Annotated in this window: 216 protein-coding genes, 1 tRNA gene, 1 rRNA gene and 4 pseudogenes (1 of these 222 running past the window's edge); 111 read left to right on the forward strand and 111 right to left on the reverse strand. The window is 66.1% G+C overall.

Going from position 1 to position 226,004, the window contains the following annotated elements:
* Together BLU74_RS03475 and BLU74_RS03480 are read right to left on the reverse strand one after the other, a co-directional pair.
* Positions 1-177: ribosomal RNA gene (locus BLU74_RS03475) — 16S ribosomal RNA — on the reverse strand; the annotation flags it as partial.
* 790 nt (positions 178-967) lie between these two features.
* Complete coding sequence (locus BLU74_RS03480; RefSeq protein ID WP_089765297.1) at positions 968-1,300, reverse strand: non-histone chromosomal MC1 family protein; 333 nt, start codon at positions 1,298-1,300, stop codon at positions 968-970.
* Positions 1,301-1,695: 395 nt separating this feature from the next.
* On the opposite strand from BLU74_RS03480, the gene BLU74_RS03485 reads away from it, so the two are divergent.
* Entirely contained in the window at positions 1,696-1,893 is a 198-nt protein-coding gene (locus tag BLU74_RS03485) for a hypothetical protein (protein ID WP_089765299.1), read from the forward strand.
* A gap of 72 nt (positions 1,894-1,965) precedes the next feature.
* Positions 1,966-3,027, forward strand: coding sequence for a quinone-dependent dihydroorotate dehydrogenase (locus tag BLU74_RS03490; protein ID WP_245705733.1), 1,062 nt, complete (start codon positions 1,966-1,968; stop codon positions 3,025-3,027).
* 24 nt (positions 3,028-3,051) lie between these two features.
* On the opposite strand, the gene BLU74_RS03495 is transcribed toward BLU74_RS03490, so the two are convergent.
* The 3 genes from BLU74_RS03495 to pheS form a co-directional block, all read right to left on the reverse strand.
* Positions 3,052-5,676 carry a valine--tRNA ligase gene (locus tag BLU74_RS03495; protein ID WP_089765301.1) on the reverse strand — a complete coding sequence of 875 codons (2,625 nt, stop codon included), beginning with the start codon at positions 5,674-5,676 and terminating at the stop codon, positions 3,052-3,054.
* A 159-nt stretch (positions 5,677-5,835) separates the two neighbouring features.
* Positions 5,836-7,617, reverse strand: coding sequence for a phenylalanine--tRNA ligase subunit beta (gene pheT, locus BLU74_RS03500; RefSeq protein WP_089765303.1), 1,782 nt, complete (start codon positions 7,615-7,617; stop codon positions 5,836-5,838).
* On the reverse strand, positions 7,617-9,128 hold the full coding sequence (pheS, locus tag BLU74_RS03505) for a phenylalanine--tRNA ligase subunit alpha (protein ID WP_089765305.1): 1,512 nt from the start codon (positions 9,126-9,128) through the stop codon (positions 7,617-7,619). Before pheS ends, pheT begins: the two co-directional genes overlap by 1 nt.
* A 348-nt stretch (positions 9,129-9,476) precedes the next feature.
* Between pheS and BLU74_RS03510 the strand changes: the two genes are divergently transcribed.
* On the forward strand, positions 9,477-9,761 hold the full coding sequence (locus BLU74_RS03510; RefSeq protein ID WP_089765307.1) for an amphi-Trp domain-containing protein: 285 nt from the start codon (positions 9,477-9,479) through the stop codon (positions 9,759-9,761).
* A gap of 26 nt (positions 9,762-9,787) precedes the next feature.
* On the opposite strand, the gene BLU74_RS03515 is transcribed toward BLU74_RS03510, so the two are convergent.
* The 6 genes from BLU74_RS03515 to BLU74_RS03540 all read right to left on the reverse strand — a co-directional run bounded on the left by BLU74_RS03515 (position 9,788) and on the right by BLU74_RS03540 (position 18,228).
* Positions 9,788-11,431: a tryptophan--tRNA ligase gene (locus BLU74_RS03515; protein WP_089765309.1), complete on the reverse strand. Its 1,644-nt coding sequence runs from the start codon at positions 11,429-11,431 to the stop codon at positions 9,788-9,790.
* A complete protein-coding gene (gene endA, locus BLU74_RS03520) occupies positions 11,428-12,606 on the reverse strand; it encodes a tRNA-intron lyase (protein WP_089765311.1) in 1,179 nt (392 codons plus the stop codon). Before endA ends, BLU74_RS03515 begins: the two co-directional genes overlap by 4 nt.
* 146 nt (positions 12,607-12,752) lie before the next feature.
* Positions 12,753-13,664: an ABC transporter permease gene (locus tag BLU74_RS03525; protein WP_089765312.1), complete on the reverse strand. Its 912-nt coding sequence runs from the start codon at positions 13,662-13,664 to the stop codon at positions 12,753-12,755.
* 3 nt (positions 13,665-13,667) lie between these two features.
* A complete protein-coding gene (locus BLU74_RS03530) occupies positions 13,668-14,588 on the reverse strand; it encodes an ABC transporter ATP-binding protein (protein WP_089765314.1) in 921 nt (306 codons plus the stop codon).
* Positions 14,585-17,329, reverse strand: a complete 2,745-nt coding sequence (locus BLU74_RS03535; RefSeq protein WP_089765317.1) for a S8 family serine peptidase — start codon at positions 17,327-17,329, stop codon at positions 14,585-14,587. The genes BLU74_RS03530 and BLU74_RS03535 overlap by 4 nt, the downstream gene beginning before the upstream one ends.
* A gap of 158 nt (positions 17,330-17,487) precedes the next feature.
* Positions 17,488-18,228, reverse strand: a complete 741-nt coding sequence (locus BLU74_RS03540; protein WP_089765319.1) for a PDDEXK family nuclease — start codon at positions 18,226-18,228, stop codon at positions 17,488-17,490.
* Between the two features lie 81 nt (positions 18,229-18,309).
* Here BLU74_RS03540 and BLU74_RS03545 point away from each other — a divergent pair, with 81 nt between their 5' ends.
* Positions 18,310-18,960 carry an HAD family hydrolase gene (locus BLU74_RS03545; protein ID WP_394327862.1) on the forward strand — a complete coding sequence of 217 codons (651 nt, stop codon included), beginning with the start codon at positions 18,310-18,312 and terminating at the stop codon, positions 18,958-18,960.
* Between the two features lie 93 nt (positions 18,961-19,053).
* Here BLU74_RS03545 and BLU74_RS03550 read toward each other — a convergent pair whose 3' ends face one another.
* Together BLU74_RS03550 and BLU74_RS03555 are read right to left on the reverse strand one after the other, a co-directional pair.
* Positions 19,054-21,393 carry a DEAD/DEAH box helicase gene (locus BLU74_RS03550; RefSeq protein WP_089765323.1) on the reverse strand — a complete coding sequence of 780 codons (2,340 nt, stop codon included), beginning with the start codon at positions 21,391-21,393 and terminating at the stop codon, positions 19,054-19,056.
* Positions 21,394-21,642: 249 nt separating this feature from the next.
* Positions 21,643-21,984 (reverse strand): 2Fe-2S iron-sulfur cluster-binding protein, encoded by a 342-nt coding sequence (locus BLU74_RS03555; RefSeq protein WP_089765325.1) that lies wholly within the window; start codon positions 21,982-21,984, stop codon positions 21,643-21,645.
* Positions 21,985-22,113: 129 nt separating this feature from the next.
* On the opposite strand from BLU74_RS03555, the gene BLU74_RS03560 reads away from it, so the two are divergent.
* On the forward strand, positions 22,114-22,389 hold the full coding sequence (locus BLU74_RS03560) for a ubiquitin-like small modifier protein 1 (RefSeq protein WP_089765327.1): 276 nt from the start codon (positions 22,114-22,116) through the stop codon (positions 22,387-22,389).
* A gap of 37 nt (positions 22,390-22,426) precedes the next feature.
* On the opposite strand, the gene BLU74_RS03565 is transcribed toward BLU74_RS03560, so the two are convergent.
* Positions 22,427-24,103 (reverse strand): aldehyde ferredoxin oxidoreductase C-terminal domain-containing protein, encoded by a 1,677-nt coding sequence (locus BLU74_RS03565; protein WP_089765329.1) that lies wholly within the window; start codon positions 24,101-24,103, stop codon positions 22,427-22,429.
* 284 nt (positions 24,104-24,387) lie between these two features.
* On the opposite strand from BLU74_RS03565, the gene BLU74_RS03570 reads away from it, so the two are divergent.
* From BLU74_RS03570 to BLU74_RS03595, 6 genes are all read left to right on the forward strand, one after another.
* Positions 24,388-27,354 carry a PAS domain S-box protein gene (locus tag BLU74_RS03570; RefSeq protein ID WP_089765331.1) on the forward strand — a complete coding sequence of 989 codons (2,967 nt, stop codon included), beginning with the start codon at positions 24,388-24,390 and terminating at the stop codon, positions 27,352-27,354.
* Positions 27,355-27,454: 100 nt separating this feature from the next.
* Complete coding sequence (gene lipA, locus BLU74_RS03575) at positions 27,455-28,393, forward strand: lipoyl synthase (RefSeq protein ID WP_089765334.1); 939 nt, start codon at positions 27,455-27,457, stop codon at positions 28,391-28,393.
* Between the two features lie 214 nt (positions 28,394-28,607).
* Entirely contained in the window at positions 28,608-29,519 is a 912-nt protein-coding gene (locus BLU74_RS03580) for a mechanosensitive ion channel family protein (protein ID WP_089765337.1), read from the forward strand.
* Between the two features lie 92 nt (positions 29,520-29,611).
* Positions 29,612-30,502, forward strand: a complete 891-nt coding sequence (locus BLU74_RS03585) for a hypothetical protein (protein WP_089765339.1) — start codon at positions 29,612-29,614, stop codon at positions 30,500-30,502.
* Positions 30,503-30,559: 57 nt separating this feature from the next.
* The gene (locus BLU74_RS03590) at positions 30,560-30,778 is read left to right on the forward strand and encodes a hypothetical protein (RefSeq protein WP_089765341.1); all 219 of its coding nucleotides are present in this window, start codon (positions 30,560-30,562) and stop codon (positions 30,776-30,778) included.
* A 108-nt stretch (positions 30,779-30,886) separates the two neighbouring features.
* Positions 30,887-31,939, forward strand: a complete 1,053-nt coding sequence (locus BLU74_RS03595; protein WP_089765343.1) for a DNA cytosine methyltransferase — start codon at positions 30,887-30,889, stop codon at positions 31,937-31,939.
* Between the two features lie 2 nt (positions 31,940-31,941).
* Here the strand turns inward: BLU74_RS03595 and serB are convergent, their stop codons facing one another.
* Entirely contained in the window at positions 31,942-32,589 is a 648-nt protein-coding gene (gene serB / locus BLU74_RS03600) for a phosphoserine phosphatase SerB (RefSeq protein WP_089765346.1), read from the reverse strand.
* A gap of 130 nt (positions 32,590-32,719) precedes the next feature.
* Between serB and serA the strand changes: the two genes are divergently transcribed.
* On the forward strand, positions 32,720-34,321 hold the full coding sequence (serA, locus tag BLU74_RS03605; RefSeq protein WP_089765349.1) for a phosphoglycerate dehydrogenase: 1,602 nt from the start codon (positions 32,720-32,722) through the stop codon (positions 34,319-34,321).
* A 16-nt stretch (positions 34,322-34,337) separates the two neighbouring features.
* Here serA and BLU74_RS03610 read toward each other — a convergent pair whose 3' ends face one another.
* The 6 genes from BLU74_RS03610 to BLU74_RS03635 all read right to left on the reverse strand — a co-directional run bounded on the left by BLU74_RS03610 (position 34,338) and on the right by BLU74_RS03635 (position 37,986).
* Positions 34,338-34,715, reverse strand: coding sequence for a hypothetical protein (locus BLU74_RS03610; RefSeq protein ID WP_089765351.1), 378 nt, complete (start codon positions 34,713-34,715; stop codon positions 34,338-34,340).
* 124 nt (positions 34,716-34,839) lie between these two features.
* On the reverse strand, positions 34,840-36,105 hold the full coding sequence (gene thrC, locus BLU74_RS03615) for a threonine synthase (RefSeq protein ID WP_089765354.1): 1,266 nt from the start codon (positions 36,103-36,105) through the stop codon (positions 34,840-34,842).
* Between the two features lie 75 nt (positions 36,106-36,180).
* On the reverse strand, positions 36,181-36,561 hold the full coding sequence (locus BLU74_RS03620) for a helix-turn-helix domain-containing protein (RefSeq protein ID WP_089765356.1): 381 nt from the start codon (positions 36,559-36,561) through the stop codon (positions 36,181-36,183).
* A 67-nt stretch (positions 36,562-36,628) separates the two neighbouring features.
* Positions 36,629-36,868 carry a DUF8001 family protein gene (locus tag BLU74_RS03625; protein ID WP_089765359.1) on the reverse strand — a complete coding sequence of 80 codons (240 nt, stop codon included), beginning with the start codon at positions 36,866-36,868 and terminating at the stop codon, positions 36,629-36,631.
* A 64-nt stretch (positions 36,869-36,932) separates the two neighbouring features.
* Positions 36,933-37,619, reverse strand: coding sequence for a DUF5828 family protein (locus BLU74_RS03630; protein ID WP_089765362.1), 687 nt, complete (start codon positions 37,617-37,619; stop codon positions 36,933-36,935).
* A gap of 154 nt (positions 37,620-37,773) precedes the next feature.
* Positions 37,774-37,986, reverse strand: coding sequence for a DUF8007 family protein (locus BLU74_RS03635; protein ID WP_089765364.1), 213 nt, complete (start codon positions 37,984-37,986; stop codon positions 37,774-37,776).
* Between the two features lie 92 nt (positions 37,987-38,078).
* Between BLU74_RS03635 and BLU74_RS03640 the strand changes: the two genes are divergently transcribed.
* Together BLU74_RS03640 and BLU74_RS03645 are read left to right on the forward strand one after the other, a co-directional pair.
* Positions 38,079-38,453, forward strand: a complete 375-nt coding sequence (locus tag BLU74_RS03640) for a cupin domain-containing protein (protein WP_089765366.1) — start codon at positions 38,079-38,081, stop codon at positions 38,451-38,453.
* Entirely contained in the window at positions 38,453-39,100 is a 648-nt protein-coding gene (locus BLU74_RS03645) for a DUF8052 family protein (protein ID WP_089765368.1), read from the forward strand. The genes BLU74_RS03640 and BLU74_RS03645 overlap by 1 nt, the downstream gene beginning before the upstream one ends.
* 85 nt (positions 39,101-39,185) lie before the next feature.
* Here BLU74_RS03645 and BLU74_RS03650 read toward each other — a convergent pair whose 3' ends face one another.
* From BLU74_RS03650 to BLU74_RS03660, 3 genes are all read right to left on the reverse strand, one after another.
* Positions 39,186-40,991, reverse strand: coding sequence for a carbon starvation CstA family protein (locus BLU74_RS03650; protein ID WP_089765370.1), 1,806 nt, complete (start codon positions 40,989-40,991; stop codon positions 39,186-39,188).
* A gap of 157 nt (positions 40,992-41,148) precedes the next feature.
* Positions 41,149-42,129 carry an ArsA family ATPase gene (locus tag BLU74_RS03655; RefSeq protein ID WP_089765372.1) on the reverse strand — a complete coding sequence of 327 codons (981 nt, stop codon included), beginning with the start codon at positions 42,127-42,129 and terminating at the stop codon, positions 41,149-41,151.
* Positions 42,130-42,131: 2 nt separating this feature from the next.
* Entirely contained in the window at positions 42,132-42,428 is a 297-nt protein-coding gene (locus tag BLU74_RS03660; protein WP_089765374.1) for a DUF7990 family protein, read from the reverse strand.
* A gap of 135 nt (positions 42,429-42,563) precedes the next feature.
* Between BLU74_RS03660 and BLU74_RS03665 the strand changes: the two genes are divergently transcribed.
* Complete coding sequence (locus BLU74_RS03665) at positions 42,564-43,886, forward strand: GTP-binding protein (RefSeq protein ID WP_089765376.1); 1,323 nt, start codon at positions 42,564-42,566, stop codon at positions 43,884-43,886.
* Positions 43,887-43,909: 23 nt separating this feature from the next.
* Here the strand turns inward: BLU74_RS03665 and BLU74_RS03670 are convergent, their stop codons facing one another.
* Positions 43,910-44,131, reverse strand: a complete 222-nt coding sequence (locus BLU74_RS03670; RefSeq protein WP_089765378.1) for a hypothetical protein — start codon at positions 44,129-44,131, stop codon at positions 43,910-43,912.
* Positions 44,132-44,198: 67 nt separating this feature from the next.
* Entirely contained in the window at positions 44,199-44,525 is a 327-nt protein-coding gene (locus BLU74_RS03675) for a hypothetical protein (RefSeq protein ID WP_245705722.1), read from the reverse strand.
* A gap of 57 nt (positions 44,526-44,582) precedes the next feature.
* Here BLU74_RS03675 and BLU74_RS03680 point away from each other — a divergent pair, with 57 nt between their 5' ends.
* From BLU74_RS03680 to BLU74_RS03690, 3 genes are all read left to right on the forward strand, one after another.
* Complete coding sequence (locus BLU74_RS03680) at positions 44,583-44,765, forward strand: DUF8107 family protein (protein WP_089765381.1); 183 nt, start codon at positions 44,583-44,585, stop codon at positions 44,763-44,765.
* A 241-nt stretch (positions 44,766-45,006) separates the two neighbouring features.
* Positions 45,007-45,687: a uracil phosphoribosyltransferase gene (gene upp / locus BLU74_RS03685; RefSeq protein ID WP_089765384.1), complete on the forward strand. Its 681-nt coding sequence runs from the start codon at positions 45,007-45,009 to the stop codon at positions 45,685-45,687.
* Positions 45,688-45,746: 59 nt separating this feature from the next.
* On the forward strand, positions 45,747-45,959 hold the full coding sequence (locus tag BLU74_RS03690) for a DUF7569 family protein (protein ID WP_089765386.1): 213 nt from the start codon (positions 45,747-45,749) through the stop codon (positions 45,957-45,959).
* Positions 45,960-45,986: 27 nt separating this feature from the next.
* Here the strand turns inward: BLU74_RS03690 and BLU74_RS03695 are convergent, their stop codons facing one another.
* The 4 genes from BLU74_RS03695 to BLU74_RS03710 all read right to left on the reverse strand — a co-directional run bounded on the left by BLU74_RS03695 (position 45,987) and on the right by BLU74_RS03710 (position 50,582).
* Positions 45,987-46,835, reverse strand: coding sequence for a hypothetical protein (locus BLU74_RS03695; protein WP_089765388.1), 849 nt, complete (start codon positions 46,833-46,835; stop codon positions 45,987-45,989).
* A 398-nt stretch (positions 46,836-47,233) separates the two neighbouring features.
* Positions 47,234-47,908, reverse strand: coding sequence for an IMPACT family protein (locus BLU74_RS03700; RefSeq protein WP_245705723.1), 675 nt, complete (start codon positions 47,906-47,908; stop codon positions 47,234-47,236).
* 119 nt (positions 47,909-48,027) lie between these two features.
* The gene (locus tag BLU74_RS03705; RefSeq protein ID WP_089766032.1) at positions 48,028-48,531 is read right to left on the reverse strand and encodes a TrpY family transcription regulator; all 504 of its coding nucleotides are present in this window, start codon (positions 48,529-48,531) and stop codon (positions 48,028-48,030) included.
* 137 nt (positions 48,532-48,668) lie between these two features.
* A complete protein-coding gene (locus BLU74_RS03710) occupies positions 48,669-50,582 on the reverse strand; it encodes a Cdc6/Cdc18 family protein (RefSeq protein ID WP_089765393.1) in 1,914 nt (637 codons plus the stop codon).
* Between the two features lie 944 nt (positions 50,583-51,526).
* Between BLU74_RS03710 and BLU74_RS03715 the strand changes: the two genes are divergently transcribed.
* From BLU74_RS03715 to BLU74_RS03730, 5 genes are all read left to right on the forward strand, one after another.
* A complete protein-coding gene (locus BLU74_RS03715) occupies positions 51,527-52,168 on the forward strand; it encodes an Era-like GTP-binding protein (RefSeq protein ID WP_089765396.1) in 642 nt (213 codons plus the stop codon).
* A gap of 5 nt (positions 52,169-52,173) precedes the next feature.
* Positions 52,174-52,563, forward strand: coding sequence for a DUF2073 domain-containing protein (locus BLU74_RS03720; protein ID WP_089766034.1), 390 nt, complete (start codon positions 52,174-52,176; stop codon positions 52,561-52,563).
* Positions 52,564-53,385: 822 nt separating this feature from the next.
* The gene (locus BLU74_RS19445) at positions 53,386-53,808 is read left to right on the forward strand and encodes an OapC/ArvC family zinc-ribbon domain-containing protein (RefSeq protein WP_281241824.1); all 423 of its coding nucleotides are present in this window, start codon (positions 53,386-53,388) and stop codon (positions 53,806-53,808) included.
* A 204-nt stretch (positions 53,809-54,012) separates the two neighbouring features.
* Positions 54,013-54,102 (forward strand): hypothetical protein, encoded by a 90-nt coding sequence (locus BLU74_RS19660; RefSeq protein ID WP_449271653.1) that lies wholly within the window; start codon positions 54,013-54,015, stop codon positions 54,100-54,102.
* A gap of 409 nt (positions 54,103-54,511) precedes the next feature.
* Positions 54,512-55,366: a DUF7089 family protein gene (locus tag BLU74_RS03730; RefSeq protein ID WP_089765401.1), complete on the forward strand. Its 855-nt coding sequence runs from the start codon at positions 54,512-54,514 to the stop codon at positions 55,364-55,366.
* Positions 55,367-55,462: 96 nt separating this feature from the next.
* On the opposite strand, the gene BLU74_RS03735 is transcribed toward BLU74_RS03730, so the two are convergent.
* Together BLU74_RS03735 and BLU74_RS03740 are read right to left on the reverse strand one after the other, a co-directional pair.
* A complete protein-coding gene (locus BLU74_RS03735; protein WP_089765403.1) occupies positions 55,463-56,041 on the reverse strand; it encodes a DUF7090 family protein in 579 nt (192 codons plus the stop codon).
* Between the two features lie 146 nt (positions 56,042-56,187).
* Positions 56,188-56,643 carry a DUF2391 family protein gene (locus BLU74_RS03740; protein WP_089766037.1) on the reverse strand — a complete coding sequence of 152 codons (456 nt, stop codon included), beginning with the start codon at positions 56,641-56,643 and terminating at the stop codon, positions 56,188-56,190.
* A 163-nt stretch (positions 56,644-56,806) separates the two neighbouring features.
* Here BLU74_RS03740 and BLU74_RS03745 point away from each other — a divergent pair, with 163 nt between their 5' ends.
* On the forward strand, positions 56,807-57,487 hold the full coding sequence (locus BLU74_RS03745; RefSeq protein ID WP_089765404.1) for a class I SAM-dependent methyltransferase: 681 nt from the start codon (positions 56,807-56,809) through the stop codon (positions 57,485-57,487).
* A gap of 166 nt (positions 57,488-57,653) precedes the next feature.
* Here BLU74_RS03745 and BLU74_RS03750 read toward each other — a convergent pair whose 3' ends face one another.
* The 3 genes from BLU74_RS03750 to BLU74_RS03760 are packed head-to-tail and all read right to left on the reverse strand — an operon-like array spanning position 57,654 to position 61,834.
* Positions 57,654-58,928: an ABC transporter ATP-binding protein gene (locus BLU74_RS03750; protein WP_089765406.1), complete on the reverse strand. Its 1,275-nt coding sequence runs from the start codon at positions 58,926-58,928 to the stop codon at positions 57,654-57,656.
* A gap of 1 nt (position 58,929) precedes the next feature.
* A complete protein-coding gene (locus BLU74_RS03755; RefSeq protein WP_175454575.1) occupies positions 58,930-60,681 on the reverse strand; it encodes an ABC transporter permease in 1,752 nt (583 codons plus the stop codon).
* Positions 60,682-60,697: 16 nt separating this feature from the next.
* Positions 60,698-61,834, reverse strand: coding sequence for a thiamine ABC transporter substrate-binding protein (locus BLU74_RS03760; RefSeq protein WP_089765409.1), 1,137 nt, complete (start codon positions 61,832-61,834; stop codon positions 60,698-60,700).
* A gap of 99 nt (positions 61,835-61,933) precedes the next feature.
* Here BLU74_RS03760 and BLU74_RS03765 point away from each other — a divergent pair, with 99 nt between their 5' ends.
* Positions 61,934-63,025, forward strand: coding sequence for an AI-2E family transporter (locus BLU74_RS03765; protein ID WP_089765411.1), 1,092 nt, complete (start codon positions 61,934-61,936; stop codon positions 63,023-63,025).
* Positions 63,026-63,033: 8 nt separating this feature from the next.
* On the opposite strand, the gene BLU74_RS03770 is transcribed toward BLU74_RS03765, so the two are convergent.
* The 3 genes from BLU74_RS03770 to BLU74_RS03780 all read right to left on the reverse strand — a co-directional run bounded on the left by BLU74_RS03770 (position 63,034) and on the right by BLU74_RS03780 (position 66,509).
* Positions 63,034-65,691, reverse strand: a complete 2,658-nt coding sequence (locus BLU74_RS03770) for a DEAD/DEAH box helicase (protein ID WP_089765414.1) — start codon at positions 65,689-65,691, stop codon at positions 63,034-63,036.
* 114 nt (positions 65,692-65,805) lie between these two features.
* Positions 65,806-65,985, reverse strand: coding sequence for a hypothetical protein (locus BLU74_RS03775; RefSeq protein ID WP_089765417.1), 180 nt, complete (start codon positions 65,983-65,985; stop codon positions 65,806-65,808).
* Between the two features lie 284 nt (positions 65,986-66,269).
* Positions 66,270-66,509 carry a ferredoxin gene (locus BLU74_RS03780; RefSeq protein ID WP_089765420.1) on the reverse strand — a complete coding sequence of 80 codons (240 nt, stop codon included), beginning with the start codon at positions 66,507-66,509 and terminating at the stop codon, positions 66,270-66,272.
* A gap of 267 nt (positions 66,510-66,776) precedes the next feature.
* On the opposite strand from BLU74_RS03780, the gene BLU74_RS03785 reads away from it, so the two are divergent.
* The 5 genes from BLU74_RS03785 (at position 66,777) to BLU74_RS18795 (ending at position 72,978) form a co-directional block, all read left to right on the forward strand.
* Complete coding sequence (locus BLU74_RS03785) at positions 66,777-69,356, forward strand: ATP-dependent DNA helicase (protein WP_089765423.1); 2,580 nt, start codon at positions 66,777-66,779, stop codon at positions 69,354-69,356.
* A 34-nt stretch (positions 69,357-69,390) separates the two neighbouring features.
* Positions 69,391-69,885: a KEOPS complex subunit Cgi121 gene (gene cgi121, locus BLU74_RS03790; RefSeq protein WP_089766042.1), complete on the forward strand. Its 495-nt coding sequence runs from the start codon at positions 69,391-69,393 to the stop codon at positions 69,883-69,885.
* Between the two features lie 171 nt (positions 69,886-70,056).
* Entirely contained in the window at positions 70,057-70,644 is a 588-nt protein-coding gene (locus BLU74_RS03795; RefSeq protein WP_089765425.1) for a helix-turn-helix domain-containing protein, read from the forward strand.
* A gap of 139 nt (positions 70,645-70,783) precedes the next feature.
* Positions 70,784-72,505: an Nramp family divalent metal transporter gene (locus BLU74_RS03800; protein ID WP_089765427.1), complete on the forward strand. Its 1,722-nt coding sequence runs from the start codon at positions 70,784-70,786 to the stop codon at positions 72,503-72,505.
* Positions 72,502-72,978: a hypothetical protein gene (locus tag BLU74_RS18795; protein WP_089765430.1), complete on the forward strand. Its 477-nt coding sequence runs from the start codon at positions 72,502-72,504 to the stop codon at positions 72,976-72,978. Before BLU74_RS03800 ends, BLU74_RS18795 begins: the two co-directional genes overlap by 4 nt.
* A gap of 39 nt (positions 72,979-73,017) precedes the next feature.
* On the opposite strand, the gene BLU74_RS03810 is transcribed toward BLU74_RS18795, so the two are convergent.
* From BLU74_RS03810 to BLU74_RS03825, 4 genes are all read right to left on the reverse strand, one after another.
* Positions 73,018-75,222, reverse strand: coding sequence for an LUD domain-containing protein (locus tag BLU74_RS03810; protein WP_089765432.1), 2,205 nt, complete (start codon positions 75,220-75,222; stop codon positions 73,018-73,020).
* Positions 75,222-75,752 (reverse strand): LUD domain-containing protein, encoded by a 531-nt coding sequence (locus BLU74_RS03815; protein WP_089765434.1) that lies wholly within the window; start codon positions 75,750-75,752, stop codon positions 75,222-75,224. Before BLU74_RS03815 ends, BLU74_RS03810 begins: the two co-directional genes overlap by 1 nt.
* Positions 75,753-76,021: 269 nt before the next feature.
* On the reverse strand, positions 76,022-77,746 hold the full coding sequence (locus BLU74_RS03820) for an L-lactate permease (RefSeq protein WP_089765437.1): 1,725 nt from the start codon (positions 77,744-77,746) through the stop codon (positions 76,022-76,024).
* 603 nt (positions 77,747-78,349) lie between these two features.
* Positions 78,350-78,422, reverse strand: a tRNA-Gln gene (locus tag BLU74_RS03825).
* Between the two features lie 370 nt (positions 78,423-78,792).
* On the opposite strand from BLU74_RS03825, the gene BLU74_RS03830 reads away from it, so the two are divergent.
* Together BLU74_RS03830 and BLU74_RS03835 are read left to right on the forward strand one after the other, a co-directional pair.
* Positions 78,793-79,374, forward strand: a complete 582-nt coding sequence (locus tag BLU74_RS03830) for an IMP cyclohydrolase (protein WP_089765439.1) — start codon at positions 78,793-78,795, stop codon at positions 79,372-79,374.
* 91 nt (positions 79,375-79,465) lie between these two features.
* A complete protein-coding gene (locus tag BLU74_RS03835) occupies positions 79,466-80,125 on the forward strand; it encodes a metallophosphoesterase family protein (RefSeq protein ID WP_089765441.1) in 660 nt (219 codons plus the stop codon).
* A 21-nt stretch (positions 80,126-80,146) separates the two neighbouring features.
* On the opposite strand, the gene BLU74_RS03840 is transcribed toward BLU74_RS03835, so the two are convergent.
* Both BLU74_RS03840 and BLU74_RS03845 read right to left on the reverse strand, forming a co-directional pair.
* The gene (locus tag BLU74_RS03840; RefSeq protein WP_089765444.1) at positions 80,147-80,392 is read right to left on the reverse strand and encodes a hypothetical protein; all 246 of its coding nucleotides are present in this window, start codon (positions 80,390-80,392) and stop codon (positions 80,147-80,149) included.
* Between the two features lie 99 nt (positions 80,393-80,491).
* On the reverse strand, positions 80,492-81,670 hold the full coding sequence (locus BLU74_RS03845) for an aspartate kinase (RefSeq protein WP_089765446.1): 1,179 nt from the start codon (positions 81,668-81,670) through the stop codon (positions 80,492-80,494).
* Positions 81,671-81,894: 224 nt separating this feature from the next.
* Here BLU74_RS03845 and BLU74_RS03850 point away from each other — a divergent pair, with 224 nt between their 5' ends.
* Positions 81,895-82,359, forward strand: coding sequence for a hypothetical protein (locus BLU74_RS03850; protein ID WP_089765448.1), 465 nt, complete (start codon positions 81,895-81,897; stop codon positions 82,357-82,359).
* Positions 82,360-82,380: 21 nt separating this feature from the next.
* On the opposite strand, the gene BLU74_RS03855 is transcribed toward BLU74_RS03850, so the two are convergent.
* Positions 82,381-84,222, reverse strand: coding sequence for a DNA-directed DNA polymerase II small subunit (locus tag BLU74_RS03855; RefSeq protein WP_089765450.1), 1,842 nt, complete (start codon positions 84,220-84,222; stop codon positions 82,381-82,383).
* Positions 84,223-84,652: 430 nt separating this feature from the next.
* On the opposite strand from BLU74_RS03855, the pseudogene BLU74_RS03860 reads away from it, so the two are divergent.
* Positions 84,653-85,222, forward strand: a pseudogene (locus BLU74_RS03860) (S26 family signal peptidase); the annotation flags it as partial.
* A gap of 30 nt (positions 85,223-85,252) precedes the next feature.
* Here BLU74_RS03860 and BLU74_RS03865 read toward each other — a convergent pair.
* The 3 genes from BLU74_RS03865 to BLU74_RS03875 form a co-directional block, all read right to left on the reverse strand.
* Positions 85,253-85,942, reverse strand: coding sequence for an Sjogren's syndrome/scleroderma autoantigen 1 family protein (locus BLU74_RS03865; RefSeq protein WP_089765452.1), 690 nt, complete (start codon positions 85,940-85,942; stop codon positions 85,253-85,255).
* A 140-nt stretch (positions 85,943-86,082) separates the two neighbouring features.
* The gene (locus BLU74_RS03870; protein WP_139175638.1) at positions 86,083-86,376 is read right to left on the reverse strand and encodes a hypothetical protein; all 294 of its coding nucleotides are present in this window, start codon (positions 86,374-86,376) and stop codon (positions 86,083-86,085) included.
* Between the two features lie 355 nt (positions 86,377-86,731).
* Positions 86,732-87,253, reverse strand: coding sequence for a DedA family protein (locus BLU74_RS03875; RefSeq protein ID WP_089765456.1), 522 nt, complete (start codon positions 87,251-87,253; stop codon positions 86,732-86,734).
* 125 nt (positions 87,254-87,378) lie between these two features.
* Between BLU74_RS03875 and hemB the strand changes: the two genes are divergently transcribed.
* From hemB to hemL, 7 genes are all read left to right on the forward strand, one after another.
* Positions 87,379-88,359 carry a porphobilinogen synthase gene (gene hemB / locus BLU74_RS03880; protein WP_089765457.1) on the forward strand — a complete coding sequence of 327 codons (981 nt, stop codon included), beginning with the start codon at positions 87,379-87,381 and terminating at the stop codon, positions 88,357-88,359.
* Between the two features lie 327 nt (positions 88,360-88,686).
* Positions 88,687-90,063, forward strand: coding sequence for an ammonium transporter (locus tag BLU74_RS03885; RefSeq protein WP_089765459.1), 1,377 nt, complete (start codon positions 88,687-88,689; stop codon positions 90,061-90,063).
* Positions 90,056-90,406 carry a nitrogen regulatory protein GlnK1 gene (locus tag BLU74_RS03890; protein WP_089765461.1) on the forward strand — a complete coding sequence of 117 codons (351 nt, stop codon included), beginning with the start codon at positions 90,056-90,058 and terminating at the stop codon, positions 90,404-90,406. Before BLU74_RS03885 ends, BLU74_RS03890 begins: the two co-directional genes overlap by 8 nt.
* A gap of 556 nt (positions 90,407-90,962) precedes the next feature.
* On the forward strand, positions 90,963-92,381 hold the full coding sequence (locus tag BLU74_RS03895; RefSeq protein ID WP_394327859.1) for an ammonium transporter: 1,419 nt from the start codon (positions 90,963-90,965) through the stop codon (positions 92,379-92,381).
* Entirely contained in the window at positions 92,378-92,740 is a 363-nt protein-coding gene (locus BLU74_RS03900; protein WP_089765463.1) for a nitrogen regulatory protein GlnK1, read from the forward strand. The genes BLU74_RS03895 and BLU74_RS03900 overlap by 4 nt, the downstream gene beginning before the upstream one ends.
* A gap of 89 nt (positions 92,741-92,829) precedes the next feature.
* Positions 92,830-93,630 (forward strand): CPBP family glutamic-type intramembrane protease, encoded by an 801-nt coding sequence (locus BLU74_RS03905; RefSeq protein WP_089765465.1) that lies wholly within the window; start codon positions 92,830-92,832, stop codon positions 93,628-93,630.
* A gap of 66 nt (positions 93,631-93,696) precedes the next feature.
* Complete coding sequence (gene hemL, locus BLU74_RS03910) at positions 93,697-95,037, forward strand: glutamate-1-semialdehyde 2,1-aminomutase (RefSeq protein WP_089765467.1); 1,341 nt, start codon at positions 93,697-93,699, stop codon at positions 95,035-95,037.
* Between the two features lie 214 nt (positions 95,038-95,251).
* Here the strand turns inward: hemL and BLU74_RS03915 are convergent, their stop codons facing one another.
* Positions 95,252-96,136, reverse strand: a complete 885-nt coding sequence (locus tag BLU74_RS03915) for a fumarylacetoacetate hydrolase family protein (protein WP_089765469.1) — start codon at positions 96,134-96,136, stop codon at positions 95,252-95,254.
* Positions 96,137-96,190: 54 nt separating this feature from the next.
* The gene (locus BLU74_RS03920; protein ID WP_089765471.1) at positions 96,191-97,546 is read right to left on the reverse strand and encodes an amidohydrolase family protein; all 1,356 of its coding nucleotides are present in this window, start codon (positions 97,544-97,546) and stop codon (positions 96,191-96,193) included.
* A gap of 108 nt (positions 97,547-97,654) precedes the next feature.
* Here BLU74_RS03920 and BLU74_RS03925 point away from each other — a divergent pair, with 108 nt between their 5' ends.
* A complete protein-coding gene (locus BLU74_RS03925) occupies positions 97,655-98,275 on the forward strand; it encodes a TetR/AcrR family transcriptional regulator (RefSeq protein ID WP_089765472.1) in 621 nt (206 codons plus the stop codon).
* A 45-nt stretch (positions 98,276-98,320) separates the two neighbouring features.
* Here the strand turns inward: BLU74_RS03925 and BLU74_RS03930 are convergent, their stop codons facing one another.
* From BLU74_RS03930 to BLU74_RS03965, 8 genes are all read right to left on the reverse strand, one after another.
* Positions 98,321-98,689 carry a Zn-ribbon domain-containing OB-fold protein gene (locus BLU74_RS03930; protein WP_089765474.1) on the reverse strand — a complete coding sequence of 123 codons (369 nt, stop codon included), beginning with the start codon at positions 98,687-98,689 and terminating at the stop codon, positions 98,321-98,323.
* Complete coding sequence (locus tag BLU74_RS03935; RefSeq protein WP_089766047.1) at positions 98,686-99,789, reverse strand: thiolase family protein; 1,104 nt, start codon at positions 99,787-99,789, stop codon at positions 98,686-98,688. The genes BLU74_RS03930 and BLU74_RS03935 overlap by 4 nt, the downstream gene beginning before the upstream one ends.
* A 36-nt stretch (positions 99,790-99,825) precedes the next feature.
* Entirely contained in the window at positions 99,826-101,046 is a 1,221-nt protein-coding gene (locus tag BLU74_RS03940) for a CaiB/BaiF CoA transferase family protein (RefSeq protein WP_089765476.1), read from the reverse strand.
* A 190-nt stretch (positions 101,047-101,236) separates the two neighbouring features.
* Positions 101,237-101,980: an ABC transporter ATP-binding protein gene (locus tag BLU74_RS03945; RefSeq protein WP_089765478.1), complete on the reverse strand. Its 744-nt coding sequence runs from the start codon at positions 101,978-101,980 to the stop codon at positions 101,237-101,239.
* Positions 101,973-102,737: an ABC transporter ATP-binding protein gene (locus BLU74_RS03950; RefSeq protein ID WP_089765480.1), complete on the reverse strand. Its 765-nt coding sequence runs from the start codon at positions 102,735-102,737 to the stop codon at positions 101,973-101,975. The genes BLU74_RS03945 and BLU74_RS03950 overlap by 8 nt, the downstream gene beginning before the upstream one ends.
* Positions 102,734-104,695, reverse strand: coding sequence for an ABC transporter permease (locus BLU74_RS03955; protein ID WP_089765482.1), 1,962 nt, complete (start codon positions 104,693-104,695; stop codon positions 102,734-102,736). The genes BLU74_RS03950 and BLU74_RS03955 overlap by 4 nt, the downstream gene beginning before the upstream one ends.
* Before the next feature lie 27 nt (positions 104,696-104,722).
* On the reverse strand, positions 104,723-106,042 hold the full coding sequence (locus tag BLU74_RS03960; RefSeq protein WP_089765484.1) for an ABC transporter substrate-binding protein: 1,320 nt from the start codon (positions 106,040-106,042) through the stop codon (positions 104,723-104,725).
* Between the two features lie 87 nt (positions 106,043-106,129).
* Positions 106,130-107,050, reverse strand: a complete 921-nt coding sequence (locus BLU74_RS03965) for a sugar phosphate isomerase/epimerase family protein (protein WP_089765486.1) — start codon at positions 107,048-107,050, stop codon at positions 106,130-106,132.
* A gap of 267 nt (positions 107,051-107,317) precedes the next feature.
* On the opposite strand from BLU74_RS03965, the gene BLU74_RS03970 reads away from it, so the two are divergent.
* Together BLU74_RS03970 and BLU74_RS03975 are read left to right on the forward strand one after the other, a co-directional pair.
* Complete coding sequence (locus tag BLU74_RS03970) at positions 107,318-108,091, forward strand: SDR family NAD(P)-dependent oxidoreductase (RefSeq protein WP_089766049.1); 774 nt, start codon at positions 107,318-107,320, stop codon at positions 108,089-108,091.
* A 137-nt stretch (positions 108,092-108,228) separates the two neighbouring features.
* Complete coding sequence (locus BLU74_RS03975) at positions 108,229-108,630, forward strand: DoxX family membrane protein (protein WP_089765487.1); 402 nt, start codon at positions 108,229-108,231, stop codon at positions 108,628-108,630.
* Positions 108,631-108,646: 16 nt separating this feature from the next.
* Here BLU74_RS03975 and BLU74_RS03980 read toward each other — a convergent pair whose 3' ends face one another.
* The gene (locus BLU74_RS03980; protein WP_089765489.1) at positions 108,647-109,690 is read right to left on the reverse strand and encodes a WD40/YVTN/BNR-like repeat-containing protein; all 1,044 of its coding nucleotides are present in this window, start codon (positions 109,688-109,690) and stop codon (positions 108,647-108,649) included.
* Positions 109,691-109,834: 144 nt separating this feature from the next.
* Here BLU74_RS03980 and BLU74_RS03985 point away from each other — a divergent pair, with 144 nt between their 5' ends.
* On the forward strand, positions 109,835-111,175 hold the full coding sequence (locus tag BLU74_RS03985) for a hypothetical protein (RefSeq protein WP_217635332.1): 1,341 nt from the start codon (positions 109,835-109,837) through the stop codon (positions 111,173-111,175).
* Positions 111,176-111,194: 19 nt separating this feature from the next.
* Here BLU74_RS03985 and BLU74_RS03990 read toward each other — a convergent pair whose 3' ends face one another.
* A complete protein-coding gene (locus tag BLU74_RS03990; protein ID WP_089765491.1) occupies positions 111,195-112,199 on the reverse strand; it encodes a TatD family hydrolase in 1,005 nt (334 codons plus the stop codon).
* Positions 112,200-112,274: 75 nt separating this feature from the next.
* Positions 112,275-113,039 carry an IclR family transcriptional regulator gene (locus BLU74_RS03995; RefSeq protein WP_089765493.1) on the reverse strand — a complete coding sequence of 255 codons (765 nt, stop codon included), beginning with the start codon at positions 113,037-113,039 and terminating at the stop codon, positions 112,275-112,277.
* A gap of 566 nt (positions 113,040-113,605) precedes the next feature.
* Between BLU74_RS03995 and BLU74_RS04000 the strand changes: the two genes are divergently transcribed.
* The 6 genes from BLU74_RS04000 to BLU74_RS04025 all read left to right on the forward strand — a co-directional run bounded on the left by BLU74_RS04000 (position 113,606) and on the right by BLU74_RS04025 (position 120,012).
* Complete coding sequence (locus BLU74_RS04000; protein ID WP_089765494.1) at positions 113,606-114,100, forward strand: hypothetical protein; 495 nt, start codon at positions 113,606-113,608, stop codon at positions 114,098-114,100.
* 360 nt (positions 114,101-114,460) lie between these two features.
* Complete coding sequence (gene hemC / locus BLU74_RS04005) at positions 114,461-115,597, forward strand: hydroxymethylbilane synthase (RefSeq protein WP_089766053.1); 1,137 nt, start codon at positions 114,461-114,463, stop codon at positions 115,595-115,597.
* A 161-nt stretch (positions 115,598-115,758) separates the two neighbouring features.
* Entirely contained in the window at positions 115,759-116,556 is a 798-nt protein-coding gene (gene cobA, locus BLU74_RS04010) for a uroporphyrinogen-III C-methyltransferase (protein WP_089766055.1), read from the forward strand.
* Entirely contained in the window at positions 116,553-117,317 is a 765-nt protein-coding gene (locus tag BLU74_RS04015; RefSeq protein WP_089765497.1) for a uroporphyrinogen-III synthase, read from the forward strand. Before cobA ends, BLU74_RS04015 begins: the two co-directional genes overlap by 4 nt.
* Before the next feature lie 39 nt (positions 117,318-117,356).
* Positions 117,357-118,535: an MFS transporter gene (locus BLU74_RS04020; protein WP_089766058.1), complete on the forward strand. Its 1,179-nt coding sequence runs from the start codon at positions 117,357-117,359 to the stop codon at positions 118,533-118,535.
* A 25-nt stretch (positions 118,536-118,560) separates the two neighbouring features.
* Positions 118,561-120,012, forward strand: coding sequence for a RecJ family nuclease (locus BLU74_RS04025; RefSeq protein ID WP_089765499.1), 1,452 nt, complete (start codon positions 118,561-118,563; stop codon positions 120,010-120,012).
* Between the two features lie 11 nt (positions 120,013-120,023).
* On the opposite strand, the gene BLU74_RS04030 is transcribed toward BLU74_RS04025, so the two are convergent.
* Entirely contained in the window at positions 120,024-121,607 is a 1,584-nt protein-coding gene (locus tag BLU74_RS04030; RefSeq protein ID WP_089765501.1) for a methyl-accepting chemotaxis protein, read from the reverse strand.
* Between the two features lie 294 nt (positions 121,608-121,901).
* Between BLU74_RS04030 and BLU74_RS04035 the strand changes: the two genes are divergently transcribed.
* The 5 genes and pseudogenes from BLU74_RS04035 (at position 121,902) to BLU74_RS04055 (ending at position 124,068) form a co-directional block, all read left to right on the forward strand.
* Positions 121,902-122,273: a MarR family transcriptional regulator gene (locus BLU74_RS04035; RefSeq protein ID WP_089766060.1), complete on the forward strand. Its 372-nt coding sequence runs from the start codon at positions 121,902-121,904 to the stop codon at positions 122,271-122,273.
* A pseudogene (locus BLU74_RS19185) lies at positions 122,270-122,619 on the forward strand (type II toxin-antitoxin system PemK/MazF family toxin). The gene BLU74_RS04035 and the pseudogene BLU74_RS19185 overlap by 4 nt, the downstream one beginning before the upstream one ends.
* A gap of 26 nt (positions 122,620-122,645) precedes the next feature.
* Positions 122,646-122,920, forward strand: a pseudogene (locus tag BLU74_RS04045) (transposase); the annotation flags it as partial.
* A gap of 446 nt (positions 122,921-123,366) precedes the next feature.
* On the forward strand, positions 123,367-123,543 hold the full coding sequence (locus tag BLU74_RS19250; protein WP_236044526.1) for a hypothetical protein: 177 nt from the start codon (positions 123,367-123,369) through the stop codon (positions 123,541-123,543).
* Between the two features lie 3 nt (positions 123,544-123,546).
* Entirely contained in the window at positions 123,547-124,068 is a 522-nt protein-coding gene (locus tag BLU74_RS04055) for a winged helix-turn-helix transcriptional regulator (protein ID WP_089765505.1), read from the forward strand.
* Here the strand turns inward: BLU74_RS04055 and BLU74_RS04060 are convergent.
* The 4 genes from BLU74_RS04060 to BLU74_RS04075 are packed head-to-tail and all read right to left on the reverse strand — an operon-like array spanning position 124,065 to position 126,073.
* Positions 124,065-124,607 carry a ferric reductase-like transmembrane domain-containing protein gene (locus BLU74_RS04060; RefSeq protein WP_089765507.1) on the reverse strand — a complete coding sequence of 181 codons (543 nt, stop codon included), beginning with the start codon at positions 124,605-124,607 and terminating at the stop codon, positions 124,065-124,067. The two genes, BLU74_RS04055 and BLU74_RS04060, sit on opposite strands and share 4 nt — an antisense overlap.
* Positions 124,607-124,894 carry a thrombospondin type 3 repeat-containing protein gene (locus BLU74_RS04065; RefSeq protein ID WP_089765509.1) on the reverse strand — a complete coding sequence of 96 codons (288 nt, stop codon included), beginning with the start codon at positions 124,892-124,894 and terminating at the stop codon, positions 124,607-124,609. Before BLU74_RS04065 ends, BLU74_RS04060 begins: the two co-directional genes overlap by 1 nt.
* Positions 124,878-125,747 (reverse strand): FAD:protein FMN transferase, encoded by an 870-nt coding sequence (locus tag BLU74_RS04070; RefSeq protein ID WP_089766061.1) that lies wholly within the window; start codon positions 125,745-125,747, stop codon positions 124,878-124,880. The genes BLU74_RS04065 and BLU74_RS04070 overlap by 17 nt, the downstream gene beginning before the upstream one ends.
* Before the next feature lie 5 nt (positions 125,748-125,752).
* On the reverse strand, positions 125,753-126,073 hold the full coding sequence (locus BLU74_RS04075; RefSeq protein ID WP_089765510.1) for a hypothetical protein: 321 nt from the start codon (positions 126,071-126,073) through the stop codon (positions 125,753-125,755).
* A 416-nt stretch (positions 126,074-126,489) separates the two neighbouring features.
* Between BLU74_RS04075 and BLU74_RS04080 the strand changes: the two genes are divergently transcribed.
* A complete protein-coding gene (locus tag BLU74_RS04080; protein ID WP_217635335.1) occupies positions 126,490-127,089 on the forward strand; it encodes a hypothetical protein in 600 nt (199 codons plus the stop codon).
* Positions 127,090-127,184: 95 nt separating this feature from the next.
* Positions 127,185-128,736, forward strand: a pseudogene (locus tag BLU74_RS19255) (transposase).
* A gap of 151 nt (positions 128,737-128,887) precedes the next feature.
* On the opposite strand, the gene BLU74_RS04090 reads toward BLU74_RS19255, so the two are convergent.
* On the reverse strand, positions 128,888-129,157 hold the full coding sequence (locus tag BLU74_RS04090) for a hypothetical protein (RefSeq protein ID WP_089765514.1): 270 nt from the start codon (positions 129,155-129,157) through the stop codon (positions 128,888-128,890).
* Positions 129,158-129,263: 106 nt separating this feature from the next.
* Here BLU74_RS04090 and BLU74_RS04095 point away from each other — a divergent pair, with 106 nt between their 5' ends.
* The 3 genes from BLU74_RS04095 to BLU74_RS18820 all read left to right on the forward strand — a co-directional run bounded on the left by BLU74_RS04095 (position 129,264) and on the right by BLU74_RS18820 (position 131,473).
* Positions 129,264-129,635 (forward strand): Hsp20/alpha crystallin family protein, encoded by a 372-nt coding sequence (locus BLU74_RS04095; RefSeq protein ID WP_089765516.1) that lies wholly within the window; start codon positions 129,264-129,266, stop codon positions 129,633-129,635.
* Between the two features lie 147 nt (positions 129,636-129,782).
* Positions 129,783-130,835, forward strand: coding sequence for an inorganic phosphate transporter (locus BLU74_RS04100; protein ID WP_089765518.1), 1,053 nt, complete (start codon positions 129,783-129,785; stop codon positions 130,833-130,835).
* A gap of 74 nt (positions 130,836-130,909) precedes the next feature.
* Entirely contained in the window at positions 130,910-131,473 is a 564-nt protein-coding gene (locus tag BLU74_RS18820; protein WP_175454558.1) for a spore germination protein GerPC, read from the forward strand.
* Between the two features lie 16 nt (positions 131,474-131,489).
* On the opposite strand, the gene BLU74_RS04110 is transcribed toward BLU74_RS18820, so the two are convergent.
* Positions 131,490-132,455, reverse strand: coding sequence for a universal stress protein (locus BLU74_RS04110; protein ID WP_089765520.1), 966 nt, complete (start codon positions 132,453-132,455; stop codon positions 131,490-131,492).
* Positions 132,456-132,530: 75 nt separating this feature from the next.
* Positions 132,531-133,625 carry a CNNM domain-containing protein gene (locus tag BLU74_RS04115; protein ID WP_089766063.1) on the reverse strand — a complete coding sequence of 365 codons (1,095 nt, stop codon included), beginning with the start codon at positions 133,623-133,625 and terminating at the stop codon, positions 132,531-132,533.
* A gap of 127 nt (positions 133,626-133,752) precedes the next feature.
* On the opposite strand from BLU74_RS04115, the gene BLU74_RS04120 reads away from it, so the two are divergent.
* The 6 genes from BLU74_RS04120 (at position 133,753) to BLU74_RS04145 (ending at position 137,526) form a co-directional block, all read left to right on the forward strand.
* A complete protein-coding gene (locus tag BLU74_RS04120; RefSeq protein ID WP_089765522.1) occupies positions 133,753-134,076 on the forward strand; it encodes a DUF5783 family protein in 324 nt (107 codons plus the stop codon).
* A 13-nt stretch (positions 134,077-134,089) separates the two neighbouring features.
* Positions 134,090-134,293, forward strand: a complete 204-nt coding sequence (locus BLU74_RS04125) for a hypothetical protein (protein WP_089765524.1) — start codon at positions 134,090-134,092, stop codon at positions 134,291-134,293.
* 118 nt (positions 134,294-134,411) lie between these two features.
* Positions 134,412-135,443: an A24 family peptidase gene (locus BLU74_RS04130; RefSeq protein WP_089765526.1), complete on the forward strand. Its 1,032-nt coding sequence runs from the start codon at positions 134,412-134,414 to the stop codon at positions 135,441-135,443.
* A 222-nt stretch (positions 135,444-135,665) separates the two neighbouring features.
* A complete protein-coding gene (hisI, locus tag BLU74_RS04135) occupies positions 135,666-136,034 on the forward strand; it encodes a phosphoribosyl-AMP cyclohydrolase (RefSeq protein WP_089766065.1) in 369 nt (122 codons plus the stop codon).
* A gap of 8 nt (positions 136,035-136,042) precedes the next feature.
* Complete coding sequence (locus BLU74_RS04140; RefSeq protein WP_245705726.1) at positions 136,043-137,266, forward strand: DUF7118 family protein; 1,224 nt, start codon at positions 136,043-136,045, stop codon at positions 137,264-137,266.
* Positions 137,266-137,526, forward strand: a complete 261-nt coding sequence (locus BLU74_RS04145; RefSeq protein WP_089765528.1) for a hypothetical protein — start codon at positions 137,266-137,268, stop codon at positions 137,524-137,526. Before BLU74_RS04140 ends, BLU74_RS04145 begins: the two co-directional genes overlap by 1 nt.
* A gap of 15 nt (positions 137,527-137,541) precedes the next feature.
* On the opposite strand, the gene glmM is transcribed toward BLU74_RS04145, so the two are convergent.
* Entirely contained in the window at positions 137,542-138,912 is a 1,371-nt protein-coding gene (gene glmM / locus BLU74_RS04150) for a phosphoglucosamine mutase (protein ID WP_089765530.1), read from the reverse strand.
* A gap of 81 nt (positions 138,913-138,993) precedes the next feature.
* Complete coding sequence (locus BLU74_RS04155) at positions 138,994-139,251, reverse strand: DUF8151 family protein (RefSeq protein ID WP_089765532.1); 258 nt, start codon at positions 139,249-139,251, stop codon at positions 138,994-138,996.
* Between the two features lie 112 nt (positions 139,252-139,363).
* Between BLU74_RS04155 and BLU74_RS04160 the strand changes: the two genes are divergently transcribed.
* Together BLU74_RS04160 and hisA are read left to right on the forward strand one after the other, a co-directional pair.
* Positions 139,364-139,594, forward strand: coding sequence for a DUF7860 family protein (locus BLU74_RS04160; RefSeq protein WP_089766069.1), 231 nt, complete (start codon positions 139,364-139,366; stop codon positions 139,592-139,594).
* Between the two features lie 134 nt (positions 139,595-139,728).
* Positions 139,729-140,454, forward strand: coding sequence for a 1-(5-phosphoribosyl)-5-[(5-phosphoribosylamino)methylideneamino]imidazole-4-carboxamide isomerase (gene hisA / locus BLU74_RS04165; RefSeq protein WP_089765534.1), 726 nt, complete (start codon positions 139,729-139,731; stop codon positions 140,452-140,454).
* On the opposite strand, the gene BLU74_RS18825 is transcribed toward hisA, so the two are convergent.
* Both BLU74_RS18825 and BLU74_RS04170 read right to left on the reverse strand, forming a co-directional pair.
* Positions 140,426-140,596 (reverse strand): hypothetical protein, encoded by a 171-nt coding sequence (locus BLU74_RS18825; RefSeq protein ID WP_175454562.1) that lies wholly within the window; start codon positions 140,594-140,596, stop codon positions 140,426-140,428. The two genes, hisA and BLU74_RS18825, sit on opposite strands and share 29 nt — an antisense overlap.
* 117 nt (positions 140,597-140,713) lie before the next feature.
* Entirely contained in the window at positions 140,714-141,709 is a 996-nt protein-coding gene (locus BLU74_RS04170; protein ID WP_089765536.1) for a tyrosine--tRNA ligase, read from the reverse strand.
* Positions 141,710-141,825: 116 nt separating this feature from the next.
* On the opposite strand from BLU74_RS04170, the gene BLU74_RS04175 reads away from it, so the two are divergent.
* The gene (locus BLU74_RS04175; RefSeq protein WP_089765538.1) at positions 141,826-142,143 is read left to right on the forward strand and encodes a PLDc N-terminal domain-containing protein; all 318 of its coding nucleotides are present in this window, start codon (positions 141,826-141,828) and stop codon (positions 142,141-142,143) included.
* Between the two features lie 66 nt (positions 142,144-142,209).
* Positions 142,210-142,722: a hypothetical protein gene (locus BLU74_RS04180; protein WP_089765540.1), complete on the forward strand. Its 513-nt coding sequence runs from the start codon at positions 142,210-142,212 to the stop codon at positions 142,720-142,722.
* On the opposite strand, the gene BLU74_RS04185 is transcribed toward BLU74_RS04180, so the two are convergent.
* Both BLU74_RS04185 and rnz read right to left on the reverse strand, forming a co-directional pair.
* Entirely contained in the window at positions 142,719-144,698 is a 1,980-nt protein-coding gene (locus BLU74_RS04185) for a DUF460 domain-containing protein (protein ID WP_089765542.1), read from the reverse strand. The two genes, BLU74_RS04180 and BLU74_RS04185, sit on opposite strands and share 4 nt — an antisense overlap.
* A gap of 180 nt (positions 144,699-144,878) precedes the next feature.
* Positions 144,879-145,811, reverse strand: coding sequence for a ribonuclease Z (rnz, locus tag BLU74_RS04190; RefSeq protein ID WP_175454576.1), 933 nt, complete (start codon positions 145,809-145,811; stop codon positions 144,879-144,881).
* 128 nt (positions 145,812-145,939) lie between these two features.
* Here rnz and BLU74_RS04195 point away from each other — a divergent pair, with 128 nt between their 5' ends.
* From BLU74_RS04195 to BLU74_RS04205, 3 genes are all read left to right on the forward strand, one after another.
* A complete protein-coding gene (locus BLU74_RS04195) occupies positions 145,940-146,476 on the forward strand; it encodes an SHOCT domain-containing protein (protein ID WP_089765546.1) in 537 nt (178 codons plus the stop codon).
* Between the two features lie 72 nt (positions 146,477-146,548).
* Positions 146,549-147,643 (forward strand): AAA family ATPase, encoded by a 1,095-nt coding sequence (locus BLU74_RS04200; RefSeq protein WP_089765548.1) that lies wholly within the window; start codon positions 146,549-146,551, stop codon positions 147,641-147,643.
* Between the two features lie 3 nt (positions 147,644-147,646).
* The gene (locus BLU74_RS04205; RefSeq protein WP_089765550.1) at positions 147,647-148,252 is read left to right on the forward strand and encodes a protein sorting system archaetidylserine decarboxylase; all 606 of its coding nucleotides are present in this window, start codon (positions 147,647-147,649) and stop codon (positions 148,250-148,252) included.
* 63 nt (positions 148,253-148,315) lie between these two features.
* On the opposite strand, the gene BLU74_RS04210 is transcribed toward BLU74_RS04205, so the two are convergent.
* From BLU74_RS04210 to BLU74_RS04220, 3 genes are all read right to left on the reverse strand, one after another.
* Positions 148,316-148,759: a DUF6653 family protein gene (locus BLU74_RS04210; RefSeq protein WP_089766071.1), complete on the reverse strand. Its 444-nt coding sequence runs from the start codon at positions 148,757-148,759 to the stop codon at positions 148,316-148,318.
* Between the two features lie 225 nt (positions 148,760-148,984).
* Entirely contained in the window at positions 148,985-149,473 is a 489-nt protein-coding gene (locus tag BLU74_RS04215; RefSeq protein WP_089765552.1) for a universal stress protein, read from the reverse strand.
* A 137-nt stretch (positions 149,474-149,610) separates the two neighbouring features.
* On the reverse strand, positions 149,611-150,594 hold the full coding sequence (locus tag BLU74_RS04220; protein WP_089766073.1) for a methyltransferase domain-containing protein: 984 nt from the start codon (positions 150,592-150,594) through the stop codon (positions 149,611-149,613).
* A gap of 194 nt (positions 150,595-150,788) precedes the next feature.
* Between BLU74_RS04220 and BLU74_RS04225 the strand changes: the two genes are divergently transcribed.
* The gene (locus BLU74_RS04225; protein ID WP_089765554.1) at positions 150,789-151,352 is read left to right on the forward strand and encodes a TATA-box-binding protein; all 564 of its coding nucleotides are present in this window, start codon (positions 150,789-150,791) and stop codon (positions 151,350-151,352) included.
* Between the two features lie 15 nt (positions 151,353-151,367).
* On the forward strand, positions 151,368-151,751 hold the full coding sequence (locus BLU74_RS04230; RefSeq protein WP_089765557.1) for a DUF7473 family protein: 384 nt from the start codon (positions 151,368-151,370) through the stop codon (positions 151,749-151,751).
* Between the two features lie 27 nt (positions 151,752-151,778).
* Here BLU74_RS04230 and hisG read toward each other — a convergent pair whose 3' ends face one another.
* Complete coding sequence (gene hisG / locus BLU74_RS04235) at positions 151,779-152,624, reverse strand: ATP phosphoribosyltransferase (protein WP_089765558.1); 846 nt, start codon at positions 152,622-152,624, stop codon at positions 151,779-151,781.
* Positions 152,625-152,844: 220 nt separating this feature from the next.
* Here hisG and hisB point away from each other — a divergent pair, with 220 nt between their 5' ends.
* Positions 152,845-153,462 carry an imidazoleglycerol-phosphate dehydratase HisB gene (gene hisB, locus BLU74_RS04240; RefSeq protein WP_089765560.1) on the forward strand — a complete coding sequence of 206 codons (618 nt, stop codon included), beginning with the start codon at positions 152,845-152,847 and terminating at the stop codon, positions 153,460-153,462.
* A 2-nt stretch (positions 153,463-153,464) separates the two neighbouring features.
* Here hisB and BLU74_RS04245 read toward each other — a convergent pair whose 3' ends face one another.
* Both BLU74_RS04245 and BLU74_RS04250 read right to left on the reverse strand, forming a co-directional pair.
* On the reverse strand, positions 153,465-154,361 hold the full coding sequence (locus BLU74_RS04245; protein WP_089765562.1) for a hypothetical protein: 897 nt from the start codon (positions 154,359-154,361) through the stop codon (positions 153,465-153,467).
* A gap of 97 nt (positions 154,362-154,458) precedes the next feature.
* Positions 154,459-155,247 carry a sulfurtransferase gene (locus tag BLU74_RS04250; RefSeq protein ID WP_089766075.1) on the reverse strand — a complete coding sequence of 263 codons (789 nt, stop codon included), beginning with the start codon at positions 155,245-155,247 and terminating at the stop codon, positions 154,459-154,461.
* 253 nt (positions 155,248-155,500) lie between these two features.
* Here BLU74_RS04250 and BLU74_RS04255 point away from each other — a divergent pair, with 253 nt between their 5' ends.
* Complete coding sequence (locus BLU74_RS04255) at positions 155,501-156,367, forward strand: sulfurtransferase (protein WP_089765564.1); 867 nt, start codon at positions 155,501-155,503, stop codon at positions 156,365-156,367.
* A gap of 60 nt (positions 156,368-156,427) precedes the next feature.
* On the opposite strand, the gene BLU74_RS04260 is transcribed toward BLU74_RS04255, so the two are convergent.
* Entirely contained in the window at positions 156,428-158,011 is a 1,584-nt protein-coding gene (locus tag BLU74_RS04260) for a stage II sporulation protein M (RefSeq protein ID WP_245705728.1), read from the reverse strand.
* A 62-nt stretch (positions 158,012-158,073) separates the two neighbouring features.
* Positions 158,074-160,086 (reverse strand): MutS-related protein, encoded by a 2,013-nt coding sequence (locus BLU74_RS04265; RefSeq protein WP_089765566.1) that lies wholly within the window; start codon positions 160,084-160,086, stop codon positions 158,074-158,076.
* Positions 160,087-160,200: 114 nt separating this feature from the next.
* On the opposite strand from BLU74_RS04265, the gene larE reads away from it, so the two are divergent.
* Entirely contained in the window at positions 160,201-161,124 is a 924-nt protein-coding gene (larE, locus tag BLU74_RS04270; protein ID WP_089765568.1) for an ATP-dependent sacrificial sulfur transferase LarE, read from the forward strand.
* A gap of 66 nt (positions 161,125-161,190) precedes the next feature.
* Here the strand turns inward: larE and BLU74_RS04275 are convergent, their stop codons facing one another.
* Complete coding sequence (locus tag BLU74_RS04275) at positions 161,191-162,558, reverse strand: twin-arginine translocase subunit TatC (protein WP_089766079.1); 1,368 nt, start codon at positions 162,556-162,558, stop codon at positions 161,191-161,193.
* 642 nt (positions 162,559-163,200) lie between these two features.
* Here BLU74_RS04275 and tatC point away from each other — a divergent pair.
* Positions 163,201-165,435, forward strand: a complete 2,235-nt coding sequence (gene tatC / locus BLU74_RS04280) for a twin-arginine translocase subunit TatC (protein ID WP_089765570.1) — start codon at positions 163,201-163,203, stop codon at positions 165,433-165,435.
* 38 nt (positions 165,436-165,473) lie between these two features.
* On the opposite strand, the gene BLU74_RS04285 is transcribed toward tatC, so the two are convergent.
* Positions 165,474-167,690 (reverse strand): histidine kinase N-terminal 7TM domain-containing protein, encoded by a 2,217-nt coding sequence (locus BLU74_RS04285; protein WP_089765572.1) that lies wholly within the window; start codon positions 167,688-167,690, stop codon positions 165,474-165,476.
* Between the two features lie 588 nt (positions 167,691-168,278).
* Between BLU74_RS04285 and BLU74_RS04290 the strand changes: the two genes are divergently transcribed.
* The 3 genes from BLU74_RS04290 to BLU74_RS04300 all read left to right on the forward strand — a co-directional run bounded on the left by BLU74_RS04290 (position 168,279) and on the right by BLU74_RS04300 (position 180,514).
* Positions 168,279-179,561, forward strand: a complete 11,283-nt coding sequence (locus tag BLU74_RS04290; RefSeq protein WP_089765574.1) for an Ig-like domain-containing protein — start codon at positions 168,279-168,281, stop codon at positions 179,559-179,561.
* A 70-nt stretch (positions 179,562-179,631) separates the two neighbouring features.
* Positions 179,632-179,808: a ribbon-helix-helix domain-containing protein gene (locus BLU74_RS04295; RefSeq protein ID WP_089765575.1), complete on the forward strand. Its 177-nt coding sequence runs from the start codon at positions 179,632-179,634 to the stop codon at positions 179,806-179,808.
* Positions 179,801-180,514, forward strand: a complete 714-nt coding sequence (locus BLU74_RS04300; RefSeq protein ID WP_089765577.1) for a queuosine precursor transporter — start codon at positions 179,801-179,803, stop codon at positions 180,512-180,514. The genes BLU74_RS04295 and BLU74_RS04300 overlap by 8 nt, the downstream gene beginning before the upstream one ends.
* Before the next feature lie 7 nt (positions 180,515-180,521).
* On the opposite strand, the gene BLU74_RS04305 is transcribed toward BLU74_RS04300, so the two are convergent.
* The 3 genes from BLU74_RS04305 to BLU74_RS04315 all read right to left on the reverse strand — a co-directional run bounded on the left by BLU74_RS04305 (position 180,522) and on the right by BLU74_RS04315 (position 183,374).
* The gene (locus tag BLU74_RS04305; RefSeq protein ID WP_089766081.1) at positions 180,522-181,298 is read right to left on the reverse strand and encodes a 23S rRNA (uridine(2552)-2'-O)-methyltransferase; all 777 of its coding nucleotides are present in this window, start codon (positions 181,296-181,298) and stop codon (positions 180,522-180,524) included.
* Positions 181,299-181,503: 205 nt separating this feature from the next.
* Positions 181,504-182,172, reverse strand: a complete 669-nt coding sequence (locus BLU74_RS04310) for a potassium channel family protein (protein WP_089765579.1) — start codon at positions 182,170-182,172, stop codon at positions 181,504-181,506.
* Positions 182,173-182,528: 356 nt separating this feature from the next.
* Positions 182,529-183,374, reverse strand: coding sequence for an ion transporter (locus BLU74_RS04315; RefSeq protein ID WP_089765581.1), 846 nt, complete (start codon positions 183,372-183,374; stop codon positions 182,529-182,531).
* Between the two features lie 262 nt (positions 183,375-183,636).
* Here BLU74_RS04315 and BLU74_RS04320 point away from each other — a divergent pair, with 262 nt between their 5' ends.
* Together BLU74_RS04320 and BLU74_RS04325 are read left to right on the forward strand one after the other, a co-directional pair.
* Positions 183,637-185,952, forward strand: coding sequence for a transglutaminase TgpA family protein (locus BLU74_RS04320; protein WP_139175641.1), 2,316 nt, complete (start codon positions 183,637-183,639; stop codon positions 185,950-185,952).
* Positions 185,953-186,050: 98 nt separating this feature from the next.
* Complete coding sequence (locus BLU74_RS04325) at positions 186,051-186,794, forward strand: DNA polymerase sliding clamp (RefSeq protein ID WP_089765584.1); 744 nt, start codon at positions 186,051-186,053, stop codon at positions 186,792-186,794.
* A gap of 31 nt (positions 186,795-186,825) precedes the next feature.
* On the opposite strand, the gene BLU74_RS04330 is transcribed toward BLU74_RS04325, so the two are convergent.
* On the reverse strand, positions 186,826-187,416 hold the full coding sequence (locus tag BLU74_RS04330) for a DUF7474 family protein (protein WP_089766084.1): 591 nt from the start codon (positions 187,414-187,416) through the stop codon (positions 186,826-186,828).
* 110 nt (positions 187,417-187,526) lie between these two features.
* Here BLU74_RS04330 and BLU74_RS04335 point away from each other — a divergent pair, with 110 nt between their 5' ends.
* Positions 187,527-188,726 (forward strand): DNA primase large subunit PriL, encoded by a 1,200-nt coding sequence (locus BLU74_RS04335; protein WP_342702052.1) that lies wholly within the window; start codon positions 187,527-187,529, stop codon positions 188,724-188,726.
* A gap of 111 nt (positions 188,727-188,837) precedes the next feature.
* Here BLU74_RS04335 and BLU74_RS04340 read toward each other — a convergent pair whose 3' ends face one another.
* On the reverse strand, positions 188,838-189,032 hold the full coding sequence (locus tag BLU74_RS04340) for a DUF7472 family protein (protein WP_089765586.1): 195 nt from the start codon (positions 189,030-189,032) through the stop codon (positions 188,838-188,840).
* An 82-nt stretch (positions 189,033-189,114) separates the two neighbouring features.
* Positions 189,115-189,549, reverse strand: coding sequence for a Holliday junction resolvase Hjc (gene hjc, locus BLU74_RS04345; protein WP_089765588.1), 435 nt, complete (start codon positions 189,547-189,549; stop codon positions 189,115-189,117).
* Between the two features lie 162 nt (positions 189,550-189,711).
* Here hjc and BLU74_RS04350 point away from each other — a divergent pair, with 162 nt between their 5' ends.
* A complete protein-coding gene (locus BLU74_RS04350; RefSeq protein ID WP_089765590.1) occupies positions 189,712-191,172 on the forward strand; it encodes a sulfatase in 1,461 nt (486 codons plus the stop codon).
* Positions 191,173-191,174: 2 nt separating this feature from the next.
* Positions 191,175-191,597, forward strand: a complete 423-nt coding sequence (locus tag BLU74_RS04355) for a GtrA family protein (RefSeq protein ID WP_089765592.1) — start codon at positions 191,175-191,177, stop codon at positions 191,595-191,597.
* Between the two features lie 45 nt (positions 191,598-191,642).
* On the opposite strand, the gene BLU74_RS04360 is transcribed toward BLU74_RS04355, so the two are convergent.
* Positions 191,643-192,926, reverse strand: coding sequence for an adenosylhomocysteinase (locus tag BLU74_RS04360; protein ID WP_089765595.1), 1,284 nt, complete (start codon positions 192,924-192,926; stop codon positions 191,643-191,645).
* 277 nt (positions 192,927-193,203) lie between these two features.
* Here BLU74_RS04360 and BLU74_RS04365 point away from each other — a divergent pair, with 277 nt between their 5' ends.
* On the forward strand, positions 193,204-193,548 hold the full coding sequence (locus BLU74_RS04365; protein ID WP_089765597.1) for a winged helix-turn-helix domain-containing protein: 345 nt from the start codon (positions 193,204-193,206) through the stop codon (positions 193,546-193,548).
* Positions 193,549-193,552: 4 nt separating this feature from the next.
* On the opposite strand, the gene BLU74_RS04370 is transcribed toward BLU74_RS04365, so the two are convergent.
* Both BLU74_RS04370 and BLU74_RS04375 read right to left on the reverse strand, forming a co-directional pair.
* Positions 193,553-194,137 carry a DUF192 domain-containing protein gene (locus BLU74_RS04370; protein ID WP_089765599.1) on the reverse strand — a complete coding sequence of 195 codons (585 nt, stop codon included), beginning with the start codon at positions 194,135-194,137 and terminating at the stop codon, positions 193,553-193,555.
* A 3-nt stretch (positions 194,138-194,140) separates the two neighbouring features.
* Positions 194,141-195,463 (reverse strand): amidohydrolase, encoded by a 1,323-nt coding sequence (locus tag BLU74_RS04375; RefSeq protein ID WP_089765601.1) that lies wholly within the window; start codon positions 195,461-195,463, stop codon positions 194,141-194,143.
* 133 nt (positions 195,464-195,596) lie between these two features.
* On the opposite strand from BLU74_RS04375, the gene eif1A reads away from it, so the two are divergent.
* The 3 genes from eif1A (at position 195,597) to BLU74_RS04390 (ending at position 197,477) form a co-directional block, all read left to right on the forward strand.
* A complete protein-coding gene (eif1A, locus tag BLU74_RS04380) occupies positions 195,597-195,887 on the forward strand; it encodes a translation initiation factor eIF-1A (protein ID WP_089765603.1) in 291 nt (96 codons plus the stop codon).
* A 43-nt stretch (positions 195,888-195,930) separates the two neighbouring features.
* Positions 195,931-196,872 (forward strand): serine/threonine-protein kinase Rio1, encoded by a 942-nt coding sequence (gene rio1 / locus BLU74_RS04385; protein WP_089765605.1) that lies wholly within the window; start codon positions 195,931-195,933, stop codon positions 196,870-196,872.
* Between the two features lie 62 nt (positions 196,873-196,934).
* Positions 196,935-197,477 (forward strand): KH domain-containing protein, encoded by a 543-nt coding sequence (locus BLU74_RS04390; RefSeq protein WP_089765607.1) that lies wholly within the window; start codon positions 196,935-196,937, stop codon positions 197,475-197,477.
* 17 nt (positions 197,478-197,494) lie between these two features.
* Here BLU74_RS04390 and BLU74_RS04395 read toward each other — a convergent pair whose 3' ends face one another.
* Entirely contained in the window at positions 197,495-198,268 is a 774-nt protein-coding gene (locus tag BLU74_RS04395) for a DICT sensory domain-containing protein (RefSeq protein ID WP_139175644.1), read from the reverse strand.
* 205 nt (positions 198,269-198,473) lie between these two features.
* Here BLU74_RS04395 and thsA point away from each other — a divergent pair, with 205 nt between their 5' ends.
* The gene (gene thsA, locus BLU74_RS04400) at positions 198,474-200,132 is read left to right on the forward strand and encodes a thermosome subunit alpha (RefSeq protein ID WP_089765610.1); all 1,659 of its coding nucleotides are present in this window, start codon (positions 198,474-198,476) and stop codon (positions 200,130-200,132) included.
* Positions 200,133-200,362: 230 nt separating this feature from the next.
* Here thsA and BLU74_RS18830 read toward each other — a convergent pair whose 3' ends face one another.
* Both BLU74_RS18830 and BLU74_RS04410 read right to left on the reverse strand, forming a co-directional pair.
* The gene (locus BLU74_RS18830; RefSeq protein WP_175454563.1) at positions 200,363-200,527 is read right to left on the reverse strand and encodes a DUF6757 family protein; all 165 of its coding nucleotides are present in this window, start codon (positions 200,525-200,527) and stop codon (positions 200,363-200,365) included.
* A 65-nt stretch (positions 200,528-200,592) separates the two neighbouring features.
* Positions 200,593-201,423 (reverse strand): PHP domain-containing protein, encoded by an 831-nt coding sequence (locus BLU74_RS04410; protein WP_089765614.1) that lies wholly within the window; start codon positions 201,421-201,423, stop codon positions 200,593-200,595.
* A gap of 157 nt (positions 201,424-201,580) precedes the next feature.
* On the opposite strand from BLU74_RS04410, the gene BLU74_RS04415 reads away from it, so the two are divergent.
* Complete coding sequence (locus tag BLU74_RS04415; protein ID WP_089765616.1) at positions 201,581-201,865, forward strand: DUF5789 family protein; 285 nt, start codon at positions 201,581-201,583, stop codon at positions 201,863-201,865.
* Between the two features lie 39 nt (positions 201,866-201,904).
* Here BLU74_RS04415 and BLU74_RS04420 read toward each other — a convergent pair whose 3' ends face one another.
* Entirely contained in the window at positions 201,905-202,894 is a 990-nt protein-coding gene (locus tag BLU74_RS04420; protein ID WP_089765618.1) for a DUF5784 family protein, read from the reverse strand.
* A 116-nt stretch (positions 202,895-203,010) separates the two neighbouring features.
* Between BLU74_RS04420 and BLU74_RS18835 the strand changes: the two genes are divergently transcribed.
* Entirely contained in the window at positions 203,011-203,181 is a 171-nt protein-coding gene (locus tag BLU74_RS18835) for a DUF5786 family protein (RefSeq protein ID WP_175454564.1), read from the forward strand.
* Positions 203,182-203,198: 17 nt separating this feature from the next.
* Here BLU74_RS18835 and BLU74_RS04425 read toward each other — a convergent pair whose 3' ends face one another.
* Genes BLU74_RS04425 through BLU74_RS04445 form a run of 5 tightly spaced genes read right to left on the reverse strand, consistent with a single transcriptional unit; the run spans position 203,199 to position 208,144 of the window.
* Positions 203,199-203,912 (reverse strand): DUF7530 family protein, encoded by a 714-nt coding sequence (locus BLU74_RS04425; protein ID WP_089765619.1) that lies wholly within the window; start codon positions 203,910-203,912, stop codon positions 203,199-203,201.
* On the reverse strand, positions 203,912-204,844 hold the full coding sequence (locus BLU74_RS04430; protein WP_089765621.1) for an NAD(P)H-binding protein: 933 nt from the start codon (positions 204,842-204,844) through the stop codon (positions 203,912-203,914). The genes BLU74_RS04425 and BLU74_RS04430 overlap by 1 nt, the downstream gene beginning before the upstream one ends.
* Before the next feature lie 49 nt (positions 204,845-204,893).
* Positions 204,894-205,775, reverse strand: a complete 882-nt coding sequence (locus tag BLU74_RS04435) for a YkgJ family cysteine cluster protein (RefSeq protein WP_089765622.1) — start codon at positions 205,773-205,775, stop codon at positions 204,894-204,896.
* Between the two features lie 6 nt (positions 205,776-205,781).
* Positions 205,782-206,699: a universal stress protein gene (locus BLU74_RS04440; RefSeq protein WP_089765624.1), complete on the reverse strand. Its 918-nt coding sequence runs from the start codon at positions 206,697-206,699 to the stop codon at positions 205,782-205,784.
* A gap of 2 nt (positions 206,700-206,701) precedes the next feature.
* Positions 206,702-208,144: an APC family permease gene (locus BLU74_RS04445; RefSeq protein ID WP_089765626.1), complete on the reverse strand. Its 1,443-nt coding sequence runs from the start codon at positions 208,142-208,144 to the stop codon at positions 206,702-206,704.
* Positions 208,145-208,261: 117 nt separating this feature from the next.
* Here BLU74_RS04445 and BLU74_RS04450 point away from each other — a divergent pair, with 117 nt between their 5' ends.
* The 4 genes from BLU74_RS04450 to BLU74_RS04465 all read left to right on the forward strand — a co-directional run bounded on the left by BLU74_RS04450 (position 208,262) and on the right by BLU74_RS04465 (position 211,328).
* On the forward strand, positions 208,262-208,465 hold the full coding sequence (locus BLU74_RS04450; RefSeq protein ID WP_089765628.1) for a DUF7561 family protein: 204 nt from the start codon (positions 208,262-208,264) through the stop codon (positions 208,463-208,465).
* A gap of 68 nt (positions 208,466-208,533) precedes the next feature.
* Complete coding sequence (locus BLU74_RS04455) at positions 208,534-210,393, forward strand: helicase C-terminal domain-containing protein (protein ID WP_089765630.1); 1,860 nt, start codon at positions 208,534-208,536, stop codon at positions 210,391-210,393.
* A gap of 154 nt (positions 210,394-210,547) precedes the next feature.
* Positions 210,548-210,757, forward strand: coding sequence for a hypothetical protein (locus BLU74_RS04460; RefSeq protein WP_089765632.1), 210 nt, complete (start codon positions 210,548-210,550; stop codon positions 210,755-210,757).
* A gap of 382 nt (positions 210,758-211,139) precedes the next feature.
* Complete coding sequence (locus tag BLU74_RS04465; RefSeq protein ID WP_089765634.1) at positions 211,140-211,328, forward strand: DUF7317 family protein; 189 nt, start codon at positions 211,140-211,142, stop codon at positions 211,326-211,328.
* Between the two features lie 21 nt (positions 211,329-211,349).
* On the opposite strand, the gene BLU74_RS04470 is transcribed toward BLU74_RS04465, so the two are convergent.
* Positions 211,350-212,474 carry a 60S ribosomal export protein NMD3 gene (locus tag BLU74_RS04470; RefSeq protein ID WP_089765636.1) on the reverse strand — a complete coding sequence of 375 codons (1,125 nt, stop codon included), beginning with the start codon at positions 212,472-212,474 and terminating at the stop codon, positions 211,350-211,352.
* Positions 212,475-212,586: 112 nt separating this feature from the next.
* Here BLU74_RS04470 and htpX point away from each other — a divergent pair, with 112 nt between their 5' ends.
* The 5 genes from htpX (at position 212,587) to radA (ending at position 217,435) form a co-directional block, all read left to right on the forward strand.
* Positions 212,587-213,456, forward strand: a complete 870-nt coding sequence (gene htpX, locus BLU74_RS04475) for a zinc metalloprotease HtpX (protein WP_089765637.1) — start codon at positions 212,587-212,589, stop codon at positions 213,454-213,456.
* The gene (pspAB, locus tag BLU74_RS04480; RefSeq protein ID WP_089765639.1) at positions 213,456-214,067 is read left to right on the forward strand and encodes a PspA-associated protein PspAB; all 612 of its coding nucleotides are present in this window, start codon (positions 213,456-213,458) and stop codon (positions 214,065-214,067) included. Before htpX ends, pspAB begins: the two co-directional genes overlap by 1 nt.
* 141 nt (positions 214,068-214,208) lie before the next feature.
* Entirely contained in the window at positions 214,209-214,880 is a 672-nt protein-coding gene (locus tag BLU74_RS04485; RefSeq protein WP_139175647.1) for a hypothetical protein, read from the forward strand.
* Positions 214,877-216,214 carry a hypothetical protein gene (locus tag BLU74_RS04490; RefSeq protein ID WP_089765643.1) on the forward strand — a complete coding sequence of 446 codons (1,338 nt, stop codon included), beginning with the start codon at positions 214,877-214,879 and terminating at the stop codon, positions 216,212-216,214. The genes BLU74_RS04485 and BLU74_RS04490 overlap by 4 nt, the downstream gene beginning before the upstream one ends.
* Before the next feature lie 189 nt (positions 216,215-216,403).
* Entirely contained in the window at positions 216,404-217,435 is a 1,032-nt protein-coding gene (gene radA, locus BLU74_RS04495) for a DNA repair and recombination protein RadA (RefSeq protein ID WP_089765645.1), read from the forward strand.
* A 309-nt stretch (positions 217,436-217,744) separates the two neighbouring features.
* Here the strand turns inward: radA and sufU are convergent, their stop codons facing one another.
* The 6 genes from sufU to BLU74_RS04525 all read right to left on the reverse strand — a co-directional run bounded on the left by sufU (position 217,745) and on the right by BLU74_RS04525 (position 222,027).
* Complete coding sequence (gene sufU / locus BLU74_RS04500; protein WP_089765647.1) at positions 217,745-218,173, reverse strand: Fe-S cluster assembly sulfur transfer protein SufU; 429 nt, start codon at positions 218,171-218,173, stop codon at positions 217,745-217,747.
* A 106-nt stretch (positions 218,174-218,279) separates the two neighbouring features.
* Positions 218,280-218,798, reverse strand: a complete 519-nt coding sequence (locus tag BLU74_RS04505; protein WP_089765649.1) for a hypothetical protein — start codon at positions 218,796-218,798, stop codon at positions 218,280-218,282.
* Between the two features lie 71 nt (positions 218,799-218,869).
* Entirely contained in the window at positions 218,870-219,439 is a 570-nt protein-coding gene (locus BLU74_RS04510) for a mechanosensitive ion channel family protein (protein WP_089765651.1), read from the reverse strand.
* Between the two features lie 71 nt (positions 219,440-219,510).
* Positions 219,511-220,788: a bifunctional cysteine desulfurase/selenocysteine lyase SufS gene (gene sufS, locus BLU74_RS04515; RefSeq protein ID WP_089765653.1), complete on the reverse strand. Its 1,278-nt coding sequence runs from the start codon at positions 220,786-220,788 to the stop codon at positions 219,511-219,513.
* A gap of 100 nt (positions 220,789-220,888) precedes the next feature.
* Positions 220,889-221,188, reverse strand: a complete 300-nt coding sequence (locus BLU74_RS04520) for a DUF424 domain-containing protein (protein WP_089765654.1) — start codon at positions 221,186-221,188, stop codon at positions 220,889-220,891.
* A complete protein-coding gene (locus BLU74_RS04525) occupies positions 221,188-222,027 on the reverse strand; it encodes a tetratricopeptide repeat protein (RefSeq protein ID WP_089765656.1) in 840 nt (279 codons plus the stop codon). The genes BLU74_RS04520 and BLU74_RS04525 overlap by 1 nt, the downstream gene beginning before the upstream one ends.
* Before the next feature lie 75 nt (positions 222,028-222,102).
* On the opposite strand from BLU74_RS04525, the gene thpR reads away from it, so the two are divergent.
* The gene (thpR, locus tag BLU74_RS04530; protein ID WP_089766088.1) at positions 222,103-222,663 is read left to right on the forward strand and encodes an RNA 2',3'-cyclic phosphodiesterase; all 561 of its coding nucleotides are present in this window, start codon (positions 222,103-222,105) and stop codon (positions 222,661-222,663) included.
* Between the two features lie 108 nt (positions 222,664-222,771).
* Here thpR and BLU74_RS04535 read toward each other — a convergent pair whose 3' ends face one another.
* Positions 222,772-223,704: a DMT family transporter gene (locus tag BLU74_RS04535; protein WP_089765658.1), complete on the reverse strand. Its 933-nt coding sequence runs from the start codon at positions 223,702-223,704 to the stop codon at positions 222,772-222,774.
* A gap of 142 nt (positions 223,705-223,846) precedes the next feature.
* Between BLU74_RS04535 and BLU74_RS04540 the strand changes: the two genes are divergently transcribed.
* From BLU74_RS04540 to ftsY, 6 genes are all read left to right on the forward strand, one after another.
* Entirely contained in the window at positions 223,847-223,999 is a 153-nt protein-coding gene (locus BLU74_RS04540; protein ID WP_089765660.1) for a 50S ribosomal protein L39e, read from the forward strand.
* A 2-nt stretch (positions 224,000-224,001) separates the two neighbouring features.
* Positions 224,002-224,280, forward strand: a complete 279-nt coding sequence (locus BLU74_RS04545; RefSeq protein ID WP_089765662.1) for a 50S ribosomal protein L31e — start codon at positions 224,002-224,004, stop codon at positions 224,278-224,280.
* Position 224,281: 1 nt separating this feature from the next.
* Entirely contained in the window at positions 224,282-224,947 is a 666-nt protein-coding gene (locus BLU74_RS04550; protein WP_089765664.1) for a translation initiation factor IF-6, read from the forward strand.
* A 117-nt stretch (positions 224,948-225,064) separates the two neighbouring features.
* Complete coding sequence (gene rpl18a / locus BLU74_RS04555) at positions 225,065-225,256, forward strand: 50S ribosomal protein L18Ae (RefSeq protein WP_089765666.1); 192 nt, start codon at positions 225,065-225,067, stop codon at positions 225,254-225,256.
* Positions 225,256-225,729 carry a prefoldin subunit alpha gene (gene pfdA, locus BLU74_RS04560; RefSeq protein ID WP_394327861.1) on the forward strand — a complete coding sequence of 158 codons (474 nt, stop codon included), beginning with the start codon at positions 225,256-225,258 and terminating at the stop codon, positions 225,727-225,729. The genes rpl18a and pfdA overlap by 1 nt, the downstream gene beginning before the upstream one ends.
* Before the next feature lie 102 nt (positions 225,730-225,831).
* Positions 225,832-226,004, forward strand: the 5' portion of a protein-coding gene (gene ftsY / locus BLU74_RS04565) for a signal recognition particle-docking protein FtsY (protein ID WP_089765669.1). Its footprint extends 1,090 nt past the window's final position; 173 of the gene's 1,263 nt are visible here — the first part of the coding sequence; it begins with the start codon at positions 225,832-225,834; its stop codon lies beyond the right edge, outside the window.

Here is a 226,004-nt window from a genome sequence, read left to right on the forward strand (position 1 = left end):
AGTATTCCACTGAGAGAGCGCTATGACGGATTGGCCTCAGTTTCCCGAGGTTATCCGTCGCTGTAGGGTAGTTTGGCCACGTGTTACTGAGCTATATGCCACGAGTATGAACTCGTGCGACTAGCATGGCTAAATCGGACTCCGATAGCAATGGCCTCCGGCAGGATCAACCGGAATGGGTCTCCCCCGTGTGGGGGAGGGGTGTGGCGGGATTCCCTCTCTAAGAGAGGGGAATCACCATATATCATTGCGTGGTCCAGAAGTGGTTCGGGTCGACCAGACAGGTGTCACCGAACCACCAAGGCTAACATCAGATTCCATCTGTACGGCGGACCGCAGGGGTGGAATCCTCATCTCTTGCGGACGTAAACGTACGGCGTTCGGAGCCATAAAGGCACCGATCCGCATCGTTGCCGGCCGAAGCCGGCGCGTCCGAGTGGGGGCGGAGTCGAACCGCGCCCCGGTCGCGGTGTGTCGTTCGCATTCAACCGGAACCGACTCGAACACTTAAGCCCGTCGTATCGTCCCCGTCCCGAGATCGGGACGAAGACGGCGACGCGCTCGTCGAGGGGCATCCGGCGAAGGTCCCGTCCGGGTCGTCCCGGGCGGGCTTCCGCGTATTAATCCGAATGCCCGGGTAACATAAAAGACCGTCGTATCGTTCCCGCTTCGTTATGCGATTTCACACCGAACGGTGCGAGCGTGATTCGAGTGGCAGCTGCTCGACAGAAGTGGTGACGCGAACGCAGAAACCGTATCGCGCGGTCGGAGGCCGAGACGTCATCCCACGCATCGGGCGTGCGGTCTGCTCGGATGGTAACCGCGCGTTCGGAACTGGAAGTGGGACGGACAAAGGGATGACGGACCTGACGAGGCGGAGCGCCGGCGAGGTGTCGGGATCTCCCGAGAGACTGGTCGGAGTAGCCCCTACGGATAGCACGGACGGAGCCGTCGTGCGATCGGTCGGTTACTTCTCGATGTGTTCGATGCCCTGCTTCGAGACGTTGCCTCGTGTGACAGTCGACACCTCGTTGTCCTGCATCCACCCGGGCTTGTCGTCGGGCGCGGAGTCGTGCCACGCCCACGCGTGATAGACGTGGACCCTGTCGGTGCCGCGTTCGAGCAGTCTGATCTCGGTGGGGTCGTCCTTGGCTTCGTCTTCGGTTTCGCAGTCTTCGTATCCTTCGAGCCGTCGCGCCGCCTTCAGCGCTGCCTGTCGCGGCATCCGACCGGTGAACTGTTTGGTCTTCTGTCCGTCCTCGAGCATAACGAAGTTCCGCTTGCCGTCCTCGCGTACCATCTTTGGGACCTCTGTGTCAAGGAAACACATGGTTCGGCTTAAATATACCGGCAAAACCGGCTGCGGCGGCGGGGTCGGTGGTCACATTCGGGGCCGCAATCGCCCCCGTCGACGCCGCCTTGACGAGTCGATCGAGGCAATCGTCGCTCACCAGCCAGCGCTGGGCTGATCGCTCGACGGAGATCCGAGCACCGGAGGGCCGGGCGGAACACCGAGAGGCGGGCCGCGGCCACGGGGCCGGCAGTCGCTCCCGACGCCACCAAACAGGTGACAGCGAGGTAATCGATCCCCGCCTGCTCGCGTGTGCACGCGAAGAATAATCCGCTACTGTAATTGAGAAGTGGTAAACAACACTTATGTATATCCTGCGGCGAATCTTCGGCTAGACAGTTCCGATGGTTCGGAAAAAGAAGCTCAGCCCGAGTGGCGCGAAAGACGAAGACGGCGAGTATCACAACGTCCACGTGAACCTCCACGAAGACGAACTCGCCGTAGCCGGGATGGAGATCGGCGACGAGGTGTTCGTTCGGGTCAGAGACGGGAAGATCATCATTCAGCAGGCCGACCCAGACGCGGTCGAACACGACTTCTAACCGGATGCATCGAGGCACTGCTCGGACGCCGGAGCCGGGACGCTCGAACGAGCGCGAGCGACGGTGGCTCCCGTGATCGGGTCCGCGTACCGCGCACTCAGGCCCCTTCTCTTCTCGCTGCCCGCAGAGAGCGCACACCGCACGGTCCATCGGGGGCTGAACGCGGTCCAGCACACGCCGGTCGAAGACGAACTCCGGCAGCGGCTGACGGTGGATGACACGCGCCTCGCTGTCGACGCGTTCGGGCAGTCGTTCGCGAACCCCGTCGGCGTCGCCGCAGGGTTCGACAAGAACGCCGAGTTGCCGTCGGTCCTGGGCGCGCTCGGCTTCGGCCACGTCGAGGTCGGGGGCGTCACCGCTCGGGCACAGCCCGGGAACCCCAGACCGCGGATGTTCCGCCTCGTCGAGGATCGGGCCATCGTTAACCGGATGGGACTCAACAACGAGGGTGCCGACGCCGTCGGTGAGCGCTTGCGGGAGCAGCCCGATCCGGGGATCCCGGTCGGTGTCAACGTCGCACTCTCGGAGACGGCAGACAGCGACGAGGCTCCCGAAGACTACCGCGACACGTACGAGCAGGTGGCTGCAGGGGCCGACTACCTGGCAGTCAACGTCTCTTGTCCGAACAGCGAGGGGATGCGCGACCTGCAGAACCGCGAGTCGCTGGAGGCCATTCTCGGGACGCTCGCCGACGCCGGCGCGTCCCCGCTGTTGGTGAAGCTCTCGCCTGATCTCCCGGGGCCTGCGGTCGAAGACGCACTCGCTGTCGTCGACGACTTCGACCTCGACGGTGTCATCGCGACGAACACGACGACGGACCGGCCGGCGGGGCTCCGGAGTCCGAAACGAGCCGAACGGGGCGGTCTCTCGGGCGACCCGATCGAGGACCGCTCGACGGGAATGGTCCGGTTCGTGGCCGAGCGAACCGACGTCCCCGTGATCGGCGTCGGCGGCGTCTCGGACGCGTCAGGCGCGTACGCGAAGATCCGTGCGGGAGCGAGTCTCGTGCAACTGTACACCGGACTCGTCTACGAGGGGCCGACGCTCGCTCGCGACATCAACGAGGGACTGCTCGACCTGCTCGAGCGAGACGGATACGACAGCGTCGCGGACGCGGTCGGCGCGGATCTATAGAAGCGACGCGAAGCCCGCGCCCGATCAGTCGCGGTGGACGATCACGACGACGTCCTCGGCATCGACCATCTCACCCGCACCGGTGTACTGCTGTTCTTCTTGAATCTCGAACATTTCCGAATCGAGTTCGACGCCCGCGACGTGCAGTTCGTCGCCGACGCGTTCGTACGCGTCGTCGTCGATCACGGCCTCGATCTCTGAGACCTGGCTGCCGAACTCGGGGCCGACCAGCGAGTAATCGAGGTCGACACCGGTGACGACCGTCTCGATCGGCGGCCGCTCGTCTAAGATCACCAGTTCGTCGACGTGCATCACGCTGGAGATGTCGTCTTCGAAGCCGGAGACGTCGCCCCAGACCTCGACGCGGTCGAGATCGGCGTTCATCGACAGCTTCGCGTCGCTCTTGTACTTCCGGAGCGCGCCGACGGCCTCCATCGCCGTCTCGCCCGCCTCGAAGTCAGCGTCGATGCCGAGCGGCTCGGGCCACCCGCTCTGGTGGACGCTGTCGTCCCCGTACATATCGTGCCAGAGCTCTTCGGTCGCGTGCGCGAGGATGGGCGAGAAGAGCTTCAGAAACCGCCGGTGGGCGACCGACAGCGTGTAGGCGGCCGAGGGGTCGCCCCCGTCGCGGACGCGCTGTTTCGCGATCTCGAGGTAGTCGTCGCAGAACGTGTGCCAGAAGAAGCCGCGAAGGCCGTCGCGGGCCTTCGAGAACTCCCGGCTCTCGAAGCGGGCGGTCAGTCGCTCGATCTCCCGGTCCAGCGACGCCAGGAGCCAGCGGTCCAGCGCCGCGAGGTCGTCGTGATCGAACTCCGCGGGCGCGTCCTCGGTGAGGCTCTCGACGAGTTTCGAGGCGTTCCAGAGCTTTCGGAGGAGTTTCTCGCCGGCGCGGAGTCCCTTCTCGGAGTACGGGAGGTCGTCGCCGACGGCCGACCCGGCCGCCCAGTACCGCGCGGCGTCGACGGGGTACTTCGAGACGACCTCGTCGGGCGCGACGATGTTGCCCTTGGACTTCGACATCTTTTCGCGGTTTTCGTCGAGCACCATCCCGTTGATCATCACGCTATCGAACGGCACCTCGCCGGTGTGCTCATAGCACTTCACGACCGTGTGGAAGAGCCAGAAGGAGATGATGTCGTGGCCCTGCGGCCGGAGGTCGAACTGGTAGAGTTCGGGGTGCTCGAACCTGAACTCCTCGTGTGCTGCGTCCCAGTCCCACCCGGCGTTGATAAGCGGCGTGAGCGACGAAGTCGCCCACGTGTCGAGGACGTCGTCCTCGGGGACGAACGCCGTGTGGCCGCACTCCGGACAGGCGTCGACGGGCGGGTCGTCGCTCAGCGGGTCGACCGGAAGCGTTTCTTTGTCGGCGAGGACCGGTTCGTCGCAGTCGGCGCAGTACCACACGGGGAACGGAATTCCCGAGGAGCGCTGCCGGGAGATGGCCCAGTCCCACTGGAGCCCTTCGATCCAGTTTTTGTACCTGGTGTACATCTTCTCGGGGTACCAGTCCATCTCCCGTCCGGCCTGGAGGTACTCCTCGCGCTTGTCGAGGAGTTCGACGTACCACTGGTCTTTGACGAGGAATTCGACGCCGGTGCCACAGCGCTCGTGGACGTTCACCGTATGCGTGATCCCCCAGCGATCCAGAAGCGCGCCGGCCTCGTCGAGATCCTCGACGATGGCCTCGCGGGCGTCCGCCGATGAGAGGCCCTCGTACTCGCCGGCGACGTCGGTCAGCGTGCCCGACTCGTCGATGGCGATCCGGAGGTCGAGGTCGTGCGCCTGGTACCACTCGATGTCGGTCTGGTCGCCGAACGTACAGCACATCACGATCCCCGACCCGGTCTCCATATCGACGCGCTCGTCCGCGAGGATCGGTACCTCCTGGTCGAACAGCGGGACGCGCGCGGTCTCGCCGACGAGGTCCTGGTTCCCGTCGTCGTCGGGGTGGACGAAGACGGCGACACAGGCCGGCAGGAGTTCGGGCCGAGTCGTCGAGATGGTGAACTGCTCTGGGTCGTCGGCGTCCGCCTCGCCGACGACCTCGAAGGCGATGTCGTGGAAGTGACTCGGCTGCTCGTCGTCTTCGGTCTCGACCTGTGAGATCGCCGTCTCACACTCCGGACACCAGATCGCCGGCGCGCGCTGTCGGTACTCGCGACCCTGCTCGTAGAGGTCGATGAAAGAGAGTTGCGAGATCCGGCGGACCTCCGGCGAGATCGTCTGGTACGTCTGGTTCCAGTCGATCGAGATACCCAGACTCTGCATCTTCTCGGTGAACGCCGCCTCGTACTCGGCGCAGACCTCCTGGGTCATCCGCTGGAACTCGCGGCGCTCGTAGTCCTGGTGGCGCACGTCGAGTTCGTCTTCGGCAAGCCGCTCTGAGGCGATCCCGTTGTCGTCGTAGCCGAACGGGAAGTAGACGTCTTTCCCGCGCATCCGGTTGAACCGAGCGACGAAATCCTGCAGTGTGAAGCCGTAGACGTGGCCCCAGTGCAAGCTCCCGGATACCGTCGGTGGCGGCGAGTCGATCGAGAACGCGGTGTCGGGGTTCTCGGCGTCGCCCTCGTAGGCGTAGGTCTCCTCGTCGACCCACCGGTCTTGCCACTTCGCCTCGACGGTGTCGGGGTCGTATTCTCCGCTCGGCATCCTGGGCGAAAATACCGGCGGGCGGGCTGTTAAGTGGCTCGATTACACGGACAGAGGAGTGTGACTCGGGGGGTCGACGGCGTCGTACTGATTACTCTCGTCCCACCGAGCGCCGCCAACAGGGGTGGCTCTCGGCGGAAAAAGTGAGAGTGATCGGTATCAGTCGTCGCCGAGCGCCGCGAGCTCGAACTCGAAGGCCGCCACCGGCAGTTCGAGGTCGTGCTCGACCAGCACTGCCGGGTGGAGTTCGCCCACGAGGCCGACGTCCTCGCCGTCGATCACGACGGCGGCGACTCGCCCGTCGATGAACGACGGGTGGTCGGTCGGCGGCGTCGCCAGGTCGACGTCGAAGTCGCGGCAGATCGCCTGCAGGCGAGCCTTCGCGTCCTCGTAGGTGGCGTCGTTGCGGGCGAGGACGCCACCGACGTGGCGGCGCTCGCGCACGCGGGTGTTGACCTCGTCGTCGCGCTCGGCCACGAGGCCGACCTCCGCGAGGTCCTGCGGGTAGCCGCGGTGCGTGTTGTTCTCCAGCACCATCACCAGCGACGGGAGCAGCCACGGCCGGAGGATAGTGTAGTCCTCGCTGTAGGGCTCGGTGATCTCGACCGCCTCGCCGCCGCCCAGATACTCGCTTCCGGGCTCGACGTTCATCCGGTCGTAGACCGCCGCTTCCCGCGTCATATGGAAGTTCAGGAGGTCCTCGAAGCCCAGGCCGGTGAGGACGGTTCGCGTCGCGGCTTCGAGTCGAGAGCGCTCGTGGCGGCCGCCGACGGTACCGAGGTCCGGGTACTTGGGTTCGAGTTCGTCGAAGCCGTACGCGCGGCCGACGTCGTCGATCAGATCCAGGGGATGGAGCACGTCCGTCCGGTAGGGCGGAATCGACACCTCGTAGACGGGGTCGTCGGGGAGATCTGCCGGATCCGTCCCGACGGCCGCGCTCGCCTCGACCTCGTCGTCGATGACCGCGGCGAGACCGGAGCGCTCGAAGAGGTCGATCACCTCTCGGGGCTCGAACTCGACGCCCAGCATCGTCTCGATCCGGTCGTGGCTCACCGACTTGGTCTCGACCTCGAAGTCCGGTCGGACGAGCGTTCGCTCGCCCGCCGGTGACGACGGCCCGTACTCGATTTCGACCTCCTCGATGGTCGCGCCGCGGGCGGCGAGGGCGTAGCAGATGATGTTGCACATCCGGTCGATCGTCCACTGGTCGGTCCCCGTGAGTTCGATCAGCAGTTCGCGGGAGTCAGTCGAGACCTCCGTCCGGCGGCCGTTGATGACCGGCGGGAACGAGAACAGCCCGAGCTCGTCGTAGATCGCGGGGTAGCGGTCGTACTCGGCGACGAGGTCGGCGTACGTCTCGCCGGTCGGGTGTTCCGCCAGCACCTCGGCGGGCGTCAGTTCGCGGTCGCTGTCCAGCGGGACGAACGTGTCGCCGTCGGGGTCGATCCCCGTGTAGGTGATCGAGTTGCCCTCGCCGTCGTCCGTCAGCGTGTCGCCCTTGATCGCCACCAGGTCGTGGATCCCGATTGCGCCCTTCGCCCGCTTGCGACCCATCGTGGCGTGCAGTTTCTCCTGCAGTTGGATCAGCGAGTCGAGGCTCCGCTCGTCGAGGTCGACGCCGCGGACGATCGCACCCGTGACGTAGGGTCGCTCGTCGGGGACGTCGCTGTCGACGACGTACGTTAAGTCGGGATCGTTGGTGTCCGGCACGCGGACGCCGCGGTCGTCGCCGTAGTGGTACCGGAGCGAGCGCGCGACGCCCTCGACCGACAGGCGATCGAGCCGGTCGGGACCGAACTCGAACTGGAGTAGGCCCTCCTCGGTCTCGCCCTCGAACTCCAGGCCGAGTCCGAACAGGTCGGATTTCAGTTCCTCGTCGTCCTTCTCCTCGTGGCCGGTCAGTTCCCGAAGCTCGTCGGGATCGATGTCGACGACAGGCATCAGTAGGTCACCTCCGCGCCGCGGAGGAAGTCGAGGTCGGCCAACGTCCCGTGCAGATCGCGGATGTCTTCGGCCCCCGTTGTCAGCATCGCGAGGCGTTCGAGCGCGAGCCCCCACGCCATCACGTCGTGCTCGACGCCGAGCGGTTCCAGCACCTCGTCGCGGAACATCCCCGAGTTACCGATCTCGATGAGTTCCCCGGTCGTGGGGTGTTTGCCGAAGAGCTCGAAGGAGGGTTCGGTGTAGGGGTTGTAATGCGGTTTGAACTGAATGTCCGTGATGCCGAACTGCTCGTAGAACTCCACGAACGTCCCCATCAGGTCCCGTACCGAGAGGTTCTCTGCCATCACCCAGCCCTCGATCTGGAAGAACTCCAGCAGGTGCGTGGCGTCCAGCGTGTCGTTTCGGTAGACCTTCTCGACAGAGAAGTAGCGCTGCGGCGGGTCCAGTTCGCCGACCTCGGTGCCCGAGAGATACCGCATCGACAGCGACGTGGTGTGGCCACGGAGGGCGATCGCCCGCGCGAAGTCCTCCGACCACGGGGAGTGATAGCCGTCGCCGTCCTCGCCGACGCCCGCACGATGCGCGCGCTCGACGTTGTCGACGAGCTCGTCGGGGAGGTCAGCGATCGGCGGGACGTCGAGTGCGAAGCGGTCCCAGTGGGTCCGGGCCGGGTGGTCCTGCGGCATGAACAGGCAGTCGTTGATCCAGAAGTCCGCGTCCGCGTGCGGGCCCTCCATCTCCTGAAAGCCCATCCCGACGAGGACGTCCTTGACGCGCTCTGCGGTCTGTCTGAGGACGTGCGTCTTGCCGCCCTGGACCTCGGGCGCGTCCGCCTCGACGTTGTATTCGGTGAACGCCACGTCCTGCCACGCGCCGGAGGTGAGCATCTCCGGGGTGAGGCGGTCGACGGTCTCGGCAGTCTCGACGCCCTCCATCAGCGCGGTGACGCCCGCGTCGGTGAGCGTGACCGTCCGAACGGTGCGCTCGTTTCGGTCGAGGAGGTTCCGCGAGACCAACTGATCGAGGACCTCGTCGTCGATCCCGTCTGCGCCCTCGCCGCCGGCGAGGGTCTCGAGCGCGGCCGCTTCGGGGTCTGCGCCCGCGTCGGCGTCGGGGTCGGCGGCGAGTTCCCCGCTCTCGATGTCGCCGTAGCCTTTCCGGCCGTAGTTCGCGAGCGCGATGTCGACCTCCGGGCCGTCGAGGTCGGCCGCACCGATGACCTGACCCATCTGCACGGGGTCCTCGTCGGCACCGGCGTCGACGGCGGCGCGGTACAGTCGCGTTTCGGGGAGGTCGGCCTCGACGTACGCGCGGCCCTCCTCGGTCAGTTCGTACTCGACGGACTCGCGCTCGGTGACGTCGAGCAGGCTCTCGTCCCGGAGTTCGAAGACCGCCTGCGTCGCGGTTTCGGGCTTGAGGTCCGCCTCCGTTGCGAGTCGGTCGATCGGCGTCTCGTCTGTCGCGCTCGCGGCGTTCAGCACCGCGACCTGTGATTCGGGAAGTTTCATTCTGGAGTGTGTGCAGTCGTTGTCGCGTCTACCGCTCGGCCGCCAGTTAGCAGTTCCGAAGACCGCGGACGCGTCGCGTCCGCGAGGGGTCGGTTCGGGGGGTGCACCGGGACCCGAAAGCCGGGTCGCCGGTGCGACGGGGCCACCGTCCTCACGCGACCGCGAAAACGAACGCGGATCCGTCGGTGTCGGTCAGTCCGGTGGCGACGCCGCGCGGTATGCAGTTGCGCCCGTGACGCATACGCGAACACAGCGCGAGCGCGAGCAAAATGATTCCGGAATCGTGCGATGCGGTGTCACGGGACGTAGCGGCCACGCACTTATCTCCTCGGACGGCGAAGTAGAAGTATGCCCGAAGAAGTGCTGTTCGAATCTGAGAGTGCCCAGGACCGCGCGGCGATCGCATCCTACCTGCGTGACGTCGCGGCGAAACTCGAGGCGGGCGAGGAGGTCTCGCTCACCGCCGGCGACCAGTCAGTGACGCTCTCGCCACCCGAGCGGCCCACGTTCGAGGTCAAAGCCGAGCGCGAGGGGCCGGCCGGCGGGCAGGGCGAACTGAGCATCGAGTTCGAGATCGAGTGGAACGAAGGCGAATCGGGCGGCGGCAGCAGCGGCGAACTGTCGATCGAGTGATCTGACCCCGACCGCGGAGCAGACGTTCAGTCGTCGCCGGGTGCGACGCCTCGCCGCGGCGACTCAAGCGAGATGTCGAGGTCTTCGAGGAGTTCTTCGACCTCCGCGCGCTTCGCCTGGTGGTCTTCGAGGAACTCCCGCATCAGTTCGGCGGCCTGCTCTTTGCAGCCGCCGCAGAGCCGCTCGCCGTTCACGCACTCGTCGTAGACTTCCTTGGCGAACTCGTCGTCGTCGCCCGCGAGGAGATACGCGTAGAGTTCATAAACGGGACACTCGTCGGCTTCGCCGCCGAGTTCGCGCTGTTTCTCGGCGGTGTCGCGGCCGCCGGTCGTCGCCGCTCTCACCTTGTCGTACCCCTCCTCGGGATCGTCGAGCAGCGAGATGTGTGACGCCGGGATCGACGACGACATCTTCCCGCCGGTCAGGCCGGTCATAAACCGGTGATAGACCGACGACGGGGGAACGAAGCCGTAGCCGCCGTGGTCGAGTTCGACATCCCGCGCCAGCTCCTCGGCTTCGTCACCCTCCAGGTCGAAGGCGTCCACGTGTTCGTCGTAGCGCCGCTTCTCGCCCGGAATCGCCTCGAGGAGTCCCTCGAAGGCCTCGTCGGTGGCGTTGAGATCGAGGAAGCGAACGCGGGGACGGAGCGGCTCCATCCCGCCGTTTTCGAGCTTCTCGACCGTGGATTCCCGAACGCCATCGTCGACGACGACGCCGAGTTCGTCCAGCGTCGGCTGGTCCGCTTCGGCGAGCCACGCGCCCGCCTCCTCACAGCGGGGTCGCTCGGGCTCGTCGGCGTACTGGTCTCGTGCGTCGTAGACGGCCCCGACGAGCGCCCGTTCGGCGTCTGTGAGCTCGAAGCTCGCGTACGCCTCCGTCACGCCGAAGAAACGCATCCGAGCCGCGAGATCGCGGGCGAAGCGGACGTGTGGGTCCTGATCGGGACCGACCGGGATGACCGTCGGTTTCGGCTCCTCCAGTTGCGGGTAGAGGATGTCGGCCATCTGGGTGACGACCGACTGCATGTGTGAGACGTTCGTCTCGCCGTCGAAGCCGTAGATGCCCTGGAACTCGGAGAAGTTCGCTTTCGAGCCGAGTTCGAACGCGAGATCCTGCAGTTCGCGGTTGTCCGATTGGCGGTAGAGCTCACCCGCTTCGGGGTCGAAGCCGAGCGCAAGCAGGCTGAGGAGGTAGTCGCGGGCGTGCTCGTCGATCTCGGCCCAGGTCATCCCGCGGGCCGAGTGCGCTTCGAGATCGGCGATCAGGGCGTAGGCGTCGGCGCCCTGCTCTTGGTGCCAGATGATCTCGTCGAACACCAGTTTGTGCCCGATGTGGGGGTCACCGGTCGGCATAAAGCCCGAGAGGACGGCCGCGTCCTCGCCCGCGCGGAGCGCGTCGGCGACCGGTTCGTAGTCGCGGTGGCCGAAGATGACGCCGCGGCGCATCAGGTGGTGGGGGTTCGGGGTCTGTGAGAGGACGTCGTCGAACTCGCCGATGCCGAACTCCTCGAAGAGTTTCCGGTAGTCGGTGACCGTCGAGGAGCCCCACGGGTCGAGCGCGACGTCGTCGGCACCGGCCGCGGCGTCGTCGGTGCCGCCGTCCGCCAGCGCCCGGCGTGCCTGCTCGTCGTCCTGGGCCTCGCGCTCGGGGGCGTCGTGGTCTCGTGTCATAGGGTGAGTCGGGCTACCGAGAGCCAGTCTATCTCGCCGTTGGCCGCGGTGAGCGCAAAAACCATTCGTTTCCGGACCCCGCCGGCGAGCCTGACGTCCAGTGAGAGGTCCCGCGGGTAGAAGACGTGGTCCGGGGCCACGACCCGCACGAGATCCGTCGAGTGAGAGAGGTCCTCGACGCCGGTGAACTCGTCGTAGACCCGGAAGTCCGCGCCGAACTTGAACCCGCTCTTGGGAACGACGCCGCGGTCCCGGAGCGCGGCGTACGCCCGCAACCGGCGGTCGAACCGCTCGCCCTCGACCTCCCGGCCGAGGGCGACGACCGCGGCGGGATCGACGTCGACGACGCCGCGCTGGGCGAGGTACGCCCCCTCGACGAGCGAGAGTTGCAGGGGTCCCGAATCGGCGTTGCGGCCGAACAGCCGCTGGCCGTAGAACCGCCGCTCGTAGAGCGCTTCGGATGCGCCGTAGCAGACGACGCGGTCGCCGAGGAGGTCGGCGTCGACGCCGGACGGGAGGCCCGCCTCGGCGCCGGGGTCCGCATCGGTGTCGTCGGACGCCGTCGTCGCTTCGTCGGCCGATACCCCCGTCGCTGCTGCAGCCGCGCTTGCGTCGGCCGCAGAGCCGATCGCCGGACCGCTGACGGTCTCGAAGTAGGTCAACTCGCCGTCCTCGTCGACGACCGCGAGGACGACGTCGCCGAGGGAATCCGCACGGATCGCTTCGCGCTCGCCGGCGACGCGGATTCGGTGAGCCACCTCGTCGTCCCAGGGGCCGTTCCCGCGGGGGTAGACGACGAAGTCGACGTCGTCCGACACGTCGCCGGCGACGCCCGGCCACGCGTCGCGGGCGGGCGACAGGTAGAATCCCCGGTCGCGGAGGTCCTTGTAGACCGCGAAGTGAAGCGTCGCGCCCGTCCGGACGAGGAACTCGCGGAAGTGCAGTCGTCGGGCCGCCTCGGCGTCACTCCCGGTGGCATCGCCGTCGGCAGTCGACGCCGCAGATTCGTCGACGACGGCGTCGAGGTCGCCGCGCGAGAGCAGGTGGGCCGCCTCGACGGGTGCCAGTTCGATCCGGTTCCGGTCCAGCGGCCGGCCGTAGCCGCGGGCGTCGTAGAACCGCTGTCTGGCGTCGCCGCCGACGTGGACCACGCCGTCGGCCAGTGTCCCGTCCATACCACAGAGGGGAGTCGGCGGGGACATAGGGCCTGCGATGCGCGAGAGCGGAACTGGATTCTGATTCGGCAGCAAGGGCGAGGGCTCGGAACGGACACCGGTGGGAACCGTCCGAGAGGGGCTGACGTGTCGGCGTGCCGCTCGCTTCAGACGTCGAGGCGCTGGAACTGGACGAGCGCAACCGCGAGCAGTCCGAGAGTCAGACACACACACAGCGCCAGCGAGACGACGGGGTCGACGTAGCCGACCAGTTCGAGCGACTCACCGAGCGCGTCCTGTCCCTGAGGGACCTCGTAGACGCCCGCCCAGAACCCGAGTTGGGCCTGCAGTTCGACCGGCAGCGGGTCCCCGAGCGTGCCGAGGAGGAGCGCGTAGACGTTGCCGAGGTGATAACTGACGTCGATCATATAGAGGGAGTAGTCCTCGTAAATGCTCCCGGGAACGAGGCGAGCGACGAACAGGACGAAGAAGAGGGCGGGAACGACGGCAGTCAGCGCAGCGGTCTGCAGACGGTTCCGCGTGGCGACGCTAGCCGCCATACCGACGGCGTTGACGAACGCCGAAACGAAGAGCGCATACACCAGCGTCGCGGGGAGGACCGCGAACACGCCACCGCCGAGTGCTGCGGTACTGAACCCGCCCATCTGGTAGAGGAAGACGGCGACGAGCAGCAGGCTGGCAACCGCGACGGCAAACAGGAACGTGACGTTCGCGAGGAAGATGGCGAGCAGCACCTCCCAGCGCCGGACGGGCTTGCTCAAGAGCAGATCGAGGGTGCCCCGGTCGGCTTCCGTCGCGAGCGTGAGCGCGACGAACAGCGCTCCGGCGACGAGGAGTCCGATGCCGACACCCCACAGCCACGTCAGCGGGACGTAGGCAGTGAGGAGTTCGAGTTCCTGTTCGGCCAGCGGGAGCTTCGCCACGGCGTCGGGAATCTCGTTGTTCCCGAAGCCGATCAGAAGGAACCACAGGACCGAGACGAAGACGAGGAGGTACGTGAGGATCGCCTTCGGCTCCGAGAGGTCGCCCAGCGTCTTCCGGTAGATGGCGAGGAACATCGGTCAGTCCTCCCCTCCGTCGTCGAGGATGTCGAGGAACCGCTCTTCGAGGCCGCCCTCGCGGTCCACCGAGTACAGGCCGAGCGTCGCGTCGCTGAGAGCCTGTGGAAGAGCGACGGCGAATCCCTCCGGATCGTCGGTCCGCACCACGACCGCGCCATCGTCGTTGCGGTCGACCTCGTCGACCGACTCGTGGGTCGCGAGCAGACGAGCCGCGCGGTCGTTGTCTGAGGCGTCGACGACGAACCGTTCGATCCCCGTATCGGAGAGCACCTCCGTGAGCGGTCCCGAGGTCACGACCTGTCCCTCCTTGAGGAAGGTGACCGTGTCGATGAACTGCTCCAGTTCGGTGAGGACGTGGCTGCTCACGAAGATGGTCGTGCCCTCGTCGGTCAGGCTCTCCAGCGCGTCGATGATCATCGCCCGGCCCTCGGGGTCCAGCGCCGCCGTCGGTTCGTCGAGGATCAACAGTTCGGGATCACCGAGCATCGCCTGGCCGACCGCCAGCCGCCGCAACATCCCGCCGCTGTACCCCTCGACCGCCTGGTCCGCCGCGTCAGTGAGGTTCAGCCGCGTGAGCAACTCGTCGGCCCGCTCCCGCGTCGATCCGTCGACGGCCGAGAGTTCGCCCATATAGGTGAGATAGTCCCGGCCGGTCATCGACTCGTAGAACGCCGGGTCCTGCGGCGCGTAGCCGATTTTCTTCGTCGCTGCGCGGGTTCCCGCGGGTTCGCCGCCGATGTAGGCCTCGCCCCGGGTGGGGGTGACCAGCCCGGTGAGCATCTGCATCGTGGTGGTCTTGCCGGCGCCGTTGTGTCCGACGAAGCCGTGAATGTCGCCGCGGTCGACCGTCAGATCGACCTCCGTGACCGCCGTGACGTCGCCGTATTCCTTCGTCAGACCGCGCGTCTCGATCATCGTCATCGTCGGGCCCCCAGTCGCCGCCGTCCGTAGGGGTAAAACAGCGCGCCGACGGCCCCCGCTGTCGCGGCGTACAACACGAGGTCGAGCATCGAGTTCGCCGGTGGCTCCCCGCCGGTCTGTCTCGGTTCGCCGTCGCCGCCGGTGATCGTCGCCGTTCCCTCGCTGTCGATCGGGGTCCCGACGCTCTCGAACGTGTTTCCCGTCACGGTGACGTCCACGTCGAACAGTCGGTCGCCGGTGCGGCCGCTGAGGTAGACGCCCTGCTGCGCGTCTCGGATCGTACTGTCGCTGACGAGTCCGTTGACACTCAGCTCTCGGAACTCGACGGCGGTCTCGGTCGCCGAGATCCGACACTCCTCGACGACGAGACTCTTCGTGAACTGCGAGTACACGCCGTTCGTCCCCCCGGAGAGATCCAGATTCCGGAGGTGGACACCGTCGCCATCGAGGACGCTCACTGCGGCGGTGGCACCCTCGGCGACCACCTGGATGCCTCGGACCGTAGCGAAGTGGCTGGCGACCTGAAGCCCGAACGTCCGGTCGCCGGAACCACCGCTCGCGACCAGCGTCGGGTCGGAGTCGTCGGCGGCCACGAGCCTGATCGGTTTGTCGACGACTAAGCCGGCCTGGTCGTCGCGAGTCTGATCGAAGATCGGGTTCCCGAATCGCGAGTCGGGCAGCGGTGATTCGAAGTCGGAGACCGCCACCTCCCACCTGTCGCCGGCCAGTTCGACGGTCGTCTCGGGGGCGGCGATGTCGATGGCCCGCTGGATGTCTTCATCTGCAGACACTCGCAGGGGCCGCTCGTGGACGTGGATCGGCGCTAGTTCGATGTCGGCGTTGCGCTCGCCGTCCGCCAGAGAGAGCTGCAGCGGAACGATGCCCCTTGCTCCCTCGTCGACGTCCAGTTCGATCCGGAGCGTCGCTTCGTCTGCGATCTCTGTCGGTTCCTCGACCGTCGCCGGCTCGCCGTTGACCCGCACCGACACCGCCGAAGCGGGGACGAGGAACGGCGACTCGCGCGCGAGGATGGTGACGTACCCGGCGTGTGCCACCTCGAATTCCAGCGCGAGCGTGTCGCCGGGAGCCACGTGGGTCGGGAGCCGTCCCGCTCGCCGGACGTCCGGCCGACGTTCGGACTGCAAGCCGATTTCACGGCCGTCGCCGGGCGCGAGACGTCGAGTGACGGGGTCGTATCCCACCGCGTCGGCGGTGACGGTCTCCTCGCCGTCCGGGACCGACAGGGTGTATCGTCCCTGTTCGTCGGTCCGGGTGGTAGCGCCGGTCACGGCGGACACGGTCGCGCCGGCGACGGGGACCCCGTCGGGATCGGTCACCGTTCCGGAGAGCGTTCGGTCGCGGCCCGCCACCTCGCCAGCGGCAGCGGCGGCGTCGACGATCCCGTGCCCGAAGTCACCGTTCGGATCGGGGTGCTCGGAGGGATCGCCCGGTTGCTCGGCGGTCTCTCTGAGGATCCTCCCGAGTTCTGCGGGCGAGCGGTCCCCGTCGAGAGAGCGCAGGAGCGCGATGACGCCCGAAACGTGGGGCGCGCTGTTGCTGGTCCCGTCTGTCCGGAGATGGCCGCCGTCGAACTCGTCGTTGTCGGGGACCGCTGTGAGGACGTCGACGCCCGGGGCCGTCGCGTCCGGGACGACGTACCGATCGGGCCACTCGTCGGGCACCGCATCACTCCGCCAGTACCGATCGGTTCGGATCTCGCCGCCGTTGCCGTTCTGGTACGGCTGCCGTTCACTGTCGACAGCCCCGGTCGTGAACGTGGAGTACAGAGAGCCCGGAGAGAGGTAGAGTTGCGGGCCGACAGCACCGGCGACCACGACAGTCCCGGCCGCGATGGCGTTCGCGAACGGTTCGATGGCTTCGTGTTCGAGCGGACCGAACTCGAAGCTCATCGAAACGACGTCGGCTCCGTTCTCGACCGCCCACTCCAGCGCGGCGAGCGTCGACGCGAATCGCCCGTCGGGGGCCTGCTTTGCGACGAGCAACTCCGCCTCGGGCGCGACGCCGATCTGCGTGCCGCTGGCGTCGCCGCCGGTCGCGAGGCTACTCATCCCGGTGCCGTGTCCATCCGGATCGTGCGGCTCACTGTCGACGCGCTGCCCCTCCGCGTCGAATTCGGCCCACGCAGTGAGGTCGATGTCGGGATGAGAGGCGTCGATACCGGTGTCGACGATGGCGATCCGCGTCCCCTCCCCGCGGGACCCGAACCGTTCCCAGACCGCGGGGACGTTCATCATCTCCAGTCCGTAGCTGACGCCGTCGTCCTGTGTCGTCTGCGCGACCGACTCACCGGTCGCGTCGAGGTCGGGGGGACGCCGGTCGGCGCCGGTGGCCGTCCGATGGATCCGATCGACGCCGTCGATGGCGGCTATGTCGGCGAACGACGCCACTTCGGTGTCGACGGTGACCAGCACCGCGTTCGCCACCCAGAACTGCCGTCGGAGCTCGACGCCCGGCGTCCTCTTCACGGAGTCGACGACGCGCTGTTGCGTCCGGGTGGCGTGCCGTCTGAGTGCCCCGACGCGCTCGTTGCGCGAGGGGAGTTCGCTGACGTCGTCGGCCGTGCCCGCCTCGACCCGGATGATACCCTCGACTCGCCCGGCGCGCTCCACCAGTTCCGGATCGACTGCGCCTTGACTCACCTCGGCACAGCCGGCGACCGTCGCCGCGCCGGCAGCGGCGGAGAGGAACGCGCGCCTCCCCACGGCAGTTGTCTCGTCCATATCGCCGGCTGTGTGAGCCAATAGGTAACTCTTTGCTGTCGGGTATCAGATTCGATACGTCCAGTGGGCGGCCAGGGGTGGTCGAGGGACGGTCGGACGGTCTCTACGGCCGATTCGGCACCCGAACAGCGGATCACCGGAGACGTCGACCACGGGTATCAGTCCGTGGAGACCGCACACGTCGCGTCGAGACACCGCCGGCCGCGCGCAGTCTCGAAGACCGGCAGGCCACAGGCGCAGTCGTCGGCGGCGACGCCCGCGGGGATGGCGAAGGCGGTCTCACAGTCGGGATACGCGTCGCATCCGGCGAGCAGGCGGCCGCCGCGCCGGATGATCCGGAGGTCGTCGCCGCAGTCCGGACAGGTCCACTCGCGGTCGAACCGCTCTCGGACGGCGTCGTCGAGAGACTCACAGGAGCGATCGAGACAGAGGTCGAACGCCGCCCCCGCTTCGGCGCGGATCCTCGGCAGGCCGCACGCCTCGCAGGTGTCGTCGCGGACGGTCGCTCCCGCGGGGAGCGGGAACGTGACGTCGGAGTCGAGGCCGCGGACCGCGCCGCTCGCCCGCACCAGCGGTTCGCCGGTCTCCGGGTGCGACCCGACCGGGACGCCCGCCTCCGTGATCGGGTACTCGACCCAGTCGGACTCCCCGTTGGAGACGACTCGGAGGACCTGCTCGTCGGCACGAGCGACGAGCCCGAACCCCGAGGAATCGGTCTCGACCGTCAGCGAGTCCGGTCGCGTCAGCCACGTCACGGGCTGGTAGCCGTCGGCGTCGTGGACCAGCACGGTTCGGTCCGGCTTGACCACCACCGCGACGTGGCCGCGCTGTGTGCGGGTGCGCGCTCCCTCGAACGTCGTCGTACAGTCGCCGGCGAAGAGTCGGATCGTCTCGGACATACGACGGGCGTGGTCCCGTCATCGGTAATAAAGCCGCTCGCGAAGGTCTTTGTTCGATGGCGTGTGAGGAGAGATATGGACCTGCCCGACGGCGCGGTGTTGTTCGATATGGACGGCGTGTTGGTCGACTCGGAGACCTACTGGCACCGCTTCGAGGACGAGTGGGTCTTCGCGACGGCCGTTGCCTCGGGCGACCCCGCCCACGAGGAGGTGACGGGGATGTCATACGGCGAGATTTACGACTATCTCGACCGGGAGTACGGGACCGCAGTGAGCAAAGCCGAGTTCGTCTCGGCATACGACGACCGCGCGACGTCGCTCTACGGCGAGGACGTGGCGCTGACCGACGGGGTCCCCGACCTGTTCGACACACTGCGCGCGGCGGGACGACCGCTCGCGATCGTCTCCTCCGCACCGCAGGCGTGGATTTCGATCGTCCGCGAGCGGTTCGCCCTCGGCGACCTCGACCTCGTGTTGAGCGCCGAGGACATCGACGAACCCGGGAAGCCCGAACCCCACATCTACGAGCGCGCGGCGGCGGCCCTCGGCTGTGATCCCGCCGACTGCGTCGTCGTCGAGGATTCGGTGAACGGCATCGAGGCGGCCGTCCGGGCGGGGGCGTTCACCGTTGCGTACCGCACGACCCACAACGCGGCGCTGGACCTCTCACAGGCGGATCTCGTCGCCGAGGGGCCCGAGGGACTCCGGGACGTGTTTCTCGGAGAGGCGTAGACGAGGCCACAGGAGACGGCCTCGTCCGGCGGTGGCAAGGCGAATTCACTGGGCAGTAGCGAGACTGAGTCACTCGGCCGTAGCGAGGCGGAATCACTCGACGGCGACGGTCCGCGTCGCTCTGATCGGGAGCAGCGGCTCGTCGGGGAACGTCACCTCGACGACGTACTCCAGATCGTCGGCGTCAGCGCCGAAGACGCCCACCGGGACGGTCGTCGCATCGGAGAGATACGTCTCAGTCTGACTCATCTCGACGCCGTTGACCGTCACGCGGACGCCGATCGCCGCGCTTCCGCCGTCGTTGCCGACGACGACGTCGCACATCTCGTTCTGCCCGCGTGGGATGCGCTCGGGGAAGTCCCCCCACGAGACGTCGATCGCCGGGAAGTCGCGCGCGTTCTCGACGATGCGTTCTGCGACGCCCGCTGAGAGTCCGGCGCGTTCGAGTTCGTCGGTCCCGGCGGCGACGACTTCGGCGGGGTTGTGAAGCCCGCCGGTCGCGAGCGTCCGCGCACGGTTGGGGCCGATCCCGTCGACCGCCGTGAGGCCGACGGCGTCCCGCGGGACGCCGTGTTCGACGCGGGCTTCGACCCGGCGGGCGAGGTTGGCCGCCCGGGGCCCCGAGAACTCCGCGAGGAACTCCCGGAGTGCCGACAGCAGTCTGAGCGCGTTCTGTCGGATGATCCACGCGTCCGAGCGGAGGTCCGCGGGGGTGCTGTTCTGCATCCCGGCGTGGAGGATCGCGAGCACCTTCCGGGGCCCGTCCTCCAGCCCGGTCGTGACGTCGGAGAGCACCGCGTCGACGGCGTCGGTCTCGGACTGCCGGGCCGACACAGAGTGGAACTCCGCCGCGCCCGCGACCGTCTCGAGGATCCCGTCGGCGTCGATCGTCTCCCGGGTACAGAGGTCGTGAAAGCGCTCGGCGGTGTCGAGGCGGAGATAGTACTTCGAGGCGAGGCGCCCGAGTGGCGTCCCGTCGACCGAGAGGTCCTCGCCCATCTCGACGAAGCCGCGGTCGACGAGCGATTCGAGCGTCTCGCGAACCCGCCCGCGGAGGTTCGCGAAGTCGTACTGCTCGGGCTTCGACTGCGCGCGCCGGTAGTAGAACGTGGTCTCCAGCCACGAGAGCACGTCGTCGAGGTCGCGGATGGTCCCCATCGCGATCTCGGCGTTGAGGTGAGAGTCCAGATCCTCCGCCAGTCGGGACTCGATCTCTTTGCCCTCCCGGAGCAGTTGTCGGTACTTCTCGGCGTCCCCGCGGTCGCAGACGACCCAGCCGTACCCGACGTCGTCGTAGCCCGGCCGACCCGCGCGCCCGAGCATCTGGAGGATGTCCAGCGGCGAGATGTCGACCTCGCCTTCGAGGGGGTCGTGGTACTTGGTGTCGCGGATGACGACGCAGCGCGCCGGGAGGTTCACGCCCCACGCGAGCGTCGACGTCGAGAACAGCAGCTGGATCTTCCCCTCTTTGAACCACTCCTCGGCGCGGTCGCGGTCACCCTTCGAGAGCCCCGCGTGGTGGAACGCGACGCCGTCCGGGACGCTCTTCGCGAGGGTGTCGTCGTCGAGGTCCTGCGCCTCGGTGTGGAAGTCGTAGTCGCCGCGCGCGCCCATCGGGATGTCCCGCTCGGCGATCACGTCCCGGGCCTTGCCCGCCGCCCGGGAGGCGTCCTGTCGCGAGGAGACGAACACGAGCGCCTGCCCGTCGTCGCGGATGTGTTCCTCGGCCAGATCGAGTGCGCTGTACAGTCGGCGGTACTTGTCGGCGAAGGCGTTGTCGCCGTGGGTGTACGTCTCAACGCCCGCGTGGAGGTCGACGGGGCGGTACTCGTCGCCGAACTCGAAGGTCGTCTCCTCGGCGGCGTCGAGCCACCCCGCGACATCTTCGATGTTCGGCATCGTCGCCGAGAGTGCGACGATCCGCGGGTCGCAGATCCGGCGGAGCCGCGAGACCGTCACTTCGAGGACGCCGCCGCGGGTGTCAGAGTCCAGGAGGTGGACTTCGTCGATGACGACGCAGTCGACGTCGGCGATGAACGAGTAGCGCGCGGAGTCGTGCTTCCGCGTCGCGGAGTCGGTCTTCTCGGGCGTCATCACCAGGATGTCCGCGCGTTCAGCGCGTCGGGGGTTGAGGTCGCGCTCGCCGGTGACGACGTAGACCGAGTAGCCGAGGTCCTCGAAGCGCTCCCACTCGGACTCTTTCTCGTTGGTGAGCGCCCGCAGGGGCGCGACGAAGAGCGCGGTGCCGCCGTCGTCGATCGTCCGGCAGATCGCCAACTCGGCGAGCGCGGTCTTGCCCGAGGCGGTCGGCGCAGCCGCGACGACGTTCTCGTCGCGCTCGAGGATGGCGGGCGCGGCCTCCCGTTGCATCCGGTTGAACTCCTCGAATCCGAACGCCTCCGCGAACTCCGGGACGATCTCGGCGACTTTCACGCCGCGGCCCTCCTCGGGGGCGACGGTCGTCGGGACGCGGGGAAGACGACGCTCGGCGGACGGGACCGAACGGGACGAGAGGAAAGAGGGGGCGGAGCGAGACGAGTCATATCCGACACCGGGGCTTCCGGGTGCAAAGTCGTTTCTCCATCGGCCGCACGAAACGCGCGCGGAGCGCGGACGGAACGCGGCGGGCGCACGTGAAACACCCCGTGGAGTTCACGCGTTACTCGCCGTGGAGCTCACGCGCTACTCGTCCGAGCGCCGCTTCGGGAGGACCTGCCCCCAGAGCACCTTGTCGAGCAGTCGGACGGTCGTGGGCTCCTCGACGGAGAGTTGACAGGAGAGCCGCGGGTAGCCGAAGCGAACCGCCGCCGCGTCGTGCCAGTGGCTCGGCTCCGGCGCGGGGTCGACTTCGACGGTGCAGGTCGCACACAGCCCGCGGCCGCCGCAGTTAGCGTGCCGGGAGAGCGATCCGTAGACGGGGTAGTCTCGATCGAGCAGCGCCCGGCGGAGGTTCGCGCCGCGGTCGACCTCGACGGTGGTCTCGGCGTCGCCATCGACGACGGTCAGCGGAACCGGGTCGTCCATAGGCCGTGTATCGACCGCTGCCCACCTCACTCTACCGGCGGTTGCGAGCGGATCGGGGGATCGTCGCGACCGCGCGGTCCCTCGATGTCGACCCCCGCACCTCATTACGGGCGGCCGCCAACGCCGGATATGGAACTCGAGTGCGCCTTCTTCGGGCCGTTCCGCGAGCCGGTCGGAACGAAGACGGTCGTCGTCGATACCGACGCCGAGACCGTCGGCGACCTCCTCGTGGAACTTGAGGACCGGTACCCGGGCTTGGAGGGACGACTCCGCGACGGCGAGGAGTTAGCTGGAGAGGTCGTAGTGACGCTGAACGGGAGCCACGTCCAGCACGAGGACGGGTTCGAGACGCCGCTGTCGGCCGGGGACGTGATTCGGGTCTCGCCCGCCGTCTACGGCGGATAGCGCGGAAGTCGGAGGCCGATCGGAGACGGCGACTCGATCAGTCGTCCGCCGAGGCCTGCGCCGCGCCCGAATCGAACCGCGGTTCGGGGACGGTGCCGTCCTCGTTCCACTCGCGGGCATCGTAGTACGCAGCGAGGGCGGCGTCGATGTCCGGGAGGTCGTAGGGGAGTTCGTCGTCCGCGCGGTCGTAACCGCGGCGGTTGTTGAAGTGTCGCTCGCGCTCGATGACGCCCGCACCGACGTCGAGCAGGTCCTCGTAGTCGGCGTCGAAGAGCGCCTCGAAGTCCTCGGGTTCGATGTACTGGCCCGAGAACGCGCAGACGACGCCCGAGTCGCGGAACGCACAGAAGTTCTCCTGGTCGATCAGCGTCTCCACCTTGTCGAGCGTGCCTTCGGTCTCGATGACGCCGCCGTAGGTGAGACCCATCATCTCCGCGTACAGGTGATCGCCGCCGCGGTTCGCGACCGCGTACTGGAGACCGAGTCCGTGCAGGACACGCCCGTCGTGGGCGGCGAACTCCATCCCCTTCATCGTCATATCGTCGACGCCGAGGTCGTCGTGGACGCGGTGGACGCCTTCCGCGAGCAGGTCGCCAACGCCCTCACGTCGGGCGATCTGCTCGGTCACTTCCTGAGCGAGGTCGGCGTTCCCGAACTCGTCTTCGCTCTTGAGGTAGGCGGCGACCGTGACGCCCGCGGAGATGGTGTCCATCCCGTACTGGTCACAGAGTTCGTTCGCTTTCATCACGTCGAGGAGGTCGCCGATGCCCTGGCTGGACCCGAACGAGTAGATCGTCTCGAACTCCGGGCCCTCCGTCTCGAAGCCCGTCTCCTCGTCGCGTGTCGGGAGCTTACACGCGAAGGCGCACTGCGAGCAGGCCGCCTTCTTGTACTTCTTCTCCTCGACCGCGTTCCCGCCGATGTCCGCGGCGTGTTCGAACTCGTAGTCCTCGAAGTAGTGCGTCGGGAGCGAGAAGTTGTCGTTGATGAACTCGGTGCCGCCGGCCGTTCCCTGGCGCTTCATACTATCGTCGGCGGTGGCTGCCTCGCGGTGAATCTCCGCGGCGGCGTCGGCGGGGACCTCGACGTCCGGTCGGGCGTCGCCCTCGAACGTGACGAGTTTCACGTTCTTCGAGCCCAGGACGGCCCCGAGCCCGCCGCGGCCGAAGGCCCGCGAGTCGAACGTCATCACGCTGGCGAACCGGACGAGGTTCTCGCCCGCGGGCCCGATCGCGACGCAGTGCTCCGAGCCGAGGTCGTGGTGTTCTTCGGCGTAATCGCTTACCTCCGGGACGAGTGCGCCCTCGAGTTCCGGTACCTCCTCGAAGGTCACGCCGTCGTCGCGGACGTGGACCGCGAGCAGTTCGTTGCTCTCGCCCACCAATTCAACCACGCTGGCGCCGGTGTCGGCGAAGTTCCGCGAGAGGTAGCCGCCGGCGTTCGACGAACAGAGACCATCTGTCAGTGGCGACAGCGCGGTCATATTCATCCGCCCAGTGAAGCTCATCCGTGCGTGTTGCAGCGGTCCTGTCGAGAGGTACGCGCGGTTCTCCGGACCGAACGGATCGGCGTCGAACGGGATCCGTTCGTGTGCGAGGTGTGTCGCTGTGGCTCGCCCGCCGATCGTCTCGGACAGCAGATCGTCGATGTCGGTGCGCGTCGCGGTCCGATCGGTGAGGTCGATGGTGAGGAGCGGACCTTTCGCGTGTAGCATCTCGACGTGCTACGTGAGCAAATAATAATTAGCTTTGGGACGTTACGCGCAGCCGAGCGAGCGAAACACGACGCCGACGGAACCCACGCGGAGTTGGACTGGCCGTCGCGCTGAAACTACGGTTCTCACGGCACTGATCACGCGGCAATCGAGACAGCGAGTCGGACCGTTCCCGGGAGATCCGGAGACCCGCCCCGTCCGCACCGTGTGAATGCCCCCCAACATCACATCTGATAAGCCGGCAGCAATCTTGAAGTATGTACGACGGAACCTTCACATCTTGAATGGTGCCCGTTTCGGATACGGACGTTCTTCCACTACAGCCGTATATCGACGGTGAATACGGTGCCGCACGGGACGAGCTCGAATCGGTCCTGAACACACTTGAGGCGTCGACGGACCTCGCGTTCGGCAGACTTGCCGACGCGTCCGAGTTCGATCCCGACTCGCTGTCGCCGAAACATGCCGGAGCGATGGTGTTCGCGACGGGACCGGACGCCGTCCCAGAGCGCATCGACCGACCGACGGTATGGGTGTCTGCGGATGCGGCGACGGCCACGCGAGCGATCGAGGCGGGCGCGGTCGACGCCCTGACCTGGACGCCAGGAGCGGATCACTCTCTCCTCGCGACGAAGGCGACGCGCGCGTTCCAATCGGTCGAAGAATCTCCCCCCGACATCGACGAAGTTCGACCTGCATCGGTGAACGGCCGGGGACCGGTTCGGGCCTTAGAACGGATCGAAGACGGGATCATCGAAATCGACTGCAGCGACAGGGTTACCTACCTCAACAGTGCTGCGGCGGCGTTTCTCGATACGGAGCGATCCGAGGGGATCGGCGCGCCGCTCTGGGAGCTGCTTACCGACGAGACGGCCGCGCAGATCAGCGACGAGTTGGAGACGGCGCGATCGACGGGCGAGGTGACAGGCGTAGAAGTCACCACGCCGAACGATCAGTGGTTCGAGGTCACCCTGTACCCGGACGACGACGGAACGGCGGCCTACGTCCGCGAGATCACCGCGGAGCGGCGGCGGGAGACCGACCAGACGCTGTATGAGTACCTCGTGAAGACCGTCGGCGACGCCGTCTACATCCTCGACGAAGAGGGTCGATTCATCTTCGTCAACGACGCGCTGTGCGAAATCTGCGGCTACGACCGGGAGGAACTCCTGGGGTCCTCAGTCCACCTCATCAAGGACGATCACACGGTCGAGGAGGCCGAGGACGCACTCAGAGACCTGCTGCGAGAGACGGGAGACGCGAACGGGAGCGACGTCTCGATCGCAAAGCTCGACGTCGAACTGATTACAAAAGACGGAGAGCGGATCCCGTGCACGGACCGGATGACGCTCCGGCCGCTGGAAGACGGGAGCTTCTCCGGAACCGTGGGAACCCTCCGGGACATCAGTCGGCAGCGTCGTCGCCAGCAGATCCTGAACAACCTGTTGGAGGCCACGCAGGATATGGTCGCCGCCGAGACGACGACCGAAGTCGCAGAACGGGTCGTCGACGTCGCGGCCAACACGATCGAGACGGACGGCGCAGTCGTCCGCGAACACGACTCGAAGACCGACCAACTCGTCCCGGTCGCAGCCTCCGACGGCGTCGTCGGGACGATGGGCGAGCGGCCGCTGTATGAGACCGACGAGGGCCCGGTCGGGACGGCGTTCACCGAAGATCGGGTCGTCACGACCGCCGGTGCCGACCACCTGCCGGACACCCCGATCGACGTGAGTATGTACCTCCCGATCGGCGATTCGCGCACGCTCAGTGTCGGCCACCGTGACAAGGACGGGTTCACCGACGACGAGCGGCGCTTCCTCGAACTGCTGACGGCGACGGCCGAGTCGGTGTTCGAGCGCGTCGAGCGCGACGAGGAGTTGCGGCGGTACGAGGCCCTCGTCGAGACGGTCGACGATATGCTGTTCACCATCGACGACGAGGGCGCGTTCACGCTCGTGACCGAGTCACTGGCCGAAACGCTCGGGACGACGCGCTCGCAGTTGGTCGGGACGAACATCGCGGACGTGCTGTCCGAGAGCGCGGTCGCATCGCAACTGGTCTCGCTCTCGGACGGCTCTGCCGTCGCGGAGGTGGGACTGAACTCCCGCGACGGCGATGAGGTCCCGGCCCGCATCTCAGCGACCCCGATTGCGCAGTCGAGGGGGGATGGGGTGGTCGGCACCCTCCAGGACATCCGGGAACTCCGGGTGGCACAACAGGAGGCGTCCCGCCACCGGACGCGGTTCGCCGAGCTGTTCGGGAACCTGACTGATCCCTTAGTCGAGTTGTCGTTCGAGCAGGACCACACCGAAATACGCGCCGTCAACGAGCCGTTCGTGGACATCATCGAAGGGACCGAAGACGATGTGGAGGGCTCGCGGCTGACAGCGATCGATAGCGCCGTGCCGCCGGGGATCCGTGACGCACTCGAAGACGTCCGCGATCAGGACGCAGACGTCGAACGCGAGGTTCGTGTTCAGACGACCGACGGTGTGGGCTTCTACCTGCTCCGGAGCGTCACGTACAGGAACGGCGGGGGCAAGCAGGCGTTCGTCGTGTTGACCGACGTGACCGAGGTCAAACGACAGGGGACGCATCTACAGGTGCTTCACCGTCTCCTCCGGCACAACCTTCGCAACCGGACGAACGTCATACAGGGCCACGCAGACCTCATCGAGGCCAAGACCGACAACGAGCAGGTCGCGACGTACGCCGAACAGATCGCCACTGCCTGTCGGGCGCTCGTCGACACGAGCGAGACGGCCCGGGCGATACAGCGTGTGCTCCGGAACAGCGACGCCGAGCCCGAACGGCTGTCACCTGCGGAGATAGAAACCCGACTCCAGCGGCTCGTCTCCTCGACCGCCGGATCGGACGCGGTCGACGTTCGGATCGCCGTCGACGCGACCACGAACGTCCGGTACGACGACCTGATCGAGAGCGGCTTGCGAGAGCTGCTGGAGAACGCCATCGAGTACGGGACGCCGGACTCGGACGCCGTCGTCGAGATTTCGGTCACCACGTCCGAGGAGGGAAGCGTCCGGTTCGCAGTCAGCGACGACGGCCCGGGGATCCCCGAAGCGGAGTGGTCAGTCGTCACCGAGGATCGGGAGATCACGCAGCTCCAGCACGCGTCGGGGCTGGGTCTCTGGCTCGTCAAGTGGGTCGCCAACGCACGCGGCGGGGAGCTGGAGCTCGTGGTCGCGGACGAGTTCGGAACGACGGTGGCGATGGACCTCCCGGCGTGACAGCGCCGGTCGGCGACGCCGGTGCGAACGGAACCAGTTGTGGCTACGAACGGCACCGGTCCATCCGCAGGCTTTTGCTCGGGCGCACTAAGGTAGGGATATGAGCGGGACGGGCAGGCGTAAGCCGGACTGGCTAAAGATGCGACCGCCTGCGGGGCGTCAGTTCACCGACATCAAGGAGACGCTTCGCGACCGGGACCTCAACACGGTCTGTGAAGAGGCCAACTGCCCGAATATGGGCGAGTGCTGGAGTGGCCGTGACGGCCCGGGGACAGCGACGTTTATGCTGATGGGCGATCGCTGCTCGCGCGGGTGTAACTTCTGTGACGTCGAGACCGGCGGGATGGAGGCACTCGACGCCGAGGAGCCGGCGAACGTCGCCGAGGCCGTCGCCGAAATCGGCCTCGACTACGTCGTCCTCACGTCGGTCGACCGCGACGACCTGCCGGATCAGGGCGCGAGCCACTTCGCGGAGACGATCCGGGAGATCAAAGAGCGGGATCCGACGATCCTCGTGGAGGTCCTGATCCCGGACTTCCAGGGCGAACCGGAGTTAGTGCGAGAGATCATCGACGCCGGACCGGACGTGATCGCCCACAACGTCGAGACCGTCGAACGCCTCCAGTGGCCCGTCCGTGATCGGCGGGCGGGCTACGAGCAGTCGCTGTCGGTGCTCGAACAGGTGAGCGAGGAATCTGACGTGTACACGAAGACGAGCCTAATGCTCGGGCTGGGCGAGTACGATCACGAGATCTATCAGACGCTGTCGGATCTCAGAGAGGCCGACGTGGACGTGGTGACGCTGGGGCAGTATCTCCAGCCCTCGCGGTCGCACCTCGACGTCTTCGAGTACGTCCATCCCGACGCGTTCGAGACGTGGCGCCGGGTCGCCGAGGAGGAACTCGACTTCCTCTACTGCGCGTCGGGGCCGATGGTCCGCTCGTCGTACAAGGCGGGCGAACTCTTCGTCGACGCAGTCCTCCGGGACGGGAAGGACGTCGAAACCGCCCGGCGAGAGGCGCGCGCTGCGAGCGACTGAGGCTGTGCTGGAGCCCCGGCTGTTGGGAGGCCTCAGCGGGGAGTTTCGTCTGGAGGCACCGGCGGGACGTCGTCACACGCGGCCGCAGGAGTAACATCAAGCGATCTGGAGGGGGCATCCCGAGACTGAAGCGCCTGCCTGACGAAGTGGGGAGCGATATGTCCGACCGATGCCGCGGAAGTGAACGGACAGAGACAGGAGGCCGGTGTCTCCGATGACGCCCATCGGGTTGCAGACGGCCCCGACGCCGGATGGCTACATCAGTGAACTGCTCGTGACCGTCGGACTCCCGACGCAACTCGCGAACACAGTCGCCTCGGGGGTCGTGTTCGTCGTGGTGTTCGTCGGGGTCTATCTGGTCAGCAAACTCGCGATCGTGCCGGTCGTCGCGCGACTGCTCGACAACCGTGGCGTCGAAGAGCACGTCCGGAAGCCGCTCACCCTCGTCGTCTACGGGGCGCTGTTGTTCGTCGCCGCCGGACTCGCCTTCTCGCTCGCCGGCCTCGGGAACATCCTGGTGGCGCTGTCGACGGTGACGGCTGCTGCGACCCTCGCCGTCGGGTTCGCGATGCAGGACGTCATCAAGAACTTCGTCGCCGGCGTGTTCATCTACACCGACGAGCCGTTCCGGACCGGCGACTGGATCGAGTGGGAGGGCAACTCCGGCTACGTCGAGGACATCAGTCTGCGGGTGAGTCGCGTCCGAACGTTCGACAACGAGCACCTCACCGTCCCGAACTCCCAGCTCACAGACGGCGTGATCAAGAACTACGACACGCACGGAACGCTGCGATTGAAGTTCACGTTCCGGGTCGGCTTCGACGAGGACCTCGACCGAGCGAGAGACATCGTCGTCGAGGCGGCGAAAGCCCAAGACGGCGTCCTCGACGAGCCGGAACCGTCGGTGCGGCTCGTGGAACTGAACGACGCCTCGTTCGGGTTACAGAGTCGCATCTGGATCGACGATCCCGGCGGCTCGGACTTTCTCAGGATCCGCGGCCAGTTCGTCCAGCGCGTCAGCGAACGCTTCGCTGCGGAGGGAATCAAAATTCCCTATCCCCATCGGACCGTCGACGGGTCACTGGAACAGGTGGATCGGTCCTCGCCGGCCACCTCTGACGACTGATCGCGGGGCCGCACTATATCGCCTGCCGGCGGTGAGGCGGGCACCGAACTGGCACCCACACGACTTTGATCCCCGGATCCGGAGTACGGAGTATGCCCGGAATGGACGAGGAGACTGCGGATCTGATTCTCTCGATACGGGAGGACGAACGCCGGCGCGCGGTCCTCGATCACCTCTCCGCGGGAGCAAAGACCGTTGGCGACAGCGAGAGCGATGCGAACGCCGACGTGCGATCGGTTCTCGAGGAGTTCGCGTCGGCGGGCATCGTCGAGCGCGACGGATCGACGTACGCACTCACCGAGGTCGGCGAGCGGATCCACGAGTACGCCACGGCGGACTGGAACCCGTCCAACGAGGGCACCAAGCGAGCGGCGACGTTCGAGACGCTATCGGACTGCGAGTGGCACTGTTCGGCGTGTGAGTTGCCGAGTTCCCAGCCCGCGAAGGACATTCAGATGCTCCGGAAGGAGGGGTTCGAGTTCGTACAGAACACCGGCCAGGGCCAGGGCGACTACCGTCACTGTGAGACCTGCGAGGCGACGACGTTCCACCGGAAACTCAAGTACCCGTTCCCGACCCAGCAGTCGATCACGCGGCAGGACATGCCCGATTCGTTCAAGCGCCGCGTCCGCGACCTCTACGACCACCGCGACGCGTTCGACGGCTCGTCCCCGAGCACGACGCTGGAGGTCGACCACCGCGTGCCCGAGGTGCGCTGGGAGGAGTCCGAAAGCTTCGACTACGAGTCGATGACCGACGAGGAGGTCACAGAGCACTTCCAGATCCTCTCGCGGAAACACAACCTCCTGAAGAGCCGGAAGTGTGAGTCCTGCGTGGAGACCGGGACGCGACCGCCGTTTATGCAGATCGAATACTACTACGAGGGCGACGAAACGTACGACGAGGACCTCGGGTGCGTCGGCTGTGGGTGGTACAACCCCCACGAGTGGCGAGCGTCGCTCCAGGCAGAACTCGACGAGTGATCGGCAAAAAGAGCTATACTGGCCCGATGGCTCTACGGAGACACGCTGGAGGCTCACGTGTCTACGCAAGTCGGGGAGGGGACGGTCGCACTGGTTCGGCAGGTCGTCGAGTTGAACTGCGACGATGAACATCTCGTCGCCCTTTCGGCCGCACAGATCGCACAGACGTTGCAGGGGAGCGGACTGGACCGCTCGGAGATCGAGCGGGCGCTGTCGGAACTGACAGCGCGCGGCGAACTCGTACAAACCGAGGACGGGTACCGCTGCGCGGAGTAGTGGACGCCGGGATGTACCGCTGCGGGACGCCCGGGCGAGGGTCGGCCCCGCACCGGAACCCCGTGGTTGTTAAATACGACCGGCGTCGAGAGTTCGAGAGACCAGCGAATGCCGGAGACAGATCTCGATCGTTCGGCGGTCCACGTGCTCGACCTGTTCTGTGGGGGCGGGGGGCTCTCGGAGGGCTTCCTGCAGGCCGGCTACGACGTCGTCGCCGGCGTCGACGTCGAAGCGGACTTCCTCGCGACCTACGAAGCGAACCACGAGGACGCCCTCGCGATCCAGGCCGACCTCTCGGCGGTCGACCCCGAGTCGTTCTTCGAGTCGCACCCGATCCAGCGAGACGAAATCGACGTCGTGATCGGGGGGCCGCCGTGCAAGGGGTTCAGTATCGCCGGCCATCGCGATCCCGACGACGAACGCAACTACCTCGTCGGGACCTTCATCGACTTCGTTGAGTACGTTCAGCCGGATGCCTTCGTGATGGAGAACGTCCCCGGCATCAAGTCGATGGAAGGGGGCGAGACGCTGCGGGCGATCCTGGAGGGCTTCGAACGCGCGGGGTACGAAAAGCCCGCCTACGAGACGCTGAACGCCGCCGACTACGGCGTGCCCCAGAAGCGCCGCCGCGTGATCTTCCAGGGTCGGCGCGACGGCTCGATCCCGACGTACCCCGAACGCACGCACGGACCATCGAAGCAGGCGACACTGACCGGCAGGCAACTGAAGCCGTACGTGACGGTCGAAGAAGCCCTGCTGCAGCGGGGAGACGCGGACCCGATCCCGGAGTTACCGAACCACGAGACGACAGATCACTCCGCGGAGATGATCGAGCGCATCGCCGACGTCGATCCCGGCGAGAGTCTGTATGAGAGTTACGGCGACAGTTGGCGGCGGTTGCCCCGGAGCGAGCCCTCGATCACGGTCAAGGAGAACCACAACGCCCCGTTCATCCACCCCGTCGAGGACCGCGTGGGAACGGTTCGGGAGTGCGCGATCCTCCAGTCGTTCCCCGACGACTACGTGTTTCGGGGGCCCAAGAGCACGCAGTTGAAAGTCGTCGGCAACGCCGTGCCGCCGGGGCTCTCGAAGGCCATCGCCGAGTCGCTGGCGACGGATCTCGCGGCGATGCGGCAGGCCGGCGTCGCGGACGCGGAGTAGAGCTACTTCTCGCGCCTGACGATGTTGTACCCTTCGAGCACCTTACCGAGACGGGGCATCGAGGCGACGACGACGTCGCAGGCCGGCCGAACGGCGTCTTTCGGCAGGTAGCCGACCGAGAGGCCCGCGACCTCCAGCATCGGGAGGTCGTTGGCGCCGTCGCCGACGGCGATCGTCCGGTCGAGCGGCACGTCGAGGTCGCTGGCGAGTGATTCCAGCGCCTCGTCCTTCGTGCCCGTGACGAGCGGACCGTCGACCGCGCCGGTGAGGCGTCCGCCGTCCACCGGAAGTCGGTTGGCGACGATGGTGTCGACCTCGACGCCCTCGTGTGCTAAGGCCCGCTCGACCCCCCGCTCGAAGCCACCGGTGAGGATGGCGACGTGGTGGCCGGCATCGCGGAGGCGCGCGATGAGGGCAGCCGCGCCGGGCCGGAGCCGCACCTCGTCGAAGGCCGCTTCGGCGGCCTCCTGCTCGAGTCCGTCGAGTAGCGACGCTCGCTCGCGGAGGCTCTCGGCGTACGAGAGTTCGTCGTTCATCGCGCGTTCGGTGATGTCGGCGATCCGGTCGGCGACGTCCAGCTGCTCGCCGAGCAGGACCATCATCTCCGAATCCGAGAGCGTTCCGTCGAAATCGAAGGCCACGAGTCGCATATCTGGCCGTCGTCGCGGGAGGCTTTCAAGTCACCTATCGCGACACCCCACGACAATCGATAACAGGCCACAGACGGCCGCTACCGACGAGAAGAAACGTTTAACCCCGGAAACCAGATAGGGTTCGTATATGAAGGTGCTTATTACGGACCCGATCGACGACGCGGGGCTCGAACGCCTCCGCTCGTCGGGCCACGACGTAGAGACGGCCTACGACGTGGAGGGCGAAGCGTTGCTCGAAGCGGTCGCAGACGCCAACGCGCTCGTCGTTCGGTCCGGAACCGAGGTCACCACGGACGTGTTCGAGGCGGCCTCGGACCTCGTCATCGTCGGTCGCGCCGGGATCGGCGTCGACAACATCGACATCGACGCCGCCACCGAACACGGCGTGATCGTCGCTAACGCGCCGGAGGGAAACGTTCGCGCCGCCGCCGAGCACACGGTCGCGATGTCGTTCGCCGCCGCGCGTTCGATTCCGCAAGCGCACGTGCGACTGAAGGGCGGCGAGTGGGCCAAGAGCGACTACCTCGGGACCGAACTCAACGGGAAGACGCTGGGCATCGTCGGCCTGGGCCGCGTCGGCCAGGAGGTCGCAAAGCGGCTCGACGGCCTCGGGATGAACCTCGTCGCGTTCGATCCGTACATCAGCGAGGAGCGCGCTGAACGGCTCGGCGCCGAGCTCGTCGAGTTCGAGGCGTGTCTCGAGGCGGCGGACTTCCTCACCGTCCACACGCCGCTGACACCCGAGACCGAGGGGATGATCTCGACCGAGGAACTCGAACTGATGGGCGGCGGCTTCCTCGTGAACTGCGCCCGCGGCGGCGTCGTCGACGAGGACGCGCTCGCAGCGGCTGTCGACGACGGTATCCTCGACGGGGCTGCAGTCGACGTCTTCGCCGACGAACCGGTCTCGCCGGACAGCCCCCTGCTCGACGTCGACGAGATCGTCGTCACGCCGCACCTCGGCGCGTCGACGGAAGCCGCCCAGGAGAACGTGGCGACCTCGATCGCCGACCAGATCGACGCGGCGTTCGCGGGCGAACCGGTGATGAACGCGCTGAACGCGCCTTCGGTGGACGAGAGCGTCTTCCCGCGTATCCGTCCCTACATCGGCCTCGCGGAGACCGCCGGCAAGATCGCCGCGCAACTGCTCGACGGCCGGATCTCCACCGTCGAAGTCTCCTACGAGGGCGACATCGCCGAGGAAGACATCGAACTCGTCACCGCGTCGGCGCTGAAGGGTGTCTTCGAGCCGCTTGAGTGGCAGGTCAACTCGGTCAACGCGCCGCAAATCGCCGAGGAGCGTGGAATCGAGGTGACCGAATCCAAGCGGCTCCAGTCGGCAGACTTCCAGAGCCTCGTGACCGTCGAGGTCGGCAACGACGAGGATTCCCTGAGCGTCTGTGGGACGCTCTTCGCCGGTGAGGACCCACGGATCGTCAGGATCGACGGCTACCGGGTCGACGCAATCCCGTCCGGAAAGATGCTCGTCGCCCGCAACGCGGACAAACCGGGCGTCATCGGGTTCATCGGGTCCGTGCTCGGCGATCACAACATCAACATCGCGGGGATGTTCAACGCTCGGCGGGACAAAGAGGGCGGCGAAGCGCTCACCGTCTACAACCTCGACGATCCCGTCCCCGAGGACGTCGTCGGGACGATCCTCGCGGACGACCGGATGATCGACGTCACGTATCTCACGCTCAACGGCGCAGAAGAGCACGAAAAGTAACCACCGGCGACCGGGGCTACGGGCGGACCCGCGCCGCCGCAGTTCGAAGCCGTTCGGCGACGGACGCGGCCAGTGTGCGCAGGGTGTCGCCTCCGTTCGCCGCCGACTCGTCTTCACCTGTCGTCTCCGTCGCACGCTCCAGTTCCGCCGTTCGCTGCCGAAGTTGCCGTTCGTAGCGGTCGATGACGTCCTGACGCTCGCGTCGGCGGCGGTCCAGACAGCGCTCCAGACGCGCTTTCTCGCGCTGCAGACGGACGTTTTCTGCTTCGAGTCGGTCGTTCGTGCGTTCGAGTTCGACGATCCGTTCGACGAGCAGTGACGACGATGGCGGGCCGGTACCCGGCTCGGCGGTCGAATCGCCGTCGGTGGGCGGCGGGGAAGACGGCGAGGACATATATGTGGTACGGTACTACATACCAAAGAAGGCCCGTCAGACGAGCGACAGACACTGAAACGCACGTGAAGAAGCGAGGCAGGACGAACGGACGGAGCGGGGTGCGAGACGCGAGGGCGTGGCGTCAGTTCGCGCCGATATGCTCTAAGACGGCCTGCGTGTCGTTGGCGACGGGTTCGGGGTCACCGCCGGCCTCGAACGCGGCGTCGGGATCTTTCAGCAGGTGGCCCGTGGTGAGACAGACGACGTCCTCGTCGGCGTCGACGACGCCGCGATCGCGGAGTTTCTTCAGCCCAGCGATCGAGGCGGCGGAGGCGGGTTCGACGCCGATGCCCTCCTTGGCCAGGTCGCGCTGCGCCCCGGTGATCGCCTCGTCGGAGACGGAGACGGCCGTGCCGCCGGTCCCGCGGATGCCGGGCAGCGCCTTCGGGGCGTTGACGGGGTTACCGATACGAATCGCCGTCGCGCGGGTCTCGACGTCCTCCCACCGCTCGGTGTCTTCCCACCCGTGCTCGATCGCCTCGACCATCGGGGCGGCGCCCTCGGCCTGGACGCCGGTGAGTTTGGGGACCTCGGCCGGGTCGAGCGCGCCGGACTGGACGAGTTCGCGGAACGCCTTGTACAGCGCCGAGGTGTTGCCCGCGTTCCCCACGGGCAGGACGATCCGGTCGGGGAACCGGCCGTAGTCGTCGCGGAACTCCTCGAGGATCTCGAGACCGATCGTCTTCTGCCCTTCCAGACGGAAGGGGTTCAGAGAGTTCAGGAGGTACACCTCGCCGCGCTGTGCGAGGTCCTGGACGATATCGAGACACGCGTCGAAGTTGCCGTCGACCTCCAGGATCCGCGCGTCGTGAAGTGCGGCCTGTGCAATCTTGCCGGCCGCGACCTTCCCCGCCGGGAGGAGCACGAGCGTCTCCATCCCCCCGCGTGCGCCGTAAGCGGCGAGCGCGGCCGAGGTGTTCCCGGTCGAGGCACACGCCAGGCGATCGACGCCGAGTTCCTTCGCGACGCGGACGCCGACAGTCATTCCCCGGTCTTTGAACGACCCCGTCGGGTTCATGCCTTCGTGTTTGACGCGGAGCGTGTTGACGCCGATCTCCTCGCGAAGGCGCGGTGCTTCGTGGAGTGGCGTGTCACCCTCCGGGAGACTGACGCCCATCTCGAACGGCAGTGCAGCGTGATACCGCCAGACGCCGCGACCCTCGTTCTGGAAATCCTCGAACGTCGGCGGGTCGGCGTAGCGGACCTCGAGCAAGTTGCCGTCCTCGCCGGTGTACCTGATTTCGTCGAACGGCGCGTACGTCTCGCCGGTCTCGATGTCGGCAAGCCAGACCCCGTCTTCAGCGACCGCAGGAGCATCGGGCGCTGGCGAAGTGAGTTCGAGACTCATCGTGAGAACTGTCGCGTTCGGCCGTGAAAAGGAGGGCGGTTCGCGTGCCGGTGCCCGAAGTCCGATGGGGCGAACTCAGGCGACCTCGTCCTCACCGTACTCGTCGATGCTGCGGTGGACCCGCTCGACCCACTCGTCGAGCGCGCCGTGGAGCATCTCTTTGGCGTCGGGAAGTTCGGTCCCGGTGTACTGATAGATGTACCCGCCGGAGTCGAGGAGTCGGCGCTCGCGTTCGGCGAGTCCCTTCTCCATCAGCGTGGTGAGCGACCGGTTCACGTTACTCCGGTCGCGATCGAGGATCTCCGCGAGTTCCGCGACGGTGCTGCCGGGATTGTCGAGGAGTGTGAGATATGTTCGGCTCTCGTGTCGCTGGATCCCGAAGACGCAGGCGAGGACCTGCTGGAACCCGGGGTTTTCGGTCTCCAGGAGGTCGCTCATCTCTGGCACGTCGCTCATATCATCAATACACCGCCGCCGCGACTAAAGTCCGGGGTACTCGGCAGAGACGAGCAGGCACCGCCTCTCACTCCGCGCGCCCGTAGCCCATATTCTCGATGCAGGTGCGCATCTCGGCTTCGTCGTCGTGTTTGTGCAGCGTCGTCGGCGTGTCGCAGTAGTACGTCTCGCCGTCGTGTCGGAGCGAGAGTTGGTGGGTCCCGCCGAGCAGTTCGGCCTCGACGACGACGCGGCGTCCCTCCCGGAGTTCGTCGAGAATCTCGGTCGCGGTCAACTCGCCGGATTCGATGCGGAGCGGATCGGCCATACTACACGATGTGAACAGAAGAATATGATTGTTTGCGGTCGCTCGGAACGGGACAGCGCCGAGATCAGTTCGTCGTCGACCGCGACCGATCCTCAGACTCGGGGGGTTCGACGCCCTCGGCGGCCTCGGCGGTCTCTGTCTCCTTGCGGGTGTGGACGTGCCAGCGGGTCACCTCGTCGTCGTACTCGCTGAGGCGGTCGCTGACTTCCGTCTTGAGTTCGTCGTCGTTGATGTTGACCTCGAAGATGAACGAGACCTCGTCCTCGCCGCGGGTCGACTTCTGGATGTTGGCGCTGACCAGTTCGTTGTCGAAGTAGTACGGCGCCAACTGGGTCATCACCCGCTGGTAGACGGTGTTCTCCACGCGCCGGAGGGCCCGGCGGCTGGCTGAGTCCGCCGCGCGGGCGACGTAGCCGAGGGACTCCGACCAGCGTTCCACCGCACCATTGCTGTCTCCCTCTTCGACGCGTTCGTATGACTCCGAAAGCCGTTCGCCTGCGGTCTGGAGGTCCTCGTCGGGATCTTTTCCTGCCTTTTCGCCCTCGCCTTCGGAGACGCTCGCCTGGACGGCCGTCTTCTCACTGACGTCCTCGCCGAGTCGCTCGTGAGACTTCGGCCGCCACTCGTCCCACTCCTCGAAGGCGTCACTGTCGACGCCCGCATCTTGGAGCGCTCGCGTGATACGCTCGCCATGTTCGACGACGTCCCCCCAATTGCCCCGAACTTTGAATCCGGAGACGCTCTCTTCCATCGTCTCGGGCGAGGTAGGGCCGGCAGGGTATAAAAATCTACTCCGCGTTGTGCGACCGTTGCTCACACCCGACGGCTCGAATCGGTGGCGCTAAACGGCCGTGAATGGCGGCAGTTCGGGTGAAGACGCGGGATTCAGACAAACAGGGTCGAGTTCAGCGGTCGCCGTAGATGAACGAGGTCGCCGCGCGATCCAGCCGGCTGGCGAGTCCACCGAGCCACGCGCCCGGCGAGATCCGTCGTAGCGCGTCGTCGTCGACTTCGATTCGCTCTCCGTCGAAGGGGCCGTCGCCGTCGACGTCTGTCGCTTCCACGACGGTCGACATCGAGCATCGGCCGCAGGATTCGGTGTTCCCGTTCGTGCGCATTATCCCAAATGACGGCGCAAAGAACATTAAAATTAGGGGAAGATCGGGCCGGTCCCGAGCGGCTTTTGTGCCTGTATGCGGAGTAGGCGCGTATGGGATATCGAATCGTGGATCTCGATACCGTGTCTCCGAGCGACGGGCGGCCCTGTGAGATGCGAGCGCTCGGAACCGCCGCCGAGCTCTCGAACGTCGCGATCAACCGCTTCCGCGCCGAGCCGGGCGAGCAGCTACCGCTAGCGTATCACTACCACGAGGAACAAGAAGAGGCGTTCTACGTGCTGTCCGGAACGCTGTCCGTCGAGACGCCCGAGGGGACCTACGAGATCGAAGCTGACGGGCTGTTCGCGGTCGACCCCGAGAGCCCACAGCGCGCGTACAACCCCGACGACGCCGACGAGGACGTCGTCGTGCTCGCGATCGGAGCGCCGGCGGTGGACGGCGACGCCGTCGCGTACGACCCCGAATAATGGCCGAGGAATCCACGGAGCCGTTCGATCCGGTCGAGGCGGCCGAGGGGACCGATATCGACCTCTCCGACGTGCCCGTCTGGGAGGACGAGTACCTCGATCGGGTGTCCGACCGCCTGATGTTCAACTACGATCTCGAACAGGACAAGCGGGTCCGCGGCGAGCGGTTTCCGCTGTTCGCCGAGTTGCGAATGGAGAGCCAGAAGCACTTTTTTCACCCCGCCCTGGACTACGCGAACCACGAGCACCGGGAGTTCCTGTTCGCTCGGCGCACTGATCGACCGACGGTAGCGGAGGTCGAACGACTCGTGACGCTCGGCCACGACCTCGCCGACTCCGAGGAGTGGGTCGTGCCCGACGAGGAGCACTTCGGGACGGACTTCACCTTCGTCCTCGTCGCCGAGACACTGCCCGACGACGTGCGGGAGTTTATCGACGGCTTCCGGGATCGGACGCTGCTCAAGTTCGGGTACTACGGGCACTACGAGATCAGTCTCGCGGTCGTTGCACCCGAGACCGAATCGATCGTCAAGAGCGAGAGCGCGGCGTCCGCCGAGGCGTTCGCGCTGTGGCGCGATGTGCCGCCGAGCGACGATCGCTCGGTGTTGGGACGCCTCCGAGACGCGGTGGCACGGCGACTCGGCTGACGAGAGCAACCGAGCGGGCTGGACCGTGCAGGTCCGGCGAAGCGAACGCAGAAAAGAAGGTAAACGCGGGGAATTCAGGTGCAGTTCAGTCGTCGCTCGGTGAGAAGCCGCCGGACTCCTCGCCGCTGCGCACCGCCTGGATGTTTTGGTATCCCAACCTGACGAGTGAGAGGCCGAGATACACCAACACGAGGGCGAGGATGATCTGCGTCGCCGCCGAGAGCATCTGGACGGTCGTCGCCTCCGCCATCCACTGAGCGTTGAGGAACTTGTCGTAGAGGTTGGTCTTGAACGCGAGCCACAGGAGGCCGGAGATGGTGATCGCGACCATCAGCGCCATCGGTGCCCCCGTGCTGAGGAGCTGCTTCGAGTCGTCCCAGTTCGCCAGCCAGACCGTGGCCGTCAGGAGCGCCAGCGCCGCGAGCAGCTGGTTGGCACCGCCGAAGAGCTGCCAGAGCGTGGACCACGAGCCGCTCGCGATCAGGATGTACGCCGGAATCGTCTGGACGGCGGCGTTGCCGTAGCGGTCCGACGCGAACGACTGCACCGACGTCTCGGGCGTCTCGACGATTTCTTCCATCATATAGCGGCCGAGGCGGACCGCGGTGTCAGTCGACGTGAGGAGGAAGCTCACGAGCACGAGCGCCATGAACGGCGCGCCGAAGGAGGTCGGGATCCCGAAGCTCGTGAGCAGGATGCCACCACCGCTCGCGAACGTGGGGAGCGCGAGTCCGATACCGCCACCCACGTCCGGCGCGACGAGCGCGACGGTGATGAGCGCGACTGTCGCGAGCAGCCCTTCACCGAGCATCCCGCCGTAGCCGATCGGGCGGGCGTCGGATTCTTGATTCAGTTGCTTGGCGGTCGTTCCCGAGGAGACCAGCGAGTGGAAGCCGCTGATCGTCCCGCACGCGATGGTGATGAAGAGCAGCGGGAACAACGGATTGCCGTTGCGGGCTGTGAAGCCGTAGAACGGTTCGAGGTTGGTCACGAGCGGCTGGCTCGACGTCGCGAAGAGCGTTCCGACGATGACAGCCAGGAGCGCACCGCCGACGCCGGTGTACAGGAGGAACGACGAGAGGTAGTCCCGTGGCTGGAGGAGCACCCAGACCGGGAGCGCACTCGCGATCGCCCCGTAGATCAGGATGACCGGGATCCACGCCGCCGTGTTGGCACCGAAAGCACCCGCGGCCGGGAGCCACGACATACTGGAACCGAAGAGGACGATCGTCCCTGCCGAGTAGTCACCGGGCACCAGCGCGAGCGGGTACTGGATGCCGACCCAGACGCCGACGAACATCAGCGCGACGAAGATCCCGGTCCCGGCGAGGAACGGGAGATCGAACTGATACAGCCACGCGCCGAGCAGGACCGCCAGCCCGATGTAGATCAGGCTCGCGGTTGCCGCCTCTGGGAAGGCGTTGAAGACGATCGCCACGACGAGGGCGAACACGGCCACGACGAGGATGATCGTCAGGAATGCGAACCACAGCAGCATGTTCTTCCCGCGTTCGCCGACGTACTCGCCGATGATGTAGCCGATCGACTTCCCCTCGTGTCGGAGGCTGGCCGACAGCGCGGAGAAGTCGTGGACGGCCCCCATCAGCGGGTTACCGATCGCGATCCACAGGAGCGCCGGGACCCAGCCCCAGAGCACGCCTGCCGTGATCGGGCCGACGATCGGTGCGCCACCGGCGATACTGGAGTAGTGATGGCCGAGGAGCACCGGTTTCTTCGATGGGACGTACTCCTGTCCGTCCTCGTATTTATGCGCCGGCGTTTCGCGATCGTCGTCGAGGTCGACGAACTGCGCGAGGTATTTCGAGTATCCGATATATCCGATACTGAACAGCGCGAGCACCGCTATGACTAACCATAGCACCTGAACCATATTGCTAGTACCCAGAGATCAATTGTGACAGATTCACGTATAATGGTAACGATTATTTTGTTATCTTGTACCGTGCGAAGAAGTGAGCAGGAGAGATCGATCGGAGCGGGGGTCGCTGACGAGCGGAGCGGGCGAGACGAATCGGCAGAACGAGCCCTCATTCGGCCGAGGACGAGACGGGATCGGGCCGCACTTCGATGTCGAGTTCGCCAGCGACGGTTTCGAGGATGCTCCCTTTCACTTCTGAAACCCGTGTTTCGATCTCGGCGACGACTGGCGGGTCGAAGGACTCGTGCAGCGTCTCGAGGTGGTCGCGTTCGGTGGCGACGCGGTCGCGGAGGAACGTCGCACCACGCCCTTCCTCGTGAGGCTCCGGTTCGGGCGTGAGCCGATTGATGGCCATCCCGCGGACGCTGAGGTCGTACGACCGGAGTTCTTCGACGGCGCGTCGCGTCTCTCGGAGCGAGAGTTCGTCGGGGTTGACGACGAGGAAGAACGCAGCGTCGTTCCTGAGTCGGTCTCCAGCGAACTCGAAGCGCTCCTTGCGGGTGCGGAGCCGATCGAGGATCGGATCGCCGTCCATCACCCGGCGCGGTTCGTTGTTCCCGATCGCCGCCCGCTCGTAGAGTTCGATCGCGCGCTCCCGCTTGTGTGCGAGGCGGTCGATCCATCCCTCGAGCATATCCGGGAGCGAGAGCAGTCGAAGGGTGCCCCCGGTCGGGGAGGTGTCGAAGACGACGCGGTCGTACTCGTCGGCCTCGCGCATCACCTCGATGAAGCGGTCCATCAGGGCTGCCTCGTACGCGCCGGGCGTCTGGTGGGCCATCTCGATCTGTCGGTCGATCTCGTTGACCATCGCCGCGCTGACCTGATCGCTCATCGCCCGCTTCGTCTCCATCAGGTGTCGCTCGGTCTCGGATTCGGGGTCGATTTCCATCGCGTCGAGACCGTCGAGTCCCTCGACCGACGAGGGATCGTCGTCGAACTGCTGATCGAAGACGTCCGACGTGCTGTGGGCCGGGTCGGTCGAGACGATGAGTGTATTGAGGTCCGCGCGGGCACACCGCAACGCGTACGCCGAGGAGACGGTCGTCTTGCCCACGCCGCCCTTGCCGCCGAAGAAGACGTGTTTTCGCATCGTCAGAAGTGGTACTGCTGGCCCTTTCGTTCGAGAAGCGACCCTCGACCCCACATCCGGCGTTCCCAGGCCTCGAACTCGTCTTCGAGGTAGGGCAGCAACTCAGCGGTGTAGTACGACACCGGTGAGGGAATCCCGAACGCCTCCGGAAAACACGCGAGCATAAAGATGTCTTCGAGGTCTTCGGCCTCCTTCTCGATCTTCTCGTATGCTGGATGGGTGATCATCCCGTGATAGAGGCCACGAACCCACTCACCGAGCCGCGCTCTGAACCGTTCGATCCGTTCGGCCAGCGTCATAGCACGCGATATGTCTCCCGATAGTAAAGCGTATTGCCCCGAGTGGTCGGGGCACCACCCAGACGCGGCCCGAGCGTCGGGAGCGACCGCTGCGGCCGCCCGGACGTTGAAGTGACGTCAGCGCCCATACGCGGTATGTCGATGTCGTCGGACCAGATACCGGTAACGATCCTCAGCGGGAGTCTCGGCGCGGGGAAGACGACCCTTCTCAACCGGATTCTGGGAGGCGTGACCGACCGCGACGTCGCCGTCCTGGTGAACGATATGGGGGAGTTGAACGTCGACGCCGACCTCGTGGACGAGGCGTCGGATCTCTCGGTCGATCAGGGAGGCGTCACCGAGCTGTCGAACGGCTGTATCTGCTGTGAACTCCGGGACGACTTAGAGACCGCCGTGGTCCGACTGGCCCGGGAGCGATCCTTCGATCACCTCGTCGTCGAACCCTCCGGAATCAGCGAACCGGCACCCGTCGCGCGTCTCTTCACCGCCGGGTCGCCCGCGGCAGCGCGATACCGGGTCGACGCCGTCGTCGCCGTCGTCGACAGTCGGCTGTTCGCCGAGACGTTCAGTGCCACGGACGCGCCCTCGAAGACCGTCGCGGAGGGCGAGGATGGCGAGCGACGGCCGCTGTCGGATCTCCTGGTCGAGCAGGTCGAGTTCGCCGACGCAGTCGTCCTGAACAAGACCGATCTCGTCGACGACGCGGAGTTCGAGCGAGTCGAGGGCGTCGTTCGGACGTTGCGCCCGGACGCGCGGGTCTTCCGGGCCACGTACGGTGACGTCGAGATCGATTCGATACTCGGCGTGGACCTGTTCGATCCGGGTGCGGCGGCGGAGAACGCGGGATGGAAACGCGCGCTGGATGCTGCGACGGGCGACGGCGAGGACCACGGAAGCGAGGGCGAGGACCACGGAAGCGACCACGACGACGGTGGACACGCTCACAGCGACCACGACGACGGTGGGCACGCTCACAGCCATACCCACCCCGAGGAGGCGTACGGAATCGACTCGTTCACCTACCGTCGACGGCGACCGTTCCACCCCGGGCGGATCGCCGACGTACTCGGAGCGCTCCCGGACTCGGTGCTGCGATCGAAAGGCCACCTCTGGATCGCCGGGCGTGAGGCGACCCACTTGACGTTCGGTCAGGCGGGCGACGCCGCCGCCGTGGAGGCCACGGGACGCTGGATCGCGAGCCTTCCGGAGTTCGAACAGCGAAGCTACCGTGAGAATCGTTCTGATCTCGGCTTCGAGTGGGACGAGACCTGGGGTGACCGTCGGATCGGCCTGGTGTTCATCGGGCAGGACATCGACGAGGACGCCCTGCGTGCTCGACTCGACGACGCTCTGATAACTGATGCGGAGTTCGACCGCGACTGGGACGAATTCTCGGGGCTCACCCCGTACCCGACCGAACCGGGTGACGACTACGTGCTCATCGATCCGACGGAGTGACAGAGGCGAGCGGGCGCCAGCAGTCAGCAGGCACACCCCGTCGAGCCGGGCGATCGTTCCAGGTCCATCTCGTCGCCGCACTCGGGACACGTCGGTGTCGTCTCACCGGCGACGTCGGCGGCCGGAATCCGTTCGGCGCAGTCGTGACACCAGTACGAACCGCGGGTCTCTGTCTTCCCGCCGCCTCGGTTGGGCGATTCCGTCGAGGCGACGAAGGCGTCCTTAAGTGTGCCAAGCAATCCCATATTGATGCTGAATGATCCTGACGTACAAAATTCCGCCTCGCTCGTCCGCGAGACGGACACAAGCGTGTCACCCCCCGTTCGCGACAGCCAAGACGCTCAGGAGGAGCAAGATGACCCCGAAGACGATCGCTCCGTAGCAGATCTGACGGAAGCGGAGTCCCACCGAGAGCTCGCGACGGACCGTCGGATCGACGGTCCAGACGAACCGCCGGTACGCCCACGCCGTCATCGCCGACGCCACTACGACGGACACGAGGAGCCCGTAGGCCCACGGAACGGCGAAGGCGTCCAGATACAGCGGGCCGAAGGAGAGACAGAGGAGCCACGCGGCGCTGGCGACGACGGCGAACGGAACGGGATCGACGGGTTCACCGCGACTGTTGCGAACCGGCACAGTGTAACAGTGAGTCCCCAGCACAAAATATGTGAAGGCCGGGATCGAGTGCTGAGTATGGAGACCACTTCGCAGGGAGACCCGCGCGTGCTCTTCGTTATGAACCTCGTCCTCTCGTCGGTCTTCGCTGCCGTCGTCATCTGGGGGCTCAGCACGGTGGATATCACGCAGTTCACGATCGTGAACGTCGGATCGCTGGCGCTCGTTGTGATGGCGGCGACGTACCTCATCACCCGGTGAGATCGGCGAGAGACCGGGTCGGGTGACGGATCGCCGGGGAGGTAGTGTCCAGCCGATCGCCGTCGTACGGGTGGGAACGGCCGAACACCGTCGCACGAGTGAGAACGGCCGATCGCTGGTGCCACGGGTGGGAACGGCCGACCGCTGGTGCCACGGGTGGGAACGGCCGATCGATGGGCCATAGCGGCGAGCGGAGCGATCCCGGTGAGTTATGAGGGTCGGCGTTCCGAATGTGGAACTGATGGCCATCGAAGACCGCGACGACGCGTACCTGATAACGCACGCCCTCGCGAAAGACACGCTCTCGCGACTCCGCGACGTCGACACCGAGCAGGTGGCGTTCCGGAAAGGCCTGGTCAAACTCGGCCGGATCTGCGGCTACGAGATCATCGACGGAGCGATGGAAACAGAGTACGTCTCCGTCGAGACGCCGCTCACCGAGACGACCGGCGAGCGCGTCCGGGGGCTCGACAACGTGGTGATCATCAACGTGCTGCGCGCGGCGACGCCGTTCGTGGAGGGGTTACTGAAGGCGTTCCCCCGCGCGAAGCAGGGCGTCATCAGCGCCGGGCGCGACGAGGAGGCCGGAATGGACGACGACGGGCAGTTCCCGATCACCATCGACTACGTCAAACTGCCCGAGATCACCGAGGACGACACCGTCATCGTCGCCGATCCGATGCTGGCGACGGGGTCGACGATGTGCGCGGTGCTCGATCACGTCCTCGACGACGCCGGCGCGGATCCGGCCGACGTGTTCGTGCTCTCGGCCGTCTCAGCCCCCGACGGACTCCTGCGCGTCGGCGAAGCGTTCCCCGACGCGGACCTCCTGACGGTCGCCATCGACGATCACCTCGACGACGACGGATACATCGTTCCGGGGCTGGGCGACGCAGGTGACCGGGCGTTCAGGACGACGTAGCGTCGAACGGCCGGCACACGGGGTGAACACCTTTACCGACGCGTCGCACACAGGAACGTATGGCCGGGAGCGAGCCCTGTGACGCCTGCGGCGATCCGATCGAAGAGCCACTCGCGCGGACCGTCCAGTTGAACGTCGATCGATCGGAAGTCGACAGCCAGCGACTCTGTCCGGCGTGTTTCGCGGAGTGGATCGAGCGGTATCGGACCGAAATGCAACCCGGAAGTCGTCAAGAGAGTTACGACGAGGACGCCGACATCATCGTCGATTGATGATCGACGATTGAGGCCCGTCGACGCTCAGACCGCGACGGCGCGCCGGGGATCGTCCGGACCCTCGAAGATCGCGATGTACGGCGCGCCGCTGTCATCACTCGGACACGCGTCGGTCCGCTGGATCGGGAACGTCTCGCCAGTCGTGTTCGTCGCGTCGAGATACAGCGTCACCGGGTAGGTCTTCGATCCGAAACTCATCACGTGCTCGTTGTAGCCGTCGTCGACGTTGATGTTCGCCCGAACTGGCGGTCGCCGCTCGCGCTCCGGTTCTGCGTACCGGTACTCACTCCAGTCACCAGCGGCGCAAGCGGCGTAGTCGGGTGTCTCCACCCGCTCCGGGAGCGGGGTCGGATTCGAGACGACCACGGACGCGACACGGTTATCCCCCCGCGGCGATTCGGTGATCTCGATCTGGCTCTGAGGCTGGAGTTCGTAGGCGAGTCCGCCCGTTCCGACGTCGACGGCGAGGACGAGCACCGCGATCACCACGAGGCCCCCGAAGAGAGACCTCGCCTGCGTCGCCGTCAGGAGTCGGTTCTGGTCGTCGAACCGGGTTCGAAGGCCGAAGAGGAGGGCGGCGAGCGTCAGGAGGCCGGCGACGACGACCGCGCTCCCCGCATCGAAGGTGTTCACGAGATTGAAGAAGATGCCGACGACGGAGACGACGACGACGCCGTACGCGAGGAGCGTCAACTGCCGGTCGTCGGTCCCCTGCGAGAGGGCGAAGACGCCCGCGAGGAACGCCAGCGTGAGTAGGATCTTCGAGACCGGAGAGACGCCGAGTTCGACGTTGAAGACGAAAAACAGCGCGGCGATTGTGGTGAGCACTGCCGCTGCGCCGTTGAATAACGTTTCCGAGTCGATGTCGACCATAGCCGTTCGATTCACCGGCCGCATTCAAGTATCCGATGGGAAACACAAACGCCGGTTTGACCCTCGCGACTGAACGGCTCTCGAACCCCGCTGTTTCGTCTCGAATCCCCACGGGGTATGTCGAATCCGTTTCGAACCGAAGGAGTGGAAGAGGACCCCCGTACCGACGGGAGACGAACCGTGTGTAAAGTAGTCACACGTATCCGACGCTGCGGAACGGGCACCGATCGATCACAGGCGGACTCGGCAGCGCAGCGATCACGCACAGACCGCTCACACGTGACGACCGCAGAATAGACCACTCATACGTGACGACCGCGCACATACCGCTCATACGTGAGGACCGTACGCGGGTCGCTCACAGCACGATAGCGTAGCCTCCGGGCACGGATCGCTACTCAGTAGTCGATGCGCGCCCGACCGCTCGTCGCGCTCCGGATTCGGTCACGGAGCGCCGCTGCCTGCTCGATGGGTGCGCGGATCTCGAACGAGACGTCGGCGTCGTAATCGGCGTCGAACTCCACGTCCGCGCTCTCGATGAGGTCGCGGACGTTGCCGGAGTCGTCGTACTCGACGGTGACGGCGAATCGCTCGTGCGGGACCGTCTCGACGACGCCCGCGTCGTCGATGGCGTCCTTCACGGCGCGGGAGTACGCGCGGGCGAGTCCGCCCACGCCGAGGTTCGTCCCGCCGTAGTACCGGGTCACGACCGCGACGACGTTCCGGAGTTCCTGCTGAACGAGGACGTTCAGCGCGGGATCGCCCGCCGAGCCGCTGGGTTCGCCGTCGTCGGACTGGTACTCGCGGAGCATCGCCGCCGACCCGTCGCTTGGCCCGCTGCCCCCGGTTTCGACTGCAGGTGCGCGGTAGGCGGGAACGTTGTGCGTCGCGTCGGCGTGACGGTCGCGGATCTGCTCGACGAACGCTTCCGCCTCGGCGACGGTGTTGGCGGGGCCCACATAGCCGACGAACTCCGATCCGCGGATCTCGAAGGCCGCCTCACCCGGTCCGGCCACGGTCCGGAAGGCGTCCGGATGGTCGCTTCCGGCGGTGTCCTCGGACGGATCAGTCACGGGTGGCGGTAGGTCCGCCATCGATCAAAAGGGTTCGCGTCGCGAGATTTCTGGCCGCCCGGTGGTGAGTTCTGTGACCTGACCGCCCGGTGGTAGATTGTGTGACCGCCGGGGGTCGATCACGCGAGGCTGATCCGACGGACGAAGTCGAGTGCCGAGAGTTCGTTCAGGAGGTCGCCGGGGATCGGATCGTCGGTGATGACGTAGAGTTTCGGCTCGTCGGTGAACTCGGGATCTTCGCTGATCGTCTGGCGGATGGAGATGCCGCGATCCGCGAGGTGAGTCGTGATCTCAGCGACGATGCCGGGGCGCTCGGCGTCGTTGACCTCGACGGTGAGTGCGGAGAGATCGAGGACAGGTGCGAGATCCATAAGGCTCGGGATCGACGAGATGTTCTGGAAGATTCGCCTGAGTTCCTCGTCTTCGAGGATCGCCGTCGTCGTCGAGTCGACCACGCGGCGGTCGACGTCGATCTCGCGAGCGATGCCCGTGTTCGGGATTTCGATTCCTCCGGAAACGACGCGCCCGTCGTCGTTGACCGAGAAGCCGCGTTCTAAGAGGAGACGGATGACCTCCTGTTGACTGGGGCTCCCCTCGAACTTCTCCATAATCTCGTCGAACACGGTCGAAGTGATCACGGGCCACCGATATGAGACTGGCGTTCGGGCGGGAACAGACTGCCAGAGGCGGTCCCGACGCTACCGGAGAGTGTGTCGGGCGACGCCGCCGGGAATCGTGCTGGTATCCGTGTGCGTCGGACTCAGTTGTCGAACCGAGCCTGCACGAACGGCTGGGCGTTTTCGATGTCGCCGAGTCGAGAATCAGAGAGGAGGACTGCTTCGGTCTCGTCGATCGGGACCGAGAGCGAGATCTCTTTCGTCCGGCCGTAGCGGCCCTTCGAGACGACGACGGCGTTGACGATCCCGAGCATATCGAGTTCGGAGATGAGGTCGGTGACGCGGCGCTGGGTGAGCACGTCGGCGTCGATCTCCTCGCAGAGCCGCTTGTAGATGTTGAACACCTCGCCGGTGTTCACGTTTCGAACGCCGTTCTTTTCCAGCAAGATCGTCGCGAAGAGCACGATCTTCGATTGGGTTGGCAGCGTCCGGACGACCTCGACGACCCGATCGAGTTCGATCTTGTCTTGGGCCTTGCGGACGTGTGCCTCCTCGACGGTGTCGGCCTGTCCGCGCTCGGCGAGTTCCCCCGCAGTCCGGAGGAGGTCGAGTGCGCGGCGGGCGTCACCGTGCTCCTGGGCGGCGAATGCCGCACACAGCGGGATGACGTCGTCGGTGAGGGCGTCTTGCTTGAACGCGACGTTCGCGCGGTGCTGGAGGATGTCGCGGAGTTGGTTCGCGTCGTACGGCGGGAAGACGATCTCCTCTTCGCCCAGACTGGATTTGACCCGCGGATCGAGGAAGTCGGTGAACTTGAGGTCGTTCGAGATGCCCATAATCGAGATCCGGGAGTTGTCCAGCTCGGAGTTCATCCGCGAGAGGTTGTACAGCGTGTCGTCACCGGATTTCTCGACGAGTTTGTCGATCTCGTCGAGCATAATCACGACGACGCGTTCCTCGTAATCGACGGCGTCGAAGAACGTGGAGTAGACCCGATCGGTGGGCCATCCCGTCATTGGGACCGACTCCATTCCCTCGCGGTCGTCTTCCAGTTTCTCGATCCGATCTGCGACGTCGTCGATCGTCTCGAACTCCGTGTCAGCGAGTGACGTAGCGGGAGCGGCGGCGTCTGCAGCCTCGGAGTGGAGTTCGTTCAGTTCCGCCAGTTCTGCATCGATGACGTTCTGGTTCTTTTCGATGAACTTGTTCGCGAGTTGCGCGAGAACGCGGTACTGCGTGTCGGTGACTTCGCAGTTGATGTACTCGACCTCGCAGGGGACGTCGTACTTCTTCGAGGTGGATTCGAGCTCCTGGCTGACGAACTTCGCGCTCGCGGTCTTGCCGGTCCCCGTCTTCCCGTAGATCAGAATGTTCGACGGCGTCTCGCCACGGAGTGCCGAGACCAGGATCGTCGCCATCTGGTTGATCTGTTCGGTCCGGTGCGGGAGTTCGTGGGGGGTGTAGGACGGCCGCAGCACCTCTTTGTTCTCGAAGATCGGTTCGCCCGAGAGCAGGTCGTCGAAGAGTCCCTGACTGTCGTCGTCGTCGAGGACGACCTCGTCGAGCCCGAGGTCGGTCTTGCCCCCGCCGCTCGAGTCGGTCGGGCCGATGCTCTCTTCGATGTCGATGTCGGCGGCGGTGACAGGATCGGAATCCGATTCGGACGTCGAATTCGGTTCCGAACTGGGGGAGGGGTCGGACGGTGAATCGTCGGCGGACGTTGGGTCCTCCTCAGTAGGATCCGCTTCGACTGTGGGATCCGTGTCACGCGGCGAGCCATCCCCCTCAGATCCGTCCGACTGATCACCCTCTTCGGACGCGTCCGTTTCGACGGGAAACTCGTCGGTGATTGTGGCGTTCTCGGCGGTCCCACTGTCCGCACTCGCTTCAGCCGTATCCGCAGCGGGACGATCGCCGGCGTCGGGATCCGCGTCGGCGGTCGACTCCGCCTCCTCGATCACCGTCCGATCGTCGACGTCGAGCGACGTGTCGGGCGCAGCGGCTTCCTCTCGGTTCGTAGCGCGTCTCTCGTTCCCGGATCCTGTATCTTCGCCCATCGATGTAACCCCCCAATTTCGACTGGAAATCACGCCCCCGTGAAGGTATATCGGAGCGTTAGCCGAGAGAGAAACCGAATTAGACCGGTTCTCTCTCGCCGACGTGTCCAGTTGATGCAGAAGAAGCAGACGAACAGGTGGAATAAAAAACTTGTCTCTTTCTCCGTCCCCTCACGATGTGAGATGTCCAGACCACTGCGTGAGTGGCGCGAACTGCTGTAATCGGGCAAGGATTCCTCGCCAGTGAGGAGAACTACCCGGTGGAGCAGGAGTCGACCCAAGCGCCACCCCCGGGTGTGCACCCGCGGAGTGACGTGATGGTGTGACTCGGTTGAGATTGTCGTTCGGAAGTCGTTCGGGAGTTGTTCGAGGTTGTTCAAGGGTCGCTCGGATCGCCGTCCACTCGGATTGTCGTTCCCTCGACCCCTCCCCCACCCCTTCGTTTCGGGTGGAACCGTCAGAACGGGGGTGGGGGTGTCAGCACCGGGTACTACTAGAGCGGTATCTTTATAATGTCTCTCCCGAAAACGGACCCGTATTCCAGTAGAGAATTAATATCAGTATATCTATTATTTAATTTTAGTATCTAAACAGCTGATTTTATCTGCCCAGTCGGCCGGCATCCCACACCGTCATCGGTTTCCAGTTGAAACGAAGGGGTGGGGGGTTGATTTCAGTGGGTACCGACGCCAGCTGGTCGACTGGATACCCGATCGGTCCACACCGCGTGTCGAAATCCGATCGGTTCACACCGCGTGTCGATTTCGCACGTCGATCGTGCCCCGGAGTCCACACGAATCGCCTTCCTGAGGCTGCTACCGACTATCTACCGGCTGAATCCCCCTCGATCGTGGCCCGTCTGACGCAGTGTTTAAGTGAACACGGAGTTGTGATACCTCCATACGCCCTTCCACGAGTCGGATCGGGAGGCGCGGGAGGCCAGGATGGGACTGTTCACAGACCTTAGAGACAGCATCTCACGGGCCGTCGACCGGATGTTCTCGGATGCCGAGCCCAAACGGATCGGCATCTACGGACCCCCCAATGCCGGGAAGACGACCCTCGCAAACAGAATCGCACGTGACTGGACCGGCGACGCCGTCGGCCCCGAGAGTCACATCCCGCACGAAACCCGACGCGCGCGTCGGAAAGAAAACGTCGAGATCGAACGGGACGGCAAGACGGTGAGCATCGACATCGTCGACACGCCCGGTGTCACGACGAAAGTCGACTACAAGGAGTTCCTCGACCACGATATGGAGAAAGAGGACGCCGTCCGCCGATCTCGCGAAGCGACCGAAGGCGTCGCGGAGGCGATGCACTGGCTCCGCGAGGACGTCGACGGCGTGATCTACGTCCTCGACAGCACGGAGGATCCGTTCACGCAGGTGAACACGATGCTCATCGGGATCATCGAGAGCCAGGACCTGCCGGTGTTGATCTTCGCGAACAAGACAGACCTGGACGATTCGAACGTCCAGCGCATCGCCAACGCGTTCCCGCAGCATGAGACAGTGCCGCTTTCGGCGCTCGAGGGGAACAATATGGACGAAGTCTACTCGAAGATCGCGGAGTACTTCGGGTGATCACGATGCCGGAAGTCACACCAGGCGAGACCGGAGACGGCGTCCAGATCGACCTCATCAGTGGCGCTCGGATGGAGGGGCTGACGAGTATGGAGAAAATTCGTCTCATCCTCGACGGCGTCCGCGACGGCAACATCGTCGTGCTCGAAGAGGGACTGTCGCCCGACGAGGAATCGAAGCTCATCGAGGTCACGATGACCGAAATCAGTCCCGACGAGTTCAACGGGATCGAGATCGAGACCTATCCCCACTCCCAGACCGGAAGTCAGAGCCTTCTCGACCGACTGATGGGCAAAGGATCGGACAAGAAACTCACCGTCATCGGTCCTGCAAACCAGATCGAGACGCTCCACAAAGACGAGAACCTCATCAGCGCACTCGTCTCCCGAAAGTAACAGGGCAAGTAGATGACACGCACTGCCCCGACCGGCCGTCCTCGACGCGTCGCTTCGACGCCACGACGACGTCGCCGGCCCGCCGGACGCCCGCTGCACCCGAACCCAGCCCTCCTTCCGTAATCACCAATGCCTCACCAATGTACGAACTGCGGCCGAGTGTTCGCGGACGGGTCCAAAGAGATGCTGTCCGGGTGTCCGAACTGCGGCGGTAACAAGTTCCAATTCCAGCCCGCCTCCGAGACGTCATTGGAGACGGAGACCGACAGCGGCACCGCCGCCAGCCAGTCGCCTCCGCCTTCGACGGACGAGCGGACTCCATCTTCACCCAGCGAACCCGCTCCATCTTCGGCCGACGAATCGAGGGCGACTCCGGACGGCGCTTCGACGACCAGTACTCCCGACGAGTCGTCGCCGACTGGGTCGTCGGAAGCGTGGAGCGAGGCAGCGGACCGAGCGCTCGACGACCGCTCGGGTGCCACCGCGGATTCACCGGACCAACAGTCCACACCCACCGACGCCGGTCCCGATACACAGCGTGATCCGCTCGCATCCGATCGCGAGTGGCCGAATCAGTCGAACCGATCGGAGTCGGCCGGCGGATCCGACGACTCCTCCCAACCCGCTGGTCCGGACGATTCGACGGGATCCGATTCAGACACGCAGTCTGCTTCTTCACCGTCTCGATCCGAGTCCTCACCATCTCGATCCGAGTCCTCACCGTCTCGATCCGAGTCCTCACCGTCCCGATCCGAGTCCTCACCGTCCCAGCCCGAATCTCCTGACTCTCAGAGCAGTTCCTCTTCGCCGGCGGACTCGACGATGGCGTCTGATACCGACGTCGACTCGACCGCGTCAAACGTTCCGGAAGACGCCGCGCAAGCGAACGCTCGAAGCGACGTCGTCTCGCCGGACGAGATCGCGGCTGGTGCTCCGGATCCTACCGTCGACGATCCGTCTGACAACGAGGCCAGCGGCGAGGACGCTCGCGGTCCACCGAGCGACGCTGACGGTCGCGTCATCGAACCTTCGAATGACGACCGGCCGGACCTCGACGACCTCCGGGAGGAACTCAACGAGCAGTTCGAGAGCATCCGCATCGTCGCCCCCGGCGAATACGAACTCAATCTGATGGAACTGTACGACCGAACCGAGTACATCATCTCACTCCAGGAGGACGGCCGGTACATCATCGAAGTCCCGGATACGTGGGACACGACCCCGGGCGGCCCCGACGACGCCTGACGTCTCTCTCCCGTCGGATCCCGTCGGATCCCGTCGGATCCCGTCGGATAAGGTCCGTTCTTCGTTCAAGTCGATCACTCCAGACCTGCTCATCCGCCTTTCCCGACGGTCTCTTTGACGGCCCCTGCTTCTACGAGACTCCGTCGACACCCTCACGGCGTCGAATTGGAGGGATTTAAGCGCCCCGCCCGACACCGACCGGGTATGAGTCAGGCGACCAAAATCGTCCTCGGAACTGTCGGTGTCTCAGCCGTCCTCGTGATCGCTATCGTCGTGCTGCTCGCGTTCGGGTAATGTCGTGATGCTCGCGTTCGGGTACCGGCGGTAGCCGGCAGCGTCCGGATCTCATTTCCTTTTTTCGGTCGTCGATGCCGGCTCCTCGTTCATCGACCCGACGCTTCGCTTATCGACACGGCTCCTCGTTCATCGACCCGACGCTTCGTTTATCGATATGGCTCCTCGTTTATCGACACGACGCTTCGCGCAGACTACTCTCCGACTCGTGGAGAGTTGCCCTGCCACACTCGGCGGATGACTTCCGGTACAATCCGGTTTCATGTCTCCGAAAAGACGCTTTTTCACCTCGAGTCACCCGAGTCCCGACTCGTCGCCCCCCCGCGAACCGGGGTCGAACCCGCCTATTACGACATCGATCGTGGTTTCGAGGCGTACCGCTCAAGGCGCCCCGGGTTCAACCGAACGTATGTTCGACCGCCGCGCGCTCACGGACGACGTCGATGCCGTCCGCGAGGCGCACGCTCCCGACGCACGCGTCCTTGATGTCGGCGCCGACTTCGAGACGATTCCCCCGGCCGCCGCCGAGGATCTGGGTCTCCTCGTCGACGGGTTGGATCCCGCGACGTACCCATCGGAGTGGCTCCCGCCGGATGCGCCCGAGGCGCTCGTCAGCTACGCCGGTCCGGACTTCACCGTCGGTATGCCGGGAGATGGGACCGTCACGTGGACTCGCCAGACCGTGCCGCCGACGGTTCTCGTCAAGAAACGCGCCGAGGGGACACCGACTGACTTCCTCGACTTCCTGCTCGCGGAGGCGTTCGTCCAGGTCGGCACCGACGCGCCCGAGCATTTCCTCCCGTTCTTCGGAGAGGCGTATCGAGACCTCGACGCGGTCGTCCCACTCGGTCCGGCGGACGTCTACCAGATCGCCGCCGCCCTCTACGACGCCTGGCTCGGCATACAGACCCGCAGCAGCTTCCGCAGTTGGGAGGAGGACCGTCCCCGTCTCCACGACGCGTGGGCCGACGCGGGCCAGCGGCTCTCGGGTCGGCTCTCGACACTCCCCCGGGCGGTCGCCCGCGGGCAGACGTCGTTCGCGGAAGCCACTGAGTACGCCTGTTCGGCGATCAAGCACGGGCTCGATCTCCCCGCGCCGTTCGCCGCACTCGACACCCAGGCCTTCGTCGATCACGGCCCCGAATACGGGGTCCGCTGGGCCGAGACGACCTTCGAGAAACTCGGTGAAGAGACAGCAGAAGAGACTGCAGGGGAGTCCGACGCTTCCGACCCTTCCGACGCGCCGGACGAGACGCTCGAATAATCACGGGCTTCCCGGCGGCGGAGGCGACGCCTCTCTCCGAGAACTTCAGCCGCCAGGACGACCTCAAGTCTCGACGACGACGCTACTGTACCGTTCTCAGAACTCGGTCATCACGTCACCGTCGACGTCGAGTTCGACGACAGCGTCGAACAGGTCTCGGAACCGTTGGATCGTCTCGTCGTCGTGGACCTCGTTCGAGAGGTGGAACAGCCCGACGGCATCGTGCTCGGCGAGCAGTTCCAGCAGTCGCTCGGTCGCGTCGTACGCTTCGTCGACGTCCGCGTAGTACGCCATCTCCGTCACCGAGTCGACGCTGATTCGAACCTTGCCGCCGTGCGTCCTGAGGAACTCCTCAGTCTTCGTGACGATTCCATCGAGATCGTCAGGCGCGGCGACGTAGTGAACGCGATCGCTCCGTCGTCGGGAGTACCCGCGCTCCACCGAGAGCGTGTCGAGGACGACAGCCTTCGACTCGTCGACATCGTAGTGCTCCAGTTTCTGCTCGACCTCCCGGGCGGTGGTTCGTGTCGAGACGACCAGGAAGTGATCGGTGTCGGTCTTCAGGAAGTCGGTGTCGATCCGGTCCGTCTCGCCGATGCTCGGATGCAGGAGCAGTACCCCGGTACCGCTGGGGATCGAATCGGGTGCGTTCTCGATAGCGAGGGTATAATCCATACCCGTAGATCCGGCCGCGCGGACTTAACGATGCGGGGCATCCGATCGAATTACCCCACCGACGATTCCGCGGCCCGGTGCGCGGTCCCCCGCACCTACGCCCGTCGTTGCGTATCAGGAGACTGCGTCGCTCCTGTCTCTGCGTATCAGTAGATCGAGTCGGCAGTCGCTGCGCCGATCACGCTGAATACCGAACCGATGCTGACAGCCTTTACGGTCGTCACGACCAGCACGGGGTCGATCGTGACGCCGACGAGCGGCACCACCGTCACCTCGCCGCCGGCAAGAAACGTCGCCGGCGCGTCGAACGCGAGCGCGAGGATCGTCACGGAGAGATACGAGACGGCGACGAGCGAAATGAAGCGCACCGGGATCCCACCGACCTCAGTCTCGCCATCCGGATCCCGATTGTCGGCCTTGTAGAGCGCTCCGTATCCGATAGTCAGGACGATGATCACCGTCAGCAGGGCCTGGACCCACGACATACTCCCCGCGAGGACCCACACCTCTTCGGTGACGACGAAGGGCCCGGCGAGGAGGAACCCGCCGATGATCTGCTGGACCGTATCGGAGAGTGCGAACCGGCGGCGGCGTCCGACCATATCTCCCATCCCCGCGGCACGATATATATAACCGCCCCTCGTCGGCCGACCGCCGAGAGGCCTCGGCCCTCGGCCCTCGCCCTCGATTGTCGCTGACTGACCGCAATCGATGGTCCCAGGTCGGAATCCGACCGTTCTTGTGGTGGCCGCTCCAGAAGCGGATATGAGCGTTCGAGCCGAGTTCGACGCCTGGGCGGCCGACGGGCGCGACAAGGGAATGGAGGAACGACACTGGCACACGGCGAAACACGCCCTCGCCCGGATGCCGATCGAGGATGGCGAGACCGTCCTCGATCTCGGCTGCGGCAGCGGATACATCGGTCGCGCGCTCCGCGAGACGGGGACCGCCGGTCGGGTCTACGGGCTCGACGGCTCTCCTGCGATGGCGCAGAACGCCCGTTCGTACACCGACGATCCGCTCGTCGGCTTCCTCGTCGGTGACTTCGACGCCCTCCCGTTCGCGGACGACTCGATCGATCACGTCTGGAGTATGGAAGCGTTCTACTACGCACGGGACCCCGACCACACCCTCGAAGAGATCGCGCGCATCCTCCGTCCCGGCGGAACGTTCTACTGCGGGGTGAACTACTACGAAGAGAACGTCCACTCCCACGAGTGGCAAGAGCGGATCGACGTCGAGATGACGCGCTGGTCGGCCGCGGAGTACCGCGAGGCGTTCCGCGCTGCCGGACTCCACGTCGCCGAGCAGGAGAACATCCCGGATCGCGAGGTCGAGATCCCGCCGGCGGAGGCCTTCCCCACCGACGACTGGGACGCTCGTGAGGCGATGGTCGAGCGCTATCGGACGTACGGGACGCTTCTCACTGTCGGAGTCTCCCCCTGAGAAATTCTGAGAGATTCTGTGAGTTCCTGAGGATCCCTAACACTACCTGAGATCCCTCCGAGCTCTCCGTCGCACGCGCTGCTATCCCCTCTGCGCCCGAGTACTTCCACCACAATGCGCTGATCTCGGTGCTTTGATCCGACCACTTCGGGTGTCGGGCCGCGATTCAGGGTCCTCTACCCTGTTCGGTCTCGACGACGCGCGCCGCCGAGGGGTCGAACCCGATCCGAACGTCGCCCTCCAGGGGGTCGACCGAGCGGACCGTCACCTCCTGGCCGTTCCACCGGAGGTGTGATCGGGTCGATTCGCCGAGGAACTCGGCCTTGGAGACGGTTGCGTCGAGAACGTTGGCCGGGGTGTCACCGAATCCGGTCCCGGAGCCATCGCCTCCGGAACGCGCTCTCGATTCGATCCCCGCCCGGTCGGTTCCCGGCCCGTCGCCCCCGTCTCCGACGACGGACATCCCCTCTGGTCGGACGCAGAACACCACCCGGTCGCCGGTATCGACGCGACGATCGCTCGCCACCGTGACCGTCGTCCCCCCGACGTCGACATCGACCATTCGCTCTCTCCCAGACCCCTCTGTTTCATCTGGAGATTTTCGATCGTTGTCGACTGACGTCGTGGTTTTCTCGAACTCTCTCCCGTCGCGAATCGAGACCACCGGTCCTTCGAAGACGTTGTTGTCGCCGACGAAGTTCGCGACGAAGCGCGTCGCTGGCCGTCGGTACACGTCTCGCGGCGTGCCGATCTGTTCGATCGCTCCACCGTTCATCACGGCCAGTCGATCCGAGATCGCGAGCGCTTCCTCCTGGTCGTGGGTGACGTACAGCGTCGTAATGCCGAGTTCGGACTGGATCTCCTTGATCTGCATCCGGAGACGCTCTCGCAACTGGGCGTCGAGGGCACTCATCGGCTCGTCCAAGAGGAGGAGATCCGGGCCCGGAGCCAGCGCCCGCGCGAGCGCGATCCGCTGTTGCTGCCCGCCGGAGAGTTCCGCCGGATCCCTGTCGCCCGCGTCGGGGAGGTCGACGAGTTCGAGCAGGGACGCGACGCGCTCGGCGTCGCTCTCGCCGCCGGGTGGATCGCCGAATTTCAACCCGTAGGCGACGTTCTCGCGGACAGAAAGGTGAGGAAACAGGGCGTAGTTCTGGAACACGACGCCGACGTCCCGGTCCTCCGGCGGGACCCCGCGCATCGACTCGCCGTCGAACCTGATCGCTCCGGCACTCGGCGGTTCGAATCCTGCCACCAGCCGGAGGGTCGTCGTCTTCCCGCATCCCGAGGGACCGACAAGCGTGAAGAACTCCCCGTCGTCGACGTCGACACTGATACCGTTCGCTCCCCCGCCCGCCGCCGGGTCCGGCTGGTCCCCCTCCGACCCACCGAGCGCGATCGTCTCGCCGTACGTCTTCCGGACGTCTTCCAGCGTCAGTCTCATCTCAGAATCCTCCTCGGCCGTATCGGCCGCCGAACCGTTCGATTACGACGAAACTCAGACTCGTCACCCCGAGCAGCAGACACCCCATCGCGGTCGCCGGGCCGAGCCGCCGACCGAGATATCGCTCGACGGCGACGGGCATCGTGTAACTCGTCGATCCCTCCGCGAGGACGACCGTGGAATCGAACTCGCCGATGCTGATCGCGAAGGCGAACGCCGCACCCGCCACGACGCCCGCGGCGACCAGCGGGAGTTCGATATCGAGGAGCGCCCGCACTCGGCTCGCGCCCAGGCTCCGTGCCGACTCGATCAGCCGCGGGTCGAGGTTTCCGAGCAGCGGCGCGACGTTCCGCGTCACGAAGGGATACGCGCCGACGGCGTGCGCGGCGACGATCGCGACTGCGCCGGTCGCGGTGATCCGCGTTCCGAACACCTCGATCCCGAAGACGAGGCCCCGGAGAAGGCCAAGCCCGACCACGATCCCCGAGACGGCCAGCGGGGCCATCGAGAGAGCGTCGACGAGGGCGCGCCCCCGGAAGTCCCGGGTCGTCAGTACCGCCATCAGCACCCCCATCGGCACCCCGACGAGCAGCGTCCCGGCCCCGAAGACGAGCGAGTTCTCGATCGCGGGTAGCGGGCGCACCTGGTACGCCGCCCCGGTCTGCTGGCGTTCTACGAGGAACCGGTAGTGCCGGAGCGACAGCTCTCCTTGCGGTCCGGTGAGACTCGTCAGGATCATCGAGGCGATCGGGACGACGAACACCGCGAGCACGACGACGGCGTAGCCGACGATCGCGAGGCGCGTCCCGAGTTCCCGCGACGTCACGGACTCGGGCCACAGCGACCGCCGAGGCTGTGGTCGCGCACCCTGCCCCGCCGCGCGCTGTCGGCCCTCGTACCGGAGATACAGATACGTCAGGCTGAGCGAAATCACGGTCTCGACGACGGCGAGCGCGGCCGCCTCGGCGTACGCGAGGTTCTGGATCCGCGAGTAGATGAACACCTCGACGGTCGCCAACTGGAAGCCGCCGAGCGCGAGGACGATCGGAAACGACGCGAACGTGAATACGAAGGTCAGCGTCGCGCCGACCGCCACGGCGGGGAGCAGTTGCGGCAGGACCACGTCACGGAAGGCCCGGACCGGCGACGCGCCGAGGCTTCGAGCCGTCTCGATCGCCGAGGCGTCGACACTCTCCCACGCCGCCGTCGTCACCCGCGCGACGAGCGGCGCGTTGTAGAACGCGTGCGCGACGACGATCGCGGGCAGCGTGAACAGCAGTTCGATCGTCGGGAGGCCGAGCGCCCGTAACACCGCGTTCAGCGTCCCGTTCTGTCCGAACGTCGCCACGAACCCGATCGCCACCATGATTGAGGGCATCACGAACGGCAGGATCGTCAGCGACCGGAGCGTCTCTCGGCCGGGGAACTCGAATCTGGCCAGCACCCACGCCCCCGGCAGACCCAGCGCGACGGACGCGACCGTCGAGAGGAACGCCTGGTACGCCGTGAAGCCGAAGATCTCGACCAGGTAGAACCGGGAGGTGAGCACGGAGACGAGCGGTTCGATCGTCGGCCGCCCGTCGACGACGATGGCGTCGACGAACACCGTCGCGACCGGGTAGTAGAAGACGCCCACGAGGACCAGCGCCGTCGCGAGCGCACCGAGTGCGAGCGCGTGCGACTCGACCAACCCGGCGACCGCCCGGATCCGATCGACGGCTCTCGAGGCGTGGTCCCGAAGCGTGGCTCTCACGGGTGTGTCGTCGCCGTCAGTTGCTCGCGAACTGCCGCTCCCACGCCTGGGTCCACTCACTCACGTTGTCTCGAAGGGCGTCGTACGTGAAAGTGACTGCTTCTGGCGGGGCCTGAGCGTACTCGGCGAAGTCATCGGGGAGTTCGGCCGTCGTCGTCGCCGGGAACGCAACGTTTCGCTGCGCGATCTCGCCCTGCACCTCCGGCCGCAGCATAAACTCGAGGAACTGCTCCGCCAAGTCGGGGTTGTCGGCGTTCCGGAAGACGGACATCCCCTCGGGGTAAGCGTACCCCTGATCGTTCAGGAACCGGATCTGGTGCTTCGCGAGGTCCTGATCCTCCCGGTTAGCGTACACCTGGTCCGTCGAGTACGAGACCACCATCGGCGCTTCCTCGTTCGAGTAGGCCGTGTAGGAACTCGACCAGTCCGAAAGGACTCGGACGTCGTTGTTCTGGAGTTCCTGCCAGTAGTCGAGGTAGCCGTCCGGTCCTTTCGCCTTGATCGTGTGCAGCAGGAACGACTTCCCGGTCGAACTCCCCGTGGGATTCTGCGCGAGCAGGTCGCCCTCGTACTCGGAATCGAGCAGCCCGTCGAACGTCTCGGGCGCGGTGAACGTCCCGTCGTCGCTCATCGTCTCGTTGTAGACGAGGCTGACGTAGCTGGTGTCGTAGGGGACGATCCGACCCTGTGGGTCGAAGTTCAGGCCGTCCTTCACTTCGCCACGTCCGTCGACGTCGCCGACGTCTGCGAACAGCCCGTCGTCGAGCCGATCGTCGATCCGAATGAGCATATCCACGTTGAGGCCGACGTAGGCGTCGGCGTCGATCTCGACACCCTGCAGCGCCCGCTCGATGAAGTAGTTGATCTCGCTGTCGGGCGTCGCGAACGTGAGCGTCGCGTCGAACTCCGACTCGAACGTCTCCTTGATCCACGGGCCGGGACTCGTCGACGGGGCGTCGACGAACGCACCGTACGTCGCGACGACGAGTTCGGGCGTTCCGCCGGCCATCCCGGTCGTCGTACCCGTCTGTGTCTGGGTCGTCGCGCTCTCGGTCGTCGATGTCGATCCGCCGCCTCCGCTCCCGCCGGCACATCCGGCCAGTCCAGCGACGCCGCCCGCACCGACCGTTCGAAGGAAGGTTCTCCGCTTCATTACCGGGTGATCACACTCGGTGGTATTTAACCGTGGTGCATCGCCGTTCCCGTGGTCGCCGTAGCAACGCTCTTGCTCCCGCGCGCTGAGAGCGAAGGTATGTCCCGACACAGACGATACGTGCTCGGTGGACTGTTCGTCGTCGCCGGCGCGCTCGCGGCCGCCCTCCTGGCGTCGGTGGTCGGGACAGTCTTCTTCGCCGTCACGGTCGCGTATCTCCTGTGGCCGCTTCGACAGGAACTCATCGACCGCGGACAGTCACGACGGATTGCGAGTCTCAGTACGACCGCCGCAGCGTTCTTGGCGACCCTGCTGTTGTTCGCGCCGCTGGCGGTCGTGGCGTATCTGCGATTCGACTCGTTCGTCGCGGTGATCGGCCTGCTCCCGACGGAGATCGACCTTTCCATCCTGGGGTTCGAGTACCGCTCCTCGCTGGATTCGTTCGTCGAACTCGCCGTCGTGTACGTCGAACAGGCCGCGCGTCGTGCCGCCCGAGCGGCCCCCGTCATTCTGGTGAAAGTCACGCTGTTCGTGTTTCTGATCTACTCGCTGCTGTTCTACGGCGAGGACGCCAAACACGCGGCGCTGGCGCTTGTCCCTCCCACGTACCGCGACACCGCCCGCGCGCTCAACCGCCGCGCCCGCGACACGCTGTTCGCGATCTACATCCTGCAGGCGGCCACCGCGCTCGGCACGTTCGTGCTCGCGCTTCCGGTCTTCTTCGCGCTCGGCTACGACGCGGTCGTGACGCTTGCGACGATCGCTGCGGTCCTGCAGTTCGTCCCGATTGTCGGTCCGGTCATCCTCCTCGTGGGGCTCGCAGCCTACCACGTCGCACTGGGACAGCTCGTTCAGGCGGTGCTGGTGTTCCTGATCGGTGGCTTCGTCGTCGCGTGGCTCCCGGACGTCCTGATCAGACCCCGGCTCGCACGCGAGACGGCTGGCGTCCCCGGGAGCCTCTATTTCGTCGGGTTCTTCGGCGGCGCACTCACCCTCGGCCCGATCGGACTGGTCGCCGGCCCGCTGGCCGTGGGGCTCTTCGTCGAGTCGGCGTCGCTGCTCTCCACGGAACTGAACCCGACGGCGGTCGAATCAGACGCCGACGCTGTTGAGTCCGCAGACGCCGACGCTGCTGGACCCACAGACCCGGACCCAGTCGGCTCCGACGAGTCGAGATCCGACCCCGGCTGACGTCGCCGCTACTGGTAGTCGCTGCCGACGACCTCGCGGATCCGTCCGGCAGTCACTTCGCCGATCCCGTCGACCTCACGGAGGTCGGCCTCCCGCGCGGTCATCACTCCTTCGACGGTCCCAAACTCCCGGAGCAACGACTGTGCGGTGACGGGGCCGATGTCTGCGATCGCGGAGACGACGTACTCCTGCTGTTCGCTCAACGTCTTCGCGCTCTTCTCCCCGTGGACGCTGACGGTCCGATCGCGCTCGGTCTGCTCGCGCTCGGCGATCGTCAGGAGCAACTCTCCGGTATCGTTCTCGTCGACCGTCCGGAGGACGCTCACGTCGAAGTCCACCGCGAGGGAGGCGAGCGCCCCGCGGATCGCGCCCGGGTGGACGTTGCGTTCCTCGTAGAGGCCCTCTCCCTCGATGATCATCACGGGCCGGGCGTACGCCCGAGCGAGGTCCCCGATCTGCTCGAACAGCGAGCGCTCGCCCTCCAAGAGCGTGTCGAGGAAGTCGGCGATCGATTTACGCTCGACGGCGACCCGATCCGAGAGCACGTAGTCGCCGACTGCGAGGGTTTCGAGTCGCGTCCGCACGTCGTCGCGCTTGGAGAGATCCTTCGCGATCGAGGCCTCGAGTTCCCGCTGGTCGACGACGATCTCCGTCTCCTCGCTATCGTCGCCGGCGGTCGCGACGACGCCGTCCGGTTCACCGGTGCTGTCGGCCGTGTTGGTACTGTCGGTCGACTCGGTGGTCTCGGCCGTCTCAGTGTTGCCAGCCGTCTCAGTGTTGCCGACCGTCTCGCCGCCATTACCGTCGGATCCGTCGATGTCGTCGCCGTCAGTGTCATCCGCGCGAGCGTGGCCCTCGCCAGTCTCGATTCCTTCTCCCTCGGCACGCTCGATCTCTTCGTCCGTCGCGGCGAAGTCGGTCAACCCGGCCTGCCCGTTCGTCGCTTCGCGGTCCCCGGACGCGGCGGTGGCTCCGTCGGCCGATCCGGATCCGCTCCCCGACGACTCTCCGACGGTGTCATCAGATGCCGACGCCGGACTCGCTCCCGTCCCGGTCGCTCCCGCGTCGGCCTCGTCCTCGTAAGCACCGAGCGATCCCTGTGGCGGGTCCAGTTCGGATTCGATGTCACCGGCGAGGCTCTTCAGCTCTCTGAGTTCGGACTCCATCTCCTTCTCTCGTCGACGCGAGATCCAGAAGTACGCCTCGTCGCGGGTGTCCTCGGCCAGGAGCACGACCACGCGCCCTTCGGCCTGCCGGCCCGTCCGGCCCTTCCGCTGGATCGACCGGATGGCCGTCGGGACCGGCTCGAAGAAGAGGACGAGATCGACCTCCGGCACGTCCAGCCCCTCCTCGGCCACGGAGGTCGAGACCAGTACCTCGAACTCGCCCGCTCTGAACGCGTCGAGGGTTTCCTGTTGCTCCGTTTGAGTCATCCCCTCGGAACTCTCCTTGTCGCCCTGACCGACGAAGCGCCGGACGTCGAACGACGCCGAGAGGAACTCGGTCACGGCCTCGGCGGTGTCGCGCGACTCGGTGAAGACGATGACGCGCTCGCCCCCCTCGATCCCGAGCGTCTGCGCCAGCAGGATCCGCGCCCGCGAGAACTTCGGGTGCGTCCCGTCGAACGACTCGGCCAGTCGCATCGCTTCGCGGACTTTCGGCTCGGCGACGAGTCGCTGGCTCGCCTTCGAGGCACCCGACGAGCGCGCGGCGTTCCGCTGTCGCTCGAAGTACCGGCGCACGGACTCGACGGACTGCGTCTCGACGAGTTCGACCGCTCGACGGAGTTTCATCACCTCGGCGTGCGTCGACATCCCCTTGTAGCCCTCCGACTTGTCGGCGTTCATCAGCTCCTGCAACTTTCCGCGCATCCGGTTCAGTTGCTTTTGCGAGATGTCGGGTTGCGTCGTGTTCGTCACCCCGAGCGACTTCAGCTTCTGGAGCCGATCTTTGATCACCTCGTTCAGTGCGTCTCTGATCTGCAGGATCTCGTCCGGCAGTTCGATCCGCTCCCACTCGACGGACGTGTCGTGCGTGTACGCTTCGACGTCGGCGTCCTCGTCGGTCATCACCTCGACCTCCCGGATACCGAGGTTCTGACACACTGCCAGAATCGCCTCCTTGTCGCCACCCGGCGACGCGCTCATACCCGTCACGAGCGGGTTCTCGGCGTCTTGGTGGTAGCGCTCAGCGATGTAGACGTACGCGTAGTCCCCGCTCGCGCGGTGACACTCGTCGAACGTGAGATGCGTCACCTCCGCCAGCGAGATCCGGCTCCCGACGAGGTCGTTCTCGACGACCTGCGGGGTCGCGACGACGATCCGCGCGTCGTCCCACGCGGCCGCCCGGTCCTCGGGTCTGATCTCTCCGGTGAAGACGACGATTTCCTCGTTGGGGATCTCGAGCGCCTCGCGGTAGAACTCGGCGTGCTGCTGGACCAGCGGCTTCGTCGGTGCGAGAAAGAGGGCCGTCCCGCCGTGCTCATCGAGGCGGTCCGCGGTCACGAGCAGACTCACCGTCGTCTTCCCTAGGCCCGTCGGGAGACAGACCAGCGTGTGCGTGTTTCGGGCCGCGGTCGCGAGTTCGAGTTGGTAGCGCCGCCGCTCGATGAACGACGGGCTCAGGAGGGGGTGATCCACGTACGCGGGGTCGTCGCTAGCCGCCATCACGCACGATTGGTCGCCATCGCTGTTAAGGGTTCGCCGCCGAGAGTGAACGTGAAAATCAGCGCACTCGTACGTCTTACGGACGGTTATCCCGGTCGGGCGTCCGAAACGGGGCTATCGGCTTCGATCTGTCTCGGAGCCGAACTCTGTGCCGAACGCGTCGAACGACTCGGGGCTCCGATAGGCGTCTCCCGACGCGCTCGTTCCGTTGGAATCCTCGACGGAGTCCGGCAGCGACGCTCCCACGAGGTCTGCCCACTCCGAGAGGTTCCGATCACGACTTCTGTGGCTCATAGTTTCGCCTCAGAAGATAATCTCTCCAGCATCGTATATAACGATTGTGCTGAGTCCGTCGAGTTGGGACCGATGTCCGGCAATCACTCCGAAGGACTGGCCGTCGGTGGCTCCCGTCGCCACGGACGGCCACCTCGCCCGGGAGCGGGAGTCGTCGCCTCACTCCAGAGCAGGGTCCGTCGTCCCACTCGCGAGCAGGATTCGTCGGCTCACTCGGCAGTCGGATTCGTCGCCACGCGAGCGGCCGCTTTCAGCCGACGCGTCGAACGATCCGTGTGCCGCCTTCAGACGACCTGTTCGTCGCCGTCGTAGAGTTCGATCGCGTCCACGGGACACGCCCGGGCCGCGAACTCCGCGTCGAGTTCGGCGCCGTCGGGCACCTCCAGTTCGAAGACCCCGTCCTCGACTTCGGTGCTCTCCGCCAGGTCGGCTTTCCCCTCGTCGAGGTTCTTCTCGAAGGCGTCCCACTCCTCGACGCACTGGAACATCCCGATGCAGGTCTCGCGATCGTAGCGAATCTTCATATCTCCTGTTCGGCGACGACCCACATATCCCTGACGACGCCGGGCGGTCGGGCTCTCGACGTGCCGCCACCGTCTCTGGGTTCGGCCCGCCAGAAACCACTTTACCACTGTCTGCGGGTTCGGCCCGCCAGAAACCACTTTACCACTGTCTGCGGGTTCGGCCGCCAGAAACCACTTTGCCACTGTCTGCGGGATCACCCCGGCAGGACCCGCCTCACCCAGGCCGTCTCCGACGGTTTAAATCCGAGCACGGCGTACCCCGGACCGATGCACCCGGAGGAGGTCCCAGAACTGCCCGAGGGGGTCGCCTCACACCTACGCGAGGAGGGGATCGAGGCGCTGTACCCCCCACAGGCCGACGCCGTCGAGGCGGGCGTCACCCGCGGTGAGAGCCTCGTCGCGTCGGTCCCGACGGCCTCGGGCAAGACCCTGATCGCCGAGTTGGCGATGCTGTCGAGCGTCGCCCGTGGCGGCAAGGCGCTTTATATCGTCCCCCTGCGCGCGCTGGCGTCCGAAAAGAAAGCCGAGTTCGAGCGCTGGGAGGACTACGGCTTCGACATCGGCGTCTCGACCGGTAACTACGACTCCGACGGCGAGTGGCTGGCCTCCCGCGACATCGTGGTCGCCACCTCCGAGAAAGTCGACTCGCTGGTTCGGAACGGCGCGGGCTGGATCGACGACCTGACCTGCGTCGTCGCCGACGAGGTCCACCTGGTCGACGACGCCGAACGCGGGCCGACTCTGGAGGTCACCCTCGGGAAACTGCGGACGCTCAACCCCGGTCTCCAGGTCGTCGCCCTCTCTGCGACCGTCGGCAACGCCGACGCCGTCGCCGAGTGGCTCGACGCCGAACTCGTCGAATCCACCTGGCGGCCGATCGACCTCCGGATGGGAGTCCACTACGGCAACGCGATCTCCTTCGACGACGGCAGCCAGCGCGAAGTCCCGGTCGAATCTGGTGGGCGACCCACCGCCGCGCTCGTCGACGACGCGCTCGCCGGCGACGACGACGTCGCGCGCGAGTCCGGCGACGATCAGGGCTCGTCACTCGTGTTCGTCAACTCCCGCCGGAACGCCGAAGCGTCGGCCAAGCGCCTGCGCGACGTGACCGCTGCCCACCTCACTGACGACGAACGCGGCCGCCTGGCGGAACTCGCCGCAGAGCTCAGAGACGTCTCCGACGCCGAGACGAGCGACACGCTCGCCGACTGCGTTGCGAAGGGCGCGGCGTTCCACCACGCCGGCCTCGCGCCGGAGCACCGCTCGATCGTCGAGGCGGCGTTCCGCGACCGACTCGTGAAGTGCGTGTCGGCGACGCCGACGCTCGCTGCGGGCGTCAACACGCCCAGTCGGCGGGTGATCGTCCGCGACTGGCGGCGCTACGACGGCGAGTTCGGCGGGATGAAACCGCTCGACGTCCTCGAAATCCACCAGATGATGGGGCGGGCCGGCCGCCCCGGACTCGACCCCTACGGCGAGGCCGTCCTGCTGGCGAAGAACTCCGAGACCCGAGACGAACTGTTCGAGCGGTACATCTGGGCCGATCCCGAACCCGTCCGCTCGAAACTCGCCGCCGAGCCGGCGTTGCGAACCCACGCACTCGCCACCGTCGCCTCGGGGTTCGCACACACCCGCGCGGAACTGCTCGAGTTCCTCGGCCGGACGCTCTACGCCACGCAGACCGACGATTCCAGCCGCCTGGAGACGGTCACCGACGACGTGCTGGCGTACCTCGATCGCAACGGATTCATCGAGCGCGACGACGGCTCGCTCTCCGCGACCAGCATCGGACACACCGTTTCACAGCTCTATCTCGATCCGATGACTGCCGCCGAGATCATCGACGGCCTGGAGTGGGCCGACGCCAACCGGGGTGAGATGGCTCGTGCGCTGGGCGACGGATCGGGCGCAGCTACCGCCGACGGATCGGATGCAGCCACCGCCGACCGACCGTCCGCCAATTCCGACGGTGTCGCGGCGGGCTCCGACTCCGACGACGATCCGCCGTCGACCGGGTTCCAGCGAGCCAGCGAGTTGGCGTCGAACACGGGAGACGAACGCGGCAGCGACGCCGACGGTCCGGCCGCTGCTGACAACTCGGACCCCGAGGAGGCGCTCGACGACGTCACGTATCCGACGGCGCTGGGGCTCTTTCACCTCGTCTCGCGGACGCCGGATATGTATCAGCTGTACCTCAAATCGGGCGACCGCGAGACCTACACCGAAGTCTGCTACGAGCGCGAGGCCGAACTACTCGGACGAACGCCCTCTGAGTACGAAGACGTCAGATTCGAGGAGTGGCTCTCCGCGCTGAAGACCGCGAAACTCCTCGAAGACTGGGCCACCGAAGTCGACGAGGACCGGATCACCGAGCGCTACGGCGTCGGGCCGGGCGACATCCGCGGGAAGGTCGAGACCGCGGAGTGGCTCCTCGGCGCGGCCGAACGCCTCGCGGGCGAACTCGGCCTCTCGCCCGTCCCCGTCAGGGAGGCGAAGAAACGCGTCCAGTACGGCGTCCGCGACGAACTCCTTGCTCTCGCTGGGGTCCGCAACGTCGGCCGAAAGCGGGCCCGGCGGCTCTTCGAGGCCGGCATCGAGAGCCGCGCAGACCTCCGTGAGGCGGACAAATCGACCGTCCTCGGTGCGCTCCGGGGCCGCCGCAAGACGGCGGAACGAATCCTCGAGAACGTCGGTCGGCAGGACCCCTCGATGGACGACGTCACCTCCGACGGATCCGCGGCGCAGTCGACCGGGAGCGACGGCTCCTCGACGGACCACTCCGGCGGCACCGGTGCCGACGCCCCCGAGGACCCCGACGAACAGGCCAGCCTGGGTGACTTCGGATGACGTCGCCGATCGCGGGACGTGCCGGAGGACGGCGATGAGACTCGTCGAGGGGGTCGTCGACGTCGACGACGTCGACTCGTTCGTCGCTGCGATCGACGAGATCAGCCGCGAAACAGGAGCGACCATCCAGGCGTTCGACGCGCGGTACCTCGTGAGCGACCGACACCTCGAACGGGCTGTCGAACTGGCCGACCGGGCGATCGACCGTGACGAGGCCATCGCCCGCGACCGCGCGGTCGAAATCCTGCTGTACGCGGCCGCTCGACGACAGATATCCGACGCTCTGGAACTCGGCGTCGACGAGGGACCGAACCGCACCGTCGTCCTCGTCGACGGCGGCGACGAACGCCAGGCGGCGGCGGCAGTCCGATCACGGCTCCTCACCGCGGTCGAACCGACGCTCGGCGAGTACGACCCCGAACGCGTCCGGACGTTCTTCGACGTCGGTGACGACGAACTCGCCGTGGTCGATGGCGACCTCGAAGCCGTCGTCCTCGAACGCGTCGCACTCTTGGTCGTCGAGAAGTGACTGGGCGGCCCGCAGGCGACCGGCCAACCCCTTCGTTTCAACTGGAGATTCTCGGTGTAGCGTTCCGCAGCAGCGCGGATGTGCCGATGGATCGGCGGTGACCGTCCGCCCAACGCCGCCGACAACGACCACGGAGTAAACTACATTACACACGAGTGTAGAGGTAGTCCTATGTCCGAGACGGCGACCGGCCGCGGCTCCGACGGCGGCGGACAGTTTCCGCTCGACGCCGTCCTCGCCGTCTTCCAGGACCGGACCGATCTCGCGCGGCCGCTGACGGCGAACGACGTGATGGACCGCCTCGGCTGCTCGCGTCGCACCGCGCACAACAAACTCAACGCACTCGTCGATCAGGGCGCGCTCGCGACCCGTAAGGTCGGCGCGCGCGGTCGCGTCTGGTGGATCCCACTCCCCGACGAACGGTCCGCCGACCGCGCGCCCGACGCTCCCGGTACCTCCGGGGCTGCGACGCCCGATCGTGACCCTGCGGTCGAGGCCGAGATCGCCGCCGCGGACATCCCGGGCACGGGTGACACGCTCCGGCAGCGCCGCGAGGCACTCCGGGCGACGTACGACTACCTCAGCGAGAACCCCGACGCGACGGAGACCGAGTTCCTCACCGAGGTGTTCCCGGAGCACCCGGCGGGGTTCAAAACCGCCGACAAGTGGTGGGCGGTGATCAAGCCGGCACTGACCGAGTTGCCCAACGTCGACGTTGCGGAAGACCGCGAACACGTGTGGCATTACCTCGGCGGCTGACGGCTGCGTTGCGGCTGCCAACAAAGGGGGCCCGCTCCGGAGAGGAGGGACAGATCTGACGGAGAAGTGCTGGCCGACTATCCCACGACGAACCGACATCCGAAGCCGATACGACACGACGATGGAGCGGAACTAACACATGCCGGACGCCGAGTCGACGCCGGACGAAGAGGTCTACGCTTCTCCCGATGAACTCGGCGGGCCGACGTCCTCCTACACCCCGGTCGCGTACGACAACCTCGATCAGGCTCCGGACACCGACGACCACCCCGAGGAGGGTCGGGGCGGGCCGCTCCAACTGCTCGACCTGCCGAAGGTGCCGAAACTCAAGTACGTCGTCGGGCCGAGCGCGATTATGCTCGGCGCGTCGCTCGGAAGCGGTGAGACGCTCTTCTGGCCGTCGCTCGTCGCGCGGTACGGGTGGGCGCTGTACTGGATCTTCCTCGCGGGCGTCCTCGTCCAGTTCGTCGTCAACACGGAGATCCAGCGCTGGACGCTCGCCACCGGCGAGAGCGTCTTCCGGGCGATGGAACGGGTGCACCCGGCGATCCCCCTGGCGTTCCTCTTCGGAGGCTTCGCCAGCCTCGGGTGGCCCGGCTGGGCGGCGAGCGCCGCGAAGGTCGGGGCCGCCGGGCTCTCGCTCGGGACGTACCGCGTGCTCGACGTCGCAGTACCCGGGTGGCGAATCCTGGGCATCGCGCTGATGGTGCTGATCTGGCTCACCTACCAGGTCACGCCGTTGATGTACAACGTCGTCGAACGGTTCCAGCTGCTGCTCGTGGTCCTCTCGATGCTCGCTGCGCTCGTCCTCTTCGCGCTCATCGGATCGCCGGCGGCGCTCTCGGGACTTCCGGCGAGCCTGACGGCACCGGGCACCCAGCCACCGCCGACCGCCATCGCCGTCCTCCTCGGCGCCATCGCCTACGCCGGCGCGGGCGGCTATCTGAACCTCTCACAGAGCCTCTGGATCCGCGAGAAGGGCTACGGAATGGGTCGATACCAGGGTCGCATCAAGAACCCCTTCGCCGGCGACGACCCCGAAACCGTCCACGAGGACGGCTTCTCGTTCCCCCCCGACTCGCCGAACCTCGAGCGCTGGCGGGGCTGGTGGCGCGTCACCCAACTCGAACACCTGCTCACGTTCGTCGTCGGGCTGATCCTCGTCACGACAGCGATGGTGACGATCGCAGTGACGCAGGCCCCCGGAACCGACCTCGGCGGGGTCGACCTCTGGCTCGTCGGGATCGCCCCCGCTGTCGGTCCAGCCGCCACCGCCCTCATCTACGTCACGCTGTTCTTGGCGCTGTTCACGACCGAGTACGCCATCATCGAATCGTTCGTCCGCAACAGCTCCGACGTGATTTACGAACTGTACGGCCGCGACGCCGGCTGGCGGCTCCCGCGGCTGTTCTGGGGGCTCCTGACCGTTTTTTGCGGGTGGGGAATCCTCATCCTCGCGCTTCCGATCGAGGTCGAGAATCCCTTCAACCTCCTCGTGATCGGCGCGGCGCTCTCGGGGCTGATTATGTGGCCATACATCGTCGTGATTCAGTTACTCAACGCTCGCCGCCTGCCGGCACACACCGGTCCCGGATGGGGTCGCGCGGTCGCGATGTGGTTCGCCGCCGGCTTCTTCGGCTACTTCAGCGTCCTCTTGACCGGCACGTTCGCTGCCGACCGACTCGGCCTCGCGGTCTTCGACGTCTCGACGGTGGTGCTCGGGAGCGCACCCGGTGGCTACCTCCTGTGGCTCGGGTACGGACTCATCCAGGCGTACGTCGTCGTCCGAGTCACGCAGGCGAAAATCGATCGAGACGGGAGCGAGAAGACGCTCGCGAGCGGCAGGGGGCCGTTCCCGTGACGTCGCCGCCGGTCCGCGTCCACCTCCACTACGCGATGACTGGGACCTACCCGCTCCGACTCGTCGACCTGCTGTTCCTCGACGACAGCGTGCTCCTCGTGGAGTACGACTACCTCACTGGCTTCGACCTCGCGACCGCGGGTGCCGACCGCCGCGCGGCGTCGTTCGCCGAAACGCTCGAGTCAGAGGGGCTCGCGGCTGCCCGGGCGGCGGCCGAACGCGAACAGCGGATCGACTACGACGACCTCGACCGGATCGTCGTCTACGGCGGCGGCGCAGTCGCCCGCGAGAAGGTCGTCCTCGACCGGACCGACGCCGCGCCGATCCGCGTCCGCGTCCACGGCGACGTCGACGTCGACGCGCTGTGTGGCGCGCTCGAATCGACGGTCGCGTCGGAGGACACCGCAGTCGACCGGCACGCGGGAGTGGGCGTCGGCGACCGCTTCCGTCGGCTCTGCGGTATCAGCCGCTGAGCGTCCGGGTGGGACCCCCGAATCTCTCCCGAGCGTCCGCTACTCGGGCGCGAGCAGTTCGATCGGATGGCGGCTCGGTCGCTCCAGTAGGTCCTCGAGTTGGTCCAGACACGACGTCCCGCTGGCGACGACGGCCCGGTCTGCGGTCTCCTCAGTCCGGAACTGCGCTGTCAGATCCTCGCCTACGGCGACGCTCACGTCGTAGTATTCCTGCTTGTAGCCGAAGCTCCCGGCCATCCCGCAGCACTCCGCGTCGGAGGTGACGACGTCGAAGTCCCGCTCGTCGAGCACGGCCTCGGTGTAGCGCTCGACGCCGAGGGTTCGCTGCTGACAGTGACTGTGGTAGGCGACTCGTTCTCCGTCACCGTCGGCGAGCTCGTCGGCGTCGGCGCCGTTGGCCAGCAGGCCGTAGACGTACTCCAGCAGTTCGTAGCTGTTCGCGGCGAGCGCCTCGTGGGACGGCTCGTCCAGGAGCTTCTCGTACTCCCGCTGGAACAGCGCGTGGTCGCTGGGCTCGATGACGACGATGTCGTAGCCCGCTTCGACGTGCGGAACGAGCGCCTCGGCGACCGCCTCAGCGCGCTCCCGGGCGGTCGCGATCATTCCCTGTGAGAGCGGCGCGCGGCCGCTCGCGGTCACGTCGGGGACTTGGACAGCCACGCCCAGCGCTTCGAGGGTTCGGACCGCTGCCTTCCCACGTTCGACCTGCACGTGGTTGGTGTAGAGATCCGGGAACAGCACGACTGTCCGCTCGGCGTCCGCGAGGGCGAGTCCGTCACGCGCGCTCACCCACTCGCGGAAGGTCTCGCGCTGGAACTGCGGCAGGTCGCGGCGGCGATCGATTCCGACGAAGCGCTCGGCAAGCGCGCGTGCGACGTCCGTGTCAGCCACCCAGTTCGACAGCGGCGCGGTCGCACTTCCCAACCGGGCCACGGTGCCGAAGTTCCCGAAGAGCCGTTTCTGGACGTCGACGCCGCTGGGATCCGCGTCGGGTGTCAGCCCCTCGACGAGCCACTCCACCGCCCCCTCGTCGGCGTCGACGTCGCCGCGGTTGATCCGGTCTCTGACGACCGTGTTGATCCACGGGATGTCGATGCCCACCGGACAGGCGTTCACGCAGCGCGAACAGCCCGTACAGAGGTCGTTGAACTCCGCGGCGACGTCGGTCCCCTCGACGCCGGCCTCCCACCCGGTGGCGATGCCGCCGGAGTAGGTCTCGCCGCCGAAGACGTGGCCGCCGACCTGCTGGAAGTTGGCGCAGGCGTTCGAGCAGGCCGAACACCGGATGCAGTACAGGGTCTCCCGGAGGTCGTCGTCCTGGCGCATCGCCAGCCGCCCGTTGTCGACGAGGACGAGGTGGAACTCCCGGTCGTCTGGCGTGCCGCGTTCGTCGGCCGCAAAGTCGAGCGTCGGCGACCCGACCGGCGGCGTCAGCAGCGAGACGTAGGACGTGATGTCCTGTCCCGTCCCCGAGCGTCCGATGAGTTCGAGGAACGGTGCGAGATCCTCCACCGTCGGGACCACCTTCTCCACGCCCGCGACCGCGACGTGGACGTCTGTCGCCGCCACCGTTTTGCGGGCGTTGCCTTCGCTCGTCACGAGCGCCATCGTCCCCGAGTCGGCAGTAACGAAGTTCGCGCCCGTGACGCCCACGTCGGCGTCGGCGAGCTGCTCACCGAGCCGTTCGCGGGCGAACCGCGTGAGTTCCTCGGCGCTCTCTAAGGACTGGTCGGGATCGAAGCGCGCCTCGAACAACGCGGCAATGCTCTCGCGGGATTTGTGGATCGCGGGCGCGACGATGTGACTCGGCGCCTCGTCGGCGAGTTGGAGCACCCACTCGCCGAGATCCGTCTCGACGACGTCGACGCCGTCGGTTTCGAGGACGGTGTTCAGTTCGAGTTCCTCGGTCGTCATCGACTTGCTCTTGACGACCCGCTCGCCGTCTGCGTCGTCGACAACTTGGCGGACGTACTCGTTGGCGTCGGCCGCGTCGTCCGCGAGGTACAGCGTCCCGCCGTTCGCTTCGACGGCCTCGCGGAGGTCGTCGAGCAGTTCAGGCAGCCGCTCGATCGCGTCTTCTTTGATCTCCCGGGCCTCGCGCTTCAGTCCCTCGTAGTCCTCGAGGTCGGCGACGGACTCGTACCGGCCGTCGTTGAAGCCCTGGGTGTTCTGTTCGATCGCCGCTCCTTCCGTCTCCAGAATGTGACGGATGTGTTCGGCCTTGGTGGTTCTGGCGTCGGACATTATGATCGGACGATGATCGCGTGGACCGCCTTCGGCCCGTGGGCTCCCTGCACCAGCGCGCCCATATCGGCGGTCGCGCTGGGACCCGTCGCCACGATCGCGCTCCCGCGGTCGGCCCGGAAGCGGTCCCCGAGGCGGGCGAGCGCGCTCGCCATCCCGCCAACGACGTCGTCCTCGGCGACGACGGCGACGTGGCGATCGGCGAACAGACTGACCGGCTCTACGCCGTCGGCGGTCGTCGGCAGCACCAGGCTGCCGTAGTCCGCGATGCCGAGCGACGCTGGCGTCACGCCCGTCGCCGCCCCCCTGAGGTCCGCCGGCGACCACACCGTCGTCACCCCTGGCGGCAGTTCACCGCGGCCCTCGGGGAGGTCGACGCCGATCGCAGGGGGTTCGAGGACCGCCTCGACGGCGTCGCTCACCCCGTCCGGATCGACGGTCGTGTGCGATACGTCGAAGTCGTCGAGGCGGTCGCGGAAGCGGCCGAGCACCCGGTCACGTCCCGCGGCGTCTGTGGTGTCAGTCGTCATCGGTCGGTCGTGTTCGCCAGACGTCGGTGATAGCAGTCATCGGTCGGTGATCGTCTCCACACGTCGGGTAGTTGCCATACATCAGGTGGTTGCCATACGTCACGTAGTTACCACACGTCGGGTGGTTGCTACGCATCAGATAGTTGCTATCTGTCGATCTCGCTATCGACTGCCTGCGCGCAGTGAGCGCGTGTGCGTGTGACCCATCCGTTCCGCTCGCGACCGCATCGTCGAGGGAGGGCGTCGGCCTGCCGAGGACCACCCATCGCTCAGAACGTCCCCGGCGCGAGCACGTACACGAAGAGCAGTGCGAGGAGCCCCGTCATCGTCGCGTAGTAGGCCAGCGGGATGAGTTCGAGTCTGATCACTCGACCCTCCTCGCCCACGAGACCGACGACCGCCAGCGCGGCGACGACGTTGTGCACCGCGATGAGGTTCCCGATCGCCCCACCGACGGCCTGTGCGCCCACGAGGATCGTCCGCGAGACGCCGAGGTCGGTGGCGACGTTGTACTGGAACGTGCCGAACAGGATGTCGCTGACCGTGTTCGATCCCGCCAGGAACGCGCCGAACGCACCGACCAGTGCTGCGAAGAACGGATAGACCGCTCCGGCGCCGTTCGCGGTCGCCTCCGAGAGCACCACGAGCATACTGTCGATGCCGGCGGACTGTCCGGACTGGATCATAATCTGGACGGTCGCGACCGCGAAGAGCAGGGCCACGACCGCCGGAAGCACCTTCTCGACCGTCTCGCGCCACGCGGCGGTGACTTCTCGGCGATCCATCCCGTGGAGCGGGATCGTCAGCACGTGCACGGCAACGAAGATCGCACCGGGTAGGTACAGCACCGCGAAACTGTTGCTCATCGACGTTCCGAGGATGTTGCCCCACTCCAAGACCAGCGTCGACGTGACGAAGTCGTTGATCGGACCCACGACGCGCGTGACCACGAGCAGCGCGGCGAGGACGAGATACGGCGTCCAGGCCCGCGTCAGCGACATCTGCGGTTCGGCGGTGACGTGCCCGCCGTCGGCGGCGACCGCGCCGCCCCGATTGCTCGCCGTTTCGCCCGGCTGGATGTCGCCGACCCAGTGGTCCGGCCACTCCGCTTCGGGACCGAAGTCCCAGTCCTCATCAGGGTGGAAGTAGCCGAGCTTGAGCGCGCCGACCGTGGCGGCCATCCCGCCCATCGCCCCGAAGAGTCCGGGGAACGTCGGTCCGAGGAAGTACGCGGTGAGCCAGTAGGGAATCGCGAACGAGATCCACGCGAAGAGCGTGAGCGGGAGCACTTCCAGCGCCGGCCGGATCGAGCGCTCCTCGCCGAAGAACCGTGTCATCATCGCGACGCCGATGAACGGGAGCAGCACCCCGACCACAACGTGATACGTGGCCGCCCAGAGACCGATCTGTGCGACCCACTCGGGAATCGTCCACCCCTGGGCGGCGACCGCCGAGGAGACCGTGTCGGTAGAACTGAAGATGTCCTGCAGCCCGATGATGAGTGGCGTCCCGACCGCGCCGAAGGTGATCGCCATCAGGTTCCCCGTGAGCGCGACCACGACCGCCGCGAGGGGCGGGAAGCCGAGGCCGACCAGCAGCGGCCCAACGACCGCGGCGGGCGTTCCGAATCCCGCGGCGGCCTCGATGAACGACCCCATCAGGAACACGAGGAGCACGACCTGAACGCGCCGGTCGTCGCTGATCGACGTGAACCCCTGATTGATGACGTCGAACGCGCCGGTCTGCTTGAGCGTGTACAACACCAGTATCGCCCCGAACACGATATAGAGGATGTTCGAGGCCGTGATCGCGCCGTTGATCGACGCCGCCGCGATCCACTGCGGCGACATCTGCCAGCCGAGGTATCCGACGACGGCTGCGATCACCCACGCGACCGGCATCGCGCGAGTGGCCGACCAGTACCGGCCGATCATCAGGAATGCGATCGCCGCCAGCGGGAGGATGGCTAGTCCCAGCTGCGCCGCCGTGGCCATCACCGACCACCTCCCGCTACGCTACTGCTTACTGTTCTGTGCGCCGCCTCGTCTGCCACTGTCAGAGGCATACCCGCCACATCCCGACACTCATCATTTATAATGTGTCCACGGTTCATCGATGGTGATGAATACCGAAAATCGATCTAAGAACGGATAACAATTTATCGCGGTATCTAATGGATTGTTTCGAGCATATACTATGAATAAAACCGGGTCCTGCGTCTCAGTTGTTGCAGTTGTGTGTATCCACTTCGATCAAATGCAGTCAACTGTATACGCGGGACGGCGGACGGAATCTCCTCTTACACACAACTGTAAACGCACGACTGCAGCGGGATACTCTCGGACCAACGCGTCGATCACTCCCGACCGACCCGTGGGGGTCGTGATCGGCCGTGCGAGCCCGGCGCTCGCGCGCGGTGGATAGATCCGCTCCACGCCAGCCACGAGCAGCCCCACTGACGGACATCGAGACGCGAACCGACGACCACGTACCCGGACTACGACAGTCGAGTCACTGCAGACAAGCACCTGTGGGGGGACGCTGTAGCCGAGCGCCCCGGCGCTGCACGCCGCTGTAGCCCGTCGAATCCAGAGAAGTAGTCCCACCAGGATTCGAACCTGGGTCGAAGCCCCCAGAAGGCTTCAGGATTGGCCGCTACCCCATGGGACTGCGCACCGGCGTCGTCGCCGACTGCGTGCCCGTCCGTTGCCCGTGGCTCCATATGAGTGTTGCGAAGTCAGACCTCCACAGCGCCTGGAGACGAGCGGGACTCGATCGGTTCGGTCCTCGGCATTCCCGTTCTGTCGGGCGGTGCGAGGCGCAGTTCGAGACCGGTGGCGACGCCCCTCACCCACAGCGGCGTGCACGCAGCAGGGACAGAACTCTCGACCCACAGCGTCAGGCCGCTGCCTCCACCCGCGCTGGCGACGTTCGACGGCGACCCGGTTCGGGCTATGTGTCGGCTGTCGGCCCACCCCGACGTCAGCGCTTTCGTGCACAATCCACTACCTATTTACCGATCTCTTGGCCACGTTCGTGTATGTACATCGGCCGATTCGTGATCGTCGCGCCCGACTTCGGCGCGTACCGCGTCTCCTCGCGTTCGTTTCCCAACCGCCGGATCACCGACCGGGGCGGCACGCTGACTGTCGGGCCGACGCCCGACGCACCCGAAAACGACAACCCCTACGTCTCCTACAACTGCGTCCGGGAGGGTGGCGACGCGGTCGTCGTCGGCAACGGGTCGCACGTCGATCCGATCGCCGAGAAACTCGACCTCGGCTACCCCGCTCGCGACGCCCTCGCGACACCGCTTCTCGCGCTCGATTACGAGAAGGACGACTACGACACGCCGCGCGTCGCGGGCGTGATCGGCGAGGAGTCCTACGTCGGCGTCGTCCGACGCGATGCGCTCCGCGTCGAGGCGGTGACAGAACCGACGCTCGTTGCGACCTACGAGGAGAACGAGCCGACTCCGATCGACTTCGCCGGCGACGCGTCGGCCGACCCCGCCGAACTGGCCCGGCGCGCGTACGACCTCGACTACGAACACGCGGTCTGTGCCGCCGGCGTCACCTACGACGAGGGCGACGTCGCCGTCGGCTACTCCAACGACGAGTAACCGTTCACCTCCGGAGCTGGATTCCTCGAGTCCTCGTCTCACGATCACGCCGGAACCGGCCCTTTTGTCGCTGGCCGCCGTACAGCGTGGTATGCAGGTCGCGGTCATCTCCGACGTTCACTCGAACAAGGTCGCACTCGAGGCCGTCCTCGACGATATGCCGCCCGTGGACTCGATCGTCTGTGCGGGCGACGTCGTGGGTTACAACCCCTGGCCCGCCGAGTGCGTCGCCACGGTTCGCGAGCGGTCGATCCAGACCGTGATGGGGAATCACGACCGCGCGGCGTCCTCGGGGACGTCGTTTCGGTTCAACTCGATGGCGGGCGCCGGCGTCGAGCACGCCCGCGCGGAACTCGACGACGACGCACTGGCGTGGCTGGCCGAACTCCCCGACACTCGGACGGTCCTCGACGGACGGGTGAAACTCGTCCACGGGCACCCCGACGACCCCGACCGCTACACCTACCCCGAGTCGTTCGCGCCGTCGATGCTCGGCGAGGAGGACGTGCTCGTCACGGGGCACACGCACGTCCAGGGGCACGAGACGTTCGAGGAGGGGATCGTGATGAACCCCGGCAGCGTCGGTCAGCCCCGCGACAGCGATCCCCGGGCGGCGTACGCGCTCCTCGACCTCGACGGTCTCGCCGTCGACGAGCGCCGGGTCGAGTACGATATCGATCGGGTGATGACCGCCGTCGAAGAGACCGGCCTGCCCGACCGGATCGGCGAGCGCCTCTACGAGGGGCGGTAGGGCTGCGACGGAACGGTTGTGTTACTCCGCGGTCGAGCCGACGCCGCTGAGCCCCGCCATCGGGGTCGCGCCCGCGACGATCGCGCCCGTCGCGAGGAGTGCCGCAGAGAGGACGACGAAATCGCCGCTCGGGGTGTATCCCGCCAGTCCGGCGCCCACCTGAACGATGAACACTGTGATGAAGAAACTGAGAATCGCGAAGCCGAGCATTACACCGGCGGTGACGATACTGGCGACGAGCGCGCCGAACGAACCGAGAATAGACATCCGGTTCGACGATGACCGCGCACGCGGATACCACTGACCGGTCCGAATGTTTTCGCCCGCCCTCTCGCACCGTCCCACGTGGGGCACCAGTCCGCTCGGTTAGAACTCGCCCTGAACGATTTCGAGGGTTTCCTCTCTGTCGTCCCACGCGACGAAGATCGCCACTGAGGTCGCAGAGGTGATGACGTCGTGGATGTTGATCCCCGCCTCGGAGATCGGCTGCACGATGTCGAGGATGACGCCGGGGCGGTTCGGGAGTTCGCCGCCGGTGACGCGGATGACGGCGACGTCGTCGTCGACGGTGATCGACGAGAGCGTCTGATCGTCGACCACTTTCGCGTGGAGCAGATTCTCGGCCTCTTCGGCGCGAGATTCGCCCACGTAGAACGTGATCGAGTCCATCCCCGACGCGACGGCGTCGATGTTGATGTCGGCATCCCGGAGCGCCTGTGAGAGCTCTGCGAGGATCCCCGGGCTGTTTCGGATGGCCCGACCCGCGACCGTGAGACACGCCAGCGGCTCGTCCTCCATGTCGATGAGGTTCTGGAACTGTCCCTCGATGAGCGTCCCGCCGGTCAGTAGATCGCCGTGCTGATAGTGAACGACGCGGACGTCGAGATTCCCGTCCTTGTACGAGAGCGCCGACGGCGCGACCACCTCGGCGCCGCGGAACGAGAGGTTTCGGAGTTCGTCGACCGTGATGCGTCCGACGTTGCGTGCGCCCTCGACGACGTGTGGGTCGCCGGTCATCACGCCCTCGACGTCGGTGACGATGACGACCTCGTCGGCCTCCATGTACCGGCCGAGCATCACCGCGGTCGTGTCGGAACCGCCCCGTCCGAGGGTCGTGATCTCACCGTCGTGGTTCTGTGCGAGGAAGCCCGTGACGACCGGAACGACGCCGTCGAGGTCGTCGGCGAGCGCTGTCGCCCGCCGCTGGGTCTCTTCGACGTCGACCTCGCCGAGGTCGTTCGTGATGACCGGCCACGCGTCGGAGCCGGGTTCGACGAACATCGCCTCGATGCCCCGGGACGCCAGCGCCGCCTTCAGCATCCTGACGCTGGTCCGTTCGCCCATCGAGACGATCTCCGCGCGGTCGCGGTCGTCGGCGTCGAACTCGATGTCCTCCAGCAGGTCGTCCGTCGTGTTGCCCATCGCCGAGGCGACGACGGCGATCTCGTGACCCGCTTCGACTGCAGCGGCGATCGAGTCGGCGGCCCGATTGATTCGGTCGCCGCTCCCTAGCGACGTCCCGCCGAACTTCGCAACTACGCGCACGGTCGATCCTCCTGTCGGGTGACAGACTGCGAGTGGTGCTCTGACATACTCGGGGAATTGCCCGGGGTAGTGTAAAATCTTGTCTCCTCTCCCAACGGTTGCCGAATACGCTCGTACCGGTCGATCGACCCACGCTCGGCCCCCGTCCGATCGGGGACAGTCAGTCCATCTGGGTGTCGCCGCCCGCGGCGTCAGTTTAAGGTTCTCCGGGCGAAAGTATGTGTATGGATGCCACGATCCGGGACGCGGTCGAGTCGGACGCCGAGACGCTCGGATCCATCGTCGACCTCCCGGCGGATGCGCTCCGGAACGTCGTCCACGATCGGACGGTCCGACTCGCGGTCGAACCGGCGTCAGATCCGGGCCCGAACGCGGACGTCGAGTCCGACGCGGACGGCGATGCCGATGCGGTAGACGAGTCGATCCTGGGATTCGTCGCCTTCGACGTTCGCGACGGGACGGTTCACGTGACGCAACTCGCCGGCGACGAGGCGGTCGCCGAGCAACTGCTCGCAGAGCCGATTCGCTTCGCGCTCAACGAGGGGTTCACCGTCGAGTTCGTCGTGCCTCGGTCGGACGACGACGCGGAGGCCGCCGCCGAGGCGGCAGGGTTCGACCCCGTGGGCCCCGGTCCCCACTTCGACGGCGAGTCGACCACGCGGTACCGCTACCGGCCCGGGACCGACTGACGGACACGAGGCGAGCGGCAGTCAGGCGAATTTCCGGACCGTCATGTCGAGGGTGTCGAGGTCGAGAATCGGTGCGTAGCCCACGTCGGGATCGATGTTCACCGACTTCTGGAAGTCGGTCTGCGCCTGCCAGCACCCGGAGTTGACCGCCAAGACGTTGTGGTACTTGCCCCATCCGAGCTTGTGGACGTGGCCCGTATGGAAGACGTCCGGGACCTCTTCCATCACGAGGTAGTCCATCTCCTCGGGTGCGAGCCGCGTCTTCCCGCCGAACTGCGGGGCAACGTGTCGCTTCTTCAGGAGTTGATACATCGCCTTGTGCGGGTCGTCGTAGCTGGCTTTCTCCTCGGGCAGTTCCGCGATGACCTCGTCGAGGGAGACGCCGTGATACATCTGGATCTTCACGCCCTCGACGGTGACGAGCGAGGGATTGCCGGTGATCCGGGCGTCGTGTGCCGACATAATTTCTCTGAGTTGCTCGTCGAAGCCGGGTTGTGGCTCCGCTAAGCGGACGGCATCGTGGTTGCCCGGGATCATCAGAATCTCGATGTCGCCGGGGACGTCCTTCAGGTGCTCGGAGAACCGCTCGTACTGCTCGTAGATGTCGACGATGTCGAGTTCCTCGTCCTGTCCGGGGTAGACGCCCACCCCCTCGACCATATCGCCAGCGATGAGGAGGTACTCCACGCGCGCGGCCTCCTCGGTGTGGAGCCAGTCGGCGAAGCGGCTCCACGCGTCTGCTCTGAACTCCTCGCTCCCGACGTGGATGTCTGAGACGAGCGCGGCCTGGACCGCCCTGTCGGCGGTGTTCGGCGAGTACGTCCGGGGAACGTCGGGGAAATACATCGCGTCCACGAACATAATCCCGGCGTCGTCCGAGAGCGTCCCCTCGACGGCGATGCACTCGTCTAAGAGGAGTTCGTCGACGAGGTCCGCGAACTCGCGGTCTTTCATCACCAGACAGGGGAACGTCCCGGTCGTATCCTCCAACTCGACGAGCCAGTGGCCGCTCTTCGTCGAACGGATGTCGTTGACCAGCCCGATCATCGCCGCGTCGGAGCCGCCGTTCATCGACTGGATCGCCTGTGCAGGCCGGTGGTTCACCCGCCCGCGGAGCTGCGCCGAGAGCTTCTCGTAGCGGTCCCGGAACACCGTCACGAAGTCGTCGTAGGTCCCGGTACCGGTGCTCTGACCGGTCACGTCTCCGCTGACGTCGAGCGAGCGCAACTCCGGATCCACCGTCCGCCCGCGGGGCTCGGTGCGTGCCTCCGCACTCGCTCCCGCAGGCTCGCCGCCGTCTCGCCGATCGCTATCCTCTGTTTCGACTGGAACATCACTTTCATTTGAAACCTCTGCAGTCTGTCGATTCGATGCCGACATTCCAGTCGAAACAGGAGGGGAAGAACCGGGGTGGTCGTCACCGGGCGTCTCGTCAGTCCGTCCATCGGAGTGGGGTGTCGCCTCGGTGTCGGTGTCGCCTGCCTCCCCGATGCTGTTCTTGTCTGCCTCTCCGATGCTGTTCTTGTCTGCCTCCCCGATGCCGGTGTCGCCTGCTTCCTCGCGGTCGACGCTGTTCGTTTCCCCGTGACCGACGCTGTTCGTCTCCGCTCCGAGAGCGCCGCCGCCCGATGAAGTCGGCTCCGGTGCCGCGACCGCCGTGTCGTCGTCCGCTGGGGTCTTCAGCGCCTCCCGGACGTCGGCGGCGGTGATCCGGAGCGTCTCGTCGTCGACCCGGTCGACCACCGTTTCGAGCGCGCGGCCGGGGTGCTCCGTGCTCGCGATCAGCGTCACGGCTTCCTGTTCGGCGTTGTGACCGCGCCTGGCGAGCTCCCGCACGATCCGTACCGGCGTCTCCAGAGGCACACCGGCCGAACGCGGTTCTCGAAGAAAAGCGTACTGACCCCGCCTTCGGACGCGACTCGGCTGCGGCCCAGAAGGTTGAAACGCACCGGCGCTGAATCGCAGGTAGATGACGGACGACGAGGGCGGCGCCGATCGGGATGGCCGGCCGACCGAGGGGCCCCCGTCACCCGATCCGGCGGCCGACACCGACGTCGCTTCCGATACGACTGCCGAGACCGACGACACCGACGTCGCGGTCGACTCGGCTGACTCCGGCGGTGCCGACCCAGATGACGACGGTGAGGACCCCGATGAAGTGGGTAACGAGCCCGACGTACCGGTCGGCGTCGCCGAGTCCCGACGTGAGGGACGGCCGCGGCCCCAACCGAGCTCGGCCGCAACCGGCTCCCAGAACGTTCTCACCCGGTTTCGGACGGCGCAGAGCGGCCCACTGGTCTTCATTCGCGAGACGCTCTACAGCGTGGCTGCGGTGCTCGCCGTCGGATTCCTGCTCTTTGCGATCAGCGGTGTCTGGCCGCCAATGGTCGCCGTCGAGAGCGGGAGTATGGAGCCACAGATGCACCGCGGCGACCTGATCTTCGTCACCGAACCGCAGCGGTTCTCGCCCGACTACGCTCGCGGCGGGACGGGCGTCGTCACCGTCGAGGTCGGATCCGACAACGGCTACCGGAGTTTCGGTGGTAACGGCTCGGTCGTGATCTACGACCCGCCCGACCGCCGGGGGTCGCCGATCATCCACCGCGCACACTTCTACGTCGACGACGGGGAGAACTGGTACGACGAGGCGAACCCCGACCACGTGCGGGCGAGCAACTGTGCGGAACTCACGAACTGCCCCGCGCCGCACGCCGGATTCATCACCAAAGGCGACGCGAACGCCCGGTACGATCAGGCTAGCGGCATCGCGGGACCGGTCCGCCCCGGGTGGGTCCGCGGGACTGCACGGTTCCGGATCCCGTATCTCGGCTACGTCCGTCTCAAACTCGTGGGACTGCTCGCCGCATAACGACCGGCACTCCGCCTCGGCCGATCACCGATCGAGCGCGGCTAACGCCTCGGCAGCCTCCCGCGCCGCCGAGAGGTGGTCTTTCGCCCGCCGCGGATCGTCGGCCGCCGCGGCCGCGTCAGCGTGCTGTTCCAGGGCGTTCAACAGCGCCGTACGCGCAGTCTCGCTTTCTGCACTGGCGCTGCCGACACCACGAGACGCGTCCGTAGACCGGGCGTTCGCGGCCCGCTGCGGATTGCGCTCTCCGTCGGAGGATCCCGAATTCGTGTCACGCTGGTGGATCCCTGCGCCGCGGTCGACGCCGTCCGACGACGCGCCAGACCGGCCTGCCGACGGTCTCCCCGCGCGCTCGTCAGCCACGGGACCGACGTCGATCGATTCGGCCGCCGTCTCTTTCGGACTCGGTCCGGCCGATCCGGTGGGGTTCGCCGCCTGCTGGGCCCGGTCCGCTGTCTCGCCGGTGTCCGCTTCACTCCCCCCTGCGGCTCCCTGCTGGGCCGCTTCGCCGCCCGTGACGCGCTGACAGCTCGGGCAGAACTCCTGGCCGTCGTATCGGAAGATCGGCGATCCGCACTCGCCGCAGTGCTGATTCGTCATCGTCGCGCCTTTCAGCAGCAGCTCGCTCATCTGCTGCGTCTCTTTCCGGCGCTCCTCGTCTTTCTCGTACTTCTCGCGCAGTCGCCGCCGCTCGGCCTCCTCGTCGAAGTCGCTCACGTCCGGAGTTCACGCCCCGTATCTCGAAAAAGCCTCCGGGAACACACGTGGGGGACCGACCGAGGCTTCGACGCGGTCACTGTCCGTCTCGTCGGGCGCACGTTTTATCATGACCCCAGCGCGTACCAACGCGTGTTCATCTACGTGGCCCTATGGATACTGTTATCTTCCAGTCCTTCGAGTCCCTCGAGTTCTTCCAGCTCGATCTGTCGCTGGTCGTCTCCTTCTGTGTGCTCGTCGTGTACGTGCTTCAGTACCGCCGACAGGGTCGACAGCTCGAAGAACAGCACCGTCAGATCCAGAATCAGGAAGCGCAACTGGCGGCACAGCGCGAACAGCTCGACAAACAGGAGCAGGAACTCGAGCAGTACGAACGCGAACTGGCGCAACTCGAACAGCAGACCGAACTCGCCGAGGTTGAGCACCAGGCCCATATCGAGGTGGAAGACTACGAGTTCGAGAACGATCGTGTCATCGTCCTGCTCTCGAACTACGGGAACGGCGTCGCAACCGACCTCCGATTGGAAACCATACTGACGGCCGCTGAGTCCGAGTACGTGCAGCCGCACGCGGGCGAGTCACGGCTCCGGCGTCGGGACGCCGACGGCAATCAGCCCTACGAGGGACAGGCACTCCGACCCGGCGCGCAGCGCGTCGAGTTCGAGGGCGAGGCGATCGTCGAGGTGGAGACGCCGACACCGTCACCGAAGAGATCCTCCCGCTCGTCCGCGAACACCGGCGCTCGGACGGGCGAATCGGCCAGTCACAGCGTTCTCGGAGGTGTCCGTTCTACAGCAGCGTCCCGCCGAAGAGGTACAGCCCCGCGAGCGCGACCTCGAACGCGAGCGTGCCGAGCGCCGACAGCCCGACGAACCGCCGATCGTCCATCTCTGCGAACCCCGCTGGGACGGTCAGCATCCCGCGCGTGAACAGGAGTGCGTTGCTCACTGGAACCACCACTGGACCCCACCGCTCGAACCAGCCGTCGAACCGCTCGAGCTTCGACTCCTCGATCCGGAACCATCGCTTCTCGAGAAGGTACTCACGGCCGCCACGCTCGGCCACCTTGAAGAGCGCGTACTGCCCGAGCGTCGCACCGGCGACGGCGACGGCGAGCACGGGAACGAGCGCGTCACCCCCGAGCAAGAGGAGCGACCCCGGGACGATGAGTTCGCTCGGCATGAAGTACATCAGCATCGCGCCCTCAAGGACGAACACCCCGAAGAGCGCCACGTAGGCCCACTCGGACTCTAGCAGTGCCAGCAACTGTGGCGGCATCGCGTCGAGCTGGAGGGCGAGCGCCGGCACCATCGTCTGCACGTACTTCCGACCCGCACAAACGCGTTTCGTTCCGCCGTGATGCGAGCGATGTGAGTGCACACGCGCGCAGGAGATGCGAACGATGCGATTTTTTCCGCTCGGGGTCAAGCGTCGGTATGGACCTCACAGCGCGCCCGCGACGGCTCCGTCGGGACGGGATCCGATCGCTCGTCAGCGAGACCGACCTGCACGCGACGGACCTCGTCGCGCCGATCTTCGTCGACGCGACGACCGACGAGCGCGTGCCGATCGAGTCGATGCCGAACCACGAGCGGGTACCCGTCGACGACGCCGTCGCCCGCGTCGAGGCGGTGCGCGAGACTGGCGTCGAAGCGGTGATGGTGTTCGGGATCCCCGAGTCGAAGGACGAACGTGGGACGCGCGCCTGGGCGGACGACGGCGTCGTCCAGGAGGCCGTCCGCCGCATCGCCGCCGAAACCGACGCGTACGTGATCACCGACGTGTGTCTCTGTGAGTACACGAGCCACGGTCACTGCGGCGTCCTCGAACCCGACGCCGAGTCGGATTCGGACCTGACTGTCCAGAACGATCCGACGCTCGACCTGCTCGCGAAGACAGCCGTCTCACACGCCGAGGCGGGGGCTGATATGGTCGCGCCGAGTTCGATGACCGACGGGATGATCGCGGCGATCCGAACCGCACTCGACGACGCCGGCTTCGAGAACCTCCCGATTATGTCCTACGCGGCGAAGTACGAGAGTGCCTTCTACGGGCCCTTCCGGGACGCCGCGGACGGCGCGCCGGCCTTCGGTGACCGGCGCCACTACCAGATGGATCCGGCGAACGCCCGCGAGGCCCGTCGAGAGGTCCGCCTCGACGTCGAACAGGGCGCCGATGTGCTCATGGTCAAACCGGCCCTGGCCTACCTCGACGTCGTGCGCTCGGTCCGGGAGTCGTTCGATCGTCCCGTGGCCGCATACAACGTCTCCGGTGAGTACGCGATGATCCACGCCGCGGCCGAGAACGGCTGGCTCGACCTCGAGGAAGCGGCCCACGAGTCGCTGCTGGCGATGAAGCGCGCCGGCGCGGACCTCATCGTCACGTACTTCGCTGAGGATCTCGCCGGTCGACTCTGAGCGCCCGCGGGGCGCGACAGTCGGACTCTACGCAGTCGTCACATCCTCGCCGCGCACCACGTTTTTTGGTCACTTTGGCAGGATTTGCCTGAACAAACGTCCAGTAATTCACCGTACCAGCACGTACCAGTATCTGGTATTGGACCTTATATTCGTTATATTATTCCCTAAATCATACGAATGTCTCCGTATCGATGCATATTTTGAACATCTTCAACTCCAAATTTTATATAGTACCTGCACCAGAGGATATCTCGTGATCCAAGCCACGAATCACACCGAATACGGCGGACAGTTGACCAAACGTACTCTCAGTGAGGTGGCTGTATGGTAACGCTGTTGCAGGTCGATCCATCGGCGGTTGCATCGGGAATCAACAACGTCTGGGTCCTCGTCGTCTCGTTCCTGATCTTCTTCATGCAGCCGGGCTTCGCCCTGCTGGAGTCCGGGCAGGTCCGCGCGAAGAACGTCGGAAACGTGCTGATGAAGAATATGAGTGACTGGTTCCTCGGCGTCCTGATCTACTTCGTCGTCGGTTCGGGCGTCGTCAGCGTCATCGGAGCGCTCACCTCGGGTGGGAGCGTCGCCGGTGCGTTCGCGTACATCAGCGATCCGACCGCCTGGATCGGCTGGCTGTTCGGCGCGGTGTTCGCGATGACGGCGGCGACGATCGTCTCCGGCGCGGTCGCCGAACGGATGAACTTCAAGGCGTACGTGATCTTCACGATCCTGATGACGGCGTTCATCTACCCCGTCGTCGTCGGCTTCACCTGGGGCGGCGGCCTCCTGTCGAGTAGCGGCTTCATCGGCGCCGCGCTCGGTGCGGGGTACCTCGACTTCGCCGGTGCGACCGTGGTCCATATGTGCGGTGGCATTGCCGGCCTGGTCGCAGCGAAACTGGTCGGCGCCCGCAAGGGTCGCTACGACGAGAACGGCAACAGTCAGGCGATCCCGGGCCACTCGATGCTGCTGGCGGTTCTCGGCACGTTCATCCTGGCGTTCGGCTGGTACGGCTTCAACGTCGGCACGCAGGCGACGATCCTCGCGGTCGCCGACGACGGCAGCCTCACGTTCATGGGCGCCGCGCTGGGCCGTGTCGCGCTCGTGACGACCCTGGGAATGGGGGCTGGCGGCGCGATGGCGATGGTCACGTCCTCGTACTACCAGGGCAAGCCCGATCCGCTCTGGACGGCCAACGGGCTGCTCGCCGGGCTGGTCGCCGTGACCGGTGCGGTTCCGCACGTCACGTGGTGGGGCGGCGCGCTGCTCGGCGGTCTGGGCGGCTTCCTGGTCCTGCCGGCGTTCCGCTTCACGGTCGACACGCTGAAAGTGGACGACGTCTGCGGCGTCTTCGCGGTCCACGGCGTCGCGGGCGCGGTCGGGACGGCGCTGATCCCGGTCTTCGCGGTCGGCGGCTTCGCAGTTAACCAGTTCGCGCTCCAGATCGTCGGCGTCCTGGTCATCGCGCTGTGGACGATCGTCGCCTCGGCTGTCGTGCTCGTCGCGCTCGACTCGATCGTCGGCCTGCGCGTCAGCGAGGAAGAAGAGAACGAAGGACTCGACGAGGGCGAACACGGCGTCGCCGTCTACCCCGAGTTCGTCCCCAACGAGACCCGCGAGGGGACGGTCGCCACCGACGGTGGGGACGTCCGCACTGACGGCGGCGTCTCGGTCGCAGAGACGGAGGTGACCGACGATGAGTGACGAGATCAAACTCGTAATGGCGTTCATCCGGCCGGACAAGCTCAGCGACGTCAAACAGGCGCTCGCGGAAGTCGGCGCCCCCTCCCTGACGGTGACGAACGTCTCCGGACGGGGATCCCAGCCCGCGAAGAAGGGGCAGTGGCGCGGCGAAGAGTACACTGTCGACCTCCACCAGAAGGTGAAAGTCGAGTGTGTCGTCGCCGACATCCCTGCTGACGACGTCGCCGATGCGATCGTCGACGCCGCCAACACCGACGAGAAGGGCGACGGCAAGGTGTTCATCCTGCCGGTCGAATCGGCCTACCAGATCCGGACGGGCAAAACGGGGCCCGACGCGGTGTAGGGGGCCGCTCACCGGCGCTGCCGGTCTCGAGTGCCTCCATCCGGTGCTGTTTTTCTGTTCTCGTCTCGATGCCGTTTGCGTTGCTGTGACTGCTTGAGCTGTGCTGTTCTATTCAATTCTATTCTGTGCTATTCTGTGCTGCTCATCCGCGACTCCTCGAGCTGTGCTGCTCGTCCGCGACTTCTTGATCCCCGTTGTTTTGCCCGTTTGTGACCGCTCGATGACCCGGCGCTCGGGCGCACCGAGCGCGCGGCGACCCGCACGTCTCCCGACGCGAGACTCACTCGCGGTGCCCGACCGGTCACACGACTGTTGGAAAGTTAGGCAACACTTGTGTCCTTTTCCTCCCAAGTACGTCCTTATATTCTTTGTATCTCATAGTGTATTGTACGAACGTTCTGAGACAAGCGAATTATTTGAAAAACCAAACGAAAATTATTATATCCTCTTGGGTTGGTAGAAACTATCGAGATTCGCGAACGAACCAACGCGAATCGAGATCACAGATGTACGATCGTCCAAGCCACAACAGAGCACCACGCGTCGGTGGTATCGTATGCTGAACACTGCACTGCAATCAGATCTCTCCGCCCTGGTTCAGGGCGTGAATATGATCTGGGTCCTCACGGTGACGTTCCTGATCTTCTTCATGCACGCCGGGTTCGCGATGCTCGAAGCGGGCCAGGTCCGCTCGAAGAACGTCGCGAACCAGCTGACGAAGAATCTCCTGACGTGGAGCGTCGGCGTCGTGATCTACTTCCTGGTCGGTGCGGCCATCTCGACGATCACCGGCGGCCTGACCGGCGGGGGTTCCTACGCCGTCGTCGACGCGTTCGCTGCCATCTATATGCCCGAGGCGGGCGCGGCGGCCGCCTGGGTGAACTGGCTGTTCGGGGCCGTGTTCGCGATGACGGCGGCGACGATCGTTTCCGGAGCCGTCGCCGGCCGCGCGAAACTCCGCGCGTACGTCAGCTACACCATCCTGCTGGCAGCCGTCATCTACCCAGTCATCGTCGGCTTCACCTGGGGCGGCGGCTTCCTCTCGTCGCTCGGATTCAAAGACTTCGCCGGCGGCGTGATCGTCCACGCGATGGGCGGTATCGCCGGTCTCACGGCAGCGTGGATCATCGGTCCGCGGATGAACCGCTTCAACGACGACGGCACCGCGAACGTGATCCCCGGTCACTCGCTGACGTTCGCCGTTCTGGGAACCCTCATCCTGGCGTTCGGCTGGTACGGCTTCAACGTCGGTACCTCGGCCTCGCCGCTCGCGCTCGACGGGAGTGCCGTCGTCCTGGGTTCGTTCGCGACGGTCGGCCGCGTCGCGCTCGTGACGACGCTCGGGATGGCTGCGGGCGCAATCGGGGCCGCCGGCGTCGCGATCTACAAAACGGGCAAGGTCGACACGCTCTACGTCGCTAACGGCCTCCTCGCCGGTCTGGTCGGCATCACCTCGATCGCCGACGCCATCGTCTGGCCGGGCGCCATCGCCGTCGGCATCCTGGCGGGCGCACAGCTCCCGGTCGTCTTCGAGTTCGTCGAGAAGCGCCTGCACATCGACGACGTCTGTGCGGTCTTCCCGGTCCACGGCTCCGCCGGGATCCTCGGCGCGCTCGCGTACCCGTTCGTGGCGACGAGCTTCTGGAGCGGAAGCGCCTCGTTCGTCGGCCTGCTCGTTCCGCAGGTCGTCGGCGTCGCGGTCATCGCTGTGTGGACGTTCGCCGCCACCGCGCTCGTCTTCGGCGCGCTGCGGGCGATCGGCCAGGCGCGGGTCTCGCGCCAGCACGAGGTCGAAGGGCTCGACACCTCCGAACACGGCGTCGATACCTACCCCGAGTTCGGCGGTCCGGACGAGTCGAGTGCGCGCGTCGACGGCGGTACGATCCGCTCCGACGGCGGCGTCGCCTCGAACACGTTCGAGCCGGCCTCGACCAGCGAAACTGATTCCGAGGCTCGCACGGAGGATGAACTATGAGTGATGCAACAGACGGCGAGATCAAACTCGTGATGGGGTTCGTCCGACCAGACAAACTCAGCGACGTCAAACAGGCGCTCGCGGAAGTGGGGGCCCCCTCGCTGACGGTCACCGACGTCTCCGGACGCGGGTCGCAACCCGCGAAGAAGGGGCAGTGGCGCGGCGAGGAGTACACCGTCGATCTCCATCAGAAGGTGAAGGTCGAGTGTATCGTCGCCGACATCCCTGCTGACGACGTCGTCGAGGCCATCGCCGACGCGGCCCACACCGGCGAGAAGGGCGACGGCAAGGTGTTCGTCCTCCCGGTCGAATCGGCCTACCAGATCCGGACGGGCAAGACCGGGCCCGACGCGGTGTAGCGACCGCCGACGCTCGTTTTTCCACGGCGTGACTCGGCGGTGTGACTCCGGAGAGAAAGAGCAAAGACGGAGCCACGCTCCCTTCGCATGTGGACCCGACTCCGATCACCGCCGTCGGTCTCCTCGTCGCCCTCGTCGGCTTCGAGTTGCTCGACCGGCTGCGCCGCGCGGCCGCCGATCGGACATCACCCGCGAGCACCGGGGACACACCGCCTGCGCCCACCCGGGCGACGGAACTCCGCGAGCACGTCTGGAAGTGGGCCGTGCCCGCGGTGTTACTTCTCGTCGTCGCCCTCGAAGGCAACTCGCTCGCGTCGGTCGGCTGGCGGATCGAGTCCATCGAGCGCCTCGTCTGGCAGATCGGCGTCGGCCTCGCCGCGATGCTCGGCCTGAATATGTTCACTGCACCGCTGTGGGCCAGAGTCGGTGACGGCGGCGAGAGCCTGGCGTCCGGGCTTGGCTCGTTCGCCGCGCTGTCGATTCCCGAACGGTTGTTCGTCGCATTCACCGCGGGGGCGACAGAAGAGACCGCGTTCCACGGGTACGCCCTGGAGCGACTCCTCGCGCTCACGGGCAGTCCGCCGGTCGCCGCCGGGATCTCGTTCCTCGCGTTCACTGCCGGTCACGCCGGTGACACGTGGGATCGCGAAGCGGTCCTCCGCATCGCCCAACCGGCGCTGGTGACGACGCTCCTGTACCTCTGGTTCCGATCGCTCCCCGCGCTGATCGCCATCCACGCGCTGAACGACGCCGTCGGCCTCCTGCTCGCCGAACTGTACACGCCCGACGACGGTGCCGGCGAAAGCGGTGCGGGCACTGGTGCCGATGCGGACACCGACGCCGACGACCCCGACGATTCGACGGCCGTCGGCTGGCTCCGGGGAGAGTGAGCCGTCGCGTCCCGCCCGCCGACGAAACCGGGAAGGATTTTTGCCGCTCCTCTCGAACCGGCACGTATGAACCACGACGAGTCGCGGGCGCTGTACGACCGCGCCCTGTCGGTGCTGCCTGGCGGCGTCAACTCCTCCGTTCGGGCGACCCGCCCGTACCCGTTCTTCGTCGAGCACGGTGACGGCGCGCACGTCGTCGACGCCGACGGGAACCGCTACGTCGACTACGTGATGGGGTACGGGCCGCTCCTGTACGGCCACGACCCGCCCGACGCGGTCCAGGCGGCGGTCCAGTCTCACGCCGCGGACGGCCCGATGTACGGCGCGCCCACCGAGGTCGAGGTCGATCTCGCGGAGTTCGTCGCCAGACACGTCCCGAGCGTCGAGATGGTCCGCTTCGTCAACTCCGGGACGGAGGCGACGGTCTCGGCGGTCCGCTTGGCCCGCGGCTACACCGGTCGCGACAAGATCGTCGTGATGCAGGGCGGCTACCACGGCGCGCAGGAGTCGACGCTCGTGGAGGGGAGCCCCGACGGTGCCGAACCCAGCAGTCCGGGCATCCCTTCGTCGTTCGCCGAACACACGATCCCGGTCCCGTTCAACGACACCGACGCAATCGAGGCGGTCTTCGAGGAGCACGGCGAGGACATCGCAGCGATCCTGACCGAACCGATCCTCGGCAACACGGGGATCGTCCTCCCGGTCGACGGCTACTTGGAACGACTCCGCGAACTGACTGAGGCGCATAACTCGCTCTTGATTTTCGACGAGGTCATCACGGGCTTCCGCGTCGGCGGACTCCAGTGCGCCCAGGGGAAGTTTGGCGTCACGCCCGACGTGACGACGTTCGGCAAGATCGTCGGCGGCGGCTTCCCGGTCGGCGCAATCGGCGGGCGCTCGGACATCATCGAGCAGTTCACGCCCGCGGGTGAGGTCTTCCAGTCCGGCACGTTCTCCGGGCATCCCGTCACGATGGCCGCGGGCTATGAGTACCTGAAATACGCCGCCGAGAACGACGTCTACGAGCACGTCAACCGCCTCGGAGAGCGCCTCCGACGGGGTATCTCCGAGATTGCGGCCGACCAGGCGCCGGCCTACACGGTCGTCGGGACCGATTCGATGTTCAAGACGGTCTTCACGCGCGAGGGGCCGGGCGACGGCTCCGAGGACGTCTGTGACGCCGGCTGTCGCCAGCGCGAGTCCTGCGCGCGCTTCGATCACTGTCCGAAGACGGGCGCAGACGTCTCAGACGCCGAAACCGAGCGTTGGGAGCGGCTCTTCTGGCAGGAGATGAAAGCGCGCGCGATCTTCCTCACTGCCAACCAGTTCGAGTCCCAGTTCGTCTCCTACGCCCACACCGACGAGGACGTCGAGGAGACGCTCGAAGCGTACAAGGAAGCACTTTAGGGAAGCCTCGCTCCTGGTCCGGACTGCTGGCCGGTCCGGGAACCGATTCGGCGACCCATTTTCTGCTCTCAGACCGGACTCCCGCGAACGATTCGGTTCGGAAACTAACAATCTAAGTTAGTATCTATGATTGTATACTATACAAATGAGATGCGAAAGAAGAAGGCTCAGAAGCCGACAGAAATCTAATTTACGTGTATATTGTCTTCCCAGATTAGAGATATGAACACGTATTTTCAAGCGTTCCGATACTTTCGACGCTGACAGTGACCTCGTCGCCATCTTCGAGGAGCACGGGCGGTTCACGGTAGACGCCGACGCCTGGCGGGGTCCCAGTGAAGAGCAGGTCGCCCGGTTCGAGCGTGAAGGCCTGACTGCAGAACGACACCAGTTCGTCGATGCCGAAGATCAGATTCGACGTCGTCGATTCTTGCAGGCGCTCGCCGTTCACTTCGGTCCAGATGTCGAGGGCTTCGGGATCCTCGACCTCGTCGGTGGTGACGAGTTCCGGCCCGATGGGGGCGAAGGTATCGAGGCTCTTGCCGCGGACCCACTGCCCGTCGCCGTGCTGGAGGTCCCGCGCGGAGACGTCGTTGCCAACGAGGTAGCCTGCCACGTGATCGAGCGCCGCTTCCTCGTCGACGTGCCGCGCCTCCTCACCGATGACGACGACCAGTTCCGCCTCGTAGTCGACCTTCTGGGTGAGGTCTGGGTCCCACTCGATCGTTCCGCCGGGACCGTTCACCGAGGTCGGAAACTTCGAGAACAGGACCGGTTCGTCGGGGATGGGATTGTCGCCCTCCTCGGCGTGATCCACGTAATTGAGACCGACACAGACGACTTTCGACGGATCGCTCACCGGCGCGCTCGCTGCGACGTCGGCGACGTCGTAGACGCCGACGCCCGTCTCTGTGGCGTACTCAACGGCCAGTTCGGCCTTCGCCTGCCACTGCCACTCGGCGAGGAGTTGACCGGTCGCTCGCGGGAGATCGAGCCCCGCGGCCGCGCCGGCTTCCGGGAGGCTGACGACTGTCTCGTCGTCGGTTTTCACGCCGCACCACGGCTGTTCGTCGTCGACACTGTATTGTCCGATTCTCATACGGTGTGGCCTTCGCGGACGCGCATCTTTTGTGCTTCGGAACGTCGGAGCGGGTCAGATCTCAATGCCGGCCTCGTCGAGGAGTCGGTGTCCGGATTCGATGAACCGATCGAACTCTTCCTCGAGGCGGGGGTTCTCCAGTTGTCCCCCGCGCTTTTTGACTTCGCCGTCGACGAGGACCGTGTCGATGTGCGAGGGATCCGACTGGAAGACGACCGTCTGGATCGGCGAGTGCGCGGGTGCGGTCATAAAGTCGGTCTCGTCGATCAGCACGATGTCGGCGCGCTTGCCCGGCGTGAGCGTCCCGATCTCGTCCTCCAACCCGAGCGCCCTCGCGCCTTCGATCGTCGCCATCTCGAGCGTCTCCCGGCAGTTCATACTGACCTCCGAGACCTCCTCGTCGCCTTCGAGGACTTTTTGATTGTCGAACATCCGCTGGAGTTGCATCCCGACCCGCATCTGGGTGCCCATATCGCCGCTGATGCTCGAACAGACGTCGACGCCCCACGTCGGTCGGCCGCCGGCCTCGAGCACCTTGTCGGTCACGGGGATGCCGTGGCCCATCTGCATCTCGACCTCCGGCGTCGCCGAGAAGGAGACGCCCTGCTCGACCGCGTAGTCGATGTCCTCCTGCGCGAAGTGATTCGCGTGCGCGACGTTCACGTCGGGGCCGAGCATGTCTTCGATGGCGCCGAACCCGTTGTACTCCTCGCCGTAGACCGAGGAGCCCCAGAGCGCGGCACCCATATGGACTGTCGCGAGGGCGTCCATCTCTCGCGCCAACTCCAGGTCGCCGCGGGCGGTCTCGTCGACACAGAAGTCCGGCCCCCGGAGTCCGATTCCCAGACTGAGCAGGTCGTCGTCGCGGATCTTCTCCTCGTGGAGCGTACGGATGTTCTGTTCGGGCAGACCGACGTCGCTCTCGAACCACCACTTCGCCGCGTCGTCACCCGGTGGGCCGTAGGTGTACACCGCGCGCAACCCGGCGTCTTTCAGCGCGTCGATGGCCCGCTCTCCGTGTTCGAGCGAGTTGGGATACGACCAGTCAAGGGCCGTGGTCGTCCCCGTATAGAGTTTCTCCAGCCCGCCGAAGAGGCCACCGAGGTACATATCCTCGGGCTGATAGAGCCCGGTGATGTTCCCGAGCATGTGATCGAAGTACTCGCCCATGAGCGACCAGTCGCCGGCGATGCCTCTGACCTGCGTCTGTGCGAGGTGGATGTGTGAATCGACGAACCCCGGTACGACGATGTGATCCGACGCGTCGATGATCTCCGCGTTCGAGGCCGACAGCCCCCGACCGATCTCGACGATTTCGCCGTCCTCGATCAGGATGTCCGCATCCTCTTGCTCCCCGATTTCTGGATCGAGAGATACAACCGTCCCATTCTGGATGATTTTTCGTGCCATCCTACGTGTGCTGTTTGACCAAGAGCGTAAAAGTTTACTGCCCAGTAAAGACCCGACACTTCCCGCCACCGCCAGTCGTCTTATGACCCTGAGTGTCGAAATAGCACTATGGCCACACCCGACGACGAGATCGCTGCGACGGACACCCGCGAAGCGATTATGGAGGCGACGTTCCGAGCGCTGAAGCGACGCGGGTACTCGGATCTGCGGTTACGGGACATCGGCGAAGAAATGTCGATGACCCGACAGGTAATCCACTACCACTTCGACGGCAAGCGGGATCTGATGTCGTCGTTTCTGGAGCACATCATCGATCAGTACGAGGGCAGCGTCGACGTGGGATCCGACGCGGATCCGCGAACCGAACTCGACGCCCGTATCGATCAGTGCCTGTTCGGCCCCGACTTCGAGGAGTTCTCTCACTGGGACCGGATGAAGGTCTATCACGAACTGTTCGCGCACGCCCGGAATGACGAGGAGCACCGCGAGACGTTCACCGAACACTACGACCGGATCCGCGGGAGTATCGTCGAGGTGATCGAAGCCGGCATCGAACAGGGCGTGTTCCGCGACGTCGACCCCGTTCGGGTCGGACAGCTCATCACGGATATGATCCACGTCGCCCGCGAGCGCCGACTCGCTCTGGGTCACGAGGACGCCCCCGAAGAGATGCGGGCGTCGATCGACGATTTCGTCGTGGAGCGGCTCTGCATCGACGAGGAGTCGTAGGCCGTCCTCCCGTTCGGATCCGCCTCTCGGACTCCATCCCGCGGGTCACTCCGCTGTGGCCACCGGGGTCAACCGCGGATGGGTCTGCTCGTCCCCCTCGCGCAGGGTGTGCTCCCCCGAAAACGTCACTCGGTCCCCGACGCTTACCCCCTCGCCGTCGAGTTGCGCGATCACCTGCACGTCGTCGAAGGCGACCAACCCGAGACGGTTCGGGCTGCGGACGTCTTCGGGCGTCACGTCGACCCGCGTCGACGCGAGCAGTTCGCCGACGCCGAGTTCGTCGGTCGTGACCTCCTCCTCGCCGCAGTCCGGACAGCGTCCCCGGGTGTAGTACCAGCGGTGACCGCACTGTTCACAGCGGAACGCCAGGTCGGTCCGCATTCGGTCGTCCGCGTTGGCTCCATCCGTCGTCATCCGCTGAGCACCGTACACACGCTGTTGTTTCCGAACCCGGCAACGTTGATCGCCAGGCCCGTCTCCGGTTCACCCGGGACCTGCCGCGCCGTCGGTGCGTCCCCGCGAAACTGCCAGACCAGTTCGACGATCTGCGAGACGCCGGTCGCGCCGAGCGGGTGGCCCCTGGCCTTGAGTCCCCCGCCGGGATTCACCGCCAGTTGCCCGTCGAGCGCCGTCTCACCGGCCTGCGTCGCCCGCCAGGCCGTACCGGCGTCGTAGAACCCGAGTTCTTCGAGTTCGAGCAGTTCCAGAATCGTGAACGCGTCGTGGATGCACGCGACGTCGACGTCGTCGCGGTCACACGCTGTCCGCGCGAACGCGCGCTCGCCCGCCGTCCGCACGCTCGTAATCTTCAGCGGGTCCGGCCGCGCCGCGACGGCGTGCGTCCCGGTCGCACCGGCGACGCCCTCCACGCTGACGTCGCCCTCGCGCGAGAGCACCACAGCAGCGGCTCCGTCCGTCATCGAACAGCAGTCGAACAGCCGCAGCGGCGCGGCGATCACCGGCGACTCAAGCGCCTCCTCGGCGGTCACCGACGTCCGGAACTGCGCGAACTGATTGTGCACTGCGTTCTCGTGATTCTTCACCGCGACGGTCGCGAGCGCCTCTCGCGGTACGTCGTATCGATCGAGATACGCGTCGGCCGCGATGCCCGCGAACGAGGGTAGCGTCAACCCCTGCGCGTACTCCCGCTCGTGAACGAGCCGGCTGATCGACTCGGTCACGGCGGCCGTCTCGCCGCCGGACATCTTCTCGACGCCGACGACGAGCGCCACGTCCGCGCCGCCGGCGATGGCCTCCACGCCGCGATGGATTGCGCTCGCGCCGCTGGCGCTCGTGTTCTCGACCCGGTCGGCGCGGGCCCCTTCGACCCCGAGGCGCGAGACCAGCGCGTTCGCGATCCCGGCCTGGGCGTTCAACTCGCCGGCGAGCGCGTTCCCGACATGGAGCGACGCGACGTCCGACGGTTCACAGGCCGCATCGGAGAGCGCTCGCTCGGCCGCGAGACGGCCCAGTTCCAGGATCGATCGATCGGCCTCGCTCTCGAACGCGGTCATTCCGACCCCCGAGATCTCGACGTCTCTCACGGCGAATCACTCCGCCCAGTCGTCCGATTCGCCGAAGACGCCGGCCGCTTCCATCTCGTCAAGTTCGGCCTCGGAGTAGCCCAACTCCGCGAACACCGATCGGTTGTGCTCGCCGAGCAGCGGCGGCGGCAACTCGAATCCGCTCTCGGATCCCTCGAACTTCAGGGGGTGTTCGATCACGGGAATCTCTCCTAATTCCGGGTGGTCGATCTCCGAAATCGTCCCACGGGCGTCGATCTGCGGGTTGTTCAACGCCTGTTCGACGTCGTAGACGGGACCCGCGGGCACGCCGCCTTCCTCGGCGATGGTCTCGACCCACTCGTCGGTCGTCCGCTCCGCGAGCGTCTCCTCGATCTCGCGTTCCAGCGCGTCGACGTTCTCGACCCGGTCGGCGTTCGTCGCGAACCGGTCGTCGTCGACGAGTTCGGGCCGATCGAGCGCCTCGCACAGTTCACCCCACAGCTTCTCGTTGAGGATGCAGATGTTGATGTAGCTGTCTTTCGTCTCGAAGGTCTGATACGGCGCGAGGACCGGGTCTTTCGTCCCCATCCGTTCTGGTTCCTCGTCCGCGAAGACTTGGCCGGCCTGCTTTGTCAGCCACGGTAACGTCGATTCGAGCATCCCCAGATCGATGTACTCTCCCTCGCCGGTCAGCGCCCGCCTGTACAGCGCCGTCGACACGCCGAAGGCGGCCCACATCGCCGTGATGAGGTCCGTCATCGGGAGCCCGACCTTCACCGGCTGTCGACCCTCCTCGCCCGTGACGCTCATAATCCCGCTCAGTCCCTGGATGAGGAGGTCGTATCCGGTCCGTTCGCGCCAGGGTCCCGTCTGTCCGAAGGCGGACACGGCGAGATAGATGATATCGTCGTTCTCCGCCTTGATCGATTCGTAGTCCACGTCGAGGCGCTCGGCGACACCCGGGCGGAAGTTCTGGATGAAGACGTCCGCCTCCTCGACGAGGTCGTAGAGCGCCGCCGTGGCTTCGGGGTTCTTCAGATCGAGTTCGACGCTCCGCTTCCCGTAGTTCACCGTCCAGTAGTACGGCGACTCGCCCTCGATGAACGGCGGTCCCGAGTGACGGATCGCGTCGCCGTAGTCGGGCTGTTCGATCTTGATTACCTCTGCGCCCTGGTTCGCGAGCATCGCGGAGCAGAACCCTCCGGTGACGAACGTGGAGAGGTCTACCACCGTGATGCCGTCGAGTATTTTGGTTTCGTCAGTCATATTCTCTTGTCGTCGGTGTCGCTGTCGTCTCGGCCGCTCGGACGAGTCGATTCCCGCGGGCCAACTGCGGTTGTCACTGCGATCGTCCGGGTGGGTGCCGGACCAATCCGCCGTCCACGTTCGGACGCTCCGAGCGTGGGGAAGGTATCCGTGTCGGTTCTCGGCGTCGGTGTCACTGGGTGGTCCTCACTCAGTCGAACGCCTCGACGTCCGGGTTGGTGCCGACGCCGAGATACTGCTGTTGGGTCTCCGTGTCGTCGCGGAGTTCGGCCACCGTGCCCTCGTAGACGTTCCGCCCCTGTTCGAGGATGAAGACCCGATCGGCCACCTCGAAGATGGTGTTCAGGTTCTGTTCGACCACGAGGATCGGGATGTCCTGTTCTTGGATCCGCTCGATGGCGTCGATCACGTCCTCGACGATCTGCGGCGCGAGTCCCTCCGTCGGCTCGTCGAGGAGCAGGAGTTCGGTCTTCCCCCGCAGTGCCCGCCCGATGGCGAGCATCTGCTGTTCGCCGCCGCTCAGCTTCGAGGCCTTCAGCTCCTTGCGCTCGTCCAGCCGAGGCATCCACTCGAAGATCTCTTCGATCGTCATGATCCCCGAGGGCTGTTTGATCCCGCCCATCCGGAGGTTCTCCTCGACGGTGAGGTCGGGGAACACGGCCCGCTCCTCGACCACGTAACTGATCCCGAGATTGCTGATCTCGTGATCCGAGAGCGCGGTGATGTCCTGCCCTCTGAACTCGATCTTCCCCGACCGCGGCTTGATGACGCCCGTGATCGATCGCAGCGTCGTCGTCTTGCCGGCCCCGTTGCGACCCAGGAGGCCGACGACTTCGCCCTTCCCGACGGTCAGCGAGACGTCCTCGAGGACGAGTCCCGAACCGTACGACGAGGAGATCTCCTCCACCGCGAGGATCGTCTCTGTCTCACTCACTGGCCTCACCTCGCTTCGTCCCAATGTAGGCCTCCTGGACGCGTTCGTTCTGCTGGATCTCCTCGGGACTGCCTTCGGCGATGATCTGCCCACGGTTCAGCACCGAGATTCGATCGGAAATCCGCATCACGATCCCGATATCGTGTTCGATCAGAATCAGTTTGATGTCCCGTTCATCGACGAGCCGACGGATGAGGCGGACCATCTGCACCGACTCCTGCTTTCCCATCCCCGCGGTCGGTTCGTCGAGGAGGATGAGATCCGGTTCGACGGCGAGCGCCAGCCCGATCTCCAGTTTCCGCTGGTCGCCGTGGCTGAGGGCGTCCGCGCGAACGTCCGCGAGATCGACCAGTTCGATGTCTTCCAACAACTGTTCGGTCTTCTCGAGCGTCGTCGTGAGCGACTCCGAATCGACCCACAGCGAGTTTCGCTTCTCGTCTAACGCCTGCGTCGCGATCTGGAGGTTCTCTTTGACGGTCAGCCCCTCGAACAGGTCCGCGATCTGGAACGACCGGCTGATCCCCTTCTGGACGATCTTCCGCGGCGGCAGTCCCGCGATGTCTTCGTCCTTGTATCGGATCTCACCTCCCGTCGGGTTCAAATACCCCGTCAACAGGTGAAACAGGGTGGACTTGCCGGCCCCGTTCGGTCCGATGATCGAGTGAATCCCCTCCCGATCTATCGATAGATTGACATCGTCGACCGCCTGCAGTTCGCCGAACCGTTTGTGTAGATTCGTGGTTTCGAGCATACTCATTCCTGCACTGCCTCCTCTTCGTCTCTGGGTGCCACTGTCTCCGGGTTGGCCGTCCCTCCGGCCGGATCGTCGTCACCCAGTCGATCCTCGAAGATGTAGTAGAAGCTGACGAGCCCTCGCGGCGCGAAGAGCACGATGAAGATCAGCACTGCCCCCAGGATCAGCCGCCAGTAGTCGAAGTAGATCGTCAGTGCCTGATCCAGGCCCAGCAGGACCGCACCGCCGATGATGGGTCCATAGAGCGTCCCCACACCCCCGAGGATGACGGCGAACAGCGCATCGCCCGAGACGATCCAGTACAGCGTGTCCGGACTGGTGAACGTCTGTCGGGTAGTGAACAGCGCCCCGGCGACGCCGCCGACTGCGCCGGAGATGGCGAACACCCGGCGTTTCGCCTTGTTGGTGTCGTAGCCGAGGAACTTCGCGCGGCGTTCGCTCTCGCGGATCGCTTTCAGCTGCAGCCCGAACGGCGAGTCCATGATCCGCTTCACCAGGTAGTAGCACAGCACCAGCAGCGAGAGTGCGAGGTAGTAGAACACGAACGTGTTCGACAGGTCGAGCGCCCCGAGTAACGTGACGTTGTCGATCGCCAGGCCGTTACTGCCGCCGGTGAATCCGGACCACGACAGCGCCAGTTGGTACAGCATCTGTCCGACGGCGAAGGTGACGACCGCGAAGTACAGCCCCGAGAGCCGCGCCGAGACCGCCCCGACGAGCCACGCGACGACCGCCGCGACAGTGACCGCCGCGGCCAGCCCCAAAACGAACGAACTCGTGAAGTGAACCGTGAGCAGCGCCACGGCGTAACTCCCGATCCCGTAGAACGCCGCGTGTCCGAACGAGATCAGCCCGGTGTAGCCGGTCACGGTGTCCAGGCTGAGCGCCAGGATACCCCAGACGAACATCAGCGCGATCAGGCCCATCCCGTACTGACTCAGCGAGAACCCCTCGAACGCCAGCGGAATGAGGAGCAACAGTCCCAACACCACCAGAACCCGTCTGTCGGTCAGGTTGAGCGGATCGATGGTTCGGTCGTAGGAGAGTTTCGCCGCCTGTTCGCGGATCTCGTAGGCACCTAGGATCCCCTCGGGTTTGAGAATCAGGACGCCGAACAGGAGTAGATAGAGGACGAACCCCGAGATCTCGGAGGCGAAGGTGTTCGTGATCGTCTGAATGAAGCCGACGATCACGCCGGCGACGATCGAACCGCCGAAGCTTCCCAGGCCGCCGATGGCGACGACGACGAACGCGATGATGAGCGCGTCGTCGCCCATCGCGGGGTTCACGCTCAGGAACGGGGCCGCCAGCGCACCGGCGATCGCCGCGAGGAACGTGCCGAGGCCGAAGATGAGGGTGTAGTACCGACTGATATTCACACCCATCAGGCGCACGGTCTGCTTGTCCTGCGCACCGCCCCGGACGATGAGCCCGAAGTCGGAGTACCGAAAGAGCGCCCAGGTGAGAAACGCGATACACGCGCCTGCGGCGATCGTGAAGAGTCGGTACCGCGGATAGATGACCGGCCCGATCGACACCGCACCGCCGAGCAGGTCGGGCGTCGGGAAGAACTTCGTTCCGGTGCCCCACACGAACTCCACGACGTCTGTCACGATCAGCAGGACGCCGAACGTGATCAACACGTGATACAGCGGCGAACGGTCGTAGATGTAGTGGAGCGTAAGCCGTTCGATTCCGATACCCAACCCGGCAACGACGAGCGGTCCCAGGATGAGCGCGATGGCGAAGCTCCCCGTCGCGTCGACGACAGTGAACGCCAGGTACGCCCCGAGCATATAGAACACGCCGTGGGCGAAGTTGAGGACGTCGGTGATTCCGAAGATGACGGCGAACCCCGACGCGATCAGGATGTACAGCATACTCAGTGCGAGGCCGTTCAGAATCAGAAACGCCAACTGATTCGTGCTCATTCCAAGTACCGCGAGCGAAACAGGTTCCATAGTAGTGATGTCGAATTCGCCCTCGCCTTACAGCGACGGCAGGTCGCACCCGGTCTCTTCGCAGGTACGGGTGATGTCGTCGGCCGTCCGGGTCGCGACGATCTCCTGACCGGGCCAGTCGTACTGGTCCGGCTCGGTGATCCGTCCCACGAACCCGTCACGGACGGCCTGGTGGTCGCACTCCCGCATCGTCGTCGATCCCATCGGCTCGTCGCTCTCGAGTCCTTCCATCGCCGAAACCACCGCCGAGGTCTCCAGCGACCCGGCGCTCTCGGCAGCCTGCGCGTACAGGCGGAGGCTGCTCCACATCACGAGCGCGAAGTCGGTCGGCGGCTCGTCGAACGTCGACGTGTACCGATCGACCAGCATCTGGTTCGCCTCCGACTCGTAGGTCGGCTCGTACCTGATCGTGGTGTAGGTGCCGACGGCGGAACTGCCCGCACCCTGTCGGAGCGGCAGGTAGGTGTTGGTGGTGCTCATGATGTCCTGCCCGAGTTCGAACTGCTCGGCCTGACTGAGGAAGTTGACGGCGTCGGAGCCGCTGAACCCCTGGAGCACCCAGTCGGCGTCCGACGACTGGATCTGACTGATGACCGCGGAGTAATCCGACGTCCCGAGGGGAGTCTGCGTCTCGTTGACGATGGTGTAATCCAGCCCCGAGGCCTCGAACGCGTCCTTCCACGTCCGTGCGATAGACTGGCCGAAGGCGTAGTCCGCGATGTGGATCCAGACGCGCGATCCGAGATTCTCGAGCGCCCACTCCGCGCCCGAGCGGGCGATCTGCGCGTCGGAGTACTGATATCTGAACGTCGTCGGCAGGCACTCCTCGCCGGTGATCTCCTCGGGTCCACCGTACGCGAAGTACGGGACGCCGACGTCGTAGGCGTAGTCCGCCACCGAGAGGTTGACCGCCCCGGAGACGCCGCCGATCAACACGTCGACGTCGTTGGTCTCGACGTGTCGCCGGGCCATCTCCCGGCCCGTACTCGGATCGCCCTCGGTGTCCTCGACGAACCGCCGGACGTTGTTCCCCAGAATGCCGCCGAGGTCCTCGTTGACGTGCGCCGTCGCTACCTCGGAACCGCGCTGTTGCGCCTCGCCCAGTGCCGCGAACGGGCCGCTTGTCGGATGGAGGAAGCCCACCCGGACCTCGTCGTCGCTCCCACTGCTGGACGTCGTGGTCGTCTCGTCCATCGACGCTTCAGTCTCCGTGTCCTCGCCACCGGAGTCGCCCTCATCGCCGCCGTCACCACCAGAACTCGAACATCCCGCGAGACCGACCAACCCCGCACCCACGCCGGCCTGTTTCAGTACTGTCCGTCGGCTGAGCCAGTCGCTATCTGACATACTATTCACGTTCCAACACTCTATAATAAATCTTTGTGCTAAATTCCCAAACGGCACGGGGCTCGTGCGGACACGACGCCGACTTCCTCACTCGGTGAACATGATGTCGGTGAGGAACTGCGCCGATTTACTGACCCCCTCGTGGAGTGGCTGGGGGGTGTTCAACTGCTGGATGCTCACCGGGCCGTCGTACCCGACGAGGTCGAGCGTCGAGATGATGTCCCGCCACTCGGACTCGCCGTGGCCGTAGCCGACCGCGCAGAAGGCCCAGGACCGATCGAGTCGGTCGTCGAGCGGGGTCATATCCCACGTCCCCTGCAACTTCTTTTGCTCGGGGTACTCGACGACGTCGGAGGTCTCGAAGTGCATAATCGCGTCGTGCTCCGCCAGATAGCGGATCGAGGCCACCGGGTCGATCTCCTGAAGCCAGAGGTGACCGGGGTCGACGTACGCGCCGATCCGCTCGCTCGTCGCTTCCCGCAACCGGACCAGCGTCGGCGGGCTGTTCACCAGCATATTGACGTGAATCTCCAGCGCGACGTCGACGTCGTGGTCGTCGGCGAAGGCCCCCAGTTCGTTCCAGTACGGAATCGCGACCTCTTCCCACTGGTACTCGTACTGTTCGTGCTGCTCGCCGGGCGGGATGGGTGAGACGATCCAGTTCGGCGTCTCGTCGTTCGGGCCGCCGCCCGGCAGCCCCGAGAACGCCGAGACCGTCTCGACGCCGAGTTGCTCCGCCAGCCTGATCGTATCCCTGAGCAGTTCGTCGGCCTCGGCAGCCTGGTCCTCGTCAGGATGGAGCATATTGTGGCCGGTCGCGCCGAGCATCGAGAGTTCGATGTCGTGGTCCGCGAACGTCTCCAGCAACTCTGCCTGCGCGTCGGGGTCGTCGAGATACTCGTCGGGGTCACAGCGCCAGTCGACGCTCTCGACGCCGAGGCCGCTGAGAAACGCGAGTGTCTCCTCGATCGGTTCCTCGAACGGCAGCGTCTGTACGCTCAGATGCATACTGGCCGGTACGCTGGAACCCAAATAAGTGTACCTCCGGCCTCGGTCGGTTCTCCCCGCCGACACTGGGGTCACGTCAAGTACGCTGCGGTCTCACCGACGACGCCGCATCACCGCAAGTACGCTGCGGTCCCACCGACGACGCCGCATCACCGCAAGTACGCCGCAGTCACACCGCCGACACTGTACTCCTCGTGCTCGGTGCCGCGGACTGCTATCGTGCTCCTGCAGCAAACGCTTTTGTCTCCTCGTGTGGTGGTCATACTCGTGCTTGCAGACAAGACAGCGTTCGTCACAGGTGCCAGTCAAAACATCGGTCGCGAGATCGCGCTCACGCTCGCCGATCGCGGGGCGAACGTGGCCATCGCGGCCAGAAGCGACGGCATATACGAGACGGCGGAGTTGATCGACGATCCCGACCGCACGCTTCCCGTGGAGGTCGATCTCACGGACACCGCGGCGGTCGAAGACGCCATCGAAGCGACCGCGGATACCTTCGGCGGACTGGACATCCTCGTCAACAACGCGGGCGTTCCGGGACCGACGAGCCCGATCGAAGAGACGGGACTCGACGAGTGGAACCACGTCTTCGACGTGAACCTCCTCGGGCAAGTCCGGACGATCAGAGCCGCGGTGCCGCACCTGCGAGAGAGCGACGCGGGTCGCATCGTCAACATCGCCTCGACGGCGGCGAAGGACGTCGTCCCGGAGAAATCACCGTACAACACCTCCAAATCGGCCGTCATCGGACTGAGCCGATCGCTGGCCGCCGAACTCGGCGCCGACAACATCACCGTCAACGCCGTCTGTCCCGGGGCGACCGACGGCGAGCGGATCGAGCGATCGATCTCCCAGCAGGCCGAAAATATGGGCGTCTCCTTCGAAGAAGCCAAAGAGCGGCTCTTCACCGGCGACGCGGCCCTGAGCACGCTCGTCGAGACACAGGATACGGCCGCGCTGGTCGCCTTCTTGGTCAGCGACGAGGCGCGGTACATCTCCGGGCAGGACCTCAACGTCGACGCGGGTGCCTGTTTCGAGTAGGCCCCGCGGGAGGGGCGTCGTTTCCGGGACGGCTTCCGCTGTGGCGAAGAAGCTATGTATCTATGTAGCGAATCTACGCTCCGTTATGTGCGTGCATCGCCAGACGTTCCGATCGGACACACCGCCGACTGAGACCGATGAGTGACGACGACGCCGACTCCAGACGCCCGCCCTCGTTCCTCGGCCGGCTGCTGTACGGCGGCACGCTGTTTTATATGAGCGTGGACGGGTTCAGAAACAACGAAAAGCGGGTCGAGATCGCCCGCGACAGCGGGGTTCCGGCCCCCGAACTCCTGGTCCCGTTCGCTACCGGGATGCTGCTGGTCGCGACTCTGCTCCTCACGCTGTGGGTGTGGCCGCTCGTCGCGGCCGGACTGATCCTCGTGTTCTTCTTCTCGACTACCCCGGTGATCCACAGTTTCTGGGAGTTCGAGGGGAAGGACCGGGCGAATCAGAAGATCAACTTCCTGAAGAACATCGCCCTCATCGGCGCTGCGGTCACCTTCCTCGTCGAGGCGCTTCGCGCCCGCGAGGACTGACGCGTCTGCCGGTCTCTCAGACCGGTTCGATCCGACTCACGTTCGCCTCCAGCCGCCCGACCGTCTCGTAGGCGCCGTCCTCGGTTCGCCGCATCAGCCGTCCCTCGACGTCGTCGCGCGGTTCCGGGACGTCGAACAGGCCGGAGCCGCAGACCACGTCGCCGTCGTGGACCGCCCACGTCTCGATGACCTCGTGGGGTTCGCCGGGGAACTCGACGCGCTCCCAGTCGCGGCCGAAGTTCGTCGACTCGAACAGGGCCACCTCGTGATCGTCTTCGCGCCACGCGGGCGGGGCCTCCTCGCCGCCGCAGAAGATGACGGTGCCGTCGTGGATGAACACCCGCCTGATGTACGAGAAGTCGTTCCCCTGGTCGATTCGGGTCCAGGACTCACCCCCGTCGGTCGTCCGGTGGAGCCCGCCCTCCGCGACCGCGTGACCGAGACCGAGATTTTCGAGGTTGTGATCCAGATAGCCCGTCGCGGCCAACCAGACGTCTTCGGTGATCGGCAGGATCTGGTGGATGTCGTCGACGATGGTGTCCCGGCGGTCGTCCCAGGTCTGGCCGCCGTCGTCGCTCACGTGGATCCCTCCGGCCTCGACGCCCGCGATCAGTTGGTCGGGCCGGCCGGGGACGTTCTCGAGCGCCCTGAGGCGGGCGTAGTGGGGATCAATCGGCGACTCCCAGTGACCGCGCGAGGGGATGTCGCGGAAGCCCTTGCACTCGGCCCAGGTATCGCCGCCGTCGGTCGAACGGAAGATGTAGGGATCGTTCGTCCCTGCGTAGAGGGCGTCCTCTGTTCCCAGGATCGACCACACTTCGCTCTGTCCCGCGTGCCAGAACCGGTCACCCAGGGGCACTTCGAGGTCTTCCCACGTGTGCCCGCCGTCCCCCGATCGATAGGCCCCCTCCGTGGACGCCACGAACACGCCCTCGAAGGCGTCGAAGGTCTTGACCGCCGTGACGATCCCACAGTCGAGGACCTGTTCCGCGTCGGGTCGGTCGAATGGGACGTCGTCGACGCGATACAGTCCGGCGTCGGTGCCGATTAACAGCGCCATATGGCAACGCTCACCACCTTCCGTAATAAACTTTGGTGGCAGACGGCTCCCGGTCGACCGACCCCGGTCGTCCGCCGACGCAGTCGACGGATCCGCCCTTACCGTCGCCCAAACAGTTATATCGATAGTGATGGACTCGAACCTATGGGCGAGGCAGACCCCGACGACGTAGACGAGCGTCCAGTAACCGCAATGCGGACGGCCAACCGTCGTGAGGACTTCGGTGGGCGCCGTCCCGGCGAGTACACCCACTGGATCGAAGAACAGCTCTCCTGGAAAGAGACGTGCTACATCGGCGATTGGACGTTTCTGGCGAACCTCCGGCTGACCGGCCCCGACGCGCTCGAACTCCTCTCGGACGTCAGCATCAATTCCTTCGACGACTACGCCGTCGGCGAAGGCAAACACCTCGTACAGTGTAACGAAGAGGGCGACGTCGTCGCCGACGGCGTCATCGTCCGCGAGGGCGACGAGGAGTTCATCATCCACGGCGTGCCGTCGTACTGGACCGCCTACCACCTGGAGCAGGGCGACTACGACGCCTCCACGGAGTGGCGGGACACGTTCAATTTCCAGATTCAGGGACCGAACTCCCTGCAGGTCCTCGACGAGGTCGCCGACGAGGCCCCACGCGACGTGGACTTTATGCACTTCGGACATATCGAGATCGCCGGCCACGACGTGCGAGCCGTCCGGTTCGGGATGTCCGGCGAGGTCGGGTTCGAACTGCAGGGCCCCGGTGAGTACGGCGACGAGGTGTGGGACGCCATCCTCGAGGCCGGCGAGGAGTACGGCATCCGTCGACTCAGCGTGAAGACCTCCGCGATCAATCAGCTCGAGTCCGGCATCCCGACGCGGATCCGCGACTACGTCTCGGCGATCCTCCACGACGAGATGACGGAGTACCGAGACTGGCTGCGCGAGCATATGCACCGCGACCTGATCACGCATCCGATCGAGGGCAGTTTCGACTCCGACGACATCACAGACTGGTACCGTGACCCCGTCGAACTGGGCTGGGACTGGTACATGGACGAGGACGACGACTTCATCGGGAGCGACGCGCTCAAGGCGAAAGCCGAAGATCCCGACCGCACCCTGGTCACCCTCGAGTGGAACGACGACGACGTCTCAGACGTCTATGACTCCCTCTTCGGATCGGGTGAGACGTACAAGTATATGGATATGCCCCACCAGCAAAAGCGGGCGATGATCGCCGACGAGGTCCACAAAGACGGCGATCAGGTCGGTGTCGCGACGATGCGCGGGTACACCTACTACTTCCGGAAGATGCTCTCGCTCGCGGTCATCGACACGGAGCACGCCGAGCCCGGGACCGAGGTGACGGTGCTCTGGGGCGAAGGCAACGAACCGGAGAGCCCCACCGTCGAATCGCACGCGCAGAAGGAAATCGACGCGACGGTCGCCGCGACACCGTACAAGAAGGACCGCCGGCGGGCGAATCTGCAGGAAGCAGACGACTGAGTCTCCAACGAACGGAGTCTTATGAATCGCCAAGTCCGAAGACGGACGCCGGATTCTCGTAGACCACCTGTCGAATGTGCTCGACGTCGATCCCGAGGCGGTACAGTTCGAGGATCGCGCGCTTGAGCGACAGCGGATCCGATCGGAGGATGTTCGCGCAGTCGGTGTCGATCATGATTCGTTCGGGCCCGTACGTCTCGACCGCGTCGGCGACGTCCGCGACGGTCACGCCGGTCATCCACGAGTGTCCAAGCGTGAAACTCGCGTAGCAGTCGGTCTCCTCTAAGAGGAATTCGAGGTTGTTGCCGTCGGCGTGCGAGGCAACGATTTGCTCCTCGTCGAGTCCGGCGGCCGCAGCGGCCTCGACGTCGATCCGGACCGCCTCGAGTTCGGGGTTCGCCGCGTCGATCACGGGGTCCGCGCCGAGCGAGACGTTCTTCTCGTAGCCGGGAACCCCCAGTTCCGGTCGGTAACTCCGACCCTCACCGACGCCGGTGTTCGGCGTGTGGAGGATGACGGGGAGCCCGTTCTCGTCGGCGATCTCCATCTGTCGCTGGACCGCCGCGCGCTGTTCTTCCACCGGCCAGGCGCTGACGTGCTGTGCGGGCGTGACGCCGGTCTCGCCGACCGCGACCACCTCGTCGAGGGCCACGTACGCCTCCATCGCGTCGAACAGCGCGTCGGGATCCTCGATGCGGATTCGGGTCGGCGCGCCGATTCCGAGTTTCGTCTCGTAGAAGTGGTTCCGCTCGATCGCGGCGCGTCGGTTGATCGCGTCGTCCCAGAGATATCTGACATCCTCGGCCTCGACCGGCCTGTACGGCGTCCAGTGTGCCCCCGAGGCAATCATCACCATCGCTTGGCACCCGGCGAGAGCGTACTGCTCTCTGTCCGTCCACGACAGGGTGTGGGCGTGATTGTGTGGGTCGATCCACGGCAGAGTGAGCAGCTCCGAAGGGAGGTCGAGATCGCTGTCGAGTGACGCGGCGTCGGTCGGACGCTTCGTCGGGTTCGCTGAAGTCACTACGAGGCGATAGCGGATTGTCGGGTTAATCTCTTTTGGAACGGCGGCTGAGCGGCTGAATCGGGCACTCCGCGCTTAACTGTGTTCGATGTGCAGTTCGAGTTCGTTCGTCGCGGCCAACACCAGATCGGGCAGTTCGTTCTCCAGTCGGTCGCTCTTCAGCCGCGTGGCGGGTCCGGAGACGCTGATCGCGCCGATGATCTCGTCGTCGTTCACCGTGACGGGGGCTCCGATCGCGTGGACGCCCGCCGTCGACTCCTCGCGATTGAGCGCGTATCCTCGCTCGCGGATCTCGGCGAGGTCCTCCCGGAGCCGCTCGGGATCCGTGATCGTGTTCGGTCCGGTCTGTTCGAGGCTGATCGAGTCGATGACCTGCTCGCGCTCCTCCGCGGGCAGGAACGCGACGATCGCCTTCCCCGCGGCGCTGGAGTGGATCGGTCCGCGGCGTCCGGTGTGCGCGCCGGTCTGTACGGGATTGTCGCCGATCTCGGTGTACAGATACACTCGATCGGTCCCTTCCCGGATAATGAACTGTGCCCGCTCGTCGGTCTGGCTGGCCAGATCGTCGATCTTCTGTTTGACCATGGAATAGCCTGGGACTTCTCGCCGGAGGAAGCCCCCGAACGTGAGAAACTTGAAGCTCAGGCGGTATCCCTCGGGGCCGCGGACGACGTACCCGTACTCCTGGAGCGTCGCCAAGTGCCGGTGGACGGTACTCGTCGCCATTCCGAGTCGCTCTTCGAGTTCCTCTCTGGTCGCCTCGCCCTCCTGGAAAAGCGCTTCTAGCATCTCGAACGACGTTTCCGTCGTCTTGACCCGCGATGCGCTTTGGTTTTCCATACCATATACTCGTGTGCATCGGACTTATATTTCCCGGATACTGGGAGGCCGCTTGCAGAACGGTCACAACAGGACTACAATCGGGCCGAGTCCCTCACGCTGTGTCCTATCTGCAGCACGGTTATTCACATATCGAAAAGCGTGAGTGAAACCGGCGTCTCAACGACTCAGACAGATTTATTCAGCCACCAATGACAAAGACTATTCCGATATTGCGGGAAGATTTGGGCCAACCCACCGCTACGACGACGCACTGTTAGTAACATCCGTACATCTGTTACGTGACCGGCGGTCGGATTCCGTGAAGTGGTACCAAAGCAGCATCTGGTCGAATAGTATAGGTTTTTATAGTATGACAATGAAATTACCACTTAATTATTTTATGACACAAAATAGCACTTCTGACCGATAGAAACTCGAATAATTCTGAAATAGGTCGATATAAAAATATCACTAATACAGAAAAGATAGTTCATATCTAATCGACGACACAACGAAGTGTGCGGTGATCGGCTCCGGGCCGACGCAGGCACGATTTTTTGTACGATCCCGTCGTACTCGGGGCTATGAACGAGTCCCCGCAAACCGATGCCGCTCACCCGCCCGACGAAGACGATGCGGATTTCGGAAGTCGGAACGGCGGCGACGAGATCGAGGACCCCGTCGGCGACCTCCTGCCACGCGCGAGCGTCGACTCCCGCTGGTGGTACTGGATCGCCGCCGTTCCCCTCTACGTCGTCTTCGGCGGCGTCCTCGCCGTTTTCTTCGTCGGCGCGCTCCTCTTCGATCTCTTCCTCACCGGCGGGCTCGTGACGCTCTTCGGCGCGGTCGTGATCGTCCCAATCGTCGGGCTCGGCGGACTACTGCTCACGATCCTGTTCCCGATCGCGACGTACATCGACGCCCGCGCCATCGCCGAATCCGACGCCTCCTGGACGCCCAGTCCGCTGCTGTGGGGGCTGATCGCCCTCGCGACTGTCGTCGGAAGCGTGTTCACGCTGTCGCTGGTCGTGGCCCTGTACTACCTGTACAAGCGCCACGTCGAAATCGGGACGCCCTGACCGGGCCGGCCGCCAGTCGTCACCCGACACCGACGACGCCGCAGTGCCGCGTCCACCCCCACGGACGAGTGCTACTTCGACGCTGCGGAGGGCGCGGACGCAGAGCGCATCGGGCATCGACTGGAGCGCCCGATCGGATACGACAGCGCGGACGCTGCGACTGTCGTGGTGCGAGCGCGGGGCTGAGTACGAACCATCACAGCGCGATCGGAGCGCGTCCGTCGAACTCGGTCGTAGCGGAATCCGTCCGGTCTGCCCCGTCCGGGCGACGCCGGCTCGGTAGAGAGCCGTGGTGAACGACCCCGGTCGGTCGCGACTGAAATGGTGGCCTTTTCACTCGTGGCCGTCGAGGATACATCAATGACCACTCGCGCCACACTCCGATTGGCGACCCGGGGCTCGGACCTCGCGCTCCGGCAGGCGGCGACAGTCCGGGACTCGCTCTCGGGCCGACGCCAGGACGTCGACCTCGTCGAGGTCGAGACGCGGGGCGACCAGATTCGGGACGAACTCATTCACCGACTCGGCAAGACCGGCGCGTTCGTCCGCGCGCTCGACGAGAAGATCCTCGACGGCGATGTCGACGCCGCGGTTCACTCGATGAAGGACATGCCCACCGAGGGGCCCGCCGAACTCGTCGTCTCGGGCGTCCCGGAGCGCGAGTCGGCCACCGACCTCCTCCTGACGCCCGACGGAACCCCGCTCGAGGACCTGCCGCAGGGCGCGGTCGTCGGCACCTCCTCGCTCCGGCGAAAGGCCCAACTGCTCGCCGAGCGGCCCGACCTCGAGGTCGAACCGCTCCGCGGCAACGTCGACACGCGGATCGAGAAACTCCTCGCCCCCGAACTACAGGCCGAACACGAGCGCCGTCTCGAAGCCGAACAGGACGAGAAAGCCGACGGTCCCGACGCCGACGAGGGAGACACCGACGGTGGGGCCGAGCGTTCTGACGCCGACGCCGACTTCGCGGAGTCGACCGAGGCGTGGTTCGACGGCCTCGCGGAGATCGAGCGGCGCGCGCTCGAACGCGACCTCGACACCGAGTACGACGCGATCGTCCTCGCGGAGGCCGGCCTGCGCCGCGCCGGACTCCTCCACCACGTCGAATACGTCCCCCTCGACCCCGCGTCGTTCGTACCCGCCCCCGGCCAGGGCGCCATCGCCGTCACGTCCCACGCTGATGGCGACGTGTCGGAGACGGTCCGATCGGCGATCGATCACCCGCGGACGCGCGTGGAGACGACCGTCGAGCGGACGGTGCTCGCCGAACTCGGTGGCGGCTGTATCGCGCCGATCGGCGTCCACGCGACACTCCAGGGCGAATACGTCCACACGGCCGCGCGAATCCTCTCCGGGGACGGGACCGAGGAGGTCGCGGCGACTCGCGACATTCCGGTCACAGACCACGCGAACGCGGCGGCGGCGTTCGCGGCTGACCTCGCCGATCGAGGTGCCGACGACCTGATTGCCGCGGCCCGCGAAGCCGCGGAGGAGTGACGATGCGCGAGGAAGACGCGGACACGCCGGATGCGACCCAGTCGGACACGACCCAGCCGGAGGCGACCCAGTCGGACACGACCCAGCCGGAGGCGACTCAGTCGGATGCGACCCAGTCGGAGGCGACCCGATTGGAGGCGGGTCCCACAGAAACGGACGCGATGAACTCCGACGCGACGGCGCCGGACCTCGGTTTCGTCTCGCTCGTCGGGAGCGGTCCCGGCGATCCGGAACTGCTGACGGTGAAGGCGAAGCGCCTGCTGACGGAAGCCGACGTCGTCCTCCACGACAAGCTTCCCGGGCCCGAGATCATCGAGTCGATTCCCGAGGCCAACCGCGAGGACGTCGGCAAGCGCGCCGGCGGCGAGTGGACGCCACAGGAGTACACCAACCGCCGCCTCGTCGAACTCGCTCGGGACGGCAAGCACGTCGTCCGACTGAAAGGCGGCGACCCGTTCGTCTTCGGCCGCGGCGGCGAGGAGATGGAACACCTCGCGAGCGAGGGGATCCCCTTCGAGGTCGTGCCCGGGATCACCTCCGCAGTGGCCGGTCCCGGTGTGGCGGGGATCCCCGTGACCCACCGCGACCACGCCTCCTCGGTCTCGTTCGTCACGGGCCACGAGGACCCGACGAAAGACGAGTCCGCAGTGAACTGGGAAGCGCTCGCGGCGACCGGCGGCACGCTCGTCGTCCTGATGGGCGTCGGGAAACTGCCCGACTACACCGCGGCGCTCCGCGAAGCAGGGATGGAGCCCGACACGCCGGTCGCGCTCGTCGAACGGGCGACCTGGCCGGGAATGCGCGTCGCGACCGGGACGCTCGAAACCATCGTCGACGTCCGTGATGCGGAGGGGATCGAACCCCCCGCGATCACCGTGATCGGCGCGGTCGCAGCCACGCGCGAACGCGTCCTGGAGTTCCTTCGAAACCGACCCGGCGACGCGGAGGACGAGGGATGAACCGGGACGTCCGCGTCGCGGTCTTCCGCCCGGACGACGAGCGGATGGCCGACGCCGTGGAACTGCTCGACTCGCTCGGTGCGATTCCCGTCCCGGATCCGATGCTCGCCGTCGACCCGACGGGGGCGGTGCCGGGCGACGCCGACGAGGCTACGCCCGACCCGGACGTCGTCGTCCTGACGAGCAAGACCGGCGTCGAACTGCTCGCCGAGGCGGACTGGTCCCCCGGCGACGCGACGCTCGCGTGCATCGGACCGAAGACCGCATCGACAGCACGCGACGCCGGCTGGACGGTCGATCTCGTGCCCGAGGAGTACACCTCCGCGGGACTCGTGGCCGCGCTCGCCGACCGGGTGGCCGGACGCGCGGTCGAAGTCGCCCGGAGTGACCACGGGAGCGACGTCCTCCTCGACGGTCTCCGCGACGCCGGCGCAGACGTTCACGAGACCGTCCTCTACCGCCTCGCTCGCCCCGAGGGCTCGGGCCAGTCGGCAGTGATGGCCGCCGGCGACGAGTTGGACGCGGTCTGTTTCACTTCCTCGCTCACCGTCGAGAACTTCCTCGAGGCGGCCGCCGAGCGCGACCTCCGGGCGGAGGCGATCGCCGGGCTGAACCGCGCCGTCGTCGGCGCGATCGGTGCCCCGACCCGGGAGACCGCCGAGAGTCACGGAATCCGGGTCGACGTCGTCCCCGACGACGCCACCTTCGAGGCGCTCGCGACAGCCGCGGTCGAGGAGGCCGCCCCGACGTACCACGACTGACTCGACAGCGTGAAGTCGGCGACTCGCCGAGCCATCGACGTGTCGGAGACGTGGCGAGCGGTCGGGCTGATCGGCGGGTGGCAGACGGCGGCGAGTCTCTGCTACTACAGCATCTTCGCCGCGACGGGCTTCGTTCGCGAGGCGTTCTCGCTCTCGGAATCGCTCGTCGGGGTCTTTCTCACGGCCGCGCTCGTGGGCTACACGGTCGCGCTCTTCCCGAGCGGCGCGGCCGTCGACGGATACGGCGAGCGACCCGTGATGCTGGCTGGACTCGTCGGCCTCGCGGTCGCCGCGGTCGCCGTCCCGCTCGCACCCACGTACGCCGCGCTGCTCGCGGTGGCCGTGATTCTCGGCGCTGCGTACTCGACGGCGATGCCGGCCTCGAACCGGGGGATCGTCGCCGCCGCGCCGACCGGCCGGACGAGTCTGGCGATGGGGTTCAAACAGGTCGGCGTCACGACCGGCAGCGCCGCGGCCTCGCTCGTCGTCACGGGCGTCGCGGCCGTGGCCGCCTGGCAGGTCGGCTTCTGGGCGATCGGGTTGCTCGCTGCCGGCTACGCCGCCCTCTTCGCGGTCCAGTACCGCGGTCGCTCCGGGACGGGCGAACTCTCGGTACCGGACGTGCGCGGCCTGCTCGGGCGGCCGACGTACCTCGCTCTCGTCGCCGCGGGGTTCTTCGTCGGCGCGTCGATCTTCACGATGCTCGGGTACATCGTCCTCTACGTACAGGACGCTGTCGGCGCGAGCCCTGCGCTCGGGGGTGTTGTGCTCGCGCTGACGCAACTGACTGGCAGCGGAGCCCGCATCGGGGCCGGCAGCCTCGCGGACCGCCTCGGCGGCGCTCACGGGGCTGCGCTCGTCGCGCTCGCCCAACTCGCCCTCGGGGGGACGCTGTTCGGTGCTCTCGCGCTCGCACCGGGATCGATCGGGCTCGCGCTCGTCCTCTTCGCGGGCCTCGGCGTGTCCATCCACGGGTCGACCGGCGTGTTCTACTCCTGTCTCACCGAACTCGTCGACGGCGACGAGGTGGGCGCAGCCACGGCCGGCGGGCAGACCGCGATCAACCTGGGCGGCGTCGTGACGCCCCCGCTCTTCGGCCTCCTCGTCGAGACTGCCGGCTACGACGCCGCGTGGGCGTTACTCGCGGCCACTGCCGGTCTGGGAGCCGTTCTCTTGTTTACCGTCGTCCGCCGGACGTCGGCCGGAACGTGGGTTTAAATCCGAGAACGACACACGACCGGGTATGAGCGCGGACACGACTACCGGTCGAGACGCCCCCGTGCCCGACCTCCGCGATCGGGCGGCCGCCTGTGCGGAGCGCCTGCGCGACGCCGACCGCGTCCTCCTCGCCTCGCACATCGACGCCGACGGGCTGACGAGCGCGGCGATCGCCGCGACCGCGCTCGAACGCGCCGACATCCCGTTCGAGACCGTGTTCGCGAAGCAACTCGACGAGACCGAAGTCGCGCGGATCGCCGCTACCGACTACGAGACGGTCCTGTTCACCGACTTCGGGAGCGGGCAACTGGACGTGATCGCACCGTACGCGGCCGACGGCGCGTTCACGCCGGTGATCGCCGATCACCACCAGCCGGCCGACCTCGCGGATGAGACCCCCGAACCCGAGTATCACCTCAATCCACTCCTGGTCGGGTTGGACGGGGCCGCAGAGCTCTCCGGTGCGGGCGCGAGCTACGTGCTCGCCCGTGCCCTCGAACCACCGGGGGCCGACAACCGCGATCTCGCAGCGCTGGCGATCGTCGGCGCCGTGGGCGATATGCAGGCCACCGACGGCGGCCTCTCGGGGGCGAACGAGGGGATCGTCGCCGAGGGCGTCGCCGCCGGTGTCGTCGAGGAGGCGACCGACCTTCTCGTCTACGGCCGACAGACCCGACCGCTGCCGAAGTTCCTGGAGTACGCCTCCGACGTCCGGATCCCGGGAATCACGAACGACGAGAACGGCGCGATCGAGTTCCTCGCGGATCTCGATCTCGACGTGAAAGATGGCGACGGGTGGCGTCGCTGGGTCGACCTGTCGATGGCCGAGCGACAGACGGTCGTGAGCGGTCTCTTGCAGCGCGCGATCGCCTCGGGGGTCCCCGCCGACCGGATCGACGAACTCGTCGGGACGACCTACACGCTCACCGACGAGGATCCGGGGACCGAACTCCGCGACGTCAGCGAGTTCTCGACCCTCCTGAACGCGACGGCCCGCTACGAGCGCGCGGACGTCGGCCTCGCGGTCTGTCTCGGCGACCGCGACGCGGCCCTCGATCGGGCGCGAACCCTGCTCAGGAACCACCGGCGGAACCTCTCGGAAGGCCTCCAGTGGGTCACAACCGAGGGAACGACCGTCGAGGACAACGTCCAGTGGTTCGACGCCGGCACCCGGATCCGCGAGACCATCGTCGGCATCGTCGCGGGGATGGCCGTCGGCGCGTCGGGGATCCGCGGCGACGTTCCGATCGTCGCCTTCGCCGAGAAGTCCGACGAGGAGGTGAAAGTCAGCGCCCGCGGTTCGCACGTCCTCGTCCGGAAGGGGCTCGACCTCTCCCGCGTGATGCGCGAAGCCTCCCGGGCCGTCGGGGGGGACGGCGGCGGTCACGACGTCGCCGCGGGGGCGACGATCCCGGCCGGGACCCGCGAGGCGTTCATCGCGGAGGCCGACAGACTCGTGGGCGAACAGTTGTCCTGAGGTCCCCGGGCTCACCGCGTGCTCGGCGCGCCCGGCCGCTCCCGCCGATCGAGCCGGACCGACGGTTCGCCCGCGACTCCGGGCGATTCGACCACGACCAACTGTCGGTCTCCGGGGTCGCCCGTGACACGGAAGACCTGTTCTGCGGCCCCGACGTAGAACGCGGCGAACGTGTCGTCGATGTCCCGATCGTCGACGACGTTCAGGACCGTGTCGGTGGGTTCGAAGACTCCGCCGTCGTTCTCGTAGCGCGCCTCGCGCGCCGCCTGCTCGCCGAGGACCGCAATTTCGCCCGCGATGTTCCCGACGATGAGGAGCGGTGCGTCCCGCCGTGCGTCGGTCTCTTCGTTCACCTCACCGAGCGACCGCCGCTGGAGATCGAAGACGTTCGGGCCCCGATTCCAGGTGTCAAACGCGTCGAGGACGAACAGTCGGTCCTCGGCCGTCGCTGTCGACAGCGAATCGTCTCCCGGCGCCGCTCCGAAGGCGTCCGCGAGCGTTTCGCGGTCCAGCGTCGGTGTCGGCGTCAGCGAGACCGCACGCCCGTCGGCCAGCGCCGCGACGACAAGCCGCGCCAACAGGTCGTCGACCGGAACTCCCTCGCCGCTCCGGAGAACGTGCTGTCCCCCCTCGACGAGCCCGCCGCAGTGCTCGTCGACCGGCAGCCCGGTCGACAGCCGATCTCGCGATCGCTCGGCGACGTCGGCGGTCGAGAGGGCGTCTTCGACCTCCCGGAGCATCTCGGTCTGTTCCCCACGAGCGTCGCGGATCTCACCGATGCTGGCGCCGATATCGTCGGCCCGATCTGCGACTCCTTCGGCGCTCGTCGCGATCGATTCGCTCGAATCTGCGAGGTCTTCGGTTGCGGCCGAGACCGACTGCACGTCGTCGGCGGTCTCTGAGACGACGTCTGCGACCGCGTCGAACTCGTCCATCGTATCGGCGACGTGGTCGGCCCCGCGCTCGATCTGCGCCGTCGTGGCCTCCAGTTGTGCGACCGTCTCGTCGGCGGCGGACTGCACGCCCGTCAGCGCCGATTCGATCGTATCGGCCTGCGATTGCGCCTCACTCGCGAGGCTCTTGATCTCGTCGGCGACGACGGCGAACCCCTCGCTGTTGCCGTCCGCACGAGCGGCCTCGATCGAGGCGTTCAGCGCGAGCAGATTCGTCTGCTCGGCGATGTCGTCGATGCCGGCCAGCGCCGTCTCGATCGTGTCGATCCGGTCGTTCAACTGTTCGACCTCGGTCGCTAACTCCTCGCTGGTCTCCCGGACAGCTTCGATGACCTCCATCGCCTCAGTGGCCGCGAGGCGCCCGTCCGCAGCCCGTTCTGCAGCGTCTTCGCTCCGGGTAGCGACCTGATCGGTACTCGCGGCCACCTCCTCGATCGTGGCGCTCAGGTCCGATACCTCGTGGACGACCGACGCGATCTCGTCCGCCTGCGAATTCGCCCGCTCGTCGATCGTCGCCAACTGACCGTCGACGGTCTCCGATGCGGTCCGAACCGCCCCCACTGCGCCCCGAGCGTTCGCGATCGCTCGCTCGTCGACCGCGACGGCCTGTTCGCTCGTCCCGCGCTGTTCGTCACTCGGCATCGGTTTTGATATCGACAGTAAGATCGAGGAACCTGTGTACAAGCGGTACAACTAGACGCATCGAGTAGCTGTTCATCGGCATTCTCTCAACTAATAGTGGAATGTATAAAATATCGGGTGGGGGAAAGACGTGCCAACGGATTCTTCGAGGCGAGCGACCTCAGTAGGTGAGGCCGATCGTCTCAATGCGTACGGTTCTCGAACCTCTGCGGAATGGACAGTTATTCGTCTTCAGAAATTTCGTAGGTTTCATACCTAACGCTTTTACACCGGATGACGTCCCTTCTTTCAACGATATCCATCGATCGAGACACATTCGAGAACACGAGCGAGGACGAGCTCGCGGATCTTTCGGTCCCAGATCAGGCCCTCGGGTTTCTCGTCGCCAACGAGGATCGGGCGTTCAAAGCTCGCGAAATTGCCTCGCAGATCGACGTTGACGAGGGGGCAGTGAGCACTGCACTCTCACGATTGAAGGACCGCGGTCTGGTCGAACACAAGGCGACGTACTGGGCGGTGACTGACGATGCTGAGCGCCTCGAAGGATACAGCGGGTACGAGCGGGCGACCGCACTGTTCAACGACCAACTCGGTACAGACGATAAGGAGGCGTGGCGCGAGCACGCACCGCAGGAACCCCACCCGAGCGTTGAGGATGACCAGTGACCGACGAAGAGACACCGATTTTTGAGCGCGGCGATATCGTCTACGGTGATGATCCATTCAAACGCGAAGAAGACGCTCGCCCCCGGCTTATCCTTTTGAACCACGAAGGCCGACCGTTCCACGGCGAGCAGTATATTGCGGTAACACTAACGTCGAAGTCTGGATGAATCGCCTCATTGCCATTCCCAAGGAGTGCTGGCTTCGTGGCGGGACGTCGGACGAGAGTCGGATCGTCCCGTGGGGCGTCCAATCCATTGACCACGAGGATATCGACTTCTGGCAGGGGTGTCTTGCCGGAGATCTCGTTGATGAGACCGTTGCTGCACTCGGTGAAGAGCTTCAGTAGCACATACTCCCGGCTCACAGAAGTTGATGACGAATTGCGGGAGTGGGCACCTCACGGAGTATGGCTATCGCTGGGAGATCGAGGGTGGGTACAGGTCGATCAAACGGTTCATGGCAGCGACGACGTCGAAGGATTTCGGGCTTCGATTCTTCTACTTCGCGTTTGCGTGTCTGCTGTACCCGATCTGGCGAGCGATCGATCTGCTCGTGCCGGTTGAATTAACCGACGAGTACGAGCACTCGCCTATCATGACGGCCGACAATACGTGACGCTGCTGAAGAAGGAAACCGGAATCGGGTAGAGAGACGCCTTCTGGGTTGGCGAGGCGTCTGAGTGGCTACACTATCCGAGGCCACCGAAACACTCCGAATTAGTTTCTATCTCAACAAGAATGGTCGTTTGCAGAGGGATCTGAAGCAGGTTCTACTATCGATTCGTCCGAAACCACGCATCACAGCCCCGCTAAACCTGCTGTAGTCTCAACTTCCCAGCGACCCCAGTAGTTGAGACTGGTCGTCTCAATGCATAAGATTGGATTCGACGGTTGAACGCCAATCGTTTTCCCCGCTACCCCCTTCGATTGAATTGTATCGATCGCCGAGCACGTCGCTCCGGCTGTGTGTACAGATACAACGGATGCCACTCGCTCAACTCCTCGAACAATACGTTAGTCTGGGTATCTTCGTCCTCGCTGCAGGCCTGAGTGTACTCAGCTTCCTCGCATGGCGGCGGGAACGTGATCGTCGTATGTGGATCGTTACGCTCGGGTACGCGATGTTCGCCGTCTACGGACTCATCGTGTTTCTCGAGTACCCGCTGCTCCCGTACTTCCCGTACGCGACGCTGGAATTACTCGAACACGGGAGTGCAATCCTGATCCTCGGTGGCCTCCTGGCGTTTTTCGTCGCTTTGACGCGGGATTGAGCAATGTCGGACCCGGATCTCGAATTGGCCTCTCGGCGGGAAATCTACCAGTGGATAGCCGATACGCCTGGAATTCACTTTCGCGCGCTCCTCGACGAACTCGAGTACGCGCAGGGGACGCTCCAGTACCAGCTCAGGTGGCTCGCCGATGAAGACCTGATCGACGTCTCTGACGACGGCAAGTACACGCGGTACTATCCGGCTGCCGAGTTCGACGAAGCCGATCGAACAGTGATGAACGCGCTGCGCCGGGAATACAGTCGCCGCATCCTCGCACATCTTCTCACGGACGGTCCGCTCTCGACAACCGAACTCAGCGACCGCCTCGACAAGGCACAATCGACCGTCTCGTGGCATCTTTCGAAGCTCGCCGAGGCTGACCTCGTCACGAAAGAACGCGACGGCCGAAGTGTGGTCTACGAGGTCAGCGATCCCGATCGCGTCAAGTACCTCTACACGGTTCACCGGCGCTCGTTCACAGACAAAGTCGTCGACCGTATCCTCGGCCTCTGGGACAGCTACTAACCCGGGGTCGCGTTCGACGGAATCCCTCGAAGCACCAACAGACGCAACAGGAGAACGTACACGAGAAACGCCACTGAGGGTCCCAGCAGAGGACGGATGAGTCCCGTTAGATCAGTCCCGATCGCTGCAGCATGGATTGTCCCGAACGCGAACCCAGCATATGCGAATGAGTGGACAACACGTGGGCCCCAGGGGCGCTGGAAGCGTTTTGCGTCAGTAAAGCCGAGCACCGCGACGACGAGCATGAGCAGTGCCCCCGCACCTACGGCGATGCCGCCGAGAAAGTACGGCATCGAGTATGCCGGCGCTGGAACCTGTCCGGTGACGACGAACCACGTATCAAGGACACCGAGTCCCGCGTGTAGCAACGTGACGATCATCGCGAACACGGATAGTTCGATATGGATTCGTTGAGCGGCCTCGTGGAGCATTCCAAACGACTCCGTGTTGTAGAGGATCCCCGTGAGAACTGCCAGATACAACGCCGGATACGTCACGAGTGCGGCGCCTCGGTCGAGGAGCCAGACGAGCTGTGACATCACGATGCCCCCGTCGTTTCGACGACATCGGGACAGCCGTCCACGTCCTGGAACCCGTTTTTCGTTTCCGGTCGTGTCGGACACGTATCCGCGGAGTCGTTGATACCATCACCATCGTAATCGGCAGGGGCCTGTCGCGTCGAAACGGTCTGGTCGACGAGGTCGCTTTGTTTTTGTTCGGTCGCTTGGGCGGCACGCACGTCTCCGATCTGCCAAAGAGCAGGGACAGCCACCACTAAGACGACCATCGCCACGACAGTGATTCGTTGCTTATGTGTCCAAGACATGTGTCTCAAAGCCATCTGTCGTATGGAAGACGCCATCGTGGATGATGAGCGCCTCTAGACCCTCCCATTCCGATGCTAATTCGCGTGCCTTGGCAAGCGGGAGTGCCGCGAGGGTCGTCGCCAGGGCGTCGGCTTCCATACAGTCTCGGCGCGCCACGACGGTGACCGATTCATGCCGAGAGCCGAGCGATTCGGCGGTCGGATCGTAGATGTGGTCAGTGCTGTTTCGCGACCGTCGGTATCCGCCGGATGTTGCGACGTACCAGTCCGTGTCGAGGACCTTCAGCGGTGTGTCGTCACCGTACGGGCTCTCGATGGCGACCGGTCCCGTCGGTGGGGACATGTCACCGCCACCACTGACGAACCCACGTCGGCCGAGTCCCGTGAGCGTCTCGGCGGTTCGCTCCACGATGTACCCCTTGGCGAGGCCATTCAGGTCGAGTTCGACGTCGGTCGTGACGTGCGACCCGCTGGTTCGGACAGTTCCGGCATCAAACTCTGTTGGTAGCGTTTCACTGTCACCGCGCAGGAATGTTTTGAGGGTGTGTTCGACGCGGCCCTGATGAATATCGAACACCCCCTCGGTCCGGTCGTTGTATTCCAGCCCACGGCGGACGATACGAGCGACGTGTTCGTTCATTACCTCCCCTTCACGGTTGAGCTGGCTGACGGCACTCGCCGCATCGAAGGCGTTCAGTTGGGCTTCGAGTGATTCAGCCGTTTTTCGGGCCGCAGTTGCCCCAGCCTCGGCCCGAACGCCCGTCGCCTGAATCCGAAACGTCGTGTCACAACACTCGAACTCGCGGTAGGTGTCCCCAAACCGTTCGTAGACCGATGCGAGCGATCCCATCATCTCGGTCACTCGTCCTCTTCGTGTTCTTCGTCCTCGTGTTCCTCTTCGTCTTCATCCTCGTCGTCTTCTTCATACTCCTCGTGTTCTTCGTCCTCGTATCCGGACTGGGTCTGGACTGCTGGGGTGAACTCCTGATTCGGCGTCGGCGCATCCGCAGTAACCTGTTGTGAGGATTCTGACGCGGGCGTATCTGGTGAGTTAGGTTGCTCGCCAGCCTGCGCGAGGCCGCCACCGGGCAGCGCAAGGGCCCCGGCGACACCAGCTGTGAGGAGCGCACCGACGAGCGTGAAGGCGACGAGTTTGTTTTTCGGGACGGGAACGCGCATGATTAGCTACCCCTCGGTCCACAACCACTATCTTCGACGTGTCGGTCGTTGCGTTCTGCCATTGCAGATAGAGGGTTGAGACAGCCTTAGTAAGGCGTTCGCGTCCAACCATCGAATTTTCGTACAGCTATCGAATCGGTTCAGAGCGCGAGGTGGATTCTGAGTATGTCTGTGACTTCGTTATCGAGCAGCTGGCACTACTGGTGATCCCCTGTTTGCTCTGCGTACGGAATGATTCGGCGGTTGTACGAGGATTCGATAGATGGACGCGAACGAACTTTTCGGCGTTGTATCTACGTATTTCTATGCAGACTCGTTTACAGCGAGCAAGTCTGGTCGTTGTACTCCTGCTAGTCGTTAGTGGAGTCGGCACTGTTCAGGCGGGGGCATCACCAGTAGATGGTGATCATGCAGTTGTGGAAAATCTCGACGCAACAGAACAGTCACTCTCCCCTGTTTCGGACATAGGTGAATTGGATGGTGAGGAAAAAGAAGGTGAAGATGCAGAGGATTCGGACGAAGATGAGACAGGCGCGAGTCTGATTGGAGATTGGTGGGGCCTTGGTGGCGAAGTGAGTGAAGCCCCGTATATTGGTGTAGTTGAAGCCGGCGTTGTCTTTCTCCTCGTCGGTGTCCTCGGGTACAGTCTCGCAAAGCGAAAGCGATTGCTGCCGGTGCAGTACCGTCGGTATCAGTTACAAACACACCAGTGGATCGTTCTCATCGGGACGGCACTAACGCTGCCACACTTCATTGCTGTCGAAGAGTGGGAAGGCCTCGGTCTCGCAGTTGCTGTCTTACTCGGTGTAGAGGTGGCGAGTGGCCTGTATGGTCGATATCTACATCGACACGTCGTCCGGCTTGGACGAGGCGATGAGACACCGTCAGTCGTTGGCCGTGTGCTGACTGTCACAAAAGAGACTCTCTTTTCACGATGGCGACGAATACACGTCTTGCTGACTGTTGTCACTGCCATCATCCTCGTCCTCCACATTATCACCGCAATCGGTGACTGACCTTCCCGTGGTCTCGACTCAGCCTGATAGTAGAGGAATGACAGCAAAGTTGGAATTGGCCCGTTTCGGACAGTGCCGCACATCTTTCGATGGAGATGAGTCCGTACACGAGTCAGGGGTATGGAGTTCTAGTGGTCCCGAGTGATACTTCCCGCCGTGATGTCTTTCGACGAATCGCTCAACGCCCACACGTCGATTGGCCGGCCTACGACTCGACGCCTCTGTACGACCAAAGTTCACTGACAGCGCTCACAGAGGATATTCGGACCGTCTCGGGGATCTGGTTCGAACACAGCGCTCACAACTCGGCCGAGGGGTTCGTCTGTCAGTATCCACTATCTTACGTGGAGTTCAATTCCCACGACCAGTCGACACTCTGGCGCAGTTGGAACAAGCGCTTCAGTGCTGACTTCCGTGAGGCAGTCGAGAGGACGGCGCGGACGATTCTCATCAACGCACAGAATGCCGGTGTTGCGATTTCTCGTGACCCAGAACGGAAGCTCCAGTACCACAACGACGAATCTAGTGCGACCGATCCGGACGAACAGACTGTTTTGGAAGAAGCAGCGAAGATCACTGACCACGTCAGCCGTGTCGTCTTTCCGGCGTTCTCGCTGACCGTGGCGAGGGCTGTGAGATACACGAGAACGCCTACTGGGACTTACAGATGTATCTCGGACTCCGTGAGAGACTGGCTGCGAACGAAGGGGCTCGCAGTTTCATACATGAATCCACTCGGGATCGGACCCCACTGGGACACGCCCATCACAAACACATCCGTGACCTCTCGATTGAACAGCTTCGAGCGATGTACCGGCAGGCCATCACTCGGCTCCTGAACGAAGTTGCGGAGACAGAGCAGTTCTTTCGAGCAGGCATCGTCGCTATCGACATTACCGAAGCTGACCCGTTCACCGGTGATAGAACGGGCTACGAAGACGAGATTATCGGGACGAAGGAGAAAACCGACGAATACGCCTATTAGTGGGCGACGGTACAGTTGGTCGGGAACGCTGTCCCACTCGTCCTCGATGCCCGCCCGGTACGGAAAGACGAGTCCCGACTAGAAATCGTCGAGGACTTGCTCAACTCCGCCGAGGACCTCGTTCACGTCGATAACGTGCTGATGGACAGGGAGTTCGATAGCCAGCACGTCTTGGAGATGATCAGCCAGCGTGGGCTCTCCTACGTCGTTCCGAAGCGGATGCAGACCAGCGAGAAAGCCCAGGCTAAGCGATTGCTTCGACGTGATCAAGACCGCTACGAGACCGACCGCAAGCTCCATCTCGGTAAGAACGAACGGCACGAAACGACGCTGATCTACCGCCGGAAAGAAGACTCCGAGCACGACGACCACCGGCAGTACTCGGTGTTTATGACGAATCGGGGGAGCGGACATCTCACGGAGTATGGCTATCGCTGGGAGATCGAGAGTGGGTACAGGTCGATCAAACGGTTTATGGCAGCGACGACATCGAAGGATTTCGGGCTTCGATTCTTCTACTTCGCGTTTGCGTGTCTGCTGTACTCGATCTGGCGATCGATCTGCTCGTGCCGGTTGAGTTGACTGGCGAGTATGAGCACTCACCGGTGATTACAGCGGACAACACGCTGACGCTGCTGAAGAAGGAAACTGGAATCGGGTAGAGAGACTCCATCTGGGTTAGCGCGCCTCCTGAGTGGCTACACTATTGGCCATCTAAAAAATCTGCCCATACGGTTGGGGGTTTGACAAGAATGGCCGCTTGGAGAGTGATCTGGAGCAGTTTCCGCTGACCGAATCAGTCAAATTCGCGCATCACAGCCCCGCTAAACCTGCTGTAGTCTCAACTTCCCAGCGACCCGTTCCGTATACCGATATGAGATTTATTACGGCGGTTGCGGCTTCGAGATCGTCGTCGGTGCAAGCACCGCTGACGGTGCGCTTGACTTTTTTGCTCCCTCTCCCGGTCAGTGCAGGCCGACGTGCGTCCTCGCTACCGATGAGCAGTGCCTCGCTCTCATCGGTGATCGCCCTGAATAAAGTGTATTCAGATATATCGAACACCAGCGATACTCGGAATCCCATCACAGACCATCGCCGGGGGCTCGATAGTTTTTGACAAACCACCAAATCTCAATAATATTTATGCCGAACCGGGAACAATTATCATCTGGAACCGAGGTGATCAGCAATGGCGCTGCCGACTGATCCCACGAGTTCCTGGATGCAAGGGCTCGAGTTCCCGTCCCGAATCTTCGGCGATGGGCGTACCGACTACGAACTGTACGAGGAGGACGACGAGTTCGTCCTCGCCGTCGAGATGCCCGGATTCACACGCGAGGACATCGACCTCACGTGGGACGACGGCGTCCTGAACATCGCGGCCGAACACGTCAACGAGGACCGCGGCCGCAGGCGGACGTACCACCGACGCCTCCGCTTCCCCAAGGACGTCGACGAGGACGCCATCGCCGCGACGTATACGAACGGCGTCCTCGAGGTGACCCTCCCGCTCGAAGCGGAGGGCGACACCCACGGGCAGACGATCCCGATCGAGGGCTGATCTCCCGAACCGGGTGAGTAGTCGGGTCGGCATCTGAGCGGAGCACCCGCTCCGGCCGATCTGTCGCCGTTCTTTGGGTGTCATTCGGATCGCTGAAGTCGTGTGGAACGAACAAACTCTTAGCGTCGAACGTCCCACGTTCAGCCGATGCTTTCGGGGCTGTTCGTCCTCGGAATCACCGTCGCCGTCTTCGTCGGCATCAACATCGGCGGCTCCTCGACGGGGGTCGCGTTCGGTCCGGTGACCGGTAGCGGCCTCCTCTCGATGCGGCAGGCGTCGGGGCTGATGGCGATCTTCGTGCTGCTCGGCGGCTTCACCGTCGGCACGAACGTCGTCGAAACGCTCGGGAGCGGGTTCGTCCCCGCGGAGTACTTCACCCTCAGCGCGTCGATCGGCATCCTCCTGTTCATCGGCCTCGCGATCCTGCTGGGGAACGTCCTCAAAGTGTCGACGAGCACCAGCCAGACCGCCGTCGCCGCGGTCGTCGGGATGGGGGCGGCGCTCGGCGTCCTCAACTGGCGGACCGTCGGCGTCGTCGTGCTCTGGTGGCTCCTCTCGACGATCCTCGCGTTCTGGATCTGTGCGTTCATCGGGCGGTACCTCTACGACGCAGTCGTCGAGCGACTCGATCTGGAATCCCGAAACAGCCGTCTCGCCGAACTCGCCGTCATCGGTATCGGCTGTTATATGGCGTTTTCCGCCGGCGCCTCGAACGTCGCCAACGCCGTCGCGCCACTCGTCGGCTCGAATCAGTTGGGAATGCTCCCGGGGGTCGCAGTCGGGGGCCTCGCCATCGGGGTCGGCGCATTCGCCCTCGGGCACCGGACGATGGAGACAGTCGGAGAGGACATCACAGACCTCTCGCTGGAGGCGTCGCTACTCGCTGAATCCATCGCTGCTTCGATCCTCACCGGACTCAGCTGGGCCGGCATCCCGGCGAGCCTGGCCGTCGTGCTCACCGCGTGCGTCATTGGCCTGGGCTGGGGGCGTGCGAGTCGTCGCGTCCCGTTGCGGTCGATCGCGCGCCCCGACGGAACCACGGCGAGCGAGCGGTCGGTGCAGGCCGCCGACCGACTCGATCTGTTCGATCCGAGCGTCACGAAGCGGATCGTCACCACCTGGATCGCATCACCGACCGTCGCCGGCGTCATCGCCTTCGCGGCGTTCGAGGCCGCACAGCGACTCAATCTGCTGGCCTGATCGCCCCGACTCCCCGTTCAAATCGCCCGGCTCGACCCGGCGAGTCGCTTTTGGTGTCGAGACGTGAAGTGGCGATGACGATGCTACTCAGCACGCTGAGCGGCCGCTTCCGCGGTCGGGAGACGCAGTTCCACATCGAACTCATCTACGGCGCGCTCTTCATCGTCGGCTTCGCTTATCTCATCTTCCGGATCGATCCGCGCGTCGCGGCGTTCGAGGGCGGTCTCGTCGTCGGCTACCTGCTCCGGGTCTGGGAGAAGATGTCCATCTACGAGCGGATTCTCGAGGAGGCCGTCTCTCAGGAGGCCGAGACGCAGGTGGAAGCCGAGGTCGAAGCGCAGGTTGAGGGGCAGGTGCAAGAGCGCGTCGGCGAAGAGGTCGACGAAGAAGTCCAAGAGCGCGTCGAGGAGACGGTCGACGAAGAGGTCCAAGAACAACTCGAAGCGCAGGTCGACGAGACGATTCCGGAACAGGTCGACGAACGCGTGCAAGAACACGTCGCAGAGACAGTCGACGAGGAAGTACAGGAACGCGTGGACGAACGTGTCGAGGAACGCGTCGACGAAGAGGTCGAGGAACGCGTCGACGAAGAGGTCGAAGAGCGCGTTGCGGCCGAGATGACTGACAACGCGGAGTAGTCGTTCGGTTGCTGGCTCACTCGTTTGCGTCCGCTTGCCCGTCTCCGTCCGCCTGCTCGTCTGCGTCCACCTGTCCGTCTGCATCCGCCTGCTCGTCTCTATCCGCCTCCTCTTCCGCCCGGACAGTCAACACCGGCACCGACGACGTGCGGAGCAGTTTCTCGGTGACGCTCCCGAGCAGGTAGCGGTCGATCCCCGTCCGGCCGTGCGTCCCGACGACGAGGAGGTCGATGTCGTTCGCCTCGACGTACGCGTTGATCTCGCGGTATGGCGACGTGCCAGAGACGACGCCGGTCGTGATGCGGTCGGCCGCCACGCCCGCCGCGGCGGCGAGGTCGCTCCCGGCGTCGACAAACTTCGCTGCGTTCTCCTCGAGTTGGTCGATCTGCAGGTCGACGCGGGTGTCGAACCCGAGGTGGGCGACGTCGACGATCGAGAGCACGTCGAACCGGGCGTCAGTCGCGGCCGCGAGGCCAGCCCCCAGTTCGACTGCGGTCTCGGCGCACCTGCTGCCGTCTGTCGGCGCGAGCAGCCGTCGATACGGGTACTCTCTGCTGTCGTCAGTCGGGGGAAGCGCCAGCACGGGCGCGGGCGAGCGCCTGACGACGCGCTCGGTGGTGCTGCCGAGGAGGATCCGTTCGAGCCCCGTCCGGCCGTGCGTCGGCATCGCGATCAGGTCGATCCCAGCCTCCTCGGTGTAGTCGACGACGGCGTCCGACGGCGCGCTGCTCGCGACGCTCGTGACCGTCTCGACACCGCGTGCATCGGCGCGCGCTGCCGCTGCTGAGACAACGGAGTGGGCCCGCGATTCGATCTCGGCGGCGACCTCGGTGCGTCCGCTCGTGAGAGTCTCGTCGTCGACCCCCGCGGCCGAGAGCAGGTGGACCGTGGCGCCGTGCTCGGTCGCGAGATCGAGGACGTGGTCGAGGACCCGACTCGCCCCGTCGCTGCCGTCGGTCGGAAACAGGACGTCTTCGAACATACCCCTACATCTTCGCCAGGATACATATAGTTCGGTCCGCGGACACAACCCCGGGTTCGGAACCGCCCGGCGATCTCACACCTCGTCGCTCGGGGGGCCGGGGTGGCTCTCGTCGGCGTCGGACTCGACGTCGAGCGGGTCCTCCAGTTCGCCCATCACGGCCTCGAAGGCGTCGGTCGCGGTCAGCAGGCCGACCACGGAGCCGTCCTCGACGACGAGTGCGAGCTCTTGATGCTCGACCTGAAACTGGTCGATGGCGTCGCTGAGGCGCGTGTCCGAGGCGAGCGTCATCGGCGGCGCGGCGATCGTCTCGAACGTCGTCTCGCCGTCGCGGAGCGCGTCCACGTTCGCGACGACCGTGGGGACGTAGACGATCCCGCGGAAATCGTCGGGATCCTCGCCGACGAGCGGCAGGCGCGTGTGGGGGTTCGATCCGATCCGGTCGAGATTCGTCTCGACGTCCTGGGCCGTCGAGAGAAACACGACCTCTTCGGCCGACGTCATCACCTCTCCGACCTCCCGCTCGCCGACGTCGAGGGCGTTGATGACCTCTTCTCGGCGCTCATCGGAGATGTCGCCGCGGTCGAGGACCGAGCCGAGTTCGTGCCTGAGATCCGCCCGCGACTCGATCGCGTCGGTTTCGGCTTCCAGCCACGCACCCGTCATTTCCACGCCGAACAGCTTGAGTGTCCACTTCGCGACGCCGTCCCCCACGGCGATGATCGGTGAGATGCCCTTCGCGAAGTAGTACAGCGGCGTCGCGCCGTGGCGAGCGACGAACTTCGAGCGCTCGACGCCGAGGTACGTCGGCGTCTGCTCGCCGTGCGTGAGATGCAGGAGATTGATGATGAGGAACGCGAGGATCCCGCCTGCGCCGATCGACGCGAGGACTGTCGACTGAAAGTACGGCTGGAAGAGCGCCGCTAACGCCGGTTCGGCCACGATCCCGACCGCGATACTGGAGGCGGTGATCCCGACCTGACAGCTCGTGAGGTAGATCTCTAAGTCGTCGGTCATCTCCCACGCCCGCCGCAGGCCGGGTTCGTCGAACTCCGATTCGGTGTACTGTCGGACCCGCGTGAGCGCGAACTCGATGGCGACGAAAAAGCCGTTGGCGAGGATCAACGCGACCCCGGCGAACAGCCGGAGGATCAGCTCGAGGCTGTTCATACTGCCAGCGACGGTCATGTTCGCGACAAATCGAGGGCGCGTCAAATACGTGGGGGTCTCGTCCGGCGCTTGTGGACTGTCGGCGTCACACAAAACCCGTATGTATCGCCGCGGGCCACACACAGGTATGGCCGACTTCGATCCCGAGAAGTTCGAGGACAAGTACGCGAACTACTTCCCCGAACTCCAGCGCGCGTACAAGAACGCCTTCGAGACGATGAACGACGCGTACGACTCCGAACTGATCCACGCGATCGACCAGCAGATCCTCAACGAATCCGAACCGTTCTACGAGGACGGGAGCTTCCGGATCGAACTCCCGGCGGACCCCGAATCGCGCCTGACGGCCGTCATCGTGGACGACGAGAAGCTCTCGACGGTCCTCGAGGAGTACGTCGCAGAACTCAAGCGCCAGCACCGACGTGTCTTCGGTCTCGACGACTCCGAGTGAGCTGTAGTCACTGATGGACGACTCTCTCGTCCGGTTCGGCACCGTCTTCTTCGCCGTCGTGATTGCGGCGGATCTCGTCGCCGCACTGCTGTTTCCGACCGATCCGTCCCGACAGCTGTTCGCGATCGGTGTCGCTGCCGCTGCCGCGCTCCCCCTCGGCTACCTGTTCGTGTACCACGGCGGATACGAACGCCTCTCGACCCTCCTGGACCGATAGCGGATGTCGTCTTCCTCCCCGGGGTCCGCACGCTCCGCTGACGCGGCCCCGCGCGAACCGCGGCCCCCCGGGCGGAGTCAGACGCAAGCTACAACTCCCCCGGGTTCGCTTCCCCTGTATGTTCGCCAGCGTACCCGATATCCTCCGGTTGGTCGTCGTCCCCGTCCTGGGCTGGGCGGCGTGGCGCGACGTCGAGACTCGGCGGGTGCCGAGTCGGACCTGGCTCCCGCTCGTCGTCCTGGGCGTCGTGCTCCTGGCGTGGGACGCCGTCGGCCACCTCTCGCTCGCGACGTCGGCCGATCTCCTCTTCTTCGTTCGCGTCGGGATCAGCCTCTTTCTCGTCGCTCCGATCTCGTATCTGTTCTGGCGCCTCGGCGGGTTCGGCGGGGCGGACGCGAAGGCGCTCATCACGATCGCTGTGCTCTTGCCGACGTTTCCGACTTACTTCTTCGCGGGCTTCACGCTCCCGGTCGTGGTGACGACGCTCGGCGTCTTCTCGATGACCGTCCTCACGAACACCGTCCTGCTCGCGGCCGCGTACCCGCTCGGGATCGCCGGACGCAACCTCCTCGACGGCGACTTCCGCTTCCCGGTCAGTTTCCTCGGCCGCCGGATGGACGTCGCATCGCTTTCGACGGCTCACGGCCGCCTCTATGAGACGCCGGACGGCTTCTCCCGGCACGGGCTCGACCTCGACGCGCTGCGGATGTACCTCCGCTGGCGCGGCGCGTCGTTGTCGGACCTCCGCGCGGCTCCCGACACCTTCCGCGACCCCGCGAGCATCGACGAGACCTACCCCGCGACCGACGGCGCTGTCGGTGACGGCGCCGGTGGCGATGGATCCCAGCCGACAGCCCCCGACAGTGCCGATGCGGCCGACGGGACCGATGCGGCCGATTCCGCCGCGGCGATCGCTGTCGACCCGGACGACGAGTGGGGCGCTGCGGCGTTCCTCGACAGCATCGAGGGAACGGCGTACGGCACGTCGCCGGAGAAACTCCGCGGCGGCCTCGACATCGTCGCCGAGCGCGACGACGTCTGGGTGTCGCCGGGGATCCCGTTCATCGTCCCGATGTTCGTCGGTACCGCCGTCGCGTTCACCTACGGCGACCTGGTCTTCGGGCTCCTCGGCGCGCTCGGAATCGTCTGAGCGGTTCCGGGCGGTCCGCGCGGGAATTTATATCCGATGACGGGGCCAGCGGTCGTATGATCTGTGTGCTCCCTCGCGTCGGGCCGCGGTTGCTCGGCACGCCGGCGCGGGGTCGAATGGGGCGTGCCGACTGTCAGCCACCGGCCGACCGCCGCACGTCGTGCTGATCCGGGCTCCCTGGCAGCAAAAGACCTATCGGCCGTACACGCTTCGGACACAATGATGAGTGAGGACGTCGCGGTCGATTTCGGCGATAGCGGGCTCGTCCCCGCCGTCGCACAGGACGCGGACTCCGGCGAGGTGTTGATGCTGGCGTACGTCTCGCCGGACGCGCTCGAACGGACCCGCGAGACCGGCCGGGCGCACTACTACTCCCGGAGTCGCGAGGAACTCTGGGAGAAGGGCGCGACGAGCGGTCACACCCAGGAAGTCGAGGAGATTCGCGTCGACTGCGACGCCGATACGCTGCTGTATCTCGTCGATCAGTCCGGCGGCGCGTGCCACACGGGCCACCGATCGTGCTTCTACCGGACGATCGACGGCGAGCACGTCGGCGAACAGGTGTTCGACCCCGACGCCGTCTACGAGTAATCGCACCAATGTCCGGATCCGACCCGCCGACGGCGAACGCCGACGCCGCCAGCGACGCGATCGCCGCCCGACTCGACGCGGTCGAGGAGCGCGTCGACGCGCTCGAAACCGCCCGCGAGCGACGCGACTCGGTCGAGGAACGCATCGATGCCGTCGGCGAGGAAGCCGTCGTCGACGCCGCAGACGCCTACCGGAAGGCGGTCCGACTGCTCGATCGGTACGAGGACTCCGCGACCGGAACCGGAGACTTTCAGGCGTACGTCGAGTTCCAGGACAAGTTCCTGGGGCTCGTCGAGGGCCTCGGCGAGTCGGTGCCGGCGCGCGAAGCCTTCGAGGCCGCCGCCGAGCGGATGGACCAGCGCCGCCTCAGCGACGCCGACTTCGAACGCGCTCGCGAGGACCTCGACCCGGCCGCGGAGTACGTCGACCTCTTGGACCGGCGCGAGGACGCGACGGAACGACTCTCGAAGGCCCGCCGGGACGCGAAGCTCCATCTCGATGAACTCGACGCGGATATCGAGGCCCGCTCGGAGATGTTGTCGTTCGCGGATATCGACCTCGACGCCCCGGTCGAAGCGCTTCGCGAGCCGATCCGAGCGTACGACGAGGCTGTCACCGCGGAGTTCGAGTCGTTCTACGAGTCGGCTCCGATCGCCGACGTCGTCGGCTTTCTGGAGCGCGCGGAGTCGTTCCCGCTCGTCGACTTCCGACCGCCGCCGCGGGATCTCAAATCGTTCGTCCGCGAGAGCCCCGACGCCGACGAGCCGATCCCGACCCTGCTTGAGTACGCCGAGTTCACCGGCTCGAAACTCGACCACTACGCCGAGGACCCCGCGGCGCTCCAGACCAACGTCGCGGTCCATCGGACGTATCTCGAGCGCCTGTCGGCTGATCCGCTGACGGTGTCGGTGCCGCCGCCGCCAGCGGGCGAACTCCGCCCCTGGGCTGGGGAAGCGATCTCGCTCCTGAATCGGTTCGCCACGTCCGAGACGATCGCCCGCCTCAGAACGGTCCGAGACCTCACGCGCCGCGCCGACTACGCGGAACTCCGACTCGCCGCACGCGCTCACGAGGAACTCGATAGCGACGAACTCGAGCGCGTCCGCTCGGGCGCGGCGTCGACCGAACTGCAGCGCCTCCGCGACGCCCGCGGTCGGCTCTCGGCGGCGCTCGACGGCGACGTGGCTTCTTCGAGCCACAGCGAGCGCCATTCCGGGGACGAGGCGGGCTGATGGTGGTCGTCTCGGCTCTCGCGTTCGCTGCCGGACTGCTCTGCTTCTACTACGGCGCACGCGCCCTGCAGACCAGACAGGCCGTCGAACGGCTCCGCGCCGACGACGGCTTCGACGCGCTCGCGTGGCTCGAACACCCGGCGGATCGACAGTCGCCGTCGACGATTCCGGACCCTCCCGAGGAGGCGTCGATCGAACGCGGATTCGTCCTCCTCGCGCTGGGGCTCTGTTGCTCGCTGCTCGCCGTGCTGGCGCTCTGATCGGGCCGCGAGGAGTCACTCGGCCGCCGCGTCGCGTGCGTCCCGGAGCGACGCAGCGGCATCCGACGCCAGATCGTCCGCCCGCGAGGGGTCGCCGGCTTCCGCGTAGACTCGCACTTTGGGCTCGGTTCCGGACGGGCGCACGAGCACCCAGGCGTCGCCGTAGTCGAGGCGGTAGCCGTCCTTCGTGTTCGGCTCGGCGTCGGCCGCCTCGGCGTACTGTCGGGCCGCCTCCAGCATCGCGTCGAGTTCGGCTTCGGTCTCGTAGCCGATGTTCACCCGGACGTTCTCGTAGTCGGTGTACGGTTCGATGACGTCGCTCGCGGGCCGATCAGCGACGAGTTCGAGGAAGCGTGCGCCGACGTACGCGCCGTCGCGGACGAGCCAGTGCTCGGGGAAGAAGATCCCGCCGTTGCCCTCGCCCGCGATGGGGACCCGCACGCAGTCGGCTTTGAGTTCGCGGATCCGGGTGATGATGTTCGTCGAGCCGATCGGCGTCAGTTCGAGATCCGCGCCGATCGCCTCGCAGACGTCGACGAGTCGCTGGGAGACATTGACCGCAGCGACGGCCGCATCGCTGGGTTCGAGTTCGGCGGCCGCGAGCGCCGCGAGCGACGCCTCTCCCGAAATGAACTCCCCGCGCTCGTCGACGAAGACGGCGCGATCGGCGTCACCGTCGTGGGCGATCCCGAGGTCGGCGTCGGCCGCACTCACGAGCGATTTGAGGTCTCTCAGGTTCGGTTCGACCGGTTCGGACTGCCGCCCGGGGAAGTGCCCGTCGGGGTTGGCGTTGACCGTGACGACGTCGCAGCCGAGTTCGCGGAAGAACGTCGGGCTGGTCAGCGCGCCCGCGCCGTGCCCGGGATCGACCACGACAGTGAGGTCGGCGGCCGCGATCGCCTCGCGGTCCACCGAGTTCAGCAGGTCCGTCACGTACTCGCGGTTGGCGGTGTCGATCGCTGTCGATTCCCCGACGGTGTCCCACGACGCGTTCGAGAACTCCTCTCCGAGGACGTGGTTCTCGATCCGTTCGAGGTCCTCGACGGCCAGTTCGACGCCGTCGGCGCCGACGAGTTTCACGCCGTTGTACTCCGACGGATTGTGCGAGGCAGTGACCACGATGCCCGGCCGCCCGTTCTTGCCGGCGTACCGGACTGCCGCCGGCGTCGGCGTCGGCCCGAGTCGATCGACGTCGACGCCGACGCTCTCTAAGCCGCTCGTGGCCGCGTTCGCCAGCATCTCGCCGGTCGTCCGGGTGTCGCGGGCGACGACGGCCCGCTCTTCGTCCCAGACGGTCCCCGCCGCCTTGGCGACCCGGAGCACGAACTCGGGCGTGAGACCGTCCCCGACGACCCCCCGAGTCCCACTCGAACCGAACAGTTTCATCGTCGGCACCTCCTCGGCCCGTCGTGAAAGCGGTTGCGAACGCCCGCGGCGGGTGTCGGATGTGAGAGCCGCCCCGGACGCCTACGACTCCCCGCTCGTGGCCGCTCTGAGCTCGGTCCAGGCGGGGACCACCTTGTCCGCCGCCAGGTAGTACGCAAAGTAGAGCGCGACGGCCCCGATGACGGCCGCCCACAACCCGAGTGTCGGTTCGCCGTGCTGCGCCGTCGTCAGTGCGAACTGCTCGATGTAGGCTCCGAGGACCGAGAGTCCCGCGGAGCCGAGGCCGAACGCGAACAACTCGATCAGTTCGGGGGCGAGTTCCAGTGTCGTACTCGTCACAAGACCGAGTCACCGTCGCCTGTGGTGATTGTTTCGGTTCCCCGGCAACTGTCCCGGCGCGTTCGACCGCGCGAACGAAAGCGATATTATGGGCATCGGCTATCTGCCGACTATGGCAGGACGCTACGGCGATCTCGACTATCCGACGCTCACGAAGCGGGGCGTTCTCCTGGGACTCGGCCTGTTCGCAGTCGGTGCCTTCGGCGAATTCGCCCTCGCACACACTGGTGTCGCGGTCCCGGCGTGGGAGCACGCGCTCTTGGTGGACGCGGAGTGGCTCGGCGTGCTTCTCGCGCTGCTTTCGCCCTTCGTCTTCGGGATCCTCCTCCCCCTGACGGAGTGAACGGCCGTTCGGGACCGCTTCGCTCTGGAGACATCGGAGCGCCTCGCTCAGGAGACTTCGGACTGCTCCACTCCGGAGACTTCGGACTGCCCCGCTCCGGAGACTTTAGGCCACTACCACGCCCAGTGGCGACTATGACCGATCCGTTTCCGTCTTTCGAGGTCGTGCCCGCCGTCGATATGCAGGACGGCGAGGTGGTCCAACTCGTCCAGGGCGAACGCGGGACAGAGAAACGCTACGGCGACCCGGTCGATGCCGCTCGCCGGTGGGTCGAAGCGGACGCGGCGACGCTCCACCTGGTGGATCTCGACGGCGCGTTCGAGGGCGAACGGGCGAACGCCGACGCCGTCGAGGCCGTCGTTGAGGCCGTCGACGTCCCGGTCCAGTTGGGCGGCGGCATCCGGACGTTCGCGGACGCGGCCGACCTGCTCGACCGCGGCGTCGAACGCGTCATCCTCGGCACGGCGGCCGTCGAAGACCCCGACCTGGTCGGAGCGATCGCCGACTCCTACCCCGGCCGCGTGATGGTGAGTCTCGACGCGAAAGACGGCGAGGTCGTCGTCTCGGGGTGGACCGAGGGCACCGGTCTCGACCCCGCGGAGGCTGCCGCCCGCTACGCGGATCTCGGCGCGGGAGCGATCCTCTTCACCGACGTCGACGTCGAGGGCCAGCACGACGGTGTTCAAGCCGACGTGACCCGAGACGTCGTCGAGGCCGTCGACATCCCCGTCGTCGCCTCCGGTGGCGTCGCGTCGCTCGACGACGTCCGGACGCTCCGGGCGGCTGGTGCCGCGGCCGTGGTCGTTGGGACCGCGCTCTACGAGGGCACGTTCAGTCTCGAAGCCGCGATGGACGTCTGAGTCGAACGTGCGTGACCGCGGCGATCGCGGTGAGCCCGACGAGCATCGCGCCGAGACCGGTCACGACTCCCGAATTCGAGAGCAGTAGCACGGTGCCGAGCGCGAGCGCGTAGGTCCCGAGGACGATTCCCTTTATCGCCATCGTCCCCACTGTTACACGGTCACAATATCAATCCCCGGAAGACGTGCGTCGGACGTTCGCCGGACGGCGCCGCATCTAGCGGGTAGCGACGGCGATTCGGCCGACTCGACGGCGCGCTTACTCCGTTCGTTCGCGGATCTTCTCGCGACCGGGGGCGATCAGTTCGTTCAGGTAGGTCGCGAGGGCGCCCTTCGCGTCCGCAGGGTGGAGTTCGCCGGATTCGAGGTCGTCTTCGAGGTTCTGGTACAACTCGTAACTCAGGTCTCCGCCGTACTGCTCGGGCCGCTCGACGACGACTTCGCCGAACCGTGGGAAGACGTGGTACTCGAAGATCTGTAACACGGGGTTCTCCCGTTCTTCGCCCTCGTCGGTCGGGTCGGGATCCGCTGTCGGCGGACAGTACGCGTCGTTGACCTTCTCCTCGATTTCGGCCTCGGAGTCCTCCATCGAAATCGAAACGCCCGTCGAGGTCGACATCTTCCCCACGCCGGTCGTCAGATCGGCGATCAGCGGCGTGTGGAGACAGGTCGGCGAGTCGGCGTCGATGCTCGGGAGCGTGTCGCGGGCGAGCATGTGGACTTTCCGCTGTTCCATCCCACCGATAGCGAGGTCGACGTCGAGATAGACGATGTCGAGCGCCTGCATCAGTGGGTACACCGCCTGCGCGACGGTCGCGGTGTCGCCGCCGGCGATCTCGGCCATCGCGCGCTCGGCCCGCGAGAGTGACGTTTCCAGTTCGAGCGCGTGCAGATCCAGGATGTACTCCTCGTCGAGTTGGTAGCGGGAGCCAAGCACGAACTCCGTTTGAGACTCCTCGAGCCCGTACGCGACGAACTGCTCTTGCATCCGGGTCGCGGTCTCGCGGATCTCCGCGAAGGTCCCCTTGCCGTTGAGGTACGCGTGGACGTCGGCCAGGAGGACGACGACCTCGAAGCCCGCCTCCTGCAGTTCGATGAGCTTGTTCGCCGTCAGCATATGGCCGATGTGGAGGACGCCCGAGGGTTCGTACCCGACGTACGCTCGCTTTCCGTCCGGGGAGTCGGCTAGCGCGCGCACTTCGGCTTCGGTGACCACCTCGGAGACGTTCCGGGTGATCTGTTCGTAGGCGTCCATACAGGCCAGAAGTCCCGACGCCGGCATATGACTTCTGGGTTGAGGGCGAGCCGCCGCCCCGCCCCGTCCGGTCCCGACCGGAAAGCGTCATATCTGTCCGGCCCCAAGTCGGGTCGATGGCAACGACCCGTTCGCCGCTCGTCCTCCTCGGAGGGCTGGTCGCCGTGGCGTTCGTCCCGCTGTTCGCGATGTGGCTCGTCATCGCCGACGTCGGGACGCTCGTGTACTTCTTCGCCTTCGCGCTCTACTTCATCGTGGCCCACGTCGTGCTCCCGGGATGGGTGTATCTCGACGCGAACGGCCGCGGGAGCGACGCGCCGCTGACGTGGACCGGCATCACGTTCCTCCTCCCGTTCGTCGGGTTCGTCGCGTACTACTTCCTCGGACAACCCGAGGCTCCGCACCGGACAGACGCCGACGCTCGCCCGCCATAGGCCCGTGACTGCAATCGCCTCTCGAGCCACCGACGCCTCTACGTGGGCTCCGGGTGAACGAAGACTGTGCCCGCCGACTCCGTCCGCACGAAACGCGGCACTGCCCGATTCACGCCCGACGCCGTTCGCTTCGAGGAGTCGTTCGTCGGCTCCCTCCGGAGCCTCTCCCGCGACTACTGGCGCAGCGACTCGTGGTCGCAGCGCGCCGTGTTCGTCGGCTACGTCTTCGGACTGCTCTACGGCGTCGGCTGGTTCGTCACCACCGTCGCGAGCGGCGATTTCGGTATCATCGCAATCGTCGTCGCCGTCGTCCTATTTCTCTGGCTCGCGGATTTCCTCCGGGGCTTTCGGTCGCCCGACCGGATTCCACTCGTGGACATCGAATCCGTCACGGCGGTCTCCGGGGTGAAGGGCCTCACTCGCCCGCGCCTCGTCGTCACGTTTACTGACGACGGGGCGATCCGGAAGCGGCGGGTGACTCTCCCCTCGCGGTACACAGAACAGGGTGACGCCGGCTACGAGCGCGCGATCGCGGCCTTCGAGCAACGTGGCTTCGAGGTCACCCGTGGATCCGCTTAACGGGACTCGCTGCGGGTCTCCGCGCGATGTTCGGAGATGATCTGATCGACCATCGACGCCTTCTGCTCCTTCCGGCGCGCTTCGGCCCGCCGCTCCCAGTCTTCGATTGCAGCCTCGACGTCGGCCTCGCTGGCGACCGCGAGTTCGTCGACCTCCTGGATCGCGACGTCGTCGGCCGGCGCGACGGGGATCTCGTGCTCGAAGAGGATGCGGTCGGCGACGTCTGAGAGGTCGCCGCCGGACCGGAGGACGACCCGCGGCTCGATGTCGGCCAAGCGGCGGGCTGTCGAGCGCCCCGCTCCGGAGGCGTCTCGGAGGTAGACCACGTCGCCGGCGGCGAGGCCGTACTGTTGGTTGGCGGTCTCGATGGCGTCGCGGGTGAACTGCTCGATGACCTTGACCGAGACGAGGTCGCCGTCGGTGTCGACGTCGGCGAAGTTCGAGTGGTCCAGCTTCCAGAGGCGCTTGAGGCGTTCGAGTTTCTCGTCGAGGGCCTCGTTTTCCTCCTCTAGGGTATCGATCCGCCGCTCTAAGCGGTCGTTCTCGCGTTCGAGGCGCTTCACCTCGCGTCGCTCTCTGGCCTCGCGTCGCTCCTCGCGCTTGGCCTCCGAGAGCTGTTCCTCGTACTCCTCGATTTCGGCCTCGCGCTCCTCGATCGTCTCGTCGAGATCGTCGATGTGCGACTCCAGGCGCTCGACCCGGGTTCGGAGCCGGCGGATCTCCTCTTCCTCTTCAGTGAGATCACGCTCGTGGTGCTCTGATTCGGGTTCCTCGTCGTCTTCGTCGTCCGCGAGATCACGCAGGACGGCCTCGACGGATTCCTCGCCGGCGACGACGCGGGCGATCACCTCGCCGCGCTCGAGATTCGGCGGCACTTTCTCGGAGATCCGCTCGATCTGGTCCTCGTGATCGTCGAACGCGAACAGCGCCGCCGCGAGGGCGTCTCGCTGGTGGTCGTTCTCGTAGGAGGTGTCGCGCGTCCGGTGGAGTTTCTCGTCGATCGGGAGATCCGAATTCGGCGTCCACGCGGCCGCGTCGAAGCTCCGCCGGAACTTCTCGACGGTCTCGGGCATCGGCGTCACGTCGGCCGCGACGACGACCGGCCGCCCTCGCTCGATCAGCCACTCGATGACGTCCGCGGTGTCGGCTGTTCGCGTCGAGTACACGTCGAGGACGCTGCCGTCGAGGCCGACGACTGCGGCCGCAGTGGTGGTCCCCGGGTCGATCCCGACGAACACGTGATCGCGGCGCTTCACCAGCGGTTCGAACTCGATCCCGTCGCGCCGCTCGCGCTCGATCTCGATCCGCGTGTCGCCGGAGCGCCCCTCCGAGACCGGGATGTCGCTCGGCGGCGCTTCGACGGTGAAGACGGCGTTGGCGTACCCGCCGTACTTCTCTGTCACGTCGACCTCGAACGCCAGGTCGGCCTGTTCGAGCCGGTCTTTGACCTCCCGCGTGCGCCGCTTCACCGACCCGTGGATCCGGCGGGTGTAGCGATCCTGACTCCAGCCGCCCTTGCCGGTCGAACGCCCCCGAGAGACCTTCAGGGACGTGGTGTCGCCGAATGCGGTCACCTCGTGGCCGACGTTCGCGGCCGCCAGGCGCGCCGCCGCCTCGGCCTCTTTCATCGGCTTCTTGCCGTACGGGACGCCGTGCCTGGAGGCGACGCGCGAGAGCGGTTCGGGCCGCTCCGCGCCGGTCACCTGCACCAGCGTCGTCGCTTCGGGGATCGTCCGCAAGAAGTGGACGAGCGCGTCCTTGTCGGCCGCGAGTTCGTACATATTGTCCGTCGCCAACATCGCCGGCTCCTCGCGGTCGAGCAGGCGGCGGAGCTTTCGATAGGAGACGACGTCGCGGTCGACGTTCTCGCCATCGAAGGCGACGAGGGCATAAGAGGGCGAGTCACCTCGGACGTCACCGCTCTGAATGTCGACGCCGAAGACGAGAGAGTCGAGAGCGCTCGTCCGGTCGTTCACGCCAGTGGGTTGGTCGCGTGCGGATATATATGCCACGCCGGTCCGCCTGCGAGCGTTTATATCCGATCACGAGGCCATCCCCGCCGTGATCTGACCGCTCTCCCGCGCCGGTCCGCGGTTGTCCGGCACGCCCGCGCGGGTCGACGACGCCGGCTGTTCGCCATCCTCTCTGAGCGACTGCTACTTTTCGGCGTCCGGGTAGGGAATCTCGAACGTCCGGCCGTCGTCGGGGACGAACGCCGTCTCCCCGTCGAATGCTTCCTTCGCCTCCCGCTCGATCGGCCCGGCGTCTCCGGCATATCGCGAGGAGATGTGGGTGAGCGCGAGCCGCGTCGCCCCTGCGCGGTTGGCGATCTCGGCCGCCTCCCTCGCGGTCGAATGGCCCGTCTGTCGCGCCCGCTCCGCCCACTCCGCGCCGAAGGTGGCGTCGTGGATCAGCAGATCCGGCTCCGCGGCGGCCTCGACGGCGGCGTCGACCGGTCGGCTGTCTCCCGTGTAGACGAATCTTCGACCCGGTCGCGGGTCGCCGACGACCTGCTCGGGCTCGATCACGGTCCCGTCATCAAGCTCCACGGCTTCGCCGTTGTGGAGGCGCCCGAACTTCGGGCCGACCGGGACGCCGAGCTCCTCGGCTTTCTCCCGGTCGAATCGGCCGCGGCGGTCGTCCTCGACGAGCGCGTAGCCCATCGAACTCGCGTTTCGGTGTTCGGTCGCGAACGTCCGGACCTCGTAGCCGTCCCCGTCGAGTGCGACGCCGCCGGGCCGGACCTCGTGGACGTTGACCGGGAAGCTGGGGCGGTAGCCGCCGGCTTCGACGAGGTCCTTCAGGTGGCCCTTCGAGCCGGGCGGGCCGTGGATCGCGATCGGCGCCTCCCGGTCGTTGAAATCGAGTGTCTGGATCAGGCCGGGGATCCCGAGGACGTGATCGCCGTGGAGGTGCGTAACGAACACGTGCGCGACGGCGAATCCGGTTCCGAACCGCATCATTTGTCGCTGCGTGCCTTCGCCGCAGTCGAACAGCAACCGCTCACCCTCCCGCTCGACGAGAAACGCGCTCGGTGCCCGTTCGGTCGTCGGTACGGCCCCGCCCGTCCCGAGGAACGTCACGCGCATCGACATACGCCTCCTCCGTGACCGCGGGGTAAACCCGTGTCGAATCCGCCGGGAGCTCCGGGGAGGATCGCTTCCGCCAGTGCCCACCGGTCGGTACATCTTAGTGCAGCTCTCACCACACGCCCGGTATGGACGGGCGTCGTGACACCGATTCGCCGTGGTGGACGAACCCCACCCCGGCGGACTCGGACGACCCGGTCGTCGCCGCCACCGCACTCCTCGTGCTCGGCGCCGGCCTCGGCTCGCTGTTCGGCGTCCCGATCCTCGCCGCAGTCGACTTCTGGGTGTTCTTCGCCATCGGGTATGCGGTCGTCGTCCCGCTCGTGTCGCTGCTCCGCGGCCACCGTGTGAGCGGAGCTGACACCGCCCGATCCCCCGCGGACGCGACCGTCGATCAGCCGGCCGACGGACGCGATCGGGTGTCGACCGACGCCGCCGACGGAGAGGTCGACGCCGCGCTCTCTCGTCTCCGCGACCGCTACGCGCGCGGTGACCTCTCCGAGGCCCAGTTCGAGCACAAACTGGAGGTGCTCTTAGCGACCGATACGCCGGAGCACGCGCGAGAGCGGGTCGAGCGCGAGGGCACCGCTCGTTCTGAGGATCTCGACGGCGTGGACTCCGGAGATCCGGCGCGCGAACCCGAACGCGACTCCGAGCATCGGTGAGGCGTCCGCCCGCCGACGTCCGGTCGCCCGAGAGGGAGAGTTTCTTACCCCCCGACCGACTACTCGCGGTCGATGGACGCGCCCCTGTGGACGGAGACGCACGCGCCGTCGCTCACGGACCTCCCGCAGGCGGAGGTCCGCGAGCGGCTGGCTCGCACCGTCGACGAACCGATGAACCTCGTCGTCCAAGGGCCGCCGGGCGTCGGCAAGACGGCGGCCGTTCGCGCGCTCGCGAGCGAGGCGCACGAGGATCCCGACGCCGATCTGACCGAGATCAACGTCGCCGACTTCTTCACCCGGAGCAAAAAAGAAATCCGCGAGGATCCGCGGTTCTCGCGGTTTCTCCAGGGACAGACGGCGTTCTCGAAGCAGTACCGCCGGGGCGGGCAGGAAAACAAGTACAAGCGCCAGTGGTCCAAGCGCGATATGATCTCTCACGTGATGCAGGAACTCGCCTCCTACAAGCCGGCCTCGGGGACGTACAAGACGGTCCTGCTGGACAACGCCGAAACGATCCGCGAGGACTTCCAGCAGGCGCTTCGCCGCGTGATGGAGCAGTATCACGAGAGCACCCAGTTCGTGCTCGCGACCCGCCAACCCTCGAAGCTGATCCCGGCGATCCGCTCGCGGTGCTTCCCCGTTCCGGTCCGTGCGCCGACGACCGACGAGATCGAATCCGTCCTCGCGCAGATCGCCGAACGGGAGGACGTCGAGGCCGACGCGATGGCGCTGAACCTCGTCGCCTCGAAGGCCGACGGCGACCTCCGGTATGCCGTTCTCGCCGCCCAGCACGCGGCCGTCGAGGGCGAGGGTGCGATCACCGTCGACTCGGCCCAGACTGCGCTCTCGGAGGTGGGCCACGAGGACGACCTGAAGGCCGTCCTCGACGCCGCGGCGGCGGGCGAGATCAGCGACGCCCGCGATCAGGTGACCGAACTGATCGACGACGACGGTTTCGACGGCCAGGAGTTGCTCTCGGAACTCCTCGGAGTCGCCGACACCTACCCGGAGTCGTTCGGGGAAGCGAATCTGATCCGCCTCCACCGACTGGCGGGGCAGGTCGACCTCGACCTCGCGGAGGGCAACGATGGCCGGCTTCACATCACCCACCTGCTGGCGGCGTGGGCCGGCGGACGAGACGAACTCGACGGGGAGGCGCTGGTCTGACCGATGCGATTCGCTCCGGGCGCGCGACGGTTCGCGATCCCCGCGTTCGCAGCGGCCGCGCTCCTCGCACCGGTAGCCTTCCCGCTGTCGCTTCTCGCACTCGCGGCCGGTGGATTCGTCGCCTGGTTCTTCCGTGACCCCGAGCGGCAGCCCTCGGGGCCGGGCGTGGTCTCGCCGGCGGACGGCCGCGTCTCCGTCGTCCGCGCGGAGGGCGATCAGTTCCGCGTGGGCGTGTTTATGAACGTCACCGACGTCCACGTGAACCGCGCCCCATTCGACGGGACCGTCGAGGGCGTCACCCACCGCTCGGGCAAGCACTTACCGGCCTTCTCGAAGGAATCGGAGCGCAACGAGCGCGTCGACGTCGCCGTCGAGACGGACGACGGTCCCGCCGAAGTCTCGCTCATCGCCGGCGCGTTCGCGCGGCGCATCCACCCGTACGTTCGGGCGGGCGAGGACCTCACCCGGGCCCAGCGGATCGGCCATATCGACTTCGGCTCGCGCGCCGACGTGTTGCTACCGCCCGCGTACGACCGCGAGGACCTTCTCGTTGCCGAGGGCGACCGCGTCCGCGCCGGCGAGTCGATCGTCGCCGCGACGGATCGATAGCCGACGAACCGGGCGCGCTGCTGGACGAACTCCGCTCAGATGGCCCAGCACACAGAGGGCGTATCAGCGGCCTGCTTGGTGGTCGTAGCGCTCGACCAACACCTGGAGCCACCAGAGTTTCAGGCCGACGCTGACGGCGACGCCGAGCGTCGCTCCTCCCGGCGATTGTCGCCACGCAGCGTACAGCGCGTACACGAATCCGAGCGCACCGACAGTGTTGTACACGTTCGGGTGGCCGAGTCCGACCGTCCGGTTCGTTTCCTCCTCGATCCACCACTGCTCGGCGAGGACGGCGCGAGTCATCCACGCGTCTTCGGTTTCGGGCGGCGGGAACAGGAACGGATTGACGACCGTCCACACGAGCGCGACCCCGAGCAGCCGCCAACTGCGGCGATAGATCGCGTAGACGATGAGGGCGCCTAACGGGATCCGGGTCCACCCGCTCTTCGGGTTCGAGTGACGGGCCCAGAACCGCTCGTCGAACTGCTCTGTGATACCACTCATCATACTCGGCGCTTCGGCGGCCGCACACATAATCTTAGGCGGAATCGGAGGCCTACCTACTCAGCAGTCGGCTGCAGGCGGATTTCCGGGAAGCGAGGAGAAATCCAGTTGCATAAGTGAGGCGTATCGCCCGGCGGCACCGTCGCTACCCTTTGCTCCGACTCCGAACACAACGGAGGTAGTCATCGCCTCCGTCGCCTGGTCGCGATCGGGCGGTACGCCGGTCGCTTACCGGTGCACCGTGTCCTCAGCGGACGGGAGCATCCACCGAAGTTCCTCGACGGGTTGCTGATACACGACGGTGACCGGCTTATCTACGAGCCGAATGACCTTGTCGGCGGTACTGCCGAGCAGCATCTCTTCGACCCCGCCGAGCCCACGGGAACCGATCACCACGAGGTCGATGTCGTTCTCCTCGACGTAGTTTTGAATCTGTTTGTGCGCGATTCCGATGACGACCGCCGTCTCGACGTCGAGGCCGGCATCTCTCGCGACCTCCGCGGCCTCCTCGGTGATTTTCTCGCCGTACTCGCCGTACTCCTCGCGTTTGGCTTCCTGCTCGCCGGTTATCGGGACGATCTTCGCCTCGAACTCGTCCACCACGTGCAGCACGTGGACAGTGGCGTCGATCTCGGCCGCGAGTTTGATTCCTTCCTCGACCGCGTTTGCCGCCTGTTCGCTCCCATCGGTGGGAATCAGGAGGTTGTCGTAGCTCATATTTAGAAATTTTAACAATAAACTAATTAAATGTACTGCTCGGTTCGCAGCGGCTCGTAATGGCCGGGTACGCTCCGACACACAGAGCGAACGAGCGACGAATCGGTTGAGACGGGCTCGGTTCGGGCCGGCGCCGCCTACGCGCGTCTGAGGACGTGGACGTGGCGGTCGAGTGACCGGTGGACGCGTCGCTCGAAGCGGGCGTCGACCGCCCACCCGGCGTCTTCGGCCTCGGCGCTCCACGAGCGATCGGCGACGAGGACGCACGACGGGGCGATCCGCGCCGCCTCCTCCAGCGCCCCCGCGACCAGATCCGAGAGGTCGTGTCCGGCGATCTTCGACTGCCGGCCGTACGGGGCGTCGAAGACGACGGCGTCGGCGGCGTCGGCGGCGAACGGGAGTCCGGTCGCGTCGCCGCGGACGACGTGCCAGTCCGCGTCGGCGTCGAGGTAGTGGCCGAGGTTCTCGGTCGCCCCCGTCGCCATCTTCGCCTGCGCGTCGGTGCCGACGGCGCGCGCGCCGACGAGTCCGGCCTCGACGAGCAAGCCGCCGGTTCCGCACATCGGATCGACGACCGTCGCATCCGGGAGTGCGGGCCCCGCAGCGAGGTTGACGTACGCCCGGGCGTCCATCGGGGCCATACTGCCCGGCTGGAAGAACGGGCGGTCGGTCGGCGCGCGCGACCCGAAGGCTGCCTCGCGCTCGGCGACTGCCCAGCCGACGAGACAGACGTCTTCGGCGAAACAGACCCGGAGCACGTGGTCGGGATCGTCGAGATCGACCGCGAAACCGCGATCGACGAGAACGGTTCCGAGGGCGCGTTCCGCGTCGGCCGTGCTCACGTCAGCAGTGGATCGGACGTTGCGGGCCCGAACCGCGACCGTCCCGGCGCGGTCGAACGACGCGGCTTCGAGCACCGCGACTGCGCTCGCGACGTCGGCGTCCGTCCGGCCGACGAGTTCGGACGCGCCGCGGGTGTACGCGAGCGTCGGCACGCCATCGACCCGGATCCCGCGGGCGGTCGCGAGGCCGGGTGCGACGCGCTCGACGGCCGAGGCGGCGGCCCGTTCGGCCTCGAGGGCCGCGAACCGCTCGTCGGTCGCCTCCCCCGCCAGTTCCAGGTAGTACACGCTCGGACCTCGCGCTCGCCGTCAATCAGGGTATCGAAACGCGCACCCGCCACCGCTGGGTGCGGATTCGTCGAGGTCGCAACCGCGCGCTCGGACCCGGGATCGGTGTCCCCCGTGTGCCCGAACGAGTCGGTGACGCGGCGCACCAACCTTTTTAAACCTTAAATACGTCGTTTAAGTCGTCTATGAGCGATCCCAAGGACACAATCAACATCGAAAACGTCGTCGCCTCCACGGGGATCGGCCAGGAGCTCGACCTCCAGAGCGTCGCGATGGACCTCGAAGGCGCGGACTACGACCCCGAGCAGTTCCCCGGCCTCGTCTATCGGACCCAGAACCCCAAATCGGCGGCCCTCATCTTCCGCTCCGGCAAGATCGTCTGCACCGGGGCGAAATCGACCGACGACGTACACGAGAGTCTCCACATCGTCTTCGACGAACTCCGGGACCTCCGGATCCCCGTCGACGACGACCCCGAGATCACGGTCCAGAACATCGTCACCTCTGCCGATCTGGGCCGGAATCTCAACCTCAACGCCATCGCCATCGGTCTCGGCCTCGAGAACATCGAGTACGAGCCCGAACAGTTCCCCGGTCTGGTCTACCGCCTCGATGAGCCCTCCGTCGTCGCTCTTCTCTTCGGCTCCGGCAAACTCGTTATCACCGGCGGCAAGGAGCCCGACGACGCCCGCGAGGCCGTCGACGTCATCACGTCTCGACTGAGTGAACTCGGCCTGCTCGAGGACTGAGGCGCTCGCTTCTCCATGTCGCTTCCGCTCCAGTCTACGCCGGGGACGCCGCTGGCGATTGCCGGCACGTTCGCCTCACTCGCGGTCTTCCTCTCGATCACCGCACACATCGCCGCGCGAAACGTCCTCGGTGACGTCCCCGTCCGGAACGCGTTCGTGGTCGGACCCGTCCCGGCGGCCGTGAGCTTCCTCGTGGCGACGTTCGCGCGCACCAACACGCCGGTGCTCTTTCTCGGCCTCGGTCTCGCGCTCGCCCTCGACGGGGTTGCGATCCACTACCTGTACGACCGCACGCCGCGGCTCTCGGCGTACATCACGCTCATCCACTTCGTCGTCAGCGTCATCCTCGGGACGGTCCTGTTCGGCATTCTGGCCATCATCCAGAGCGCCCCCGGGTGAGGCGCGCGCCGCTCGCTCCCGATCGCCTCACTCGACGAGGCGCTCGATCTCGGTCACCAGAATCCCCGACGCCCCGACCTCCTTCAGGTCGTTGACGACCTCGAAGACGTCGCTCTCGTCGACGACGACGTGGACGGCGACGGTGTCGTCGCCGGCGACGTCCATCACCGTCGGCCCGCCGAGGCCCGGGATGACCTCGCGGACGGCGTCGAGTTTCTCGCTGGGGACGTTCATCATCACGTAGCGTTTGTCTTCGGCGTCGAGGACGGACTCGAAGGCGGTCACGAGCTGGGTCACCTTCGGATCGTCGACGTAGTCCGGATGGGCGTAGAGCCGGACCGACGACTCGAGCACCTCGTCGATCACCCCGAGTCGGTTCATCCGCAGCGTCGTGCCCGTCGAGGTGATGTCGACGATGGCGTCGGCCATCTCGACGTGCGGGGTCAGTTCGGTCGCGCCGGTCACCTCGACGACGTCGGCGTCGATTCCGTGCTCCTGCAGATACTCCCGCGTGATCCGCGGGAACTCGGTCGCGATGCTTCCACCCGCGAGGTCGTCGGGGGCTTCGATCGCCCCGTCCTCCGGCGCGGCCAGGACGAGTCGGCAGCGACCGAAGCCCAGATCGACCAGTTCGACCAGGTCGCGCCCGGATTCGACGACCTGATCGCGGCCGGTGATCCCCACCGCGGCGGCTCCGTCCCAGACGTACTCCGGGATGTCCGCTGCGCGGGCGAACAGGACGGTCACCTCGGGATCGACGGTATCGGCGTAGAGTTTCCGGCTCGCGGCGCTCTCGATGTGGAGTCCGGCACGTTCCAGAAGGTCGACGCTCGGATCGTGCAGGCGGCCCTTGTTGGGGACGGCGATGCGCATACGTGCGCCTCACGCGCCCGCGACGTACCACTTTCGCTCCCCGGCCGTGTCCCTACCCAGCCGCGTCCTCCCCCCGCGTCACCCCGGCCGCGTCGATTCCGTCTGCTCCACGGTCGCTCTCGCGCCCGCGCGCTCGACGACTACGAGATCTGCGCTGCGGGCACAATTAGGTCTGCTTTCGAGGCACAACGATCATAGGCGCACGCGTCGATGCGCCACTATGACCGACACCGACGGCGACGCGGACGGCGGCGCGACCCGTGAGGCCGCCGTCTCACGCGAGACGGACGAGACGACCATCGACGTCACGCTCGCGATCGACGGCGACGGCGACAGCGCGGTCGAGACGGGCGTCGGCTTCTTCGATCACATGCTGGCGTCCTTCGCCAAGCACGGGCTGTTCGATCTGACCGTCCGCTGTGACGGCGATCTGGAGATCGACGACCACCACACCGTCGAGGACGTCGCGATCGTGCTGGGCGAGGCCTTCGCCGAGGCGCTCGGCGACAAGCGCGGGATCGTCCGGTACGCCGACCGACGGGTCCCCCTCGACGAGGCAGTCGCGGGCGTCGTCGTCGACGTGAGCGGCCGGCCGCACTTCGAGTTCGAGGGGTCGTTCTCCCAGCCCGAGATCGGCGACTTCACGAGCGATATGGCGCGACACTTCGCGTACTCGCTGGCGATGAACGCTGGCTTGACGCTACACGCCGAGGTCGACGGTGTCAACGCCCACCACGAGGTCGAGGCGCTGTTCAAAGCGCTCGCGCGCTCGCTCGACGACGCCACGCGGCTCGACCCCCGGCGCAGTGACACCCCCAGTACGAAGGGCGAACTGTAGTCCTACACCCGGTAGAGTTTCTCGCCGTCGTCTTCAAGCAGGTCGCGCTCGACCGCGTACGCGATGATCTCGTCGACGTGGCTCGCCTCGATGTCGTACGCGCTCGTTGCGAGTTCGACGAGCTCGTACCGCTCGACGGGGAATTCGCGGTTCCCGAGCAGCCGCATCACCGTTCGGAAGTCCTCCGGTTCGTCGGCGTCGTCTGGAGCGGCGGGGGTCTCATCACTGGCGTCGTCTGGAGCGGCGGGGGTCACATCGTCAGCGTCGTCTGAATCGGCGGCGGCCACACCGTCAGCCTCCCCCGAGTCCCGCTCGGCGGCCGGCGCGTCGACTCGATCCTCGCTCGGACCGCCGCCCGCCTCCCGGCCGGGACTCCCGGGTGGGCCGTCTCCCGAGCGGTCGCCGTCGATCCCCGCCGGCTCCTCGACCGCCGACCGCGTCCGTCCGTTCGCTGGGCTTCCCGTCGCCTGATCGCTGTCGTCCGATTCGGCGTCGGGATCGCCGTCTGGACCTTCCCATTCCCCGCTCGCTCGCTCTTCACTCCCGTCGTCGTGCCCGGAGCCGACGTCGGGTATCCTGCCGGCCCCCTCGGACATCGACGTTCCGCGCGGGTCGTCGTCTGCGAACGAGTCCGTCGGATCCACGTCCGATCCCGACCTGACCGGGTCGTCGGCCGGCGCGTCCCGACGCCCGGCTCGGTGTTCGCTCTCGTCCGGTTCGACGCCGAGCCGGGACAGCAGCGGCGTGAGCACGGCCTCCAGGGTATCGAGACAGTCGTCACAGAGGACGACGCGCCGCTGTTCGGCCTCCGTCGGCGACAGTTCCGGGGGCACGACCTCGTAGATGCCCGCCGCCTCGCCGTCGCAGAAATCGCACGTTCGGAGTTGACGCATCGGCATACGTCGTTTCTCTGCGGGCGCGCCGATAAAACCCGCCGGCAGGCGTTCGGTCCGCGCCTCGGGACCGGGCTGTGCCACCGCCGCCGATCCACCGCGACTACGCGGTCTCGACAGGGCCGCCGCGCTCGGTCCACTCCGTCAGGCTCCCCTCGTAGAAGCCGACGTCCTCGTACCCGAGCGACCGCAGGACGACGTAGGTGTGACTGATCCGCCGCGCGGTGTTACAGTACAGCAGCACCCGGCGAACGGGCGTGATTCCGGCATCGTCGAGGATCGAGCGCAGTTCGGCTTCGGGCTTCAGGCCGCGGGTCTCGTCGTCGACGAGGTCGCGCCAGTCGACGTTGACCGCGTCGGGGAGGTGCCCCTCGTCGTACTCGCGGGGCTCGCGCGTGTCGACGATGACTGTGCCGTCGTCGTCGAGCGCCTCGGCGACGGTCTCGTACTCGACGAGCGGGGAGTGCGCGGGTTCGCGGACCACGTAGTCAGTCGTCGCGCGCGCCGGCGCGTCCGACGTCGTCTCGTGCGCCTGGTTCCACGCGCTGTAGTCGCCGTCGAGGAGGTGGAGTCGATCGGGCGGATGGCCGTACAACTCGGCAGTGACCAGAAACCGGGCGGCGAAGACGCCGTGGGTGTCGTCGTAGGCGACGAGGTGGTCTTCGGGGCCGACGCCGGCCGCAGACAGGAGCGACTCCCAGGTCTCTGCTCCCGGGAGCATCCCTTCGTCGCCCGTCTCGCTGCGGAACTCCGCGAACGGCACCGACGCCGCCCCCGGCACGTGGCCGATGCCGTCGAACTCCCAGCCGTCGCGGACGTCGATCACGCTCGTCTCTTCGTCTCCGAGCCGGTCGGCGAGCCACGCGGCCGACACGACGACGTTCTCGTACATACGCATCCGTTCGAGAGACCCGACCTTCAACGTGGCCGATTCGGCCACTGCTCGCCCGGTGTCAGAGAAACCAGAAAATATTGCCTTATATTTGCCACGTGCGTTCACCGTCACCTTCCGAGGCGACGCCCATCCACCGCCGGGAGTGGGCCGGAAGGTTTTCACCGGCAAAATTTTCTTGATAATGGGAGGACGGGCAGTACGCGCCGTAGTTGTGGGGATTATACGGGATGGGGCCATAGAAGGGAACGCAATGACAGACGACGGCTACGCGAAAGACGTGCTCGTCTCCCCCGAGTGGGTAGAGGAGCGACTCGACGAGTTCCAGAGCGACGACCCCGCCCACCGACTGGTGGAGGTCGACGTGGACACCGAAGCGTACGATGAGAGCCACGCGCCCGGCGCGATCGGCTTCAACTGGGAGAGCCAACTTCAGGATCAGACCAACCGTGACATTCTCGACAAGGACGACTTCGAGGACCTGCTGGGCAGCCACGGGATCTCCGAGGACTCGACGGTGGTCCTCTACGGCGACAACTCGAACTGGTTCGCCGCCTACACCTACTGGCAGTTCAAGTACTACGGCCACGACGACGTCCGACTCCTGAACGGCGGTCGCGACTACTGGATCGACAACGACTATCCGACCACCGACGAGGTCCCCGACTTCTCCACCGTCGACTACACGGCGAAGGGGCCGTTCGAGTCGATTCGCGCGTACCGCGACGACGTCGAGCACGCGGTCGACGAGGGACTGCCGCTCGTCGACGTCCGCTCGCCCGAGGAGTTCCGCGGCGACATCCTCGCCCCGCCGGGACTGCAGGAGACGGCCCAGCGCGGCGGTCACATCCCCGGTGCGGAGAACATCTCGTGGGCGGCGACCGTCAACGACGACGGGACGTTCAAGACCCGCGATGAACTCGAAGAACTCTACGCCGACCAGGACATCGACGGCTCCGAGACCACCGTCGCCTACTGCCGGATCGGCGAGCGCTCGTCGATCGCGTGGTTCGCGCTGCACGAACTGCTCGGCTACGACGAAGTCGTCAACTACGACGGCTCCTGGACCGAGTGGGGCAACCTCGTGGGCGCACCGATCGAGACCGGCGACGCCGAATAACCGGGGAGACGGTCCCCTGAGGCACCGGTAGCGACTGTTTTATTTCTTCTCCGTACTCCGTCACCCTCCGAGGACGACCGACGCGATCGCGGGCGTGAGGAACGCCTCCACGAGCGCGGCGACGACGAACAGCGGAACCAGGCCCAAGAGTACCCGGTACGCGTGGCGGATGGCCCGGGCGACCTCGCCGTCGTCGCGACGGCCGCGGAGTGCGCCCACGCCGACGAAGCCCAACCGGAGTCCCACGGCCCCGCCGACGACGATCGACGGGATCTCGATCACGCCGTGCGGCGCGACCAGCGCCAGGAAGGCCACCGGTTCGAAGACGCCGCCGACCGCGCCCACGATCAGCCCGTTGAATCCGAGGTTCACGACGGCTGGAATCCCGGCGGCGAGGCCGCTGTAGGCCAAGCCCACCGCGACCAGCCAGTTGTTCACCGCGAGGTTCACCGCGGTGCCGAGGGGGCCGAACGCCCCGCTGCCGAAGACGTTGCCCACGTCGCCGCCGACCGGCAGCGCGACGCCGATCGAGGCGGTCGCGAGCCAGCCGATCACGCCACCCGCGACGACGCACCCGAGCGAAACGAGGTTGGCGACCGGACGGTCGCGCACGAATCCGCCGACGGCCCGCAGGCCACCCCCGAACGCCGCACGTGCTCTGTCACCCAGTGGCGTCGGATCCGGATCGGGCGGGAGCGTCGTCTCGGCGTACAGCGAGGTCTTGACTCCGTCGAGGATCGGCGGGACGACCACGACGCCGAGGAGTCCGGTCACGCGGTTCGCCCCCACGACTGACCCGATCGCGGCGGCAGTCACAGTCAGGACGACGGTGCCAGCCCCGACCGCGACGTAGCCGAGGAACGCGACCGGGCGAGCGATCGGGAACTGGACGCTCGCCCGGACCGCAGCGAGCGCGCCGGCGTCGTCGACGACGACCGCCTGCTCGGCGAAGGCGAAGAGCAGCACGACCGCGAGCACGAGCAGTGCACCGATCAGCGTCCCGAGCACGGCGATGCCGACCGCGACGAGCGATCCGCCGATCGAGGCCGCATTCGCCGATCCGCTCGCGGACGCACCCAGGACGGCACCGGCCGTTCCGGCAACGACCCCTCCCACGGGGACGACGACCGCCGCGAGCGCGAGGAGGAACAACACCCGGACGCCGAGGATCGAGCGCCAGTACGTCCGCGCGCTCTCTACGGCCGCTCTGACGCCGTCGCGGTCGCGGAGCAGGCCGAGGATCCCACCGACTGCGGCCGCGCTCCCGAGCGCCGATGCGACGAGACCGAGCACGATCGCCACGAGCACGCCGACGAGCACGAGTGCGACGGTTTCGGGCATCAGAAGGCCCGCGACGGCGTCGCCGAGTTCGCTATCGATCATTTCGGGGCTGAGTTCGCCGGGGGCGGCCACGTCGCCGCCGCGCTCAGCGTCCGGCGCTGACTGGATCTGGCGCAACAGGTCGGCGAACGGATCCAACCGACCACTCGCGGCTGCCAGCCACACGGCGATCAGACCGGCCAGCAGTAACGGGACGCGGGCGACGCCGTAGAGACCGCTCACGAGGAGATACACCGGGAGTACCGACGCCGACCGCTCGGAGAGCAGCCGCCAGCCGGTCCGGAGGGCGTTGGAGGGCTTCACGTCAGACGAGTGGGGGGCGAGCGGCATAGTGGTTCGGCCGCAGTCGACCCACCGCTCGGGGCTCAGAACTTCCGGAGCAGACGCTCGTAGAACGCCGACTCGGACTCGTCGGCGTCGGCCAGTTTCTCCACGATGAGTTCCGGCGTCGAACGCGCGAGGTGGTCTTTCACCGGCGAGCGGTTCACGACCAGTTCGCCGTCCTCGAGGCCGAGCGCTTCGATCCCGTCGACCGCGACGTCGAAGTCGGCGGCCTCGCGGATCTCTCCCGCCAGGTGCGAGACGAAGACGGCCGTCGCGTCCTGCTCGGCGAGCGCTTCGAGGATCCCGGCGACGATCTTCGCGGATGCGCCCGGTTCGGTGATGCTCTCGAGTTCGTCGACGAGGACGAGGCGGTCGGCAGCGCCGTCGGCCAGCCCCCGGAAGTCCCGGAGCGTACTCTCGAACGCGCCAGCGTCGAGCGTGCCCTGGGTCTTCGCGTAGTAGTGCAGTTCAGAGAACCGCTGGAGTTCGACCCGTTCGGCCGGCACCGGGAGCCCCATCTGTGCGAGCACGACCACGAGCGCGACGAGATCCAGCGTCGACGTCTTGCCGCCGGAGTTGACCCCCGAGAGGAGCGTCGCGCCCGCCACCTCGTAGTCGACGGGATCGACCGCCTCGAAGGGGACGTCGAGCAGCGGCGACCGCCCACCTTCGATGGCGAAGCCGTGGCCGTCTTCGTCGCCGGCCCGGCCGCCCTCGTCGGTGTCTCCGAACGCGGGCAGCGTACAGTCGAAATCGGCCGCGAACCGCGCGACTGCGAGTTCCACGTCGAGTTCGAGCGCGTCGCGGACGAGCGTCTCCACGGGCTCGCGGAGCGCCGAGAGATCCGCGGCGAGTTCGCGTTTCAGCCGCGCGGCCCGACGGTCGCGTCCGGCGGTGAGTTCGGTCCGGAGCCGCGAAACCACCGCCTCCTGGTGTTCGACGGGGAAGGAGGGATCGTCGGGGAACGCGCGCTCGGCGAAGTCCGCTTCCTCGGGGCGGAGCGCCAGCGCTTCGACCAGATGCTCACGGGCGGCCGCGACGGCGTCGTCGTACTCGTCGGCGAGTTCGCGGTCGAGCAGCGAATCCACACGCGCTCCCTGCTCGACCAACGACAGGAAGTCGGTCCCCTCGATGGTCACGTCGCGTTCGCGGATCGCGTCGCGGAGGCGGTCGTTGGCGACCGACTCGGCGGTCGAGACGGTGGCGTCGAGGTCGTCGACCGCGGTCGAGAGGCGGTCGAGTTCTGCGTCGCCGACGACTGTTCCGTCCTCGTCCAGCCGCGTCAGCGCGTCGCGCAACGCCGCCAGATCGCACGGCGGCTCCATCCCGGCCGTCTCGTGGACCTCCGCGGCCGCGAGGATGCGGTCGCGGTTCTCGGCGAACCGCGCCAGCACTCGCTCGGGCACGATCTCCGCCTGTGCCGCCAGTGCGTCGGGCCGAACGCGGACGTCGCCCTCGACGTCGACGCCGGCGAACTGCTCGTCGAGGGCGACGACCGTCGCGTACGAGCGAGCGAGTTCGGCGAGGCCGCGAGCGTCTTCGACGACCTCGACGGAGAGTTCCGGGAACGCCTCCTCGGCCTCGGCGTAGCGCTCGGCGTCGGCCGTCGCGAGACAGCGGTCGCGAACCCGCCGCGTCGGTGGCGGCGCGAGCGGTTCCACGCCCTCGAGGGCCTCGAGCACGTCGGAGTCGGCGTCGCGGTCGGTCGCCCGTTCGACGAACTCCCGCACCTCGTCGATCCGCGACGCCGACCGCGTCGGGTAGAACGTCTCGATCCGTCGAGCGGCGTAGTCGGTCACGGTGCGCTCGCGGAGGAGGCCGAGCACGTCGTCGTAGACCTCCCGCGCTCGATCGGTCGCGAGAAATCCGCCCCCGTCGTCGTGCCGCCGCCGGATCGCCCCGCGCGCGACCGCGGCGGCCCGGCCCTCCGAGAGTCCCGGTGCGCTGGCCAGCGTGGCCACGTCGCCCTCTCTGAGCGCCCGCTCGGCATCGTCGAGTTCCGACAGCGCCGCCGCCGTCTTCTCGCCGACGCCCGGAATCGCCTCGAACTCCATTCGCAGAGGGGTTGGCTCGCCATCCGACATAACGTTACGGGTGTCGTGGGGCCGTCTCGGCCACACCGCCTCACACGACAACGCACTTTTGCGACTGCGACGGGAAGGGCGCGTATGCCCACCCGATCGGACGCTGGCGACGGGACGGTTCGTGACGCCGACGTCGCCGCCAAGGCCGACGCCGTCCGCGATTCGCTGGCCGACTGCGACGGCGTCTTGATCGCCTTCTCGGGCGGCGTCGACTCGTCGGTCGTCGCCGCGCTCGCGCACGACGCCCTCGGCGACGACGCCGTCGCGTGCACCGCCAAATCCGAGACGCTCCCGGACGCCGAACTCGACGACGCCCGGCGCGTCGCGAACGAGGTCGGGATCCGCCACGAAGTCGTCGAATTCTCCGAACTCGACGACCCGAACTTCGTGCAAAACGACGGCGATCGGTGCTACCACTGCCGGACGATGCGCCTGGGACGGATGTACGACGCGGCCGACGAGTTCGGGATCGGCACGGTCTGTGACGGCACCAACGCCTCTGATCCCGGGGAGGGCCACCGACCGGGGCTCCGCGCGGTCGAGGAGCTGGAGGTCCGCTCGCCGCTGCTGGAGGCCGGTATCGAGAAGGACGAGGTCCGCGAGATCGCCGAGGCCGCTGGACTCTCGGTCGCCGACAAGCCCGCGATGGCGTGTCTCTCCTCGCGGATTCCGACAGGCCTGGAAGTGACTGACGAGCGACTCACGCGGATCGAGAAGGCCGAGCGCGTCCTGCGCGAGTGGGGCTTCTCGCAGTTCCGCGTGCGCGACCACGACGGCCTCGCGCGCATCGAAATCGCCCCCGACGAATTCGAAGGCGCGCTGAATCACGACTTCGTCGTCGCGGCCCGCGAACACCTCTCGGATCTGGGCTTCGAGCACGTGACGCTCGATCTCCACGGCTACCGGACAGGGAGCGTCAGTCCAGACTCCGAGCGCGAGACGTCCGACGACGCCGACGGTGAACCGGTCGTCGACGACGTTTTCGACGCCGAGTATCCGACCCAGTAGGGGTAGGTGGGTGCCGTCGCCCGCACCGTCGGAGCCGGCCGTTCTCCGGGGCCGCCCGGGTGCCGATCACTCGGTGCCCGTCCACCGCAGCGCGAGGAGCGTCCCCTCGAAGAGGACGATCATCGTCAGCGCGATGATGATCGGGGCCATCCCCGTCGGGTCGGGGCTCACGAGGAACGCCAGCCCGAGGAAGGTCCCCCAGAACAGCAGCCGACGGTCGACCATCCACTGCCGCGTGACGAGATTCATCATAATCGCCAGCATCACGAAGAGCGGGATCTGGAAGATGATGGCGTTGTAGCCCATCAGGATGAGGATGAGGTTGAACGTCTCTTTCAGGCCGAACGCCACCAGCGCCGTGCCGGTCGTGTAGGAGGTGAAGTACGCGAAGATCGCGGGCAGGACGATGAAGTGCGCGAACGCGATGCCGACGAACGCGAGGATCAGACTCGTCGGGACCGCCGCGAGGTAGTATCGGCGCTCTTTCGGGTACAGCCCCGGCCGCATGAACAGGTACGTCTCGTAGACGAACGCGGGCAGACCGACGACGAGGCCGCCGAGGGCCGCGACTTTCAGTTCGGTCAACACCAGTTCGAGCGGGCCGTACACGCGCGGTCGACGGTCGACCATCTCCGGCGCGCCGGGGATGTGCTTGTTCCACAGGAAGTCGATGACCTGCGTCGAACTGACGAGGTCCATCCCGAACGCTGAGTTGACGAGGTCCGCCCCGGGGTACAACAGCAGCGTCACGAGGCCGCCGATGCCGAGGACGACCGCCAGCCGGCGGATCATCTCCTCGATGTGCGCCGCCAGCGGCATCTCCTCGTCGGTCTCGGGTCCCTCGGAGACGATCCCGTCGTCGATCGCGGGATCGGCGACGCCGACGCCGCCTGCGCCGCCGGCATCAACTGACGCGCCGCCGTCCGTCCCGGTCACGACGTCGCCATCTGCGTCGGGGCCGGCGTCGACGGCCGGGGCGTCGGCTCCCCCGGTGATGTCGACGCCGTCCGACGGCGGATCGACGCCCGCAGTCGCCGGCTCGGCGTCGACCGGGTCGTCGTCGGTCGCGGTCGAGTCGTCGGCGTCTCCATCGCTGCCGTGCTCGGCGTCTCTGTCGCCTTCACCCTCGGCATCTGCTTCGGCAACGTCTTCGGTATCCGCTTCAGCCACATCTTCGGTATCCGCTTCAGCCACGTCTTCGGTATCCGCTTCAGCCACGTCTTCGGTATCCGCTTCGGCTACGTCTTCGGTATCCGCTTCAGCCACGTCTTCGATATCCGCTTCGGCTACGTCAGCGGCTGCGCCCTCGACGTTTCCATCACCGCCGTCCTCGTCTGCGGTCGTCTCCGCACCCTGGTCGTTCTCGTCGTCCGCCGCCGGATCGTCGTCGCGGGCTGCAGCCGACGCATCCGGATCGGTTTCGCCGAAATCCACGTCGTCAGCAGTCGCTTCGCGGGCTTCCGGTCGACGCGCCGGCGCCGATCCGACCGCGTCGTCCTCAGCGCTGGTCGTCGACGCCGCCTCGTCGTCACTCGAGTCACCGTCGGGGCCGTCTGTCGGCTCCTCATCGGTCCTGGCGGCGTCGGTCCTGTCGGTCGCGTCAGTCGCGTCAGTCGTGTCAGTCGTGTCGGTTTCGTCCGGTGACGACTTCTCGGTCGCGGACGACCCGTCGTCGGCTCGGCTCTCGGCTGCTGACTCGGGAGTCTCGTCGCTATCGGCGCCGCCGCCAGACGAGTCGGCCCCGGTGTCCCCGTCTGCAGACGACGCCGGCTGGGGCGTCTGGTCCGTCGCGTCCGCCCCGGTTTCGTCCGTCTCGGAGTCGGTCGGCTCCGGCTCGCTCGGCTCCGCGTCGGACTCAGGAGCGCTGGACGCAGGCGCGTCTTCGGGCGTCCGGTCTGCGTCCTCCGAGTCGTCGGCCATTCACCTGACGTTCGCCTCCGGGTTCTTATAGGCCTTTCCGCATCGCCTCGCCGTCGCGTTCGGCTGCGCCACCGACGGACTCCGGACGGTCGGCTCGGTCACCAGCGAGCGGTCAGGTCGAAAAGATTGATAACTGCGAGCGGGTTCACATTACCTATGTCCAGCGCGCTCGACGACGACACCAGAGAGACGCTCGACGCCGGCCGGGAGACCGCCGGCGCGATGCTTCGAGCCGCGCAGAAGGACCTCCAGAAGGTATTCATCGTCTTCCTGATCGGCTTTCTCGGTTCGTTCTACGCCCTCCGGCTCTACATCTGGGATTTCTTCAAGGGAGTCACCCGCGCCCAGATGTCGGCGCAGGTGAACGACGAGGTCTCGATCATCGCGCAGACGCCGTTCGACGTGATCCTCCTGCAGGCGAAGATCGGGCTCGTCGTCGGTATCATCCTCGCACTGCCGGTCTTCGTCTACTTCGCGAAGGATGCGCTCATCGAGCGCGGGCTGTGGCCGTCTGCGCCGATTCCGATCTGGAAGGGCGCACTCATCGTCACCGGAATGGCGCTGCTCTTCGTGCTCGGCGTCGGCTACGGCTACTACGTCTTCTTCCCGTTCACGTTCGCGTTCCTCGCGCAGAACGCCATCGCCGCCGGCTTCGCGCCGACGTACTCGATCGTCAAGTGGGCGCAGTTCATCTTCCTGCTCACCGTCTCCTTCGGGCTCGCGAGCCAACTCCCGCTCGCGATGACCGCGCTCTCGTACGCGGAGATCGTCCCCTACGAGACGTTCCGCGACAAGTGGCGCCACGCCGTCGTCGGCGTCTTCGCCGTCGGCGCCCTGTTCACGCCGCCGGACCCGTTCACCCAGATCATGTGGGCGATCCCGGTGATGGCGCTCTACGGCTTCAGCCTCTATCTCGCGAAGGTCGTCACCGTCGCGCGGCGGGGGAGCGAACAGATGGACGTCCTCGGGACCACTCGAGCCCACTGGAACGTCGTCGCCGGCGTGGGCGTCGTGGGCGCGCTCGCGATCTACGCGTTCTTCGAGCGCGGTGGCGTCGGACTCTTCAACGAGGGCCTCGCTGCGCTCGGCAGCGATTACTTCGTGTACGCACCGTCGTCGACGCTCCTCCTCGCTGTATACGTCCTCGTCACGGCGGTTCTGGCGGCGGTCGTGGCGATCGGCGCACTCGTCTACCGCGACCTCGACGAGCTCGCCGTCGTCGAAGCCGGCGTCGGCGACCCGGCAGCCATCGACCTGGCCGATCTCGACGCCGCCGGCGTCCGTGCCGCGCCGCCCGAAGTGTTCGCCGCGCTGGACGAAGACGAGGCGATGGCCGTCGCCGGCGACGCGCTCGACGCGGGCGACAAGGCGAAGGCTCAGGCCATCGTCGACCGCTTCGATGCCGACGGCGGTTCCGCGGACGATGGCGACGCGGACGCCTCGGACGGCACCGCGGCGGCCGCCGGGAGCGACGCCGCCGGCGGGGGATCGATCAGCGATCGGGCGCGACGGGCCGGCAGCACGTTCTTCGATGAGTTCACCGACGACGACGCCGACGCGGAGGCGGCCGCCGACCTCGGAGACGGGGAGGACGAGAGCGACGAAGGCGAGATCGAGGGGTACTACACCGACCTCCGGTTCATCCTCGACTCGGTCACGTCGAACGCCTTCCGCATCGTGGCCGTCTTTATGGCCGTCCTGGCACTCACGTTCGGCTGGCTCTACACCGGCGGAATCAAGCGCGTCTACGAGGATTTCCTCAGCCGACTACCCGCACAGGTGACGCCCGCGGAAGTCCTCAACGTCGTCGCGCTGCACCCGATGGAGGCGCTCGTCTTCGAGGTGAAGTTCTCGACGATCATCGCAGCGCTCGTGACGCTGCCGCTCGTGGCGTTCTACGCGTGGCCCGCGCTCAGAGAGCGGGACATCATCCGTCAGCGCCGCCAGTCGGTCTTCGTGTGGACTGGCGCGCTCGTGGCGGGCCTCCTCGGTGGATTCGCCCTCGGGTACACCACGATCGCCCCCTCGGTCATCTCCTGGCTGGTCAACGACGCCGTCGCGGCGGAGATGGTGATCGCCTACCGCATCACCAACTTCTTCTGGCTGATCTTTTTCACCACTGCCGGCATCGGCCTCCTGGCGGACGTGCCGATCCTGATGATCCTCCTCAACAGTGCAGGGGTCGGCTACGAGACGATGCGAGGTCGCTGGCGCGAGGTGACAGTCGGTATTCTCGCGGTGGCGGCGCTGTTCACCCCCGCTGACATCCTCACAATGTTCCTCGTGACGATCCCGCTGATGGCCGCTTACGCGATCGGTCTCGGGGTTCTCTTCGTGATCACGCTCGGCGGCCGTCGGGACCTCGCGCCGTCGCGCGGCGCCGAGATCTAAGTCGTACTCGACGAACGGGTCGTCGACAGACTGCGATCCTATCGTTCCTTTCGCGACCGCGACTCCTCGGTATCGAAGAGGTGCTTCAGCAGCGCGTCTTCGGCTTTCCGGAGGTGTCCCTGGAACGTCGGCCGGGAGATGTCGAGCGTCTCAGCCACCTCCTCGGCCGAACTCTCTCGCGGCCACTCGAAGTAGCCAGCCCGGTACGCCACCTCGAGTGCCTCCCGCTGCCTGTCGGTGAGCTCATCGACCGCGGTCTCGGAGAGTGCCTCACCGTCGTCCAGCGACTGTGTCGGGTCGCGCTGGCGTTTGGCCTCCAGTCGCGTTTCGGGGAACGCGCGCTGGAGTTCGTCGACGAGCCGGCGCACCTCGCGCTCTGAGGGCACCTCGATGGTGTATTCGATGCGGTCCTCGGTGGCAGTCAGTCGGAGGACGTTGAGGCCGCGGCCGGCAACGATGCCGATCAGCGACCGCTCTGGGACGATCCACTCGACGATCCCGCCCTGGTCGTCGGCCTGAACGACTCTGCACCCGCCGTCGGACGATTGCTTGAGCGCGTCCGCCACACGGTTCGGACGGCCAGCAGTCTCGATGTACGCGGTGTCGCCGCGGTGGCCGTCAGTGACGATCGCGTTGAGTTCCAACGAGTGGCCCGTCTCCAGTGTCGCACGCAGCAACGGGGCGTTCTCGTCGCTGCTCTGGAGCTCCAGTTCGACTGTCGTCCCGTCGCTGAGGAGCTGGCGGTTCTCGACGGCGTTGATTGCGTGGCCGATCGTCAGGCCGAGTTCAGTGAGGACCTCACGTTCGTGCATCTCGGTCTCGGCCGAGAGTTCGCGGTCCGCGCGCAGCCCCAGCACGCCGTAGACGGTCCGACGGTAGACCAGCGGCACGACAGCCCAACTGCCGGCCTCGTCCTCGGCGGAGATTTCGATCGCCGATCGACCCCCGTCTTGGATGTCGTCGCCGCTCAGCAGGGCTGAAAGCTCCCGGGGATCACCCTGGTCGCCCGCGATGGTCCACCGGTCGGCGTCGCCGCTCCAGGTCGGGATATCGGCGATACACGCCGTCTGATAGAGGCCGCCTTCCGCCAGGCGGTTGCACACCGACCGCTCGATTTCCTCCCGCGAGGTCGCCGAGGCCAACACGCGGTTGACGCCGCGCAAGACCGAGTTCAGCTCTTTGAGCCACCGGAGCTCGTCGCGCTGGCGCTTCAGCTGGCGCTCTCGACGCTCGCGTTCCGTGATATCCGAGATCAAGAGCGTGTGCCCCACGAGGTCGTCGCGTCGGTTCCGGATCGGCGACGTGCGCACCTCGTACACTGAGCCGTCGCGCTCGAACGTCGAGAGCGCGTCGTCGGTGTCAAAGTCGAGCGACTCCGTCCTGACGACCGACTGGATCGACTGCCCCAGGACCTCGTCCGGCGTGGCGTCCAACAGCTCCGACGCCGTGGGGTTGCAGTAGATGACGCGCCGGTCGGTGTCGACGATGACGACGCCTTCGTCCAGGTCCTGAATGGCGGAGCGACGCCCGAGCTGACGGGTCGCGGGCACGATATCGAACAGCCGATATCGGAAGATCGCGTACCCGAACGTGCTTCCCGAGACGACGAACGCGTACGGCGTCATATCGAGCGTCGGGTTCTGCAGCGGCGACAGCCCAGAGACCGTCAGTACGCTGGCGATCATCGGCGCGACGGCACCGACAAAGAGGAGGATCGACTGGTCCAGATACAGTTGTTCGGACACCCAGGCCAAGCGCACGAGGAGCGCCGTCCCGACGAGTATGAGCCCGTAGGTGTAGACGACGTATACCCAGAACCACGGGCCGAACTCCTGGTCGAGGAGCGCCAGGCCAGCGGCCGGTTCGAGGGCGTTGCGGACCCACATCAGACCGTGCCACGGATTGGTCAAGACGATCAGGATGGTCAGCACCGGCACGACCGATAGGAGCCCGATCGATCGTTTCGTCGCCAACTGTTCGGAGCCGGTGTACTCCAGCGCGAACAGTATCCAGAAGAGCGGCACGAGCGCGGTCCCGATCCACTGGACCTTGTCGATCAGCAGCCGGAGGGGCTCATACAGCGCTAACAGTCCGATGAGGTGCGCGCCCGAGTATAGGGTGAACACCGCCATCAGCGCGGCGAACGAGCGCGTTCCGTGTTCGGACCGTCGCCAGGCGTACCCCGCGAGGATGGCCGTGACGACGGTCGTGACGGCGAGCACGAGAACGTGAAACACGACCACGGTATCGTTCATAGGACGTTCCGGCGCGCCGTGTGACCCACCGGCGAAGGTAGTGAAGTGTTAGCATTTATGGACAAAAATTTTGCTGTTTGGGGGTCACCTGGGCGAGCACGCAGCGTCGATAGCGGAGACTGGGGGCGCGTCGTCGACTATATCGGGGATTAATTCGCGGTGGTGTGTCGCTAATAGCCCGTTAAGCGGCGTCTGATGAGTTTTCTCCGAGAAACGGGGATACTGATTTCGGCCTCTAGAGTGCGTGTTATCCGGGTCTGCTCACAGGGAGTCGCGATACACCGCATCCGGTTCCGTTCATCGGAGCCACTCTCGCGGGACCGAACAGCACACCGCGAGCCGATCGGTCGGAGCTGCTCGCGAGAATCGGCCGAACGCGGTCTCGTGGACCGTCTCTCAGACGCTACCTGTGTAGCGATTGGTACTATTGACGTATACCGACCAGTCGGGGGATATGACAGACTGTGGCAGGGTAATTCCGAAAGAGTGCGCACGCGCGCTGGACGAGTGCGCTAATGGGGGGCACAGCAGGAGTGGGACCTTTCGATCGCGGATCAGGCGTGGTACACCAGCGACGGAGGAGACGGCATGAGTCGTGAGCGGCGGACCGCGGGCCGTGCAGTGTTCCTCGCTACGGTGATGCTGTGTTCGGTGATCGCCGGCGGCGTCGGATTCGCGGGGGGCGCCGATGCCTCACAGAGTAGTTCGGCCGCAGTGGATCTTACGGCAGCTGGGGACGTGGCTGCACAGGTCGATGTCTCAGCGAGTAGCCTCTCGGGGAGTGGAACCGCGGACGATCCCTACGTGATCAATAACTCCTCACAGTTGCAGGCGATGGAGGACAACCTGGACGCTCACTACCGGCTGGGCAGCGACATCGACGCCTCAAACACCTCCACGTGGAACGGCGGGAACGGGTTTGACCCAGTTGGTAACGACACCGACCGATTCATCGGATCACTGGATGGGAACGGCCACACGATCACGGGACTCACGATTGACCGTCCAAATGAGGAGCACGTCGGGCTCTTCGGTGGTGTCGGGGAGTACAGTGCCGGAAGCGGCACCTCCGCGACGATCGTGAACGTATCGCTCACGAACGTCTCAGTCGTCGGAGATAGGCTCGTAGGGGGAGTCGCAGGACAAAGTGAAGGTACCGACGATCGCTTAAACCCGACTGAGATTCGGAACGTAACGGTGTCTGGCAACGTTACAGGTCAGAACAACCTCATTGGGCTGCTCGTCGGAAAGAGCAGCGGGGAAATAAGCGACGTGACAGTATCGGGCAAAGTCAAAGGCGACTTCAGGATCGGAGGGCTGGTCGGATTCAACACAGGTGATATAACCAACGTGGCGACAAGTGCCACCGTTACGACGGTAGCTGGAACAGAGCAGAACGGCGGTGATATGGGCGGGGTCGTTGGGCTCAATCAAGACGGACGTGTGATAAATGCGACGGCGTCCGGGGACGTCATCAGCGATAGCAACGATGTCGGTGGGATTGCGGGACGTAACGTCGAGCAGTATTCCGATGCCGCCGTCGTCCGTAATACGACCGCCTCTGGTGAGGTTGAGGGCCTCAACGGAGTCGGTGGGCTTGTTGGGACTAATGGTGGAACCGTAGCGCGCTCGACGGCCACGGGCAATATCACCAGCGTAACTCTGTCCTCCGAAGCCACCAACGATGAATTCGGTGGCCTCGTGGGGGGTAACGGAGGTTCAATAATGAACTCGACGGCGTCGGGTGATGTCAATTCGATGTCGGTCGGTGAAGACAACACAGATGAAGATACGGGCGGACTCGTTGGGTTGAACACCGGATCGATAGCGAACACGAAAGCGTCCGGCACTGTGAACGGTGAAAAGAACGTCGGAGGATTGGTCGGACGAAACGGAAATGGAGATACGATCCGAGATTCGTTTGCTGTCGGCCTCGTAGTCGGAGACGAAAACAAGGGAGGGGTGGTTGGTAACAACCTCGGAACAGTTGAGGATGCGTACTGGGATACGAAGACAGCCAACCGCTCTGACAGTAATGCGTCGAGGCTGCTAACCGCACAGATGCAGGGAGACGCTGCGCGGACGAATATGCCTGGACTCGACTTCGACACGGTCTGGCAGACCCAGCCGAGCGACTACCCGGCGTTGCGCAGTATGGATCAGCTAAATGCCGTTAACGATACCTTCACCACAGCGGAGAACACGACGCGAACTGTCTCCGCACCGGGCGTATTAGAGAACGATTCGGATCCAAACGGCGATCCGCTTACGGCTGCTGTGGTAAGCGGTCCGGCGAACGGGACATTAATATTCAACGCCGATGGAAGTTTCGAGTACACACCGGATCCGGGCTTTTTTGGGACGGACTCGTTCACCTACAACGCCAGTGACGGCACGTCAGCCGACACCGCGACGGTGATAATAAATGTTAGTGAGAGCGACGAGAAGGACTCACAGCGGGTCGACGTATCACCGAACGACCTCACAGGAAACGGGACCGAAGGTGATCCGTACGTAATCACCAACGCCTCGGAGTTGCAGGCGATGGAAGACGATCTGAGCGCCAACTACACGCTCGAAAACGACATCGACGCCTCGAACACATCGACGTGGAACGGGGGCAAGGGGTTCGATCCGGTCGGGGGGGTCGACGACAAAACCAACACGCCGGGGAGTTCGTTCAGTGGAACATTTGATGGAAACGAGTACACGATTACCGGACTTACCATCGCCCGCCAAAGCGAAGATTACGTGGGACTATTCGGCAATACCAGCGATAGCACCATCAAGGCAGTGACGCTGACAAGTGTCAGTGTGACTGGAAATGAGAACGTTGGGGGACTCGTCGGGGACCACAACGGAGGGACGATCCAAAACGTGTCGATAGGCGGAACCGTCACCGGGAAAGGTGCAGGCGTAGGGGGCAACCCGGGTGATGTCGGTGGATTAGCTGGCATCACAACCCGATCAACGGTCAGTAACGTTTCGGCAAGCGTGACTGTAACCGGTTTCAAACGCGTCGGTGGAGTGGTCGGTGTTACCGGCGACGATGTGGAAGTCAGAGACGTTTCTGCGACTGGTGATATAAAAGGGGAGAAATATGATGGTGTCTTCCCCGAGCATATCGGCGGGCTGATCGGCCTCAACAGGGGGTCAATCAGGACTGCTTCAGCGAGCGGAAAAGTCAACGGGTCTGATCGCGTCGGCGGATTAGCCGGGTGGAATGACGGTAACGGCAAAATCCGAAACGTTTCTGCGAGTGGTTCCGTTGAGGGTTTCCTCCAAACTGGCGGACTGGTGGGACTCAACAGTGGCACTATTGAGAAGGCATCCGCTTCAGGCGATGTCTTGGCAACATCTTCAGGTGGTGGCCTTGTTGGTATCAACAGCGGCAACATTACCAATGCGTGGGCCTCCGGGGCGGTCACGATCGAAGAAGACGGTCAGAATTTAAATACAGATTTCGCAGGTGGACTCGTCGCCGAGAACGATGGGACGATTGAGGACACGTTCGCCGTCGGGAAGGTCAGTTCCCAGGAGCCTCCGTCAAATGTGAGCGTCGGCGGCCTCCTCGCACAGAACTATATCACCACATACCCGCCCAAAGGAACCGTACGAGACTCATACTGGGATAGAGAAACGACCAATCGGTCGACCTCAGCCGAGAACGCTACAGCCCTAAATACTTCTCAGATGACCGGCGAGGCGGCACGCAGCAATATGTCGGGGCTGACGTACGGGGAAGTCTGGACGATCCGAACGAACGACTACCCGGTGTTGATCGACGATCCGAAGGGGCCGACTGCGAGTGACGATACGTACAGTACACCCGAGGACACGACGCTCACCGTCTCGGCATCGGCAGGCGTACTCGACAACGACTCGGATCCAGATAACGACACGCTCACCGCTGCGGTGGCGACGCGACCAACGAACGGCTCGCTGACGCTCTATGCGAACGGGAGCTTCATTTATCAGCCGGATGCCGACTTCGCCGGCACCGACTCGTTCACTTACAACGTCAGCGACGGAACGATCACGGACACCGCGACCGTCACGATCACCGTCACGCAGGTCAACGATCCGCCGACGGCAGTCGACGACAGCTACACCACGCCCGAGAATTCGACGTTGAGCGTCTCCGCGTCGGGCGTGTTGGCGAACGACTCGGACCCGGAAAACGACGTGCTCAACGCGACGCCCGTGAGCGATCCGACGAACGGATCGCTGACACTCAATGCTAGCGGAAGTTTTGAGTACACACCGGATCAGGGCTTTTTCGGGACGGATTCGTTCACCTACAACGCCACCGACGGTGAACTCAATAGCACGGCCACGGTCACTATCACGATCACCGAGCGCAACGATCCACCGACGGCAGTTGAGGACAGTTACACCACGTCCGAGAACACGGCGTTGAACGTCTCTGCGCCGGGCATATTGGATAACGATTCAGACCCGAACGGGGACACGCTGAACGCGACGCCCGTGAGCGATCCGAGGAACGGCTCGCTGACACTCAACGCCGATGGAAGTTTCGAGTACACGCCAGATACGGATTTCACCGGCACGGACTCGTTCACCTACAGCGCCACTGACGGCGAGCTCACCGACACGGCCACGGTGACGATCAACGTAACCGCCAAAGACGACACTGCGCCCGTGCTGAGCGATGCGGAGGCCGTGGCACGCGACGATCGGAGGTCCGTCGTCCGTGACGACGACGTGGTTGAGGTGAGTGTGAATGTGACCGACCCCGGAGGCAGTGTCATCACGTCCGTGACGGCCGACGCCAGCAGGTTCGGCGCAGGCACGGTGAGCCTGTCCGAGACGACCGTCGAAGGCGTCTACCGCGGCAGTTTCACCGTGAACGCGAGCAAACCACAGGCCAAGGACGGCTCAGAGTTGCTCAAGATCACCGCCACCGACGGTGCGGAGAACTCGGACTCGACCACGACGGGGTTCGCACTGACGCTCGACACGCAACCACCGGTGGCGAGGGCGACTGCCAACCAGACGAAGATAGACCCGGGCGACACTATCCGGTTCAACGCGAGCAGCTCCACCGACAACACCCGTCTCAACGAGCACCGGTGGGACATTATCGACTCGAACGATGATTTCGAGCGGCGGGGGTTCTTTGGCCTCACGAAGAGCGTCACGTACAGGTTCGCGTCGGCTGGGACGTACACGGTCGATCTCAACGTCTCTGACACCGCCGGCAACACGAACACAACGTCGATCACGGTCGATGTGGGTGAGACGAACCAGGCACCGACGGCGGCCGACGACACGTACACCACGCCGGAGAACACGACGCTGGACCCTGCATCGGATGTTCTCGAAAACGATTTCGATCCGAACGGCGACGTGCTGAGCGCAACGCTCGTGACCGGCCCGACGAACGGGACGCTTTCGCTGGCCGCGAACGGGAACTTCTCGTACACACCGAACGCGAACTTCACCGGCACCGACTCGTTTACCTACAACGCCACCGACCGCGAGTTCAATAGCACCGCCACGGTGACGATCACAGTCACCGCGGTCAACGACGCGCCGATCGCGCGCAACAACAACTACACGGTCAACGAGAGTACGGATCGGGATCTCTCCACGCTTGACGTCTCGGCACCGGGTGTCCTCGGCAACGACTCCGATCCCGACGGCGATAGCCTCTCGACGAGCGTGGTGAGCGGCCCGACGAACGGCACGCTCTCACTTGCTACCAATGGGAGCCTCTCGTACACCCCCTACCAAGGCTTCACCGGGACTGACTCGTTCACCTATGAAGCAAGCGACGGGGGTCTGACAGATACGGCGACGGTTACTATCACCGTGACGGAGACTAATCAGGCACCGATAGCGCGCAACGACAGCTACATCGCCTCCGAAAACCGGACACTAACAGTCTCGGCACCGGGGGTCCTGGACGACGATTCGGATCCGGACGGCGATTCGCTCACGGCCGATATCGTGAGTAGCCCCGATAACGGGACGCTCACGCTCGCTGCCAACGGGAGCCTCTCGTACACGCCTGCACCCGGTTTCAACGGCTCCGACTCGTTCACCTACGAGGCTAGCGACGGCAGTCGGACCGATACGGGGACTGTCATCATCACCGTTGAATCGGCAGGTTCACCCGATGGGACGGCGCCGACGCTCACGAATCCGGCGCTCACCGACGTGACTGACAGCGACGGGGTCGTCACCGGTGGCGACCGGATCGAAGCATCAGTAGCGGTCACCGACACCGGCGGGAGCGGACTCGCCGACGTGCTCCTCAATGCCAGCGGGTTCGGTGCCAGCAACGTCCCACTCACTGACGGCGACGACGGGATCTACAACGGAACGTTCACCGTCGACGCGGTTCGCGCTGGCCCCGACGGGACGGTCACGCCTCGGTTCGGTGCCGTCGATACTGCGGGCAACCGCAACCGGACGGTCGGACCGTCGCTGACGCTCGATACGACCGCTCCGGGCGTGTCGATCGACGCCAACAACACGACCGTCGGGGTCGGCGAGACGGTCGAATTCGTCGCGAACGCGGACGATGCGACCTCTTCGGTCGTGAGCTACACCTGGCAGCTCGGCGACGGAACGACCGCCAGCGGACCGACGGTGAACCACTCGTACGCCAGTACGGGGACGTATGCGGTCGAGGTCACGGTGACGGACGATGCCGGGAACACGAACACCACGACGGCCGCGATCACGGTTTCGCCCGAGGACCAGGCAGCGCCACCGGCCGATCCGGTCATCAGGGCACCCGAAGACGGGATCTACGCGCCCACCCGGAGCAGTACCCCCCAGATCAGCTACAACGCTACAGGCGTCATTGACTCCGGGGACGTCGGGATCGTAGTGAGAAACGCCACCGCGGGTAATGGCACCGTCGTCGCGAGCGAGGCGCCCGGAAGCGCCGAGGGAACTGAAGAGGTGCTCGTCCCCGCCGGATCGCTCTCCGGAGACGTCACGCTGAACGTCACGCTCGTGAACACTACGGAGGACAGGGTCTACGCGTCCGATCTAGTGAATCTCACGGCGGTGACCGCTCCGGCGATCCTCACGCCCGCGGACGACGCCTACGATCCGACGGCCGAGACCACCATCGGTACGTTCCACAACGCCGACGGCGTCATCGCGCCCGGTGACGTCGGCGTCCGTCTCCGGAACGTCACTGGGACGAACGACACGGTCGTCGCGAACAACGCGTCTACCTCCCTGCCCGTGGTCGGGACCGTCAACACGACGATCCCGACCGGAGCGATCGACGGCAACGTCACGCTGCGAGCCGAACTGTACAATACGTCTAACGGAACCACAGAAGCCGCCGGGCTCGTGAACCTCACTGCGCCAACGGACGGAGACGACGGAACGGACGAGGGGTTCGCCGAGCCCGCGCCGGTCGTCCTCGTCCCGAGTGACGGGACGTACGACCCCACCGAGGAGTTCACTGCCAGTATCGGGTACAACGCGACCGGGTTTGTCGCACCCGACGACGTCGAGATCCGCTTCCGGAACGCGACTGCGGGCAACGGCACGGTTGTCGCGACCGCGACCCCCGGAAGTCCGAGCGGCAACGCGGGAGTGACGATCCCCGCCGGCACGTTCGTCGGCGACGTCACGATCAACGTCACCCTCGCGAACGGTACGACAGACGCCGTCTACGCGTCCGAGCTGGTGAACCTCACCGCCGAGACACCCGACGATGATGGGGACAGCGCCCCGCCTGCGCCGGCGATCTTCGCGCCTGCGAACGCCACCTACGATCCGGACGCCAGGCTCAATTTCACCACGTTCCACAACGCCACTGGCGTCATCGCGCCCAGTGATGTCGGCGTCCGCCTCCGAAACGTCACCGGAACGAACGACACGGTCGTCGCCCGGAACACCTCCCTGCTCGTGGACGGCGAGGCCGACCTGCGAGTCGAAGCCGGGGCGCTCGACGGCAACGTCACCGTGCGAACCGAACTCTACAACACGTCGAGCCCCGGCGCCACGGCGGCCGAAACGATTACCAATCTGACCGTCGATTCGGCAGACGCGCCGCCGACTGCGGTGCCGTCCGTCGTCGCTTCGAACGTTAGCCACGCCGGCGGCACGCAGCCCGATCTTTCGAACGTCAGTCTGCACGCGGAGTTCTCCGGTGGCCTCCTTCAGGTCCAACTCAGAAACGAATCGTATGTGGGACTGAACAACGGTGGCGAACCGGGCGGTAACTACGAACTCGAAGGGGTCGGCGTCGACGACTCCACCCGGATTCGGGTGAACGTCACGGTCGCGAACTTCACGCCGCGGGTCCTGATCGGGTCGGCGCGCGACGTGAACTGGTCACGGACGCGCACCGCCGACGGCGACTGGACGCTCTCGATCACGGGGTCGCCGGTGGAGGTCCACTCGTACTTCGGTAACAACAACAATCCCCCGGACGAGTGGACTGGTTCGCTGACCGCGACGCAGTCCCAGAATCAGACTATCACGTACGCCGTCGACGGCCTCTCGACGGTCTCGCCGACGTACCGTGAGCGGCTGAACGGCAGCGTCTTCCTCACCGACGCCCAGCGGTTCGGAGCGCCGACGTACAACGCCTCGGCGACGCCCGACCGAGTCGAACTGGAGGTCGCGGCGCCGCACTACGAGACTGACGGCAAGACAGTCAACGAGGGCTTATTCGAGGCGTACATCCCGCCGTCACTGCTTGACGAGTGGGGCGTGAGCGCCTCGGACCTCGTCGGAAAGTTCGACGGCACGCGAAAATCGACCACCGTCTCGACGACGCCGGACGGCGGGGCGCGCGTCTCCTTCGACGTCACCTACTCCGAAGAGACCGCCGTAGTGACGTACAACGGATCCGATTCGACCGCGCCGACGGTTCTCGCCCCCGGTGATAGCGGATACGTTCCCAGTGAGCGCACGAATCTATCACTCGACTATAACGCCACGGGCGTCATCGCGCCCAGTGACGTCGAGATCGTGGTGAGAAACGCCACCGCGGGCAACGGCACCATCGTCGGAAACGCGACTCCTGGAAGCGTGAACGGAACGACGAGAATCGCGATACCCGCCGGCACGCTCTCCGGAGACGTCACCCTGAACGTCACGCTGGTAAACGCTACGGATCGCATAGTCTACGCGTCTGATCCCGTAACCCTCACGGCTGAGACGGTGGATGACGGCGGTGGACAAGAAGGCGGGGGAGAGGGCGGCATCGCCCTGCCCCCCTCGCCGGGTGTCACACTCACGACGAGCGACCTCGCGGCGGAGACGCTGTCGAGCCTCGACGTGACATTCAATGTGTCCGGTGAATCCGTCGATGCGAGCGACGTGGAACTGTGGCTGTACAACGCGAGCGACGGTCGGGAACTGGTCGGTAAGACGACGCAGGTCGGGACGAAGAGCGGACTCAGTGCGGTCACCGTGCCGGCGGACGAACTCGGTGGCGGCGCGTTCACTGCCGAGATCCAGGTGGTTGCCAACAGCACGGGCTCACCACTCGTGCTGGCGAACAGCTCGAGCATCGTCTTCGCATACGAGGGCGTCTCGACGAGCGTCGGCGCACAGACAGTGACCGATGCGGAAGGCGAGGGGATCGAAGTCACGTACGATCTCGGCAATATCGCCCCGGAGAACGCGACGATCCGGCTGGCGGAGACGACGATCGGCTCCGGATTGGGAACCAGATCGGTCCCCGTGAGCGATTCATCGGGAACGGCGACGGTCGAGGTGAACGCGTCTGAACTCAACCGCAACGCGACCTTCCAGGCGTACATTCTGGACGAGAACCGCGGTCGACCGGTCCAATCCTCGATCAGCCACGGAGCCGTCGGTTTCGACGGCTCACCGACGCCGTCGATCACCGACGCGTCGGTCTCTTACGCGAACGGGAGCGATGTCTCGGGGGTGGAAGTGAACGCCTCATTCGACTTCCAGCACAAGGCGGTGGACTGGTACCTCCATCCGGACGGCCAACCCGATACGCGCGAGATTGGTACCGCCGCAGGGATCGACAGCGACACCCGTCTGCGCGTGAACGTGACTGTCGAGAACTTCGATCCGCTGTTCGCCGTCGGTACGGCGAACGCCACGGACTGGGAGACGACGCAAATCGACGGGAACACGACCCGGATCACGTTCGCCCTGACGCCCGCCGAAGCGGACTGGGACGAACGGATCACGAATCCCGATCCCAGGGAGTGGCCCCTCGTGAACGGATCGGCGACCGTCTCCTACGACGCTATCGTCGATATCACGACTTTCTCGCTGGAGGGTCAGCAGACCGGCCGGGAGCGTCTCCGCGGCGGACTCATCGCCAGCGACGCGCAAGCGTTCGCCCCACCACAGTACACGCTCCCGTCGAACGGCGACCCCGGAGCGCTGGAGATCGCCGTGGCGTCACCGCACTACGAGCCGGACGGCCGAACCGTGAGCACCGGGTTCTACCGCGCGATCATCCCCGACGCGATCATCGCCGACTGGGGCGTCTCACCGAGCCAGCTCACCGCGACGTACCAGGGCAAGCGCGCCCCGCTGACTGTCAGGCAGCTGCCGAGTGGCGGCGTGCGCGTGTTCACGCCGATCGGGTACTCCTCGGGGACAGTGTCGGTGACAGGCAACACCTCTGCGCCACAGGTGACGACCTTCGAGGCGATGAACCCGACCGGACGGGACGTCAATCTCACAATCGAGGTGGACAGAGAGCTCGACGAGATCGCGGTGAATCTGAGCGGACCTGAATCCGCCGTTCTCACCGAGGCGGACTTCGAAGAGACGCAGCACTCCGACGGTTCGTACACCTACAACGCGTCGTATGCGGCCGGCACAGACGGGACCTACGAAGCGGCGCTCGAGACCGCCGTCGATACGTCCGGAACCGGGATTACCGCGACTGTCGAAGACAGCGTCTCGGTCGAGGGCAGCACGGCCAACTTCACTGCGTCGATCGCCGGGACGAACGAACCAGTCGTGGCCGGCGAGACGCTAGAGATCACGGCGACGATCGAGAACGTTGGGAACGAGTCGGGGACCCAGCAGGTGTCGCTGAACGCTGGCGGCCAGGAACGCGACACGGAGTCGGTACAGTTAGATCCGGGTACCAATACGACGGTTACACTCAGTTGGACGACTGCAGAGAGCGAAGACGGCACGTACCAAGCGACAGTCGCGACCGAGCACGACACGGCCTCGACTGCGGTTCAGGTCCGAGAACCCGCGTTCGTCGACATCACGATCGACTCGACGAATGCGCCGGTAGTCGTCGGTGAGCACCTCACAGTCACCGCGACGATCGAGAACACCGGAGACGTGAGCGGGACCCAGACGATCAGGCTGTCGGTGAACGGCACAGAACGGAACAGCACGACACGCACGCTCGGCCCTGCGGAGTCGCAGGAAGTCCAACTGACGTGGAATACGACCGGTGTCGACGCTGAACGGTACACCGTCGAAGTCGCGAGCAGCGACGACATAGCGACCGGGACCGTGAGCGTTCAGGCCGCGGCGGCAAACATCTCCGTCGATTCGTCGTCGCTCTCGACGGACACGACCACGGCCGGAGGGACAGTCACCGTCACGGCGACGGTGAACAACACGGGAGCGGTCGCCGGCACGGAAACGATCGCACTGTCCGCAGGCGATACGCAGCTAGCGATGCAGGAAGTGACGATCGACGCCGGCAACACGACCGAGATCACCTTCGCTGAGTACGGCGCATCGCTCGACCCCGGCACTTACGAAGTCCGCGTCGGGAACCGAAGTGCGGGGACGCTCACCATCGAGGAATCGTCGTCGGGGACCGGAGCGCCCGGCTTCGGCGTCGGGACCGCGGTCGGGGCGCTGGTCCTCGTCGCGCTGTGGGCGCGCAGGCGACGCTGACCGCCGCCCTTCCGAGTGCCGACGGAAGCCGAGAGCAAATATCTATATATTCCTGCGATAATCCCGGAATATGCCCAAAATAAGCGTGGAGATCCCACAAGAGCTTCTTACTGACCTCGACGAACACGTCGGGGACGACGGAAAGTTCGTCAACCGGAGCGACGCCGTTCGAGCGTCGATCCGCAAGACGCTGGATATGCTCGACGAGATCGATTCCCGCCACGGCCGCTTAAACGACGATGAGTGAGACGCGAAGCCAGATCGGCTCCGTCGCGCTCGTGGCACTGTTCGTGACGGCGCTGACGACGGCGCAGCTCACGGCATCGAAACTGTTGGCCTTCGGGCTCCCCGTCGAGGTACCTGTGACCGGGGCGACGATCATCCTCCCGGGGGCCGCGCTGGCGTACGCGCTGACGTTCTTCGCCTCCGATTGCTACTCCGAACTGTACGGGCGCCGCGCGGCGCAGGTGATGGTCAACGTGGGATTCGTGATGAACTTCGTCCTCCTGGCCCTCGTGTGGAGTACGATCCTCGCGCCCGCGGCGAACCCAGAGAGCGCCTCGCAGTACCGCGCGGTGCTCGCCCCGGGGACGAACATCGTCATCGGCAGCCTCCTGGCCTACGTCGTGAGTCAGAACTGGGACGTCCTCGTCTTCCACCGCATCCGCGACGCCACCGGCGAGTCGATGCTGTGGCTCCGTAACATCGCCTCGACGGCCACGAGCCAGGCGATCGATACGGTCATCTTCGTCGTCGTCGCGTTCTACGTCGCGCCGCGGGTGCTCGGCTTCGGGGACCCGTTCTCCGTTTCGGTCGTGCTCTCGCTGATCGTCGGGCAGTACCTGTTGAAGCTCCTCATCGCACTGATCGACACGCCGTTCGTCTACGCCGTCGTCGGCGCGCTCGGCGGGTCGCAGATCTCGGGCGGCGAGGACGCCTGGGCAGCGAAATAACCGCGGTTCATTCCTCGTCGACGACCTCTGCGAACCCGTAGTCGGACTTGACGTCCGTGATCCGGATCCGGACTGTATCGCCCGTCTCTACCCCCGGAACGAACACGGTGTAGCCGTCGATCTTCACCACGCCGTCGCCCTCGCTGCCGACGTCGTCGACGACAGCGTCGCGTTCGTCGCCCTCCGAAACCGGGGCCGTGACGCGGTGCTTCCCGACCAGATACAGTTCCGAGGAGGAGTCGCGGGAGGCCTCGGGACGGATCGACCGGACGTACTCGAACTCGTCGTCGACGTCGTCTTTCAGGTCGTCGAGGTCCTGTCCGTCGAACACCTTCGCGACGAAGTCGCCGCCGGCCGGGAGCAACTCCAGCGCCACTTCCAGCGCCTGTCGCGCGAGGTGCACCGAGCGCGCGTGATCGACGGAGTACTCGCCGGTCATATTCGGGGCCATATCGGAGATCACCACGTCCGCCCCGTCCTCGCCGACTCGCTCGCGGACTTCAGCTTTCGTCTCCTCGTCGGTCATATCGCCACGGATCGTCTCGACGTTCTCGCGCTCCAGTTCCCGAATCCGCTGGAAGTCGACGCCGACGACGGTCCCCTGCTCGCCGATCGCCTCGCTGGCGACCTGGAGCCAGCCGCCGGGGGCCGCACCGAGGTCGACGACTGTGTTCCCGGGACCGAACAGGCCGGCGTCCTCGTCCAGTTGTTTCAGTTTGTACGCCGAACGAGCCCGGTAGCCCTCCTGTTTGGCCCTGTTGTAGTACTCGTCTCGATCAGTCATACGGTTCTCACCAACTCCGCTGATGTGCTCCGCGTTGATACCGGAGGCGAATTCGCGCTCATACCCCACGGGACGCCGCCGACCCGGAAAGGGACATCGGATGGGGGCGGCCGCCTCGACTGTACTCGCCGTTGGACCGATACCGGGTATCTCACCCCGACGATCCGCGGGCGAGCCTGAACGAGGCTGCCACGCGTCGAACGACTTACCCGCGGAGCAGCCTGACGACCTCGTCGGTTACCCCCGTCCTGACAGCGAGGATATACGCTCTGCCGGGTTCGAACACCGTGTCCGGTCCCGGGAACTGATCGCTCTCGTTGTCGGCGACGACGACCGCGCCACGCGGTAACGAGACGGCTTCGAGCGTCTTTCCGGCAACAGGGGCGTTCTCGCTGACGGTGATCTCCATCAGTTCGAGGTCGTCGGTTATCTCCTCGATCGTTCTGACGCCGCCGTCACTGATCTTTATGACCTCGTTGGCGGCCGCATACGCGGCCAGTTCCTCCGGGTAGACCACCGCATCGACCATCTCTTCGTACTCCTCGTCGTCACCGTGATCGATCCGAGCGACAGTTCGGATATCCGGCGCGATCCGCTGGCCGGTCATACAGATCCCCAGGTTCGTCATCGCCCCGTAGCTCGTCAGCGAGGCCAAGACGTCGCTGCGCGCTAAGTCAGCCTGGCGGAGAATACTCGGTCGGCCGCCGTCACCGTGAATGACACTCGCGATGTACTGGTCGCTCAGAAAGTCCGCACGGTCCTCGTCCTTCTCGATAATGACGACGTCGTGACCACGGTTGTCTAATCGGCGCGCTGTGTGGTAGCCGACGTGCTTGCCACCGACGATCACGACCCGGAGGTCATTGACCGGCATCGTCTCAGATAACAGCCCCCTCGGTACTGAGTGTTGTGGGTGCGGGCTCCGCTGTTGGCCGCGGTCTCGCTCTCGGAACTGGCGACCGGAATGCCGAAAGCCGACCAGCGTTACTCCCACGCGAATCGTACTCTTGGTCCCTTCTTTGGGAGTATCGTCGGCTAGGAGCTCCGGGCCAGGCCGCCGTTCGCGTCGGCGTTCTGTATGATCTGGTCCGGCCGGCCCTGTTTTCGGGACTCTGACAGTACGTCGACTCCCTCGCCTGGGGCCGGATCGGGATCACTGTCGCCGCGCTTCGCACTCCGGCACTGCGTGTACGGCACGCTCCGCGTAACCCACCTCCCCGGCCGATTCCCTCACTCCGCCCTGGAATCGAATTCCTGGTACACGACGTGCCCGCAGGCCTTGCAGTGCGACGCGTCCCGATCGTGGTACTCCAACCCACACTGGGGGCACGTCACGTTGATCTTCTCCTTGGACGTCCACTCCTTGACGAACGTACTCGCCTGCCGCGGGATGACGATGATCGCGGCCAGTATCGACCCCACGGAGACCCACCTGCCGGCGGTCGTGACGGGGATGATATCGCCGAACCCGGTCGTTGTCAGGGTGATCACGGCGTAGTAGAAGGCGTCGCCGAACGTCGTGACGTTGGGGTTCGCCGCCTGCTCGACGCTGTAGAACACGCCGGCGGAAACGAACAGGAGAATCACAATCGTCAGCAGGAGTCTCCCGGCGCGCAACGTGTTGTCGGTGACGGTCCCGAAGAAAAACTCCGCATCGTCGGTGAATCGGTAGAACCGCAGCACGCGGATGACTCGAAGCGCCCGTAGAAAGCCAATCTCTAACGCGCTAATCGAGACCGGCGACAGGAAGACCAACAGCGTCGGGACAATCGCAATCAGGTCAATCAGCATATACCCGTTGAGAAATTCTGCCCGCCGGTCTGGGGCTCCGTACAGTCGGAGCAGGTATTCTCCGGCGAAGATGAACGCAACGCCGACTTCGAGGTTCCACAGGAGCGCTCGGAGCGAGGCGGCAATCGGGTACGTTTCGGCGACGACGACGCCGACGAACAGCAGATTCAGTCCCAGCAGGCCGATATCGATCGCCTTTCCGAGGACTGTCTCGTGATCCAGGAGGTAAAACTGAACCAACTCACGACGGTCCCGTTCGCCCGGAGCGGATACATCGGGGCCCATACGGAGTAGTGGGCAATCGGACGTAAAGAAGCGGGCCACCGCCGACGTCGTCGGCCCGCTCCCGACGACGGACGGTAGCATCCACCGGAATCGTTCTCACCGTCCGTCGGGGCGGTTCGCACCGTGCCCGGCCCGGACTTCCGCGCAGTGCGATCGCTCCGTCACACGGTGAGGGCCCGGACGCGAACGCAGCGTCCGATCGGACCCAATCTTTACTCTCTCAGTGTCCTATGGTACGATTTGTCAGCGCCGCTGGCCGTCTATGAGAGTCTCCCGTCTCACGAGCGCGCTCCGACCGCACCGCCGAACGCTCGCGTCCGCCCGATCCGCGTGGCCCCGAGTGCTCGCGTTACTGGCCGGTGTGGGCCTCCTCAGCGCCGTGCTCTCCGTGCTCTACGGCATCACGAACGTCGTCGGCGGGACCGCGTGGCTGGCCCTCGCCGCTCTGCTCGCGTTCGTCGGTGCGACGGCGGCGCGCGACCGCTCTCTCGAGACCGGACTCGGGGTCGGCGGCGTCCTGCTCGTACTCGGAGTCGGCGGGCATCTCCTCTCACTGCCGGACACGTACGCGGCAGTCACCTCGCTCCGCGTTCTGCGGGACCTCGTCGTTCTGGTCTTCGGCGACCTCACCTTGCTGCGGATCGTTCGCGCCGACCTCTGGGCGGTCGGGATCGCTCCTGCCCCGATTTTCGCCACCTGGTACCTCCTGCTCCGCCGGCAGTACGCCCTCGCTGCCTGGATCGGCGGACTCACGCTCGGATTCTTCTTGCTCACCGGCGACGCCGGCCGTACCGCCGCCCTCGGTGGCGTCACGAGCGCGCTCGCGGTGCTGGGCTTTGGAACGCTCGACCGGTCGGGGGCGTCGTGGACCCAGATCCGCGAACTCGGGATCGTCCTCGCGGCCGCCGTCGTGCTCGCCCGGGTGGCGCGCCCCGTCACCGCCGCGGTGTTCTCGCCGTCCGGAGACGCGTCGTTCTCCGGGGGGACGAACGCCGCTGGACTCACGACGGTCGAGGGGAGTCTCAACGAGGCAGCGGGTCGGATCGACATCCGCGGGACGCTCTCGCTCTCGTCGACGGTCCGCTTCACCGTGACGGCAGACCGCGCCGCGCTCTGGCACGTCGCCGCCTACGATCGGTTCACCGGCGACGGGTGGGTCCGCTCGGGCGATCCCAACGACTACGACGATTCGCTGCGTTCGCCCCCCGGCGAAACCGAGACGATCGAACAGCGGTTCGAGGCCGAGACGGCAGTTGAGACGATGCCGGCCGCCTGGAACCCGGTCAGCGTCGGCTCCGACGTCGCGTCTCGGACCCGGGTTACGGCCCTCGGCGGACTCCAACCGACCCAGTCGTTCGCCGCAGAGGAGTCGTACTCGGTCACGAGCGAACGGCCGATCCGGGACCCCGCTGCGCTCCGGGACGCGACGGGGTCGATCCCGGATGAGATCCGCGACCGCTACCTCCAGCTCCCGGCCAACACGCCGGGCCGCATCGGCCGGTTCGCGGCCGAACTCACCGCGGACGCCGAGACGCCGTTCGAAAAAACAGTCACGATCGAGCAGTGGCTCGAAGACAACCGGGAGTACTCTCTCGACGTCACTCGCCCGGACGGGAACGTCGCGGACGCGTTCGTCTTTCGGATGGACCGCGGCTACTGCGTCTACTTCGCGACGGCGATGACGGTGATGCTCAGAACGCTCGACGTGCCGGCGCGGTTCGCGGTGGGGTACTCGACGGGACAACAGGTCAGCGAGACCGAGTGGGTGGTTCGCGGCTTCAACTCCCACGCGTGGGTCGAAGTCTACTTCCCCGAGATCGGGTGGGTCGCCTTCGATCCGACGCCCAGCGGGCCGCGGCAGACGGTCCGACAGCGCCGGCTGCAGACCGTCCGCCAGTCGAACCGCAGCGGTGTCGACACCGCCCGAACGCGTCTCAGCGCGGCGCGGTCGACTGCCACCGCGTCGGACAACGCGACACCCACCCCAGCGGCCACCGGTTCCGCCACCGAGCGCGCGACGACGACGTCCACCCCCCCGAATCAGAGCCGGATCGACGAGCAGCGCGGCGCGGTCGCGGCCGACACCGCCCCGGTCACGCTGACGCCCGACTCGTCGTCCGGCACCGAGTCCGAATCCGCCGTCACTCGGCGCTCACTCCTCACGGACCTTTCCGGGCCCGACGGACTGGCGCTCGCGGCCGGAGCCGTCGGCCTCGCACTCGGTGCGTCGAAGGTTGGCCTCCTGCAGCGCGGCCTTCGAGCCGTCGACCGGTACTGGCAACCCGCCACGGATTCGCCCCGACAGGACGTCGAACGAGCGTTCGACCGCGTCGAGGCCGTCCTCGGGCGGCAGTACCGGTCTCGACGGGACGGCGAAACCCGCCGCGAGTACGTCGCGGCCGTCCAACAGCGCGGCACGCGGGACGACCGGCTGGACCGGCTGGTCCACCTCTACGAGCACGCGGTGTACAAAGGAGCCGTCTCACGGCAGCGCGCGGACGAGGCACGGGAGATCGCGACCCAGATCAGCCGGGAGGCCTCCCTCCTCTGGCGGCTCCGTCGCGGGACGGACCGGTAGTCAGCGGTCCCGAGACGACGTCGCGCTCCCCCGACTCCATCGCGCGCGTGAACAAGAATCAGGAGTATTTTTAAGCCCGCTGTCGTACCTGCGCGCATATGTTCAAGGCCATCGTGGGCGCGTCTACGCTCCAGGACGCACTCGACTCGGTGAGTGTGCTGGTCGACGAGTGTAAGATCCGGCTGAACGAGGACGAGCTGTCGATTCGCGCGGTCGACCCCGCGAACGTCGGGATGGTGGATCTCTCGCTCGATGCGGCCGCGTTCGAGTCCTACGAGGCCGACGGAGGCGTCATCGGCGTCAACCTCGCGAAGCTCGAAGACTTCGTCGGGATGGCCTCGGGTGACGAACTGGTCGAACTCGAACTCGACGAGGAGACGCGGAAGCTCAACATCCGGATGGACGGCCTCTCCTCGACGCTGGCGCTCATCGATCCCGACTCGATCCGCCAGGAGCCCGACATCCCCGACCTGGACCTCTCCGCAGAGATCGTGCTGGAGGGGGCCCAACTGGACCGCGGGATCAAGGCCGCCGATATGGTCTCAGATCACGTCCGCCTCCGCGTCGACGCCGCCGACGAAGCCTTTCACATCGAGGCCGAGGGCGACACCGACGACGTGGACTTCGAACTCGACGCCGAGGACCTGATCGCGCTCACCGCCGGGTCGGCCGATTCGCTGTTTTCGCTCGACTACCTGAAAGATATGAACAAGGCGATCCCGAAAGACGCCGAGGTGACGATCGAACTCGGTGAGGAGTTCCCGGTGAAGATCCACTACGCGGTCGCCGAAGGACAGGGCAACATCACGTACATGCTCGCGCCGCGGATCCAGAGCGAGTAACCGTCTCGGCTCACCAGCACCGACCCGAGGCTCACCCGCGGTGGCGATCGATGACGCGCTTTGCCGCCTCGGCCTTCTCCTTCCACCCGTACCCCGACTCGTAGACGTGGCGCTTCGACTCGACGAGCGCCTCCGGGGAGGACTCCTCGAAGCCGCCGCGAGCCCACGCGCCGCTCTCTTCGAGCCACTCGACCACGTTCGCTTTCGTCTCCGACCACGAGAGCCCGACCATCTCGTACCACGCGACCATCGCGAACACCGCGTTGTCGTGGCAGCCGGGGACGCTCCCGTTCGTGTATATGGTCCGCATCGGCTCTCTGGTCGGCTCGGAGACCTGCTCGCGGAACTCGGCGGCGGTCCGAAGCCTGAGGACCTCGTTGCGCTTCGTGACGCGCTCGTCGCGCGTGAGGCGATCGAGCGCTGCGCGGTGGAGCGCCCCCCACTCGCCATCGACCGCGTCGTAGAGCGCCGTCTCGGCGACCGGACCGGCCGAGAGCTCCGCGATGACGTCGGTGTAGGCCTTCTCGACGTCCGGCCAGGGCGTCCCCTCGAACTCGCAGCCGGCGTCGTGGAGGCTGTTCGTGGCCCGGCAGTCGGGACACGGGTAGTCGAACTGCGGCACAGCCACGAGAACGCCGCCTGCGGTCTTAGGTGCCACGGTGTCCCCGCCGTCGCTTCCGGCCGTCACCCTGACCGTCGTGTTTATTCGGCGGCGGTCGAAACAGATGGGCGATGCCGATCGATCCGCTCTACGCCCGCTATCCCTTCTTCGACGGGGCGCGTGAGGCCGTTCGCGAGGCGGATCTCTCCCCGGCGGCACTCATCGCCGAGGACGCGCCCGCCGTCGAGCGCGGCCGCGAGCGGGTCGAACGCGCGCTGATGGAGGGCACCGTCGCGGCCGAGGAGCCGGGACGCTGGGACCGACGCGAGCAGTTGCTCTCGTATCCGATCGCGCGCATCCTGGTCTCGCTGATCGATACGCCCGCCGCGGTGGACAAGTACGCGACGGCGGAGGCGACGACCGCGCGCGAGCGGTTCCGCGCGGACTTCTCGGAACCCGACGAGGGCCCCGCGAGCCGACGGACCGCATCGCTCGAAACGGTCCTCCGGGAGTTCGACCTCGAAGGAACCGTCCGTCCGGACCGGGGCAACGGGCCGGGCGACCGCCGCGAGCGAACGGGCGCCTCCCGGTCGCCGTCGCACTACTGGGTCGCGCTGGGCCCGTATCTCGACTTCGCCGAATCCGACTGGGGGAGTCGTTGGCGGCTCGTCAACCGCGAGGTCGAAGACGGCGAGGTCCGAATCGCTTCCGATCAACTGTACCGACTCCTCGAGGCCGCCGTCGAGGATCGGGTGGCGGCGGGACTCCCCGTCGAGGTGCGCGGGACCGACGGCGGCGACGCCATCGCGGACGCGCTCGACCCGACCGTCGCGGCGCTCAAATCCCTCCTCGACGATCACGACACGGGCGCGCACGCCGGGGACGAAGCGGTCGTCCCGGCGCTGTTCCCGCCGTGTATGAAAGCGCTGGTCCGCCGGGCCAGAGAAGGCGAGTCGCTGTCGAGCCACGCGGAGTTCTCGCTGGTCTCGTTCCTCGTGGCGTTCGGGATGGACGACCAGGACGTGGTGACGCTTCTGGACGTCGGCGAGGACAGTCCGGCGGACGACGCTGCCGGGGGATCTCCGAACGAGTCCGCGGCGGACGAGGACCGCCCGCCCGCCGAGCGGATCCGTGCTCGTGTCGAGTATCTCGCCGATACCGACAGCACCCAGTTCCCACCCCCGTCGTGTACGACGATGCAGTCCTACGGAATCTGCGTCGATCCCGACGAGCGGTGTGAGACGATCTCACATCCCCTGTCGTACTACACCAGCGCTGTCAGCGAGGCTGGCGACGTCCGGGACTGGCGGGACGCGGCGAACGGCGACTGAGACTGATTACTCTCGTCTCTTACCGCCGGGGCGCCGTCAGCGGGGGTGGCGCTCGGCGGTAACACGTGAGAGTAATCAGTATGAGAGGCGGCACCCCGGGGACGACCGCAGTCACTCGCCGAGGTAGACGCCCGCTCCTGCCATCACGAGAATGAAGAGGGCGATCGATCCGACGAGGGCGAGCCCCCCGGTGTCCCCGAGGTCGGGCCCGAAGGTGGCACCGATGCCGATGAACACGGCGAAGAAAACGCCGACAGAGACGATAGAGACGACGATCTTCCGCCGCATCTCCGCGTCGATATCCATACGTCCGAGTTTCCGTGGCCGTTCTAAAAGCGCTTCGATGCCGATTTCGCGGCCCTCCGGCCGCATCTCGGTCGCGACGGGATCACGACTCGTCGTCGACGTCGGTCAGACGGGCCTGTTCGGGGCCGCCAACGAACGACTCGAAGGACTCGCCCTCCGCGAGCGCCGTCTCCTTCTTGACGCGGTAGTTCCCGCCGTCTGTCACGTGCAGGTCGCCGGGGTGGAAGAAGTACCACGACTCGCGGTCGAAGCGGACACCGATACGGGCCTTTGCGCCGAAGTTCTGCGCGAAGTAGATCAGCGCCTCGACCTCCTCGCCGGTGAGGTAAATCGGTCGCCCGGAGCTGGATTTGGCCTCGATGGCGTAGAAGATCTCGCCGTTCCCCGCGAGTACGTCCGGCAACTCCCGTTCGGTCGCCGACCCCGACGCGGGCGCACGCATCACCGCGAACCCGGCCTCGTCGAGGCGATTGACGAGTTCGCGCTCGCGGCGGTCACCTTTCCGATTCGAGGACATATACCCCCTCGGAGGGTGAGCGTCTTAAACCGGACGACACCGCGATTCCGCTCCCGACACGGAAACCCACGGGTATAAATATGAAACCGATCCTTAATTCCATAGACAGCGGACTCCCGGGCAGCCGTCGCCGCGTCGGGATCCCCACACCACGGAGGGCCTATGGACGCAGACACTGCGGTCTCGAACGTCGTACTCGTCACGGTCGATTCACTTCGAGCGGACGCGCTCGGCGCGTACGACGCGGCTCGTCACACGCCCGTCATCGACGGCCTCGCCGACCGGGGCACGGTGTTCGAGCGGGCCTTCGCGACCGGGAACTGGACGCCTTTCTCGTTCCCGTCGATCCTGGCGTCGCGGCCGGTCTTCGCCGACGCTGGCGAGATTGGCGTCGAGTCGGTCCCGACGCTCGCTGGCGTCCTCTCGGGTGCCGGCGTCTCGACCGGCGGCTTCAACGCCGCAAACGGCTTTCTGACCTCTCACTGGGGCTACGACGACGGATTCGACGAGTTCGAGCCGTTCGTTGCGAGTGTCGGCGGCAGCATCTACAGCCGATACCTCGCGACGCACCCGACCGTCGAGGCGTGGATCCAACTCGCCACGTCGCCGTTCCGACGCGTCCGGTCGCGGCTGGCGGGCGACGTCGACGATCGTCCGTTTCTGGACACCTCGCGGATGTTCGACGTCGAACACGCCGCCGCGGCGTTCCTCGAAACGGTCGAGGAACCGTTCTTCCTGTGGGTGCACTATATGGACACGCACACGCCCTACGTCCCCGCCCCGCGCTACATCCGCGAGGTCTCCGGCAACCGCGTCGGGACCCACCGGATGCTTCACGCCCACACGCGGACGGGACTGGGCTGGGAGGTCGGCGAACGCACCCTCTCGGACCTCCGGACGCTCTATCAGGCCGCCGCACGGCAGGTCGACGCCAGCGTCGGCCGCCTGCTCGACTCGCTCTCGGCGAACGGCTTCGACGACGAGACGGCGATCGTCCTCGCCGGCGACCACGGCGAGGAGTTCCAGGAACACGGCCACCTCGCACACTACCCGAAACTGTACGACGAACTGATCCGCGTCCCGCTGATCGTCGACGTGCCCGAGACGCCGGGCCGACGGATCGACGGCCAGGTCGGACTCGACGACGTCCCCCCGACAGTGACCGACCTGCTGGGCGTCGACGCTCCGGACCGCTGGACCGGCACCTCGCTGGCATCCACGGTCAGTGCGGGCGACGCACCGCCGGACGACCCCGTGATCTCGGTCACCGTCCGCGGCGAGGACGTGACGGCTCAACCGATCCCCCGGTCGCTGTCTGACGGCGACCTGCTCGTCAGCGTCCGCGACCGCGACTGGATCTACATCCGAAACGTCGATGCCGAGACCGAGGAACTGTATCACCGTCCCGACGACCTCGACCAGCAGACGGACCTGACGGCGGGCGATCTCGACGCCGACGGTCCGGCCCGCGCGGTGATCGATCGGTTCCGCCCGCTCGTCGACGCCCACGTCGACGTGCTCCGTAGACACGACGGGGCCGCCGACGGTGCGGCGGCCGACGGGCCCGACGCGGAGATGGACGCGGGACTCGACGCGCGGTTGGAGGCGCTCGGATACAAGTAACGATGCTCCGGGGCTTTCTCCGCAACCTCCATAGCGGACCGCTCGCGTTGCAGCTTCGCCGGTTCGTCGTCGTCGGCGCCGCCACCGCGGGCGTGCAGATGCTGTTGCTGTGGCTGTTCGTCGATATCTCCGGCCTCTACTATCTCGTCGGTGCGCTCTTCTCGATCGAGATTACGATCGTGCTCTCGTACGTCCTCAACAACGCCTGGACGTTCCAGGCGACGCCCAACACCGGCGTAGAATTCTTCTACGGGCTGGTGCGGACCAACGTGGTGAGAGGGACCGCGATCCCGATCCAGATCGGCATCCTCTACGGACTCGTAGAGTGGCTGTCGCTGTTTTATCTGGTCGCGAACGCCGTCGCGATCCTGCTCAGCGGCGTCTACCGCTACGTACTCGACGCGAAGTGGACCTGGGGGCAGTAAGCGACGGCCGCGGGCCCGACGGGACACGCGACGGCGGCACCCGGACTACGTGCCGTGGCTCCAGCTATCCATATACTCGGCCTGTGTGTCGGTCAGCGAGTCGATCTCGACGCCCTCGGCGTCGAGTTTGATCTCGGCGACCTCGCGGTCGAGTGCGTCGGGGACGTCGTGGACGCCGGCGTCGTACTCCGCGCCGTTCTCGAGGAGTTCCCGCACGCAGACGGCCTGGATGCCGAACGACTGGTCCATCACTTCGGCGGGGTGACCGAGCGCGACCGGCGCCGCGAGGTTGACCAACCGGCCCTCGGCGATGACGTTGAGGCGGCGGCCGTCGTCCATCTCGTAGGCCCGGACGCCGTCGCGGGCCTCGTACTCGTCGACCGCGAGGTCCGAGAGCCCGTCGAGGTCGATCTCGATGTCGAAGTGGCCGGCGTTCGCCAGCAGCACGCCGTCTTTCATCGCCTGGAAGTCCTCGCGGGTGATGACGTCGCGGTTCCCCGTCGTCGTGATGAACACGTCGCCGACCTCGGCGGCCTCGTTCATCGGCATCACGTCGTAGCCCTCCATATGCGCCTCCAGCGCCCGGCGCGGTTCGACCTCGGTGACGATGACGTTCGCGTTCTGCCCGGCCGCCTTCTTGGCGACGCCCTGTCCGCAGTACCCGTAGCCCGCGACGACGACGTTCTTGCCCGCGAACGAGAGGTTCGTCGTCATCGCGATGGTCGCGAGCGAGGACTCGCCCGTACCGTGGACGTTGTCGAAGAGCCGCTTCATCGGCGTGTCGTTGACCGCGAAGACCGGATATTTCAGTTCGCCCTCCTCGTCCATCGCGCGCAGGCGGTGGACGCCCGTCGTGGTCTCCTCGGCGCCGCCGACGATGGTGTCGATGAGTTCGGGGTAGTCCTCGTGGATGGCGTAGACCATATCCATCCCGTCGTCGACGGTGATCGTCGGCTCGTGGGCGACGACGGCCTCGATGGCGGCGTAGTACGCCTCGTCGTCGACGCCGCGCTTGGCGTAGGAGGTGATGTCGTCGTTGGCGTCGAGTGCCGCGCTCACGTCGTCGTGGGTCGAGAGCGGATTACAGCCGGTGATCGCGACCTCTGCACCGCCGAGCGCCAACAGTTCGACGAGGTTGGCCGTCTTCGCCTCGACGTGCATCGCCATCCCGAGCGTCGCTCCGGCCAGCGGCTGTTCCTCGCGGAACTGCTGGCGGAGTTCCTGGAGGATCGGCATGTGCTGGAGCGCCCAGTCCATCTTCCGGCGGCCCTCGGTGCGAGCGGCCTCGAGGTCGTCGAGTTGCTCGCTGATAGGGGGGTACGTGCTCATACAGTCGATAGCGAGGGCCCGAAGAAAACCCTGCCGAAGCACCCGTCTCGTCTGTCAGAACGCGAGCCGTCTCCGGCTCGCCCAGCGTTGAACGACCGTCCGCGAGGCTCCCTCCGCTCGTCTCCCGGTCTTGGCCTCTGGGTCCCTCCCGGTCTCGGCCCCGGGGTCCCTCTTGATCTCGCACTCGGCATCACTCCCGGGATGTCACCGGAGAACAGTGCGGCCTTCCCTCGGCTGAGCAAGAACTATCATCCTCTGTTCGAACGCACTAGTACCGATGTCCACGCCTGATTCCGATCGGCACTCGCCCACTCGCGCGGGTGCGACCCTTCCCCGTTCGGAGGCGCTGACGCTGCTCGCAAACGACACCGGCGTGCAACTGCTGCGGGCCGCGGGACGACCCGGAACGGCGTGCGAACTCCGAGACCGCTCGGGGGTCCCGCTGTCGACAGTCTACCGCGAGACGAGCAAACTCGTCGAGGCCGGACTGCTCGAAGAGACTGTCCGCATCGACGCGGAGAACGGGCGGCACACCAGCGTTTACGAACGGGCGGTCGACTCGCTGTCGGTGTCGATCACCGACGACGGCGTCGAAGTCCGGGTCGGTTCAGCGAGGCCCTGACTCCTCACTCGGGAAGCGTGAACACCAGCCGGTCTCCCTCGGTAATCCCGCGCTCGGCCGTCCAGCGGTACCTGACCTCGAGGACGTACTGACCCCGCCCCGGGTAGCGCTGCGCCGCGCCGTCCTCGTCGGGCCCCGGTTCGGGCGCGTGATGGATTCGGGTGATCGTGCCTTCCCCGTCGGCGTAGACGATGTCGATCCCGAAGTCCATCCCTCGCATCACGTACGTGTGGTCGCTGACGTTCTCGTAGACGAAGAGCATCCCGCGGTCTTCTGGGAGGACCTCGGTGTCGCTGAGGCCGCGGTAACGGAGCGTCCCGGTGTCGGCAATCGCCGCCGTGACCGAGCCGAGTCGGTCGCCGTCGGGGGCCCGAACCCGAACCTCGGTCGTCTCGTACTCCGCGTGGATTGGGGTTCCGGTGGGCGTCGCTGACGCCGTGTCGGAAGCGTCTGTCGTCGTCCTCGTGTCCGCGTCGGTCGGCGTGACGGTCCCGCTTCCGGAGTCGGTCTCCCCACCGGCCGTCTCGTTCAGACAGCCGGAGAGCCCCGCGACGGTTCCGACAAGCCCGAGGTACGTCCGTCGATCCATCGGTCACTCCGCGCGGGCGACGAGGTCGACGGCCCGTTTTCTGGCAGTCTCGACGACGCGTTCGGCATCGAGCGTCAGGACCTCGCGATCCCGCATCAGGACGCGGCCATCACAGACCGTGTGGCGAACGTCCGACCCGCGGACGGCGTAGGCGAGGTGACTCACGAGGTCGTGCGCTGGCGCGAGATGGGGGGCGTCGAGATCGACGACCGCGAGGTCGGCGGCCGCACCGGCTTCGATCCGACCGCCCGGGAGCGAGAGCGCTGTCGCGCCGCCCTGCGTCGCCATCCGGACCGCTTCTGCCGCCGGCACTGCCGCCGCGTCGTCGGCGCCGAGTTTGCCGAGCATCGCGGCGTCGCGGAGTTCGTCGAAGAGGTCGAGATCGTTGTTCGAGGCGGCGCCGTCGGTGCCGAGTGCGACCGTCACGCCCGCGTCGGCGAGTTGCTGTACCGGGGCGATCCCGGAGGCGAGTTTCATATTCGACGCGGGGCAGTGGACGACCGCGGTGTCGTGCGCCGCGAGGAGGTCGATCTCGCGCTCGTCGACGTGGACGCCGTGTGCGAGGAACGTCGACTCCGCGAGGAGACCGACGTCCGCGGCGTACTCCATCGGTCGCTCGCCCCGCTCCTCGACGATCGGATCGACCTCGTCGCGCGTCTCGTTGGCGTGCGCGTGGATCGGGACGCCGGCGTCGCGCGCGCTCTCGACGGCCTCCCGGAGGAGCGAGTCCTCGACGGTCGTGAGCGAATGCGGCATCACCGCCGTCCGGACACGGCCGTCGGCCGCCCCGTCGTACTCCCGGGCGACGTCGATGCTCTCTCGCACGTCGGCGCGGGCCTCTGGCTCGTCTTTGCCGACGGTGACGACGCCGTGGCCGACCCGCGCGCGCAGGCCCGCCGCCTCGACGGCCTCGACGATCTCTGGAACGTGGAAGTACATATCGCCGAACGCCGTCGTTCCCGAGCGGATCATCTCGACGATGCCCAACTCGGCGCCGGCGCGGACGTCCGCCGCGGTGAGTTCGGCTTCGGCTGGCCAGATGTCCTCCTGGAGCCACGCGTCCAGGGGCTTGTCGTCGGCGTAGCCCCGCAGCAGCGTCATCGCCACGTGCGTGTGCGCGTTGACGAGTCCGGGAATCACCAGCCCGCCTGACGCGTCGAGCGTCGCGTCGGGGCCGTCGCCGGCCACCGGATCGTCGGCCGCAGCGTCCGCACCGACCGCGCGGATCGTTCCTGTCTCGCGGTCGATCAGCACGTCCGCGTCGACGACGTCGAACGCCGGCGTGAGGACCCGCCCGCCGGCGACCAGAAGCGTGTTCGAAGCCATACGCGCCGTACCGACGGCGGGGGTATGAGCGTGTCGTCTGCCCGCGAGCGGAGACGCGTCGCCGCCGTGCGCCACAACGACGGTCACAGCGGTTCTCGCAGAACTTAAACCGGGGCGTGACGAACGCTCGCGTATGAGCGACGACGAGAACGGGGGGCGACGTGACCTCCGGATGCCCGACGACGACGAGGTGTTCGCCGTCGTTACCAATATGCTCGGAGCGAACCGCGTGAAAGTCCGGTGCGCCGACGGCGTCGAACGGACCGCACGTATCCCTGGCCGGATGCAAAAACGGATCTGGATCCGCGAGGACGACGTCGTCCTCGTCGAACCGTGGGACTGGCAGGACGAGAAGGCCGACGTCGTCTGGCGATACGAAAAGTCCGAGGCCGATCAACTCCGCGAGGAAGGACACATCCAGTGATCCGAGTTCGCGGGGGCATCGTTCGCCGACCGAGGCTGCGTCGATGACTGACTCCGATCCCGACGACTCCGAGGAGTTCGGCTTTCTGGAACCCGAGGAGGCGGCGGGCCCCGGCGACGAGTGGGAAGAGATCGACGTCAGCGACACCGAAGCCGACCGGATCGCCCGGCAGCGAGACAGGGAGTTCGACCAGTTTCGCAAGCGTCTGAAGGACGCCGACCAGTTCAAAGTCGAACAGTCGGTCTTCGACGACGCCACGTTCGCGGCGATCTACAAACTCGTCCAAGACGGTCACGTCGACGCCTTCGGCGGGCCGATTTCGACTGGCAAAGAAGCGAACGTCTACGAGGCGCTCGGGAACAAAGACGGACACGACCGGGACGTCGCGATCAAGATCTACCGGATCAACGCCTCGAACTTCCGGCAGATGCGGGAGTACCTCGAGGGCGACCCGCGGTTCGAGGGCCTCGGCAGCGACAAGAAACAGGTCGTCCTGGCGTGGACCCAAAAGGAGTTCGCGAACCTCACGCGGGCCCGACAGGCCGGTGTGCGGGTGCCGGAACCCATCGCCGTCGAGCGGAACGTCCTCGTGATGGAACTCGTCGGCCTCGTCGAAGAGCGGGCGCGTCGCCTCGCGGAGGTCGACGTCGAGAACCCCGAGACGGCCTACGAGGTCGTCCGCGAGTACATGCGCCGACTCTACGCGGCGGGACTGGTCCACGGCGACCTCTCGGAGTACAATATGATCATCCACGACGGCGAACTCGTCGTGATCGATCTCGGGCAGGCCGTGACGATCCACCACCCCAACGCCGAGGAGTTCCTCCGGCGCGACTGCCGGAACGTGGCCGGATTCTTCAGCCGGCAGGGCCTCGACCGCGAGTGGCAGGACCTCCACGCGTTCGTCACCGACGTCGAACCCGAACCGGGCGGCACCCCCGACGGGCCGGACGGACCGGATCCGACCGGTGACTCGGACGCGTAGGCCCGTACCACTCGTGTCCCCGCGAAGGAACGCTTAAACCGCTTCGCCGGGTAGCAGGCCGTATGAAACACGTGAAGGTACCGCAGGATCGGATCGGCGTCCTCATCGGTGAGGGCGGTGAGACGATGCGGGAGATCGAACGTCGCGCGGAGGTGCGGCTCGACATCGACTCCGAGAGCGGAGCGGTCGCGATCGACGACGTCGGCGACCCCGTCTCAGGGATGCTCGCACCCGACATCGTGCGGGCGATCGGCCGGGGCTTCACGCCCGAATCCGCGCTCTCTCTGCTGGACGACGAGCTCCGGACGTTCGAGCTCGTCGATCTCGAATCGCACACCCGGAACAAGAACGACCTCCAGCGACAGAAGGGACGGCTCATCGGCGAAGACGGCCGGACCCGAGAGCTGATGGAAGAGCTCACGGGCGCAGAAGTCGTCATCAAGGGCACGACGCTCGGCGTGATCGGCCAGCCCGAAGAGGTCGACGCGGTCCGCCGCGCGGTCGGGATGATCCTCGACGGAGCCCCACACGGTGCCGTCTACTCGTTCCTCGAACGGAAACACAACGAACTCACCCGCGGCTTCGACGTCCGACAGTCGGGCTAGTTTCACCGAACGCGGACTTACGCCGAGCCGTACCGCTCGGTCAGATGCCGCCGAACCCGGTCGGCGGCCTCGGTTCCGAGCTTCCAGATGCCGTCCCACTCGTCGTCGTCGTCGGTGACCGCCACGAGCGCCGCGCCCTGGGCATCGGCACCGGGCGGAGGCGTGAAGACCACGAACCAGCCGTTTCTGATCTCCGGGACGTCGTCGTTGTGGACGGTCAGCGACCGCGGCCGTACCCGGCCGGGGTCGCCGATCCCGTACACGTGAATATCGAGATCGGTGTTCGTCAGGCGCTCGTACGCGCGCTCGGTCCCCCGTTCGTCGACGATCCGCGAGAGCCGCTGAAAGCCCGTGTGGAGTTCTCCGCTGCCGTACTGAAGCGCCATCGACTCGATGTAACGGGAGATCTCGATGAGGAGGAGTTTGCCTTTCGTGCCAGCGGGATAGCCGCGAACGTGGAACCGCGTCCCTTCCAGGTGGCGGATGACGTCGGGCGTCCGAACCTCTTCGAGCGGGCGTGAACCGGTGACGTAGATGTCGGAGTTGACCGCCAGCACCGAGTCCCGGACATCGGCAAACGGCGATTCGGCGACGATGCTTCCGTCGCGTCGAAGCTGGACGACGTCGGCGTCTGAGAGGACCCGGGTCGCCTCGGAGACGGAGATCGGTTGCTCGCCGAACAGCGAGTCGAGCATCTCCGCCACCATTGGGGGTTGTTCACTGTTAACGATCGATAGCGACGTCTGTTGCCCTCCGGACGCAAACTCCTCGATGAACTCCCGGAGTGCCATCACCGTCTCTATGCGCACTTTAGGCATTAGCACTTTGCCACGGTATCACGCCTGATACCACGTATAAAACCCAGTAATGTGAGAGAAGTTAACACACATTTTGCCGCCGTAAGCGGGTATCTAGACGCCCATAGCGATACTTTTATATAGAATCACAAACAATCCTTCGGTGTACATGAGTCAGCGAATGCAGCAGGGCCAGCCTATGATCATTCTGGGCGAGGACTCCCAGCGCACACAGGGCAAAGACGCACAGTCGATGAACATCTCGGCGGGGAAAGCCGTCGCCGAATCCGTTCGGACCACGCTCGGTCCGAAAGGGATGGACAAGATGCTCGTCGATTCCGGCGGGTCCGTCGTCGTCACGAACGACGGCGTAACCATTCTTAAAGAGATGGACATCGACCACCCGGCGGCGAACATGATCGTCGAAGTCTCCGAGACCCAGGAGGACGAGGTCGGAGACGGAACGACGACCGCCGTCGTCGTGGCCGGTGAACTCCTCGATCAGGCCGAGGAGCTCATCGAGCAGGACGTCCACGCCACCACCATCGCGCAGGGATACCGCCAGGCTGCAGAGAAAGCCAAGGAGATCCTCGAGGAGAACGCCATCGAGGTCTCCGAAGAGGACACCGAGACGCTCGTCAAGATCGCCGAGACGGCGATGACGGGCAAGGGCGCCGAGTCCTCGAAGGACCTCCTCGCCGAACTCGTCGTCGACGCCGTGCTTGCGGTCGCCGACGACGACAGCATCGACACCGACAACGTCTCCGTCGAGAAGGTCGTCGGCGGCTCGATCGACAACTCCGAGCTCGTCGAGGGCGTCATCGTGGACAAAGAGCGCGTCCACGAGAACATGCCCTTCGGTGTCGAGGACGCCAACGTCGCGCTGTTCGACGGCGCGCTGGAAGTCCGCGAGACCGAGATCGACGCCGAGGTCAACGTCACTGACCCCGACCAGCTTCAGCAGTTCCTCGACCAGGAAGAAGAGCAGCTCAAAGAGATGGTCGACCAGCTCGTCGAGGTCGGTACCGACGTCGTCTTCGTCGGTGACGGCATCGACGATATGGCCCAGCACTACCTCGCGAAGGAGGGCATCCTGGCAGTCCGCCGCGCGAAGTCCTCCGACCTGAAGCGGCTCGCCCGCGCGACCGGCGGCAACGTCGTCGGCTCGCTCGACGACATCGAGGCCGACGACCTCGGCTTCGCCGGCTCCGTCGCCCAGAAGGACATCGGCGGCGACGAGCGCATCTTCGTCGAGGACGTCGAGGACGCCAAGTCCGTCACGCTCATCCTCCGCGGTGGCACCGAGCACGTCGTCGACGAACTCGAGCGCGCCATCGAGGACTCGCTCGGCGTCGTCAAGACGACGCTCGAAGACGGCAAGGTCCTGCCCGGCGGCGGCGCCAGCGAGACCGAACTGTCGATGGAGCTCGGCGAGTTCGCCAGCTCCGTCGGCGGCCGCGAACAGCTCGCGATCGAAGCGTTCACCGAGGCGCTCGACATCATCCCGCGAACGCTCGCCGAGAATGCCGGCCTCGACCCCATCGAGTCGCTCGTCAACCTCCGCAAGGAGCACTCCGACGGCGACTTCGGTGCCGGCCTCGACGCCTACACCGGTGAGATCGTCAACATGGAGGACGACGGCGTCGTCGAACCCCTCCGCGTGAAGACGCAGGCCATCGAGTCCGCCACCGAGGCGGCCGTGATGATCCTCCGCATCGACGACGTCATCGCTGCTGGCGACCTCAAGGGCGGCGGCACCGACGACGGCGGCGACGACGGCGGCGCGCCCGGAGCCGGCGGCCCCGGCGGCGGTATGGGCGGCATGGGCGGCATGGGCGGTATGGGCGGCGCAATGTAAGCGCGGCTCGACACGCCACGCCACCCCTCCCCGACCGCGACGCAGCACCGTCCGCCGACTACCGCGATCCGATTTTCTTCGACGGCGAACCGAAACCCGCCAGCGGCATCGCTCAGCGGCGTCGATCGTTCGTCCGGACGATACCACGAGAGTGCAGGACTCGAGAGAGAAGACAGCGGGAATCGGCCCGTCAGTGGGGCGCGAGTTCAGCGGGAGTCAGCGACCGCGGGTCACTCGGTCCGATCGATGTCGATCTGCTCGCGGATGGCGGCCAGCTCTTCGGAGTCCGCGAGCGCCTCGACCTGCGTCCGGAAGTGCCGCTCGCACAGCCCGACCTTGATCCCGTCCTTCTCCGCGGCGTACGCGGCGTCCCGGTCGCAGTAGTGGCACTTCATACGTGGGTCTTGGTGCTCGACGGGATTTAACTCTGTGCTCCCAGCTATCGGTGCCGAGAACATCCTCACCGATCCAGCAGCCGCTCGGCGATCGCATCGAACGCCGATTTCGGCGGGCCGTCGACGCCGAGCGTCCGGTCATGTGCGTCGGACCCGCCCGTGCGGAGGAGGTCGGCGTCGGCCGCACGTTCGTCGATCAGCGCCGTCTCCTCGCGCGCTGCACTCGCCCCGCTGTACGGGTAGTACCGCTCGACGGCATCGAGTTCGCTGGCGCGATCGAGCGCCCGCTCGGGATCGGGATACCTGAACGGATGCGCCAGCCCGACGAGAGCACAGGCCTCCTGCAGAACCTCGGCGCCCTCCTCGAACGTCGGGACGTACCGCTCGACGTAGCACGGCCCGTCGTCGCCGATCAGATGCTCGAACGCGCCGTCGTAGTCGTAGGGGGCGTCGCTCTCGGCGATCGCGCGGGCGATGTTCGGTCGCCCGAGGCCCGCGCGGAGTTCCACGTCGAGGTCGACGTCGAGTCGCGCTTCGACCCGGCGGACGATCGCGGCCCCGCGACGTTTCCGGTCCGCCTGGATCCGCTCCGTGATCGATCGGAGTTCGTCGGCTGCCTCGACGCCGTAGCCGAGCAGGTCGAGCCGCTGCTCGTCGGTTTCGACGCGGAGTTCGATCCCCCGGACTACGGTCACGCCGTGGCTGGTCGTCACGGGGGCGTCGAGGTCGGGGTGAATCCTGTCGTGATCCGTGACGGCGACGACGTCGACGCCGCCCGCCCGTGCCGCCGCCGGCAGTTCGGGAACCGTCAGGACGCCGTCTGAGGCGGTCGTATGGACGTGGAGGTCCGCCGCCGGTCCAGCGTCGTCTGGCGCGTCGGCTCGGTCAGCACTCACGGCTGTGCGTCGCCGCTGAACCGTTTTATTCCTTGTGTGTCGGTGAAATGCATATTAGTGGCGTAATATTTGATATTAGGATATATTACGTATTAACCTTCCTCAAATACCATAACAGAAAACCATTAAGAACCTCCGGCGCTTGCAGTTGGATGTAATGCGCTTGAACCGCACTGGCGAACTCATCGACGCTCACGAGTTCCCGGCCACGACCGAGGAACTCATCGAGGCGTACGGCGATCAGGTCATCGAACTCCCGAACGGGTCCGCACGCCTCGGAGACGTACTCGCTCGTGCGGGTTCAGAGACGTACACCGACTCCAAAGACGCCCGGTCGGCACTCCACTGTGGGCTCGGTCACGAGGCTATCGGCCGGCGATACTACAGCGACCGCGACGCCTACACGACCGGCGAGGACGGCCCTCAGCAGGTCTCCTTCTGAGGCCGCGCTGGGACTGCGGTCCGATTTTTTCGACGCGAATCAGAACGGTAACGACAGGGGGACCGACCCCTTGGTGTAGCCCTCGATCCGTCCCGACGGTCTGAGTCGAAAGACCGCGGCCGGGCGGTGGTGGACCTCTGGCTGTTCTGCGACGATCGACTGCCACTCGTCGTCGGGGAACGACGAACAGTCCACGAAGAGGACGACGCCGCCACCGTGTTCCTCTAACTGCCCGTCGGACTTCGTGGCGGCGGTGTCACGGACGGCGGCGATCGGCGTTCCCGCGCGGCGATCGGTCGTCGGCGTGGGCCGCGTGACTTCGACCAGCACCCCGTCGCCGTCCTTCTCCGCCCGGTAGTCGATGGCGTGACCGGTCGAGACGTCGATCTCGGGTTCGATCTCGTAGCCCGCCTCGACGAGCAGGTGACCGACGTTCAACTCGCCCATCGCCGCAGTCATTCGCGTGAGATCGAGGTACTCAGAGGTGCCGAGTTTCCCGGCCATCACCTCCCGCCAGTCGTCGAGTGCGCGGGTCCGCAGGAACGACTCGTAGAACTCCAGCGATTCCGCTCGCGTCGCGTCGGGGAACCCCGCGGCGTGCTCGTCGAAGAAGTCGCGGGTCGTCTCGCGGCCGTCTTTCGAGAGAAACACGGGGAGAAAGAACCACGAGAGGTGCGGGTACGGTTCGAGCCACGGACTCTCCTCGTGGAGTTGCGCGGTGAGTTCTCTGGTCGCCCACCGGGAGATGTCCGCCGGCACGTGTTCGAAGCTGTACTTTTCGGTCCGCCAGAGCGCCTCGGGCGTTTCGGTGTTACCGAGCCAGTAGGCCTCGTCGTCGTTCCACAGAAACAGCGCGATGTCGCCGTTGTCCATCTCGAACCGTTCGCCGGCGTACCCTTCGGGGGACCGGAACCAGGGGTCGAGACGGGTCGCACCCAGATTCCGGTCTAAATCCCGGTAAACCTGGCCGACTACCCGGTCTTCGGTCCAGCGACCGGGGGCGTATCTAAAGCGTAGGGGACGTGCCACACTGAATCTAGCGGACGAACCGGTTTATATTGTCGCTTCCGAGATCGAATCACTGCTCTACAGGGGTCGCTCGGCGATACATATATGTGGGTTACACTCTCACGGTACATTGTACCATGTCGATGGGCGCATACGACGATGACGAACACGAGCGTCGCGAGCGGAAGAACGGTGCGGTCGATACGGACTTCGACGACGACCGAACGGTCTACCGCGGATCCGTCGAGTACGACACCGGCGAGTCGACCGAGGCGCTCCTCGACCAGTTTCAAGAAGTCAAAGACTGACGCGGCCGGCGCGTTTCTCAACGAATGCGGAGCGTCGCCATCGCCGCCACCGAGACGACGGTGACCGCGACGATGTGACCGCCGACAGCGACGAGCAGCACTGGCCGATCGAGGAGGAACGGAACCATCGCGAGTTGCGTCAGGCCGAATCCGACGTTCAACGCGTCGAGTCGGCGGAGCCGACGGGCCGTTGCCGGGTCGAACGCGTAGCGCCACGAACGCCACAGGGCCACCACCGCACCCCACCACGACGTGCCGATCCGATAGCAGAGGTCCCAGAGGATCAACAGCGTGAGATACACCACCGGCACGGGCGGGTCGGGGCCGAACAGCCCCGTGAGGAGCGTCGGGTCGGCGGTTCGCGGGTCGAAGATGAACAGGTGTGTCACCAGCGCGACGAACGCGAGGATGCCCAGGACGACCTCGATACTCGATCCGAAGAGCAGCCGGCGGTACGGTTCCGGGAGATCGAGTTCCCGGGTCCGGCGACCGAACTGTCGCATCACGCCGCTGCCCGCCGCGGCGACGACGACGGCGACCGTCCCGGGAAGGACGGCGTCCCAGAGATCGTACACCAGTGCGAGCACGACAATGCCGGTCTGAAAGATCCCCAGTTGCACCGCGATCGCCTGTCGGTCCGAGAGTTCGACGCCGGGGATCGCCCCGACGATACTCTCGTACACCCACGTCTCGCCGTACGGTTCGGATCCCCTGAGGTTCGAGCGGGCCATCAGCGACCGCCCGTCCGAGCCGTCGACGATTCACTCGATCGAGGCGAGCCGCCGTCGCCGGCGAGCGCCCTGTCGACGGCCTCGTCGAACGGCGTCAGGTCCACGTCGATGAGGGATTCGATGCCGTGATCGCGGACGACGACGGGGTTCCGGAGCCCGTCGATCAACGGTCGCGCGACGGCCGTTGGGACGTCGGTGACGAGGCCGATCCACAGCGACGACAACCGCGTCGACAGCACCGGCACGGGCAGGACGGTCGGGCGCCGCCCACGCCTGGCCCCGACGCGAAGGAGGATCTCGCGGTAGGTCAAGACGTCCGGTCCGCCGATCTCGTAGGTCTCGTCCGCCGTCTCGGGTACCGAGAGCACGCCGACCAGATACTCGATGGCGTCGTCGACGAAGATGGGCTGACACTCGGTGTCGACCCATCGCGGCGTCACCATCACCGGCAGGCGCGAGGACAGCTGTCGGATCATCTCGAAGCTGGCCGACCCGGATCCGATCAGGATCGCCGCTCGGAGGGTCGTGAGGTCGTACGCGCCCGCCTCGAGGATGCGCTCGACCTCGCGGCGCGAGCGGAGGTGTTCTGAGAGCCGGTCGCGCTCCTCGCCGAGTCCACCCAGGTAGACGACGCGCTCGACGCCGTGGTCGCCGGCCGCCTGCGCGAAGTTCTCGGCGGCCCGGCGGTCTCGGGCCTCGAAGTCGGCCCCCGAACGCATCGAGTGCACGAGGTAGTACGCCGCCTCGACGTCCAGTGCGGCGTCGAAGCTGCCCGGTTCCAGCAGATCGCCTTCGACGACCCGGACGCCGTCGGGCGCGTCGTACCCGCCGGCATCGCGGACGAGAGCCGTCACCTCGTGGCCGGCATCGAGAAGCGCGGGGACGAGACGGCTACCGACGAAGCCCGTCGCACCCGTTACGAGAACGTCCATAGCGACGAATCGTCCCCGAGGCGGTTAACGGTTCTCGCCTCGGTCGCACTCACTCCTCGCCGACGGCGTCCCACCCGGGCGTCTCCGGCGCGCCGCGGGCGACCGCTACGTCGTCGGCAGCCGGGGCGTCGTCGACGCGGTCCCCGACGGCACCGGCGGCGTCGCGCCACTCGGCGAGCACGTGCCCCGCCCACGAGTCAGCGTCGAGCACGTCAGCCGTCGCCTTCGCCGCACGCTCCTCGTCGATCGCGAGCGACCCGGGATGCGACCCGGCCGCGACGCCGACGAACGCGGCCCGGTCCGTATCGGTGAGCGCGCCCGCTTCGAGCCGGGCGACGATGCCGGAGAGTTCCTCGGGCTGGGGGTATGCGAACACCTTCGCACCGATCGCCTGTGGACCGAGCAGCGGCCCGTTGTCCCCCTCCGGTTCGTCGTCGAGGAGGCGGTCGCCGCCGAACTCGCGCTCGACGCGCTCGCACTCCGATTCGACGTCGAGATCGAGGTTTCGGCTGGGGTAGGTCGCGCACTCGTCGGGGTACAGATCCCCGCCGTGAATCCGACACTGGAGCGTCTCGGGGTCGAGAAAGGCACAGGTGTCGAGCCAGCGTTCCTCGGTCCCGAAGGGGGCCACCGGCTTGGGGGTCTTCCGGAGTCCGACGAAGAACGCCGGTCGGCCGTCGATCGCCGCGAGGCGGACGCCGTCGACGACGACGCTGGACGTGTCTTCGTCGACGCGCCAGAGCCGCGGCCTGAGGACGTCGCCGAGGCCCCGCTCGACGAACTGTGCGACCTCGTCGCGTGTTAGCGGGACGAAGTTGTAGACGTCGTCGAGGGGGTCGCCGGGCCCGCGATGCTCGTGGGCCGACGGGGCCTCGGCGATCGGTCGCCAATCGAGACAGCACCCGGCACAGCCCTCGCAGTGTAGTTCCATCGCCGTTTACTCCCCCGAACCGTGGGCCGCCCCCGACGCATCGGCATCAGCCGATGGGTCGTCCGGCTCCGCCTCGGAGGGCGTCCGATCGCGGAGGACGAGCACGGGTGCGACCGCGCCGGTGGCGATCCGCTCGGCGTCGTCGCCGAGGAGCACACTCACGACCGATCCCGTCCCCTCGCGCATCACGATCACGTCCGCGTCCGCAGAGCGTTCGACGATATCCCGCACCGGCGTCGCCGTCACCGACGTCTCGGTGGTGACGGTCGCCGAGTCGACCCCCCGTTCACGGAGTTCCTCGGCGGCGCGCTCGACAGCGCGGGCGGGATCGAAGTCGTCCCCCTCGGCGGTGAGCCCCCAGAGCGTCACACGGTCGTTCTCGCCCTCGATGAGCGTCGTGACCAGATCCGCGAGGCGGTCGTCGTCGATCGGTTCACGGATCGGGACGAGCACCTCGTCGATGTCGCCGGTCGGATTCGGCAGGAGCACCGCCGTCGCGCCGACCTCCCCGGCGACGCGATCGATCGTCTGCTGGCGGCCGTGAGTGAACACGACTCGGGTCTCGGGGTCGCTCCCGGCGTCGCGGAACGCGTCCGCGAGGTCTTCGATGGCTTCACGCGCGCGCTCCTCGAACTGCAGGCTCGCCTGCTCGGTCGGGGTCTGCTCCGGGAGCTCGTGGTACGCGAGCAGCACCTCCTTGGTGGGCGCCAGGAACTCCACCAGTGACTCCGAGACGGTCTCGCCATCCAGGACGGCCAACGGGAGGAGGACCACCGGCGGCTCCCGGATCGCCAGCCCGCCGGCGGTGGCCCGGTCGGGCTCCGGATCGGTGCTGCGGTCACGCGCCTCCGTTTCGGTGCTGGTCACCGGGTCCGCGTCGGGACCGGTTTCCGCCTCGTCAGCGGTCGTTCGGTCGTCTGACATCGTTACAGCACTCCCTTGAGTTGCACGTCGTCGGCGTAGTACTTGTACCACCCGGCGGACGCCAGCATAATCGCGATCCCGATGATCTGCGATGTCGGCTGCATAAACAGAATCAGCCCCGCACTCGATACCGCGCCGAGGCCGGCGACGAGCGGGTACGCCGGGACCCGAAACGCGGGATCGTACCACTCGGGCTCGTCCCGCCGCATCGCGAAGAGCGCGACGCACATCAGGCTGTACATCACCAGGTGGAGGAACGAGGCGACCTCCGCGAGCACCTCGACTTCGCCGAGCGCGACGAGGACGAGGACCGGCCCGCCAGCCATCGACAGGGCGACGTGCGGCGTCCCGTACCGGAGGTTCACCCGGCCAGCGATGCCGGGAACGAGCGCGTCCTTGCTCACCGCGAACACGGCCCGGGAGGTAGAGAGGATCGAGGCGTTAGCGCTCGAAACCGTCGCGAGCAACCCCGCGATGAGGATCGCGATCGCGCCGGCCCGTCCACCGAAGTTGCGGGCGACTTCGACGATGGCGGTCTCGCCGAACGACGCGAGCGCGGCGCTGCCGAACGCGCTCGTCGCGACGAAGATGGTCGCGACGTAGAGCACGCCCACGAGTACCACCGAGGCGATCATCGCCAGCGGGAGGTTCCGTCCCGGTCGCTTGATGTCGCCGGCGACGGTCGCGACCTGGGCGAAGCCGAGATACGACGTGAACACGAGCGCAGCGGTCGTGAACACCGGCGTCGCTCCGAACGGAGCGAACGTCTCGGGCGTGCTGGCGCGGCCGAACACCCCCAGCGCGTCGAGGCCGCCGTACCCCAGGAAGATGACCAGGATCGTGAGCAACAGTCCGACGACGTAGTTCTGGAGTGCGGCGGCGTTCTCGGTGCCGAAGAGGTTCAGCGCAGTCAGGAACACGCCGAACAGGAGCGCCAGCGGGACGACGACCGGCACGCCCGCGACGTCGACGCCGGCCTCCGCGAGCACGGCAGCCGCGTAGTTGCCGAAGCCGACGAGGTAGAACGCGGTCGCGAACACCAGTCCGAGCCAGATGCTGATCCCGACGATGGCTCCAGGGAGCGCGCCGAGTGCGCGAGAGATGAAGTAGTACCCGCCGCCGGACTTCGGCATCGCGGTCGCCAACTCGGAGGCGGGGAGCGCGACCAGCAGCGCGATGATCGCTCCGAGCCCGAACGAGACGGCCGCGGCCGGCCCGGCCCGTCCGGCCGCGATGCCCGGGAAGACGAAGATGCCCGCCCCGATCATCGTCCCGACCCCGATGGCGATGCCGCCGGTGAGCCCGATCGTCCGCTCCAGTTCCGTTCCGGTCTCGGTGACGGACGGTTCGTCGGTCCCCTCCGGTGTCGAGACGATGGCCGTCTGTGGCGTCTCCCCCGCCCGGTTCTCGCCGCTGGCGACGGTCTCCTCGCCCGAAGCTGTCATTGTGCGTTACCTTCCCGCCCCCGAGAAGTAGAAACTATGCCAACTCACGATCGAGTCCCTTTTCGAACGCCGGGACGGTGCCGGAGCACGTTTGTCCCTCCGGGCCCTCGCGCCGATATGACGAGCGAACCCTGCGAGGCCTGCGGCCGGTCGGTCCGGATCGCCGGCGGCATCGGCGACTTCTGGTCGTTCGAGACCGACGCCACCGGCGGGATGACGCTCGAACTCGCCGACGGCGGGGAGTACTTCCTATGTCTCGACTGCATCGACCGCTTACCCGAGGATCGCGACGTGACGAGCGACGACGTCGAGTCGCTGTGAGCCGTCCGGTGCCCGCGCCGGTCACTCGGGCCTGAAGGGTTTTTATCCGAGTACGGCACAGGACCGGTGTGGACCCCGATCGGATCCCCGAGTCGTTTCCGGCCCCGAGCTTCCGCGGCGCGCAAGAACAGGCGCTCGCGGACATCCGCGACGCCTTCGCGGCCGGGAACGACGTGGTTCTCGTCCGCGCACCGACCGGGAGCGGCAAGTCACTCCTCGCGCGGTCGGTCGCCGGCGCGGCCGCGACCACCGACGAGGTCACGCCCGCCGCGGCGACCGGTGCGTACTACACGACGCCGCAGGTCTCCCAACTCGACGACGTCGCCGCGGATCCGCTCCTCGACGATCTGAACGTCATCAGGGGCAAGTCGAACTACACCTGCATCCTGAACGGCGAGACCGACACGCCGGTCGACCGCGCGCCGTGCGCCCGGCAGTCCGGGTTCGACTGCTCGGTCCGCCATCGCTGTCCCTACTTCTCCGACCGCGCGATCGCGTCGAACCGGCGCATCGCCGCGATGACGCTCGCGTACTTTATGCAGACCGCCGGCTCCGACGTGTTCCGCAAGCGGGACGTCGTGGTGATTGACGAGGCACACGGCCTCGCGGAGTGGGCCGAAATGTACGCAACGGTCGATCTGGACCCCCGGACGGTCCCCGTCTGGGACGAGGTGGGCGTCCCGGACGTCACGGCCGACAGCGACCCGCTGGAACGGACAGTCCGCTTCGCGGAGACGCTCGCAGGGGTCTGTGACCGTGCGAAGGACGAGCTCCTCCGCAACCCGGAACTGACGCCGGAGGAGGCCGCCCGCCGCGATCGCCTCCAGGAACTCCGCTCGGAGCTCCAGTGGTTCGTTTCGGACTATCGGGACCCCGAGAGTCCGACCACCTGGGTCGTCGACCAGCCCGACGGCGAGGGCAGTGCAATCACGATCAAGCCGCTGGATCCGGCCAGATACCTCCACCACACGGTCTGGGACCGCGGCAACAAATTCGCGCTGCTCTCGGCGACCATCCTCGACAAGGCCGCGTTCTGCCGCGGGGTCGGTCTGGACCCCGCGAACGTCGCTCTCGTCGACGTCGAACACACCTTCCCCGTCGAGCACCGCCCGCTGTACGACGTGACCCGGGGAAAGATGACCTACGACGAGCGCGACGAGACGCTGCCGAAGGTCGCCCGCGCGCTCGTCCGGATTATGGCGAATCACCCCGACGAGAAGGGACTGATCCACTGTCACTCCTATGCGATCCAGTCCGAACTCCAGACGCGACTCGCCCGGTTCGGCCTCGGCGGTCGCGTCCGCGCCCACGACCGCGAGAACCGCGACGCTGCACTCGAATCCTGGAAGGCCACCGACGACCCCGACGTCTTCCTCTCGGTGAAGATGGAGGAGGCGCTCGATCTCGCCGGCGACCGCTGCCGGTGGCAGGTCGTCTGCAAGGCCCCGTATCTCAACACCAACGACTCACGCGTCGCGCGCCGACTCGAGGAGGGGCAGTGGTCGTGGTACCGACGCGCGGCCCTCCGCACGGTGATCCAGGCGTGCGGACGGGTGGTCCGCGCGCCCGACGACTACGGCGCGACGTACCTCGCTGACTCGTCGCTGCTCGACCTCTTCGAGCGGACGCGCGGTGCGATGCCGGCGTGGTTCCGCGACCAGGTCGACCGACTGTCCACGCCGGACCTCCCGGCGTTCGATCAGGCCGCGCCCGGTGGCCGGACGAACGCGACACGTTCCGAGCGGCGCGAGCGGCAGCGCGACGACCCGGACTCGAACGCGGGGCGCGGTGACGCGGGGTCGACGTCCCGTTCGGCCTCTCGATCCGGCGGGTCCGCCCGGTCGTCCGGGGAGCGCTCGCCCGACCGCGAGGGCGGCGACGACAGCGACTCCGACCACCCGTTGTCGGACGTCTGGGGAGAGCGATAGCCGGAGCGGCTGCAACACTTACCAGCGTCCCGGTGGTGGCGGGCCTCTGCGACAGCGTCCCCGTGATCCACTCGCGTCACTGCTCGTCGGCCTCGACGTCGCCGCCAGCCTCACGCGACTCACTGGTCGGTTCGGCGTCGCGTTCGCGACCGGGTTGTGCTGGGCCGGCGGCGTACTCACCGTCGCGGCACTCCTCGGCGTCGCGCCGACGCTGCCGATCACCGACGAACTCCGCCTCGCGCTCGGGGTGCTCGTTCTCGGCACGGGCCTGACGGCGTACGTGGCGGGGACGCTGGCCGTCCTCGAACAGACGGTGCCCGATCCGACTCCGACCGATTCGATCCCGGGCGCGGGACAGAACTGATCACGGCTCGTCGGATCCCCGGTGCTTCGACCAGCCTCAGAACAGTAACACTGCGCCGTAGGCGACTGACGAGCCGATCATCAGAACGACGAGGATGATAGCGAGGAGCTGCTGACGATCCATACATCCGGTAACGACCCCACTGATTCAATTCTTTCGTTGGCCGGTGGCCTCCGCACCAGGTGCGGACTGTGGAAGTGCACGAGAATCGCAAGCATTGCGAAACGAATACATAATGAACGTTAATTTGGGTTCTGCTGTCGGAGTAGAAGACAAGAAAAATTGAAAGTTTGGATCATTTTGGCGGGTATCACTGCAGATATGGGACAGTTTCTCACAGAATATTTAACATCCCTACCAACGTTTGATCAGGTGTCCCGCAATGTATACCCACGGGCTGAACACGGCGATGACCCTGTACCAGAACGGCACACTGTCCCTCTCGCAGGCCGCGGCCCACGCGGGTCGCTCGCCGGACGCGTTCGTGACGGCGCTCGAACGCCACGGGATCACGGTTCGTGAGAATCAGTTCCGGTCGGGAACCGCCGACGGAGCGACGCACGCGGACTGAACGTCTCGCCCCGACCCCTCGTTACTCTGATCCGTCAGTCGCGACTGCGTCCTCGGGAAGCACGTGCAGGCCCGCTCGACTCTTGAGCACGGGGACCGTCTCGGCCCCACTGTCGACGTACGACGGCCGTGCGATCGTCTTCGACTCGTAGGTCTCGGGGTCGAGGACCTGGACCGCGTACTCGTCTTCGATCGTGACGACGGTCGTCTCTTCGGCGTCGTCGACGGTCCCGAGATGGCGCGCATCGGGCGTCTCGCCGTCCTCGAACGACGCCTCGTAGGGATCACCCGTGGTGAGCGAGACCCCTTTCAGGTTTCCGCGCACGCTCTGGACGAGCACCGGGTCCGCCTCGTCGGGTTCGATAACGTCGCCCGGCGTGAACTTCGGCAGGCGGACGGCGTACGTGACCCGATAGACCTCGTTGCCGTCGCTGTCCTCGGTCACGAGCGTGGGGTACTCCTCGACGTCGCCGCCGAGTTCGCGGACGATCCGCTTCGCGATCCCGGCCCCCATCTGGTTCGTCGAGATCTTGATATCGGTGCCGTCGTTCGTTTCGTTGATCTCGGAGATGAACGCGTTGCGGTCGCCCGTCGCCTCCCGTTCGGCGATGTACGCCTCGGCGATCTCGACCGCGCGCGACTCCTCATCGCTCGTCGGGGTCCGCTCGTCGGCGCGGACCTGGACGATGCTGGCGTAGTAGCCGCCGGCGATCCGTCCGCAGCGGTCGCACGTCTGTCGGGAGAGCAAGACCGGGACCGTCACCTGTTCCTCGCGGTAGGTGTCGCGGACGACGCCGCCGAAGGTGCAGTGCATCCGGATCGTGTTCTCGTCGACCTGTTCGGGCTCGACGCCCCAGCGGACGTCCTCGGCTTTCAGGTGGACGCCGAGCGCCTCGGTCACCTGTTCGACCGCGATGTCGGTGTAGTCGCGCGCGCCGACGTCCACCCAGCGGTTGCCCTCGTGGACCGCTCCGCACTGCGAGCAGACGCGTACCTCGATCCGCTCGGGGGCGTCGACGAGGTCGAAGTCCTCGAAGTAACAGTCGTCGCAGAGGACGGCGTCGCGCTCGCGCGGTTCCCCGGGGAGCGGTTCCTCGCGCTCCGGCACCGGATCCCCACACCGCGGGCAGAAGTCTCCCGAACTCATCGACTGTCGTAGACGACCGAGGCGGTTAAGCGCGACGAAGCGATCACCCGATTCCCCAGGGGCGGCGTCGCGTCTGCAACATCGTTTATACTCGCGAGACCGTAGGCCCGGTATGGAATGGAAACCCGACTGGGGACTCAGGAGCCGGATGGTCCTGACGATGTTCCTGCTCTTCGCCCTCTACATCGCGTTCGTGGGAGCGCTGTGGTGGACGAACTCGTTCGTCTTCCTCCCGCTGATGGGCGCGTTTGTTCTCGCACAGTTCTTCTTCAGCGACAAGCTCGCGCTGTACAGTATGGGCGCATCGGAAGTCACAGAAGCGGAGTACCCGGAGCTTCACGCGACGATCTCGCGGCTCAGTCAGCAGGCGGACCTGCCGAAGCCGACGGTCGCCGTCGCCGACTCGCGGGTTCCGAACGCCTTCGCCGCCGGCCGTTCACAGAAGAACGCGACCGTCTGCGTGACGACGGGACTCCTTCGAACGCTCGATCGCGACGAACTCGAGGGAGTCATCGCGCACGAACTCGCGCACGTGAAGAACCGCGACGTGATGGTGATGACGATCGCCTCGTTCCTCTCGACGGTCGCGTTTATGATCGTCCGGATGGGCTTCTGGTTCGGCGGCGGTCGCGAGCGGCAGGGCGGGGGCGGCATCATCGTCGCCATCGTCGCCTCGCTGCTCGTCTGGATCATCTCGTTCTTCCTGATCCGGGCGCTCTCGCGGTACCGAGAGTTCGCCGCCGACCGGGGCGGTGCGCTCATCACCGGCAAGCCATCCGCGCTGGCGTCGGCGCTGCTCTCGATCGACGGCCGGATGGATCGCGTGCCGAAAGAGGATCTCCGTGAGCAGTCCGAGATGAACGCGTTCTTCATCGTCCCGCTGAAGAGCGACTTCATCGGGAAGCTGTTCAGCACCCACCCCGCCACGGAGACGCGCGTCGAGCGCCTCCGCGAACTGGAACGCGAGATGGAGACCCGCTGATGGGCCTCTTCGACACGATCCGGGCCGTCTTCGGCACGAGCGCCGAGGCCGACGCGACCCGTGACGCCGATCCCGAGGACCTCTTCGGGATGAGCACCGCCTACGTCACGATGGAGGCCGACCTCGGATTCCGGTCGATCGACGCGGCGGCCCTCTGCTTTTCGGGCGTCGACAGCACTGACTTCGAGGCGACCGTCGACGACGTCGAAGCCATCCTCCGCGCCGGCGAGGAGGAGACGGGGACCGCGTTCGAGGTCCGCGAGGACGGCCACGGCTGGGAGTGGGTCGTCCTCCGCGACGACGACCCCGAAGACCTCGTCACCTCGGTGCACTTCGCGGCCGACGAGTTCGTCGAGCGGGGCTACGGCTCCCGACTGCTCGCGGCCGTGTTCGGCTTCGAGCGGGAGAGCGACGGCGACCGCGCGTACTGGATCTACTCGTTCCGCCGCGGGGCGTACTACCCCTTCGCGCCCGAGCGTGGCAAAGAGCGGAACCAACAGCTCGAATTCAAACTCGAATCCGTCCTCGACGGCGAACTGACGCTCGAAGACGACGAGTCCTACTGGTACCCGATGTGGCCCGACCGCAGCGGCGGTCACCCCTGGGAGTGAGCGCGCTCGCTCGTGCGCCCACCCTCGAGCGCGAGCGCCGCAGTCGCTCCTGTGTCCACCCGTATCGCGCCCAACCGAACGCTGAAACGATTCCTTGACTGTTCGCGGCCTATATCCCGGTGGGGGAGGAACGCTGAACCGATGCCCTCCAACACACAGCGGGCAACCAGACGTCGGTTCGTCGCGTCTGCGGCGGCCACGCTGGGCCTGACTGCGCTTGCCGGGTGTGGCGGTAGCGGGTCCAGTACCGGTGTTTCTCGATCCTCTCGCGAGGGACCCGGGGCCGACCCACCCGAGGACGCACTGGTCGATCCACCACGCGTCACGCTCCGCGGCTCCGGGATGGAGCCGAACGTCGTGAGTGAGACGCCGACCGAGACCGCATCGTCGGACGACGACCAGTCGGATCGTGACCGGATCGACGACTGGGCCCACTACCTCGTTAGCAACGCCGAGGACGCGTCGGCGCTCACGTTCGCCGACGTCGACGGCGCCGCCGACGCTCGCTCGTTCCTCGACGCGACCGACTTCAGTTCACAGACCATCTACGTCGAGCGACACCTGGTCGACGAGTGCTTTCGCCAACGGCTCTGCTGGGTCCGCTGGACCGAGAACAACATCGAGACTGACTACGCGCGCATCCTTCGCGACGCCGACGTCGCCTGCGAGGCCAACGCCCAGGTAGCAGTGACGTATCTCATTCGACTCCCCGTCACCCTCGAACCCGGGCAGATCAACAGCTACAGTTCCGGCAGCGGCGGCGGCCCCTGTCCCCGCCCGGACGACGCGACGCCGGAGGGGAATGCATCGTGACCCGAACCGATCGCCGCCGGGGCGTCACCCGTCGGCACCTGCTCGCGCTGTCGGGCGCCGGCGCGCTCGCCGGACTCGCCGGCTGTTCGGGACTCCTCTCGGGACAGCCCGAACAGACCGTCGACGCCGACGCGCTCACCGAGATGGTGGCCGGAGACGCGCTGACAGTCCCCGAGACGCTCCCGGTCGACATCGAGGCGTCGTTCGTGGCCGAGCAGCGATCGATCGCCGAGTCCGACCTCGACCGTATCCCCGCTCCGTTCGACAGCGAGACGATCCCGAACGGCGTGATTCGGGGGCGCTTGAACAACATGTACGACTCGGCGACCGACTCGGTCGCCCGGATCGACGAGGCCGAGACGCCGTACGAACGCCTCCAGCGGGCGAACCGCGCGCGAGTCTCGGCGCACGAGGCCCGCGCGGGGTGGCGCGCAATCGACGACGATCTGACGCTGGCAGCACTCCGGGAGTCGGTCCCGTCCATCGAGGGACGGATCGCCAGCGTCGTACAGCGCTGGTCACACGTCGGTGACGACCCCGTCCGCGCGATCGTCGTCCACGAGGCGATCGAGAGCGAGATCCGGGCCGCCCGAAACTGGCTCTCCTCGCGGAACCGCCGGGAGCGGAGCGATGGGACCGCCCTCGACGTGGCTGACCTCGCCGAGGACCTCGAGCGCGCGCGGACGAGCGTCACGGTCGCGGCCTACGTGTTCGACCGCTTCCGAGCGGGTCTCGACACGACCACGGAGCAGCGGCCCCGCTTCGAGGCGGCCCGCGAGGAACTCCGGACGCGACTTCGCGACCGACAGGACGCCCTCCCGCCGAGAGACGTCGACGAGCCGACGTCGCTCGTGGACCGCGATATCGAGGAGACCACGGGCGTGCGAGCGCTCGCCAGTCTGGGAACCGAAGCCAGCTATCGAGCCGAGCAACTGACCGAATCCGACGACGACCCCTTCCTCGCGAACGAGGTCGTCGGGGCGGCCGATGCGCTGGTGTACGCCCGGGCGTTCGAGTCGCTCCGCGAGCGGCTCGAAAACGGGGACGACGTCGCCGTCGAGAGCGTCGACGACGTCTCGGCGCTCCGATCGGACGCGATATCGGCCGTCGAGGACGCACGGAGTACCGACCGCGGCCACCTACTCGTCAACGAACTGTTGCCACGGTTCGCGAACGAGATCCGGTGGACCGACGAGCGCTTCGCGCGGGAATCAGGCACCACAAGCCTCGATTCGGTCGCATACGACGCCGTGGACTACGTCGTCGCGGCCGCGACGTGTCGAGCCGTGCCGCGCGTGAGCGCCGACGTGGCAGGCGTTCTTCGGGACTCTTAATCCACCGCTGTCGCGTTCAGCAGCCCTCGTCGAGGGCCGTCGCCATCGGCTGTCGCAGTCTGTCGCCCGCGGCTTCCGACAAAAACGCTCGGAGCGTCGTGTCGCCCACCACGCCTCCGTGAGCCGTTTTCACTTTCACTTTGGTGTTAACGAGGGTTTATGTGCCAGTGGGGCCCAGAGTCGGATACGATGCCAGAAGACGATCTCGAAAGTCTACCGGGTGTGGGGCCAGCGACAGCGGACAAACTCATCGATGCGGGGTTCGAGAGCTATCAGGCGATCGCCGTCGCGAGTCCGGGCGAGATGTCAAACACCGCCGACGTCGGTGAGTCGACGGCGGCCGATATCATCAACGCCGCCCGCGACGCCGCCGACATCGGTGGCTTCGAGACGGGTTCGACCGTCCTCGAACGACGCGAGAAGATCGGGAAGCTCTCCTGGCGGATCGACGAGGTCGACGACCTGCTGGGCGGCGGCATCGAGACGCAGTCCATCACCGAGGTGTACGGTGAGTTCGGAGCCGGCAAGTCGCAGGTGACCCACCAGATGGCGGTCAACGTGCAACTCCCGCCCGAACACGGCGGGCTCGGCGGTTCCTGTATCTTCATCGACTCCGAGGACACGTTCCGCCCCGAGCGGATCGACGACATGATCCGCGGGCTCGACGACGAGGTCATCGAGGACCTGCTCGAACGCCGCGAGATCGAAGGCACTCCCGGCGACGACGAGGCGATGGACGCGCTCCTCGACTCGTTCCTCGAGTACATCCACGTCGCAAAGGCGTTCAACTCCAACCACCAGATCCTCCTCGCGGAGAAAGCCAAAGAGCTCGCCCGCGACAACGAGGACGCGGAGTTCCCGGTTCGACTCCTCTGTGTCGACTCGCTCACGGCACACTTCCGCGCGGAGTACGTCGGCCGTGGTGAACTCGCCGAGCGCCAGCAGAAGCTGAACAAGCACCTCCACGACCTGATGCGGATCGGCGACCTCTACAACACGGCCGTCCTGGTGACCAATCAGGTCGCCTCCAACCCCGACTCGTACTTCGGCGACCCGACCCAGCCGATCGGCGGCAACATCCTCGGCCACACCTCGACGTTCCGCATCTACCTCCGGAAGTCGAAGGGCGACAAGCGGATCGTCCGCCTGGTCGACGCGCCGAACCTCGCCGACGGCGAGGCCGTGATGCGCGTCCAGGACGGCGGTCTGAAGCCCGAGTAAGACTTCCGCATTCGGCCGCTATCGATCCCGGAACACCGGATGCTCTCGTTGTGGCACCCGGAGCAAGCGAACGCCACCCGCTCGATCGCAGCCTCGTCCCCCGTCGCTCTCCCGTCGTGTCCGGTGATGTTGTGACTCGACGTCGGAACTCGACGCTCGAGGCGACCCCGTCATCGTGGTCGGGCGACAGAGACCACCGGCGGCCGACAGCGGGCAGTCGCTCACGGGCGCGCAGTCGGTTCTCCGCAGCACGGCGCGCTCACGCCGAGCGACGCGCCGGAGGGCGCACGTACCGAGACAGCGCGTGGCTCACTCGGCGTCTTCCTCGGTCGTCGTCTCGTCGAGGTCGATCTCGCCCTCGTGGATGGCGGCCCCGTCTTGGGCCACCTGTCGGGCGAGGACGGCACACTTGATCCGCATCGGCGAGATGTCGACGCCGAGCATTCCGGTGATGTCGTCTGTGTCCATCGAATCGAGTTCCGACAGCGTCATTCCGCGGAGTTCCTCAGAGAGCATACTCGCGGAGGCCTGACTGATCGCACAGCCGTTCCCGGTGAACGTCACGTACTCGATCGTCTCCTCGTCGTCTTCGAGTTTGACGTTCATCGTGATCGTATCGCCGCAGGAGGGATTCTCCCCGGTGTGTGAGAAGTCCGGCTCCGACATCTCGCCCTTGTTCCGGGGGTTCTTGTAGTGATCCAGGATCTGCTGCCGATACATATCCGAGCCCATACCCATAGTTGTCCGAAGTACGGCGGACTGGCGCAAAAGAGTTCCGCCGACGGGCGGCCGAACGGCCGCCGAACCGGGCGCTCGACGGGTGTGTCCCCCGCGTGGACCCGACTCAGAGTAAGCCGAGCGATCGCGCGATCCCCGACACCGAGTTGATCACGGTCCACTTTACTGCGTTCCCGGTACCGATGCCGGAGAACCTGATGTCGCCGTCGGCGACGGCGTCACGGAAGGTGGCCGCGGGGTTGTCGGCGGTGAGCGTCTCGTTGAACGTCTCTCTGTCCGTCGACATCCGCAGCGTCGCATCCGAGCGCGGGCCCTGATCGAGTTCTGTCATCCGCAACTGGTCGTCCATCCGGAAGGAGAACGTCGCCGTCTCGCCGTCGGCGCCGGTCACGACGAGGTTCACCCGCTCGTTCGACAACTGATCGCCCGCGATCCCCAGATCGACCTGCGTGATCGACTCGTTGTACGTGGCGACCATCCCGCTGAACTCTCCGTAGGCCTCGTCGGCCCAATCGGGCTGTGACGATTGCGCCGACTGTGCGGTCGCGACGCCACTCGTGACCACGAGTATGGCCAGAACGACACCGATCCACCGGAACTGGGCGCTGTACCGCGGCGATTCCATACTGAGCAGTAGGGTGACGGTGATATTAAATTAGATGGCGAGTTCCGGTCGCCCTCGACAGACAGGGCGTTTCAGCCCGAAGACGCGGTCTCGGTCGTCTCGAGCTGCGTCCACTTCTTCTCGACGTCGCGGTTCGCGACGACGACGGTGTCTCCCTCGGCGTTCCGGAAGCGCGTCTTCCGGAGTTCGATCGCTTCGACCGTTCCGGTGACGGGGTCGGACTTCACCTCGTCGCCGGGGTTGAAATCGGGATCGCGGAGCAGATAGACGCCGGCGACGGTGTCGGCGATCATATTCGACAGCGCGTAGGAGACGCCGAGTGCGACGAACCCGGCGGCGGTCCCGAGACTCGCGGCGATCTCGCCCATCCCGAAGATCTCCAGCAGTGTGAGCGCGACACCGAACCACAGGAAGACGCTCACGATCGTCACGCCGAGGTCGACGATCAACCGCTGCTCGGCGGGGTAGACGGCACTGAGCGTCCGGCGGATCGCGCGGGTGAGCAGCCGGATCCCGACGTACGCGAGCGCGAGAAAGACGAGCCCGGTGAGGATCTTCGGCGCAGCCTCCTGCAGGCCGGTCGCAAACTCGGTGAGCGTTCGCTCGACTGTCTCGACGATGAACCGGACGACAGTGGGCATCGATATCGACCCGTCGCCTGTCAGCCACTAAGAGTTTCGGGAGCGCGAGGCGAACGCGGGGCGAGGCCGCGTCAGGCGAAGAGCTGGCGCGCGTCGTCGACGGCGTCGACGAGCGCGTCGATCTCTGATTTCGTGTTGTAGATGTAGAACGAGGCGCGCGTCGAGGCGGGCACGCCGAGTTTGTCGTGCAGCGGCTGGGTGCAGTGATCGCCCGCGCGGATGGCGACGCCGTGGTCGTTCAGGATGCTGGAGAGGTCGTGAGCGTGGACGCCGTCGAGGTTGAACGCGACCAGGCCGCCGCGGTCGTCGCCCGGCGGTCCGTAGATCTCGACGTCGTCGAACTCGCTCAACCGGTCGTAGGCGTACTCCGCGAGCAGTTCCTCGTGGGACTGCACGTTCGCCATCCCGACCTCCTCGAGGTAGTCGATCGCCGCTTCGAGGGCGATGCCCTGGGCGATGACGGGCGTGCCGGCCTCGAACTTCCAGGGGAGGTCCTCCCACGTCGAGTCGTCGTAGGTGACACTCCGGATCATCTCGCCGCCGTAGAGGTACGGTTCCATCCCCTCCAGCAGGTGCTGTTTCCCGTAGAGGACGCCGATCCCGGTCGGCCCGAGCATCTTGTGGCCCGAGAAGGCGAAGAAGTCGGCGTCGATCTCCCCGACGTCGACGGGGCGGGTCGGGACCGACTGCGCGCCGTCGATGAACACGTGGGCGTCGTGGTCGTGTGCCAGATCGGCCAACTCGCCGGCGGGGACGACCGTCCCGAGCGTGTTCGAGACGTGGACCGCCGAGACCATCGCGGTCGAGTCGTCGATCAGGTCCGCCGCGTGGTCCATATCCAGTCGGCCGTCGTCGTCGACCCGGATGTACTCGACGCTCGCGCCCGTCTTCTTGGCGATCTGCTGCCAGGTGACGAGCGAGGCGTGGTGTTCCATCTCGGTCAGGACGACGGTGTCGCCGGGACCGAGTTCCGCGAGGCCCCACGCGTAGGCGACGAGGTTCATCGACTCGGTCGTGTTCTTCGTGAAGATGATCTCCTCGCGCCCGTCGGCGCCGATGAACTCCGCGACGCGGTCGTGTGCGTTCTCGTACGCCACGGAGGCCTCCTGGCTCAGGTGATGGATGCCTCGGTGGACGTTGGAGTTGTAGCCGTAGTAGTAGTCGACGATGGACTCGACGACGGACTCCGGCGTCTGACTGGTCGCCGCGTTGTCGAGATAGACGAGCGGTTGCGTGTCCGCGGAGCCTTCTCCGGGCGTTTCGATCTCCCCACCGACCATCCGGTCGAGAATCGGGAAGTCCTCCCGAATCGACGCGACGTCGAGCGGCTGCGTTTCCTGAGTTCCCATTACTGCAGTGTAACGGCCCCAGGACTAACACGGCTTCGGTCCGCAGGACCAGGCGAAAACAGTCGTCGTTACGTTTCGAGCGTTGCCGGATCGGATCCCGTCACATCCACAGCAACTGCGCGTGGTGAATGCCGTCGACGACGAGGACTCGATCCTCGTCGACGATGCCGGCCTCGACGGCGACCGAGACGGCCCGTTCGCCGACGATGTTGGCGACGCTGGCGCGAGTGAGGCTATCGATCACGGCCGCTTCGCCGACGTCGTCGGCCGCTTCGCCGCCGTAGAACGTCTCGGTGACTTCGAGCGAGACGTCGCCTTCGGAGTACGTCTCGCCGAGGCACTCGGAATCACAGACCGAGACGAGCAACCCCTCCGGCGTCTGTCGTTCGCGGAGTAACATCACCGCTCCCGCTGGCGGTCGAGGGGCGAGCCCCCGCCCTGCCGCCCCTGGCCGCCGCCACGCTGCTGCCTGCCGCGCTGTTGACCCTGCTGTCCCTCCTGGCCTTGCTCGATCAGTTCCTGTTCGCGCTCCTGACGCAGTTCGTCGGCCTGCTCTTGCGTCTGCTCGGCCTCCTCGTCGCGGCCGAGTTCTTCGAGAGCGCGGGCCTTCTCTTCGAGCACGTCGGCGGTGCGCATCCCGAGGCGGATGGCGTTGTCGAAGGCGTTGACCGCGTCCTCCTCGAGGCCGCGCTCCCGGAGGAAGAAGCCGCGGTTGTACCACGCCTGCGGGAAGCGCGGATCGATCTCGACCGCGCGCTCGGCGTGGCGCAGCGCCGCTTCGATCTCGCCGGCGTTCCACAGCGCGTACGCGAGGTTGGTCTCTGCGGAGGCGGCGTGTTCGGACTCGTCGTCGATTCGGAGCGCCTCGCGGTAGGCCCCGATGGCCTCGTCCCACTCTTCGAGTTCGGCGTGGGCCGCGCCCTTGTTGACCCGTGCCTCCTGCGCCTCGAGGGAGTCGTCGTCGGCGAACTGCGCGGCGCGCTCGAACGTCTCGGTTGCCGCCTCGAAGCGGTTGATCTGCATATACGAGAGCCCGACGTCGATGAGTTGTTCGACGTCGACTTCGTCGGAGGCGATGTTTCGCCGGTCGAGTTCGTCGGTGACGACGCGGGTGTCCACGGGGTCGACCTTCGCCGGGTCGATCTTTAGCTCGGGCGGGTCCAGCGTGAACTCCTCGTAGTCCTCGTCGAATCCCTGGCCCGAGGAGAACTCGTGGTCGTCGCGCTCGCCGTCTGTCATACTGTTGGATTCACGGCCGGGACGGTTAAGCACTACGTCACGACCTTCTTGATCTGCGGTTCCGTACGCGTGCGTATGCGCCTCTTCGTCAGCATTGACCTCCCGGATCGCCTCGCCGAAGCGGTCGCCGACGCACAGGCGCGGTTCGCCGACGCCGACGGCCTCCGATTCGTCGCCCCCGAGCAGGCGCACCTGACGCTGTTCTTCCTCGGCGACACGGACCCCGACCGCCTCGACAGCGTGGAGGCGGCGCTCGACCCCGCCGTCGCCGATACCGAGGTGAAGCCGTTCGAACTCCGCGTCGGCGGCTTCGGCGTCTTCCCCGCCCTCGAATACATCAGCGTCGTGTGGGCCGGCGTCCGCGAGGGCAGCGGCGCGGCGGAGACGACCCGGCTCAACGCCGCCGTCGCGGACGAACTCACCGCGCTGGGCTTCGAGGACGACGAGCACGAGTTCACCCCGCACGTGACGCTGGCGCGGATGGACGACGCCCGCGGGAAGGGGCTCGTCCAGGACGTCGTCCGCGACACCGATCCCGACATCGGGGCGTTCGAGGCGACCGAGATCCAGCTGAAAGAGAGCACGCTCACCGACGCCGGACCGGAATACGACACCGTCGCCGCGTTCGAACTCTGATACTGGGTACTCTCACTTTCACCGCCAAGCGCTCCCCCCGTTGACGGTGCCCGGCGGTAAGAGGCGAGAGTACCCAGTCTGCGTCCACGCCGTCGGCCGCTTCGGGCCTCATTCCGTCCCGAACGGGCCGATCCGGTCGTCGCGCCACCGCCGCAGCTCGGCGCGGAGCGCGCGCCGCTTCACCAGGACGAACCCGACGACGATGATCCCGAACCCGAGGACCGTCTGGCGGGAGAGTGCCTCGCCGAGCGCGAGCCACCCCGAGACCGCGGCGAAGATCGGAATGACGTACTCTAAGAGGCTCACCTGAATCGGCCCCACCCGACGAAGCAGCCAGAAGTACAGCGCGAAGCCCCCGGCTCCGGCGACGACCGCGAGGTAGGCCAGTGACGCGACGGCGGTCGGCGTCCAGACCGGATCGGCGAGCGACTCCGTGGGGAGCGCGGCGCTCGTCGCGTGGAGCGTGACCGCGCCGACGAGCATCATCCACGCCTGCTCGGAGACGGTCGGCATCGTCGTCGGTGCGTCGTGGGTCCCGACCGCACCGACAGCGAACGTGATGGCCGACCCGAGGACGAGCGCTACCCCGCGGAGGTCGGCGGCTGCCAGGTTCGACGGATCGGGGTTCGCGATGGTGACGACGCCGGCGAACCCGAGGCCGACGCCCAGGAGGCCGACCGGGGAGAGCCGCTCTGCCGACGTGGATAGACGGACGAGCGCGGGCGTGAGCACCGGGATCAACCCCAGGAGGACGGCGGCGACCGCGCTGGTGACGTACTGCTGGCCGGCGAAGAGGAACGCGTGGTGGACGCCGACGAGTAAGACGCCGCCCGTCAGGATCGGCCGCCACTCGGGGCCCGTCGGTCGGAGCCGCTCGCCGCGCCACAGCGCCAGTCCGAGGAGGACGGCGGCCGCGACGTCGAAGCGATAGGCTGCGAAGAGGACCGGCGGGATCCACGCCAGGCCCGCTTTCGTCACCATAAACGCGGTCCCCCAGAGTGCGGCGACGAGGAGGAACGCGGCGACCGTGCGGGTATCCATTGCTGCCGAGGAGGCGGTCGCCCGTGTTGAATCACTCGAAACGCACCCGGGTTGCGGCCGCGTCCGCACCTGTCAGGGACTGACGCGGCCGCGGCGTCGAAGGAACAAGATTTTATGCGGTCCGGGGGTAGAAGCGGGCACTATGGGTAAGAAATCGAAGGCCAAGAAGAAGCGCCTCGGCAAACTGGAGCGACAGAACTCGCGCGTTCCGGCCTGGGTGATGATGAAGACGGATATGGAAGTGACGCGGAACCCCAAGCGCCGCAACTGGCGGCGAAGTGACACGGACGAGTAAGGATGAGCGCAAGCGACTTCGAAGAGCGCGTCATCACGGTTCCGCTCCGGGACGTCAAGGCCGTCCCCGCCCACGAACAGGCGGGACGCGCGATGTCTCTGATCCGCGAGCACCTCGCACAGCACTTCAAGGTGGACGAAGACGCCGTTCGTCTGGACCCCGCGATCAACGAGACCGTGTGGGCGAAGGGCAGCCAGAAGCCCCCGAGCAAGCTTCGCGTTCGCGCCGCCCGATTCGACGAGGACGGCGAGTCCATCGTCGAGGCGGAGCCGGCCGAATAGCGTGCTCCGCGCCTCCTTCGCCGGGTCGCCGTACGTCGGAGTTTTCGCCCGCGCGACGGACCACGTCCTCATCGTACGTTCAGACGCCGACGACGACGTCGTCGACGCGATGGCCGAGGAACTTGCGGTCCCGGCAGTGGCGACGACTGTCGGCGGTTCCGGGACCGTCGGCGCACTCGCAGCCGGCAACGAGAACGGGATCCTGCTGACCAGCCAGGCGACAGAGCGTGAGAAGGAGGCGATCGAATCGGCGGCGGACCTCCCCGTGGCCGAGCTTCCGGGGACGATCAACGCCGCGGGGAACGTCGTCCTCGCGAACGACTACGGGGCCTACGTTCACCCCGACCTCTCCGAGGACGCCGTCGCGGCCGTCGAGTCGACGCTCGACGTCCCCGCGGAGTACGGCCAACTCGCGGACGTCCAGACCGTGGGCACGGCCGCCGTCGTGACCAACGAGGGCGCGCTGTGTCACCCCAAGTCCAGAGAGCCCGAACTGGAGGCGCTGGAAGACCACCTCGACGTGCGCGCCGACATCGGGACAGTCAACTACGGCGCGCCGCTCGTCGGCTCCGGCCTCGTCGGCAACTCCTCCGGCTACGTCGCCGGTGAGGACACGACCGGGCCGGAGCTGAGCCGGATCGAGGACGCGCTCGGCTATCTGGACTGAGGGCTCCGCGAGGCTATTCTGTCGAGCCCCTTGAGAGCCGCTCTCGCGCCGTATTCCGCGCCGGATTCTGCGGTCCGAGTAGGAAGATACTTCCCGTTCGCTCGGGTATCAGAGAGTATGAGTCAATTCGCAGTGAGCGGCCGGTTCCAGAGCCGCGACGGGTTCAGCGAGTTCAGCACGACCGTGGAGGCCCCCAACGAGGACGTCGCCACCGAGCGCGTCTACACCGACATCGGGAGCCAGCACGGCCTGAAGCGAACCCAGATCGAGATCGACGACGTCGCCGCAGCAGCGGAGGCCACAGCATGATGGGCGGCGGTGGCGGCGGTGGCGGCCAGCAGCAACTACAGCAGCTCTCCCAAGAACTGCAGGCGATCGACGAAGAGATCGAGGCGCTGCAGTCCGACGTCGAAGACCTCCAGACCGAGCAGACCGAGATCGACGAGGCCATCGAGGCGATCCAGACGCTCGAGAGCGGATCGACCGTGCAGGTGCCGCTCGGCGGCGGCGCGTACGTCCGCGCAGAGGTTCAGGACATCGACGAGATCATCGTCGGGCTCGGCGCCGATTTCGCGGCCGAGCAGTCCGCTGAGGACGCCGTCGCGGCGCTGGAGACGAAGCGCGACGCGCTCGACGACCGCATCGAGGAGGTCCGCGAGGACATCGACGAACTCGAAGACGAGAGTTCCGAACTCGAACAGCAGGCCCAGCAGATGCAGCAGCAGATGCAGCAACAGCAGATGCAGCAGATGCAGCAGATGCAGGGCGACGAAGACGAGTAACGTCGGCGAACGCGATTTGCGCTACGACTGACGGGACCGACCGCTATCGGCGCTGCACGCCCGTTCCCGCCGGTAGCGACCACCCACCAGCGGCAGACCACTATGTTCGACGGACTGAAGAACAAACTCAATAGTTTCCGCGAGGACGTCGAGGAGACCGCCGAAGAGAAGGAAGCCGCCGAGTCGGAGACACCGTCGGACCACGACGCCTCTGACGAATCGGCGTCCGATGCGGCCGACGCCCCGGAATCGACCGAGAGCGACGCGGCCGCGTC

This window comes from Halobellus clavatus, assembly GCF_900107195.1.
Lineage (GTDB): Archaea > Halobacteriota > Halobacteria > Halobacteriales > Haloferacaceae > Haloquadratum > Haloquadratum clavatum.

Bases quoted from the DNA above. Each gene is read 5' to 3' on its own strand.
- BLU74_RS04305 (WP_089766081.1), bottom strand. From the start codon at position 181,298: ATGACTGATCGAGACGAGTACTACAACAGGGCCAAACAGGAGGGCTAC.
- BLU74_RS03570 (WP_089765331.1), top strand. From the start codon at position 24,388: ATGGTGCCCGTTTCGGATACGGACGTTCTTCCACTACAGCCGTATATC.
- pfdA (WP_394327861.1), top strand. From the start codon at position 225,256: ATGGGCGGCGGTGGCGGCGGTGGCGGCCAGCAGCAACTACAGCAGCTC.
- BLU74_RS03750 (WP_089765406.1), bottom strand. From the start codon at position 58,928: ATGAGACTGACGCTGGAAGACGTCCGGAAGACGTACGGCGAGACGATC.
- BLU74_RS04320 (WP_139175641.1), top strand. From the start codon at position 183,637: ATGAGAGTCTCCCGTCTCACGAGCGCGCTCCGACCGCACCGCCGAACG.
- BLU74_RS04440 (WP_089765624.1), bottom strand. From the start codon at position 206,699: ATGTCAGACGACCGAACGACCGCTGACGAGGCGGAAACCGGTCCCGAC.
- BLU74_RS03890 (WP_089765461.1), top strand. From the start codon at position 90,056: ATGAGTGACGAGATCAAACTCGTAATGGCGTTCATCCGGCCGGACAAG.
- BLU74_RS03925 (WP_089765472.1), top strand. From the start codon at position 97,655: ATGGCCACACCCGACGACGAGATCGCTGCGACGGACACCCGCGAAGCG.
- hisA (WP_089765534.1), top strand. From the start codon at position 139,729: ATGACCGATCCGTTTCCGTCTTTCGAGGTCGTGCCCGCCGTCGATATG.
- BLU74_RS03630 (WP_089765362.1), bottom strand. From the start codon at position 37,619: ATGGAAGAGAGCGTCTCCGGATTCAAAGTTCGGGGCAATTGGGGGGAC.
- BLU74_RS03765 (WP_089765411.1), top strand. From the start codon at position 61,934: ATGTCCCGACACAGACGATACGTGCTCGGTGGACTGTTCGTCGTCGCC.
- rnz (WP_175454576.1), bottom strand. From the start codon at position 145,811: ATGCGCGTGACGTTCCTCGGGACGGGCGGGGCCGTACCGACGACCGAA.
- BLU74_RS04435 (WP_089765622.1), bottom strand. From the start codon at position 205,775: ATGGAACTACACTGCGAGGGCTGTGCCGGGTGCTGTCTCGATTGGCGA.
- BLU74_RS03915 (WP_089765469.1), bottom strand. From the start codon at position 96,136: ATGAGAATCGGACAATACAGTGTCGACGACGAACAGCCGTGGTGCGGC.
- tatC (WP_089765570.1), top strand. From the start codon at position 163,201: ATGTCCAGCGCGCTCGACGACGACACCAGAGAGACGCTCGACGCCGGC.
- BLU74_RS03930 (WP_089765474.1), bottom strand. From the start codon at position 98,689: ATGACGACGGATGGAGCCAACGCGGACGACCGAATGCGGACCGACCTG.
- BLU74_RS03720 (WP_089766034.1), top strand. From the start codon at position 52,174: ATGCCGGAAGTCACACCAGGCGAGACCGGAGACGGCGTCCAGATCGAC.
- BLU74_RS03850 (WP_089765448.1), top strand. From the start codon at position 81,895: ATGGATGCCACGATCCGGGACGCGGTCGAGTCGGACGCCGAGACGCTC.
- BLU74_RS04015 (WP_089765497.1), top strand. From the start codon at position 116,553: ATGAACCGGGACGTCCGCGTCGCGGTCTTCCGCCCGGACGACGAGCGG.
- BLU74_RS03655 (WP_089765372.1), bottom strand. From the start codon at position 42,129: ATGCGAAAACACGTCTTCTTCGGCGGCAAGGGCGGCGTGGGCAAGACG.
- BLU74_RS04525 (WP_089765656.1), bottom strand. From the start codon at position 222,027: ATGACAGACGGCGAGCGCGACGACCACGAGTTCTCCTCGGGCCAGGGA.
- BLU74_RS03745 (WP_089765404.1), top strand. From the start codon at position 56,807: ATGAGCGTTCGAGCCGAGTTCGACGCCTGGGCGGCCGACGGGCGCGAC.
- BLU74_RS03680 (WP_089765381.1), top strand. From the start codon at position 44,583: ATGGAGACCACTTCGCAGGGAGACCCGCGCGTGCTCTTCGTTATGAAC.
- BLU74_RS03485 (WP_089765299.1), top strand. From the start codon at position 1,696: ATGGTTCGGAAAAAGAAGCTCAGCCCGAGTGGCGCGAAAGACGAAGAC.
- BLU74_RS03640 (WP_089765366.1), top strand. From the start codon at position 38,079: ATGGGATATCGAATCGTGGATCTCGATACCGTGTCTCCGAGCGACGGG.
- BLU74_RS03625 (WP_089765359.1), bottom strand. From the start codon at position 36,868: ATGGCCGATCCGCTCCGCATCGAATCCGGCGAGTTGACCGCGACCGAG.
- BLU74_RS03965 (WP_089765486.1), bottom strand. From the start codon at position 107,050: ATGCATCTGAGCGTACAGACGCTGCCGTTCGAGGAACCGATCGAGGAG.
- BLU74_RS18820 (WP_175454558.1), top strand. From the start codon at position 130,910: ATGACGATGCTACTCAGCACGCTGAGCGGCCGCTTCCGCGGTCGGGAG.
- hemC (WP_089766053.1), top strand. From the start codon at position 114,461: ATGACCACTCGCGCCACACTCCGATTGGCGACCCGGGGCTCGGACCTC.
- BLU74_RS03900 (WP_089765463.1), top strand. From the start codon at position 92,378: ATGAGTGATGCAACAGACGGCGAGATCAAACTCGTGATGGGGTTCGTC.
- BLU74_RS04310 (WP_089765579.1), bottom strand. From the start codon at position 182,172: ATGCCGGTCAATGACCTCCGGGTCGTGATCGTCGGTGGCAAGCACGTC.
- BLU74_RS03515 (WP_089765309.1), bottom strand. From the start codon at position 11,431: ATGACACGAGACCACGACGCCCCCGAGCGCGAGGCCCAGGACGACGAG.
- lipA (WP_089765334.1), top strand. From the start codon at position 27,455: ATGAGCGGGACGGGCAGGCGTAAGCCGGACTGGCTAAAGATGCGACCG.
- BLU74_RS04205 (WP_089765550.1), top strand. From the start codon at position 147,647: ATGCGATTCGCTCCGGGCGCGCGACGGTTCGCGATCCCCGCGTTCGCA.
- BLU74_RS03870 (WP_139175638.1), bottom strand. From the start codon at position 86,376: ATGGGCCTGGTGCTCAACCTCGGCGAGTTCGGTCTGCTGTTCGAGTTG.
- BLU74_RS04230 (WP_089765557.1), top strand. From the start codon at position 151,368: ATGTCGCTTCCGCTCCAGTCTACGCCGGGGACGCCGCTGGCGATTGCC.
- BLU74_RS04340 (WP_089765586.1), bottom strand. From the start codon at position 189,032: ATGGATATCGACGCGGAGATGCGGCGGAAGATCGTCGTCTCTATCGTC.
- BLU74_RS04095 (WP_089765516.1), top strand. From the start codon at position 129,264: ATGGCGCTGCCGACTGATCCCACGAGTTCCTGGATGCAAGGGCTCGAG.
- BLU74_RS03530 (WP_089765314.1), bottom strand. From the start codon at position 14,588: ATGACGATGATCGAGACGCGCGGTCTGACGAAGGAATACGGCGACGTC.
- BLU74_RS03525 (WP_089765312.1), bottom strand. From the start codon at position 13,664: ATGTTCCTCGCCATCTACCGGAAGACGCTGGGCGACCTCTCGGAGCCG.
- BLU74_RS04370 (WP_089765599.1), bottom strand. From the start codon at position 194,137: ATGGATCGACGGACGTACCTCGGGCTTGTCGGAACCGTCGCGGGGCTC.
- BLU74_RS04100 (WP_089765518.1), top strand. From the start codon at position 129,783: ATGCTTTCGGGGCTGTTCGTCCTCGGAATCACCGTCGCCGTCTTCGTC.
- BLU74_RS03775 (WP_089765417.1), bottom strand. From the start codon at position 65,985: ATGAGCCACAGAAGTCGTGATCGGAACCTCTCGGAGTGGGCAGACCTC.
- BLU74_RS04060 (WP_089765507.1), bottom strand. From the start codon at position 124,607: ATGTCACAGCTCGTCTGGCTCCTCGACCGAGGCGCCGCACTCGTGACG.
- BLU74_RS18825 (WP_175454562.1), bottom strand. From the start codon at position 140,596: ATGGCGATAAAGGGAATCGTCCTCGGGACCTACGCGCTCGCGCTCGGC.
- cobA (WP_089766055.1), top strand. From the start codon at position 115,759: ATGAACTCCGACGCGACGGCGCCGGACCTCGGTTTCGTCTCGCTCGTC.
- BLU74_RS04055 (WP_089765505.1), top strand. From the start codon at position 123,547: ATGTCGGACCCGGATCTCGAATTGGCCTCTCGGCGGGAAATCTACCAG.
- BLU74_RS04145 (WP_089765528.1), top strand. From the start codon at position 137,266: ATGGTGGTCGTCTCGGCTCTCGCGTTCGCTGCCGGACTGCTCTGCTTC.
- BLU74_RS03710 (WP_089765393.1), bottom strand. From the start codon at position 50,582: ATGGGCGAAGATACAGGATCCGGGAACGAGAGACGCGCTACGAACCGA.
- BLU74_RS03940 (WP_089765476.1), bottom strand. From the start codon at position 101,046: ATGACTGACGAAACCAAAATACTCGACGGCATCACGGTGGTAGACCTC.
- BLU74_RS04090 (WP_089765514.1), bottom strand. From the start codon at position 129,157: ATGGGATTCCGAGTATCGCTGGTGTTCGATATATCTGAATACACTTTA.
- BLU74_RS03690 (WP_089765386.1), top strand. From the start codon at position 45,747: ATGGCCGGGAGCGAGCCCTGTGACGCCTGCGGCGATCCGATCGAAGAG.
- pheT (WP_089765303.1), bottom strand. From the start codon at position 7,617: ATGCCTGTCGTCGACATCGATCCCGACGAGCTTCGGGAACTGACCGGC.
- thpR (WP_089766088.1), top strand. From the start codon at position 222,103: ATGCGCCTCTTCGTCAGCATTGACCTCCCGGATCGCCTCGCCGAAGCG.
- BLU74_RS03480 (WP_089765297.1), bottom strand. From the start codon at position 1,300: ATGGTACGCGAGGACGGCAAGCGGAACTTCGTTATGCTCGAGGACGGA.
- BLU74_RS04000 (WP_089765494.1), top strand. From the start codon at position 113,606: ATGAACGAGTCCCCGCAAACCGATGCCGCTCACCCGCCCGACGAAGAC.
- BLU74_RS04540 (WP_089765660.1), top strand. From the start codon at position 223,847: ATGGGTAAGAAATCGAAGGCCAAGAAGAAGCGCCTCGGCAAACTGGAG.
- cgi121 (WP_089766042.1), top strand. From the start codon at position 69,391: ATGAGACTCGTCGAGGGGGTCGTCGACGTCGACGACGTCGACTCGTTC.
- BLU74_RS04170 (WP_089765536.1), bottom strand. From the start codon at position 141,709: ATGGACGCCTACGAACAGATCACCCGGAACGTCTCCGAGGTGGTCACC.
- BLU74_RS04365 (WP_089765597.1), top strand. From the start codon at position 193,204: ATGTCCACGCCTGATTCCGATCGGCACTCGCCCACTCGCGCGGGTGCG.
- pheS (WP_089765305.1), bottom strand. From the start codon at position 9,128: ATGAAACTTCCCGAATCACAGGTCGCGGTGCTGAACGCCGCGAGCGCG.
- hemL (WP_089765467.1), top strand. From the start codon at position 93,697: ATGAACCACGACGAGTCGCGGGCGCTGTACGACCGCGCCCTGTCGGTG.
- BLU74_RS04535 (WP_089765658.1), bottom strand. From the start codon at position 223,704: ATGGATACCCGCACGGTCGCCGCGTTCCTCCTCGTCGCCGCACTCTGG.
- BLU74_RS03565 (WP_089765329.1), bottom strand. From the start codon at position 24,103: ATGCTACACGCGAAAGGTCCGCTCCTCACCATCGACCTCACCGATCGG.
- BLU74_RS03920 (WP_089765471.1), bottom strand. From the start codon at position 97,546: ATGGCACGAAAAATCATCCAGAATGGGACGGTTGTATCTCTCGATCCA.
- BLU74_RS03810 (WP_089765432.1), bottom strand. From the start codon at position 75,222: ATGTCCGACGCCAGAACCACCAAGGCCGAACACATCCGTCACATTCTG.
- BLU74_RS04350 (WP_089765590.1), top strand. From the start codon at position 189,712: ATGGACGCAGACACTGCGGTCTCGAACGTCGTACTCGTCACGGTCGAT.
- rpl18a (WP_089765666.1), top strand. From the start codon at position 225,065: ATGAGTCAATTCGCAGTGAGCGGCCGGTTCCAGAGCCGCGACGGGTTC.
- BLU74_RS04325 (WP_089765584.1), top strand. From the start codon at position 186,051: ATGTTCAAGGCCATCGTGGGCGCGTCTACGCTCCAGGACGCACTCGAC.
- BLU74_RS04125 (WP_089765524.1), top strand. From the start codon at position 134,090: ATGGACGACTCTCTCGTCCGGTTCGGCACCGTCTTCTTCGCCGTCGTG.
- BLU74_RS04110 (WP_089765520.1), bottom strand. From the start codon at position 132,455: ATGTTCGAAGACGTCCTGTTTCCGACCGACGGCAGCGACGGGGCGAGT.
- BLU74_RS04075 (WP_089765510.1), bottom strand. From the start codon at position 126,073: ATGCGCGTTCCCGTCCCGAAAAACAAACTCGTCGCCTTCACGCTCGTC.
- BLU74_RS04295 (WP_089765575.1), top strand. From the start codon at position 179,632: ATGCCCAAAATAAGCGTGGAGATCCCACAAGAGCTTCTTACTGACCTC.
- BLU74_RS03495 (WP_089765301.1), bottom strand. From the start codon at position 5,676: ATGCCGAGCGGAGAATACGACCCCGACACCGTCGAGGCGAAGTGGCAA.
- BLU74_RS03780 (WP_089765420.1), bottom strand. From the start codon at position 66,509: ATGAAGATTCGCTACGATCGCGAGACCTGCATCGGGATGTTCCAGTGC.
- BLU74_RS03770 (WP_089765414.1), bottom strand. From the start codon at position 65,691: ATGGCGGCTAGCGACGACCCCGCGTACGTGGATCACCCCCTCCTGAGC.
- BLU74_RS19660 (WP_449271653.1), top strand. From the start codon at position 54,013: ATGAGTCAGGCGACCAAAATCGTCCTCGGAACTGTCGGTGTCTCAGCC.
- BLU74_RS03695 (WP_089765388.1), bottom strand. From the start codon at position 46,835: ATGGTCGACATCGACTCGGAAACGTTATTCAACGGCGCAGCGGCAGTG.
- BLU74_RS03510 (WP_089765307.1), top strand. From the start codon at position 9,477: ATGCCCGAAGAAGTGCTGTTCGAATCTGAGAGTGCCCAGGACCGCGCG.
- BLU74_RS04160 (WP_089766069.1), top strand. From the start codon at position 139,364: ATGGCAGGACGCTACGGCGATCTCGACTATCCGACGCTCACGAAGCGG.
- BLU74_RS03795 (WP_089765425.1), top strand. From the start codon at position 70,057: ATGTCCGAGACGGCGACCGGCCGCGGCTCCGACGGCGGCGGACAGTTT.
- BLU74_RS03595 (WP_089765343.1), top strand. From the start codon at position 30,887: ATGCCGGAGACAGATCTCGATCGTTCGGCGGTCCACGTGCTCGACCTG.
- hemB (WP_089765457.1), top strand. From the start codon at position 87,379: ATGGACCTCACAGCGCGCCCGCGACGGCTCCGTCGGGACGGGATCCGA.
- BLU74_RS04335 (WP_342702052.1), top strand. From the start codon at position 187,527: ATGCCGATCGATCCGCTCTACGCCCGCTATCCCTTCTTCGACGGGGCG.
- BLU74_RS04065 (WP_089765509.1), bottom strand. From the start codon at position 124,894: ATGTCTTGGACACATAAGCAACGAATCACTGTCGTGGCGATGGTCGTC.
- BLU74_RS03875 (WP_089765456.1), bottom strand. From the start codon at position 87,253: ATGGTGCCGGCGCTCGCCCTCCAGCTCGACGCGATGCCGCCACAGTTG.
- BLU74_RS03955 (WP_089765482.1), bottom strand. From the start codon at position 104,695: ATGGAACCTGTTTCGCTCGCGGTACTTGGAATGAGCACGAATCAGTTG.
- BLU74_RS04120 (WP_089765522.1), top strand. From the start codon at position 133,753: ATGGCCGACTTCGATCCCGAGAAGTTCGAGGACAAGTACGCGAACTAC.
- BLU74_RS03895 (WP_394327859.1), top strand. From the start codon at position 90,963: ATGCTGAACACTGCACTGCAATCAGATCTCTCCGCCCTGGTTCAGGGC.
- BLU74_RS04520 (WP_089765654.1), bottom strand. From the start codon at position 221,188: ATGTTACTCCGCGAACGACAGACGCCGGAGGGGTTGCTCGTCTCGGTC.
- BLU74_RS04130 (WP_089765526.1), top strand. From the start codon at position 134,412: ATGTTCGCCAGCGTACCCGATATCCTCCGGTTGGTCGTCGTCCCCGTC.
- upp (WP_089765384.1), top strand. From the start codon at position 45,007: ATGGCCATCGAAGACCGCGACGACGCGTACCTGATAACGCACGCCCTC.
- BLU74_RS03730 (WP_089765401.1), top strand. From the start codon at position 54,512: ATGTTCGACCGCCGCGCGCTCACGGACGACGTCGATGCCGTCCGCGAG.
- BLU74_RS04505 (WP_089765649.1), bottom strand. From the start codon at position 218,798: ATGGAATCGCCGCGGTACAGCGCCCAGTTCCGGTGGATCGGTGTCGTT.
- BLU74_RS04290 (WP_089765574.1), top strand. From the start codon at position 168,279: ATGAGTCGTGAGCGGCGGACCGCGGGCCGTGCAGTGTTCCTCGCTACG.
- BLU74_RS04300 (WP_089765577.1), top strand. From the start codon at position 179,801: ATGAGTGAGACGCGAAGCCAGATCGGCTCCGTCGCGCTCGTGGCACTG.
- BLU74_RS04250 (WP_089766075.1), bottom strand. From the start codon at position 155,247: ATGTACGAGAACGTCGTCGTGTCGGCCGCGTGGCTCGCCGACCGGCTC.
- hisG (WP_089765558.1), bottom strand. From the start codon at position 152,624: ATGCGCATCGCCGTCCCCAACAAGGGCCGCCTGCACGATCCGAGCGTC.
- BLU74_RS03540 (WP_089765319.1), bottom strand. From the start codon at position 18,228: ATGTCCGAGACGATCCGACTCTTCGCCGGCGACTGTACGACGACGTTC.
- BLU74_RS03975 (WP_089765487.1), top strand. From the start codon at position 108,229: ATGAGTGACGACGACGCCGACTCCAGACGCCCGCCCTCGTTCCTCGGC.
- BLU74_RS04215 (WP_089765552.1), bottom strand. From the start codon at position 149,473: ATGAGCTACGACAACCTCCTGATTCCCACCGATGGGAGCGAACAGGCG.
- BLU74_RS04375 (WP_089765601.1), bottom strand. From the start codon at position 195,463: ATGGCTTCGAACACGCTTCTGGTCGCCGGCGGGCGGGTCCTCACGCCG.
- BLU74_RS03560 (WP_089765327.1), top strand. From the start codon at position 22,114: ATGGAACTCGAGTGCGCCTTCTTCGGGCCGTTCCGCGAGCCGGTCGGA.
- BLU74_RS03815 (WP_089765434.1), bottom strand. From the start codon at position 75,752: ATGACGACTGACACCACAGACGCCGCGGGACGTGACCGGGTGCTCGGC.
- BLU74_RS04415 (WP_089765616.1), top strand. From the start codon at position 201,581: ATGCGCTTGAACCGCACTGGCGAACTCATCGACGCTCACGAGTTCCCG.
- BLU74_RS03820 (WP_089765437.1), bottom strand. From the start codon at position 77,746: ATGGCCACGGCGGCGCAGCTGGGACTAGCCATCCTCCCGCTGGCGGCG.
- BLU74_RS03555 (WP_089765325.1), bottom strand. From the start codon at position 21,984: ATGGACGACCCGGTTCCGCTGACCGTCGTCGATGGCGACGCCGAGACC.
- BLU74_RS04465 (WP_089765634.1), top strand. From the start codon at position 211,140: ATGTATACCCACGGGCTGAACACGGCGATGACCCTGTACCAGAACGGC.
- BLU74_RS04265 (WP_089765566.1), bottom strand. From the start codon at position 160,086: ATGGAGTTCGAGGCGATTCCGGGCGTCGGCGAGAAGACGGCGGCGGCG.
- BLU74_RS03535 (WP_089765317.1), bottom strand. From the start codon at position 17,329: ATGGACGAGACAACTGCCGTGGGGAGGCGCGCGTTCCTCTCCGCCGCT.
- BLU74_RS04140 (WP_245705726.1), top strand. From the start codon at position 136,043: ATGTCCGGATCCGACCCGCCGACGGCGAACGCCGACGCCGCCAGCGAC.
- BLU74_RS04030 (WP_089765501.1), bottom strand. From the start codon at position 121,607: ATGCCGAGTGACGAACAGCGCGGGACGAGCGAACAGGCCGTCGCGGTC.
- hisB (WP_089765560.1), top strand. From the start codon at position 152,845: ATGACCGACACCGACGGCGACGCGGACGGCGGCGCGACCCGTGAGGCC.
- BLU74_RS03735 (WP_089765403.1), bottom strand. From the start codon at position 56,041: ATGGATTATACCCTCGCTATCGAGAACGCACCCGATTCGATCCCCAGC.
- BLU74_RS03800 (WP_089765427.1), top strand. From the start codon at position 70,784: ATGCCGGACGCCGAGTCGACGCCGGACGAAGAGGTCTACGCTTCTCCC.
- hisI (WP_089766065.1), top strand. From the start codon at position 135,666: ATGAGTGAGGACGTCGCGGTCGATTTCGGCGATAGCGGGCTCGTCCCC.
- BLU74_RS03635 (WP_089765364.1), bottom strand. From the start codon at position 37,986: ATGCGCACGAACGGGAACACCGAATCCTGCGGCCGATGCTCGATGTCG.
- BLU74_RS03995 (WP_089765493.1), bottom strand. From the start codon at position 113,039: ATGGAAAACCAAAGCGCATCGCGGGTCAAGACGACGGAAACGTCGTTC.
- BLU74_RS03585 (WP_089765339.1), top strand. From the start codon at position 29,612: ATGCCCGGAATGGACGAGGAGACTGCGGATCTGATTCTCTCGATACGG.
- BLU74_RS04445 (WP_089765626.1), bottom strand. From the start codon at position 208,144: ATGACAGCTTCGGGCGAGGAGACCGTCGCCAGCGGCGAGAACCGGGCG.
- sufU (WP_089765647.1), bottom strand. From the start codon at position 218,173: ATGGGTATGGGCTCGGATATGTATCGGCAGCAGATCCTGGATCACTAC.
- BLU74_RS04225 (WP_089765554.1), top strand. From the start codon at position 150,789: ATGAGCGATCCCAAGGACACAATCAACATCGAAAACGTCGTCGCCTCC.
- BLU74_RS03835 (WP_089765441.1), top strand. From the start codon at position 79,466: ATGCAGGTCGCGGTCATCTCCGACGTTCACTCGAACAAGGTCGCACTC.
- BLU74_RS03650 (WP_089765370.1), bottom strand. From the start codon at position 40,991: ATGGTTCAGGTGCTATGGTTAGTCATAGCGGTGCTCGCGCTGTTCAGT.
- BLU74_RS04485 (WP_139175647.1), top strand. From the start codon at position 214,209: ATGCCCTCCAACACACAGCGGGCAACCAGACGTCGGTTCGTCGCGTCT.
- BLU74_RS04450 (WP_089765628.1), top strand. From the start codon at position 208,262: ATGACGAGCGAACCCTGCGAGGCCTGCGGCCGGTCGGTCCGGATCGCC.
- BLU74_RS04210 (WP_089766071.1), bottom strand. From the start codon at position 148,759: ATGATGAGTGGTATCACAGAGCAGTTCGACGAGCGGTTCTGGGCCCGT.
- BLU74_RS04395 (WP_139175644.1), bottom strand. From the start codon at position 198,268: ATGGCACTCCGGGAGTTCATCGAGGAGTTTGCGTCCGGAGGGCAACAG.
- BLU74_RS04430 (WP_089765621.1), bottom strand. From the start codon at position 204,844: ATGGACGTTCTCGTAACGGGTGCGACGGGCTTCGTCGGTAGCCGTCTC.
- serA (WP_089765349.1), top strand. From the start codon at position 32,720: ATGAAGGTGCTTATTACGGACCCGATCGACGACGCGGGGCTCGAACGC.
- thrC (WP_089765354.1), bottom strand. From the start codon at position 36,105: ATGAGTCTCGAACTCACTTCGCCAGCGCCCGATGCTCCTGCGGTCGCT.
- BLU74_RS03935 (WP_089766047.1), bottom strand. From the start codon at position 99,789: ATGACCGCGTTCGAGAGCGAGGCCGATCGATCGATCCTGGAACTGGGC.
- BLU74_RS04510 (WP_089765651.1), bottom strand. From the start codon at position 219,439: ATGCCCACTGTCGTCCGGTTCATCGTCGAGACAGTCGAGCGAACGCTC.
- BLU74_RS03885 (WP_089765459.1), top strand. From the start codon at position 88,687: ATGGTAACGCTGTTGCAGGTCGATCCATCGGCGGTTGCATCGGGAATC.
- BLU74_RS04245 (WP_089765562.1), bottom strand. From the start codon at position 154,361: ATGCCGATGCGTCAACTCCGAACGTGCGATTTCTGCGACGGCGAGGCG.
- BLU74_RS03670 (WP_089765378.1), bottom strand. From the start codon at position 44,131: ATGGGATTGCTTGGCACACTTAAGGACGCCTTCGTCGCCTCGACGGAA.
- BLU74_RS04115 (WP_089766063.1), bottom strand. From the start codon at position 133,625: ATGAACAGCCTCGAGCTGATCCTCCGGCTGTTCGCCGGGGTCGCGTTG.
- BLU74_RS03980 (WP_089765489.1), bottom strand. From the start codon at position 109,690: ATGGCGCTGTTAATCGGCACCGACGCCGGACTGTATCGCGTCGACGAC.
- BLU74_RS19445 (WP_281241824.1), top strand. From the start codon at position 53,386: ATGGCGTCTGATACCGACGTCGACTCGACCGCGTCAAACGTTCCGGAA.
- BLU74_RS19250 (WP_236044526.1), top strand. From the start codon at position 123,367: ATGTGGATCGTTACGCTCGGGTACGCGATGTTCGCCGTCTACGGACTC.
- BLU74_RS03620 (WP_089765356.1), bottom strand. From the start codon at position 36,561: ATGAGCGACGTGCCAGAGATGAGCGACCTCCTGGAGACCGAAAACCCC.
- BLU74_RS03580 (WP_089765337.1), top strand. From the start codon at position 28,608: ATGACGCCCATCGGGTTGCAGACGGCCCCGACGCCGGATGGCTACATC.
- radA (WP_089765645.1), top strand. From the start codon at position 216,404: ATGCCAGAAGACGATCTCGAAAGTCTACCGGGTGTGGGGCCAGCGACA.
- BLU74_RS03985 (WP_217635332.1), top strand. From the start codon at position 109,835: ATGGGCGAGGCAGACCCCGACGACGTAGACGAGCGTCCAGTAACCGCA.
- BLU74_RS03660 (WP_089765374.1), bottom strand. From the start codon at position 42,428: ATGACGCTGGCCGAACGGATCGAACGGTTCAGAGCGCGGCTCGGTGAG.
- thsA (WP_089765610.1), top strand. From the start codon at position 198,474: ATGATCATTCTGGGCGAGGACTCCCAGCGCACACAGGGCAAAGACGCA.
- BLU74_RS03830 (WP_089765439.1), top strand. From the start codon at position 78,793: ATGTACATCGGCCGATTCGTGATCGTCGCGCCCGACTTCGGCGCGTAC.
- glmM (WP_089765530.1), bottom strand. From the start codon at position 138,912: ATGAAACTGTTCGGTTCGAGTGGGACTCGGGGGGTCGTCGGGGACGGT.
- BLU74_RS04315 (WP_089765581.1), bottom strand. From the start codon at position 183,374: ATGGGCCCCGATGTATCCGCTCCGGGCGAACGGGACCGTCGTGAGTTG.
- BLU74_RS03950 (WP_089765480.1), bottom strand. From the start codon at position 102,737: ATGAGTATGCTCGAAACCACGAATCTACACAAACGGTTCGGCGAACTG.
- BLU74_RS04360 (WP_089765595.1), bottom strand. From the start codon at position 192,926: ATGAGCACGTACCCCCCTATCAGCGAGCAACTCGACGACCTCGAGGCC.
- BLU74_RS03715 (WP_089765396.1), top strand. From the start codon at position 51,527: ATGGGACTGTTCACAGACCTTAGAGACAGCATCTCACGGGCCGTCGAC.
- BLU74_RS03785 (WP_089765423.1), top strand. From the start codon at position 66,777: ATGCACCCGGAGGAGGTCCCAGAACTGCCCGAGGGGGTCGCCTCACAC.
- BLU74_RS04355 (WP_089765592.1), top strand. From the start codon at position 191,175: ATGCTCCGGGGCTTTCTCCGCAACCTCCATAGCGGACCGCTCGCGTTG.
- BLU74_RS04285 (WP_089765572.1), bottom strand. From the start codon at position 167,690: ATGAACGATACCGTGGTCGTGTTTCACGTTCTCGTGCTCGCCGTCACG.
- BLU74_RS03760 (WP_089765409.1), bottom strand. From the start codon at position 61,834: ATGAAGCGGAGAACCTTCCTTCGAACGGTCGGTGCGGGCGGCGTCGCT.
- BLU74_RS03665 (WP_089765376.1), top strand. From the start codon at position 42,564: ATGTCGATGTCGTCGGACCAGATACCGGTAACGATCCTCAGCGGGAGT.
- BLU74_RS03610 (WP_089765351.1), bottom strand. From the start codon at position 34,715: ATGTCCTCGCCGTCTTCCCCGCCGCCCACCGACGGCGATTCGACCGCC.
- BLU74_RS04070 (WP_089766061.1), bottom strand. From the start codon at position 125,747: ATGATGGGATCGCTCGCATCGGTCTACGAACGGTTTGGGGACACCTAC.
- BLU74_RS18830 (WP_175454563.1), bottom strand. From the start codon at position 200,527: ATGAAGTGCCACTACTGCGACCGGGACGCCGCGTACGCCGCGGAGAAG.
- endA (WP_089765311.1), bottom strand. From the start codon at position 12,606: ATGGACGGGACACTGGCCGACGGCGTGGTCCACGTCGGCGGCGACGCC.
- BLU74_RS03840 (WP_089765444.1), bottom strand. From the start codon at position 80,392: ATGTCTATTCTCGGTTCGTTCGGCGCGCTCGTCGCCAGTATCGTCACC.
- BLU74_RS04390 (WP_089765607.1), top strand. From the start codon at position 196,935: ATGAAACACGTGAAGGTACCGCAGGATCGGATCGGCGTCCTCATCGGT.
- BLU74_RS04545 (WP_089765662.1), top strand. From the start codon at position 224,002: ATGAGCGCAAGCGACTTCGAAGAGCGCGTCATCACGGTTCCGCTCCGG.
- eif1A (WP_089765603.1), top strand. From the start codon at position 195,597: ATGAGCGACGACGAGAACGGGGGGCGACGTGACCTCCGGATGCCCGAC.
- BLU74_RS04470 (WP_089765636.1), bottom strand. From the start codon at position 212,474: ATGAGTTCGGGAGACTTCTGCCCGCGGTGTGGGGATCCGGTGCCGGAG.
- sufS (WP_089765653.1), bottom strand. From the start codon at position 220,788: ATGGGAACTCAGGAAACGCAGCCGCTCGACGTCGCGTCGATTCGGGAG.
- BLU74_RS04175 (WP_089765538.1), top strand. From the start codon at position 141,826: ATGGCAACGACCCGTTCGCCGCTCGTCCTCCTCGGAGGGCTGGTCGCC.
- htpX (WP_089765637.1), top strand. From the start codon at position 212,587: ATGGAATGGAAACCCGACTGGGGACTCAGGAGCCGGATGGTCCTGACG.
- BLU74_RS04200 (WP_089765548.1), top strand. From the start codon at position 146,549: ATGGACGCGCCCCTGTGGACGGAGACGCACGCGCCGTCGCTCACGGAC.
- BLU74_RS04025 (WP_089765499.1), top strand. From the start codon at position 118,561: ATGAGCGCGGACACGACTACCGGTCGAGACGCCCCCGTGCCCGACCTC.
- rio1 (WP_089765605.1), top strand. From the start codon at position 195,931: ATGACTGACTCCGATCCCGACGACTCCGAGGAGTTCGGCTTTCTGGAA.
- larE (WP_089765568.1), top strand. From the start codon at position 160,201: ATGCCCACCCGATCGGACGCTGGCGACGGGACGGTTCGTGACGCCGAC.
- BLU74_RS03960 (WP_089765484.1), bottom strand. From the start codon at position 106,042: ATGTCAGATAGCGACTGGCTCAGCCGACGGACAGTACTGAAACAGGCC.
- serB (WP_089765346.1), bottom strand. From the start codon at position 32,589: ATGCGACTCGTGGCCTTCGATTTCGACGGAACGCTCTCGGATTCGGAG.
- BLU74_RS04255 (WP_089765564.1), top strand. From the start codon at position 155,501: ATGACAGACGACGGCTACGCGAAAGACGTGCTCGTCTCCCCCGAGTGG.
- BLU74_RS04195 (WP_089765546.1), top strand. From the start codon at position 145,940: ATGGACGGGCGTCGTGACACCGATTCGCCGTGGTGGACGAACCCCACC.
- BLU74_RS03740 (WP_089766037.1), bottom strand. From the start codon at position 56,643: ATGGTCGGACGCCGCCGCCGGTTCGCACTCTCCGATACGGTCCAGCAG.
- BLU74_RS18835 (WP_175454564.1), top strand. From the start codon at position 203,011: ATGTCGATGGGCGCATACGACGATGACGAACACGAGCGTCGCGAGCGG.
- BLU74_RS03645 (WP_089765368.1), top strand. From the start codon at position 38,453: ATGGCCGAGGAATCCACGGAGCCGTTCGATCCGGTCGAGGCGGCCGAG.
- hjc (WP_089765588.1), bottom strand. From the start codon at position 189,549: ATGTCCTCGAATCGGAAAGGTGACCGCCGCGAGCGCGAACTCGTCAAT.
- BLU74_RS04425 (WP_089765619.1), bottom strand. From the start codon at position 203,912: ATGGCCCGCTCGAACCTCAGGGGATCCGAACCGTACGGCGAGACGTGG.
- pspAB (WP_089765639.1), top strand. From the start codon at position 213,456: ATGGGCCTCTTCGACACGATCCGGGCCGTCTTCGGCACGAGCGCCGAG.